This is a genomic window from Deltaproteobacteria bacterium, assembly GCA_040223695.1.
Lineage (GTDB): Bacteria > Desulfobacterota_D > UBA1144 > Nemesobacterales > UBA2774 > JAVKFU01.
Genome location: JAVKFU010000015.1, coordinates 1 through 230,686 on the forward strand (window position 1 = coordinate 1; position 230,686 = coordinate 230,686).

The following is a 230,686-nucleotide window of genomic DNA, read 5'->3' on the forward strand; positions in this document are numbered from 1 at the left end:
TACGTTGTTCGTATCCTCGCTTTTTACCTTATGGATAAACTTTCCGCCTGCAATATCCAGACTATCGCCTCCATCCGGCAACACGACAATCGGATCCTGCTTAAAAGAGTTTCCTTCACCGTCTACGAAATAAACAAGCTCCTTCGCTTCTCCTGAAGTTTCTAATGACATGGAAATCACCTCCTGTTAAATTACTTATATTTCAACTACAATCACCGTACGACTAATAAATGAGTGTATAAACTCACCACCAGCGTTATCCAAACTATCATCTCCGTTAGGCAAGGCAGCATCTGTATATGCTTTACCTTCATTGCCTCCAAGATATACAAGCTCATGTGCTATTTCAGAATTGTTAACTGACATGTACATCACCTCCTTTCTAATTTTTAGCTAGTTGTAATTGCAACTAATGTGCCATGGAGTTAAGGAAAGGGAAATTTACTCATAAGCATCTGACTTCATTGGAGTAATTTGATAAATCAAGCATTAAGCTTTTTACAAGATGTTCTGGTTGAATAGCGAAATATCAAAAAATCTCGATATTTCGTGATTTCTAATCACAAATGTTATTGGTTGAAACTGGCGTCGTTAGCGCACTCAATGCAGCACCGCGGGATTTCAAAGATTTGGCGGTATATTTTAAAATTAATGACTACCTAGATAGCTGAAAACTTATATTACTTTTATTTTAAATATAATCGTATGTTTAATCCTAAGCGTTGCTACTTTATAAATACTCTCTCTTCTGACCATTTTGATATTTACTAACTTTTATTCATGCACGTACTCAACACGCTTTAAAAAATTCATAATGATGCAAATTCTTCCAATATCAGTTTATGTTAGTGAAGTAAAATGCATCTTTAACGTAGTACATTACATCTATAAATATTAAGAAGTAAGTAAAACAAATGAAGTGAGGAGGTAAATACTATGAAGAGAAATACAATTATCCCAAGGTCAGTAATCGTAGCTTTGTTGGCTGTAACGTTACTCTTTGCGGCATTTTCAGCTTCCATAGTTAAGGCAGAAAAGGCACCATCTCCTGCGGACCTTAATGATTTGGAGATAGCACATGTTGCATATACGGCAGATTCGATTGATATTCGCTATGCGCATCTAGCTCTTGCAAAGTCCAAAAATCCCGAGGTGATTGAATTCGCCGAAACCATGATTCGGGATCACACAAAGGTTAACGAACAAGCCCTGGCTCTTCTTGAGAAGCTCAACGCTCTGCCGCAGGATAACTTCTTGAGCCAGCAGCTTAATCAGCAGGCCGATAAGCTCGTTGAGGAAATGAGCGGCTTGAGTGGAGTGGCATTCGACAAACGCTACGCAGAAAACGAGCTCGCCTACCATCAGGCTGTTAATGCTTTAGTAGGAAGCACCTTCATACCTAACATTCAAAACCCTGAAATGAAAGCGCTGTTCGAACAAGCACTCGTGATCTTCAAGAGTCATGAGCAGCACGCACAGAACATGGTTAATTCTTTGAAGGAATAATTCCTAGTGGGATTGCTAATAACATCATTTAGGACTGCGGCCGTCATTATAGCAGCCGCAGTCCTTGCATGTAGTTCATTGAACACTATTAAGGCCGATGACTCCACAAGTAAGGAGCATATAGTCAAGATACGCAATCTTGAATTTACTCCCAAGGAGCTGGCGGTGGCCCCCGGCGATACAATCATATGGATAAACTACGATTTTATTCCACACACTGTCACAGCGGATGATGAAAGTTGGGATTCTGGCCTGATTGAGGCGGAAGGACGATGGCAGATAGTTATCCAAGAGGATATGCACAAAAGTTATTTCTGCCGTTACCATCCATCTATGAGAGCGGGGATACGAATCGTAAAACAGTAATGTGATACAACATAGTGTTTTATACTTTAACCCCAGAACCGTGGCGATAAACCATATAATGATATTCCACATATATGTAGGACCATACAATATGACACGCCGAACTTGGCCGGAGAAGATTCCGCAAACTGAAAGGCAATTTTTAACTGGACTGAACACATAACGATCAATGCAAACAACAATTAGAGATGCTATGTCCGATGACAGGGATTCTATCTTTAATATCAATCGAAGCGCCCTTAAAGGCGTGTCTGAGATGGATAGCAAGTATTACGATTTGTTAGTGGCTGAAAGTGCAATTTTTCGCGTGATTGAAGTCAATGAGGAAACAGTGGGATATGTTTGCGCCTTAACTCGTGAGGCAGCATATTACGGAGAAGAGTTTCTTTGGTTCCAAAAGCATATTACGGGAAACTTTCTCTATATTGACCAGGTGGCAATAAGCAAGCCATTTCGTTATAAAGGACTTGGTAAAAGATTGTACAGTGATCTGGAAGAACTTTCGAGGCAAATTAACATAACAACCCTTGTATGTGAAGTAAATTACGAACCATTTAATGTTGAGTCTCAGGCATTCCATCACCAGCTAGGCTTTATCGAAATAGATCGTATATCGACCCGAGGTATAGTAGTTTCTCTACTGGTAAAAAAGTTAAATTCTAACGGGAAGAGCAAATTCTAGCATTATGCTTGCACTCGTATAGACTTTTTTTAATCAAGTTTGGTAAATACATTTTCTATGTGATTAGACTAAAATAATAATCTGGAGTTAAACTATGAATCCTAAATGTAAGAGCTGCGAAGAAGCGAAGCAAATAATTCAGGAATGGGTAGACAAACAGGGGCATGATCGCTGTTGGTACTACCCAGAGCTATTTTTAAAACTGGCTGATATATTTGACGTTAAAATGGGTGTAGAACCCAAGTTACCGCCCAGGACAGAGTTTGAGGAAGGCTGTAAGCGTTATCAGAATGATGAGTATGGTACTACTACATAGCTGAATAAATAGACCTTCCTTGTGAGCTAATCCCTTATAATTGGACAATGTAATAAGTTAGGTTTTGGATAGAAAACTTTATGCATAGGAGGTCGGGAGCATGGGTAGTAACCGTTACACGTCGGAACAATTAATAAGACACTTGTGTCAGGCTGAAGTGCTCTCCGCTCAGGGCAGAAGTGTGTCAAAGATATGCAGAGAGATAGGCATAACAGAGAATAGAAATTACCGTTGACGTAAGGAATACGGAGCGATGGGAGTAGACTATGCAAGGAGATTAAAGAATCTCGAACGAGAGAACTCAAGACTAAAGAGAGCAGTGGCGGACCTCACACTGGATAATCAAAGCCTTAAGGGAGCCCCAAATGGAAACTTCTAGCACCAAATGTAGACGTAGATGTTTATTTCATATACAAATTTTTACATTGCCTAGGCATCTAGAACGTTGTGATGGTGACATACCGACACCAGCCCTTATGAATTGTATATTGGTCAAAAGAATAATTTCCTCATAAAAATTCTGAGTTAATATATGCATGCTTTGTAGCTAAATTTGCTCTTCATGTATTACTTTCACATACTTCAATATTCCGCAATTTTTGATACCAGTTTCATCTCAGTTCTCAAATCATAAGAACCCATTGAAAGTCAACAGGAATCAAATTGCTGTAGAAACTCTAAACTAAATGGGAGGCAACAGGTGAGAAAAACCGGAGTGTTAATTCAAGGACAATCACAGCACAATGCGAATGAGATGGTTGGTGTGTCTAAGCTTGCAAGTGGATTACGAATAAGCGATACAATACAAAATATAGGATTCTTCATGATCCAATACGGGCTAGCACTGGTTATTGCTTGGATCGGGGCCATGAAGTTTACTGCCTATGAAGCTCATGCCATCCAACCCTTGGTGGTAAACAGTCCGTTGCTTGGCTGGGTATATGGATTATTAAGTGTACAGGGATTTTCATATTTGCTGGGGACAATTGAAATCTGCATTGCGTTGTTGATTGCAGCGCGATTTCTCTCAGTGAAATTGACGCTCATCGGAAGTGCATTGGCTGTCGGAATGTTTACTACAACTTTGACTTTCCTATTTTCGACACCAGGTTGGGAGCATAGTCTGGGAGGATTTCCTGCTTTATCTGCCTTGCCCGGACAATTCCTGATTAAGGATATTGTTTTGCTCGGCGCTGCTATCTGGTTGTTTGGCAAGTCTATAAATCAAGTGAGTCACAACACAAGAAAAGCACCCTAATCGAGATGCATTTACAAAACGAATCAAGAACATTAGATGCCTTAATAATTAAAAGCATCCATTGAGACGCTAATGGAATCTATATTTGTGGAGGATGTGCGGAAATTTAGAGAGGTAGTGAATGTAATGAAATTTATAAGTGCCTTTTATATATTTTTCCTGGTTATGGTTTTTTCATTCCAATCCTTTGCTCAAAATCAAACTGGAGTACCACTACGAGATATATTCTTTAACGAAGGAGAATTTGTAATAAGAGAAGACGCAAAACCTGTATTAAGAGAGAATGCCCAGACCCTTATTACGAACCCTGATTACAGTGTTGAAGTAGTGGGCTTCTGTAACAGCGGTGAATACAGCTTTAATTTCAATTTAGGGATGAAAAGGGCTGAGGCTGTAAGATCCTTTCTTGTAAATCAAGGGATAGAATCTCAAAGAATTAGCTTGAGCGCAGTGTGTGATCATGGCAAAGACAATATTGTTTCTGAAGTGCTGGAAGTTAAATTGCGTCTAAATAGCAGAGTGCACTTAAATCCTGTCCTGAAACATGAACGGGGCGTCCTATGATACAAGTCAGTTTAGAGTAGATACAGATCAAGAAGTTTTGAACGATTCCCCACATCTGAATAAACATTTTCAGTATGTCATAGGGAGATTTTGAAATGCCTAAAACGCTAAAAAAATTGCTGCTAGTTGTTGTGTTGATTCCGTTTATCGCATGTGGAGCTGAATCCAAATTACAAGAGAGCACTGGCAGTTTTCAGCAATATAGGTGTGAGATAATCATTAAATATAGGTACTTGCGAGAGATAAGTGATGAGTTTGGAAACATCCTGCTTATAGAGAATTATAGTAATATCTTCCAGGCGTCGGAGAATTTGGTCGAGTCACTCGACGGGATGAAACATGAACTCGAATCTATGTATATCCCCGAGGAAATGAAAGAACCTCATGATGCTTTTCTTAAATCTATAGAGTCATTTATACAAAGTGCTAATCATATTCATATCGCAATGGGCATCGTTCTTGGCAATCATGAACGTAAGAGTGTCGATATTCAGGGATTAATTGACCAGAGCGAGCATCATATTGTCATGGCAAATAAGTATCTGGCTCACAGCGTTATTCTGCATGGGAAGTTATTTGATAGTCACCACTTCGTTTCTAATGAATGTAATAAACAAATTGCCAGCATTAATTAAAGGAAACTGAAGAGAACATAAGACATCAAACAGCAAGAATGCTTATAACAAACGAAAAAATAATTCATAAGAATCACATTATCGGTACAGATAATGTTACAGAAATCATAGGTCAAAATTCAAAATATCAAATTCAAAATTTATGTTAGGAGATTTTCAAGTGAAGCAACTATTGGCAAATACAGCAAAAATTTGCGCTTTCGCGGTTCTCATTATTGGGAGCGTGAGTGCTTACGCGCAAATCGGCGAGAATGTGGCAACATTGAGCCCATGGGGTCCCGCTGATGAAATCGGAGCACTCAACATGATGACCGATACGTCCAGGCTAGATGTTCTTAAGCAGGTCACTAGTGGTAAGATTTACGATCTTGGGGTGGATTTGTTCGTAGGAATGCCAACCTGCTGTGATCACTTCGGCGATCCGGCTTATCAGATCTGGATGACGCATACACCCGCACGTGGCAGCACCAAAGAACAGGTGTCCCACTCGGGTGATGGCATTTCCATGTCTACCCATATAGGCACCCACATTGATATGCTCAATCACTTCGGGCTTCACGGAAAGATCTGGAATCAGGTCAGTGCCGACGACGCACTTGGCGTTCGCGGATGGACCAAATCAGGCGCCGATAAGTATCCACCCATCGTGGCCAGGGGGGTGCTCATCGATGTGGCGAAGTCCAAGAACATGGTGCACCTGCCGGCGTCCTATTCTATCACAGTGGCGGACTTGCAAGAGGCGCTGAAACAACAGCGCACGAAAATTCGGCCTGGCGATGTGGTCTTGATACGAACCGGACTCATGATCCTGTGGCCTGACGCGTCCAGCTACCGCCTTGCGGATCAGGCTGGCCTGGGCCTAGAAGCGGCTCGATGGTTGGTCGAAGAGCAGAAGGCGATGCTACTCGGCGCGGATAACTTTGGCGTAGAGAGCTTTCCATCCAATGACCCTGCGAATTTCGCTCCCGTGCACACCTATCTTCTAGCAGAGCAGGGGGTTTCATTGCTCGAAATCCTGTGGCTGGAAGAGCTGGCGAAAGATCAGGTGTATGAATTCGTGTTCATAGCCTCCTCGCTGAAACTGCGTGGCGCAACCGGCTCGCCAATCCGGCCACTGGCGATTCCCATCCGACGCAACTATTAAAACTTTCCTCACTAGGAGAACAAATCCGATGTTTATCGTACTTCTCAAGTTTTCAGACAACAAGGGCAAGGCTAGCCAATTCATGGAAGGCCACAAAGAATGGATCAAGCGCGGTTTTGATGACGGCGTGTTTTTGTTGGTCGGTAGTCTACTACTAAATTTGGGCGGTGGGATTGTGGCACACAATACTTCAATGGCGGATCTGGAGAGCAGAGTCAATAATGATCCGTTTGTGGCTGAAAATGTGGTGAAAGCTGAAATCCTGGAAATCACCGCATCAAAAGCCGATGCACGGCTAAATTTTTTGCTCGATTAAGCAATTTCCCTCCCTAACGGTTCCTGGAAGAAATTCGAAAAAACGAGGGTAGCAATAAAGGAGGGAACATTGGCATATGAGCGCGACAATAGCGGGACACATTTTTAGTTAGCTTTCTGACAGAAAATTCCTCGTTCATGTGGTCATAAAAATGGATTGAAAGCATTCGCATTCTTCAACTTAATCCGGGCTTGACAAAAGGGGAGCAGTAAAAATTTTATATATAAGGTTGAAAGTATGGTTAGGATGCATTACATCTTTCATAGTTTCATGTTAAATCGAGATTTAGATAAGAGTAGCAGTAAAAAAGTTAACCCCTTCTTTCAAAGAATATTCAAAGAATCAACCATAATTCTTGCTTCCCCGCAGAATTAATAGACCATATGGAATCAATAGAAATCGTTTATTTTAAGCAACTTACAATAATATCAGCGGTTCCAGCAAGTTATGAAAATCCTTCAATTCGGACTTCTAATCCGTAGGTCGGGGGTTCGAATCCCTCCGGGCGCGTAAATTTTCTCAATAATCACAGTGAGTTGTAGCCCAATTTTGGACCCCTTTTCTTTTCAGGGAAGCCTTATCTTCAAAGAATACTCAAAGAATGAATCGAAGAAATTTGAACTTTTTTCACATTTCTAAATTGATTAGCAAAAAATATTTTGTTTTGTAACAACTGATTACGTGAACAGAACTTGGACTCATATTTTCATTTCGATAAAACCAGTGGACATATGTCCTCAGGTCGGTCCGGTTCGAATCCTCCCTGAAAGCCGATATTTCATAAGCTCGAATAGAACACCATCTCGATTTGTATTGCATTTCACTCACCCCGACACTTTCCACCATATATCATCTTTAAAATTATAAAAAATTTTGATATGATAGGAGAAATATTCAGAAAAGGGGGCTATTATAAAACTAATCGTCCTGCTTTCTCTTCTCCTGTTCGCAATTTTGCTTACCGCTTCTTCCCGAGCTAGTGAAGATAATATCGACGGCAGCCGGCTTTTCATCTCCAAAGGCTGCATGGGGTGCCACGGAATAAGCGGCCGCGGCGGCGTAGGGCCTGCCTTGGCCCACACAGCGCTTCCGTTCGAGGCCTTCTTAAACCAGATCCGGCATCCGAGAGACATCATGCCAGCATTCCCCGGCGAAGTCGTAAGTAACGAAGAAGCACGCGAAATTTACGCATACATCAAAGATGTCCCGCCTCCGCCTGAAAGGCTACAGGAGGACATCCCTCATGGAGAGCTAAGCCCCAATACCTGCGCCGATTGTCACAGAACTCTCCACCCCGAGCTTGTGAGTCAGTTCGAGGCGAGCGCCATGGGTATGGAAGGAGTCCAAAACACCCGGGTTACATTCCCTCTCCCACAGCTCACATGCGCTAACTGCCACGGCACTAACCACGATACTATTATGGCTTCCAAGGGACGAGTCCCAGAAACCATGTGCGCTACCTGCCATCCCGTGATTTATAAAGAGCATGTCGTCGACGCAGGCCACTCCTACGGCCCCGGACCCGGCGATCTGGGAATCAACTGGGAGCGCAACATCGGAGTGCCAAATTATAAGCAGATGCCGAGAAAAGTCATGCAGATGGGGTGTGACCCCTGCCACGCGCAAGCAGGAGCCACTGACGCAAAGTACTGGAGTGAGGAGCAGATGAAGTACATAGACACAAGCAGCCTCGATTACAGGAACGGCTGCATCGCATGCCACACGCGCCACTCATTCAATCTCGAAGAGGCCCGTAAGCCTGAGGCATGCTATACATGTCACATGGGTCCCGACCATCCCAACTACGAAGCCTATATGAGTTCGAAGCACGGCTCCATTTACGTAGCTCGCGGGGATGCATGGGACTGGTCGAAACCTCTCACTGAGGCCGAGTACGATACGCCCACGTGCTCCTACTGCCACATGCTCTATGTGGACGAAAACGGAAACAGGTATTCGAGTCACAACATGACGAGGAAAATAATATGGGGCATGGGCACACAGGCGGCAACAGGGGAGCTCGAGGACATAACGCTTGAGCCGGAAAACCAGGCGAAGCGAAAGGAAATGATTATGGTTTGCCTAACCTGCCACTCGGAAGACAAAGCCAGGTACTATCTCGAATCCGCTGACGCTCATAAGCTCTCTGGTGACGCACTAGTGGTAGAGGCGAGGGATATACTTGCGGGGCTATACCAGGACGGACTGATTACGCCAAGCCACGGACAGATGGCAGCGGGGCTTCTCCAAGGACCCAGGTTTACGGCCATCGAGATACCGGGGGGATTTGCGCAGCACTGGCCTGCCGGACTCTACTTCAACGTATCGGCGATTGAACGTGAATATTTCGATATGTTCTTTTTCTCCAACCTCAAATCATATAAAGGCGCTTTCCATATGAGCCCTGACTATGCCTGGTGGTACGGTTACGCGGACGTGCTGGGTCACCTGGCGAGGATTCGCGACGAAGCGGAGAGTCTTAGGGATGCTAGGACGACCCGCAACTGGACCCTGTTCATGATATTCACTGGTCCCCTCATGGTGCTCGCCGTACTCGGTGCCGTTTATCTAGGCTGGCGCGGATGGACCGGCCGCCGTAAGGAACAGTAATACGAAAGAGGACAGTTGAGAAATTCGTATTTGATTATCGTGAAATGATTGCCCGCAATTATGATTTAGAACTAGTGACAATTGTAAACAAGTGAGCAATTAGTCTTCCTGGCTAAAACAACATTGCGATTCATCTAGATAAAACTGCGGCAAACAAAACCAATCGGTCGCCAAAACATACGGTGTCTTTTGTAACTATTTAATTTTCAGTGGCTTCAGTTTGAAACAAGGCTGACTACGACAAAAATTGGCGATATTTATTCATGGCCTACTTAGATTCATGCTGGTTTAGGTCGAAAAATTGATGAAGACGAATATGAGGTTACTAAGTTGTACCTGCACCTATAAAAAAATAGTTAAGAATCATTCATAATTGTTCCCTCCATACTGAATGAATAGGCCGTATGGAATAGATAAAAATTCTTTATAAAAGATAAGTTACATTAACCTCAATAATATCGAAAACTTATAAAAATCTCCTAAACAGAATACGAATCTTAGCATTTGGGCTATAATCTTCTCAAGTAAGTTCTTCATTTGCACTTTCCTCGAAAAAGTTCACTTGATTGTTGACAGCCCTTATTGAGAGCCGTGTAAACAATAAAAGCATTATCAAAAATAATCCCGTGCCAACCCATGTGAGGCTTTTCCCGTTCCCGAAATAGATAAACATCACAGATAATACCGTTAAATTTCCAATTACTGCCAATAAGGTTTATTTACTGCCGTAGCAAGTTGATAACGGCCCCATTCTTCACGTGGAAGTAAAATCCCCATTTTTTCCAAGTCTTCCTGCGACACTGTCGAGCCCCCTGAAACCGGTCCATCTTTTAAGTTAGGATTTTCTCATTATCTTTGGCCCTAGGTTGGGGTGAGGCCCACCGTGATGACGAGCGAGAGTAAGAGACTTAACCCATCGAGTAAAAACGAAAAATCAATGTTCAAATATGGAACCCAGCTGTACCGTACGTTGAACACCTGGTTGGATGAGACTACGCCGATATAGCTTCCGAAGTAGAGCATCAACCCGAAAACGTAAATCTCGATTGCCCACCCCGTTAATCTATTTATACGCTTTAATAAAATAGGGGTAATAAAGGAAAACACGAAAACGGAGAGAGCGATAATTATCGTTTCAGATCAGAAGTACACCCTATGTTTTGTGAACATAATGTTGCTAATATACATAGATAGGCAAACTATATATCAATGTCTATCATCCAACCCCAGTTGTCACAATTGATCTTCAATATAATTACTCCCCGTCCAATCGTCCTTAGTTTTTCTCTTCGACCATTCCTGCACTTAATCTCAATAGCGGAACACCGCTGCTAAGGGGGCATGCCCCGGTATCTGCTCCGGCTCAACGGCATAGACAGCTCCTCCGTTCAACATGGACTGGATGGCAACCAGGTTGAGGAGGTCCTCGTCACCGGGTTCAGCGTGCTCGTGCACGTGAACCGTGTTTGTGTCAGGATCAAAAGTACCCCATAACTGAACGCCGACAGCAACAAACAAGATATCCACCCGCCCGCGTTGCGCTGCAATAACAGCCTCATTAACATCGGATGTAGTTTGTCCTGTGCCCGCTAATTGACTGTACTGCGCGGCCGCTTTTTCCTGTTTCTCTGTGAAAATGGGCCTTACTAGCGTCCAAGCACGGTCGTGTAATTCCTCGGGCTTCAGTTCCTCTGGATTGCCTGGAATTCCCTGCTCCAAAAGATGATGATATGTGTTTGCCTCGTTGTAAATCGGGAAGAGATACTCGACGCCTGCAAGCACGATAGGCGATTGCTGGCCTGATAACATGCCGGTTAATGCCTCATCAACCATTTGAAACCAACGCAGAATCTTGCCTTTAACTTCGTCACTGATATCATGACCATGAAACATAGCCCTGCGGATTCCCGTTCCCGATGGTGTGCCAGTATGGAACTGTAATTGTTTTTCGAAACGCTCGTATTGAAACGCCTCGGCCAGGCTCTTGGGCATACTTTCTATTTCTACCTCATCCACTGTGTGCTGTGTGCACTCCAGCAGCCTGACCTGGTTCTGGCTAAGTGCCAAGATGTAAAAGCGGCCGTCGCTGGTGAAGTAGGGAAATAGAGGTTTGAGATGAAAACGTTTTGAAATCACCACCAATTCTTCAAAGTGAAGAGGAAGACGATAGTAATGAAATTCTTCTGAAGTAACAAACACCGCTAAACCGTCGCTCTGGTGCTGCCAGAAGCCGGTGTAACGTAAAAGACTCTGTGCCGGTTTCAGTACCTCCCGCACATCAGATGAGCGCAAGCCTTTTGCCAGCAAGCGTTCCTTTATCTCTCCAAGTAAATTCTTAAAGCGAATCGGGTCCTGTTCGGTTTCTCGGCCTGCCCGGTGGGTAGGCATATACAGCGAGACGCACCAGTCAGCATGTCTAGTAAAAAAGACCTTCAATTTTTCCATAGTTATAATATCCATTTAGGAAGTCTCCTCTTTGATTTATTATTTTGTAAACAGTATAAAGAAAGCAGACTAGCAATGATAAGAAAGATTATACAAAACGCGTTGAACTGTTCAAACATTTAAAGCTGGCCTTCCGGTTAGTGTATTGTGGATATGACCTGCCTCCCTATAATAGATAGATGGGCAAGAATACCGCTCCCCATTAAGAACTTAGTAGAATTAAGCTAGTAAAATTTGTGGAATAAGATACAAGGAGCGGGAGCAATGGAAATAACCATAAAGCCATCGATATATGTACTTTGGAGCCAAAGTTAAAGATTTAACATGCAGTGCATCAAATAATACTTAGCGATTCAACAATTGTAACAGTACTAAATACCATTTATATTGGAAACCGTATATGGTTTTTTGTAGCAAAAATTTTTAGAATATTATATTGAACATATATTTTGTATATCCATAGAAATTCTTTTGCTGGAAAATTAGTCCTCTACAACCTAACTCTTTAAATCTGAATCAAGTTTCTTTCTAAGCATTTTCTAAGTTCTACATGTGTTTTGATGTTATTTCATGTCTCTAGATCTCACTATATGCAACCCAGATTATTGAATGAATACAGAGAGATAGGAAAATTATTGAGTGATTTGAGGCACTTGCAAATAGCCCCAAAATGGGCATTGAAAACCGGCGTCCTTACGGACTTGGAGGTTCGAATCCCTCGCCCTCCGCCACGTATTTCTTGTTTTATTCCAGTCAGTTATAAGGTTTTCTCGGTGAGTACTTCTATAGTCACTCTACTCAGCTTTCTAACTATTTTCTAAGACTCAGTTTCATTATAACATGTTGATATTACTAGAGATTCATAGTATTGAACAATATCAGCATATAAATAGAGCAATGTTCTCAGGTAGTTACAGCTTGCTGTCGAATATGGTCATTAGGTCCGGTGTCTGATGGTTGGAAAAGTACCTTTGTTACTCTCTTTTATGAAATAATCCGGTTTTTAGTTCCAAGTATTTTTTAAGAACAATCCGAAATTATCAGTTTTTTATGAATCATATGTAACTCTCAGCACAAAATTATTATCCTTATAATTCAGTATCTTTAGCCAATTTTCAATGAAGGCCGTTACTTACATTATTTGCCCGAAACGGACTAAGGTCCTCAGGTCGGGTGTTCGAATCTTTTCGTAAACTCCTAACGATACTTTCATTCATTTCAGCAAGTGGATTGAACCGTTCTAGGTAATCATAGCTTAGGTTTTCGCCATTCCATGTTTTATCAGGGACTCAAAAGCGATAGACTTTAGATGCGTGCCACCTTATTATGTGGGAGTTGATTTAAGGACCGTAAGGAGGTTGCTCAGACATAAAAATATCAATACTACGATGGAGTACGCTCACTTAAAGGGAGATCGCTTGGCGAGGGGGTGTAAAGAGGGCCAGATTCAAGCTGAGTGAGGTTGAATAATGGATGAGGACGTATAAATCAGAGCAATTTAATTTGCCGCCGCATTTTTTAATCGGGATCGCCTTGTCGTAATTAATACAAAGCTATAGCATCGCTTGCCGGGAATGTTTGATCGACTATCTCATCCCATAGATCAAGCTCTCGCTTTTCTTTATTCTTCGCTTCAATCTTCTTTTCATGATGGTGTTTATTTTTTTTCTTTTCTTTATCTTCTTTATCGTTAGCCATTTCCTCTCACCTCTCCTATGGAGACCATCTCAACGTTTCTAGGGATAGACGAGTGGCATCGGCCAGCGGGGTCCGTATAATCTCCGTTTGCTATATATAGTCTACATATAGCGGTTAAAGTAAGCAATATGATATTAAAAGCGGTGGAATTAACAACTTGCTTAAACCGATTATAGTAAAGAGAGAATTCTGTTTAAAAGTGGACCTAAAAAGAAGAAACCTCGTCATATCAAAAGGTCCGCTCAGAAAAACCCAGACTGACTCGTTTCTATTTTCGGTCTGGTCTTTTTAATTTATGTAATATGTCTTTTTACGGCTTGTCCAACTTCTGCTGAGATAGAAGAACTGATCTGCACTAGTTTCAACTACATGTTTAACTGTACTCAAATTGACTTTGCGATGTTCCAAAAACGAACGTTTATACAACGGTTTTTGTAGCGTTCATAACTGCCTGAAAACATTGCAACAGGAGTGTTGCAAATCTCTGTAGCAAAAATGTGACCGAGATTTATGGCAGGCATGAGCAATGTCCGATAAGGAAACTTAAGCAAACTAATGTATGTAAAGCATATTGTTTATTCATGCCCACTGTAGAAATTCTCAGCCCACTTTCGATGGGCAGAATAAATTTCAATTGCCTGTACAATGAGTCTACTACTTTTATGCTAGATTTAGATTCGATACAAATTTTTAACGATGATGGCATGCGGGGCCTCTCTATAACGGACGTACTCCGCAGCTCATCATAAAAAGTGGTCATGTGAAATGTTCGCGGCTGCCAGAAGGCGCATTTTTAGCGTTTATGTATACGGACTTATTTATGCGTAATAACTGTGAGTAATGCCACCTGTTTTGGTATGCTATATTGCTAACGGTATTATGATATAAAGACGGAGTGAATTGTATCAGATAACATGAAATTACAAAATTGGAAGACTAAGAGGACCTTTATAGATGAAAGAGGAGATGTTTATTTTCGCAAAGACAAAGACATTAAAGACAATATACGTTGGTATAAGTGTGATTTTGTGGATATACCAATAATAGATTCAAAAACTTCAGATTTGCTTGAAGAAGAGTATAAGAGAATTTCTGGAGAATACTCTAATTCTTTTACGAAAAAAAACAATTAGTTTAGTGGTTTATGTTGATAAGACAAGACGGATGTTTAGTATGGCTTTGATGAGCGTCACAAAACTAGGACTACTGCGTGCCATTTTCCTATTTACTCCTGCCTTTTAATTTCGGAATGTACATTGAAGCCATTTAATAAACATCTCTAGAGAAGTAAAGCCTAGGTACATAACTTGAATCTGAAGTAATCAGCTAACTATCTGCAATTACTATTTATAGAGTCCGAGTGGCCTTATCAACTGGTGTCATTCTTTACGATTCTATAGAATTATATGGAAAGAAGCAAAATAGATGTATGTGAGGTAGCCTGAGATCATGTCCAAAGATTTAAAAAAATCGAAAGTGGAGATAATTAAAGAGCAGAGCAACGGTTTGAGAGGAACAATTACAAGTGAGCTTGAGCGTGACTCAGATCAATTCTCAAACGAAGGGTACGAGTTACTTAAATTCCACGGAATTTATCAACAAGACGACAGAGACGTAAGGCAGCAGCTGAAAAAAGAAGGAAAGGGCAAAAAGTATATTTTCATGATAAGAACTAAAAACCCGGGCGGTGGAGAGATCACCCCGGAGCAATGGGAAGTACTTAATGAAGTTACAGACCATTATGCTGACGGCACGCTCAGAATAACAACAAGAGAAGATATTCAGTTTCATGGTGTCGGTAAACAAAACCTTAAAGCAGCCATACAGCATTTGAACAGTGAACTTGTTCGCACAAACGGAGCCTGCGGCGATGTCAACAGAAACACCGTTGCCAGTCCTGTATCTAACATAATGAAGGGATCAATATTTGATGCTCAGGCTTGGGCGAAAAAAATATCTGACCATCTTTCCTATAAAACAGGCTCGTATTTTGATGTTTGGCTCGACGGTGAAAAATTAAACCTAGATAAATCTGAGACTGAAACTATTTACGGAAACACATATTTGCCCAGAAAGTTCAAAATAGGTATCGCATCACCCGACGATAATTCATTAGATATTCATACACACGACATAGGGATAATCCCGAAACTGACCGACAAGCTTGAAGGTTTCAACATTCTCATTGGAGGTGGTTTGGGAAGTCATCACAGGCAAAAGCATACATTTCCCCGCTTATCAGATCCACTCGCATTTGTTCCCCCGGAAAAACTAATTGATGTCGTAACAAAGATCGTCGAATTTCAAAGAGACAATGGCAATAGATATGACAGGAAACAAGCCAGATTTAAGTATGTTGTAGAGGAATGGGGAGTAAATAGAATCAGAGAAGATTTGGAAAAGAGGTTAGGATACAAACTTAAAAAACCAAGAGATATTGAAATCAAAGGGATACAAAATCACTTGGGATGGCATGAACAGAACACACAAGGGCTCTGGTATTTTGGAATCTTTGTTGAGAATGGAAGAATAAAAGACACGGACGCATCACAAATGAAAACCGGCCTGTTAGAAATTGTAAAAAAGTACAGGCCGGGAATACGGCTTACCCCTATTCAGGACATAATTCTAACAGACATACCTGAAGATCGGATAGAAGAGGTAAAATCCGAATTTGCAAAATACGGAATAAAAACTGAAAAAGAATATTCGGTGCTCAGACTAAACTCGATGGCTTGCCCTGCCTTGCCAACTTGCGGGCTTGCCCTTGCGGAATCCGAACGATTTCTTCCATATCTCATAGATGAGCTGGAGCAAAGAGGTTATGGCAATGAGGCTATAACAATTCGCATGAGCGGATGTCCAAACGCCTGCTCACGGCCTCCGGTAGCCGAAATCGGAATTATGGGCACATCTCCCGGCAAGCACAATATTTATTTGGGGGGAAATCACCTGGGAACCAGATTAAATAAACTCTATAATGAGCTTGTGAACGAAGATGTTCTAGCAGACAGAATAGCAGAGTTGATTGAAATATATCGAGAAAACAAAAAAGAAAACGAAAGGTTTGGTGATTTTTGTCATCGTATTGGATTGGATAAATTAAGAGAATTGACATCTAATACGTATGCTTATGGTAGATTAAAGCAATAAATTGGATCATATCTTCACAATAGTACATTCAAAAAATGAAACATTGATGAACTTCTGTAAGAACTATTCATTTTCACAAATCTAACTTAAAAGGTGGACCGATCTCCGGGGGTTTGACAAGAGAATAATAATATTTCAGATTTAATTGACGAGAAGCTAGTACAATTTTACCAAGCTGACTACAATGAAAGTTTCTTCGAAGAAATCTTCAAACGGTATTCCGAAAAAATTTATGCAACTGCAATTAGGATCACTCGTGATCATCATAAATCGGAAGAGGTAATTCAGGAGGTATTTCTTATTCTAGCGAGTAAAATTAATACTTTCAGAGCTGATTCTAAATTTTCAACCTGGCTTTTTCGTATAGCTGCGAATGCGAGCTACGGACATCTACGCGCTGAGAGGAAATACATTACCGATATAAGCCTTGAAAATTACGCCCCTTATGACATTAACGGATCACTCGGTGGTAAGGTTAAATCAAAAGAATGGAGCAGCAGCCCTTATTTAATTCTTCATAAGAAAGAAGCCATGGATCTAATTGAAAAAGCAATAAACGAACTGCCCGGGAAATACAGAATAGTATTTCACTTGAGAGACATTGAACAGCTGTCCATTCATGAGACCTCTAAAATCCTGGGTATGTCAATAGGCGCTACGAAGTCAAGATTGCACAGGGCAAGACTATTCGTTCGAGATAAGATTTCTGACTATTTCCATGAATGGAATAATTAACGACAAAAATCGTTTATAGTGATGCGGTAGAAACCCAAATTAACTATATGTATTGGGAATCATATCATAAAAATGCGGAGAAGTCGAAAATCATCACAGTTGCTGTCCGGAGTGTAATGCATTGACTATGATTTGAAGAGTATAGCTTGAACTCAAAGGCAAGCTAAAATTCGATTTGTTAAAACTAAGGTAATAAATAGGCTCATAAATGCTCAGGTTCAAGTTTGAATCATTTATCAATTTAAATATTGGGAGGTATGATGGCTGCAAAGTTTAAAAGACTTATAGAAGCTTTAAAACACACTACAATTTCTTATGATACTGTAGAACGCTTGAAATATCCGAAAGCAAGCTTAAAGGTCTCTATCCCAGTGCGTATGGATAATGGGGATTTGAAAAATTTTCAGGGTTACCGAGTAATTTACAATAATATCAGAGGACCTGCAAAAGGGGGGATCAGGTATCACCCTTATGTTTCGATTGAAGAAGTTGAATTACTCGCTTATTTAATGACCTTTAAGTGCGCTGTCTTAAACCTACCTTTTGGTGGAGGAAAAGGCGGTATTACAGTAGATCCGAAGAGCATTTCAAAATTTGAGCTGGAAAGGCTAAGCCGCGGATATATAAACGCAATGGCTGATTTTATAGGTCCGGATATAGATATACCAGCACCGGATGTTTACACAAATCAAATGATCATGGGCTGGATGATGGATCAATACAGCATTATCCACAGAAAAATTATTCCAGCAGTTATTACCGGAAAACCTTTGAGTATGGGAGGGAGTCTTGGACGAGATACGGCTACGGCGATGGGTGCATCCTTTGTCATACAAACCTTAATGGAGGAACTGAACCGCAAAAGTAAATCATTAACAGTTGCAATCCAAGGATTTGGAAATGCCGGCTCAATTTTAGCAGAATTATTGTTTAAAGTAGGTTACAAAATTGTCGCAGTTAGTGATTCTAAAGGTGCTATATATTCAAGGAATGGGTTGGATATTCCTAGCGTTAAGCAATATAAAGACACAACTCGTGATCTTAAGTCAGTTTACTGTGAAGGCTCTGTTTGCAATATCCTTGAGCACGAAACGCTAAATAACGAAGAATTACTGACGTTAGATGTGGATATACTCATTCCGGCGGCTTTAGAGAATCAGATCACTGAAGTCAATGCCAGTGCTGTAAAAGCAAGACACGTATTTGAAGTGGCAAATGGACCGATCGCCTCCGATGCTGATGAAATCCTCGAGGATAACGGGATACATGTCATTCCGGATATATTAGCTAATGCCGGAGGTGTAACAGTGAGTTATTTCGAGTGGATACAAAACCGTACAGGACACTACTGGACATTAGAGGAAGTAAACAGTCGTCTGAAACAAAAGATGGTGGAAGAAACAAAGAGTGTTTTAAAAATTTCACAAGAAAAATCAATTTCTATGAGAACTGCTGCTTATGTTCATGCACTAAATCGGCTTGAAGAGGCAGTTAATGCAGGAGGAACGAAAAATTACTACACAGATGGTGTTTAGAAATAATACTGATAACAAACTTTAGGGATTTAATTTTCTGAAATATATTCGAAAAAAAACGGTTGGTCATCGTCCTATATTATGGTTTCCGAAGGAATCGCTTAAAAGCATACTGTTAATTTTTTCAGTGTATGTCCTCGGCGAATTATCGAGTTTAGAATTGAATATTATTTAAGGTAATGTCCTGACCTTCTCCCGAAGTTTATACCACGGCAAATGAGGGTTTCCGGTTAATTTTATCATTCTCAAGCTTCTGTTCAAAGCCCAACCTGAATGCCTCCGGCGTCATATACCCAAGAGAGCTGTGGGGGCGGGTAGTGTTGTAGTCCATACGCCATGATTTTATAATTCTTCTAGCTTCCTCAAGGCTCACAAACCAGTGCTGGTTCAAGCACTCATCCCTGAGCTTTCCATTGAAGCTCTCTATAAAGGCATTCTGCACCGGTCTGCCCGGATCAATAAAATGCAGATTCACCCCCGCGGGTTTGGACCACACGAGCATAGCCCTGCTTGTGAACTCCGGGCCGTTGTCCATCACAAGCATTCCCGGAAGCCCTCTTGTTTCTTTTAGCCACTCTAGTGTGCGTATCACACGCTCCCCCGTAATGCTGGCATCCACTTCAATGACAACACACTCCCGGGTGAAATCGTCCACAACGGTTAATAACCTGAACCTTCTGCCGTCACAAAGACTATCGCTCATAAAATCCATGCTCCAACGCTCATTTGGTTCACTGGGAACTATTAGTATGTTGGCTCTATTATTTACCACTCGCTTTTTCCCTCTCTTACGGGAAAGTTGCAAACCCTCTTCTCTATATATCCTCTATATCCTCTCTACTCGTTTATGGTTCACTGCACCAAACTCCTGTCTCAACAGCACTGTCAGCCTAGGCGCTCCAAAACGGGGGCGCTGTACGGCCAATATCCTCATACGCTCGCGAACACACCCATCATCCTTAGCTGTGGGCTTGTATCTGTATGTCGCTCTGTTGAGTCCTATCAACTTGCATGATCGCCGCTCGCTCAGCCCCTCTGACTTCATTAATGTCACGGCTTTCCTCAGCCGAGTACGGCTTAGTACTTTTTTTCAAGCGCTGCTTTTAATGCCCGTATATCCAGTGCCTGCTCCCCAACGATTTGCTTCAGTCGCTGGTTCTCTTCCTCAAGGGCTTTTAACCGCCTGGCTTCTGATACGCTCACCCCTCCGTATTTGCTCCTCCAGCGGTAAAACGTCTGCTCGCTTATCCCGTACTTCCGGCATAGCTCGGAACCATTAATCCCTGATTCTTGCTCCTTGAGCACCTTTATGATCTGTTCTTCCGTGTACCGACTCTTACGCATGTCCTCCTCCTGTCTATTTATTCTTACAGAGGAGAACTCTCATTTACAATGGTCTAGTTGTTGGGGGGAAGGTCAATATTTCGGAAGCAAGGCCTTCAAGGCGTGCAGATTGTCGCCATGAATAATTAAGTTGTCATCCATTGATGGTTTGCGGTCTTTGGCCATGGAGTTTTCAGGCACGACATTAAGCTGCCGGAACGGCACTGTCAGGTGGTGTGCGTAAACAAACTGTTTTCCCTTAAAATCTAGTTTCGGTATTCAGATCCTTCCTTACATAAAGTCACAAGACTTTAACTCTCTTTATCAAATGGCACAACTCATCTTCCTTGACTCTAGAGGCAGTTTTTTATTTATGTAGAAACCTATTTTGTTAATACTATTATCCGCGTTTTGCCTATAAATACTACAATATTTTTGCAACAGACTTTTGCAACATCCGGTATCGTGTAATTACAAGTGTTAGAAGACCCCTGTTTTATGTTGCAAAAAGGTCCGTTTGTGCAACATAAAAAGCATAAGCCGCGCTTTGGGACAACATCACGATCCGGTTTCCAGGCGCGCAGCGAGAAAGCCCCGATACGCATTTTGAATCAGTGGTTTCCCATTCAAAGTGTCCACGCTCCTGTGTTTCTCAGAGGTTCCACAAATCTCATGCCGTGTTTCTACTGAAACACCTCTTTGGCGAGAGTTTGTGCTTCATCAAGTTATAATTTGATTGAAAAATTTTTGACCAAGTTTGATTAAGCCGGTTTTTAATTATTGTAGAGAAGTCATCGGCTAGATCGACTTTCCATTCGCTCACTTAGGACCTGGATGTTTGTCTTTCATCTTTCTTATGTATTCATGTATCTCTTCGGATTTTTTTTCAATTTCTTCACAATCCGCTTTTCTTTCTTCTAGTGTTAATATTTTTAGTTTTCCAGCTTTCAAAAGCCCGCCATATATATGAAGAACTGTATTTGTGGTGCTATCTATCACTTTGTCTTCTGCTACAGTTCGGGTTATCGCGGCGCCGGGCGGTTTCCGCCATGTGCAGGACTGTCAAACAACGGTCGGAGCGCGGACAACGCGGCCTCGCGGGCTTGCGGATCATTTATATTTTGCGCTTCAAGATATAAATCAACAAGGGCTGAAATGCGTGCAATCTCTAGGTCCCGCTTGATTTCTGCGGCCTCTTTCTCGATCGTCTCTACATGCCTGCGAAAAATTTCCAACATGAGCATATAGTAAAATAGGTATTATTAGCATGCAAGCGTAAAATCAGCTCATGTACGATTTGGTGCCTTTTTCATCGCTTGCGACGAGGAACTTTTTTGGGGAAAATTTTCATGGCAAGGAAGTATCATACGGCGGAACAAATCATCTTAAATAAGAATTTCTATCACTTGATAATAGCTATTAAGCTGTTACATTTAATGAAAAAGTTAAAAAGGAGGCAGAAACTAAAATCATGATAAATACAGGGATAGACGAAAAAAACAGTCAAAAAGTCGCAGAAATTTTACACACAGTGCTCTCTGATGAATATGTGCTCTACACGAAAACGAGGGGGTATCACTGGAACGTCAAGGGGCTGCAATTCAACGACCTACATAAATTCTTTGAAGCCCAGTACACTGAACTCGAAGTGATAATTGACGATGTGGCGGAAAGAGCCCGAAGCATAGGCGCTTACGCACTAGGCTCGCTTGAGGAAATTTTAGAGCATAAGACGCTTGAAGAGGACACTACAAAGGGAACCGATTCAAAGCATATGATCCGCTCTCTTCTTTCCGATCACGAAAGCGTAGTGCGAAATCTGAGAACCGACCTCAGGAAGTGCGACGAAAAATATAATGATATGGGAACGAGCGATTACCTGACCGGTCTGATGCAAGCACACGAAAAGATGGCCTGGATGCTCAGATCGCTTCTGGAGGAGTAGGAAAATAAGATGAAATATCAGGCAAGCTCATACTGCGCCTGAGCGTCACCTTTTGTGGCCTGTTCTTTAAGGTAGTCAATATAGAGTTGGGCTTGGGCCGCAAGCGGCATAAGAAGAAAGAGCAGCGCTATCTTTACGCTGTGCTTTTTCATGATCTTTATTTTAAGTTAAAGAGCTGTCTTTTTCTAGGCCGCGCATTGAAGGCATAGACGATAGCGTAGCAATTTTGCCTGATTGACCTGCATACCTCCGTATTCTTTCCTCCAGTGGTAATAAGTGTTTGCTGTTACTCCTATCTCTCTGCATATCTCCGGTACTTTCCTGCCTTGTGAGGAAAGTACTTCTGACTGACGCAGTAACCGAATTATCTGCTCTGGTGTATAACGTTTCCTACCCATCTTAGTTGCCTCCTATATAGGGTTTTCTCTCAAAAATCTAGCTTAACTTATGGACCTATTATAGGGGGGCAGGTCACTCAATATTTAACGGACCTTCTAGATATGAAGGGAAGTGACAATCTGTTCCAGGGTTCTCTTGTTCAAAAAGTCCTCATTTTCTTAAGGCTTAATACAATCTGACATAATTAACTACTCGTGGCACCCATCTTGCAAATTACTAAATAGGCGTCAATAAGTCTTGACTAGAGCTTATGATCCGAAATAAATTAAAGTGGAAACAAAGCTAATATGAATAAGATTGTAAAGATCAAAGATCGAGGTAGTGATAGTAATGCTGCTAAGCATTTCGACGACGGTAATTCCCTTATTCAGCACCATGCATAAAAATAGACTTTGCGAATTTCCCGCAGTTGCACAGTAAGGGACACTAAAGTGTAAAAATGAAAAAACCTTCAATCTTTACTATTGGCCATTCTACGCGGCAAATAGATGTATTCATAAGGTTGTTGCAGACGTACGGCGTTAAAGTAGTGGTCGATGTGAGGACTATACCCAAATCGCGCTATAACCCACAATTTAATGAGAGTGATCTTAAGCTGTCTTTACGACAAGCACATATACGCTATAAGCATCTAAAAAAACTCGGAGGGCTACGTCACACAATAAAAGATTCTATAAACCTCGGCTGGCGCAATGCCTCATTCAGAGGGTATGCCGACTACATGACAACCGTAGAATTTAAAGAAGGGTTGGAAGCCCTCATGAAAATCGCAGGGGCGAGAGTTACGACGATCATGTGCGCTGAAGCTGTGCCATGGCGTTGCCACCGTTCACTTATCGCCGATGCACTTGTTAAAAAAGGCTGGATTGTGCGGGATATTTTGAGCAATACTTCGACGTTAAAACACCGACTAACACCATTTTTGAAAATAAAGAAGGGACAGCTCTTCTATCCCGTGCCAAAAAAATGATTCGTTACAGATACAAACAACCGATCATACTTTTCGTGGGCATTAATCCTCATTTCGGATCATTTGATCGAGGACTGCCATTTTCCAATAATAAGTTATTTTGGTATCTTCTTTCAGATGCGGGAATTATCCAGGAAAAAAGAGATGAGCTCCGGTATGACGAATCGTTAAAGCGAATGTATGAAAAGAAGTTCAATACCGTCTATAGATTAGGGTTCATAAATATTATCAATCGACCCACGCGCGATATTTCCAGGCTTAAGAAAGGCGAAGAGTTGCTTGGGCGCAAGAAAATCTCTCGTATCATCAAAACAGAAATGCCGAAAGTAGTATGTTTTATAGGCAAAGTCACGTATGAAAAATATACGGGATCAAAAAATTTCACGTTTGGCTGGCAGGACCCCATTCATGAGGCAAAAGTCTTTGTCATGCACTTTCCCTTGCGCGGAGAAGCGGTGGTAAGAGTCCGAGAATTATGTGAAGTTAAGCGCGTTGCTCTTGTTTAACGCACAGTTACTTCTTATTATAACTATATGGAAGAGAATAAAAAGATATCTAAATTGCAACTCATTTCGTCTAAAGCGGAAGCGGGCAATGTACGGACATTCATATTTGAAGCGGGAAGTATCAATTGGGTTGCAGGACAGTATCAGGGATATATACTGACTCAAGCGGGCAAGACCGAAGCCGAGAATCAACGCTGGTTTACGATTGCCTCGGCACCGAGCGAGAGCATGATACATATATCGACACGCGTTTCTGACAGTGCATTTAAACAAGCCCTCGATGCGCTTGTACCGGGCGATATGATCCAGGCGCATAGCCTGGAAGGTGATTTCACATGGGAAGAAGAGACGATCGAGCCGGTTGTTTTGATAGCAGGTGGCATTGGCGTAACGCCATTCCGTAGCATCTTGCTTGAACGTCATGCTGCGGGCAAACCCCTTAATGCCACACTCCTTTATTTCAACCGCACTAATGAGATTCCGTTTCGTGAAGAGATTGAAGCGTTTGCACGGAAGCATCCTGAGTTTACCTATGTGCCTATCGTGGGTGAGCAAATAACCGCTGATACGATTCTTGAGCGATCGCCACAGGTAAACGATAAAACCTTCTATCTCTCCGGTCCCGAGCCTATGGTGGAGAGCATAGGTAACGAGCTTAAGGGACTGGGCTTAAACCTCAAACAGGACTGGTTCCCAGGCTACAACGAAGAGAACTATTAACGGAAATAATGAAGATAGCAATCAAAAGAATTTACGAGGAGCCGGCGCGGGCAGACGGCACGAAGATCCTCGTTGGTCGTCTGTGGCCGAGAGGAGTTTCCAACGTGAATGTCGGCTGGCTTCTCTCCAAAACAATGATCCATACAGTCGAAACCATACATCGGGCGATAGGGCAATTTCACGTTTCTTTTTTACCGCGTAGTTATGAAATCCGCTAAAATCGGGCTTGAAAATCCGTGACCACATAGACGAGAAAAATGGACATTGCAACTTTTACAAACTCTAAATTCCATACAAACGTTTAATTAACCATCTCCTACCTTGATTCGAACAACCTTCTCACGCATTATTCGTTCTATAGTTGGAAATTCTTTTTGGGCAGCAGGAGGTACTGGTCGCCAGTTTTTCGTATCCGATCTCCCTTCATAATAATCGAACGGCAGTGCTCCCGGCCCTGTCGGTTTGCCTACAATAATACGTCCTACCATGCCCGCTCCTTCATGCGGCATGCAGTAGTAATCGTAAACGCCTTGTATCATAAACTTTAATTCAAAGTCTTCTCCGGGAGACAAATAACCCGAATCCCACGGGGTTGCATTAGGAGGAATCCGTAATGAATGGTTGCTGTTTCGAGGGTGATAGGCTGTTGTAGTATGGACATTTTCGGAAACTATCCACCGTATTGTTTGACCGGGCTCAATATAGACTCCGACGGGATCAAACCAGACTTTAGAACCCAGCTGGTCGCTTTTCATATAGATCTCGACTACCGGAGATGGATGTGATGCCTGGTCTGCCCTAGTCACAACAGCACTCGGTATAGAAAGGCCAGCAAGCATTACCCCACTGGCCTTGAGGAACTCTCTTCTTGTCGGCATAATGCCACCTATTTCAGAGCAGCTACTTTCTCTGGCGAGATATACCACAGGATGATGTGATAGTGCGGTTCATCCACGCCGGGATGTCCCGCATTATAGTAGAGATCGACGTGGTCTACCTTTGGGCCCTGTGCAACAGCCAGGTCATTAAAGGCTTTATGATCATTGATATCTTTGAGAGGGATCATATAAACCGTGCTTACAAGACCGCCTTCATGATCATAAGCCAGGAACGGACCTGCAGGCAGCGTGGCTTGGTCCACATATAGCGTGCCGAGTCCGGGGAGGAAGTCCGGCAATTTCACCAGGGAGCTGACTTTTTTATACTTTCCCCCCGGAGGAGCCGTCTCTTGTGCAAGTGCATAGTGTGAAATCTCACCGAAAGCCAGAAAACTAAAAACCAGAAGCATTATAATTAAGCTTAATCGTCTCATTCTAAACCTCCTTGATAAAGTGTAATTTTGACGCTTGATATATAATCTATAGAGTATTTAGAAAAAGAATGGTTACAGATTCAAGAAAATAGAAATCTTGTAATATTTTCCAAGAAAATGACTCAATAATATGTTAAGGTTGACACAATACACAGAGGATTTTGACCATGATGAAAACTGGGACAAATTCTGACGCTATGTCCGACGAAGAGATAGTAGAGCATGTACTTTCCGGTGATATCGAACTCTTTGAAATTATCATGCGTCGTTACAATCAGCGTCTCTACCGCGTAGCCCGCGCCATACTGAGAGATGAGAAAGAAGCAGAGGATGTGATGCAGGGTGCCTATGTACGCGCCTACACGCACCTTAACCAGTTTGCCGGGCGCGCGAAGTTTTCGACTTGGCTCACAAAAATTGCGGTGCATGAAGCCCAGGCACGGATCAGGCAACGCAGCCGGTTTGTGGATATCGGAACGACACAAAATTCTGGGGGGGGCGGCATGAATACATTTGCATCCAATACACCTGACCCTGAGCAACAGGCGCTTTCTCGGGAATTGAACGCAGTACTTGAAGATGCCGTTGATGCGTTGCCGGAGGCATATCGTTCGGTTTTCATGCTGAGAAAGATTGAGGAGATGAGCACTGCCGAAACCGCTGAGTGTCTCGATATAAGCGAAGAGAACGTCAAGACTCGTCTGCACCGGGCACGGTCATTGCTACGCGAAGAAATTTATACACGCGTCGGGACTATTGCTGCAGATATATTCCAGTTTGCCGGTCCGCGATGTGATCGTGTGGTACTGGCCGTGTTTGACAAAATCAAACTACTGCAAGACTGTAATACTTCCGTATAATTTTACTATTTAATTTATATTGCCTAACGTTCCCATCATTCGGTAACTTGCAAATACCCCAACAGTGTGAATATTTGTATGCTTAATACATATTGTTAGCCTTTTGCCCGAGTCTGGCACTTAAAAATCTTATGTATGAGCATTATTTTAAAATTATATTACACGCCGTTTTTTTAAGAATACTAATTTAGGGGCAGAGGATAGATTTATCGCGTTGCATTCCAGTGTATGCTCTTCTGGGACTTGGTAGCCTCGTCAAGATTTCGCTTATACGCTGTGACTATATCGCTCCGAGAGACCATCGCAATTACTTTTCTTGGATTCGAATGCATAACCACGGGTAGTCGCCCTATCGCATTTTCCGCCATTAGGTTTATAGCGTCGCGGAGAGTATTATCTTCGTAAATAACATGGGGGGACATCTTAATTAGCTCAGATATTCTAGTATCATGGTGTACATCCTTTATGGATAGGTCACGCCTCGTTAGAACACCAATTAGGTTTTCTCCGTCATCTAGGATCGGGAAACCCTGATGGCTGCTTCCGGGAAATTCGGAATCCAACCACGAGTTCGCATCACCTACCGACTTACTTCCTTTTAGTGATACAACTTCATATGTCGCGATGTCCCGAACAAGCATTTTTTCAAGCGCATCGGTTCCGTATTCAACTGGTACATGCACACCGCGTCTTTGAATCTTCTCTGTCATTATAGTGTGGCGCATCAGCAAACCCGATATGAGATATGCTGCGGCACATCCACCAAGGAGAGGAAGAAGTCCGAATGGTTGCAATGTGGTTTCGAAAGCAAAGATAACAGAGGCTAGAAATGCCCTTGATGCTCCTGCAAACATTGCAGCCATACCTACTAGAGCAGCCACATTGGGATCTATTTCCAAAGTCGGAGAAATAATTATCACCAGGCTTCCTAAAGTAGCTCCGAGACCACCTCCTATCGTGAAAAGGGGTGCCAGCGTACCGCCCGATGTCCCACTTGAGAGTGCAATTGACCACGAAATGAATTTAAGGATAAAGAGCGCTATCAGAACTTTTCCGGTAATCTCGCCTGAGAGAATCTCGTTTATAACATTGTAACCAACCCCTAACGTGTCTGGTGCGAAATATCCGATTACCCCTACTGCGATAGCCCCTAATGCCGGCCACCACATCCAGTGAATGGGAAGCTTGGCAAACAGATCTTCAAGTTTAAAAACCGATTTTGTTACCAATACCGCGCAAAGCCCCACAACTGCACCAAGAGCGATGTAAACGATGAGTGCCCCGCTCGACGCTGGTGCTATATGAGGTATGGAAAAAATCGGTTTCGTTCCCACAAACGCTATACGAACAGCGGTTGCAGCCACGCTGGCAAGAGCTACAGGTATTAAAGAACGAGGTCTGAACTCAAATAGTAATAATTCTACGGCCAATAAAACTGCTGAAACGGGACTTCCGAAAGTAGCTGCCATTCCCGCCGCCGCACCAGCTGAGAGCAGGATTTTACGTTCGTCAGCGGTGGTGTTAAGAAGCTGCCCGAGTAGGGAGCCAAACGCACCCCCCGTTGCGATAATTGGACCTTCTGCCCCGAATGGTCCACCCGTACCTATAGCAATCGCAGCAGAAATCGGTTTTAAAAATGTCAGGCGCGGTTGTATGCGACTCTGATTGGTCAACACTTGTTCCATAGCTTCAGGAATTCCATGACCTCTAATGCCCTTGGAGCCGTATCGTGCCATAAATCCGACTATTATTCCGCCGATAACTGGAACGATAATTACAAAAACCCCTAAGTGATTACCAGCAGGTGAAATGAAGCTTGAGGATAAGTGGCCATAGAATGCCAGGTTCGTAATTAGTCCGATAAGTCGTGTCAGTCCCTGTGCAACAAATCCTCCGACGACGCCTATGATGAGGGAGATTAGAATTATGCGTATGATGGTCCTGTCAACAACAGGTTGAGACTGCAAGACTTGCACTTCACTTAAGGAAGGCTCAAATGATGGTGCAACAGGTAGCGATTCCGTGGTTGGTGACTCGGATTTATTATTATCAGCCATTATGGTTAGTATCTAAACGAACACAATCTCTATTAAAATAATCTAATTTTCTTTTTATTTGTGAACCTCATTCATCCGAAAACTAACCTTCTCCTTACAAAATATTATATAAACAGGGGATAATGGCGAGCTATGTTCCTTTATACTCTGACCGGGTAATAGACTAAACCTTATTAACCTTGAATCTTTATCAATTAATACAGATTCGGCTACAGGGTGATCCCTCAATATAAAATTCAAATTACCCTATTTTTATAATTTTTAAAGTGCGTGGTTGGCACAGTTCTTGCAACTTACTAGCAAAATACAATTTATAGGAGGTTATAAAAATGGGAGTTAAGAGCTGCTTGAATATAGATATCGGAAAGATGAATGAATTCATCGATACCGTAAAGAAGGATCCTGAAAAAGGGAAATTTACTTTCAAGACTGAAACTATTTGGCAAGACGGTTCTGTGAGTAAAACAAAAGCACGTAAATTTGAGATAAATACCGATGAGCCAGAGCCTCTGGGAGGCAAAGACTCAGGTATTGATCCTATTGAGTTATTACTCGCATCGGTCTCCAGTTGCGTTTCTCTTGGGTTTGCAACACAAGCTGCTAAGCATGATATTAATTTAGAGGACTTTACTATTGAGACAGAAGGAGATATTGATGTAAGGGGTTACTTCGGAATAGACGGTGCTAGGCCGGGATTCCAGAACATTAGATATACCGTAAAAGTGAAGTCGGACGCTTCTGAAGAAGAGCTTAAGAAAATACTAGAAATCGCTGAATCTACATCACCCATGGTAGACAATGTCAGTAATGGTGTAAAGGTTTCCTCAAACTTGATGAGAGTATAGTATATGGGGTGATTGATATTATGCTTAACAGGGATTCTAATTTATCAGTAAGGACTTAATTTCCCCCTAATTTTTTTCTGAGTTGATTAAGTCTGTAGTATTCTGAGGATTAGAATCCCTCTTCACATCCAAGCCTTTTAAATAATTCTAAGTCGTATATCCGTAAATCCACAAGTATGGATGTACATGCATTCATTCATATGCAGTAACTGATTCTGAAAGCGGTTAATCAAATCCTCACTTATGACAAACTTGTAAACCGTCTCTATAAATATTTTTTGACTACTTCGTTAACAGTATTAACAGTATAAAGTATCGACAAATCATTTTCTTGTTAAAGTCCAATTATTATAAGTGCCCTCAATATTTAACGGATCCTCTACATATCAAGGGAAGATAATATATGTTTCGGTGTTCGCTTGTCTAAAAAGTCCCCATTTTCCTGAGGCTTAAAATAATCTGACATATTCAATTATTCATGGCATCCATTTTGCGAGTTACTAAACATGCGTCAACAAATTTTGATTAAAGCTTATGATTCAAAATCCGTTAACGAAGGAACGGGGATAATATGAATAAGGTTGTAAAGATCAAGACAGCGATAGTAATACAGCTAATCATCTCCTCACATGATTAAACAGGGCGGAGGCAACATAATAAATAATTCTTCTATTATCGGTTTGAGAGGCCTTCCCGGCGCGTCCGCTTATGTAGTTTTAAAAGGCGCTGTTACCCAATTGACCAGAGCGATGGCGCGCGAGTATATAGCACATGGGATTCGGGTTAACGCTATATACCCCGGCGGAATCGAAACCCCTATGGTGACGGAATATATATTCGCAAAGTCGGACAATCCCAATGCCGTTGAGGAATATTTTGTATCTCAGCACCCTATTGGAAGGCTCGGAAGGCCTGAGGAAATAGCGCGTGCCGTGGCGTTCCTGACCGATGATAACGTTGAGTTCATGACCGGAAGCATGTTGTCGGTAGACGGTGGATGGACAGCGACATAAAAATCAAACGAACTTGAATTGGTTGTTAAATTGTTAAAAAGTGTAAATCTCGTTCTTCACCGGTGAAAAGTTTGATATTGGGGTTTTGCCCGGGAGAAACTCTGAGTCAGACAACAGAGCTCAACATAAAGAGGATATAACCCCATCAAAATATCCGGGCTCTGAGAGAATCACGACCTAGGCTGCATGTCCACTCGATATGCAGCCTAGATGTTGTATTTTGCAAAGATGTTTAAAAATTAAAATAGAGGTGACTGCAGATGCTCAAAAGAAGACTCGGATTTGAAACTCAATGTATACATGCTGGAAACACTCCCGATTCTGCGACCAATTCCAGCGCCACGCCCATTTATCAAACAACGGCATATACTTTTGACAGCGCGGAACATGCTGCAAGTTTATTTGATTTACAGACACCCGGGAACATATATACGAGAATAATGAACCCTACGACTGCGGCTTTTGAAGGTAGAATGACTGCTATCGAAGGTGGAAGCTCCGCACTCGCCCTGGCGTCTGGTATGGCGGCGCAGATGACTGCAATTTTCACAATCCTGCAATCCGGAGATGAAATTGTATCCTCAAGTACCCTCTATGGAGGAACTTATACTCAGTTTGACGTTAACTTTCGGAAATTGGGAATCATCGTTAAATTCGTGGATCCCGATAATCCCGATAATTTCCGTAATGCTATAAGTACGAAAACTAGAGCAATATTCGCTGAAACGATAGGCAATCCCTTGGGTAATATTCTGGATATAGCGGAAGTCTCGGATATAGCCCATCAAGCGGGCATACCCCTCATTGTCGATAACACATTTGCTACTCCTTACTTATGCAGACCATTTGAGTTCGGTGCGGATATTATCACGCATTCAGCTACTAAATTTATCTGTGGTCACGGTACTTCTATAGGGGGAGTTCTGATAGATTCGGGTAATTTCCCCTGGGACAACGGCAAATTCCCGGACATGACAGAGCCATCTAAAGGATATCACGGCGTGAATTTTTATGAAACTTTTGGAGATACGAGCTATATCATGAAAGCGCGTTGCGATGTGCTCAGACCATTGGGACCTGCTATGAGTCCTTTCAATTCTTTTCTCTTTCTTCAAGGGCTGGAGACTCTCAACCTTAGAATGGAAAGACATTGTTCCAATGCCTTGGCTCTGGCAAAGTTTCTGAATAACCATCCATATGTAACCTGGGTCAAGTACTCAGGACTTCCGGATAGTCCTTACTTTGATCTTGCGAAAAAATATTTACCCAAGGGAACTACCCCAATTTTTACATTTGGCATAAAGGGAGGTATGGAAGCGGGCATAAAGTTTATAGAGAATCTTCAGTTATTGAGTCATCTTGCGAATGTTGGAGACGCGAAATCATTGGTTATTCATCCCGCATCCACAACACACAGGCAGCTGGATGAAGAAAGTCAAAAGTTTGCTGGAGTTAGACCTGAAATGATACGCATCTCGGTCGGCCTCGAAACTCTAGAGGATATTTTGTGGGATGTTGATCAATCTTTGACGAAATCACAAAAATTAAAAGCATGAGATTCATGGGAGAGAACCGAAAATGGTATTCGATTATCTATTAATTGGAGGGGGACTTGCCAGTGCATCAGCTGCAGAGACTCTGAGGAAAGAAGGTGCAGGCGGAACAATTGCAATTATTTCAGACGAAGAATTATATCCATATCATCGCCCTCCGCTATCCAAGAACTTCCTGATCAAGAATTTGAAAAGCGAAGATATAATTGTCTATGACGAAAGCTTTTACAAAAATAATAATATCGATGTCTTGCTGGGCACAAAAGTATTAACTCTTTGTCCACAAAGGAAAATGGTAGAGACTGATAATCAAGGCAGTATAAGGTATGGGAAACTTCTCATAGCAACTGGCTCACGAGTAAAGAAACTGAATGTTCCCGGATCTAATTTGCGAGGTATATATTATCTGAGGAATATTTCTGATGCCGAATCCATACAGCGAGCAACTTCATATTCAAAGAAAGCCGTAGTTGTAGGTTCAGGCTTCATTGGGATGGAGCTGGCATCAGTTTTTGCTCAGATGGGTATACGTACGACTATCATTTCAAGAGGAAAAAACCTGTTAGCGAGACTGGGTTCCCGCGAGATTTCCAATTTCTTCGAAAATTATTACAAGAATAAGGGAGTAGATATCATATCTGGAGATACAGTCAAAGAATTTCAGGGCACACGTCATGTAAATAGGATAGTTACTGAAAGAGGAAAAACAATCTCGTGCGATATTGTCGCGGTCGGTATCGGAGTCGTTCCTGAGACAGCGTTTCTGGAGTCAAGCGGTGTTTCGCTGGATAACGGCATTATCGTAGATAAGAGTATGCAAACGAACTTTCAGGAAATATACGCCGCAGGGGATGTCACGAGATTTTACGATCCTTTATTTCGCGCACATCGCAGAGTCGAGCATTGGGATAATGCAGTGAAGCAGGGTAAGATCGCATCTAAGAACATGCTTGGCAAGAAAGATTATTACAATGAGGTATCATACTTTTTTTCAGATGTATTTGATCTCAGTTTTGATTTTCTAGGATATTCCAGCAATACGGATGAGAGAATCGTTAACGGATCAATCGCAGACAAATCCTTTTCGGTTTATTACTTGAAGAGCGGAATTTTACGCGCAGGATTTTTACTCAATCGCTCTAGCAGCGAAGCAGATGCCGTCAGAGATCTTATTCGAAATCGCGTCAATGTAGGAAAAAATAAATCCAGACTTGCTAGTCTAAAGATTCCGACTGAAAAAGTTATAGCCCAATAATCTGATCTGGATCAATCGTGTAACCGGTATTTGCCTTAACCTAATATCGAAACAACTTATTTATGATTTTGATATCCCTAACTTCTTTATGCGGAAACGTAGAGTACTCGGATGCATGCCGAGAATTTTGGCTGCCCCTTTGTTGCCTTCAATCGCCCAGTTAGTCTGGTTTAGCACACGCTTTATATGAGATCTCTCGATATCTTCGAGTTTATCGGATTGATATCCTTGTATCTTGATATTTTGCTCAAGCATGGATTCTTCTATATCAATTATCGGACCACCAGAGATAACAATTGCTCGTTCAATAATATTTTGTAGCTCTCTAATATTTCCAGGCCAGGTATAGTTCTCAAAAAGATCTATTGTCCTTTTTGATACTCCTTCAATTTTTTTGCCCAGTTTTTTGCTGTACTTACTGATGAAAAAATTTACGAGAAGATGTATATCCGACTTACGATCTCGTAGAGGAGGTACTTCGAGTGGGAATACGCTTAAACGATAAAAAAGATCGGAACGGAAGGAACCCTCACGCACCGCATCCACGAGGTTACGATTTGTTGCCGCAATAACTCTGACATCAACCCGGATTGGTTTACTACTGCCGACCCGTTCCAGTTCGCCTTCCTGTAAGACACGGAGTAGTTTGACCTGTGTATCCAGAGGTAATTCTCCTACCTCATCTAAGAAAATCGTCCCGCCACTAGCTAATTCGAATCTCCCGATTCTTTGCTGCACAGCACCGGTAAATGCTCCCTTCTCGTGTCCGAATAATTCGCTTTCAACCAAGCCTGCTGAAATGGCCGCACAGTTTACCTTGACGAGCGGTCTGTCCTTTCTTGCACTCAAGTTATGCACGGCTCTAGCAATAAGTTCTTTACCAGTGCCAGTTTCCCCGTTAATTAAAACAGTTGTGTCTGCGGGGGCTACTTTCTCTATATAATGCAATAGATTAATTATTGATTCGTGCTCGCCTACAATCTCCTCAAAGTTATATTCCGTTTTAATCTCTTCTCGCAGGTATATATTCTCCGCTTGGAGTCGATTTTTTAGACTTTCGACTTCTTTTAGCGCTTTTTTAAGAGCGTTTTCTGCTCGTTTGCGCTCGGTGATATCACTGGTAGCAACCTGCACGGCAGGTTTTCCTTGGTATGTTATAAGGGTTCTTGAAGCTTTTACGTCGATCACATCTCCGTCAACGCGTATGAACTTGAGTTCAATCTTTGCTTCTTCTGGTCTTCCCTCTTCTTCAACCTGTCGAATTCGTTCTTTTACCAATTCGACATGATCCGGATGCACCAAGCTTAAGATCGACTTTCCTATGAGTTCATCCGGTTTTGCGGCACCGAAGAGTCTTGCCCCAGCAGGGTTTATATATACGATCTTGCCATTCATATGGACATATATGCCTTCTGGAGAATATTCTACTAGGTTTCTGTGGCGTTCTTCATTCTCCTGCATATCTTTATCTGCTTTTTGTCTTTCAATGTAGATTTTCAATATTTCAGCAAGCGAACCGAGAATATCTCTCTCCTCTTTTAGAAAAGGCCCCTCAAATGCGATTGGTTTTTCTTTTAAATAAGCTATCTCTATAAACCCCTTTTCTTTTTCAACCGTAGTGAAATTTTCTTTTTGCATCCATCGGGTCGAAATGAAACCAGGAGTTCTAAATTCAAGTTCTTCATACACTATCCGGGCTTCCGTAATCTCCGGGTACTGCCATGCAGTGGGTATAATTTGAACGAGTTTCTGTAGGACATCAAAAGTATCTTGCTGTTTAGTTACAAGAAGCTTTGCGGTTTCATGAAGAAGGGACAATTCCTTTTCTCTCTCTGAGAGGGCACGCTCTGTCATTTTCATTTTTTCCTTGAGTTCTTCAATTCTAATATCTTGCATATTGTTATTTACTCATCCGTCTATTCATTCTCAATCAGCACTGATTCAGAGCTCAGGTGAGAATTATACCTGTATCAGAATTCTGTCATATCTGACGGCATCCGTAATATTTAGAGGGTAAGCACGAATTGCTATACTCTCCTGTGATTAAAAATATATATGATTTCGGGAAGTTATAGCCCCAAATAATGTTACTTGCTTTCTGGCACATCCCTTGCAATTACTCATATATATATAAATATTTGAGGTTACGCTAGATAAAACAAAGCGGCAATGCTAAAAATAACCACAGTTTGTGAAGATGAGAGAGCGGTTACTTTAATTGTCGATGGAAGGATAACGGGCTCTTGCATAGAAGTTCTCGAAACATTATGCAGTCATCACATTTGTGTAAACAACAAGCATGTTTTGCTGGACCTGAAGGGTGTAACGTTTATTGATAATCAAGGAGTAAAGATGCTGAAAAAATTACAAAGAAACAGACTAGCTGTAATCGACTCTACTCTTTATATAAAGTCACTACTTAATCGTGCGGAAGAAGAATTAGAAAATATCGACAAGGGTTGCTGTACAAAGGAATTTCGACCATGATCACACATCGTGAATTCTAATTGAATTATCTTATATATGTATAAAGGTGAAGCAATGAACTATTATGATACAACCAGTACCTCAAACGCTGCTTTGATAAATAACAATGACGGGCTGAATGACGGGGATTTAGTCAGATTAATAATAAAAAATAAGGATGAAAGTGCTTTTAAATCTCTAGTTAACCGATATGCATCTCGAATGTATTATTTGGTTCTAACCTTTACTTTCAATCATCAGCTGTCAAAAAAGGTAACTGAGGATGTGTTCCATTCGGTGAATGCCCTGGATACAGATTATACTCCGCCGGTTTTTAAAACTTGGCTCTTTACCCGTGCAATCAATATAAGTCGAAAGCATCTGAAAGATTCAGAAGCAACACATAAAGGACAATTAATTGATAAAGTAAATGAAAGACAAGGCAGAACATTTCCGGAAAAGAGGTTTGACATAAAAGAACATGGGCTTTTTTATAACGTTAATCATAATAGTTCGGAATTTATACCCATTATAGAAAAGGCTCTTTATGAGCTTCCGGCTCCTTACAGAGTTGCTGTTCATCTTAGTGATATAGAAAAAATGTCTCCGAAAAACATTAAAAGAGTATTGGGTTTCTCGGTTTCCACAGTCGAATTTATGATTCACAGCTCAAGACTTTATATTGTCCAGCAAATTTCAAGCTACTTAAAAGAAAGCAGAGATTTTGAATCTTTTAATTAGATGTTTCCAGTAGGCATGAATAGAGGCATGGAGTTTCGATATTTAGTATTTAGCGTCTAAAAATTCAATCAACAGGAGGTAAACAATGAGAAATTTACATCATCTAGTATTTTTGTTCATTGTAAGTATTTCTTTATTTTTGGTCAGTTCACAGAGTCTATTTGCACAGGGTGGAGATTTCGAAAAGGCTCCCCCGGGAGGCAACTATAAAAAGGTAAGCTCACTTGTCGAATTGCCTGATTTTATACCCGGACTTGGGGTGCTGTATGTAGATCCCGGGACACTGCCCGCCGGTCCGTTTCTGGCCTATGATCGAGATGGAAACCTGGTCAGTTCGGTATACATGGTTCCGCTCAAGGATCTCAATGACCATAAAGCTTTTGAGAATTTAAATGTGGCGCAGCAAAAGACCGATCATGTAGATCTTTACTACAACGCTGGTCATCCGGGAGTACCCGTACCTCACTACCATATTGTCCTTTGGTATGTATCTCCTGAAAAAGCTGAAGCACTAAAACAATAAGGGCAGAATGATGCTTACAATACGCCGCAGCATATGGTTGATACTTGTTGGAGTTATATATCCGATACTCACCCTGCCCGGTATGAGCAACGATAAGACCTGGACTAGCGTGAGAGGCCAAACCGAAGAAACTGACGAGATTTCGACCGAGGTGATCGAAATCCATATGAAGAGCGATAAGCTTGGTTCTAAAGTATGGTTTGACCCGATCGGTGTCTATATAAAACCCGGACAAACAGTTCGGTGGATCGTTGATGAAAACGTTCATACTACGACGGCCTATCATCCTGAGAACAATAATCATTCATTAAGGATACCCCGGGGCGCCAGTCCTTGGGACTCGGGGTTCCTGTTCCCTGGCAGCTCTTATGAAGTGACGTTTACCGTCGAGGGAGTTTATGATTATTTCTGTTCGCCTCATGAAGTGGCAGGAATGGTGGGACGTATAGTAGTCGGAAATCCTACTGGCCCTGGCTCAAAGCCGTATGATTATTTCAAAAATCTGTATGATTATTTCAAAGCGAGCCGAGAGCCGGAATCATGGATACCGGTACCACCTGCTGCGCAAGAAGCATTCCCGGATATAGAGCTGATCATGAAGGATAAAGTAGTCCACTATAAGTAAATCGACATAGTGAATCACGAAAGCGAATTAGGTAGACATAAAATTATGAACTCAAATGCCCATTTGTTTAAAACGAATAGAGAAGCAGGAGCGCATTAATGGCTAAGCATATTTGGCAATGTCTTTGTCATCAAATCATAGAAAACACACAGGATGCCGTAATATTTGCTGACAGCGACGGGATAATCAGGATGTGGAACTCCGGGGCGGAATCTATCTTTGGTTATAGTTCCGATGAAGCCCTTGGGGAAACCCTTGACTTAATAATTCCTGAAAAGCATCGCAAAAGACATTTGGAAGGTTATAAAAATGTGATGAACTCAGGCATAAGCAGCTATGACAAGAGATTGTTAGCCGTTCCTTCTTTGCGTAAAGATGGAGAGAGAATCTCCGTTGAATTTAGTATCGTTATATTGCGCGACCCTGAAACTGAGAGGTTCGGGGCTGCTGCTATAATCCGGGATGTAACATTGCGATGGCAGGAAGAAAGGGCACTTAAGCAACACTTTTCATTGCTTATGTCAAAGGCTCGAGAACTTGCAGATCTGGTCAATAAGAATTACAGATTTTTGAAGGCAAAGATAGCCTGCCTGAATCGACTTTATGAGCTGTATTGAATGATGACAATTATAATGGGCAACAGAAGTTGAACGAGTAAATGGTCAATTAAATTAAAAAAGGAGATTTATATGAGCTTTTCGGGTTTTTCCAATAGAAACAATGAAGGAGAAAAAAATGAAGAATTACTTCCGCAGATTCGCGAGTCATTTCAGAATTTTAGTAAAAACGTTTTTACTGATGGAGCGATCCCGGGCAAGACTAAACAGCTTATTGCAGTGGCGGTTGCGCATGTAACCCAGTGCCAGTACTGCATAGAAGGACATACAAAGCTTGCACTGAAGCAAGGGGCTTCAATGGATGAGCTTATGGAAGCGATCTGGGTGGCGGCGGAAATGCGGGCCGGGGCTGCGGTGTCCCACTCCAAAATAGCGATTAAAACAATGAAAGAATCACTTCAAAAGGAGAAGTCCTAATTTATTAATTACGTGACTGATTCATGTCGATGATTAACCTAAAACGCGCGTATGACAAACCGACAAAAGAAGACGGATACCGCATTCTTTTGTCGATCGATTATGGCCGCGAGGACTTAAGAAGAAAGACGCTTCTATAGATCTCTGGCTGAAAGAGATCTCTCCCAGTTCCGAGCTTCGAAAATGGTTCAACCATGAGCCGGATAAATGGAAGGAATTTTGTCACAGGTTTAACGAGGAGCTAAAGGGAAAAACTGAAGAATTAAGAATTCTGCAAAAGCTCGGCGAGTGCTGTCAAATCACACTGGTATATTCGGCAAAGGACACGGAGTACAATAATGCGGTCGCGTTAAAAAAAATTCTTGAATCTATTTGATGCTGAAAATATGCTAAGGGACTTGACTAACAGAATAACGTAAGACTAGAAGCAAGTAACGGTAAAGAACAAGAAAATTACTAGGTTATGCTGAAAAATCACACACTGTTTTACAGAGAATTTAACGACCACACGCAGCTCTAAAATCAAAAGAATAAACAGGAATAGAGTAAACAGGTATCACAGAATCTTTAGAGGGACAATCATATTATATCAAGAATCAATAAACAAAGGTTTCCAGGGAGAAATCGAACTAGAGGAACTCATATAAACGGGATAGAGATCTTCAGAAGCTTTGCTAAGAGAAGGCTTTAAAGTTCTCAGGCATCAGATCCAAGGGCTTTAATACTGCATTAAAAAAGAGCATGAATATAGAAATAATGAGAAAAGTGATTTGTATAAAAACAAATGATAATTTTAAGGCTATTCTAATCTAGAGCCTAAATTATTATTCATGCAAACAATAAACTATAGATATTTAGGCTTCGAATTATGAAAGAACTCATAGATTTTTTACTCGTCGGCGGAGGTCTTGCAAGCGCCTCGGCCGCCGAGACGTTGAGAAAAATGGGTGTAAACGGCAAAATATCCATAATTTCATCGGAAAATTACATACCCTATCACAGACCGCCTCTTACTAAAAGCTTCCTATTAGAAGATATCGGAATTGAAAAGCTCTATATAAGCAAAGAAGACTTTTACAAGAAGAACGATATCGACCTTGTGCTAAACACAAGAGCGTTGTATTTGGATGCTGCCAATAAGATTGTTAAGACCGATAAAGCCGGTGAATTCAAATTCGGCAAACTACTTTTAGCAACCGGGGCCAGAATTAAAAAGTTGAATATAAATGGAGCCGGATTAAAGGGCGTCCATTATATGAGAACCATAGATGATGCGATAGGTATCAAAGCGTCTATGAAGTCATCCAAAAAGGCTGTAATAATGGGGTCTAGTTTTATTGGCATGGAGCTGGCATCTGCTTTTACAAAATCCGGCATAAAAACAACGGTTATTACAACTGAAAAATTACCTTTCAGTAAACTAGATTCACCTGAGGTGTCTAAATTTTTTAACGAGTACTACTCAGAACACGGCGTGGAATTTATATTTGAGGATACGATTACTAAGATTAACGGAAGAACAAAAGTAAAAAGTGTCGAGACAAGCGGCGGACATAAGATTAACTGTGATATGCTGGCCATCGGCATCGGAGTCACGCCCAACATAGATTTTCTTGACCAAAGCGGGATTGAAATCGAAAACGGTGTTCTCGTCAATGAATTTATGGAAACAAACATACCCGGGATATATGCAGCCGGTGATGTCGCAAATTCATATGATACTGTTTTCGAACATTATAGAAGAATAGAACACTGGGACAACGCAATAAAGCAGGGCAGAATCGCAGCTAAAAATATGGCGGGTGAACGGACACAGTTTCGTCAGGTCTCTTATTTTTTCTCTGACGTATTCGACTTATCTTTTAATTTTATAGGATGCACAAATCAGGTTAATGAAAGAATAATGAGAGGTTCTGTTAAAGATAAATCATTTTCCATTCTATACTTAAAAGATAACGTATTAAAAGCTTCCTTTATACTTGGCCGAACGAATTCCGAACAAAAAATTTTAGGTTCACTGATAGAAAATAAGGTGGATCTAACTAACTACAGAAAAAGACTGAAGGACGGATCATTCGATTTAAGCCAAATACCACTTCAAAATGTACTGCTTTTACAAGGCGGGGGTGCTTTGGGGGCATTTGAATGCGGTGTTGTAAAAGCAATGGAGGAGGAGGGGATATACCCCGACGTAGTATCGGGCATATCCATAGGTGCCTTTAATGCCGCGATAATTGCTGGAAATCCGAAAAATGCAACAACTAAGCTTGAAGCGTTCTGGAAAGAGATTTCATTCAATACTCCATATTTTCCAGAAGAGCATATGAGGAGGATGGTATCATCTATGTATTCGTTAATATTCGGTTCTCCTAAGTTTTTCAAGCCAAGATGGTTAAACCTGCCATTTCTTCCTGCTGATCTGCCGTTTAAATGGACTAGTTTTTACGATCCCGAACCCGCAAAAAAACTGCTTAGAAAGTATGTCGATTTTGATAATCTGAGAATGAGCCCGGTAAGATTGTTGGTAAGTGCAGTAAATGTCGAAACGGCTGAATTTGAAACTTTTGACAGTTATTTAGAAGATATAACGCCTGACCATATCATTGCAAGCGGGAGCCTGCCACCGGGACTGCCCTGGACTACGATCAACGGGAATCACTACTGGGATGGAGGAATTGTTAGCAATTCTCCTCTATATGCATATATGGAGAAATTCGGACTCTCGGGGAAAAAGATATACCTGGTCAACTTGTATAAGAAAAAGAGCAATTTGCCGGAGAATATTGTGGATGTTATGTCCAGGAAAGACGAGATATTTTATTCGGAAAAAATCAGAAAAGAAATCCGGCTTACGGAAAAAATAGACGAATACAAAAAATTGATAAAGGAATTAACAGGTCTCCTTACTAATGAACAGCAAGAAAAAATAAAATCGAGACCTTTATATATAGAAACGATGAATAAAACAGGCCCCATCTCAATAACAAGGTTTGAGCGGGAAGATGAGAAATCCGAACCCCCTTCAAAAGATTACGATTTTTCCCGGAGATCTGTATTGATAAATATGGGAAAGGGCTACTCAACAGCTAAAAAGTTATTCAAAAAGTCTAAAACAGCAAATAATAAAATTGGTACATTCTAAGAGGAGGTATTAATGAGAACCGAAGATGTGAAAAAGCAATACACAATACCTGTTGAAGGCGCCTCATATCCGAAAGGCCCTTACCATTTCGCAGACAGGGAGTTCCTCATAGTGAAATTCGAGACGGACATTAAAGCCATAAGGGCTGTAGTCCCCGAGCCGCTTGAGGTTTCAGAATCTGTAGCGAGTTTTGAGGTTATTCATATGCCGGATTCATCGGGGTTTGGTAGTTACACTGAATCTGGAATTACGGTGCCTGTGAAGTATAACGGCGATGACGCGACATTTATTGTTAATATGTTTTTAAATGATCACCCACCTATAGCTGCTGGAAGAGAAATCTGGGGCTTTCCTAAAAAATGGGGTGAGCCCAATCTAAGGGTCGTGCGTGATCAGGTTGTCGGAACTCTTGATTACAGCGGAGTAAGGGTCGCCACGGCCACAATGGCTTATAAATACGAACAGATGGATTCGGAGAAAGTTAAAGAAGGCCTAGGAGCTTACAATTACAATCTGAAAGTCATTCCATCAGTAGACGGTTCTGTTGCCATCTCACAGCTAATAAGATATAAGATGGAAGATATCGATATTAAGTGGGCTTGGAAGGGACCAGCCGCGCTCGATATAAGACCATGCGCATTGGCACCTATATATAAATTTCCGGTTATTTCTATCATAGAGGGCTATCATGTACTAACCGACTTAACACTGCCTTACGGGGAAGTTGTCTATGATTATCTTAGTGACTGATTAAATCAAAAAGGAGAAGAATATGAAACTAAAAGATAAAGTTTGCCTGGTTACGGGCGGCGGAAGCGGTATTGGGCTCTCGATCTGCGAGAGATTTGCTGAAGAAGGGGGAAAAATTGTAATTGTCGATTTGGATAATGAAAACGGAAATAAATCTGAAAAAAGTCTTATTGGGAAAGGAGCAGAGGCCTTATTTGTTAAAACCGATGTTTCTAAGAGCGATCAATGTAAGAATGCGGTCGATCTAGCAGTGAACAAGTTCGGTACAGTCGATGTCTTGGTGAACAATGCGGGGCTTCAGTTCGTATCACCAATTGTTGAATTTCCCGAAGAAAAGTGGAATCTCCTGATTAATGTAATGTTAAGTGGAACATTTTACTTTACGAAGTATACGCTTCCTTATATGATAAAACAGAAGAGCGGTAGGATAATAAACATGTCTTCGATTCACGGGCTTATTGGAGTGGAATATAAATCGGCGTACGTTACCGCAAAGCACGGGCTTATAGGATTAACTAAGGTTACCGCCATCGAGACAGCTGGTCATGGTATCACGGCAAACGCCATATGTCCAACTTTTGTTAGGACTCCTCTAGTGGAGAAGCAGATTGACGATCAGGCGAAATCGCACGGCATACCAAGAGAAGAAGTATTGGAAAAAGTGATTCTTGCAGAGGCCCCGATGAAAAGAATGCTCGAGCCCGAGGAAGTAGCAGAATTGGCGGTTTATCTGACGAGCGATTTGGCAAAAAATTTATCGGGAGCAGCCTTGCCAATAGATGAAACCTGGACCGCACGATAGTTTAACGGAAATCTGACGTATTGGCCATAACCGATATGGCAAGACGTCAATTCGCAGTGGTGGTCGTATATTAAAAAACTTCTTAAATCTAGTTGGTGCTGGTAATATGGTAATTAATTGATGGAAAAATATTTACTGCTACATAATGCTATCTTCCGTAAAGTTGTCGACGGACAAAATGTTTCGAAGAGAAAAACATGACTATACCATTCGCGGCCTATTTATTGTTATTGATTCTCTTTGCCGGGGCTGCTGTTGCCATGGCTGCCTTTATTTGGGCTGTCAGGAAAGGACAATTCAGGAATCTAAATGCTGCTGCTTTTGTGATCTTTGATGAAGAAGAACCGACCGGTCTTATGACGGATGAAGTTTTCAAAAATTCAGAAAGCAAAGACATTGGACACAAGAGTAATTAAATATGCAACCGGAACTTTCATCTCGAATAGAAAGCGATGATTCAACAGCAGGGCCTGTATTACTCCTTTTTTCGACAGCGGTTGTTTGGCTTTTTATAGGTTCAATTTTCGGGCTTGTTGCGGCCCTGAAGTTTAATTTCCCTGACTGGTTGGGCACGATTCCCTCTCTGACATTCGGAAGAATAAGACCGGCTCATCTTAACACTGTAATATACGGCTGGGCTTCGTTGGCTCTTGGCGGAGTTTATGTTTGGCTTACTGCAAGGCTATGCAGGACCGAGATCAGATGGAAAAATCTTTTATATATATCTGCCATTATCTGGAATATCGCGGTCCTTTACGGAACGATAGAGATTCTAATAGGAAACAGCATGGGGCAGGAATGGCTGGAGTTTCCAAAAGCAACCGCGTACATGATTACAGTTGCTGCAATTTGTTTTTCTCTCTCAATTTTACAGACATTTCGCAAGCGAAACGTAGAACACATATACATTTCATTATGGTATATACTGGCGTCCGCACTCTGGTTCCCTCTACTATATTTTCTAGCATATTTACCTATCTATAAAGGAGTTACTCAAGCCGCTTCAAACTGGTGGTACGCTCATAACGTACTAACGGTTTGGTTTACACCGGCGGGACTGGCAGCTGCTTATTACTTTATTCCGAAGGTTATAGGGCGCCCTATCCACAGTTACTACCTGTCTCTCATAGGTTTTTGGACTTTCGCTCTGTTTTATAACTGGAATGGAATTCATCATCTGGTCGGCGGACCGTTGCCTACCTGGCTAATAAGCGTATCAATCATAGCAAGCGTACTTATGTTTATACCTGTAATTGCTGTTGCCATTAATCACCATTTAACGATGGTGGGGCATTTCAGTAAACTCAAATATAGCCCGACCCTCAGGTTTGTCGTATTCGGAGCTGTAAGCTACACGGCAGTCAGTTTTCAGGGCTCGCTCGAAGCAATACGCACTCAGAGTGAAATAACCCATTTTACGCATTATACGATAGGACACGCTCACCTGGGCTTATACGCGTTCGTTACAATGATCCTGTTCGGTTCGATATATTACATTATGCCGAGAATAATTAGATGGGAATGGCCGAATCCATCTCTAATAAAAGTCCACTTCTGGCTTGTAGCCGCAGGAATAATTCTATACGTAATTTCTATGAATCTGGGGGGATTTATTCAGGGTTTGTATATGAACGACGCGTCTCGCCCCTTCATGGATTCAGTGGAATTAACTAAACCCTATTTATTCGCTCGATCAATAGGAGGCTCCCTTATGCTCTTGGGACAACTGGTATTTATTTACCTTTTTTCCCTGATGCTTTTTAGAAAAGGCGTCTACAGGATTATGCCTCCCTGGAGCGAAACGACGGCAGAGGTCACATCAGAATGATGTATATAAAGGTACCGCTATTCTTCATGGGTGTGCTGGCAACACTTCTCATTGCATGGGTAGGTTTGACTCTCATACCGGGAGTTCAGATCAGTGAAGTAAATCCGCCTGATGGTCTTAAGCCCTATACAGAACAGCAGCTACGCGGAAGAAGTGTATATATAAGAGAAGGGTGTATTTATTGTCACAGCCAGCAGACAAGGCCGGTTGGTTACGGAGCAGATCAAAAGAGAAACTGGGGAAGGCCGTCAGTCCCTGGTGATTATTTTTATGACAGACCTCAACTATTAGGCACAATGCGAACAGGTCCCGATCTATTCAATATAGGGGCAAGACAACCAAGCGAGGATTGGCATCTGATTCACCTTTATAACCCAAGAGCGACTTCTCCCGGATCAATTATGCCTCCTTATCCGTGGTTATTTAGAGAAGAAATCCACTATTCGGACGAAGTGCTGGCTGCCAGAGGGGACCGCGTTGTTCCCGTTTCTCAAGAGTATGTGCCTGAAGGAAAAGTCATTATAGCCACACAGGATGCTCTGGATCTCACTGCTTATCTCATCGGACTTAATCATACATATCCTGTGGATGGCAAAGAGTAATTAAAATGAGTGATAAGGATATCCAGCAACCATACAAATCGGAAGACGAACAAACCGACATATATGATCTACACAGACAGGCTTTACGTGAAACTCCTGAGCCGAGAGAAGGACTGGAAAGACCCCCATGGTGGATGTGGGTAATATTCATATGTTTGATTTTTTGGGCTGGGTTTTATTTAGGCCGTTACGGCGGCGTGTTCGGGCCCGAAGTTCATCTTTTAAGTAAAGTTGAAAAAACCAAGCAAAAAGCCGTAGTATCTACAGCAGAAATCGAAAAAGAGCTCCCAGATGGTGCAGAAGTTTATAATCGTGTTTGCACGGCTTGTCATCAAAGTAATGGTCAAGGTGTACCCGGAGCATTCCCACCGCTTGTAGACTCGGAATGGCTTTTAGGGGATGCCGAAACCCCGATAAAAATCGTTCTTCATGGTCTTCAGGGTGCAATTAATGTAGCGGGAAACACATTTAATGGGGTTATGCCTGCCTGGGGAGGTCAGCTTTCCGATGAGGAAATTGCCGCGGTCTTGACATACGCAAGATCCAGTTGGGGAAACTCAGCCTCTGAAATTAGTCCGGAGACTGTTCAAAATGTACGTAATCGAACTTCGGATAGGACTACTAATTGGACTGCGGGCGAACTAAAGAGGTAATAACGAGCAATATTGATTCTAACAATTTAGAGGAAATACTTTAAATAGTGATGATCGAATACGGACTTGCCTTTATATCGGGAATTCTAGGTTCATTTCACTGCATAGGTATGTGTGGTGGCTTCCCGGTATTGGTTTCGAATATTAAGGATTCGGATAGATTCGAAAAAACCCTGCGCCAGCTTTTATATAACTCTGGCAGAATTTTCACTTACTTTTTCCTGGGAGCGATGGCAGGATTCCTCGGATTCATGATTAAGGAAATGAAGCCCGTATTCAGCATTCAGACAACGGTTTCCGTAGTCACGGGCCTGATCATTATTTTCATTGGTCTTCAGATAACAGGGCTATTTAAAGAAAGACATATTCCCGGATTTACGCCGATCTACGAAGTAATAAGGAGAATGATGTCGTCCTTTCTAAAACGAAAAGGAAGACTTGCCCCGTTTCTGCTGGGTATGGTCAACGGATTTTTGCCCTGCCCGCTAATTTATGGTTTTCTACTGGTCAGTCTCTCTCAGTATACTCCGGTGAAAGGCGGACTTATGATGCTTTTCCTGGGGCTAGGAACAATCCCCGCCATGTTTCTTATAGCAGTTGTTTATCAAAAGGTATCACCAGTGATTAAATTCAATCTCAGCCGTCTGATTCCGGGATTCTTGATGACTATGTTCGGTATTATAACTATTGCACGTGCAATGATTCCCTTTGGTTTCGGGGAAAGAATTCAGAATATTTGTGGGTTTCTCTGAACCTGATCGAAAATGTCAAACCTGTCTGACAACTGTTATTACTGTGGATTACCCCTCAATAAGTATAGAATTAACAGCCACAATCATACATTTTGTTGTTACGGTTGCGTACTGGCTAACCAAATTACGGGAGAGTCGGGAGACGAAGGGGAATCGGCATGGCTACTGGTCAGACTGGGCCTGAGTATCTTTTTTGCGATGAATGTCTTAATGCTCAGTTTTGCAGATTACATTTATAACTTTGAAGGCAATGTAGAAATAATTTTTAACTATATAAAGTTCGTATTGGCAGCACCGGTGTTAATTCTACTGGGATTGCCAATTCTGAATAGTTCATTATCATCAATCCACAAATTCAGGTTTAACATAGATTCTCTCATAATCATAGGAAGCATATCCGCATATCTTATTTCAACCTATTCTGTATTTTCCGGACAAGGTCAGGTCTATTTCGACACAGTTACGATGCTCCTCGTTCTACTTACATTAGGGAGGTATTTGGAAGCAAATGCCAAAGCATCAAGCACAAATGCTATTAAAGGGTTCCTGAACCTCACACCAAAAACCGCGATAGTTCTTAAGAATGGCATTGAACAAAGGGTAGATAGCGATTCGATAGAAAAATATGATTTGGTCAAAATCCTGCCCGGTGAAAGTGTGCCCGTGGATGGAGAAGTCGTGGAGGGACAAAGCAGTGTGGACGAATCCAGCCTCACAGGAGAATCTGTCCCTGTGTTAAAGGAGATAGGGAGCGAGCTGTATTCCGGGACGATAAACGTTGATGGCTCGATAATTATGAAAGCTCTGGAAGTTGGAAATAACAAAACGATATCAAGACTAGTTAAGCTTCTTGAGGAAGCGAGAAAATCCAGGGCTCCGATTGAGCGAATTGCAGACAAGGTTGCATCTGTTTTCGTTCCTCTCATCATTGTTATTTCCGTACTAACCTTTACTTTCTGGATATTTAGGTCGGGTACCAGTACTGCACTAATGAATTCCCTGTCCGTCTTAGTTATTTCATGTCCTTGCGCGCTTGGGATTGCGACTCCAATGGCAATATGGACAGCTTTGAGCAGGGCTGCCAGTGCAGGAATACTGGTAAGATCAGGAAGCCTGATGGAGAGGCTCTCGCACGTCAACACCGTCTTCTTCGATAAAACGGGGACATTAACCAAGAGGGAACTCAAGCTTGGTACGATCTTCGTAGATCCGGATTTTAATATCACCGAATCCGATGTTATTTCCATGTCAGCTTCCCTAGAATCTGAATACAACCATCCTCTTGGGAAAAGTATCTTGGCTTACGCTTCGGAAAAGAACATCAGCTTCTCGCCGGTTACTAAAATGGAGGCAATTCCTGGAATGGGTATAAAGGGGATTGCAAACGGTAAATGCATCTATGCCGGTAGTTACAGATTTATGCAGTCCTTTAAACTGAATATTGGTAATTCATTATTGAATATTAAAGAAGAATATGAATCACTGGGAATGACCGTTATGCTTTTCGCTGTGAACAGGAATGTAGAAGCAGTGTTGGGATTTAGAGAAGTACCGAGGGAAGAAACCGAAGAAGTGATTAAAGAATTTAAAAACGAGGGTATAGATACGGTCATACTGACTGGAGATAATAAATACACGGCAAGTGCGCTGTCCAATAAACTTAACATCGATTCCAAAAGTGAATTATATCCTCAGGAAAAAGTGGAGATTGTTCAGGACTTTAAAAACAGAGGATTTACTGTTGCCATGGTTGGAGACGGCATCAATGATGCACCTGCCTTAAACGCAGCAGATGTAGGTATTGTTTTAGGCTGCGGCTCCGACATTACTCGTGAATCTGCTGATATCAGTCTGATGAATGATGATTTAACAAACGTTCCATGGATTATTAACCTAGCCAAAAAAACACACGGTATCATTAAACAGAATCTTTTTTGGGCCTTTTTTTATAACGTCATAGGAATCTGTATTGCGGTGCTGGGGTTGCTGCAGCCTGTTATCGCAGCTATAGCTATGATTATCAGCAGCCTAATTGTGCTGGGTAATTCTTTGAGGATTGAAACTGTAAAAATAGGGCCTAGGAAGGGTTCTGCAAAGCACCAGGAGCTGAATATGCCTGGCTATAAAGAATTAAGGAGAACAAACATTTGAAATTAGGGTGTAGATCTATTTACATTACAAAGAAAACGAGTCAATGAGAACTTTTAAACCATACAGGAAACGGGGCCGAAAGGCCCCTCTCAGTTATCAAAGAATACTCAAAGAATCATACGAAATTATCAGTATTCCATGAACTAGATGTAACTCTCTGCATTTAATATTTACCCTGTAAATTTAATAACTTACCCTAATTTTCAATGTAATCAGCAGCTTACGATTTTAGCTTAAATCGGACTTCTAATCCGTAGGTCGGGGGTTCGAATCCCTCCGGGCGCGCACTTTTATTCAATAAAATTACTAAGTTACATCTGTTTTAAAATCGTTTGGGAACCATTTTATAAGAATTTTCCAAGAACCAACCACGATTATTCCCACGATACGGAATCGATAGATTATTTGGAATAAATAGAAACCGCTTATTGCAAAAAATCTCAATGATACCAAAAAAGTTACAGGATTCTACGTTGACGTACTACTGGTCCATAGGCATGGAGGTCCAATACCATCTGATGAGGCTGATTAGTTGTAGATCCTGGCATAATTCATTGGTATCATGTCAGTTTCTAATGAAACTTCACCGTAATAAGAATTGAATTTTGAACAAAATTCCGTAAAATCTTATAAGTAATTTAATCCATATGTAAGAGGTGGTTAACCGGAAAACAAAATTTGAGATAACATCGCGAGAAGGTGATACAGGACTTCATGCAGTAAAAGCCGTTAGTCGATGTTGAAGACCTTGCGAGTTTTTTTAAGTGAAAAAACGAACCGCGCATCATATTGTAGCCACTCTCAATATCCCTCACTACAGGGTTGGAAGTTTAATCCCGTTCAAACTGATTATATAGGCCACTCATGGATTAATCGATAACTTAAGCAATTACCATCGGTTATAATTATTATAAAACAATTAGCGTAATAATAGTTGAATGAAAAATCTCGATTTATTATTTTTATACATTAATTGGTTTTAGCGAAACTAGGGCATAATTTTTTTAAAACATAAATGGATGAGCTAACAAAAGGATTTTTCAATAAGATATATCAAACTTCCGGTATCGGTGTAGGCTTTGCGGACTTGAACGGGATTTTCATTGATGCTAATGAAGCGTTGCTCAAAATGACCGGATATTCAAAGAATGATTTATTCCATACACGATACCAGGATATCACTCCTTCAGAATTTCATAAAGTTGATGAAGAGGTTGTAGATCTAATTTTAAACCGGGATCAGACTGTGGAATACGAAAAGGAGCTTTTCCGTAAAGACGGCTCCCGTGCCCGCTTATTGCTCAACTCAGTGTGTCTTAAAAATGAAAAAGGGGAGCCTGTAGCTTTTGCGGCCACCCTTCAGGAAATATCTCAATACAAATCCCACCAAAATAAATCTAATGATTATAAAGATAAGTACTTTAGTCTAATGGATATTACTAACGACGTGGTTTGCGAGCTAAACTCGCGTTTCCATTTCTTATGTATCACTCCTAACTCCGAGAATATTCTATCTTATAAACCTTCTGACCTTATGGGCAGGGATTTATTTGATTTTATATACCCAAATGATCTTTTTATTATCAAATCCATCTTTGAAAATTCGATCAAAAATTTTTCTTCCGCGTACTGTCTTTTTAGATTCAGATCCAAAACGAGGCAATGGCTTTTGAGGGATTGCCATATGAAGCCGTTTAAAGCTTCTACGGGCGAGACCAGGCTTATGGTGAACTTCAAAAGCGTTTCAGAAAGCAGCCTGGAGCTGCAAAATGAAGTCAAGAAACAGAACGAGGAGCTTGGGAGGCTTGATGAATATCTGAATCAGCGGCTCAATGATCTCAAGGCTCTCTATACGGTCACGAAAGCCGTTCACCAGTCGATCGATTTGAAAGAAGTTTACAGGATTGCACTTGATACGATAATGTCGCTTAAGAACGTGAACATGGCGTTTATTTATCTCGTGGATGAAGTTAGGAAAGAAGCAGTCCTCGAAACGTATAGAAATGTGCCCGAGAGCTATATTAAGAAAGTATCGAGAATACCCAAAGGTGTTGGTATTACTTGGAAAATTCTTGATAGCGGCAAACTGCTCAATGTGGAAGATATACAGAAAAGTAACGAGATTGGCCCCGCGGGAAAGGACCTTGGAAATATCGGTGTATTGGGCGCTCCTCTTACCGTCGACGGTAAAGTGATAGGTGTCATCTACTTTACTACTCATCGATACCGTAAATTTGACCACAGCGAAGTAAGTCTCTTTTCCTCTATCTCTGACCAACTGTCTCTTGCAATATCCAAGGCTCAAGTTTATGAGCAGCTCCGAAAAACAAACAAGCGGGAAAAGATAATCTCCGCCGTGACAATGAATGTGCACCGGTCTATCAATCTCAAAAGCGTTTTGCAGAATGCTGTGGGATCTATTAATAAAAATGTTCCAGGTGCCGACTGCGTCGCGATATATATGGCTAATGGCGGTAAGGCTGTATTGAATTCACACAGCAATAATCATACCGATACGAATTTAATAAACATATTCACCCTCGATGTGAGTGGAGTTACATCGAAAATATTGAACGAAGGTAAGCCTATCATCGATAATAAAGTGAGTTCGGGTAGCGAGTATAGAATCGATTTTATCGACTCCGCTACATCTGTTAAGTCTTATTTAGGCCTGCCGCTGCGTCATAAAAAACACATAATCGGAACATTAAATATTACTTCGTCTCGGGATAATGCATTTGATCACCGGGAACTCGCATTTTTCAATATAGTGACGAGGCAAATCGAATCCGCCATTGATAACGCTTGGATGGCTGAAGCGTTAAAGGAAAGCGAGAAGAGGTACCGGGAGCTGTATGAGAATGTACCAACGGGTATTTACTGCAAATCTCATGACGGGAAAATATTTATGGCTAATTCCACTCTTATACAAATGCTTGGCTTCCACTCGTTCGATGAGATGGCTTCAAAGTACCGGATGCGTAGTGAGTTTCTCGCTGATTCCCCGGGGCACACCCTCAAGAATATACTCAAAAAGAGGTCTAAGATTACGGAGCTCGAATCCACCTGGCTTAAACGCACGGATATCGATATTAAATTCAGTTCTTCTATCTGCGGGTCTCCGCCGGACCCGAAAGTTTCCAAGGCGGTTTTTCGTATATTTCAGGAATCTTTCACCAATATATTACGTCATGCGCAAGCGACTAAGGTTACAGTAAGCCTGCAAAAAAAGAGAGACTACATCAAGCTCTGTATAAAAGATAACGGCAAAGGGATAACGGAGAGTTCTATCTATAATGTGGATTCGCTGGGTCTTTTGGGGATCAAAGAGCGCGCTCATGCCTTGAGAGGCAATGTGAGGATCAAAGGCGCCCCCGGCAGGGGAACCAGTATTAAAGTACAAATACCGATAGAGGGTGAATTAAAATTAAAGTCCTGATTGCCGATGATCACCCTATCGTCAGGCGGGGTGTTAAACAGATACTGTCTGACGATCTCGAGCTTAACCAGTTCGGTGAAGCCCGGAATGCCAAAGAGGTGTTCGAAAACTTAAATGAGAAGAAATGGGATATCCTGATCTTGGATATAAATTTACCCGATATGAACGGACTTGAGGTTTTAAGACAGGTCAAAGTGGTGCACCCGGAGCTGCCAGTGCTGATTCTAACTATATTGGACGAAGACCAGATATCCGTCAGGGCTTTAAAAGCCGGCGCATCAGGTTTTATGACAAAAAATACCCTGCCGGAAGAGTTGATGAACGCAGTCAAGAGAATACATACCGGTAGAAGATATATCAGCCCGTCCCTGGCTGAGAAACTGGTCTTTGATATATACTCCGAGGACGAAAAACCTGTACACTACAAGCTGTCCGACCGTGAATACCAGGTCCTGTGTCTGATTGGATCGGGTAAATCCATAAGGGAAATAGCTGAAGAATTATATCTAAGTGAGCATACTATAAGGACTTACAGAATGCGTATTCTTGAAAAGATGAATATAAGAACTAATGCCGAGCTGATCCATTATACCGTTCAACACAATTTGAGTAATTCAGGTTCTGTTTGAAATAAGGCTTTTATGTTCCCTCCTGTAGTTTTTAAAGATTCAAATACTATAAAAAAATAAAAATCGCTCAAACTGTGTTTGCTTTCAAACTATGTATATGGAATGCGTACTTACATTGGAATACACTGTGAATCAGGAAAAGGTACTACGGCCCTTCCTCTTAATTAGATTAAGCTGCCTTCTGATTATTATACAATCTATTACTAAATGTATTACAAGCTACTAATACTTATTACTACACCAATACTATCGTTACATTGATATTATTCAGTAAACAGATATTTTAAAATTGCGTTATATCAAAACCTTTCTTCTAGGTTAAGGGTTTTGGAATAAACGAAAATTTGAACCTACGCCCTTATATTTAGCAAGAGGATAAATAATAGCGGGGACGAAGTAATAGCAAGTGTCAAGGATATCTGATGAAGATTAAAAAGAGGTAAAACTCAAACGTGGGATCACGAGCTATTAAACTCGGCCAGATAATTTGATCATGTGCTCAGGATCTGTAGCAAAATATGTACGGGAGGAACAGTTTAAAAAGTGTCCGATGAGAAACGATGTTAAGTTCTCTTGGCTGAAAAGCGGAGGCGCTGTAATCAGTATTGTCGAAAGCCTCAAAGCGGTACGCCTCATAGAATTACAAATACCGGTAGAAGGTAAATGAAAATGAAAGTCCTGATTGCAGAGGATCACCCTGTTGTTAGGCTAGGTGTTCGGGAGATACTGTCTGATAATCTAAAGCTTACTCAATTTGGCGAAGCGCAGAATGCCAAAGAGGTCTTCGAGAGTGTCTCCAAAAAAAAATGGGATATTTTGATACTGGACATCAACATGCCGGATATGAACGGGCTCGAGATTTTAAGGCAGTTAAAGAAAATGCAGCCCGACCTGCGGGTGCTGGTTCTGACTATATTGGATGAAGATCAAATAGCAATGAGGGTATTGAAGGCCGGAGCTTGCGGATTCATAGCAAAAAATACTATCCCCGAAGAGTTGGTTACAGCGGTAACAAAAATATATAATGGTGGAAGATATGTCAGCCCATCACTGGCTGAAAAGCTCATTTTCGACATATACACAGAGGATGAAAAGCCCCCACACTATAGGTTGTCCAATCGTGAATACCAGATCCTTTGCCTTATAGCCATAGGAAAATCCGTAAAACAGATCGCGGAGGAGCTTTATTTAAGCGTCCAGACTATAAGGACTTACAGAATGCGTATTCTTGAAAAGATGGGAATGAAAACCGACGCCGAATTGATACATTATGCAATCCAGAACCATCTTATTCATGTCTCTTCTATCTGAGATACATATCCTGAAGGACTTAGGATCGGGATTCTGCATCCGATCTCTAATATTTACGAATTCGTATATTTAGAACTATCTTCGATAGGGGTTTAGCCTGTAGATAAAGCTGAAACTCAACACTGAGTTGCAGGTGGGTCTGAGCGCCAAATCCCGGCGATCCGTTTATTCTCTACAAACATATAATAACAAGTTTTACGTGTATGTAATGTTTATTACTACGTCAATATCATTGTTACATCGATAGTATTCCTTTATCCAATATTTTAGAATCGAACTATATATTCATGTTCGGGGGGGATAATCAACAAATTAACCTGGAGCATGCAATACAACTTCACTTTACGAGGAGGTAGAAGGAATATGCGCAAGTGGGCTATGAGTATATTCGTAGTGTTTTGCTTAGTAGTTACGCTTCCATTTATTTATGGGGGATGTAACGGAGGGGGTGGCGGGGGAACGACAAGGTGCGGTGGCGGGGATATTTGTGGACACGTTTCCACAGGTGATCCAGTACTCAATGCTGATAATAGCGTAGACCGTCAGCACGGACCGGCTGAAGCGGGTGTCTGGGTAATTGCTGAATCTTTCGAGGTCGCAACGAATGACGGAGTACCGGGCAGATTCATTAAAATCGTTGTAACTGACGACAACGGCAATTTTGTTCTGCCTGATCTCCCGGATGCGGTATATGATGTTTGGGTACGGGGTTATGGACTTGTTGATTCGGACCCTGTACAGGCTACACCCGGGGACACAGTGAACCTTGAAGGCATACCGGCTTCGACGCCGCAGGAAGCTGCAGCTATTTTCCCGGCTAATTACTGGGCATCTCTGATAGAGCTGCCGGACGAAAGTGAATTCCCGGGTACGGGACCCGAAGGCAACGGCTGGGGTCTTGGGATACTTAGTCAGGACCATCTAATCAGCCAGTCAAAGCTTTCCTGTCAGCTTTGCCATCAGCTCGGCACACCTGACACGAGGCTTCCTAATGCGGCTGCATTTGACTTCGGATGGAAAAAAGCCGGTACCATGAATGCAATAGCAAACGGAATCGGCAGAGAGAATTGGGCGGAAGTTCTCGGAGACTGGGGCGGAAGGATCGCAGCCGGCGAAGTACCTCCCACGCCGCCGAGACCGTCAGGAAAAGAGAGGAATTTTGTTCTAACCATGTGGGAGTGGGGAGACTTATTTACTTATGCCCACGACGAGGTTGCTACCGATAAGCGTAACCCGTTCCTGTATCCGAATGAGCCGGTTTGGGGTGTGGATATAGGAAACGATCATGTTTTGAAACTTGACCCCGTTACTCATCAAGCAACGAGGATCCCGGTGCCCACGCGGAACGGTTTTGACGTGCCGTGGTGCGACCAGCCTGGATTCGCGACACTGGGTTGCCCTGCCCCTGACGGGACAACGGCTTATCCGGGCGCTTATCAAAACGCTGCGAACCCGCATAACCCGATGCTGGACGATACGGGCAAAGTGTGGATAACCACACAGATACGTCCGGAGGGCCTGGAGAATCTACCGGATTTCTGTCTCGAGAGAGATCCCGGTATTACAGGCGGACACCGGCAAATGGGATATTACGATACGAATACGGAAGAGTTCGTGCTGATCGATACCTGTTTCGGTACACACCATCTCCAGTTTGATTTTGACGGCGACCTCTGGATTAGCGGAGACTCGAATAATCTCGGGGTTATCTATCCTGACCTTCTCGATCCGAACGATCCCGAAGGAACGGAATCCCAGGCGCAGGATTGGTGGAGAATCATCGTGGATACCGACGGAGACGGAGAGGGAGATACACCCGCGCCGGGCTTCAACTACGGAATTATCCCCAATCCTGTCGACGGAACCATCTGGACAGCCGTATTATCAGCTTTTCCCGGAAGGATAAACAGATTCGACCCGGCGACAGAAAAATTCGAAACCTACAGTCCTCCCGCTCCCGGTCACGGTCCGAGGGGCCTGGACGCTGATACCGAAGGGAACATCTGGGTATGCTTGGGTGGAAGCTCGCACGTGGCCAAGTTCGAGCGCGAAAAATGCGCCCAGACCTGGGGTACGGGCGATCAATGCCCCGAAGGCTGGACACTGTGGGACATACCGGGTGTCACCTATAAAGGGCATCCGGATAAGCGTACCGATTTCCATTATTATACTTGGGTTGACCAGTTCGATGTTTTAGATCTCGGTGCGAATACGGTCGTATGCACCGGAACTTCTTCGGACTCAATAATTGCTTTCCTTCCTGAAACTGAAGAATTCATCAGGGTTTACGTACCGTACCCCTACGGCTTCTTCCACAGAGGGCAGGATGGAAGGATTGACGACCCGAGCAGCTGGGAAGGCAGGGCGTGGTGGGTCGATTACGGTATTGACCCTATACTCCACACGGAGCTGGAGCAGGGATTCGTTTTTAAAGTACAGTACCGTGACGATCAGGTCGGTCCTACACCGACATCCCCGCCTCCAACGCCTACACCGACCGGACCGCCGCCTACGGCGCCACCGCCAACACCTGTACCTACACCTGCTCCAACACCTGCGCCGGTGCCTGCCGTACATGACGTAAGCATGGAAGATAACGTTTTTGTACCGGCGAACATTACAATAAATGTGGGTGATACAGTGAGATGGACGAACAATGGATCACTCAATCACACTAGTAGAAACGACGATGGTACGTTATTTAATTCGAATGACCAATTCCCGTTGCCGTCAGGTATGGAACCTGGTGATGTTTATGAGTTTACATTTAATTCAGAGGGAGATATCGCATATTACTGCGAATTTCACGGCGGACCTGGGGGAATAGGGATGTCCGGCACAATAACGGTAGAGCCTTAAGATCATCAGAAGAAGGATGGTCAGTCGATAGTATTAAGCGATCCCCCCATTCCCGCATAATCGGGAATGGGGGGATCGCGGCTTTGGCCGAAGCTTCATGTCTGCCGTGCAATCTATAGTAGATGAGGACGGCTTAAGTTTGACGGATCCGGGACGTGAATAAGTATGCGTTTGAGTAATTGGACGATTAATATTGCAGTCGGCGACAGAACGACAAACTTCTTATGTATAAAAAAATAGTAATTGTAATAATATTAATATTGTATATGGGTATCGCTTTTTCTGCGGTCCAGGTATATAAAACTAATAAAAATAATGATGATTACTACGGCATCTACTACGGCAAGGACGCTCCGGATTTTACGCTAAGAGACCAGGACGGCAATCAGGTTAGTTTAAGCCAGTTCAAGGGCAAGGATGTTTTATTATCATTCGGGTATACGACCTGCCCCGATATATGCCCCGCAACCCTGGCGCGCATGAACAGCGTGACGAAGCAGCTCAAAAATGCCACAAAAAAGGTTCAGGTCCTGTTCATAACTATAGATCCTGACAGAGACACAGAAAGAAGACTCAAGGAATATATACCTTACTTCAATAAGAGCTTCATCGGATTGACGGGAAATCAGGATGAAATTAAAAAGGTTGCAGACTCCTATTCCGTTTTCTATGAAAAGTCGGAACCGGGGAATTCCGGACCTAATTATTTTATGAACCACACACAGACGGTATATCTGATAGATCACAGCGGCAAACTGATATTAATTTATCCTTACGAGAATCTTTCCCCTGAAATGATAGCTTCAGATATCAATAAAACATACCGGAACAACGGTTAGTAGTTAGTTATAATGAGCGTAAAGCTTATTATATTCCTGAATTCAATTTATAAACCATAGTCGCATCTGTCGATTATAAATTCCTGGCTTGTCATGACGTCAATTCCGGCGCCAAAGGATAGCGCGGCTCTGAGGGCAGCGTCGGGTGGTGTTAAAAAGGAGGAGTGCAAAACTCGGTTGACAGGGTAGCGTCCGTGGGATCCCAAATATAGTTTCCATTATAGTCTATATAACCCATCCTGTGCTCTTTATAAACACGCGCAAACCCGTTTTCGAATTTCGAGGCGGCGTCAAATGTGGGGTCGATCACCATCTTGCCCTTTCTGTCGATATAGCCGACCTTGTTATCAATCGAGACAAACGCGAGGTTCTCGGAAAAATCGGACGCTCCGTCATATCGCGGTTTTATAACCATCTTACCCATTTTGTCTATGTAGCCGACTTTATTTTTAATTGAGACCCGGGCAAGCCCGTCTGAAAAACTCCACGCTTTTTCGTATTCGGGTTTTATAGTGAATTTACCCATCTTGTCTATGAACCCGTATTTTTTGTTTATTTTTACAACTGCGAGACCTTCATTAAAGTCGTGGGCGTAATCGAAAGCCGGTTTTATCACAAGCCCGCCCCGCTTATTTATAAATCCGTGTTTAACGTCTGTGGCGACGCGCGCTAGGCCCTCTGAAAAGCTTGAGGCGCCGGACCACTCCGGCCCAATTACAAAATCCCCGTTCTTGTCAATAAAGCCCCGTTTGCCGCCGATGACCACGAGTGCGAGACCTTCGGAAAAATTATTGGCAATATCGAACCTGGGTTCGATAACCATCTTCCCGCTCTTATCGATAAAGCCGTATTTACCGTTGATATTTATGACTGCAAGACCCTCGGCAAACCCCCACGTGTTGTTAAAATCACTCCTCGTAACCAGCTTCCCTGTTTTATTTATGTAGCCTCTTTTCCCGTTGAGAACGACAAGCGCCATACCTTCCGAAAAATCCGTGGCTCCGTCAAATACCGGTTCTATAACCATCTTACCGTCTCTGTCTATGTAACCGTATTTTGTGCCTACGAGTATGCGTGCCAGACCATCGGAGAAGTTCGAAGCGACATCGTATCTGGGAAGTATTTCGATATCGCCTGAGGATTTAATGAAGCCAACTTTGCCGTCGAGAACCACTGGCAGCAGTTCGTCACTGCTCGAAGACGGAGCTTCAGCTCTGTTTTCACCGCAGGATGTCACTCCGATTAAAAGCAGCAGTATGGTTAAGAATTTTGTTATACCTGAACTCGTTGCAGTCTTCACTGAATGCGCCTTGCGAATTTTTTCATTATGATTTCATGTTGCTAACCCGAAAGTCGGGCGTCTGTATATTACAATAGTATATAACGGCCGGATCTTCTTTGCATTGACTTTGTGGAACTATTTTCACCCGGTGCACGGTTACACGACCTCGTAATTTATCATCATACCCTGGTCCTCATGTTCCAGGTTATGGCAATGTAGGAGATAGATCTGATCGCCCGGAAAATCGAGCGCAAACCGGACAGCGTATTTTACAGACTCCCCGGGCCAGACAAGTACCGTATCCTTCCATCCCATATCAGTCGGCATCCTTCCCTGAGTGTCGATCGCCAGACTGCTGATCTGCTGCGGGCTGTTTGTGCGCTCGAGTATCTGGAATTGAAAGGCGTGTATATGCATTGGATGCGGCATTGCAAGCGGGCCGTTCTGAATCGTCCAAATCTCCGTAGTGTCTCTATTCACCGTTATAGGCACTTCTTCGGGATTGAATCTGAAGTTGTCGATAAACCAGGTACCTTCAATAGGGTTGGAAAGGGTAATGAGTCTTTCGCCGGCTCCCATAGTGTCAATAGGTATGATATCGGAAAGGGTTCCGGGAATCTCTCGGTCGTAGGCTATTTCGTTCGCTACGTTGAATTTCATTATAAAAAACTCTTCGCCGTTCATCAGCGTGGAGGGCTGGTTGAAGTTCATATCGACGAGAGCGGGGTCCATCGGATCGAACTCAAGGCTCTTCAGGTATATTTCGTCGCCCTGCTGATGATCTCTGAAGTCAAAGAGTATGTCCACCCTTTCCGCGATACCTATGAATACCTCGGTTGCCTCATACGGCTTGTCCAACAGCCCGCCGTCATTCCCTACTATATGGAACGGGAGCTCCCCGGAGCCGTTTGTAAAAGCGAGCCTGTAAGTCCTCGAATTGGAGGAATTGAGGAACCTGAATCTGTAGATTCTGGTATCGACTTCCAGGAGCGGTTTTATGGTGTTGTTTACGAGTATTCTGTCTCCGAGCACGCCGATAGTCTGAATCATCGGGTTTATTTCGAAGACCAGCTGCCCCTCCGCGTTGATGTTCCTGTCCTGCAGGCTTAGAGGTATTTCGGTCTGTCCAAGCTCCAGGTCGAGTGCGTCCCTGAGAGCGTCGTCGTTTTCGTCCTCGACTATATAAAAACTCGCGAGTCCGAAATATGCCTGTCTGCCTACGAGCCTGTCCGGATGGGGGTGATACCAATATGCAGCCCCTCTGTTAATGACCTGATAATTATAATTGTAAGAGGTATTGGGCTGTATTGCGGAATTCGGATGGCCGTCGTTGGCATGGTCCACTTCTAGCCCGTGCCAGTGAATTATGGTTTCCTCGTCCAACTCGTTAAAGAGAGTGGCATCCACTGTGTCGCCCGTTCTAAGTCTAATAATCGGGTTATAATAAATTTTATCCCCCGTGTCTACCTCGTAGAGAAATGCGGAAGCGAGTTTGCCGGGAATAATTTCCGTCTCGGTTCCCTTGGGGGTTATAAGAAACGGTGCATCGGGATGGAACAAACCGTACAGCCCCTCATCTCCCGGGACGAGAAGCTGGTTTATGAAGCCTTCAGAAGACCTGGGATCCAAATTCATGCCTCCCCCGCCCCCGCTTCCCGTGCTGTCGCAGGAATGAAGAATAAAACTCCCGCCACCTGCGGCTATGAATGATCCTCCTAAACTGATAAGCTTCAAAAACTCTCTTCTCTTCATGATAAATCTCTTCCTCCTTTGGTAATTGCCGATGCAATCTTTCAGGTCAGATTATGAACTATTTCTTATAATCCGGTGAATTCATTTCGCGCCTACCACCGGTCGATATCGGTATTATCCTCCGCACATTTAATTCTGTAATTGTCAGTTTTTTTCATCTTTACTCCTGTTATTCCCATCGTCCGTCTTTGAGTTATCCTTGTCGGTCCCTTGATCCTGTTCTTCCTCGACTTTGACTTTATACATCATGGCTTTTCCCGTTTTATAAAGCCTGAACCTCGCGAGTGATTCTTCTTTTGAAGCTTCGGACATCTTTTCATCATAGGTGACCTTTATATCGTCCGGAACTTCAAACCGGCTTTGGGTAATATCAACATCAACCTCTATATCCGTTGCCATGAGCTCGCTTACCGAGGTGAACTGCTCCGTTACCATCTTGAGTGGTATCTTTGCTTCTCTCCATATCCACGTTTTTCTGTAATATGGCGGATCGATGCCGGCTTGAATCGAGGTCATTAAAGACTCTTCGGTCGGTTTTTCCCCATATTCGTATATATCACATTTTCTACCTAAAATTTCTCCGGTCCCTGTTTTCTTGCCCAATCCCAACAGGTCCAGCGAAACAACGCCTCTTCTGTCCATTCTCTTATGAAAAGCTTCTTTTTCCGTTTTTGACAATTTTTCATATTCAGGTTTTGCGTATTTGGCGGAATTGTCTATTTTTTTACCTGACTTATCTGCAAGGTCGATGAAATACACAAACTCAGGGTCTATTATCTGAAGCCTTTCGACGGTCCTGGGTTCCCCATCATCCGACGGTAAGCTCATTTTCACCGTCTTCGCGAATCTATCCCCTTCTATATAGACGGTTTCCGAGCCCTGATACGTCTTTTTCTCCATTCCGGGGTGGCCGTACTCAGTCTTACCTTTGTAATTTATAACTAGGCTTTTAAATGGATATTTTTTCACATACGGACTGGGGAATTCGGCATCGCCGGTCTTGCCGTTTTGCTCCGAAGCATAAGCCGTATTCAAGAAAAAAGGTATTAGGCTGAGCGCAATTAATAAGAAAGAACAGTTGAGTTTTTTCATATATAACCCCTTAATATTAAAGTCAAAATGTGTAAGCAGTACCTTGATGAAATAAGGTCTTTCATTATTGAAAAAATCGCCTTATGGTCAACAATGTAGTCAAAAATATATGATTTGATCGATTTAAATATGATTATATAAAATAGGTGCTTTCTTTGATATAGTGGATTAGATGATTGTTCTGTGGTAATAAATGATAGAAGCATATTGGTATATCCACTACAATAGCCCCTGAAAGATTTGATAGATTATACTAAAAAGATTAAAAATAGAGGCTTAACTTTGAATAAAATGAGTTGGGCGTGTAGGATTCGATACTTAACCTGGAAAAACCGGAGAGTTAGAATCAGTGCAAATCCTCTATCTGATCTCGGTGTGGCTGCATATAATATCCTCAATAATCTGGGTAGGCGGGATGTTTTTTCTCATACTCGTTCTAATTCCGGTATTGCGTGACCCGGAGTACGAAAGTATATTCTCAAGGCTTTTTCTAAAGATCGGTCAGCGCTTCCGTAATGTGGGCTGGATATCACTTTGTCTGCTTGTGCTGACGGGAATTATTAACCTTGCTTTCCGCGGTTATGATTTCTCCGATTTCTTAAGCGGCAGGATTTTCGTTGGTACTTTCGGGCATGTTCTGCTTCAGAAGTTGGTAGCCGTTGTACTTATTTTGCTGATCAGCATAGTCCATGATTTCTGGATAGGGCCCAGAGCGATGGCCCTGATAAGGCGGGAGCCCAAGTCCCCCGAAAGCAGGAAATACAGACTAATAACCGTCTGGCTGGGACGGCTTAATTTTGTACTGGCAATTCTTGTTGTTGCCCTTGCCGTAGTGCTCGTCAGAGGGGGTATCTAGGAATCACGGCAATAATTTATCGACAGCTTTCTATTTGACTCATTAATCCCGAATTTGTTGATTTCGGCTTTTTCATCAGGTGATTCTATTTTACGTTGTGTCTGAATCTGTGCGGAAGGAATTGCTTTATGAAAAACAGAATGAACTTGATGCGGAAAAAGAACCAAAATATGAATTTGAAATCCTCTGAATCGAGATATATCTTGATTTTCCACACCCCGACCTCCGCATCGAAGACGACATTATCACCCTCAATTGCATATTCTCCTAAAAGCACGTCAAGCTCCCCGCTCGGGCTTGAGATTTTCACGACGCTGCTCCTTTGCCTCTGCGAATGAAATCAAACAACTCCCCGGCTGCTTTTTCCCCGGAACGGACGCAGTCGGGAATGCCCATTCCTTCATATGCGTTTCCCGCGACCATCAGCCCGGGATATTTACTCAGTCCTGTATTTATACGGGATATGCGCTCCAGGTGCCCAACTTCGTATTGGGGCATCGAACGCTCGTATCTCCTTATCTGCTCGAATACCGGTCTGGATCTGATACCGAGGATCTCGTTTAACGAATTGTGCGCGTCCTCCGCGATTGTTGAATCATCCGTTCCACCGATATCCTGATCTGCCGCATCGCTGATAAAGCATCGCAGGATGACCTTTTCCCGGGGGGCGCGTCCTCCGAACTTCACACTGCTGAAAGAGCATGCCATAATGGGAAGCCCCTCGCTTTCCGGTACTACGAAACCGTGTCCGTCGAGCGGGTGCGCGATGGCCTCGCGGTTGTAGATGAGGTTTATCACGACCGGAGACGAGTATTTGATTCCCGATAGCTCCCGGGCCAGAACGGGGTCGAGTTCTTCGACCATGCCGCCTGCGGTGCAGGCCGGAGTGGCAATTATAACGCCGTCGCAGTCAATAATTTCATTATGTTCCGTTTTTATTTTCCATCCGTTATTTATTCTGGTTATTCCTGTTACGGCTGTGTTCAGATGTATGGATACGAGGTTCAGTTTAGAGGCCAGCTCCTCCGTTAAGGTTCGCATTCCGTTCTTCAGGGATATGAACCGGCTGTGCTCCGGTTTGCCGTTCGTATTCTTTCCGGACCCTTCCGATATCCGTTGTTTCCTCATCCCCAGTATTAAGCTTCTATACTTTTCTTCCATTTGAACGAGGTGGGGCATCGTAGCCAGAGTGCTCAGTGTTTCCGGCTTCCCGCCGTATATCCCTCCCAGCATCGGCTGCACAAAACGGTTAAGTGCCTCCCTGCCGAGTCTTCTCGTGATGAAGTCTGCCACGCTCTCATCCTCTACTGAGTTTCTTCTTGGGAGTAGCGTGTCGAGTGACATGCGGAGCTTGCCCCGCCATGTAAAAAGCGGGGAGGCAACAAAAGGCATCAGTCTTGTCGGGGCGAGCAGGAATCCATCGGGAACAGGTACGAGTCTCTTTCCTATTACCACGAATACGCGCCTCGCCTCGTCGTCCGATCCGATTATATCCTGCTCAAGCCCAATGCGCCTGCATAGATCGAGTGCCCAGGGTTTTGAAGCGACAAATGAGTCTGGCCCTTCCTCGATTAAAAGTCCCCCGGCCGACTTTGAGGAAATTACGCCGCCCAGTTTTCCGCTTCCTTCAAGCAGAATAACTTCGGGGTTAATATCATTTTTCAGACCTAGCTCCTGAAGGCGATGTGCGGAGCTGAGCCCTGTTATTCCTCCTCCGATAACCACTATTCTGCCAGGTTTGTATCTTTTAAATATCGAATGAGCCCTGTTTGTGCTGGAAGACGGTATCGAGCTATGCATTCATAGTTTCCGTAATATTTTCTTGACAACCAATAGCTTACAACTTCTCCTTTGGAAATATGAAGATGGCAAAAAGAGTGCCATCGTAAGTTCTTTTGTTTGAGCGGGAATTCGACCCGAGTGAGTGTCAAATGTCAGAATTTCTTACGATATCAATATTACGCTCCATTGAGTTGCTGAATTCATTTTCAGCAGCCGGGCATCCTCGAGACGCTCTATTCGCGGGCGTTATCGGATAATAATGGCGGTTTTAATGTTACCGGGTTAAACCCTCCATAATGGCATGAAGGTTGCATAATCAGCATTTTGGAGAGGATTATACTTTATACCGGAGGAGCCGCTCATGAAAAGATTACAGGATATCGATTTTTCCGTTACCCCTTTTGTCGCGATATGGGAAGTAACTCAGGCTTGCGACCTTGCGTGCCGTCATTGCAGGGCCGAGGCGATAAGTCATCGTGATCCCGGGGAGCTCACGACACTGGAAGGGTTCGATCTCATCAATAAAATTCACTCTATGGGAACTCCGATAATGGTACTAAGCGGGGGCGACCCCGTACAGCGAGAAGATATCTTTCAACTTATAACACATGGTGCGGACCTCGGTATGCGTATGGCGACGATTCCCGCAGCCACGTCAAGGCTGACCCCGGAGCTGGTGACAGGGCTCAGGGACGCCGGTGTGGCCCAGATAGCGCTAAGTCTCGACGGGCCGAATAGTGATGTGCACGACTCCTTTCGCGGGGTTCCGGGAGCTTTCGATAAAACGATGAAAGGCGCCGAATACGCCCACGCCGCGGGCATTCCCCTTCAGATAAACACGACATTCAGCAGTCACAATTTCGATTGCTTCGATGAAATCGCGCGGGTTGTAAAAGACCTTGATGTAGTCTTCTGGGAAGTTTTTTTTCTTGTCCCGGTAGGTAGAGGAAAGGTTTTGAAGCAGATGAAGGCCCTTGAGTATGAAAAGCTGTTTGAAAAGCTTTACAGATTTTCTAAAGAAGTTGATTTCATAGTCAAGATTACCGAGGCACAGCACTACAGGCGCTACGTGATAGAGCAGGAGACGAAAAACAGGTACGCCGGCGGGAGTTATTCTGGAATAGAGCTTCCGGGAAGACTGACGCGTGATTTCGGACCGGGGGGCAGCATCGGACTCGCGCCAAAGGGTGTTAATTCGGGAAACGGCTTCGTATTTATTTCTCACACGGGAGAGGTTTTCCCGAGCGGTTTTCTCCCTATCTCGGCCGGGAACGTGAGGGACGAGAGCATAGTGGAAATTTACAGAAACTCGCCGCTTTTCCGGGAGATAAGGGACTATGACGGGCTTAAAGGCAAATGCGGGTTATGTGAGTATAGGGACGTCTGCGGAGGCTCGAGGGCGAGAGCCTATGCCGTCACAGGGGACTATATGGAGTCCGAGCCCTACTGCGCTTACATACCCGAGCCCTATAAAGCGAGATACCGCAATGAAGAAGCTGTATAAGCGACAGGAGTTTAAGAGCTGCACCACATGCGGGTCCAGAGCCGACAGCATATTTTGTGACCTGAATCAATCCGGCCTTCAGGAGCTGGAGACTATTCAGCAGAAGTTGAAATATCCCGGCGGTACTATTTTATTTCTCGAGGGAGAAAGACCGCGCGGCGTTTATTGCGTGTGCTCGGGGCGTATTAAACTTTCTATTCACGCAGCGGACGGAAGGGCCGTCACAGTGGGTTATGCGTCGAACGGGTACATCGTTGGAACAAGAGCGGTTTTATCGGGGAATCCCCATGACATAACCGCAAGGACGGTTGAAGAATCGCAGCTGAGTTTTATGGATAGAGAGCGTTTCCTGAGTTTCTTGAAAAGACGCGGGGAAGTCAGTTTCAGGTTGTCGGAGGCACTGGGCGACGAATTGTCGGAATCTTACGAGGATATTAAAAATATAGCCCTGGGATCTTCATACGAGCGTCTCGTTTCAGTTCTTCTGAGACTCTGCGATAAGTTCGGCGAGCCCTCATCGGAAGGAATTCTTATAAAACTTAACTTGAGCCAGGAGGAGCTGGCCGAGATGGCGTGTATGTCGAGAAGAACGCTCAGCAGAGCTGTTCAGAGGCTGAAAAAGGTGCGTATAATCAAGTGTGACCGGCGAGTTATGATTATTAGGGACAGAAACTCGCTCGCCAAGCTTCTTTCATAGAAGTATTTTCTCCGGCACGGATAAAATTCAAATAAATTATCATCGCATACTTAGAGCCCGAGTGAGACATTTGTCTCAAACGGACAGGGACTTCTGACCTTGACGAAATTCCCTTTAAGGAAGAATAATAATTAGAATTCATTACGGTGATGCAAGGTTATCTGCGTCATTGGCTCCAAAACTTACACGGGGCATGTGAGTCATCTTTTCGGGTAATAAATTAGTATAAATTTTGGAGGGAAAATATGAGAGATGCTTCTTATAAATGGCTGCCGTTTATAGACTTGGAAAAATGTAACGGCTGCGGAAAGTGTGTTGAAGTATGTACTCCGAAATGTCTCAAGCTGGTGAACGATGATTTTGCTCTTCTCTTCCGGGCGAACAGGTGTGATAGTGAAGGGAATTGTATCGAACCCTGCCGCGAGGAAGCGATTCGTATGGAATGGATAGAAATGGCGGGAGATCACAGCACGGGATTGTGGAAGACGGTTTTGGCATTGCGGTCTAATTTTAATGAGTGGATTTGCTCGTATTATGCCAACGGAATTTATTCTATATAAGCGCTGCGGACGGTAATACTTCTCTTCCGGGAACCCCGCTGGCCGGATTCGGTCACTGGAATTTTACATAGCAACCACGGTCCGATTAATATTATGGTAAGCAAGACGAAAGAGGCGGTTAAGCAGCTCCTTAAGGAGCATAACACGATGAGTCTCGCGACCTTGTGCCGGAATTTCCCTTGTGCGGCGTCCCTTTTCTATGCGAGCGACGGGTTTGTCCTTTACTTTCTTTCAAGGCCGGAGTCGCGGCATGTGATTAATATTCTTCTGAATCCGAATGTTGCGGCGACGATAAATAAGGACTACCTGGAATGGAGGAATATAACGGGTCTCCAGATAGTGGGGAAAGCCTCCAGGGTTCCGCCCGAAGAGACTGAGCCGGCAAGAAGGGTATATGAAAGAAAGTACCCCTTTCTGAATGAAATGCTTATTAACGAGAAATCTTTAATTAATGCGGCGGAGGTTGATTTATTTAAAGTCGTACCTGAGAGGATAAGGATTATTGACAATAAGGTATATTTCGGACATAAGGCGGAACTTCAGTTGTAGTTTGGTCTCTATGGGCCGTGAATATCATTTCTTTCGCCGCAGCCCCCGACATATCCTATCCATTACTGTTTGTACTTTAATACGGGAAGTCCCATTTCTTTAATCATTTGAATATCTTTTGACGGGAGATTGCCCTTTGTTGTAAGGTAGTCCCCGGTTATGAGCGCATTGGCGCCTGCGAACAGGGCCCAGGGCTGGTAATCTTGCAGGACCGACTCCCTTCCTCCCGCGCATAGGAGGATGCTTCCCGGCAGTATAATCCTGAATATCGCTATGTATTTTAATGCTTCAAGCGGGTGAAGCGGCGCTCTTCCCCCTAGCGGTGTACCCTGTCTTGGGTTAAGCAGATTGACGGGAATAACCTCGGGTTCAAGCTCCCTGAGCTCAAATGCGAGTTCGAGTCTTTGCTCGCCGGTTTCTCCCACGCCCAATATACCGCCGCAGCAAAGCTCCATACCGTGTTGTTTTACAAGCCGTGCCGTTCGAAGACGGTCTTCGTATCTGTGAGTGCTGCATATCCGGGGGAAATAGCTTCGCGAGGTCTCGAGATTATGGTTGTAGCGTTTTACCCCGGCTTCGGCGAGAAGAGCCGCCTGCTCCTCGCTCAGGAGTCCTAGAGAACATCCCACGCTCAAATTTGTATGGGCTCTTATCAGACGGACGGACTCAAGGACTTTATTGAAAGTTCTTTTGTTAGGCCCTCTGCCGCTGGTTACGACGCAGAATTCGGAAGCGCCCGAGGTTTCCGCCTTCCTTGCGGATTCGAGTATCTTTTCGGGTTCAATCCATTGTTGGGCTTCCAAAGGGGACTCACTGTAAATCGACTGTGAGCAAAAGGAGCAGTCTTCGGGGCATGCCCCGGTCCTGGCGCTGATTATACTGCAAAGGTAAATACCGGATGGATGGTATTTCTCAGTAACTTTACTTGAAGTGAAAATGGTTTCCAGCAGTTGCTCCTTATTACGAATAAGAGCCAGCTCCCGGGCTTCCTCAAGTGTTATGTTCTCATTATTATCAATGAGCTTTTCTCTTACCCTGTGTAATATATCGGTATTCATTTTATTTGCTCCGGTTCGATGAATGCTGAATTACTGCTCCGGAAAACTCGGATGCGTACACGGCTGAGGATCCCCAAAGCGGGAGTGGGAGTGAGCCCGATAGAGCTCAGCAGTAGAACAACGAGTGTTTTGTATGCTGTGTGGTATTCGCATCTTGCCGGTTTTTCATAGAGTAGTGAAGACCAGTGTGGCGGTCTATGAACTCGTTCTCTATCATAATTTTAACACCCCTGTTTTTAAAGTAAAAGCAGCTGTTTCTTTTTGATTATGGTCATAATTTTCTCAGAAGAACGCTTCCTATAGAATAGCCTGCGCCGAATGCGCAGATAAGGCCCATATCTCCCTTTTTAAGGTCCTTATTGTGCTTGTTAAAGGCTATTATCGCTCCGGCAGAACTCGTGTTGGCATATTCATCCAGAATTATCGGTACTTCTTCGGGTGTAGCTTCTCTTCCGAAAATCCTTTTGCCGATCAGCCCGTTTATATGTCTGTTGGCCTGATGCAGCCACAGGCGCCTGAGAGCCGCAATCTTCACTCCCGATTCATCCAGGTGCTCCCGGATAAAATCCGACGCCAGGGGGACGATGTCCCTAAAAAGCCTCTTGCCTTCCTGTCTGAAAAAGGCATCCGATGAAATATTATCCATGGATGCCTGATTGAGAAAACCGAAACGGTTGCTCACGGTCTCGGAGAACGTAGTGCGAAGCCTGGTGCTCAAAATTTCGAATGCGTGTCCGGAATTTGAGGTTTCTTTTCTCTCAATCACCACAGCCGCCCCCGCGTCTCCGAACAGAAAATGACTTTCCCTGTCTCTGAAATCAACTCTCGCCGTACATATCTCGGGGCTTATAACGACAGCGGAGTTCGCACTTCCCTGACGAACCGCGTCTGCTGCCGTCTGTATGCCGAAGGGCATGGATGAGCACGCGGCCTGCAGATCAAGAGCAAAACCGGCTGCCCCTAAAAATTTCTGTATTTCTATTGATACGGGAGGATAGAGTCTCTGTACGGCGGTGCATGCGGTTATTACCGCATCTACATCTTCCGGGCGCCTGGATGCCCGGTTTAAGGCTTCTCTTCCGGCGTGCTCTCCCATCATCGCCTGAATCGATTTGCCTTCGTCCGAATATTCCCGGATTTTGGGACGCATGATCCCGGGATCTAGAATTCCTTCTTTATTTACGACATAACGGCTTCTTATTCCCGATACATCGTATATAAAATCGGGGCCGGATTCTCTCAGCGGTTCTATCTCACCTGCGCTAATTTCCTTTTCGCGGAACTGGTTAAATTGTCTTACGTAACTATTAAAAGAGGCTGCCAGCTCCTCGTTGGAAATTGATTCAGGAGGCGTATATACGCCTGAGCCGCTTATTACAATCTCACTCAATATTTACTCCGCAACTAATCCGCATATTCATTCTCATGGAGGGGTAATTTTCCTTCCTTTGGATGATATTCACGACTTGAGAGGGGAGGGGGCCTATCTTCTAGAGAACACCCCGTTGTCTTAAATCTGATAACACGACAATAATATAAAGTATTATAGCGGCGCCCATTAGTGCTCCGCCCACAGATACGGAAAGTAAGAGCGTGATCGGATTAAAATTAATGACGGAAAGAACTATAAGCAAGAGCGCCGATATATTGAGTACGCTCGCTATAATTACTACCTTCCTGATCCATCCGTGAGTAATATTCATTACTCCCTCCATGCCTCCTCGGGGTGTGTTCTAATATGGCAGTCGACCCCGAGACAGGACATTTTATTAGACAGTATTTCGGGCGTGTTCTCTTCGTGCTCTTCTGTTTCCTGGAATGAAATTACAGGCGCGTGGCACCTGAGGCAAATCCGGTTGTTATAGGTATCGTAGAGTTCTATTGGAGTTTCATATCCAGAATAGTAAGCCCAAACGTGTTTAATCCCTGTCATTTTTGCCTTCGCATCGCCGAAAAGGCCGTAATCCGAATGACAGGCAAAACATTGATTCTCCGCGATCCAGCGGTACTGATAATGCATTGATGCCAGATGCTCGCTGTCGGGATCCTGGAGGTCACTCACATAACCGTTCATTATGTGGCAGGAGTCACAAAACTCAACTTTTTTTGAGTCCTCAACCGCTACACTAAAATTGAGCAGGTAAATGATTGGGGAAAGAGCAAAAAATATAAATAGTAAAAGCCACTTGCCGAAAGGCTGTGTAACCTTTTTAGGGTCCTGTACTATGATTCTTATAATTAAAAATATGCATATCAAACTCAGTACTAGCACAATCCATGCCGCAAGAGACAAACCGTCGCCCGACAGACTCACACTCTGCTGAAAGGGATTCATCAATTCAATTCCTCTTAGACTATCATTCCTCTATAATGCAGGACTCAAAGCCCTCCTCCTGCATGTCGCCGTATTTAAGGGTTGTGAGATATGTAACGAGAACCTCGAACTGTGCGTCAGGGCCCTTGAATCTTTTTCTGTACTTTTTCTTCGCCTCTTTTTTACATTTCTTGTCGTCCTTGAAGTAGTCTCTCGGATCCTTCAGGAATGTGGCGATCCATTTTTGGTCTCTCATATTGCCTATGTCCGACAGGTCGCCGCCCTTGGATTCTTCCTTTTCATCCTCGTCTTCTTTTAATTCGACACCCTTGGATTTGGCAAAAGCCTCTTTTGCCGCTTCGATCTCAGCCGACTGGGCTTTAACTGTATGACATGTGTAACATCTGCCCTCGACAAAGACCGCGGGTCCCTCAACCGATGCGTCCTGGGCGTAGGCTCCGGCTGACAATGCGGCTAACAAAACTAATACGTATACATATCTGTAAATTTGTACCATGGTATGTAACTCCCCCTGAATTTTACGTTTTCGTGGCATGTAATACATGCCTTGCCGAATGGTTCTCTCAAAAGCACTTCTTTTTTTGCTTCTATCTCAACATCGGTTTTTAATTCCTCTTTAAGGCTCGGCGATACGATGAGGCGTATGAATTTCATTTCCCTTTCGGTCAATTCCGCGTCGTAAACCGTCCTTCCTTTTATGACTCCTTCGGGATGCGGGTCATGGCAGGTGAAGCAGGCTATCCCGTCGTTCTCATCTCCGGGAAGGGGTTTGGCTTCCTCTCCCAGGTGTAACTCTGAGCCTGGATGCGTAGTCTCGTCATGACAACCGAGGCAGTTCTCAGAAGGCGCGTCTACAAGAAAGTAAGTAGGGCTTGTCATTCCCTCCTTCGGAACCTCCGTATGACAGTCAAGACAGACAAACTCGTCGTCCACCATCTCGGCGTGAGGGTTTTCCTCTTCTTCCTCTTCTTCCTGTGCGAGTAGAAAGACGGGGAAAACCAGAATCATAAATAATATTAGTCCATACTTAATAATCATATCCGCCCTGTGTGTGGCAAGTGTTGCAAAAAGTAACCTGATGGCAGTTCCCGCACTGCCTCGGGTTTGCCCTTGCCTCTATGCCGTGTATAAATCTGAAATTCCTGTCGTGAGCTACTATCGTAAAGTCCCTCCTCTTGTGGCAGTCCTCGCAGTACCTGGGACTGTGACAGTTCTCGCAGGACTCTTGATCCGCCTTGGAGAAGACCGCATGCTTCGATGTCCAGTTGAAGTTATGATTCTTGGGTTGAATCTCGGCCATGTTGAAATGACACGTACTGCAGTCCCCGGGGGCGATATTTCCCGCCTGAGGGTTATAATGGCAGAAATGGCAAGTCTCTTTTCCGGGGTAAAAAGATTCTTTTGACGCTTTTATCATCTCTTCCGCGCTTTTTTCTTCCGCAGGGTCGATTTCCAAATTCACCGTATGACACACGAAACAGTCAAATCCCTCTTTTTCCATGACGCTCTTATGGACTTCGTGAGAGTAGTTCATCTTTACGTCTAGAGGCACTTTAGGCTTCGCTCCGGAGGCGTTTTCTTCCCCGCTCTGCGTGCCGCATCCGATTATGGCGAGCGCAAGCGCCGCGAACGCTATGTTAAGTATCCGTTTCATCACAGGTTCTTCGAAAAATAATAGCTCAGTCCCATATCGACCCTCACGTCCTTTTCGAAATCCGGGTTTGTATTGAATTCAATCGCCGTTCTCATTACAAGATTCCTGAAGAGGACGTATTCGCTCCCCACGATATAACTGAAGGCGTTTCCGTCCTGATTCGTTATTTTTTCATAGTATGCGTAGGCAAAAGCAAACTCCAGCTGCCAGTTGCTCGTCAGTTGTTCGTAGACGCTCGTATTCATCCCTACCGCACGGTCGTTGTCCCCGGCCCCTTCGATGTAATAGAACCCCTGAAACGCTCTCAAGCCGATCTGCCGCCAGAAATCGAAGTTCAACCCCAATTTTACAATGTTTCCGTTTGTAGAATCGTTTCCTATGACATCGTAATGCGAAAAAGCGTAGCTTCCGTTAATTTCAAGGTATGCGGTCGGCACGAACGTGACCCCGACCTTGGCCTGCTGCATTCTGCCGTCGGAAAAGAGATCGAAAATAGGGTCGAGAAGAAACTCGTCCCTGTCTTCGTCAAGGTTGTAGGTGTCGTACTCGAGGTTGACATAAAGCGACCTCAGGACAGTTATACTCACGCCCGCCGTGAGAAGCCCGAGGTTCCCTTCCTTTATATCTATTTCCGCGAGACCGTATATGTCCGCATAGTCTGTAAACGGGACGACCCGGTTGAAGGTTACGTTAATAAATTGCCTGGTCGAGAAATCATCGGGATCATATAACTCGTATCCCACCGATATCAGCGATCCTAAAATGGCGTCGGTTTTGAGTTTTATACCGTAAATGCCGAAACTGTCCGCAGGCTCCTCGGGATCCGGCTGAAGGCTCCTCTTCTGGTAACCACCGTATGCTACAAGCTCAATGCCGTCAATGGGCTTGATTCTCGCAAGTGCCCCGTCCATAAGAACGAAGTTTACGCTTTCCGTATTTATTTGCCTTCCTATGCGAAGCTCATAGGTTTTGGCGTCGTTCCCGAACTGCAGAAACGCGTTGTAAACGTCGAGCGACTCCTGGTCGCCGTTAAACACCTCTCTTCCCCTCAGAAAGGTATTGAAAGTGAAATTGTTCCTCGGATTTACAACACTGAGATCAAGATACTGATAAAAAGGGTAAACGAATTTTTTGTTTCTGAAAGCGTTCAACAAGGGGCTTGGGGCCTGAAAGAGCGCGGTTGCGTTTCCATATAGGCCTGTGCTCTGCGGTTCTATTATCTCTTCCTGGCCCAATGCCGCGTTGCGGGCTGAAGCTATTAACAATAGTATGACCGCGGCATTGAATAATTTTTTCGCCATTTTATCGGGTTTACTCCATTAGCTCCGGCACCCCGTTATCTCCATGACATATTGGACAGCTTGCCGGTCCTTCCATGAGCACAAATTCCTGTATTTCATCAAGAGGCACCGTCCCTGTCCCGGAACGGTCAACCTGATGTATTACTTCGAGGGGATGACAGACAAAGCAGTCCTCTCTTCCAAATCCTGACGGATGGTCTTTTTCCGTCAGGATCAAACCTTCGGTAGAATTAAATATGTTGCCGAAATCCTGTCCTTCGTTATCCTCTCCCACACACGAAACCGACAGTAATAGAAATATGAGTAACAGGGCTTTTCTCATCTGAGCTTCTGACCTTTCTTCTATTCTCGTTCCGGGCGGTTTATGCGCTCACTCGGAGGCAGCGGAGGTAAGTGGACTTCCGCGGCTCCAAGCGGCTCACCCGCTGCGTGGCAATTAACGCACGCGCTTTCAGGCTGAGGACCGGCGAGGTGGTTTTCACCCGTCAGTGCGTTTCCTGCGGCGTTAACGCCTACATCGTCGTGACACGATACGCACGCATCGATCACAGGCTGAGTAGAGAACGTGGCAAGTACCACATTTTCGTCCCCCTCTTTTTCAAACTCCCTGAAAAATGACGCCCGGACACCGTCTCCCAAAACTCCCATTCCCGGATTTAGGATGTTGGTGTTGGGAAGGTGGCATGCAGCGCAGTCGCTCCTGTTTCCCGGGTAGAGAACATTGCTGAAATCGTGCAGGCTGCCCCTGAAACCGAAGATTATATAGGGCTTGATTGTCAGGTCCTCGCCCGTATGGATTTTATGTATCATCTCCTTGAAATCTATGGCGGCCGTGACGGCTGTACCGCCCTCAGGCACGGGTCTTACTTCTATGTCGTCGGCCGACGGGTTGTGGCACAATACGCAGTACTCGGTGTTGTTTCTCAGGTTGCCGTGTATGCTGAAATCCTTGGAGAAAGTACCATGGCACGCGTTACAGAACTCATCTTCGGTTGTGTTGTCAACGACCATTCTCCTGGGCACCGGTACTATGTCCGTTACGCCAAAGTATATGACCACGTTCTGGCCTGCTTCCTCGACCTCTTCGAATAATATGAGATTCTCTCCGCCTACTTCTCTTGCAATCCTCCCCTCTATTCCTATTGCGTAAGTGCCGCTGCCGTTAGTCGGAATCATACCTTCGAAGGTGTATGTGAAATTGCCGTTTTCGTCAGGACCGGCGGAACTTCCAGCTGGACTCTCCCTTAAGAAATAATCTTCCCCAGGTATCGGACTGCCGGTTCCCATATAGTCCTGTATGAAATAATCTGTGGTGGGCCCTGATATAACCAGACTTATGGAGTCCATATCTTCAGGAGATATAATCTGACCCGCGTCTGTTCTTATACTGTATGTGACCTCAACATGCTCTCCTGGGCCTACTCTAGCGGACCCCGTTTCCGCGCTCTTCACGTCAACTATATCGAAATTGACACCGGGCAGGCTGCTTGCCCTGAGCGGAACTGTATGCGCCCCCGGAACCGAAATATCGAATTCGGTGTTTGATTGAGGAATGTGGCATCCGGAACAGTTATTATCGTTGAGCTGCACTACGGGGTGGTTCGTGGCCGTTGCGAAGTCGACATCGTCGTGGCAGGAGCCGCATGAGGCTCTCGTGGGCTCGGTTCTCCATGCGTTACTCTGTAATGCCTGATCCGTATGACACTTCGTGCAGCTTCTTATATCCTGAGGGAATACGACTTCTGAATAGTCATGCACTGAACCCATGAATCCCACTATGAAATAAGGCATTCCGGCTTCGACGCTTGGCAGCATCTCTCCCATATGTATCTTATGTATCATTATGTTAAAGCCGATGTTGTTGCCGGAATCGGGGTCGATCTGGTCCACCGTTTCTCCGGTGTCGGGATCTATAATTTTGCTGGTATGGCAGGTAATGCATACCCCGACCTCTCTTCTGATCCCTCCGTGGAGGGCCAGCGGGTCGTGACAGCTATTACAGGCTTCCGTAGCCACTATATCCCTGATCCGTGTTATAGGTCCCCCGTCAGGCACGAAGTCGAAGGTAGCGTTTGAAATCCATTCATCGCTTCCGACTACCCTTCTGGCGTATATGGCTACGGTATGAGTCTGGCTTGTGTTAAAACCCTCCGGGAGTATGGTCTCGAAGGCGTAGCTGAAAACACCGCCCCCCAGGTCTTCGAAAATTCCCTCTCTTTCCGCGGATGCCTGGATGGCGCCGTCCTGATTCCTCGTAATGTAGTCTATATATTCACCGCTCTCGACGATTCTCGCGATGATGAAGTTTATTTGGTCCAGGTCGTCTATGCTCAAGGGGTTACCGTTTTCATCTTCGAGCTTGATTGTAGCCATGGGCCGGCGGTCCTGGTTGATGAATGCGTCCAGTATTTCTACATTTAGTTTGTTGATCGGGGATGGGAGGGGAGGGGGAGGAGGCGTTATACCGCCGCCACCGCCGCCGTTACATCCGCCGTATATCGAAACAAGTAAAAATGGAACCAGAAAGAGTTTAAGTAAGAATTTAAAGCTCACGCGGGTGCGTAAGTTATTCATCCTGTTTTGCATCACTATGTCCCCCTCTATAGATATGCAAACCCTAGTACCTATATGACTATCATATAAATAAAGTGTGATATAGAGTTAATTTTAATGATAAGTTGTATTTACAGGTTTTTCGGATATGGGAGGCTCGTTTCCGGAATTAATAACCCCTGTTCACAATCGTAATATGTCGTCTGTCAGATAATAAGACGGCCTCTTGTGCTGACGTAAAAAAAATATCCAGTTACTACATGGGCTTATCTATGGCATGGAACTTGACTATAGGGTAGGTATGGTCAAGCGAGCGGAGAGGGTTAAAAGGGAAATAAAAACGATATTCAAACCTGAGGCCGAGAAGCCGTCAAATGTAGCGAAAGAACACACAAATCTCTACATTAAGGCGTGCAAGGTTTTCGGCTCGTGGCGTAATGCGGTAGAGGCATGCGGGATAGACTACGAAAGCACCAGGAACAACAAAAAATGGAACAGGGAGAAGATTCATAAAGAAATTAAAAGACTGAAAAAGAAAGGTTACAATCTGAGGCCCTCGGTGCTGAGGGAAGAGGGGATGACGACGTTAATCTCGGCCGCCGAATATCATTTCGGCTCATGGCGGAGGGCCGTTGAATCGTGCGGTTTTGAATATACATGCGGAAGGAACAGGAAACCGGGAAACGGGTATTACGAAAACGGCCGGAAATGTCATTCTGTTTTGAGGAATCAGCAATAAAAACCATATTTATTCCGGATAATACCCTGAAGATATTTCTTGCCGAAAATTCGTGTAACTCGCCGAATAGCTTTGGAAGCGGCCGGTATGAACTTAATTATTTGTCTACAATATTTTCTATGGTAATATTTCTTCTCTGATTAACTCCGACTAAAGATAAATATGGTGCGTGTAGCTCAGCCTGGTTAGAGCACTGGGTTGTGGCCCCAGAGGCCGCCGGTTCAAGTCCGGTCACGCACCCCTTACCATACTCTCGTTCATATCTGCAAGTAAATTGAACGGTTCTTTGTAATCATAACAAAGGGTTACGCCGTTCCAAGTTGCGTTCAGAAGTACTGTTTTGATAAGTAGTCTTCTTTCCTCATATTCTGAACATCTGAATAACTCACTACTATGTTTAGCAAGCTGGATTATATAATCGGCAGTAACATAGAAGTTTTTATCGGTTTCATCTACACTTTTTAATTTGTCTTCAACTTTATTTAATTCCGAATCATACTGTCTCAATTTTGCTTCATACATGTCCTTAGTAATACTTTCATCAAAATATGCATCGTATAATTTCGATTTCCGATTTCGAATTTTGTCTTTATCTTTTCTAAGGTTATCAATTAGTTCTTGTGATAGCATAAAGTTGGTTTCATTTAATTGATGTAAATCTTGTATTATTTTCTTGGCTGTGTTTTCTGATATTGATATACGTTTAAATACTTTTACAAATTCATCTGTAAGGACATCTTCGTTAACATATTGCGCTCTATGCTTACCGCCATACTCGGTGCAACGGTAATATTTTTTACCTCTGTGTTCCTCTGGAGATATAGAGTAGCCGCACTCAGCGCATTTAATAATTCCTCTATAGTAGAACTCCTTACCAGCATACTTAATACCTGACCCTGAAAACGGGTCTCGGCCTGCTTTAATATTCTGAACTATATTGAAAATATTCTCTGGAACTATGGATGGATAAATATGAGGATATTCAGTACCTTCTTTTTTATACGTAGCAATACCAATATAAAATTTGTCCTCAAGAATAATAGCAATAGTAGATTTGGCTAACTTAACGTTAAATTTTTGGCATATGTTATCTCTAAGCTCACTTATTGCATATGAACCCGTTGCATACCACTCAAACATTTTCAGCACTACTTCGGCTGCAAATGGATCAACCTCGACTGTCTTGGTGTCGTCATCTATCTTTACATTTCTATACCCATATGGTGCTTTGCCGAGTATTTGACCTGATTTAATTCGTTTATACACAGAGCGTTTAACATTATCGCTAATTGCATCTGAGTAATATTGAGCTAATAATGCTCCTAGATTGAACTTGAATTTATCAGTAGCGTATGAATCTTTCTTTAAGACTAGATTTTCAGATGAAAAGTGTAACTCAACCTTATCTTGTTCTAATAATTCCTGGATAGGTCTTATATGTAAGAAATTTCTTAAAAGCCTGTCAACCTTATCGCAACACAGTGCAACTTTTTCTGTCTGCTTATGTAAATACTCAATTACTTCTTGAAAATGTTCTCGGTTGCTTTTATAGGCTGATTCATGAAAATCGAATACATCTTCTTTGGAATAAATGAACCCGTTCTGGTCTGCGTACTCTTTTAGTTTTATTAACTGGCTTACTGTGTCTTGCTCTTCTGTTGATACCCTTGCTAAAAGTATTGCCTTCATGATGTCCAATGATTTCTTATATATTCCTGAGCTTCTTTGATGCTCAAGGGGCTTGTGTTATTTCCTGTCCTAACAAAGAACTCCTCTTTACCTTTAAAGTCTACGTAGGCTGGCTTATCCGCTTTTAAAACTGTAATTAGACATACGTCCTTGTGATCAACTTCATCAAAGATGATATTTGCATACTTAACATATTCCACACCAATTGAGGTCTTGATAATTTGTACGAGATGATTCTCAAATTTATCTCTATCGGCATTTCCCAATGCTTTGTAATCATTCTCCAGTCCGAATATATTCCCATTATCCTCAACACCAATAATTAATTGACCGCCATCTGAGTTCATATATCCAGCAATTGTTTTAAGAATAATTTTTTCTAACTCCTTGTTTACATTCTTTTGTTTTACGTCCCATCTTAGTGTTGATTTAAATTCCAGATTTTGACTTTCGCCTTGTTTGATAAGCTTCTCTACGTCTTCTTTTTCCAGTTTCTTGTATATCTTGGAGATCAAGTAATTCTCAAGCTTTGTTCTAAGCTTGCTGTCGTTAATAAACTTCATCGCAAAGTCTTCATTTCTTTCCATTCTCTGAATGAGCATGTCAAGCAATTCATCTCCGAATGGATATTTGAAGTTGTCTTTTGAATTTACTTTTGCTTGCTCCATTAACTCTTTGTTGTTGTAAATATCCTCTTCAACCTGATCTATGAATAATCTGTCTGCATCGGCAAAATCAGTACTGTATCTTTCATTCACTATCTTTATAATCTCGGTTAATTTTGCTAAGTCTTCATCATCCTTATCCCGTTTTATCCCCGCTTCTCTAATTGTCGGATCAAGCTCAACTTCACCTTCCTTTTCAAGAACACCTGTACCTTCAGATATTTTCTGTAAGCGATAATACTGAAGTGCCACTTCATCATTTAACTCAAATCTGTCGGATTCTTCTTTAGGAAGTGCGTTTCTGAGCAATCTTGTAAATGCATATAGTTTTTCCAATTTCACATCAGAAAAAGGCAGAATCTGTGACAATAAGGCGTACGTTCTAATAAAGGCAGTTGATGTAATTTTGTATTCATCCTGTTCTTTTTCTTCTAGTGCTTTGAACCTATCAATGGCGGGTTGTATTATTGCATATAATTTTGCTTGATCGTGAATTGTTTGTTTTTGCTGTGGTTTGAAAAATATCTTGGCAAAGTTTTCAACTTCAGAATCCCAAAATATTTGTTTTTCCTCAAGTTTATTTTTCAGATCATATAAATGATTGGGGTCGGTTCTTTCGGATAGTGCCGTCCTTTCGTAATAAGGTTGAAATGCCTCCAGGATTTCATCCGTAGTGTTTGTGAAATCAAGCACGAAAGTATCTTCTTTCCCTGTGTGTGTTCTATTAAGTCTGGATAGCGTCTGAACGGCCTGAACTCCTGATAGTTTCTTATCTACATACATAGTATGAAGAAGAGGCTGATCAAAACCTGTTTGATATTTATCGGCTACTAGCAATATCCTGTACTCATCGGTATTAAATCTTTCTGGTAGTTGTTTTTCTCCGAATCCATTTAATTCAGGTTCAAACACTTTTTCACCTGTGTCCGGATCACTAAGACCTCCTGAGAAAGCTACAAGTGTTTTAATATCTGTATATCCTTTCTCATTGATATACTTTTTAAACTCCTGCCAATACCTGTAAGCATGTAATCTTGAACTTGTTACCACCATTGCTTTCGCATGGCCGCCAATTTTCTTCATAGTCACTTGTCTAAAGTGCTCAACCATTACTTCTGTCTTTTGAGCTAAGTTGTGTGGATGAAGTGTCAAGAATCTAGCAATTGCTCTACTGGCTTTTTTCTTGTTCATCTCGGGGTCATCTTCTATGGCTTTGGATATTTTGAAATAGGTTTTATAGGTTGTGTAGTTCTTCAATACATCCAGAATAAAACCTTCTTCTATGGCTTGTCTCATTGAATAAAGATGAAATGATCTCGGCTTGCTGTCTATGCTGGTAGTGCCGAATACTTCCAAGGTTTTGGGTTTTGGAGTAGCGGTAAAAGCAAAGAAGCTTAAGTTCTCTTGCTTCCCTCTTGCCTCCATCGATTGCCTAATCTCGTCTTCATATGTTTCTTCACTGGAAACATCTTCTTTTTCCGCTTCTTCTAAAGTCCTAGCTGTAAGAACTTCTTTCATCTTCTTACTTGTTTCCCCACCCTGTGAGCTGTGGGCCTCATCCACTATCACTGCATATTTTCTAGCCTTAAACTCATTTATCCGGTCAAGAATATATGGGAACTTTTGAACTGTGGTGATTATTATTTTTACTCCCGCTTTGATTGCATTGCCAAGTTGAGCGGAATCCTGGTCTATCTTTTCTACAACTCCACTTTTGTGGTCAAATTGAAATATCGTGTCTTGCAATTGTTGATCAAGAACCACACGGTCTGTTACTACAATTACCGAATCAAATATCTGCTTGTCCTCAGCATCATGAAGGCTGGACAATCTGTAAGCAAGCCATGCAATAGAGTTGCTTTTACCGCTTCCTGCACTGTGTTGAATAAGATAGTTTTTCCCAACTCCATTTTCTTTAGTATCTTGAGTAATTTTTCTGACTACATCCAATTGATGAAACCTAGGGAAAATCATAGTCTCTTTTGTTTTTGTTCTCCCATTAACCTTGATCTCATCTTTTTCTAAGTGAATAAATCTGCGAATAATATCCATCCAGCTATTTTTGCTCCAGATTTCTTCCCATAGATATGCTGTTTTGTACCCTTCCGGATTTGGCGGATTGCCAGACCCGTTCTTGAAGCCTAGATTGAAGGGCAGGAATCTTGTTTCTTTACCCTGTAACTTTGTGGTCATATAAACTTCATCCGGGTCTACAGCGAAATGAACCAAAGCACGCTTTTTAAACTGAAATAGTATTTCTCGGTTGTCCCTTGTGTACATAAATTGCTTTTTAGCATCACTTACATTTTGACCTGTGAATGGGTTTTTCAGTTCTACTGTTGCAACTGGCAGTCCATTCAGGAATAAGACCATATCAACACTTTTTTCAGGCTCTCTAGTGCTAAAGTGAACTTGTCTTGTAACACTTAGGATGTTTTGTTCGTATTTCTCAATCGTGTCTGGATTAAGACCTGATTCGGGCTTGAAATAGGCAAGGTCAATATGAACTCCGTGATCATCTATTCCTTCCCGAATACAGCGGAGCATGCCCTTAATGTCAAGTTCTTTGACTAGCCTTTGAATTACCTTGTCTTCTATACTGTCTTGATGTAATTCTTCAAGTTGCGACCACTTTTCAAGCTGTGATTTTTGTAAGAATTGAAGGAGAGTTTTTTGATCAATTCCAATATCTGAGAGGTAATCTTTAGTCCCACCTTTAACATATCCGCCCTTGGTGATCAGGACATCTTCTATATTAGCTTCAAATGTTTTTTCTTTGGTTATATCTGACATAACTTTTAATTACTATTCTCAGGAATTTTTATATCTCTTACATCTACCTTGCCTGTAACAACATTAGATATGAGTGTTGTTGTATATTCTTTTAGATACTCGTTTGTTTTTCTTTTTTCTACAACAAGTTTGTCTATTTGTGCAGTTTTGTAGTCGAGGTAATTAGCTATTTGAGTTTGTTCTTTTAATTCCATTATAAGAAACTTAAATTTTCTAATTATTTGTATTCCTAAGGCTTTTCTCGTTGAACCTGTGGAGTTATTTTCGACCTGATTGTTAATGTAATTACTTTCTAATAGATATTTTATGAATCTAGAATCGTTAAATTTTGAAACTTTGATAAGAACTAAGGTAGCAGAAATAGCAAATCTTATCTTAGGCTTAATAATATGTTTTGGTAGCCCTAATGTTCCAACTTTACAAAATACAATATCTCCATCATCAACTGTAAAACTTTCTTCTTGTTTTTTAACAGCCAGTTCCTGAACTTTTCGAGTAGTCTCAATATTTATAGAACCATCATAATTTATATCCCTGATACCAATATAGGGTAGTCCATTTTCATCTACTTGAGGTGCACGATGGTCGGGTTGGGGATCAATTACATCTGACTCATAATCTAACCTAGTAATCTTCCAATGCTCTGGTATTTCGCCAATCCACTCAATTCCAGAATCTTTCATTTTCACATTTGGATTTAAACCTTTCGTTACTGCTTGGTTGATAATTGCCGAGCGTTTTTCTTCAAGTAGTTCAATTAATCTTTGATTCTTTTCAATCAGTCTGTCTATTAGAGAGGTTTTGTAGTCTAGGTAATTAGCTATTTGGGTTTGTTCTTTTGAAGTCGGTATGGGAATCCATAAATTTTCTAAAGTCCCCATACCAATATTAGGTTGTGTTCCAAAAGTCCAACTATTTTCAACCTGTAGACGAAATAAATTAGATTGTATAAACGAATACAGATAATAATTGTCAACTAGATGTTCGTTTGCACGAATTATTGCTAAGGGCGACCAGATTGCAAAACTCTCGTTTGTTTTAACAATCGCTGATTTTCCAGTAGTTGAACCAGACTTACAGAATAATATATCTCCATTAATCACTTTGCTCTTCTTTGCATACTCAGCAAATGTTTCTTTTGTTATATTCCCTCTTTTCCTCTGAAAGTTTACTTGACCATTTTGAATTGCATCTGCTGAAATAAATGGTACTCCTTCCTCAACAAATTCTGGAGTTTCATGAGGGCCATCGCAAACTTTTATTTTTACTAAGTGTTTGATTCTTATTCTATTCCAATGCTCTGGTATCTCTCCAATCCACTCAATTCCAGAATCTTTATATTCTTTGTAAGCTTTCAACTTAATATTTCCTTTAATAAGCCGGAAGTTTCTTTTTCTAAATCTAATATATCTTTTGTGATTTCATCTAAAAGCCTTAGAGGTTTAAATTCATAAAAGTATCTTGTGAAGTTGATTTCGTATCCTATTTTGGTTTTACTCTCATCAATCCATGCATCAGGTACATGAGGCTTAACCTCTCTCTCAAAGTACTCTTGAATATCTTCGTTTAGCGGTACATTTTCTGTATCTCTCAGGCTTGAATCTGGCTTTGGATTTCCTTTTTTATCTACAACCACGTTACCATTTCCATCTCTTTCGGGTCTTTCAACTGTGATTTGGTAATATCCGAAATCCTCATTATCAAATATTTTTGAGTACTTTCCTTCTTTGAAATTGCCATAAATCTTTGTGATTCTATCAATATCTTCATCACTTATTTCATTGCGCTTATTTCCGAGGCTTCTACTCATCTTCTTGTAAAACTCAACTGCATTGATAAGTTGAACTTTGCCTTTTCTATTTGGCTCTTTTCTGTTTGTTACAATCCAGATATAAGTCGATATTCCAGTGTTATAAAAAAGCTGATCAGGAAGGGCCACAATTGCTTCCAGCATATCATTTTCTATAATCCATTTTCTGATATTGCTCGGGCCGCTTCCTGCATTTCCGGTAAAAAGCGGAGAGCCATTGAATACAATCCCAATTCGTGAACCGCCATTTGCTGATTTCATTTTTGCGATCATCGTCTGTAGGAAGAGTAGGGATCCATCACTTATACTAGGGAGGCCCGCACCAAACCTGCCAGAAAAACCTAACTCCTCATATTCTTTTTTCACTTCTTTTTCAGCTTTACTCCATTTCACCCCAAATGGGGGATTAGAAAGCATATAATCAAACTTATTATCTCTGAGCAGGTCTTCACGAAGTGTGTCTTTATACTTTATATGTTCAGCGTTATGCCCGGTAATCAGCATGTCTGATTTGCATATAGCATATGATTCCGGGTTTATTTCCTGCCCGAATAGCTCTAATCGTGAATCAGGATTTAATTCATTGAGATAGTCTTCTGCAACTGTGAGCATCCCGCCCGTACCACATGCGGGATCATAAAGAGTTTTAACTATTCCTTTCTTAGAAAGGATTTCACTGTCATTACTAAAGAGAAGATTTACCATAAGTTTTATTACTTCTCTTGGAGTAAAATGCTCTCCAGCGGTCTCATTGGATACTTCCGCAAATTTGCGTATAAGCTCTTCAAATATGTATCCCATTTCCAGATTGCTGACTTTCTTGGGATGAAGATCAATCTCTTCAAATCTTTTGATAATCTGGTATAGGAGATCGGCTTTATCAAGCTTCGTAACCTGCTTATCAAAATCAAAATGTTCCAGAATGTCTTGAGCTTCTTGAGAAAAACCATTTAAAAAAGTTCTAAGATTTGATTTTATGTTATCCGGGTCAGCAATCAGTTTGGTAAAATTGTATTTGCTATGATTATGAAATTTGTATCCGGCAGTTTTATTAAGTAACAAATCCGGATCATCCAAATTCTTATTCTTGATTTTTTCGTACTGTTCTAGGACTTTATCTTTTGTATCTGCCATGACACAATCGAGTCTTCTTATAACTGTTAATGGCAGTATGACCTTTCCGTAGTCAGATTGTTTGTAATCTCCTCTGAGGTTATCAGCTACTGCCCATATAAAGTTTGAATATTCTTTAGTGTTTATCATATAGCTCCTGGCTCAATTCTCGATTAGATCATCAACTCTTATATCTAGGGCTTTAGTAATCCTGAATATTACTTCAAATGATGGATTTTTAATAACTCCTGATTCAAGCTTGGTCAAGGTGGAATAGCTTACACCTGACATCTTAGAAAGCTCCCTTTGTGTAATTTCTCTGTCTGTTCTGGCTTGTTTTATTCTTTTGGATAAGTCCGCTATCATATTTTCCATATATTGAAACATCTTAGACTTTTATTTAAGGTAAATCAAATTTAATCTTGATAGTCATTAAGATGTAGCGGTTCATAGTTCTTCAAAGCATTAGTAATTGCATCAAAATGATCGGGTAGCTTCCCATCCAACCTATATTTATTGAGATTTCCCTTCAGACCATACCAGGTACGTCTGCTGAATTTTTTGTCAATGAGATTTCTAAACTTACTTATACCCATCTGTTTTGTAAATTCTATTAGGGCATAAGTTGATAAGGCATTGGAAAGCCTTGCATCAGGGTTATTAACGATGAAGCTCGCTAGAAACTTCTCTTTATCCTCAATATCATAACTTAGCAAGCGATAGTTTTGCTGTAGATTGCTCCAATACCGTCTTAATAGTTTACTACTGAGTTGACTGCTGAATAATGATTTCAGAGTATGATCTTTCTTGGAAATGCCCGATTCACTTTTAATTTTGTTAGATGTATTGAGTCTTGCCTCTATTCTTAAGACTTCAAATGGTTTCTTCATTTTTGTTTTTTCGAAAAGGTTGAGTTGAATGGCATTATCTTTTTCAATTGATCTCTTGTCGGTGTTCATTGATTTTTGAAGGTCTTTCTTTTTGTCATAGAAAATAAGCTCAAAATCATTAGCATGAAAACGGATGCTGTGTCCCGAGTTTCTGTAATCCCTTTCTGTAAGTTCCTGGTGTAGATTAAAATCTATTTTTCTGACTTCTCCAATAACCATGCAAGGAATGACATAGTCCGGCAATACTATATTCTTGGCGTAGTGGATTTTTGTCACCTTTGCTTCATTCAAATCTGTTATTCTCAGCCCAACTCCCATATCAAATAACCTTGAGCTTAGCTCGGATAAGATTTTATCTAAATCCGAGTCCACTAGTTCATCAAAATTATTTCCGAATAAAATTTTTGGTGCTGAAAATTGGATATAAAGAACAACTAAAGGTTCAGGTGTTTGCCATCTTTTGCGCAAGGTCAACTGGGGCTTGTAAGTCCCTTCTTGCAGTTCTAATTTTGTGGGATTTTGATAAGCATCGATATATCCTCTGCTTCCCATCCTTGCATATGGTGGATGAAAAAAATTGTAAGTGCTTGGGCTGAATTTATTATGGTCTAAAATTCTGAACTGTGATTCTGTGAGTCTGATAGTTATTGTGTCAATCATTACATTTTCACTAATTAGCTTGATCTGCCTAAATCAATACTTTTTCTGCTTCTTTTGATACTTTTTGCTCAATTATCTTTCCGATTTTGGAATTAATCGGATGGAATATATTTAAATTAGTTTCATTAACTTTTTTAGTTGGATATACAAGCCTGTATCCACCTTGAGGTCTTGTATATATTCCAACAGAACCACAGTAAATAGCTTCATAAAACACAAAACTGCAAAAGGCTATGAGTCCTTTGTTAGGCTTTATAGGTATTATTTGAATTTCGCTTATGATCTGAGCTTTCATTTTTCACCAATTTTTCACGCTTGTTTATCTTTACAAGAATCTCAAAAAATTTGAGCAATCTGGTATTCGCTTCTTTGTTTTGAAAGCTTTGGTTGATTTTTAGTTGTCGCGAAGTTTTAACCTCAGATTGCATACTCTGAGATTACAGGAAGGGGTGTTGCGCAGATTTGCGCAACTTATTAAGTAAAGTCCAAATACTTGGGGTTGACCATTACAGTCTTGTTATCATAAAGAATAAACCTCTCGATTCCTGTTTGAAATTGTATTTTCTCATTCAGGTGTCTTACCGTGCTATATATTACTTTTACCCATCCATCGAGACTGTCAGCATTTTCACCCAAAGCTTCTACAATATCATAAATTTCCCAAACCCTTTGAATACTCTTCTTGCTCGCAAATAAGATTTTGCACAGATAATGCTGGTTTGTATCTGTTTTTATGCCGATAGTGTTATCGTTAATTATCAACTCGGCTGTCTTCTTGTTATATTTAATCTTCTGAACCTTTACTGTACTCGTGCCGCCATCTCGAAAGTAATCAAGCAATTCTTCAAGCATTTCATCTTTCTTTTTTCCATCTTCAAGCACAAACTGTTTCATTTTTTTTACATCGCCCTGGAGACTTTGTACTTGCATCTGAGTCTGTTGAATGGTTCTAAGCTTAATTATTCCTAAATCTGTGGTTTCTGTGGTGGTTGTTCTGAGCAGGTACTCATGGTTTGGGACTTTATAGGGTTTAAATTCAGTTATATCAATATCAACACTCTTTATTTTACTTAGTGACCTCTGTATCTCATCAATCGGGAGGTTGATAAATGCACCTTCTATGCTTTGAAATATTTCGGTTTTTATTGCAATCGAACTATGAAGCAATGTCAGTGCGTCAAATGTCGGCGTTAGTGCTGCTAATGCAGAGGCATTGGATTGTTGTGCCATTAGTTTAATAGAATCAAAGAGCTGATTTGTGTGCTCTTGAATTATTTTCAGAGGGACATTTATAGACTGGTTTGATAAATTAGCTAATAGTCTAAAAGCATTAGTCCTTTCTTTAATTAAGGTTCCGATTTCATTGCTTATAGCTACACTTCTAGCTAATTCTATGAGTTCATTATCTAGATGTTCATTCAGCTTGCTGAATGTAGAAATACTTTTTCTTGCGGCTTTTTGCTTGGTTTTTTCTATATTTGTTTTCTTCCGGTTCATTACATTTTGTTTGTTTACTTTTTGAAGTATTACTCATTCATTGAACATCTTTCCATTAACTTTCCAGTTATTTGATTGTTTGCTTAAATCACCTGATCCCGCTCCATTGTGCTTTTATATAAATTTTATAGGCTTTTTAGTGGGGAGCGGTACAAGCGGGCTAACTTTGATTTCATATTAAACTTCTTGTCATGTGCCATAAAAAAAGAATATAATGATTTATACATTTTTTACAACAAACTGTATGAAGGACTCAGTAAATGAAAGTTTATGCTTGGAACAACGGCTCGCCTAATAACAAATCTGGTACTGGTTATGGGATAGAGATTTCGGAGAAGGATAGGGGAAAGTATTTCGATGAGAGTTGGACCAAGGTGGTTATAAATTTTAACGATGGCAATTCTACAAATGTAAGAATATCAAAATCATTTTGGAAAGATTGTATTGAATTGAGAAGCCAAAAAATAGGGAAATACCTAATAGAAAACGGTATTGCCCCTTGGGATAAGGGGAAAAGACCTTCCCTATCATTAGAACTTGTTGATGAAAATAGGTTTAGACTCGCTACAGGTAGATGGAATGAACGAAAGGCACTCCAATTAGTGAATTGGATTACGGAAAGGGCAATTGACGGTATCCCTCCATTATCATCTGCTGAAGATTTGGCTAATGAATACCTAATTGATTTGTCTTATCCCAATGACGAAGAAAGGATTGAGTCTTTAATTAACTGGGAAACAACAAAGAATTTTACTTCTGGATTTGTTACTGGGTTAGGTGGATTTATTACTCTACCTGTGTCTATCCCTGCTGCATTTGGTGCTTCGTGGGTAATTCAGGCAAGAATGGCTGCAGCAATAGCTAAAATTGCGGGTCATGATATTCATTCGGATAGAGTTAAGACTTTTGTGCTTGTCTGTTTAGTTGGTGATGCCATGAAGGATATTGTAAAAGATGCGGGGATAAACATTGCTAGGGGTTTTACAAAAACTGCTGTTAAAAGAATACCTGGAAGGCTCTTAATAGAAATTAATAAAAAAGTTGGATTTAGATTATTAACCAAAACAGGCGAAAAAGGGGTTATCAATGTGAGTAAAGTTGTACCTATTCTTAGTGGGCCGGTGGCAGGCTCTTTTGATGCATACATGTGCAGATTGGTTGGGAAAACAGCAAAAGATATTTTCTACAATAATAGTTGATTAGTAATTTCAGAAAACTAAAACCAAAAAAAATATTAGTAGCAAATTTTGAGCTCTTGTCCTAGTTAAATAAATGTCTCTTTCAATGAAAATAGCCTGTCCCTTCTGCGAAGAGGAAGATAATTTCTATGGTTGGGAATGTAATAAATGCAAAAAGAGGCTTGTGGGTGAATCTTACTTCAAAGGAGTGATAAAAAAATATACAACAATTTTGGCTAGTATTGAAGATTCAGAATATCTAGCAATTAATAGGGAAATGTTATCTAAACTAGTTAAAACACAAAACGTAGATGAAGCCTTCGAGAAATTTTTAGAACTTCAAAAATCCTTAGCTTCAATTTGGTTTAAACAATTAAAATCTGTTCTTATAAGTCATTCATTCCTACAAATAAAAGACCCTCAGCTTAGAAGAGAACTTCAACACATTAATAATGCAAAGCCTCTTGATATTCACCCCGGATTTAAACATCCTTCACATCATTTAACACATGATGACTTGGATGTGATTTCAGACGTAATCAATGAATTTTCTATTTTCAATGATGAAGTTGAAGTGGGAACATTAATAGTTGAACTTCCGACCCCTATTCACCTGAGTTCATATATATTTGAACTCAGAAATGCTTATAAATTTCAATTATATACAGCTTCAATAATAATATGTAGAGCAATATTAGAAATTTGCATAAAGGATATTATAACACAAAGGGGTATTTTGACCTTTGGAGAAATAAATAAAGATAGATTAACTCTATCTGTCCTATTAAAAGAGTGCCATCAAAAAGGAATTATTAGCAGAAGAATAAGAGAAATGATTTCCGAATTGTGCAATTTTGGAAATTTATTACTTCATCGAGCTGAAAATAAAAAAGAACATCGCAGAAAAGAAGCTATTTCTACTATCAGAAAAACATTTGCAATAATACAAGACTTATACAGTAACGATGTCTAGGTTCATTTCTTAGACCCATTCAGTACTCGATATATTTTAGTTTATTTATTTTAATATATGTAAAAGTGTAAAACCAAGTATTTACAAACGGTATAGAAACAAAATTTAGGGATGTAGTAGGCCACCTAACAGTTAATTAAGAGCTCAAGTTTTATGCATGTTCTGCGCTGTACTTGGATTAATTCTTCTAACGGCAATTTAGCAATGCATAGGGACAGAGAAACGGCAAAGACATCTAGATAATAAAAAAGAGAAACTAATTCTTAATAATTTTATGTGCTATGATATTGTCACGCTTTTTGATTTTGATAGTTTATATTCAAATTGAATACCCGATTTTAAGTTCATTGATTCTACTTAGTAGGACATGTTATTATGCAAAATATGAATGGTTTCTTTGAAATTGATATAAAAAATTTATTAGAATTTTTTGATGAAAAGCCCATTACTAGCCAAAGGCATGCTACTTCTCTTACCCAAATGTTTGGTGAAGACCTAGGTGCAGCTCTTTTTAACCATTATCTTAACTCTCGGGGGATTGAATCTCGTGTAATTTCAAATAAGTGTACGACAGGTAAAAAGAGTGGTCCAAGACTCGACAGATGGATACTAACAAATGAAAATGGGTATAGAGTGCTTTATCAAACAGAAATTAAAAACTGGTCAGCGCATGCTATAGGGGGCAGTATCATAAGGACGATGGCAAGCTCCGATGAGCTATCTGAATATGGAAAAAAGGAATGGTCAAATATTTGGGACTCAGAAAAAAGCAACTTTAAGTGGCCGACATTGAGCAAAGTGCTATTTGAGATGAAGGAACCTACAAACATTGAGTATGATGAAAAGAGACCGTTGTTAATTTATTGGATTCCACTGTGCTACATGGAAAGGTCATCTCCATTTTTTAACGTCCAAGTAAAAAGCAATATCTTTGATAGACTTTGGGTTTTTTCGATGTCCAGTTACTTGAGATCAATTAATACGGATAAGATAGTCGTAAAGAATATGCCGAACTTCGCAAATAGGTTATTATGGATTAACAGTATTTTCAAATCTATTGATGACCGTTTACCCCCCGATAATAGACCATAACTTAATTCTAATTCTTGATCGATAAGCTTATACACGTTGAGCAAGCGGGTATTTCACATTATTATTTTGAAAGATAAGTTGAATATTATTGATAAGAGAGTTGGTATTTATCAGCAATATCTTCGTTCGGAATACGTCTACTAAGGTACCCCTTACCATACTCTCATTCATTTCTGCAAGGAGATTAAACGGTTGCGGAAAATCATAGCTTGGGCCTTCGCCGTTCCATTTCTATATTCGGAAGTACAGTTTTAATAAGCGGTCGTCTCAGCTTTCCAATGGCCTTCTATATAAAGGGTTTTCTTAAGGTATTCTATCAAAAATCAGACTTAAACTATAGCACTGTTATAGGATGGCAGGTCACTTTTCGAGCCAGGGTAGAATGTCTGTGTGATGCCCTATCATCTTCCATTTTCCGTTCTCGCGTCTAAAAACATTAGTTGCCCGGATATTAACTTTTTCTGGCTTTCCGTTTATGTAACTTGTTCCACGTTCATAATTGACAGTTATCCCAATTTTATCATCCGCTATGACATGCATATCTTCCGGTTCAACCTTGCCACCCAATTTAAGTTTAGCCTGCTCCTCCCAAGAGTTTCGGACCTCTTCCCATCCGACTAATATTCCACCAGAAGGGCCCATGTAAGTAACGTCATCCGCATGTGACCAAACTTCTATCATGGGGTCTAAGTCACCTTTAAACATGGAATTCAGTGATGCATAAAACTGTTCGGCAGCCATTCTTACTTCTTTCTCATATTCTGCTGAATAAGAAAATTGGACATTCAGAAGCAAAAAGGCATAAGCCATAATGCTTACTTTTGAAATCCAACACATCTTAATTCCACTCATTTTAGCCCTCCTTATTTTGGAATCGCATACAACACAATATTTATCATGTACTGCTCTACTTTTGTCAAGCCCACATTAAGTTGTAATTATGAATAGTGTGAAATGTCCCTTTCCTGTCCGGTGACTGAACAAAAAAAGGAGAGCCGGAGCTCCCTTGAAGTACTTAATGAGTATATTGTCTTGGCTTTATGCTGCGGCTTTCCTTCTGCTTCTAACTATGAATCCGACTATTCCTGAAATACCTGCTATTCAAGAAGTTAGAATTGACATTGAGGAGCTGCTTCCCGAGCTCGATTTATCCAGATTTTATCTTTTCATCAATTCATTGGAAGGTAAACCGGGGTCGAGGACTTTCCGTGCCGTTTCCACTCCCGCTACGGGCATATTATCCGCACTTAATATCCCTGTTTGAACAAGTACCGAGGCTTGGTCCCAGTAAATGTGCTCGCTTGAAATTTTACCGCCCTCAAACCCGACTATGACGACAAGCGGAAGCTCGACCTTTTTTCCGGTCGGAGGTATGCCGGGGAGCAACCAGGGCATGTCTATACTATGCGTAAATTTAAATATAAGCTCATCCACGATGGCGTCGCTGCCGACAGTACGCGAAACCATTGCGAGTTCAACATCCTGCGGCTGGGAGGGGATGAAGTATTTCGAGTAAAAATTGCGTACATTATCTCTGCCAGAGCCCCCGGTCATTACAGGTACATGATTGACGTGAGGCTCATCAGTCATAGTCCGCATGGTTTCTTCCACATCCTTGGTCTCGAACTCGCACATCGTATGCTTTTCCCAAATATCCACCATCTTCTTCTGCTCCGGCGTTAGCTTCGTGCTCATTAACACCTCCCTAACCGTTATGTACGAAGGTTGTATACTGTACTGCTCCCCTTATGTCAAGCAGCGTTTAATTGTAAATCATGATTCCTGTAATATTCCTCTTCCGCCTGAATCGGTGGGCGGTAACCGGATGCCGAATGAAGGTAACTCCCGTTGTAATAAACAACCCACATGTCGAGTTCATGACTAAGCTCTCTTTACATTCCCCCACTCACTTAGCCAAAAATGCTCCTCCTTCATCGTTCTTATCATTCTCTCTGTATCCGCATTCCCCTCAGGGTTGTTATAGCTTGTAAATACTTGCTCTACTTCCATAGTGGAACAGGCTTTCATAAAGCTGAGTGAAGTAGGCTGACTTCCGTTATCGCTGATTAGCTCAAATCCATGACCCCTTACTCCTCCGGGGAACTCTTTGTTTAGTCCTTTCTCTAAAGCTTCCAGCCATTCTCTGCTTGTTGCTCTTGTTCCACAGATGTATTCCGTACTCGTTACATATTTCTGATACGGGTCTGCCGGACAAATCTTCGAGTACTATCTTAGCCTTGGTTTTAGAACTCCATCTCCTTCGCTTCATTGTTCCCGCTCCTTAATGGGGAGCAGTATAATTTTTATCCTTGAAAGTACTATCCTGCTTGTTTTATAATTTAAAAAAAGGGGAGGTATAGTGTTATGTCAAAGTTTAACTCGTATATTGCATTATCATTTATCTTGGTCATATCATTAGTTTTCTTTGGGTCGTTAACTATAAGCCAAGCAGAAACGGAAGATACTAAACCAGGCACTGTAATTAACGGCTTAGACACTGCTAAACTGAACGGGCTTATTGACCACTTAAAGAAAAACCCGGATAAAGGGCGTGTTACCTTTTATTCAAAAGCGCGTTGGCAGGATGGTATGAGAGCTTTTACAGGGTTCAGGGGGTACAAAATTGACGGAGAGATGGTACATGAAAAGACCCGTGAGTTTGTTCTACTTGGAGATGAAGCTACAGAGCTTAGCGGGACCGATGCAGCTCCCGGAGCCGTGGAAGAACTCATGTACGCTATCTCAACTTGTGTAATTGCAGCGGCTAATGCAAACGCTGCTTTAATGGGTGTTAAATTAACCCGTCTTGACGTGGACATAGAAAGTGATCTGGATATGCATGGACTGTTTGCGCTCGACCCCGAAGTTAGGCCGGGTCTTACAAATGTGCGGATGAACATTACAATAGCGGGTGATGCAGAAGAAGAAGTTTTAAATAAGATTGCAATGCTAGGCTACCAGTACTCACCTGTTTCTGAAACTACTAGAAACGGAATTAAATTTACTCCAAATATCACTGTAGCCAGGTAGTGATGAAGGGCCTCGATCATGCTTTAAATATACTCTAGGGAATGAGAAATTTGGAACTAACATACTTTATGGAGGACTCTATGAGATTAATTTTCGCTACTATGATTGTTGTAGCGTTGTCCAGTAATGCTTTTGCTGGTCTTGTTGTTGTGCAACCTATTAGCGTGCCTACCATAGGTGAATGGAGTATGATTGCCATGTTTGTCCTACTTGGGATTATTGCTCTGATCGCGCTCAGGAAACGTCTGGCGGCTAGTTCCGATAGGTAAGCTATTGAGAGGTGAACGGCAACAGTAAGACATGCCTATAATCTCAACACTGGGCCGATTCTCATGCTAATCTCAGGTGATTAAACATCGCTTTTCAAATCTGGCCCTCTTTCGCTCCTAACAATTCCAGTACCTTCACGTATCTGTCCTCGACATCCTTTCTGTCCAACTCCTCGGGCAAGCCGTTATAGCCCCCGCGCCTTATCATTTTCGCGTGGCGGAGGAGCGCTTCCTTCTCAATTTCTCCCGAAACCGCTCCGGCTATTACCGCTATAGATTCCAGCAGCCTGATTGTAACGGCTGCGCTACTCTGTCCGTATTGACGTATCTGGTTGAAGGAAGCATCCAGGAGGTTCGTAAAAGTCGTGGTCTTGGCGATTATCCTGAGCTGGTTTTGCTGATCGTATCTGTAAGCCGAGGGAGTGCTTCGTCCGGCCACCTCACAAAGGGCTGATGTCAGGTTATCGATGCACATAATAGCCGTAAATGGATCGTTTATACCGGGGGACAATGCCCTTACTGCAATTTCGACCAACTGGTCTATGGCATACTCGGCATCCTGCTCGCTGGTTCTTTTCGTGCCGAGTATGAACGATCCCTCGATGTCGCCTTTCGTATCTCCATCGAGCTCTTCTCCGGGCCATACATAAACAAGAGCTCTTCCCTCAACAACGAAATCCCCGGGCTTGTGCTCTATCTTGAGTATAAGATTCCTGGAGGTGGACAGGTCCATTAACCCGTGATTATCCACAACCCTTACATAACCGCTTGAGGGAGCTGCTACAGGTCTGGATTCCTCACTGAAATCGGCTGGTAATTCTTCAGGTGAAATCCACCATGAACCCAAATCCTTCCTCCCATGTCCGATTTTTTCGGGAAACAGATCTTCGATGGCTTTATCCAAATTGCTTTTCGCTCCATTTATAACGTTTGAGGCCCTGATTGAAGTTGCAGCATGATCTATAAAATATATAAATACGCTGATACTAAATATCGCGAGTAATAAGGCAACCGTGACCGATAGTTGCGGGATAAATGAACTGTCTCCCCCCCTTATGGTACGCAAAAGCAGCAAGCAATAAACAAATGTTGAGATAAATGTGCCGAGAACTACCTGGTTTCCCCTGTCACGCATGAAGTTCTCAAGCAGTCTTGGGCCGAATTGACTCGACGCGAGCGTAAGCGCCACAATCAATATGGAGAATACGACGCCGGCGACGGTGATCATCGAGCCCGCTACTGTAGAAAGGAGCGCGCGGGCTCCGTCGGGAGTGTTCACGGTAAACCATTCGAAGGACTCGATCCATTCGGTTTTGATTACTCTGTAATCAATGTATATCGTCGTAAATGACAGGAACACGGAGAAAATGACCATCAGGGCTGGTAAAAACCAGTAGCTCGACCGTATTGAATACCAGAGGGCTTTAATAAACCAGAAGAATGAACGTATTTCGTTGACAGGGTTGAATGTTTTCAAGTTAGTTATGACCTTGGATTCCAGGTAACAATAATGAGGATAGCATAATTTATATGTCCAGTTGAGATAAAGATATATAATTTAAGGAGAAACGAAAAACGGCATTTATGTTTGAATGCATAAATGCCGTTTTCGTGGTTGACGTCAAAAGTCAGAACTTCAAGCCCTAGGTCTTCATGCAGGGGGTCGCCTGCCAAAAATAAGGGCGACAATAAAAATTATTAAAAACACTACGAACAATATTTTAGCAATACCGGCCGCCGCTCCCGCAATACCGGTAAAACCTAAAACAGCAGCTATAATTGCAATAACAAGAAATACCAATGCCCAGCTTAACATATTCCTTACCTCCTTTAACTTTTTTCATATCAACTTCGGCTGCTATTAACATCTAATCTTTAAGCCCTGCAATAGTCTTCTTTAGACTTTGTTTCAAATGATTGCAGGAAAAAGGGACGGAGGGAGAAGATATCCTGCGCTTCTCAACGAGTTTCTCACTCCCCGCCGCTTTCTCTCTACAGGAGTTTATTCTTCTACTTTTGTCTGTGGCTTACTATGATTAGTCTCATCATACTCGTCATCTTGATCATCTACGAGCCATGATTCGAGATGCTTACCTATTCCGTAAGGTTTTCCGTCTCTCATGTTTACCACGATTATATCGCCTTCTTCAATTGTCTCTGTCTGCAGCTCTTCCATGCTCTGAAATCCTGTGATCTCGGCAGTATGCACGACCCCGTCCTTATCCTTTATTGTTATGGTGTCGCCATCCACCTCGGTCACTCTGCCCTTAACCGACGTTGTTCCCGTTGGATCAAAGTCAGGGGCATCAATGTCTACCGTCCAGGCCTCTGCTGTCTTTGATATAGCATAAGGCTTGCCGTCCCTTGAAAGAACCATAACGCGGTCCCCAGTTTCAAGCGTTTCAGCCTGGAGCTCCTGAAGGTCCTGGTAACTGGTTATTACGACCGTATGCTCCATTCCTTCCTTGTCCTTGATCGTTACCTTATCCCCGTCAATCGCGGTAACCTCGCCCTTATAATTTCCGTGATCTTTCATCTCTTTCATATCCGAATCCTGCTTCATAGTTTCTTCGGCATGAGTTTTCGAATCCTGATCATGGTCTGTACTCCCGGCATACAGGTTACCGCCTGTCAGCATTAAACCCGATGCCATGATCGTTGATAATAACAACTTACTCATATAAACACCTCCTAATTGTGTTATGCCTCTACTAATGTGCAATGTTCATGCCATCTATGGCGATTATACATTATCACATCAATATCAGCTGGTTAAATCTAATTCTTAAAGCAAATCATAAGAATCCGGTTCATTAAAGAAAAATGTTTTACAGTTCTAGGTGTAGAAATATCAACACTTGGAAGCGGGTTTTTAATGCCACTATCAATCAACCGCATCCTCCGCCTTGTCGCCGACGTCCTCCATCTTATCTCCGGCGTCCTCAGCCGCGTCGTCTATCTCCTCTCCGGCCTCTTCTGCCGGTCCGTCGCCGCTATCGGGGCATCCGTATATACCAGCAAAGGATATTCCTAACAGCAAAGCGAATAATACGTTTCTTAATATATTCATATTGATTCCTCCTGGTTCAAAATATTTTTTATATTTCCTTTCTTCACGAACTACCTGTTCGGAAGGCGAGTCGCTGAAAGGCTTTAGATCGTATCGAACAAGCCGCTGCTCCCATGGAGATTATTGTATCAACCCAAGGATCCCTATAATAATAAGGTAAATCGCTATTACGTAATTCAATATTCTCGGGAAGATAAGAATAATTATCCCGGCAATCAAAGATACTATCGGTGTAAGCGCAAGATTTAGTTCCATGAAAATTAACTCCTTTGATCAGTATGTCGATATTTTTTTGACATATATATCCAAGGGCTATCATATGTCACACTATATAATCCTCAAGTTCCTATTACTTGAGCGTCAATACTGTTTATTGTCGTCATTAATTTCAATGTCACTAACGACGATTAATTTGTTGTTCACGGATACCACACCGTTCGCACGCCCTGCAATCTCTTCAGCCTTTTGCGATTCCATTTCCGAGCTAACAGTCCCACTCAGCGTAACAACTCCGTTGGTGGTATCGACATCTATGTCGAGTCCGCCTACGTCGGAATCAGCCAGAAGCTCGGTTTTTACCGTCGAAGTTATTACGGCATCATCTATTACCTCACCGGTGCTTCTGTTACTTTGCCTGTCTGCGCAACCGACAATACCAATAAGAACAAACAGAGTTATAAACAGCTTCAGTTTATTATTCATCATTTTTTCTCCGCCCCTGGTTATTTTTTTAAAATTTACATCTTGAAAATCAGCCTTCACGCAATCGAGTCATGGCGAAACGTGTTTTCCCGACATGCCTTTATAGGTAGAGGGGTCCGTTATGAATTCCATTCTGTGTTTTTCACTACAGAAATAGTATTTTTCATGAGAGTCCTCCTCATGATGCTCCTGCCTGACCGCAACTTCCTCTGATACATTCTGACCGCATACAGCGCACTTGATTGCGCCTGTGTCAATGCCCTCTTTTCTAAAATGAGTCCACACGGGCTCATACTTATCGGGGTCTTTCAGGAATTCCATTCTGCAATTCTCACAGCAGAAATGGTATTCTTCATCCCCGTGTGACTGCCTCACAACGTCTTCGATATTGCGCCCGCATACGGCGCATCTGGATTTATGCTGTGTCATAATAAAACCTCCGCATTTTGATTTATGCTTGCATATACAGCGTTGCAATATCAGTACCATGAATACGAACAGAGGTATTAGTGAACAATTATAGAGTGTTACGAATTAATGACACGGGGATAATAAAATAAATGTACAAAACTAAACAGTAGAAATTGTTAATAAATGGACAGCGGTAACTTGCGAATAGTCAATTATCTAAGTCTATAAGAGAGTCATTGGCTATTTCCGTAATATGGCGGCTTTTGCTTTGACATTAATAATTTTTGGCAGCCGACGGGAATTTTAAAAATAAAGCAAAAAAATGGTGATAAAAAATATAAAGTGAGTAGAATAAGGGCTTAATGAAAATCATTATAACAATTATAGCAATAGTATTTATCTCAGCTACCGCCCTGCCGTTAATACGTTACGAAGACTGGTGGATAAGAATATTCGATTTTCCACGCACCCAGATCGCGGTAGGAGGTCTTATAATCATGTTTATATACTTGTTGGTTTACAACAAAACAAATTTCGCGGAAAATATTATATTTATTATATTGATAATATGTGTTGCATATCAACTTTATAGAATGTATCCCTACACCCCGGTGGCGTCGATTCAGGTTTTGAACAACGAAGAGAATGATCCGGAAAAAAGGTTGAAAGTGCTCGTGGCCAATATATATATGAAAAACCGGGATTCCGGGAAATTCATAGAGCAGATCAGAAATACCGACCCGGATATCGTCTGCGTGCTCGAGCCTGATGAGTGGTGGGATTCGGAGCTGGAAATCTTTCAAGACTCTTATCCATATTCTAAAAAGCACATTTCAGACGACACCTATGGAATGATTTTTTACTCAAAATTAAAACCGGTCTTATCGGAAGTAAACTATCTGGTGGAGGATTACATACCCTCCGTTCATTCGATACTGGAGTTGAAGTCGGGAGACCTTATAGAATTTTACTGCGTCCATCCTAACCCGCCCAATCCGAAGTACGCTGATGATACGGTGGAGCGGGACGCCGAATTGCTGATCGTAGGAAAGAAAGCCAAAGAGTCGGATATGCCGACTGTAGTGGCGGGTGATTTGAATGATGTTGCGTGGTCTTACACTACAGGTTTATTTCAGAAAATAAGCGGCCTGCTCGACCCGAGAATAGGGAGGGGGTTCTACAACACTTTTCACGTGAAATACCCGATCATTCGCTTCCCCTTGGATCATATTTTTGTATCGGATTCTTTCCGTGTTGTCGAGTTGAGGAAGCTCCCGGATGTAGGGTCGGACCATTTCCCGATACTTGCCGAGTTCAGTTACGAGCCCCACAACAAAGATGAGCAGCAGAAAAATAAGCCCGAAGCTGATCACGAGGACAGGAAGGAAGCCGAGGAAAAGATCGAGGAAGCAAAATAGCGGTGATTAAAGAATTGGAAAGCAAAAAGAAGGTATGCTCTTTAAATGTTATAATTATTTTTGATAAGTTTTTCGGGCGGCAATCCGTTAAGATTCTCTTCCTGGCAAAATCCCTTTTTACAAACACTGCAAGTTTCTGATAATCTGACCTTACGTGCTCCAGCGTTCTTCACCAATCTCCTCAAGATCAATGAGGAACGTATTAGCCCGGCCCGGCGGGTGTATTAACTCGTCCGGGGAGTCCAAGGCATAGCAAGAATTCCGCGTTCTTTCGTTACGCGGACGCGATTTTAGGGTTGACCCTTTTTACTGCTATACGCGTAAGGTTTTTGTCGGCTTTGCTCTCTTCCTTAAGAGACTTGTCCAATAGCTCCGAGGTATCCTTGTTGCTCAGTAATTTTGCATAAGTCCTCAGTGTTCCGTAGGCCGCTATCTCATAGTGCTCGATTCTCTGCGCGGTAGCGATCAGCGCAGCATCCACTACGTCAGGCCCCAAATTTTCCGACTTTTCGAGTATCTCTTTGCCTTCCTCGATTAATCCCTCGATTCCCCGGCTTTTCTTACCTCTGGATTTTAATCCTAAGTCTTCAAAAATTTTGTCGAGTCTTTCCACATGTCCCTTGCTCTCCTCCAAATGCTCTTCGAATGCGTCCTTGAGCTCGGGGTCCGCCGCCGCTTTTGCCATCTTTGGCAAAGCCTTGACGATTTGCTTCTCCACGTTGTAAAGATATTGCAAATCACTTCTGAACAGTTCTTTCAAAGTATTGTCTTTCATTTATAAATCTCCTTGTCATTGGATCAATAGTTATATTCTCACTACCTTGCGAAGCAAAAAACCGCTCTATCCTTCACGTCTCCTCCGCCTGGAAAAATTAATAACTCATTTTTGATACTACTAAAAAAAGCGCTCTACAAGTAGCCTAGTAGCAGTAATATCAGGACTATAATCAAAATAGTCCCCAAAATTCCCCCGGGGAAATATCCCCACTCCCTGCTATAGCCCCACGTGGGCAAAGCACCGACAAGTAGCAGCACCAAAATTATTAGTAATATAAGTCCCATATCGTCCCTCCTTAATCTTGTTTTTCAATTCATCGCCCGGACCTCAAAGCTAAAAGACCGCCCTTTCCTTCAATCGATGGAGCAAAGGGCGGCCAGAGGTATGGGGTAAATAGGCCCTCATTAAGCATTTTCAGACCATTCATCCGCTGATTTTTGAGCTTCTTCTTTGGTATATCCGTATCTCTCCTGCAGCTTCCCCACCAACTGATCACGCTTTCCCTCTACAACATCGAGATCGTCATCGGTCAGCTTTCCCCATTTTTCTTTCGCCTTGCCTTTAACCTGTTTCCAGTTACCTTCAATCTGGTCCCAATTCACTGTAATCACCTCCTTCTGTGTGAGATTTTTTCATTGTTTCAGTACGTGGTTCCCCGTCTTCCGAATATCAAGGAAATTACGAAGAGTATAAGGAAAACGAAGAACAATATTTTTGCTATTCCGGCAGCGGTGCCTGCTATACCCCCAAAGCCGAGCACAGCCGCCACAATAGCGACAATTAGAAAAGTTAACGCCAGACCCAGCACTAGTTTCACCTCCTGCCTTAATTCTATTTAAGCTTTCTTATGCAATCGTTAAGTCTTTGTATAAAATCATTGCAACATGCATGCCAGAATACGGGCGCAACATAATTATTTAATGTTTGCATTAGCTTACGGACATTATAAAAAGGTTCAAGGTATTCAGAATTAGGGGTTTGTTAAAAATCGGACAGTAAGAATTGGAGAACATTAAACTACCTGGAAACGCAGTACCGACCCTATTATTTTTATATCTTCTGCCGAGCGTCCCTTTGAACCGGGCCGTCACTCCTGTGGATAACTATCCGGGCCATCAGCTCGATTTTAGCCATTTTCCTCGCTTCTTTTACCGCATGTACTTTAGTAGTAAACGGACCGAATACCTTTCCCTCAGGCTCCTCCTCTATTTTCCAGCCGGGGGGCTTTTCGCTGGGAAGCACATGAAATGTTTTCATTTTAACCATAGCCGATTGATATCCCGATACCGGTAGGTGCCCCGATCAGTCGTCCTTACGTACCCATTTATCATTTTTCTTCTCATACTTTTTTTTCACCGCCGCCCAAGCCACTTTGTGTGCTACTTCCTCGCGCGAAGCGTCGCCCCTTCTGTCTTCCGGGTCGGAATACTCATCCCATGCGCTGTTATAAGCTTCCATATAAATGTCCTGAGCATGTCCGGGCAGATTGTTTTTTACCGAATCGGGCAATTCTGATTTTTTATCGTAAGGCATGTCTTTTCTCCTGGTCTAATTATTTTTTCGTAACGGCTCCGATAAATCGTACGGTAATCAGCACCGTCAACGAAGCTTATGCAACCGGGACTTCCCTACATAACAGTAGGGTTATTCACCCGGAGCCGGGGTGGATTCCTCTTCGGGCTCCTCGACCTTTATCACACTGGCCATTCCCTTATTTTTGTGATCGTCCACCGGGCAGTAAACGTTGTACCTTGAGGGCTCTAGTTCGACGTTCATTCTCCTCGTTTCACCGGGCTTTAAATTATCCTCAAATCTCTGCATTGTATCGATACCCTCTATAACGAAGCTGTGCTCGGAATCACCATTGTTGGTTACTTCAAACACCTTGACCCCGGGTTTGATACTATCGCTGTCGATCTCCAGGTTATATTCCGTCAATTCAACCTTTATAACCTTATCTTTATCGCCTTCAGGGGCGGTATTGCAGGATATAAATGCAAAAACCAGGATAGCAAAAGAAACTAAAATGAGAACTTTCCCCTTTTCGTTAATCAGCTGTATGACTGCATTCATGTAAGAACCTCCTTTGCGGAATCTATGTATATCACTTCGTAGTTAATAGTCATGCAATGATTGTGCCAGGCCTTGAATATTGTCTCAATTTCAATAATGCAAGGAGATTACGGATCTTTTTTTAGTATAAAATGGATAAAGTCGTTATTATTTAACAGTAAAAACTGTTTAGAATCATACAAATCCTCCCGGAGAAACTGACAAGCGTATCGGCTTTCTATACCTGGGGGTTGCCTATGTTCCTTGTATCATTGAAGATTTTTATGGGAGATTAGCAATATCCAACCATGGCATCATAGTTGCAAATTCAATTAACTGGTGACTATGCTCGGGCTTGTATATAATATGCACAAACTCCATCTATTGAGGAAATTGATTTGACACTCGATAAACAAATCACTATCGGTTTTTTAATAATGCTGGTCATTATAGTAATTGTGAGCGGTTTCTGCATGTACAGCATCAGCAAGCTTAAAAATACAAAGACCGCTTTCGGAGATAAAGAACTTACTTTCTCTGAGATAATATCCGGCTTCGGAAAGGACGAAAACGAAGAGGGTAAAGGGGAAGGTATTTTTGGGAAAGATATCTTCACAAAGAAAAATTTGTTCGATGCCATCGAGATTGCTGATAAACAAATAGGCGTCGCCTACTTCAATATTGCCGTAGTAGCCACTCTCGCAATTCTTTTCGGCGGGATTATGACAATAATGTTTCCGAAACGTGTGACGAAGCCGATATTAAAACTCGTCGACGCCACCGTTAATGTAAGAGAGGGGGATTATTCCTACAGGGTTGAAGACATAAAGGGGACCGACGAGATTGCAAAGCTTGTCACTTCCTTTAACAGAATGCTGGGCAGCATAGAAGCCGAGCACAATCAGCTCGAAGAGCGAAACGCAGAGCTTGAGGAAAAGAATGAACTAAATAAAAGACTGCTTGAAGAGACCGAAAACTTTAACCGGATACTTGAGGAGAAGATCAGAGAGGTTACGTCCGATCTCGACAGCAAGAATAAAGAGCTCCTGAGAAACGAGAAACTCGCTACAATTGGTGAAATTGCCACTAAAATCGCTCATGAGATAAGGAACCCGCTTTCCGGGATAGCGGTTGCCCTTGAAAACATACAGAGTGAGGTTGATCATAACAAGCCAAATAACAGGATATCGGAAATAATCAGAGAAGTTAACAGACTCGATAATATAATAAGGGAGCTGTTCCAGCTGGCTATTCCCCGGGAAGTAAGTCTGGTCCGCGGAAATCCGAACGAGCTTATTGACAGGGTCGTAAGCCTTATATCTCCGCAAGCCTCGGAAAAAAACATAAAAATAGAAAAAAATACTACAGAGACGGAAAAGGAAATAGGGCTCGACTTCGAATTGATAGCGCAGGTACTCATGAACCTGATGATAAACGCGGTCGAGTCGATCAAAGAAGACAAGGGCAAAATAACTATAAGTTCCGACTATAGCGATAATAAATTTATTATCACTATAACCGATACGGGCTCGGGTATAGTGGATGGGGACAAGGACATAATATTTCAGCCCTTTTACTCTAACAAGAAAAACGGGACCGGACTCGGACTCGCTATTTCGAAAAGAATAATAGAGGTGCACAGGGGTGATATTTCTGTAGAGAGGAATGAAGGCTCCGGTTCAACATTCATCGTTACCCTACCTACGAATCTTAGCGAGAAGGAACTAATAATAAGTTAATATTTTATAGATAATGACTAAAAACATTCTAATTATAGACGACGAAGTATTTTTCACAAAAAAACTGGCTAAGAACCTGTCGGGGGAAGGCTATAATCTCATGACCGCATTTACCGGAAATCAGGGTATAGAGCTCGCGCGTGAGCATTTGCCGGACATAGCCATAATAGACCTAAAGCTGCCCGATCTCGACGGTCTCAACGTCTTGCAGCACCTCTCCAGGATTGACCCTCCTCCTATATCGATAATAGTCACGGCCCATGGTTACGTTGAAGCCGCCGTTTCCGCAATGAGGCTGGGCGCGTACGATTTCGTCGAAAAACCCTTTCCGGTAGATAAAATAAAAATCATTATTCAAAACGCGCTCAGCTCAGCCAATCTCAGGAAAACCGTGGACGTATCGACTAGAAGGGAGCAAAAAAAATACGGCTTCGATTCGCTTGTAGGCGAAAGCGAAGTTATACGCGATTTAACGGCGCTCATTAGAAAGATCGCCGCCGGGGAGCCCAAGATGGTGCTTATTACGGGGGAGACCGGTACCGGTAAGGGCCTCGCGGCAAAAATACTTCATTACAACAGCAAGAGAGCTGATAAGCCTTTTCTGGAAATGAATTGTGCGGCGATTCCGGAAAATCTGCTGGAGAGTGAGCTTTTCGGTTATGAGGCCGGGGCGTTTACGGATGCGAAAAAATCCAGGTCCGGGATTTTTGAGGACGCGGACGAAGGGACAATTCTGCTCGATGAAATCGGTGATATGAGTCTTAACCTCCAGGCAAAGCTAATTAAAGTGGTGGAGGAGAGAAACTTCAGAAGGCTGGGGGGTAAAAAGGATATAAAGGTGGATTTACAGATAATCGCCGCCACGAATAAAGACTTAAAAGAGCAGGTAAAAAATGACTTGTTCAGACAGGACCTGTATCACAGATTGAATGTAATTAATTTAGAGATGCCCGGCGTAAGCGCACGGAAGGAAGATATTCCCATTCTGACGGATTACTTCGTCAAATATTTCAACGATGATCTTAACAAAAATATAACAATCATCCCCGAAGAAGTTCGAAAATCATTCCAGCTGTATGACTGGCCCGGCAACGTCCGGGAGCTGAGAAGCACTATAGAGAGGGCGATGATACTGAGCGAAGGCGAGGAGTTGAATCCAAACTACATACAGCTTGAGATCGAGAATGAAGACATAGAAGTCAGGACGGAAGGAAATAAAATGAAGCTTGAAATTTCCCTCGACGACTCCTCCCTCGACGATATAGAACAGAAGATAATCAGGCAGACGCTCGAACAATACGACTGGAATCAAACCAGGACGGCGAAAGCTTTGAAGATAAACAGGCAAAACCTCAGATACCGAATGAAAAAGATGGGGCTTCTAAGCTAATCATAGACTATGCGGCCTCTTACGAAATGCCTCTATTTTTTGTCCGAGATAATTACAGCGGCCTCAGGCACAAGCAGTCTGAACGCCAGACTTTCCTGAAGATAAAGCTCTACTTTCGTTTTGCCGTGATCCGTATATCCGATGGAAATATCCCTGCCTATTACCAGTTCAAAGTCTCCTCCCCTCATGCTTATTACAAGCGCGCCCTTGATCGCAGGCGCCCAGACTATGGGGCCGTCTATGAGTCTTCTGATATGGTTTATAATTGGGTATCCGCCCTCGACAGTGCTTGCCAGTCCTTTATAGTGTCTGGGACTGAGCGCTATCGCGTAAGGTCCGGTAACGCCTGTTTCGCGAAGTACCTCCACGGCTTCCGTTATTGCTACGGGGTAAGAGCCGTACCCTGCCTTATTTACCACAGGATCATGCACGCTGCCTGAGCAAATGCCCTCGAATCCCGCACCCGAGCTTCCGAAGAATACTATACTATCCTCCGCGACGGCAATTTTCTGCGCTGCTTTACGAACCGGGTCGATCGGGGTCCTCAAGACCCCTGTTCACCGAGTCAAGCTCATCGATTGACAGCTCAAACGGCACTTTAAGCTCTACCATAGGTCTCACTATTCTTGTGTGCGCCTCCACCCCTGCGACCGGTCCTTCTTTTTCTTTCCTGTACCTGCCCAGATTTACCGCGGAGTAATCCCATCCCTCGGGCCCCCTGAAATCCACCAATTTACGGGCCGCGAGATAACTCCTCAAGGTGTGTTGTGCTTCTTCCTCTATTTCCGACCATGCTTCTTCGGTGATGGGTGCCAGTTCTCTTTTGAGGTCGTTCATGGTTTTTCTTCTCCTTTAAGACTCCCGATATTGAGGGACTCTCCCAAGGCTTTATCCCTATCGTTTCCCTCCGATTCCTCCTTGTCCGCTATGGGTCCCTCGGTAAAAAGATAATCCCTAAGCTGCTTGTCGAAACCCGGGTCTTTCCTCCTTAACCACTCAAGGGACATGGCGGCATGCTCTTTTTTGCTCTTCACGGTTATGTTCGAGAATCTTTCTGAGCTCCTCATCCCCGGTTGCGTCAATGCGCTGCTGATACCAGTCGATCGCCTCCAGTTCCTCTATTAAAGAAACAATACCCCTATGCAGCTCCAGCGTACGTTCACTCAGTTTTTCCAGGGGTTCATGAAAATTTGCGCTAGCTTCAGCCATTTGTTTCCTCCTGTAAAATATGCTTTGGATAGACCTGTGCTCACCAACTGTAATAAAAAATTAACCTCACGATTCTTCCCGCTCCCCTCGTTTGCTTCTCATCAACTTTATCGGAATAGGAAGCTTTTCATTGTAGATTTTGAGCTCCAGAATGTCTGCCGGAAGGGTTATCTTGTTTTCTAAAAGAGCCTTCTTGGCCTCGTCCATAACGTCATTCTTAATCTCGAGATCATCCTTCCTGTAATCAAAAGTATCGACCCAAAAGAATACGCGCATATTGATCGTGCTCGTGGCTAGATCTTCAACGTAGACTACAGGCGCCCTTTCTTCTCCCAATACCCCGTCAACTTTACTGATAGCTTCTATTATTACCTTCCTCGCGTTATCAACATCGTCCTCATAATCAATGCCGATCAAAAATTCGTATCTTAAAAATCCGTCCCTTGTGTAATTGATAAGAGGTGTCTTAACTACCATGGCATTGGGCACATATACATCCTTTCCATCAAATGTCTTTATGCGGGTGTTTCTGAGGTCAAGCGCTTTTACTATTCCGAAGGTATCCCCCGTCTCTACCTTGTCACCGATATTATAGGGCCTCGCGAACGCAAGTATAATCCCCGCCAGAAAATTCTCGCCGATATCCTTGAAGGCAAAGCCTATGATTAAAGCAGACACGCCCGCTCCGGCTATGAGACCTCCGGCAATGCCCCCGAGACCGAGCACGAACATACCCAGGATAATTCCCGCTACTATGAGCGACCACTTGGACAGCCTTCCGAGAAATCTTGCCAGCAAAGGATCGTCGATACGAGACGAAGCCCCTTTTGTAATTAAACGGCTGATTTTAGCGCCGATTAAAACCATAATGATGAGGATAATCAGCGCGATCGCAATCTTGGGAACCAATACGAGGAAAGTTTCCCAATAGCCCTCGAGTATCTGAGCCATCTCATTCAATTTTCATTGTCTCCCGATCAGTTGAACTGCTTTATAGAGTTATAAAAAAATGTACGAGTTTAAGCCGGCTGATCTCAAGCCGGTCTCTTCTCTCCGCCGGATGCAAATTCGGTGGCTTTATCTTCTTTATCATTCTCAGTTTCTGTGTTCTTTTTGCTGAAAACCGTCTCCAGAGGCTCCTTGAATGTGAGTGTGCGATAAGGAAACGGAATCTCGATTCCGGCTTCGTCGAGCGCCCCTTTGACCGCGGCCACCACTTCGTCACGGGACTTTCTGATCTCGAGCGGACTCGAACCGGTCCACCATGTAACTTCAAAATCTATGCTGCTCGCGCCGAAGGCCTGTGCGAATATCTGGACTTCCCTGCTGTTATCGACACTATCGAGGCCCTCGACAGCCTCCTTTATTACCGCCCTCGACTCATCGACATCCTCCCCGTAGGCAACTCCGCACATTACCGTAATACGCCTCAGATCAAGGTCCGTTCTGACCTGCACCGGGTTTTTAAACAACATTGCGTTCGGTATTACGATACGCTGACCGTCGACCCTTCTTATGTAGGTGTCACGAATGTTGATGTCTTCCACAAACCCTTCCATGCCCTCGCATTCTATGAAATCCCTCAATTGAAAAGGCTCTCGGAGCAGTATCAGTATTCCGGCGAGAAAGTTCTCGAATATATCCTTGAAAGCAAAACCTATCGCGATCGAACTCAAACCTATGACAGTCAGCAACTTAGCCGGCGTGAAATCGGGGAAAATGATCACCGCAGCAACCATGACGCCAATAAGCCATATAAATATGTAGCTAAGTTTCCTGAATAATTCGGATAGTGAGTCGCGGAGCCTAATACGCCTGAAAAAAGAGTTCAGAACCCGGTCGACCAGGCGGTATATCAACCAGGTTATAAAAAGCACGATTAGCGCTATGAGAATTTTTGGAAGGTGGGCGAGAAAGCTTTCACCCATCTTGGTCGCGCTTTCCAGAATGATATTTACAGGTTCCATAATGTTCTCCATAATCCGCTTTTCCCGTTAACGAGTTTTTATAAGGACTCGACGACCATCTAATGCCGTACTTATTCTATAATTCTACTTATTTATCAATTTTAGTAAATTCAACGAAGTATTCTTGAGCTTATCGGGATTCGGCATTTTTCCCAGCCTCAGCAGTTCTTCAATCGCCGCCATTTCCCGGTCCCTCTTATTTCCGCCTGCGGCCAGGACCTTGCCTTCGCTGACGAAGAAGGTAATAAAATCCTTATTGGAGACGTTTCCCCAGGTTATGAGATAATCCCAGGATTCCGCGTGTCCGACGTAGCGGAAATTAAGCCCTGCCTGCGCGGTCCAGAAAAAAGGAACCAAGATCGAGGGTATTCCGTTTTCAAGCATGTTAACCGCGGCGTGTATGCCTTCCTGCTCGGCTGTCCGCCAGTGTTCTATTCTGACATGTTTTCCGGTTTCCATGTCGGGATAGGAAGCTATATCCCCCGCCGCATATATATTTTTCGCCGCGCGGTAGGCTTCGTCCACTTTTATACCTCCGTCCGGATCAAGTTCGAGGCCTTGTATGAAATCCGTTACGGGCTCGACGCCTATTCCGACTATTACTAGCTCGGCCTCTACCTCATCCCCGTTGTCCAGGATCACTCTCTCAACCTTGCCGTTCCCTTTGAATTCCGAAACTTTGCGCTCAAGCTTAAAAGTTACGCCGTTATTTTCATGCTCGGTTTTGAACATACCGCCTATCTCCGCTCCGAAAACTTTTTCAAAAGGCACCGATTCCCTTCCGATTACCGTCACGCTGATACCCCGCTCCGTTAGATTGTGCGCGGTTTCCATGCCTATGAAACTCGCCCCGATGACAGCGGCTCTGGAGATTTTCTCGGCAGAGTCAATTATCCTGTCCGCATCGCTGAAACTCCTCAGTGTAAATATGTTTTCCAACCCCGAGCCGGGAGCGTCCAGCTTCCTTGCACTGCCCCCTGTCGCAACTAGGACCTTATCGTATTCAAGCTCCGTGCCGTCATCGAGCCTGACTGTATTTGTAGAGCCGTCAAGCCTCACGACTTTGCGACCAAGCACCGTTTCTATTCCGTATTCATCGTAGAAGTCCTCGGACCTGAGCGGCATCCATTCCTCTTTCGCTTCGCCGCTCAGATACTCTTTGCTCAAATTGGGGCGATCATAGGGAAGCTTGTTCTCACGTGAAATCATGATTATGCGTCCCTTGTAACCGTTTTCACGGAGGGCCTGAGCCGCCGCGTAGCCCGCTGCACCGGCTCCGATTATAATAAAAGTCCTTTTATCAATCGAGGGCTCCGCCTTTGACATCTCGGGTTTACGCCTGCCCTTGAATTCCTCCGGGAGCATTAAAACGAGATTATCGCCTTGTGTTTTCAGTTCGTAAGAGACAAGCGCGTCCAGTGCGGGGGGCTCCATTAAATCCCCGGTCTTCGCATTGAAACAGGCATGGTGCCACGGACATACAATCCTGCCGTCGCTCAAAATACCCTTTTCGAGAGGAGCTCCGTAGTGTGTACAGAACGCGCTTACGGCAAAGAATTCACCGTCGATTCGGCTTATCAGCACCTTGTCGTCGGAGTCATCCAGGGCAACTGTTTTCATTTCATTATCTTTAAAATCTTCCAGTTTTCCAACAATTACTTCTTTCATTTTCACGAAACCTCCCACACTACCCAGTATAAAGATGCAACTTCTAGATTTCTATGGAAATTTTAAAGTGGGTGCAGGAACTGGGTGCAGGAACATTGTATACATAAAATAAGCAATATGAATACCAGATGGCCGGGTACTGATAAAATGTAGTGATTTGAGCTGCTTAGATTAAATGCTGATAATTGGGATGTGCGGATAGAATTAAGAACTGTTTAATATTCAACAGCAGTATGTGAATAATAATTATCAGTATTTTGACGAGAGCATGCTAATTTTTGTAATCACACAATTATTCCCAATCACGCGATAGGCTACGGGACTTCCCGGTGGGATCGGGGGGAGGGGGTTCGGGCGGCGGTTCCGGCTCAGGGTCGGGAGGCGGGGGCTCGGGCGGATCTTCCGGATTCGGCCTTTCGTAGAATTCAAAGTTTCTTTTTTTGAAATTCAAATCCATTCTCGTCATGAATTTCTAAATAAACTGTTCTCCGGTTCTGTATCATTACAATAATAACATAGTTAAACTCCATGTGTTAAAAAATGTCTCCACAGAGTTCCGCTTGATTACTGCGGGCAGCTTGTGAATAATTTGAGTCCCTTTGAAAGGAATTTAGTTCATTACTTAAGATGCCATGACGATTATACACTTTGTATGTATAATTCAGCCTGAAAGCTAAGTTAACTATCACGTAAACAACAGGATGAGATATGAGCGACAACGAAGTCGAGAACAACCAAAAACCGGAGCCGGATATTGGCAAGCTGGGTAAATTATTCAACGGCACTTTAAGCGTTCGGTCCCTTTCTATTTCAGGACTCTTTATACTGGCCGTTCTATATACTTTATACGTAGCGCGCGCGATTTTTATACCTATCTCCTTCGCGATTCTTTTAAGTCTTCTTCTCGCTCCTGCTGTGAACGCACTGAAAAAAATAAGGATTCCTGAAGAGCTGGGAGCCGCGGTTGTGCTGATTTTGCTCCTGGGAATCCTGTCAGCGAGTGTTTACGTTTTTTATCAACCGGCTACGGAATGGCTGCAAAAAGCACCTCAGAGCTTCACGAAGGTAGAACAGAAACTACGCGTTATTAAAGAACCGGTGGAGAAGGTTAGTGAGGCAACAAAGAGCGTTGAGAAAATTACGGAGGTTGAAGCCGAGCCCCTGGGTTCGACCGTGGAGGTAAAAAGGGAGAGCCTGATGGATGTCCTCATCTCTCAAACCTGGGAATTTGCGTTCGGTGTCGCGACAATGATAATACTTCTTTACTTCCTGCTCGCGTCCGGCGATCTCTTCCTCAGGAAGGTTATAAACATCCTTCCGAAATTGAATGATAAAAAACGCGCGGTCGAGATAGCGCGTCATATCGAAAGCCATATTTCCAACTACCTCTATACAATTGTGACTATAAATATATTCCTGGGGGCGGCGGTGGGCGGGGCGCTGTATCTCCTTAAAATGCCTAACCCGTTCCTATGGGGCATTATGGCCGGACTACTAAACTTCGTCCTCTACCTCGGACCGACTGTGGGCATAATAATAGTGGCTATCGTGGCCTCCGCAACCTTCGATAATTTTTATCAGGTCTTACTTCCTCCTCTGGCTTATTTCATAATTAACGGGCTGGAGGGAAACTTTATAACCCCCATGATACTGGGCAGACGTCTTCTGCTAAATCCTGTCGTCATATTTCTGGCTCTGCTGTTCTGGGGGTGGATATGGGGCATACCGGGGGCGCTTATAGCCGTGCCGATTGTGGTAATAATTAAAATAATCTGTGACAACGTCGAGTCGCTCGCGGCGATTGGAGAGTTTCTGGGGAAATAACACTGGCTTACATATGAACTGAGTTCCGATAAAAATATTAATGCCGCTGATATGATCTCCAATGTCTTTATTGGGAATACATCCATTGACATACCCGCTGCTTTCAAACTAGGATTGCAAAACAGCGGCACTTTCTTTAGCTGACATTGATGTTTTTAATTTAACCGCTCTATCGGGGCTCTTCATTTACTTCACCAAATGGGAAACAGCTCCCGTATCGGTGTCGGCGCCAATACCGTCAAAAGCCGCGCGTGCGCGCTAGGGACAGGTTAAACACCTGCTCACACTATATGTGCGGCACTGTCATTAGAGTGTATATTCTGCACCATTCGCCCTGGACTGCAAGGCTTTCTTGAGCCGTCAATTCATAAAACCGGCACAGAAAATCTCATTCACCCGGACTTTAAACTTCTCCAGTTTAAAGGGTTTAATTATGTATGGATTTCCCGCCTCATGCAGGAAATCTATGGTTTCGTCGCTAGGGTCGCCCGTTATGAATATAAACCGGCTTGAAAGTTCCGGATTTGTTTTTTTAACTTCATAAAACAGGTTGACCCCGTTTATTTCAGGCATTTTTATATCACAGACAATCAAGTCATATTTGCTTGAATTTATTTTCTTGAGCGCCTCCCTGCCGTTTGAAGCCACGTCTACAATACTTTCTCCCTCTTCCAGAACAGCTTTCACAAGTTCTGTTACGATCGCCTCGTCCTCTACTATCAATACTCTTTTTTTCTTTAATTCTTTTGAGAAACCGTGTTCAATTTCGTCTTTGCCGATTTGGGGCTTCGTATCCGGCTTTATTATTGGCAAGGTAATAATAAACCTTGTGCCCTCTTTACGTTTATTTTGTATCTGAATATCCCCGCCGTGTTCTTTGATAATTCCATAGGCGACGGAAAGACCGAGTCCGGTTCCTTTCCCGGGCTCCTTGGTTGTGAAAAACGGATCAAAGATTTTTCCTTTTATTTTTTCCGGAATGCCGGGCCCGTCGTCCGTAAAAGAAATTTCTATAATGCTATCTTTCTTGATTCCGGTGCTGACTTCCAAACTACCCCGGTTTTGAGATTCAACAACTGCCTGCTCTGCGTTTAATATTACGTTGGTAAAAACCTGTTGAATCTGATTCGGGTCTACCATTGTTCTCGGCAGTGCGGCGTCCAGTTTCTTTGCAATTTTTATGTTGTCCAGTTTTAGCTGGTATTCTCTGAACTCAATCGATTTTTCCAGCAGGTCATTAATGTCTTCGTAGCTTCTGACCGGAGAATATTTTCTGGAAAATGAAAGGAGTTTTTCTATAACTTTATGAACTCTCTGGGCGGAGCTATGAATGATTTCTATGGAGTCTTTATTCTGCCGGTCAATATCGGGCTTCGTTAACAGCCTCTGCGAATAACCTATAATCGGGGTAAGCGGATTGTTAATTTCGTGAGCTATGCTTGAAATAAGCTGACCTAAGGACGCCAGCTTCTCTGACTGAATCAACTGCTCCTGTGTTTTTTTTATCTCATCAATCATCTTCGCTTTCGCGATTGCGATTGCAATCTGGTCTCCGAGTGCGGAAAGAAAAAGTACTTCTTTTTCGCTGAATTTTCGCTCCTTATAGCTGAGAAACCATATAACGCCTATTACATTATGTTTCAGGTATATGGGCATGCCCAGAAGACTGTGATGCCCGAGTTTTTTTCCGCTGGGTCCAATGTCGGGATCTTTCTGGGCGTCTTCGATATTTATTATTTTCCCGCTGTTTATCACTTTCCATGTTATTCCGACAGGGCAGGGTATTTTTGCCGCTTTTTTTAAATAATAATCCGGTACATTCCTGTATGCCTCCAGTACGGCTTCTTTCCTCTCTTCATCGAGCAGGTAGATCATCGCTATGTCAACGTTTTGCATTGAGATAATTGTATCAAGCGCGACTTTGTAGACTTCTTCCAGGTCCAGAAACCTGTGAACGGCTTCCATCAGTTTATTGAGAAGAGTTAATTCTTCCTCTGCTTTCTTTCGCATTTTATAGGCTGAAAGAATTTCCCCCGCTATGCGTAATAGTCTGATTTCTTCTTCAAGCCAGACGCGGGACCTCTGTGCGTCGTTTAAGCTCATGTATCCCCAGAGCTCACCCTTGGCTGAAATTATTGGAACAGCTATAAGGGAGCGTATATTATTGGATTTAAAAAGTTTTTTTTCTGCATCGGCTTCAATCGGAAGGGAGTCCGTATCTTCTATCGCTATATTCTCACCGGCTGTCAGTTTCTTCATCCACCACGGGTAAAGCGCGCAATCGATATTTTGATTAATATGCTCCTCGGAATCCGTTCCGGAATCAGACCAGGAAAACGTTTTACCTGAGGAGATGCCGGATTCAGGAAATTGATAAACGTATCCGCTGTTGACAGCGAGCGTAGTACACAGAATGTTAAGAACCCTGTTTAATCCCACATCATCGGAGCTGACAAATATTTTTGAAATTTCGGCCAGCGCGTTTTCTATCGAGAGCTGGTACCTTATCTTCTTTTCTGATTCGACGCGCTCCGTGATGTCCCTTGTAATTATTACCCCCCGAATCTCGCCGTTACCCGTGATGAACGGATTTCCCGTGCATTCAAGCCAGTTATATTGACCGTTTTTATCCCTGGCTCTGAAAGTAGCAGTTTCGGTTGTCATATTTAAAACAGCCCTTCTGAAAGTCTCCAGAGCGTTGGGGAGGTCGTCGGGGTGGATAAACTCAAATGCGTTTTTGCCTGTAAGCTCTGACTGCTCGTATCCCGTGAGTTCCGTGCAAGGGGGATTGACGTACAGAATGTTTCCCAGAGAATCGACCTCGTATATGAGTTCATAGCTGTTCTCCACGATGGTTCTATACCTTTTCTCGCTTTCGATTACTGCGTTTTCCGCCTCTTTAATTCGTGTAATGTCCCTGAATACGAATACTGCGCCTTTAACTTTCTTACGTCCATCCATTATAGGCGCGCAGCTTGCCGACAGGAAAAGACGCGAACCGTCACGAGATATCAGAACCGTGTCATTCGGAAGTCCGACTTTCTTCCCCATATTCATCGCTTTGGTTGCCGGATTTTTGCACGGCTTATCGTTTCGTTTATTTACAAGGCAAAAGACTTCGCTGAGAGATTTTCCCGTGGCTTCATCACAGCTCCATCCTGTAAGCTGTCCGGCCCTGTTATTGAATAGAATTATTTTCTCCCGCTTGTCAACGATAATGACTCCGTCACCGATGCTCTGAAAGGTAACGGATTGCTCGTTTATCCGCCTTTCGAGCTCTTTATTATTTTTCTTCAAACGGGAAACCTGGCGGCGTAGGTCCCCGGTCTCGCTGATCAGCTGTGCTTTGGATATATCTTCATATGCCATTAATCTCGCTCCATTTCCAGGGCCGGGGGGGCAAATTTATTGTTTACTGTATTCCAATCTTGCCGGCAAGTTCCGAAATTATTGCTGAGGGCGTATTTTTAATTGAATTTTAAAATGCAGCGTTAATTGTCTATTTACAATAATTAAGGCTACTTTCGGCGATTGTCAACAGATTTAAAACTGTGGAAGCAGTGATATAGTGATGAAAAAGAAGGCGCTTTATCGGGTTTTCTGCCCGATACTTCTGGCGCTATTTCTGAAACAGCTGCGAATTTATTAACGGCCTGTATTTATTATGCTTTAACTACCGCTGTAAAATCCGATGTATAATTGATTTTAGAGATGCTTTATGCGAGTGTGGCTCCGTATGCCCGACGAATCGATAAATAGATTGTTACAAACTCTTAGAGAGAATACCCCTGCCGCAGGTAAGCCTATAGAGCAGCTGCGTGCGGATTTCGAAAGATTCTATTTGGGGTTTCAAACCGGGCAAAATCCGCGAATAAAGGAATTCACGATAAACGATATACCTTCATTCTGGATCGAAGCCCCCGGTGCGGATGAAAAGCGGGTCATCCTCTTCTTTCACGGCGGCGGGTTTACAATCGGCTCCACCAGGGATCACGCTGACCTTTGCAGGCGATTGTCGGCTGCCTCCGAGGCCAGGGTGCTGAGTATAGACTATCGGCTGGCCCCTGAACATATTTTTCCCGCTGCTCTCGAAGACTGCGTTGCCTCTTACAACTGGCTCTTGAACGAAGGGTTCGAAGGATCACGGATTATACCGGTCGGTATTTCCGCCGGAGGGACACTCGTTCTATCCACCCTTCTTTCTCTCAGGGACGGCGGGATGGATTTACCCGCTGCCGCCTGCTGTATGTCTCCCGCGGTCGACATGTTGTTTCAGGGCGATTCCGTAACCGGCAATATGGGAAAAGACTGGATCACCGCTGACAGACTGAATTCGGTAAGGAATGCCTATCTTGGCGGGCGGGACCCGAAAGAGCCGCTCGTTTCCCCGCTTTACGCTGACCTGAGAGGGTTGCCGCCAATATTGATTCAGATCGGAAACCATGAGCTGCTCCTCGATGATAACCTTAAATTCGCGCTGCAGGCGAGGAGACAGGGAGTCGATCTTACTTTTGAAATATGGAGCGGTATGATCCATTGCTGGCAGATTTTCGCGAGCGAGTTAAAAGACGGGCGTGATGCGATTGACAGCATTGGCAAATACATAAAGAGAAAATTCAGCAATCTGTCGTGAAGCATAATTAATGAAGATGCCGAGTTCTATTTAATTCACTTGGTCATTAAAAAAGAATCCCTCCCGGCGAGGCTTTCCGTCAATCAGGGAATAGTAAGCACCGGCATGTGTTTTATCGTGAGGCGGATTATTCAGGCGTGTCGGCGAAAGCAAAGGGAGTTGTGAACTCGCGCTCTAGGGGTCCCGGGTTATATTCGTCAGTGAAACTTATACGGGCAATGCAGTTTCATTGAAAGCCGCGGTCTGGTTTTGGCGGGAAACCGGGATACAGAACAAAGGGATCCGGCCACGCACATAAGACCGGATTTCAGGCTTGATTTCTCCAGCAAATCTTTCTTTGGTCCGTTGATTAAATTATAATTAAGCGCTGTATTATTATGTTCGGACGATATAATTCCGGATTATAAATTACGTACAATGTGCAAATTTCTATCCGTCTTTCTTATACTTGCCCTATTCTCATGCGGGGCGAATTATACTCCCCGCGCGCCTGAAGAAGTTCCTTTCCTCAAAAGGGCGCAGACCCAAAGCAGGGGAGGGCTCACTGTAACCGCCGCCGTTTTGAGTCGGGAGGAGAGTGAGGAGGTCTTCGGTGTCGACCTTGCGGCCAAAGGTATACAGCCCGTGTGGCTTGAAATAGAGAACAACACTGATGCGCCGTTCGCGTTTATGCCCATCGCGCTCGACCTGGATTATTTCTCCCCGAACGAGGTTTCCTGGCTTAACCATTTCAAATTCAACCGGTCGTTAAATAGAAAAATGGACGAGCATTTCTCTGAACACAGCATAGAGGTCGAGTACATAATCCCGGGCGAAAAAGATAAGGGTTTTGTATATTCAAACCTGGATCCGGGCATAAAATACGTAAACGTAACACTGTATCAGCTTGACCGCATAGAGAGGTTCGTGTTCTTATTCGAAGTCCCGGGCATACAGCCCGACTATCAAAACGTCGATTTTGAAGAGCTTTACTCAAACGATGAGATAGTAAATATTGAAAACGAAAACGACCTCAGGGCGGTATTGGAGAATATTCCCTGCTGTACTGTAGATAAGAAGGGGGAGGGTGAAGGGCACCCGGTTAACATCATTCTTATCGGTGATCCCGATGATACGTTCTCTGGAATAATACGCCGCGGGTGGGACGTTACCGAGGCCGATACCGATTCATTCGATATAGATCTCAGGAAAATGTTCTCGACCGCGCGTTACAGGACATTCCCTATGACTAGCCTCCATATGTACGGGCGAAGACAGGACATTAGCCTTCAGAAATCACGACACGCGGGACATACGCCCTACCGCCAGCGGAACCAGATGCGCCTCTGGCTGACCCCGTTCAGGTACAGGGGAGATAGTGTCTGGATCGGTTCTGTGAGCAGGGACATAGGCTCCGATTTAAGGGTGAGGAAGTACTGGTTCGCGGCGCAGGAGATAGACCCCGATATCGACGAAACTAGGGATTATGTAGTAGAGGACCTCGTACTGTCTCAGCAAGTACACAAGCTTGGTTATGTGAAAGGCACAGGAGCTGCAAACTCCGAGAATCCCCGTACAGACCTTTTCGGCCACCCCTGGTGGTCAGACGGATACCGGGCCGTATTTCTATTCGGTAAGGATTCTATCACCCTGGGCGACATGGAATTTTTTCCCTGGGAAGATATTCATTCAGTTCCTTCCCTGGAGCTTGAATTCGGCAATCGGAATGAAAGAAATGACGACAGGGGGTTAGGGAATTAAGATGACCGCTGTTCGCGGAGACACTCAGGTATTGAGGCTGTTCTTTATATTCTTGATCGGCTGTCTGCCTTTAATGAAAGTCGGTTGCGCCTCCTATTGCGCCACACAGAGCGAGGTGGAGAACGCTATGTTCAGCACGCCTCCGGCAAAGGGGTGTCGGGTCTATTCTCCCTCTCCCGACCCGTTGAGGGAAGTCCCTTTTCTCATGCGCAGCGAGACCCAGACCGAGGACGGCATAACCGTGACGGCGGCAGTGCTTAGTGACCCGGAGAGTCGGGAGGTTTTCGGCGTCAACCTTGCAAAGAAAGGAATCCAGCCGGTATGGATCAGAATCGAAAACGATACCGGGGCTCCCGTCACTCTTGTACATGTGGGAATAGACCCCGCTTATTTCTCCCCGAACGAAGCTGCTAACAGGAACTATATTTTTGCGAGTCCCGTTAACGATGAAATCAACGAATACTTCAACGAGCACGGAATCGGAAGAATGATCCCGGCTGGCGGGGAATTATCGGGTTTCTTTTACACAAACTGGGACCCGGGCGTGAAATACCTGAACGTTAGCGTGTTCGGAGAGGACAGGGAGGAAAACTTCCTCTTCTATTTAGAGATACCCGGGATAACGATAGACTTTCAGCGGGTGGATTGGGATTCCATTTACGGAGAGGAGGAGTTCGTGGACTACCAGAACGAAGACGACCTCCGCCGCGCGCTTGAGAGCGTGCCCTGCTGTTCGACGAGAAAAGACGGCACGGGAAAGAACGATCCGCTAAACTTTTTCGTCATTGGGGAGAGCGATCAAATATTGTCCGCTTTCATCCGGCGCGGATGGGATGTGACTGAGCCCATTACAGCGGGATCCGGGTGGAGGGCGTTCAAAGCCTTTTTCTCCGGGGCGAGATACCGTACTTCTCCAATGAGTAGCATATATGTATACAAAAGAGCTCAGGACGTAGGCTTTCAGAAAGCAAGATCCACAATACATGAGAGGAATCATCTCCGGCTATGGCTTATGCCCGTAAGATACAAGGGCATGGATGTCTGGATCGGGTCTGTGAGCCGTGACATCGGCTCATACCTGACTATCAGGACCCCATGGTTAACTGCGCACGCAATCGATCCGGATATTGATGAGGCAAGGGTGTACGTCGAGCAGGATCTTCTCTTCTCGGGGGCGGTCAGAAAATTCGGGTATGTTAAAGGGATAAAGCCCGCCACCCCGGAAAACCCCCACCGGAATTTTATGAAGCAGCCCTACTGGACCGACGGGTACAGGGCTGTGTTTATTATCCAGGAGGATCCCACGCACCTGAGTGAGCTCGAATTCTTCGACTGGGAATGGGCGGGTGAGAATTCTCGGGAAATGATCGAATACATTAAAAACCGAAACAATAAAAAGACAGAAAACTGAACATCTGGTTGAATCTCTTTCCCGGAAAAATGATACAGACCGCAAACTGAAGTTACACGGGAGGATGAATAAGCCGTGACATTGCAACAAAAAATCTTTACCGTTCGCCTGCTTCTGCCCGCAGGGCTTATGTCTGATGTCCGAATTTAAGACAATTGTCGTCGAGAGCTGCGCGACCGGTGCGGGCTGATTACCGGCGCAAGCTGAATTTTTGAAATACGGTGAATGCATGAACCTGCTGCTCTAATGGCTGTATGATTTCACTGCATATTGTTTTACACGCGTGGCGGTATTGAATTTCCTCTTACGGGGTAAAGAACTCGCCCTCCTGACTCAGTTGGTATGCTGCTTGCAAGTTATTTCATGATAAATGACCGGATACCCAAAAGAGCTTGTCCTGAAGGATAAAACCAGGGTTATCACCAGACCTGTAAGTAAGAATGATCTGGAGTTTCTGGTGAAATTTTTCTCGACGATTCCGAAGACGGACCTCCTCATATACAAGGACGATGTAACTAAATGGGAGGGCCTTCAGGATTGGTTTATCAGCTCGAACTACAAAAAGGTGCTGGAACTCGTATGTACAAATAACGAGGATATTATCGCGAAAGGTACATTGCATACCGAGGGGATTTACTGGCCTCACGCCGCTGAGGTAAAGTTAATGGTTCATCCGAGTTACAGGGGAAAGGGATTGGGCTCACAATTATTCAATTTGCTTCTCTACGAGGGTTTGAAGCACCGTTTCCAAAAAATTATAGTCAGATATGTTCCCGACAACCTTAGTTTTACCCGTATTCTGGATCATTACGGGTTTAATCCTGAAACCGTGCTCAACTGTTATGTTGTAGATGAGATTACAAAGGAGAAGAAAGATCTTGTAATTGCGTCCTATGACCTTCAGAACTGGGAGAGGAGATTCGAGTTCTATACTTTCATCTACACGAAGTAAAAGATATGCGATTCAACTAAATTGTAAGCAAAGTTATAAAGTGATATTCTGATAATTAATCTGAAAGAATTCAGGACGGTTACACTCGCCAAGGACTTGTTATGAAGAAAAGAATTACCAAAAAAGATGAGCCTCCGGGCGCGATTGAGTCCCACCGGACGGCTGGGGACCCCGAAACAGAATTCCTTGAGAATCAATACAGCTTTATTGTTGAGTCCGTTCCGAGCGGCATAGTAATGACCGATAATAAGGGGAAGATTATTTTCGTTAATTCACTCGTAAACAGGATGTTCGGATATGAGGAAAGCGAGCTGGTCGGCAGAAACATTGATGAGCTCGTACCGGACAGATATAAGAAGGGGCATGCCGCGCATAGGAAATCGTTCTTGTCGGCGCCCGAGACAAGACCTATGGGCAAAGGGAGGGATCTTTTCGCCAGAAGAAAGAACGGAAGCGAATTTCCTGTGGAGATAGGCCTTAATCCTGTGAAAACCGAGAGAGGATTGGTGGTCGTGAGCACAATAGTGGATATCACTGACCGAAGAGCCGCTGAAATAAAATTGAAGGAGGAGCAGGACAGGACGCAAAGGTACCTTGACGTGGCGGAGGTTATTTTTCTGGGGCTTGACGGCAAGGGTATTGTAACGCTCATAAACAGGAAGGGCGCAGAGATTCTCGAGTGCTCCGAGGAAAAAATATTAGGAAAGAGCTGGTTTGATAAATTCATCCCTCGCGAGGAACGTAACGAAGTATTAGAGGTTCATAGGAGAGTGATGAGGGGAGAATCCATAAACATTGCGTTTCATGAAAACAAGATAATCTCCGAATCGGGGAAGAAAATCGACGTGCTGTGGCACAACACCGCAATAGAGGGTGAAAATGGCAGAGTTATCGGTACTTTGAGCTCCGGGGTCGATATTACGGACCGGAAATATACCGAAAGGCGGCTTCAGGAAAGGGAAGAGAGATTGCGCAGTATCATGGATAATACTACCGACGCGATTCTGGTATTTGACAACGACGGCCTTATTGAAACGATAAACAAAGCGGCTCTGAAGCTATTTGCCATTAATGACGAAGATGAAATCAAAAATATCCATGAGATAATTACACCCGAGCACAGGGACAGCTTTGCAGAGAGGCTTGAGAGGTCCAGAAACGGGGCCGCGATTTCGGACTATGAAACGGAGATGATCAAGAAAGACGGCTCCAGGATTCCCGTGAGTATCAGTCTTGTTTACATGGATCTGGATCGAGGCAAGTATATCGAGACAATAAGAGATATTTCTGCCAGGATTTCTATGCGCAAAAAGATCATAGAGCTCGAGAAATCTCAAATAATCGGGAAGATGGCGGAAGGTTTCGCTCACCATATGGGTACTCCTCTCGCTTCGATGCTTCTCAGGGTTCAGATGCTGAAAGAAGACATACCGTCTCTCCCGGAATGTGAGAGTGTCGGGGAAAAACTGGACTCTATAGAGAGGCAGATTTTGTATGGTCAGAAGGTGATTCAAAGGCTTTTGAGGTTTGTCAGCCAGCCGGGCAGTGAGAAAAGCTCGGAAAAAGTCTCTTCGTTGCTCGGTGAGTCGATCGATATGGTGAGACCCCTTCTCAAAAAAAAGATGATAGAGGTCGAGCTTGATGTTGAAGAGGGCTTGAGCATTTATGTGGACTCAAATCTGATAAATCTTGTCTTTACCGATATTATCATAAACGCTGTGGACGCTATGCCTGACGGGGGAGTCCTTACGGTTGCAGCAGCGAACGATTATGATAACGGGTTAGCGAATATCAGAATCAATGATACGGGTAAAGGTATTTCGAAAGAGACGATTTCCTTTGTTTTCGAGCCTTTTTTTACAACCAAGCCTGCGGGAAAGGGGACAGGGCTCGGACTTACAGTTGCCAAAAGGATTGTAAATGATCACGGAGGGGAAGTGAGTATAAGAAGCATGGAGGGGAAGGGTACGACGGTTATAATAAAACTTCCTTTATCCGCGGAGGGATATTCGTCTTGAGCACTGAAAAATTCAGGGTACTTGTAGTAGACGATGACAAGGAATTTGTCGAAGCGGTCAAGGAGCTTCTCAATCGTAATAATTACGATGTAATTACCGCCTATTCCGGGGCGGACGCGCTTGAAAAAGCCCGGGAAGTACCGGATATAAAGCTGGCGCTTCTCGATCTGGTAATGCCTCTTATGGACGGCTTTGCACTGCTTGAAAAGCTCAGAGACTTGATCCCGGAGTTAACCGTTATAATCGTTACGGGTCAGGGTACGGTTCAGGCGGCTGTCGATGCGATAAAACGCGGCGCTGCGGATTTCATTACCAAGCCTTTTGATAAAGATGTACTTTTGAAAAAACTGGATGTTGTCAGAAAGGCTCAGGAGCTTGAGAGCAGAGTGGGGACATTGAAGGAGCTCCTATCGGAAAAGTACGGATTCGATAACATCATAAGCAGCTCGAAGGTGATGAAAACCGTTTTTGAAAAGGCCTCGGCCGCAGCCCATAGCAACGCGCCTGTATTTATTGTGGGGGAGACGGGAACGGGGAAAGAATTATTAGCCAAGGCCATACATCTAAGAGGCGGGAGAGCCGCACATCCTTTTGTGGGGGTGAATTGCGGTGCTATACCGAAAGAGCTCCTTGAGTCGGAACTTTTCGGTTACCGGAAAGGGGCTTTTACCGGAGCGGTAAGGGATCACGAAGGGCTTTTCATTGCCGCCGATAAAGGAACGATATTTCTCGATGAGATAGGTGAAATGCCCAAAGACCTTCAGGTGAGGATGTTGAGGGTGCTTGAAGAATACAAAGTCAGGCCCATAGGACATACGAAGGAGATAGCGCTTGATGTGAGGGTTGTAGCGGCGAGCAATCATACAATAGATGAGCTGAAGAATAAATATTTGAGGGAGGATCTTTTTTTCAGGCTTGCCGTAATAGTCATCGAGCTGCCGCCGCTCCGGGAAAGGAAAGGTGATATACCCTTGTTAATCGATCACTTTATCGGAAGGTTTAATAACAAGTATTCAAAGAGAATAAGGGGGCTCTCGGAGGGAGCTTTCAGTTCACTCTATAATTATCATTTCCCGGGGAACATAAGGGAGCTCGAGAATTTGATTGAAGGCATAATAGCTGTCACGTCCCTGAGCAAGAACACTATTACCGAAAAGGACCTGAAGGCGCATCTCCTCTGGCAGCAGTCCAAAACCCCGGAGCACCAGCTCCTCTCACTGGATAGGCTCGAAAAATTCGCGCTTGAGCAGGCCCTTCGGGAATCCAGGGGGAACAAGTCAAAGGCTGCGGAGCTCCTGGGCATATCAAGAGATACTCTTTACAGAAAACTAAAGCTCTATAAAGTCGATTGATTTCAATGAAATACTTTTTCTGATTTTAAATCTTTCTCTTCTTTCCAAACCCCATAATGAATCCGATGTTAGAATTAGGCACTCTTTTGCCGGGCGTTCCCCCTTTTAAATTCTTCCTTTGCTAATTCTTAATTTACTCATTGCTGGCATAAGCAACTATTTATTCAATTAGATTGTTAGCATTTGCATGCTATTTTGTATCATTAACGTGCATCTGACGATTTAAAATATTATAACCTTCTGTTATTGCATAACTTTCTGATGGCACCCGCTTTGCCTTTACTCTTCGCAAGGTGTTAGAAAATACAAGCAGAGGAGGTATTGAGAGATGGTTAAAAGGACTGTTTTATTTTCATTCTTGATTGCCGTGCTAGGTTTTTGTATTTGCGGTGTGTATGCATATGATGCATCCGCACAGGGGCAGGAAAACATGAAGGCGGAAATACAACAGCTCAAGCAGATGATGGGTCAGATGCAGGGCAGAATGGGGGAGATGCAGAGCAGAATAGATGAGCTTGAGCAAAAGAACATCATGCTCGAGCAGCAAGCTCAGGAGAGAGCAGAGGCAGCGGTTATAGTTGAAGAAACGTCCGTGACCGAAAAGACCGCAGATGAGCCTTTCGGTGGTGAGTTTGCCGTTACGATAGGCGCTCAGACAGGTCCTTTTAAGACAGGCACGGGTTTTTATTTGTCAGCCGAGCTTGGAGTTCCTTTATATAAAAACCTGGGGCCGGGAAAATTACTCGGTATTATGAGCTTCGGATGGGCAAGAACGGATGATGACATAACATTCGAGCCCACCGTCAACGCGATCGCGCCCGGCACACTTCCTACCCAGACAAGTGTAAATCTGGATACGGCAACAATTCTTCTGGGGCTAAAGTATAAACTTGAGGCTCACAGGATAGTTCAGCCTTTTGTTTTGGGAGGGCCGAGCATGAATCTGTTCTTCAATGAGAGCGACCCGGGAAGCCAAGTGGGAGGCATTGCTCCTCAGCCCAATATACTCCAGAAAAGAGGATTTCCGTCAGGTCAGGGAAATGCCGAGCTGGGAATTACACTTGGCGGAGGCGTTGATTTTAATGTCACACACAAGATATTTGTAGGGGCGCAGGGGTTATTTAACTGGGTCGACAGAGACAACGGTGCTTTCGGAACCTATGGCGGAAGGTTAGGATTCAGGTTTTAGTTGACGCTTTGGGATATAAAGAGAGGGGTTAGCTTCCGGCTATCCCCTCTATCCTCGGAAACATTTTTAAAGGCTCGGAACTGAGTGTTTCATTGAAAAAATAAGACATTATATCTCGGTTTAGGACTCGGCTCTAATTACGTTCCTTTAAAAGATCAAACGCGTGAAGGAATAGCGGGGGACTGAGCAGCGGATTTCATTTAGCATTCCCATGAAAACTTCTTATGACCATACAGGTTATACCTGGAGGAAATGAGAAATCAGCAGCTAACTGGTAAACAATATTCTTTGAGGCAGAAGAGCTCAGGATGAATCATTAAAACACACTATGTGTGTGCCTATCTGGTCTGATGTGTATGATGAGCGTGTTTATCGCTCGTTGAAGGGATGAAGTGAATGGAGAAATTAACCAGCCCCACAAGAATTAAGATTATCCCCGCTACAACTGTCAGTCTCCTCGGCGCTCTCCGCATGCCCTTCTTGTATATAAAAGGGAATGCGGATAAGGCGGGTACTGTTCCGAGCCAGAATATGAAGAGTACCGCCGCTCCGTAGAGCGGGCTTTTTGTCGCTACCGACCCTATTACGAATATGTAGACCCAGCCGCAGGGGATGAATCCGTTTACAATTCCGAGTGTAAGGGACGCCGTTGGCTTGCTCTGCGTTAAGGACCATTTTGCCGGGAGCCGGAGGAGTGAAGAGATGAACTTCGCCGGTATCAACTCAAGCGGCTTTCCCGTAATAAGCTTATAGCCTGTATAGATAAGGAATGCCGATATTATTATTGCAGAAAATGTAGCTACAACGGGGTAGTTATTTGAGAGAAAAGCTTCCCCCAGGAGTCCCGCAAGTGCGCCGAGCGCCAGGTAGCTAAACAGCCGCCCTAGGTGATAGAGGCTCAGGTAGCCGAAATTATTGTTCACCGTAACGGCTATGGGCCCGCACATCGTAACACAGTGCGAGCTCCCGAGCAGGCTCGCTATAAAAACACCCAGCGGCACCGATAAAAAGGACCACTGCGCTATTAAATCATTAAATAAACCTGGGTCCGACAAGTTTTACGTCCTCGCCCGTTTTAATTGTATTGTCCTTAGGGTCAATGAAATTGAGTCTTATTGACCGTGTCCCCTGACTGCCCGTAACATCTTGAGGAAACTTTACGAAAAAGTGGACAGTAGCGTCCTTTCCCGCCTCAAGATTAATTATCTCGTTCTGCGAAACGATCTCGACGTTTTTTTTCTTCCATTCCTGAGGCAGCGTCATCTTGAGGCTTACATTGTCAAAAGTCTGATTTTTCATGTGCATTTTAAAGTGGTTTATTATTTGCTCGCCCTGCTCGTTTTTAATCACCTGAAAGGGAGAATCCTTGCCTCTTAGAACGGTGATGATTATATCCTCACGCTTCGATACGGAAAAAACGAGAGCCGCCATTACGGCGGCGAGCAGCACGGTATATATCGCTACTCTCGGTCTGAACCATTTCGTGGTCAATCTCTCGAGGCTGTTTCCCGTTGCGTATCTGATCAACCCCTTCGGCTTGTCGATCTTTTCCATTACCTCATCACAGGCGTCTATACAGGCGGTGCAGCCTATGCACTCGAGCTGAAGGCCGTTTCTTATGTCAATCCCCGTGGGACATACCGACACGCACTTATAACAATTTATACAGTCGCCCTCGGCCTCACCGTGCCCGGTTTTCCCCCTCCGGGGCTCGCCCCTGACCGGGTCGTATGAAACCGTAAGCGAATCGTCGTCCATGAGCACCGACTGGAACCTGCCGTACGGGCACATTATGATGCAGAACTGCTCCCTGAACCAGCCGAAGTCGAACAGAAAAACCGCTGTCAGAAAGGCCATTATGACAAAGATGGTCCAGTTCTGCTGCGGGTTGTGCCGGGTCATTTCCACAAGCCTGTCGGCGCCTACAAAATAGGCGAGAAAGCTGTGAGCGATAATCAGGCTCACTATAAGAAAGAGGGACCAGAGCACAGAGAGTTTAAAGAATTTTTTTATTCCCCAGGGCGCCCTTGCGAGGTTACGCTGCTGGATGTGGCTCCCGATAATCCAGTACTCAAGCCTTCTGAATATACCGTCTATAAAAACAGTCTGAGGGCACGCCCATCCGCACCATACCCTTCCCCACACGGCGGTTATGAACGCAAGCCCTATTGTCAGAAACGCCAGTATAAAAAATATGAGAGGGGCGTCATGCGCGAAAAAAGTGAGACCGAATATAGAAAATTTTCTTTCTCCGATATTGAGGAGCAGGGCTTGATGTCCCCCGATTTTGATCCACGGAAGAAGGAGGAAAAAGATAACCAGAAAAATCTCGGTTACCGTTCTTGCTTGTCTCCAGAAACCCTTTACCCGCTCAGGGAATATAAAAACACGCTTGCCGGTCTCGTCCATTGTAGCCGGGCGTTCATCAGGCAGTTGTCTCTGATCCAGTACTTTCATTTGCGCTCTATCTTCTCTCCCTGAGGAGCTTTCGCCCCGGGGGGATCGGTCCCCTGCAAACCATGTACGTAAACCGCGGTGCTCTCTATTACGTCCGCGGGTATGACGCCTTTCCACGGAGGCATACCCTTGTCGGGCACACCCTCGTTCACGACGGTAAGTATGGACGATATAGATCCGTCTCCGTGTATCCAGTACTCATCCGTCAGGTTAGGCCCGATAAGTCCCTGCCCCTTATCCCCGTGGCAGGGCATGCATTTGGCCATGAATTCCGCCTTCCCCTGCTCGGTAACTTCCCGGTTTGTAACCAGAGCGACCAGGTCCTCTTCGGTTTTTTCCCGGGCGGACCCGAGGGCCTCCTGCTGCTCCTCCCTTATAACACTCATCTCGCTCGCCAGCTCCTCGTCCAGCGTCGGTCCCCCCATAAACTGATAATAGACGAAATAGATAACCGCGAAAATTATGGTTATATAAAAGGTCGCAAGCCACCAGCCGGGGAGGGGATTATTAAGCTCTCTTATCCCGTCGTACTCATGATCTTTAATTAATTCGTCTTTTTCGGTCATTGATTTTCCTCCTTTTTTGGCTCACCCTCATCTTCGAGGGGTAGCATCTCCATTTCATGAATCTCCTCTTTCGGTCTCTTGAGAGCCCATATCACAAGAACGACAAATGCCGTTAAAAAGATAATCAGGGCTATTATCACTATTTCCGCATTCTGAAAATACGATAGAGCTACCTGTTTGATGTCGTTACCTCCTCGGTAGCGGTCTTTTTGCCGAGGCTCTGCAAATAAGCGATAAGCGCGACGACCTCGGTGTCCTTTATCAAAGTAAGTGAGGGGTCCTGGCTGAGCAGCTCCTCGTATATTCGGGCAGCCTCCTTTTCCGCGTTTATGTCGGCGTCTGAAACCTCCCGGTCGTCGTAAGGCACACCCAGCATTTTCATCACGCTGAATTTCTTTCTCAGTATGTGATAATCGATTTTATTTGCCGCGAGCCACGGGTAAGAGGGCATGATGGAATTGGGCGTAATTTCCCTTGGGTTTATCATATGGCGGAGATGCCACATATCCGGATATTTACCTCCGACCCTGGCAATGTCCGGCCCCGTTCTTTTTGAGCCCCATTGAAAGGGCCTGTCATACATCGATTCCGCTATAGTGGAGCTTGGACCGTACCTGAGCACATCGAACGGGAGCTTCCTTATCATCTGCGAGTGGCACACGTAGCACCCCTCCCTGATGTAAATATCCCTTCCCGCGAGCTCAAGCGGCGTGTACGGCTCCGTTTTTTCAGCCGACGGGAGATACTTGTAGATCGAGAGAGTGGGTATTATTTCGATTACGGAACCCACCGCGATTGATATGAAAAGAAGCACGGTGAAAACGAGGCTAAGCGCCTCAAGTTTTCTGTGGCCGCTACCGACCGCCGTCGGGTCGGCTGAAAGCGGGGCGGCTTCAACTACGGTGACTTTTTTCTCCCTGGGCGCGTGTTTAATGGTTACCCATACGTTGTATATGAGCATGAGGAAGCCCGTGAGGAAAAGCGCGCCGCCTGCGAACCTGACCCAGTAAAGAGGCACTATTCTCATCACCGTTTCAACAAAGTCGGGATATACGAGCTGTCCGTTCTCGCCTATTGCCTGCCACATGAGCCCCTGAGTAATGCCGCTTGCCCACATCGAGATGTAGTACAGAAGAATTCCGAGAAATCCTATCCAGAAATGCCAGTTCATGAGTCTCTGGCTCCGCATCTTCGTATTCCAGAGCTTCGGCACCAGGTAGTAGATTATTCCGAAGGTAAGGAACCCGTTCCATCCGAGTGTGCCGCCGTGCACATGGCCGATTATCCAGTCGGTATAGTGGGCGAGGGAGCTGACCGATTTTATCGACAGTAAAGGGCCTTCGAAGGTGGACATACCGTAAAAAGTCACTGCCACGGCCAGGAATTTAATAATCGGGTCCGTGCGGAGCTTGTGCCATGCTCCCCTGAGCGTGAGAAGGCCGTTAATCATGCCGCCCCAGCTCGGCGCCCAGAGCATTACGCTGAAAATCATGCCGAGGGTCTGCGCCCAGTCGGGAAGCGCGGTATTCAAAAGATGGTGAGGCCCCGCCCATATGTATATGAAAACGAGGGACCAGAAATGGATGATTGAGAGCTTATAGCTGTAAATAGGCCTGTTGGCTGCTTTGGGCACGTAGTAGTACATCAGTCCCAGAAACGGCGTCGTGAGGAAAAAAGCGACGGCGTTATGGCCGTACCACCACTGAACGAGAGCGTCCTGTACTCCGGCGTACACAGGATAGCTTTTAAGAAACGCGACCGGTATTTCGATCGAGTTCACTATATGGAGCAAGGCCACCGTAATAATCGTGGCTATGTAAAACCATATCGCTACGTACAGATGCTTTACTCTTCGTATGGCGATTGTTCCGAAAAAATTAGCGGCGAAGACTACCCAGACGACCGCGATTGCCACATCGAGCGGCCACTCAAGCTCAGCGTATTCCTTACTCATGGTGTAGCCTAAGGGCAGTGTAATCAGCGCGCCTACGATAATAAGCTGCCAGCCCCAGAAATGGAACTTGCTCAGAAAATCGGAGTAGTTACGTGTTTTAAGGAGCCTCTGCGTAGAGTGATATATGCCCGCGAAGATTATATTTCCGGCAAACGCGAAAATTGCAGCGTTTGTGTGGAGAGGCCTTATCCTCCCGAACGTAAGCCACGGGATCTCCAGATTTGCCGGCCAGAATGCCAGCTGGAGCGCTGCAAGAAGCCCGACCATAAACGCCGCCGCTCCCCAGAAAATTGTTGCATAGAGAAACATCTTTACGATTTCATCGTCGTAAACAACCTTCTCCAGAACTGTGGATTTAGGTCCGTTGTCCTGACTCATTTATCCTTTTCCTCCTTCGAATCTTGATTTCTTGGTTCGGTCTCGTAATCATCTATTAACATTCTGTGACCGGGGGTCTTGAGGTCGTCCCACTGCCCCTTTCGTGCGGCCCATATGAAGGCAAGCAGGAAAATTAACGCCATGGCTATAGAAATTCCAAGCGTCAAGAAAATTATATTCACGTCTTCGCCACCTTTCTCTTGGTATCGAGAATCGTCTGTCCGTATAATGTAGAGCCGATCAGAAGCAGCGAGCTTAGCGGCATAAGGACCGCCGCCGCGAGAGGCGTTATAAAGCCCGTCAGCGCGAATCCCCCCGCAGCTACGTTATAAATTATTGAAAAAACCGTGTTTCTTCTTATGGTTTCGCCAGTCGCATTGCCGTGATCGATAAGGTCCAGAATTGTGAAAAGGTCGTTGTTGAGTATGTACGCGTCGGATACTTTGAGACTTTCCTCGACGCTCCCCTGTATTGCTACGCTCACGTCGGATGAGGACAGCGCGCCTGCGTCATTCAGTCCGTCCCCTATCATAAGGGAGTTCCGGTTTTCACTGATTATTCTCGATTTGCCCTCGGGTATTTCCTCCCAGTACGCCTGTGAGTATGGGATTTGAAGCTTATCGGCCACATGCTTCACATTATTCTCCTTGTCGCCGGAAAGTATGAAAACTTTATACCCCCTCACCACAAGCTCGTTTATTACGAACTTGGCGTCTTCTTTCAGCGTATCCCCCAGAACTATTTCCGAGACCGGTTTTCCGTCTTTATGGACCACTATTTTAGTAGTGATAATTTCGTTCAGATCGTTTTGGCCGATTACACTATTCTCGGACGTTAACCGGTAATGGTGCCCGTCTGCCACGGCTTCAATCCCTTCGGAGTATATGTGTCTGAAATCTCTGACTTCGGGCAGCGGGTAGTTGTTGTCCTTGAGATGAGCTGTGAGGGTGCGGGCTATCGGATGGTTCGATTTCTTCTCTATTGCGAGGATTGCGGCATAGTCTTTCTCCGAAAGCTCCCCGGAGTTCCACTTGAGGATTTTGAATACCCCGTTTGTAAGCGTGCCGGTCTTGTCGAAGAAGATTTTTTCGACAGACGGGAGCTTCTCGAAGTTCCCGGCGTCTTTAATCAGAAATCCCTTGGCCATCCCCGATTTCAGCGACAGTCCGTAGGAAAGCGGCAGTGCGAATACAAAGGCGCAGGGACAGGATATAAGCGTAAAGGCGATTACCCTTTCTAGCGCCTCGGAAGTATTGTAAAGATATGATATAGTGAAGAACGTAGCCACCGCGGCGATTCCCACTATCAGTGTGAAGACCGTGGAGTATTTGTCGCTGTATGTCGAGAGGCCGATTTTACCCCTGTAATTGCTTTCGACCTGATCCAGTATCTTCCCGATTCTGGTGGATTTCCCGGTTTTGGCTACTTTAAGAACCGCTTCGTCAGACTCGAGTATCGAGCCTGCGAATACGCTGTCTTTCCTCCTGACTGTCTCGGGAATGTTCTCGCCCGTAAGCACGGACAGGTTTAGATCGGCGTTTCGGGATAAAAGCTCGCCGTCAGCCGGAACGCGCTCCCCTTTGTGGAGCTTTATCCTCTGCCCCGGCCTGAGATTCTCGACGGGCTGATAAAAGAACTGCCGAGCCTTATCATCCCATATAAGAACCCGATTGGATGAAAACAGGCTCCGGCTCACCGGTTCTTTTCGCACTACCCTGTCCTGTACCGTTTTAAGAAGATATCTGCTTCCGAGAAGGAGAAGCACGAATGCGGTTATCGAGTCAAAATATATCTGGTCGCTTCCGTTAAAGTAGTTGTAAGCGCTCAGTACGAAACCGATCACGATGACGAACACGATCGGTATATCGACCGTAGCGCGTTTCATTCTGAGTGAGCTCAGTACGCTCTTGTAAAAGGGATAAGCGCAGTATGTGACCACGGGCAGAGACAGAAGAAGGTTGAGCAGCATAAAGTTCTCCGCAAACACTCCCCCCGCGCCGGAATAGACCGCCGCCGAAAGGAGCATTATATTTCCTGCGCAAACTGCCGCTACAGATAGTCTTATGAGCGATTTTCTGTTTTCCCGCCGTTTTAATTCCCGCGCCTCCTCATCGATCCTTACGGGATGAGCCCTGTAACCGAATTTCTTCGCTATTACGGGGAAGGATGAGAAATTCCGTTCGGGGGTGAAATTAACTGTTGCGGTATTATCGGACATGTCGAGCGAGACGGATTCGATTTCAGGGGTGTAATCGGGGATTTTCTCTATCAGCCACAAACATGCCGCACACTCGATTCCCTCCACGTAGAAATTCATGGAGAGGGGGCTTTCTGCCGCCGTGTATAATTCGATAAAACTTTTCTGATTCAGGTATTCATAGTTCTCGGTTGATTCCGTATCTATTGGCGCGCCCGTTTTTCCGATATCCTGGGCGTCTTTGATTTTGTAGTAATTATCCAGGCCGAGAGTGTGCAGAAGCTCATAGACGGACATACATCCCCTGCAGCAGAAATTCCCGGATTCGGAAACTACCGTGTTCGAGGAATCAAGCTCCTCCCCGCAATGCAGGCAGCGGGCGGATTCCGGTTTGCTTTTGTGAGCGCTGTCTCTGGAAACTGTAGTGATTGCCATTGTATTGGTATTCTGCTCTTATCGCGAAAATTAGAGCAATAACAATGCCAATTCATACACGAATGATATTGGGATTTAAGCTATAGGGCAGATGTCCGGTGTCAGATTATAAGACAGTAAATTTCTTTTGTGATTAAAGATATGACGGGATTATAAATAAAGTTGGTGCAGCCAAATATGCTGCGGCAAATCGGTTTCGGATAAATAAAGCCCTGTCAGTCAAACTCACTACTCATTAACTAAAAATCAGATAAAGAAACATGATAAAGAATAAACCTATAGAAATCAGGAACAAAAAAGATGCGAAATTTTGATTTGTTGAATCTTTCATGATGATCTCCTCTTGCTATTCAAATTCCATTATAAAACGATTCCGTGGTCATAATCAACACTATTATTAAAATTGCCGAGTTGTCAATCGCTTAGCATCTTTTTCATTTTAAACCGCTCGAACCGAAGGCCTTTTCTTAAAGCCGTTTCGGTTTCGACGATTTCAAAACCCATTTTGAGAAAAAAGGGCTTTGATACCCTGCTGGCCTCGGTGCGAAGTATTATTATACCCGCCGATAGCGAGTGCGCTTCGAGTTCCCTGTAAATCGCAGTCGCAACCCCGGTTCGTGAATGGCCTTTCATTGTATAGAGTAAGGATATGTGGTCAACGGGGTTAAGGGCGCCGAATGCGAACGGGCCGTCGGTGGCCTCGGCGACAAGCGTATATCCCGACTCGAGCAAATTCCCGAACTCCCCGGTCTCATCGGAAAAAGACGCCCAGACCCGGAGCCGCTCCGGGTCATAGTGTCCTTTGCCGAGCTCTAATACCGAGTCCCTGTAAACTTTGGCCAGTTTATCTATATCGGAGCCGGTGTATTGTCTTATCTTGATTTCGGAATGAGTCATTTTATGCCCGCAAACGCGGCAAAGCATGAGTTTTTATGGAGGACATCCATGACGCGGAATCCGGCCTTCTTCATCAAGTCGAGCTGATAGGTTAGGCTTCTCGGTGTGTCCTCTTTGTCTATATATTCGAAGACTTTCTTGCTGTATTCAGGTCCGCCGACCCGTTCGAGATGCCCGGCGTACCCCTCCAGCATCGCGCCCTGGATTGCATCGTGTTCATGATGTACCAGGTCGCTAACGAAAAATGCGCCCCCGGGCTTTAGAAGACCGTATATTTTCTTGAAGGAGTTCTCCCAGTCTGCATCGTCTCTCAAGTGGTGCAGCACGGCCGCGGCAATTATAAGGTCGTAATTAGATTGGGGAAGCGCGATTTTCCTGAAATCCCCCTGGAAAATCCGGACCCGTCCCGCGTTTTCTTTCCCCAGGCGCTCCTTTGCCCGCTCCAGCATCGGCAGGCTGAGGTCCACCAGGTCGCAGTTTATGCCTCCTTTCAGTCTCAGAATCGCGATAGCATTGTTTCCCGCGCCAGAGCCTATATCGAGAAGCTCCCGTGCGTCGGGTTTTATCCCGACTGCGAGAGTGGATATAAGCTCCATCATGAGAGGGGCGTCGATTACCGCTTCCTGGCCCGTATCCAGATTGGAGAAACGCTCGACGTCTGCGTCGAAACGCTCTTTTATCTCATCGACAGTGGATTTTTTATGCGGAGGCGTTTTCATTTCCTATTATATTACCCCCGGACAGTTTTAGCGCCATCGGGATGTGCAATACCCCGTGAATCGTTTTCGGTCCGGACGTTTGAACGAACCCCAGGCTCTCATAAAACGGCACGGCGAATGTCGAGGAGTTTACGGTTATCTTTTCCGGGGTTCCGCTGCCTGATCCTATCCTTTCAAGCGCGGTTCCGACAAGCTCCTTCGCTATTCCTCTACGGTGAAATTCCTTATCCACGAACAGCATGGATATATGTCTTCTTCCCCTAATCTCTATAATCCCGGCTATAGCGCCGTCAGTCTCTGCTACTATAGTAATATGATTGCCCAGGGAGCGTTTAGCGAGCTCGCGCGGATTTGCGTATCTGAAGAACTCCTCTATTCCGTCTTCTGAAAATTCGGGCGCGATGAACTCGTTAAAGGAACGGGCCACGAGGTTGCAAACCTCCGCCTCCTCGCCCGGTCTCAAGGGTCTGTAAATTGTGGACTTTGCCATTTGCTACCGGAATTACGCTTCAAAAATCTTTATATAAATTAATATTGCTAAACTTTCCTTGATATGCAAAGACCGATTGACTGCCGAAAGAATCAGCCGGAGCTTTTAGGCAGCATCCAGGCTATAAGCGTGAAGACTACTGCGATTACGAGAGCGGTTGCAACGCCCGGAATACTATCAACTATTACGGGATAGTCAGGGTTGGGAGTGAAAGCGATAGTGGAATCACCGGCGAGTATCCATTTGAAAATCCCCGTGCTCGATACCCTCCCGTGAACAAGTATGTACATAAATGCCCCGCCGAGTCCTCCAATCACAAAAAATCCGGCGTCTTTTCTCCCCTCCCCGAGGGCGGCTACACCGGTTCCCGGACAGTAGCCTCCTACCGCCCATCCGAGTCCCATTATAAGACCCCCCGCGACTACGCCCCAGTGGGTTATCTCGACGGACAGGTGCGAAGGGTCTATGATCCCGAGCGTCACGCCGAGGAAGAGAAGCACACTCGCTACGGCTATACCGAACAGGGTCGTCTTCATGAGGTGAAAGTCTGTCAGCCTGAGCATATCTATAATCCTCTGCGGATTCGATGCTCCGACTCTGTGAAGTACGAAGCCGAAGAGCGTGCCTAGTATTACCGCGTACAATAAGTTCATCTTGTCCCCTCGGTTATTTTCTTCCGTAAATCAGAATTGCCGCGGGAATCGCGACGGCAAAAGCCGCCATAGCGAAAAGGTATCCGCTTACGGAGGTCTGCATAATGCCGCTCACCATATGCCCGCTCGTGCTACCCCCTGCGAGCCTTGCTCCGAACAGCACGAGGCCGCCGCCCGTGAGAGCCGCCAGGTACCTCACTGCGGGGGAGTCCCCGAATCTGTTCCGCCACACCTCGGGGGCTGTTTTATCGCTCCGGGTTGCTTTGGGGCCTTTCGTAATGGAGGAGAGAAAAGCGCCTACAATAATGAACACTACGAATACGAAGCTATAGTTGAAGGGTTTCGCTATACTCTTGGCGTATTTCCCCCCGCTCTTGTTCAGGTATGAAATGGTGCTCGAATAGCCGGATTCTCTTCCGGGGTCTTCTTTGATGAGTTGCGGCGTACGTTTGCTCCATATGATTCCGTCAAGTATCACGAACTGGGTAGATACTCCTATCGGCTCTACCGCCCACACCGCCAGCACGAATACGATACCCAGCGCAAGCCCGCCCCAAAACCAGTTTAGCTGTCCCGTCATTTCTCCGACCTCCGGTGAAATAATACCTTAGTATGTAAGTAGGTACTTACACATACTGCGCAGAAGTTAATTATACAGTAATTAGGTATAGCTAGGGTGATTAAATGTATTTAACGAAGCGTATACGTTTCTGCTGACTGTCAGATTATAGGACGGGAATAATTACCTGACTGGCCGTTCTTCCCGCCTCTATAGAATTTTTCGTTCTCATACTCGACGGACTTAAGCTTAGGTGTAATTTCTACTCTTCACCCCCGTACCCACTCCATCGCCTCTTCCTTCTCCTCGAAAGAGAAGTGTCTGACCTCTATGTGGGGGAAGAGCCGGGAGGCGAATTTTACCCAGGTTTCTATCCAGCCCTTGTCGGAGACAACGGCCTCTTTCTCGAAGTCCCTCCAGTGCCTGAGATTAAAGTGTATGTCTTTCATGAGCGTGTTTACGGACATGCCGCCTACCTTTTCTACCTCCGCATATACGCGGAGCTTCTCGTGATTCTTCAGCTTTTCCTCGATCATGCCGAGAGCCTCGTCGAATTCCTCATCCTCGATACGGCCCTTCAGCCGGAACCCTATTATGTTCCCTTCCTCGAACGGAATAATTTCAAGCATGGTACCTCCCTGGTTCACATAACCGCTTCAAGCTTTAAGGAGTCGCCGATTTGCCGAGCTGGTTTTCGATGCAGTAGAGTGTCATGCGGTAGTCGTATGTATTCCCCTTCTTCCATACATTGCTGCAGCCCTGCATCACATTTCTCTCTTTAGTGCCCGGCGGGTACATCTCAACCATCCTGTTTAGCCTGCCCATGGCTTCAGTCTGGTTCTTTGTGCAGTAGTCCTGCATCCTCTGGTCCCCAGGCCAGCTGCTTGCGCACATCTGCTGAATTTTGTTGTTCACGGTGGCAGCAGTTTGCTTGGATGTCGGCGCGGCTGCGGGTGCGGACGCGGGCCGGGAAATTAATTCATTTACCTTGCGGATTTTAGCGTCCGCCGATACGAGTTTTAGCCGTGCATTTTCCGACGTCTCGGCTTTTGTCCTATTCTCGGTCGCGGTGCATGCCCCAGCGTAGAGCTTGAGCCCTGTGGAGTAGTCGCCTATCGCCTCAAGCGCGGTCGATTGAACGGGCATCATTCTCGGCGGGGGCGCTATCGAGCTTAGGCGCAGTCTGAGGGATTCCACTATTCCCTGATAGTATCCGAACTCGTAGGAGCACTTGTCGGTAGCCTCGGACTGAAGACCCACAGCGGTATTGGTTACGGTCTTTCCTACCTCCGACAGTTCGTAGAGAATCGGCGTAATCCCTTTCAGATATATTTTCTCTTTGTTTGTATAAGTATCGGCGCTTGCTTCTTCGGCAGAGAGAGAGCAGAATACGGTCGCCGTTATTAAAAATACAGACAGTAAAGATACGAGTACCCTTTTGTTAACAACCGTTAAAATATTCATGGTGTATCTATCCTCCTTGTGGTTTTACGACTGCTCGACCGGACACCGGTCTTGATACGAGTATAAAATAAATTACATGATAAAGGGATAAGTTTTAAATAAATATTTCCTTTAAGCTCTTTTGCTTGAGCACGTATTCTGTAATATATTCACAACCTGTATTGACTGAATTCCAAATCCGGACGCCGTGATTCGCCTAGCTGATCTGACCCGCAAATTCCGGTTCCAATGTGTTTATTGAGTGTTTTAGGGTTATTATTATAAATATAAGGTCTAAATCTGCTTATAAAAGAAAAAGCCCGATCCCCATGTAAGTAATAAACATATCCGCTTGGAATCACCTCACTGTTTCGGCATTATGGGTCGGGAAGGGAGGGATTAAGAGATGATAGCCGAGATTGAAAATCCGTCGAGAATAACTTCAGCCGAAATAGTTGTGGGTATTCCTTCGTACAATGAAGCGGATTCCATATATTTTCCCGTTGAGCAGGCCAGCAAGGGGCTCATGATTCACTACCCTCACAAGTCGTCGGTCATCGTGAATGTGGACAACTGCTCTCCCGACGGAACCAAAGACGCGTTCTTCAGCACGCCGACAAAAGTACCGAAAATTTATGCCTCCACTAAGGAGGGAGAAAAAGGTAAAGGCAGGAACGTTCATAATCTTCTTGAGATTTCAGCGGGTCTTGGCGCAAAGGCGGTAATACTCCTGGATGCAGACCTCAGGAGCCTCACGCCGCGCTGGATCAGATATTTTCTCGAGCCTCTGGAGGACGGCTATGACTTCGTGGTGCCTATATACATGAGGCATAAGTACGACGGAACCATTACGAATAACATAGCTTATCCGCTTTTACGCACACTCTTCGGTTTACGCATCAGACAGCCCATAGCGGGTGATTTCGCTATTTCAGGCAGGCTTGCGAACGCGTTCATGCTTGAGCCTACCTGGGACGAGTACGTTTGTAATTTCGGAATAGACATATGGATGACCATTGTAGCCATCAGCCGTAATTTCAAGGTCTGCCAGGCCTTTCTCGGCTCTTCAAAGACTCACCGTCCCAAGGATCCTGCGAGCGACCTAGGTCCTATGTTCTCACAGGTTGTGGGTTCTATATTCAATACGATCAAGACATTCGAGTATGTGTGGAAGAATATCGAAGAATCCCGGCCCAGCGTTATATACGGATTCGGTCTGGGGCAGTCGGGCGTAAAAGAAGAGGTGAAGGTCAGCACCAATCTGCTGCATAAATCATTTATAAACGGATTTGAGGACTACGGCGATATATGGCAGCAAGTGCTCATGCCCTCCAATATTCAGGTGCTTGACAGGCTGAGCCATTCAAGCCCCGATCAGCTTCATTACGAGGCTGACGAATGGGTAAAGGTTTTGTTTGATTTTGCGCTCGCCTCGATTTTCAACAAGGATATTGACAAGAACAAGCTGTTAGAGGCGCTTATCCCTCTTTATTATTCCTGCACTCTTTCGTTCGTGAACAAGGTCTCCTCGATGGACGACGCCGAAACCGAATTATATCTTGAGGATAGAGCCCGCAGGTTCGAGGAATCCAAGTACTATCTGATTGAGAGATGGAACCAGCTCACCAGGCACAACGGCAACAGGAGGCTCTATCAGATGCTCACCGGGAACAGGAACATAGTCGATGAGTGAGTCGTTTTAGTGTTCCGGTGCTATTGTTAGCGCGTATATGAAGCACATAGTACAAGCAGGTGCTTTTCTGATCAATATCCGGAAAAATTTCCCTGTTAAAAAACCCTGCATTGTTGATTTATTCACAGATGCTGCTGTTCGATTTCTTACAATTACATATAGTCCGAACATCTGGCTTTTTGTCTAATCCGCTGTCAAAACTCGCTTTATCCTTCTTCAATAATATGGCACGCCTATTGCACTAACAATATAATAAGGAGCTTTTAAATTTACACATAGGAGGTAGTAATTATGAAGAAGTTCATGACTTTAGCTGCGGTCGTCGTGACGGCAGGAGCTTTGGGGCTCGGTGTTACGGGTTACGCAGATGATAACAAAACACAGTACGAGCAGCAGGACCAGCCTTATCACGATACACACCCTCACAAGAGCGATCAGATAATACAGCAGAAGAATAGACCGCATAATAGTGGTGATTCTATGCTGGATCAGCGGAATGAATCCGGGACCGACAGGGGGAATTATCAGAGCCGCCAGATGAGCCCTGATAACCGGAACTCATCCGGCAACGTCCAGGGAACAGTGACTCTGGTAGGCAATCGAGTAATAAATATTAGCGAGCCTAACGGAATGAAGCATCAGGTCAGGGTAAGCGAATCCCAGGAGAAAGCCATAACGACCGGATACAATATCAGTGCGGATATCAGGAACGGCAAGCTCGTTTCCTTCCAGGAGATGGGTGTTGCGCCTGATGTTAAGAATGTAGTTTATCAGTCTGAAAACTTGCCGGATATAAATGTACTGGAAAACCGGGGTACCGCGATACCTGGAGATGAGCCAATGATGAACCGGCAGCAGCCCGGAATGAATCAGGGTCAGCAGCCTGGCCAGGATATGCCTCGGGATCAGCATCAGGACCATATGATGGATCAATATTAGTTGAAAATAAGAGAAATGAAAGTCTATGGCCGCCGAGCTCTTATCAGCCTGACCTGCTTCGTTAATCTATTCACGAAGCGGGCCTTTTATATACCCGTATGTCCTCCACAGGCGTGCGGGTTTTTTATTTTAGTAAAGCCGCATAAGATGCAAAGAATCTAACTGAATGGCTCTCGGAGGTTAGAATAAAGCGGGATTTGAAATTGCTATCTTTTGGTATATATTGATCTTGCCCCGCGGAATAATGGTTTCCTTCATTTACTGTACTCAGGTCTAGTTGCTCTTATTCATTTCCGGTTTTCCGTTCGGGGTTTCCGTACTTTAAGGTTAATTATGAAATATCTCGTTATCGCGGGCTTATTCTTTACATTGCTGACATCGTGCGTTGAAGTGGGTGATTCGGGCTCAAACCCTATACAGGGCGAGGTCGTAGTGAGAAGGGGGCTTACCGACTCTGAAATTGAAGTCTGGATAGAGCAGGCCGAGTGTATGGAGTCCGAGAGCAAATCGAGAGCCGATATTGAGGACCTCGACGCGATCGAAGTACCCTTTGTCGATGAAATTACCATAAGAAAGGAACTTTCCTGCGGCGGGATTCCACCCGATAACCTTGTGGCCTGTCAGACGCAGAAGGAGATAGCGTTTCTTAACGGTCTGGATCAGGATACATTCCTGAGAGCGCTCAGGCATGAGGAAATACATTTCATACTGTTTTTTTTGACCGGAAATAACGACAGAAATCACCGGAGTATATGGTTCGATCTCGAAGAAAGCCCCTGTCCCGAAACCGGTCTCTGAGAAGTATAATTATCTTACTCCCCTTAGATTTTAATAGGATCCGTCATACAGGGCGTTCCTGAGAGCTTCAATATCAATCGTCAAGTTTTACGGGAGAGACAAACCCCTCGGGTTTAACCGTCAATACCGAGCAGTTCACCTGGTTCAGAACCGATTCCGCCGTGTTTCCAATTATTATCCCTGGAAGCCCCGTGCGGCAGAGAGTGCCCATTACGATGAGATCAATTTTCTCTTTCTTTGCGACTTTAGGAATTAGTAGAGACGGGTCCCCTTTGAGCAGGTGCACCCTGTATTGTGTTTTTCCCATCCTTTTCCTGCTGAGGAGTTTATCAAGAGATTCCTGATGAAAACCTTTTTCAACCTTTATCAGTCTTTTCATCTCCGCCTCTGTCTTTCTGAAGCGCGGTCCGCGCAGAATGTTTTCCCCGAAGACGCTCCAGGCGTGAACAATGTGGAGCTCGCTGTCGTCGAGTTTTGATAATGAAAGGGCCAAATCCATTATAAGATCATTCAATCTGTCGGTTTTTTCGTCAAAGGGGTCTGGGTCAACCGCCGCCAGAATACGCGAATACTTATCCGCTTTGGAAGGTTTGACAATCCAGACCGGGGATGGACACTTGCGCATCAGGCTGATGTCGATACCTCCGAAGAACATTTTCCTTGTTCCGTCTTTTCCTTCTGCGGTTTTCATAACGAGGTCGTGTTTGTTTCTGAGCACTTCCTTAATTATCTCGATATGGGGCTTTCCCGTTAATATTTTTACTTCGGCTTTAACCCGTATTCTTTTTTCAGTGCTTTTAATCAGATCTCTGATCTCCGAGGCTTTCTCTTCACAGGCTATCTTCTCGAATTCCTTAATCGGAACCTTGTCGATGTAATCCTCTGTCTTGGAGGGAATTTCCTCGAGTACGTATACTACGGTTAATCCGGCCTTGTTCTGTTTAGCCAGGGTGAAAGCCCGCTCAAGCGCTTCGCCGGCGCTGTCCCTTCCGTCATACGCTAAAAGTATTTTCCTGAATCTTTTCATTGACTCTTCCGCCGCTTGTCAGAATTTTCTGATTGAATTTACTTGTTTGTCCGATTTTATCAAATCGCGTATATGGTAAAGAGTTTACCTTTTCCGCAATTGCCTGATTGTTCATTCGAGAATCCCGTGCATGTTTCTTGACTCGCACCGCTCTTAGTGTAGCTTATCATGAGATTTTTCTTGCCGGTACAATATCTAAGCTAAATGTATATATTAAAACTATGGGACTGAAATGCGGAATAATAGGGCTTCCCAATGTGGGAAAGTCAACCCTTTTTAACGCGCTAACCAACGCGGGAGCGGAAGTCGGTAATTTCCCCTTTTGCACGATTGAGGATAACGTCGGGATAATTCCGGTAGCCGACGACAGGCTTCACAGGATAGCGGAGCTGGTAAAGCCTCAGAAAATCACGCCGACCTACCTCGAAGTCGTCGATATAGCGGGGCTTGTAAAGGGGGCGTCCGAGGGGAAGGGCAGGGGGAACGCCTTTCTCGCGAGCATAAGGGAAGTTGATCTGATCCTTCACACTGTGCGCTGCTTTGAGGACGATAACGTAATGCACGTTGAGGGCTCTACGGATGCTCTCCGCGACATCCATATAATAGAGGACGAGCTTCTGCTCAAGGATTTAGAGACCGTTGAGAGGCGCGAGGAAAGGCTTCAGTCCCAGGCTAAGAGCGGGGATGTAAAAACAAAGGAAACGCTTGAGGTGGTAAAACGCCTGAGGGAATTTGTGGAGGAGGGCAACAAGGTCAGGAACTTCCCTTCGGACGGAGAAACCGGAAGGATTATAAAAGAGATGTATCTTCTGACCGGAATTCCCGTTCTCTATGTTTGCAACGTAGGCGAGGACGATATCCCTGACGCCGCGGGCAACGAGGAAGTACGGAAAGTAAGGGATTATGCAGAAAAGAACGAATCGGATGTAATCGTCCTATCCGCTAAAATAGAGTCTGAAATTGCCGAGCTCCCGTACGAAGAGAAAAAAATGTTTCTAAGCGAGCTCGGGCTCGAGACCTCGGGACTCGACAGGCTGATAAAGGTAGCTTATGATAAACTCGGACTAATAACCTTTTTTACCCAGGGGTCAAAGGAAGTCAGGGCGTGGACGCTCAGAAAGAACGTCAAGGCTCCTCAGGCGGCGGGCGCTATCCACTCCGACTTCGAGAGGGGGTTTATAAGGGCCGAAACGGCGTCGTATGACGACTTCGTTTCAGCGGGCTCCGAAGCCGCCCTCAAGGAGGCGGGCAAAATGAGGTCCGAAGGAAAAGAATACGTTGTAAAAGACGGGGACATACTGCTTTTCAGATTCAATGTATAAAGAGATTGTAAGGCCCATTCTGAATAAGCTCGATTCCGAGACTTTTCACGACCTGGCGCGTGAGTCTCTCCACTTTGCCGAAATCTCCCCGATAACCCTAAAACTGGTTGAATTTTTTGCGCACACGCACAAGAGGTTCGCCGACCCCAGGCTCAATGTTAATTTGGGCGGCGTCAGGTTCGAGAATCCGCTCATCGTAGGTGCGGGGTGGGATAAGGCCGGACGCGCGGTGCTGGCGCTGTGGCGCCTCGGCTTTGCGAGCGTGGAGGTAGGCTCCGTTCTCGAGTACAGGCAGCCCGGAAACCCGAAGCCGCGTCTTTTTATGGTCTCTGACGGCGTGGCTATCAACTGGCTTGCGTTCAACAGTCCCGGCATGGATCTGGTGGCGAAGAATCTCGACCGCTACAAGGGGTCAGGCGTCCCGATAGGGATAAGCATAGGGCTCAACAGGGACGCGGACCAGGAATACGCCCCCGAGGCTTACGCCGCTGTGGCGAAGAGAATGTACGAATACGCGGATTATTACGCTATTAATATTAGCTCGCCCAATACGCCCGGGCTCAGGAATCTCCAGGCCAGGGAGAGCGGAAACGATATAATTCAGGCTGTGAACGAGTCTATGGACGGGGAAGGGGGGAGAAAGCCATTGTTCGTTAAAATCGCCCCCGAGCTCTCGTTTAAGGAAATCGACGACATCATAGAGATTGCGCTCGACCATTCGATTACCGGCATTATCGCCTCCAATACCGCCAATGTTCCCGAGCTTAAGGCTAGGTACGGCGAGAGATGGAGGAATCAGATAGGCGGACTCAGCGGAGACGACGAAGAGTACAGGAGGATGACTACCCGGCAAGTTGCGCACATATACAGGCAGGCGGGGGATAAGCTCGATATTATAGGCGTGGGGGGGATAAAGGACGCCGGGACCGCGCTTGAGAAAATCAGGGCGGGCGCGAAGGCGCTTCAGCTTGTCACGGCTATTCGCGGGGAAGGGCCGGGTGTGGCAGGTAAGATAAACATGGGGATTGCGGACTATATGTCCCGGCACGGAATCAAGTCAATAGACGAGATCGTCGGCATTGACGCTGGTAAATAAACTTCCCGAAGTTTTGTAGTACTACTCGCTCGGATAAAGTAGAGCTCGCTTTAGCTTATTTTACTTGCCGGTTAAAAGTTACGTTCTGTACTGAGCGTTTATTTTCAGATACTCAAACGTAATATCGCTCGTGATTACAAAGGAGCTTGCCCTGCCTGATTTGAGGTCGAGCGTAATCGTAAATTCTGGCTTCTTCATAACCCGCTCAGCCTTTTTCTCGTCCATCACATCCCTCGAGTTGCTGAGAACCTTCAGGTCCCCGAAATATAGGTCGATTTTATCGGGATTGAAGCTAACCCCAGCTCTGCCCGCAGCGGCTACAATCCTCCCCCAGTTGGGGTCTTCGCCGTAAAAAGCGCTTTTCACGAGAAGTGAGGTTCCAAGAGTGCGCGCCATGCTCTCTGCGTCTTTTTCGTTATTTGCGCCTTTGACCACAATCTTAACCGTCTTCGTAGCCCCTTCTCCGTCTTTGACTATCATCCTCGCGACCTCGGTCGATGCTTCGGTGACGGCCTGCTCGAACTTCCTGTATTCCGCCCCGCTTTCATTTACAGCCCGGTTTCCGAGCTTGCCGCTTGATAGCATCAGAACCGTGTCGTTAGTCGACGTGTCGCCGTCCACAATTATTTTATTGAAGGAGTTCCGGACGGCATTCCTGAGAGCCTTTGACAATGCCCTCTTCCCGACATTTATATCCGTAAGCACATACGCCAGCATGGTCGCCATATTGGGCATAATCATCCCCGCGCCCTTGCCTATTACTGCGATAGTTCCGGTTTTGCCGCCGACTTTCAGCTTTATTGATGCGTATTTTGGAAACGCGTCTGTTGTCATTATCGCTTCTGCCGTATCCACGAATCCGTCTTCCCTGAGCTCGGAGACTAGCCCGGGCAGGGCCTTCTTTATCTTGTCTGTAGGGAGGGGGCCTCCTATAAGCCCTGTGGACGAGGGTATGACCAGGTTCTCGTCTATTCCCAGTTTTTCTGCTACGTAACGCGAGGTTGCAATCGCGTCCCTCATTCCCCTTTTTCCGGTAAACGCGTTTGCCACTCCGCTGTTTACGAGTACCGCCTGACAGTATCCGCTTTTGATGCGTTCCATTCCGAGGACCACAGGGGGCGCCTTGACTATGTTCAGAGTAAAGACTCCCGCCGCCTTCGCGGGGGTTTCCGAGAATATCAAAGCGAGGTCTTTCCTGCCGTTCTTTTTAATACCTGAAGAAACCCCGCTTCCCAGAAATCCGGGAACTTTTGTCATATTGTTAACTCCTCTATGAATTTTGATGATTTCAATTCCTTTTCCGTATGGAATTCTGTGAATTTTGTAAACAGCTTTATGTACTTTAGGACTTTTGCGAGGTGTATTTCCATAGTCGCTCTGTCGCTCAGGAATTCCCTTGATACACGGAATCCGTTTTGCGCTCCGCCTGTGCAGTCCCCGCATATTACGCCGCCCTTACTCAGGCTAAACAGGGCATCCCCCTCTATCTGTTTTCCGCATTCTGCGCATATTCCGAGGTTGGGTTCGTATCCCGATATTGTAAGCGCTTTCAGCTGGAATGAAAGAACGGCCGGGAGAATACTTTTTCCGGAGTCGAGTTCGCTCAGGGTTTCAACCAGAAGCTCGAACAGCTCTTCCGCGGGAGACTCGTCGGGCAGCAGGCTGTCGACCGTCTCGAGTATAAAACTGCCCCAGAGAAAGAGTTCTATATTCTCCATGAGATGATGGAATACCCTTACTGTCTCTGCATCTTCTACGAATCGCATATCCCTCGATTTGTCCCTGAATCTGACCCGAAAGCACACGAAAGGTTCAAGCCTTCCGCCGAAGCGCTTTTTACTCCTTTTCGCGTTTTTTGCAAAACCCCTGATTTTCCCGAAATCCCGAGTGAAGAGGGTGATTATATAGTCTGCGTCACCGTGGAGGGTTTTACGGATCAAGAAAGCCTCTGTGCTGTTCATGATGCGGATATTATTACTAAAAAAGCGGTCTTTAGCGAATTATTGGAACCGGGAATTCCATTGCTCTTTCATATATAAGGCTGTATTTATCAGGACTCGACGGATATTTTTACTAGGGGAATGGAACTGCGTATTTTATAATACTATTTTATGATTTGAATTTCTCGCGGATTATGAGGGTGATGGAATCTGAATTATGGGGGTGTTTTATATGTTGAAGCCAAGTTTTACTGCCTGCAAAAGGCTCGTTTTATTACTCGTATCCGCTGGTATCCTGACGTTTATTCCGTTCGGACCGGAGTTGATCCGGGAGTCGCGAGCCGCGGATAATTACAGCGCCGCCGAAAAGGTATATTTGAAAAACATTACGCCCGGCCTGTACGAGTTCTCACAAATAGCAGCCCTGGTGAGCGAATCGATTCTCACGCTTCAGTCGTCTCCCGCCGAAGAGTGCGAGGGGCAATTTGCGTATTACGGAGGATTGGTCAGTTCGCTCAAAAAACAGCTGGGCACTGTGAGCGCGCCGCCGAGAATGGAATCAGTACACCGGGACTCTCTACAATCCCTTGCCGATTACGAGACGGGGCTCATACTTTACGGGGAGGCCTGTGTCGAGGAAGATTACGGAATGAAAGAGGGCCTGGTGAGCCGCGGAGGGGATTATATAAACGATTCTGTGGGAAGAATTGGCAGGGTCTATGCTGAAATCGACAATTTGAAAACCGCTCAAGTGCCACGAAGTCAGGATCAAGCTGTGGTGGAAGACGGGGCTGATTTTGAAGAGACCCTAAGTGCCGGGACCGGGACCGGTGTTTCGGAGAAGGATGAGACAGCCGCTTATATAAAAACAAGGGAAGAGGTAATAGACGAGATTTCCCGGCGAGTGGAGACGGAAAAGGATACATCTACTGCCGCCGAACCGGTATCTTCTGGGCATGAACGTACTGTTCCTGAAACTACCGCGTCCGAGTACTCACGGTCGAAAACTGCGACGCCTGAAGCTGCCGTTCCGCCTGTCAAGCCTCGGGAGACCGGTGCGCGGGAGGTAGCTCCGCCTGCCCCTGAGCCTGTTGTGGATGACGCGGATGAAAAAACCGGAAGCAAGGTCGAGAGTGAGGACTTGGCACAGAAAGAGGACATGGAGTCCAATCGGAAAGAAAATATGGCCGGAGAGGAAAAGACGAATGACGAAACGGAGAGAATAGAAAAGATTGAAAAGATGAATCAGGCAATAATGCAGAGGGGGACGGAAAGCCAGGAAATACCGGAAGGAAGAGTTAAGGAGCGCGAAGCTCCCGCTTCAGGCGTGAATAGATCTGCCGCCCCCGAGATTGCCGCCGCCGGGCCCGAGACTCTGGAGCGTGGACAATCCGGAACACCTGCTCCTCCCGATGAAATAAAATCGTGGTGCGCGTCGAAAGTGTATTCTGAGGAAGAAATGGCGAATTGTATCAGGCGCCGTACGGAGGCTAAGGAGAATGTCGAACGTATGGTTAAAGCTTCCCCTGACGGAACCGAGAGAAGGAAAATCCTTGAAAAGTGTAAGTCCGACTGGAAGGAGGGGGATACTTACAACTATGATATGGTCCTGTCATGCGTGCAATTCTTCTGTGCCCGGAAGGGAATAGATAGTTGTGAGCAAATGGCGAGATAAGTTCTCCGTTTATAAGAGGGTCAATCGGTTCCGACGGCGTGCTCAAGACAGCTCCGCAGCATGACCATTTGATCGTACGCCAGTTTCTGACCGGCAAGAGCAAGACCGTAAGCCGCCGCTAACAAGACTACCGAAGCCGGAACGAGCCAGAATCCGTATGCGTTCATGCCTAGATACCACTGGCAGAGTCCGAGGATGAGGCCAGCTAATCCTAAAAGGACCGCGAGGCCGTAAAAAGCGGCGAACATCGTCCATACCACCGGGCGCGGCCCGAGCACGCATCTGATGACTGTATCACCGTCTTCCTCCTCAAATTCGAGACCCAGTTCAGGGGACCAGAAGTGCAGGTCCTCTTTCCTTACGCCGATAACAACAACGGGTTTGACGAACTTTCCCCTGCATTCGGAGTCCGGCTCTTGCAGTTCATTCTTTAGCCTTCTTATTGCCTCTTGTTTCCCGTACGGAACCGACAACGTAAATCTGGGACGGATTTCGACTTTATTCATTTATAAGGATGTAAAAATATGTAATGAAACTATATTAGTATAATAAGCTTAAGAGAGTCAACAGATTTACGGTCACAGGGAAAATCAAAAAATCAGCATCGCGATAAAGAGGTAGAACACCGAGCCGAATATATCGTTGAACATCGTGAGGAACGGGCCTGACGCGGCCGCGGGATCGAATTTAAGTTTGTGCAGGGTTAAGGGCGCCGCGACTCCGATAAAAGAAGTCGCTATCGTGGCCGAGACCATAGCGATAAAAACGGCGCCGGCGATTTTTATAACCTCGGGCTGACCGTAACTGATGAGCGCTCCTATTATGGCCGCAATTATCCCGCAGATTATTCCCAAAGCCAGTCCGACTTTAACCTCCGACAATACAATTTTGATTATCTGCTTGAAGTTTATGGTTCCCATCCCGAGGCTTCTTATGACTATAGTAGTTGTCTGAAGCCCCACGTTCCCGCCGGTAGCCATTATAGCGGGCATGAAAGCCGCCAGAATCGCCACTTTCTGGAGAGTCGGCTCGAATGCGTAGACGATGATGAAAGCTATGAATAGCTCTCCCACGAGTGTCAGCAGGAGCCATGGAGTTCTCAGTTTTATCCGGGTTCTCGTGGGTGTGTATACGGGGTGGAGCGTTTCTCCTACCCCAGCCATCTGCAGCATATCCTCTGACGCCTCCTCGGTCAGCACGTCCAGAATGTCGTCGGCTGTAATCCTTCCCAGCAGTATTCCCTTGTTGTCGATAACAGGCACCGAGAGTATGTCGTATTTCTGGAATATATCCGCAACTTCCTCCTGGTCCATATAGGGCGGGACCGTAACTTCAACGGGTTCCATAATATTGATCACCCCGGAGTTCGGAGTAGCCAGTACCAGCTTGCTGAGGGATATCTGTCCGAGCAGCCTGTCGTTATCATCGGTAACGAATATAAGATGGAAGTCCTCGACCTCATCCGCGATTAACCTTATCCAGTTGATTGTGTCTGTAACGGTGAATTTTTCATTGACCTTCACAAGCTCGGTCTGCATAATGCCGCCGGCCGAGTCGTCCGGGTACTTGAGCAGCGGCTCTACTTCCTTCAGCTCCTCGGGGTCCATTCTGGAAAGAACGCTGCTCGCTGTTTGTTCGGGGAGTTCTCCAAGCAGGTCCGCGGCGTCGTCGGAATCCATCTCCTCGACTATGTCGGCGATCTTGTCCGCGTCCAGTTCCCCCAGGATTTCCTCTCTTTGCTCGGGTTCCAGCTCGAGAATTACTTCCGAAGCCGTATCGTTATCAAGGGCCCCCAGTATTTTTTGATAATCTTCGGGCTCCAGTGACTGTAGGATTCCCGCTATTTCGGACGGATGAACGGTGGACAACGTGGCCCTTATATCCTCAAATCTGCCCTCGTTAAGGTCGTTAAAAATTCTTTCGGCAAGCTTGGGATCGGGCATAACCTTTTCACTCCGGGAGGATTATTCGGGTTATTGTATAGAAGAGGAATTAAAAGTAAAGTACACTGAAATCCCAGTTCTGAAAATTCGTAAGGCAACGAATGGAAAAACTTAAAGACTTCGGAAATTTTATAAAATTCGAGCACACCCTTTTTTCTCTCCCCCTTATTTTTGCCGGAGCATTTCTGGCGTGGGGCGGGCTGCCCGGCGTGAGACTCCTCGTGTTAATTATATTCGCGGGAACGGGGGCGCGTACCGCGGCGCTTGCGGTAAACAGGATTATCGACAGAAAAATAGACGCCCTCAATCCCAGGACAAAGGACAGGGAATTGCCGGCTGGAAAGATAAGCCTGTTAAATGCCTACGCCATAACCCTGGCCGGTCTTATCGTTTATTTTCTCTCCGCCTATTTGATTTGCGACTTCGTTTTATTCCTTTCCCCCATTCCACTGCTCGTATTCATTCTTTACCCTCTGATGAAGCGCTTTACGCCGCTCTGTCATTTCGGGGTGGGTCTCGGCCTTGCGCTCGCTCCCCTTGGTGGATGGGTAGCGGTAACATGCTCGTTTAAAAGCATATTTCCCGGTATTGTGCTGTCGGTTTTCACATTCTTCTGGGTTTCGGGATTCGACATTATTTACGCGACACTCGATGAGGAGTTCGATAAAGGTAAGGGCATCAGCTCAATAGTTTCCGCGTACGGAAGGGACACGGGTCTCTTTATTTCGGGAATTCTCCATCAGGCCGCCTTCTTTTCGATCGCGTTTTTGTATTTCTACATGTTTAAAACCATTTTCGCGGCGGTATTCCTTGCTCTGATAGGACTACTGCTCTTCCTGGAGCATAAAAAATCGGAGGATGTAGACCTGGCGTTTTTTAAAATCAACATACTGGTAGGGTTCGCCGTCTTCCTTTTTGTGCTCTCTGGGCTATACTTACCCTAGTAATGCGCACTATAGTGGGATTTACCGGTGCTTCGGGCGTCGCTTACGGTGTTGATTTCCTCAGAAGATGCCCTGAAGACAAATATCTGATAGCGAGCAAATGGGGAAAAAGGGTGCTCTACGAAGAACTCGGGCTCAAGACCGAGGAGCTCCGTCCCTGGGTGAACGATATATACAGCGATTCCGACCTGGGGGCGCCGTTTTCTTCGGGCAGCAATCATTTCGATTCCCTCGTGATTATACCGTGCTCCGTCTCCACGCTTGCCAAGATAGCAAACGGCATCGCAGATACCTTGATTACCAGGATAGCCCAGGTGGCTCTCAAAGAAAGGAGGAGGCTCGTGATCGCCCTCAGGGAAACCCCTCTCAGCTCCATAGCGCTTGAGAACGCGCTCAAGCTTTCGAGGGAAGGGGCTGTGATTATGCCGATCAGTCCTCCCCATTACATGAACGCCGAAAGCGTTGAGGGCCTGATAGAGGGCTATGTCGACAAGGTGCTTAATATTATCGGTGTCGAAACCGGAAACGGCTGGAAGCACGAGGAGCTTGAATAGCAAGAATTGAGGTGCTAAATATGAGAGAGCTACTTTCAGAAGCATTAAAGAAAATAGAAAAATTACCGCCTGACCTCCAGGATGAAATAGCAAAGCAGATAATGGATGACATCGAAAACGAGCGCAGGTGGAATGAAGCATTGGCCAGACCGCACCCGAAAATTGATAAGCCGGCGAAAAAGGCCTTGGAAGAATCTGAAGCCGGTAAAACCAAAAAATCGGGATTCGACGAATTGTGAAATCGGAGTTGACAGAAGATTTCATTAGATGTTTCAGGAATCTTCCCGAGAGAGTTAAACAGACAGCGCGAAAGAATTATAAGGTATGGAAAGATAATCCATACCATCCGGGTCTTGACAATCAGAGTAGGAATCGGATAGCGGGCTATGGGTGTTTTGAAGGTTGAAGAAAATACTGTGGTGTGGTTCTGGATAGGTTCTCACAGTCAATATGATAAGTTATTAAAGTCGCTGTAATTCTAAAACAACTGGACCTTCGTCTTTATTTGAATCTCGAAAAGGTAAATGATTTAATATGTCCAAAAAGCAGTTCTACGATCTTCGGGAGTACATAAATTACCTTGAAGCCATAGGCGACCTCGTGCGCGTTAAGACCGAAGTGGACCCGATACTGGAGATAACCGAGATATCCTCGCGCGTCATTAAGGAGCGGGGCCCGGCCCTTATTTTCGAGAACGTTAAGGGCGCCGCGTATCCGCTTGCGATTAACCTCTTCGGCACTGAGGAGAGAGTCGAGCTCGCTCTCGGCAGAAAGCCGAGGGAAGTCGGCGAGGAGCTGGTCGAGCTCTTTCACAAGGTAAACCCGCCGTCCCTCAAATCATTTTTTTCTGTGCTTCCGAAGGCGTACGACCTTCTGTCCATGAGGACCAAAAAAGTAAAGCACGGAATCTCGCAGCAGATAGAGGAACGCCCGAATCTCGACAAGCTGCCAGTTATAAAATGCTGGCCGCTCGACGGCGGAAGATTTATCACACTGGGGCTGGTTCTGACTCAGGATCCCGTGACGAACAGGAGAAACCTCGGGATTTACAGGCTTCAGATATACGATGAGAAAACCACCGGGATGCACTGGCATCCACACAAGGGCGGGGCCGCTCATTACCACGAAGCCGGAAAGACTGGCAAGGACCTCGAAGCCGCCGTTGTGCTGGGCGGCGACCCCAAGATGATATTCACCGCAATTGCGCCCCTTCCCGAAGGCATGGACGAGCTCGCATTCGCGAGCTACCTGAGGGGTAAGCCGATACCTATGGTAAAGGCGAAGAGCCTATCGCTTACGGTTCCGGCAAACGCCGAGTTCATTATCGAGGGCGTAGTGCCCCAGAACGAGCTCAGGGAGGAAGGCCCCTTCGGCGACCATTTCGGGCATTATTCGATGGAGGCGGATTTCCCCGTATTTCACCTTAACGAAATAACACACAGGATTAATCCGATCTACCCCGCGACCGTAGTGGGCAAGCCGCCCAAGGAAGACGTCTTTTTGGGCATGGCTGCGGGGGATATGTTCTCTCCGCTCACAAGAATTATCCACCCGGAGGTCAGGGACATGTGGGCCTATCCGGAGGCGGGATTTCACAACCTGCTCGTCGTTAGCGTGGACGAGCGTTACCCGAAGAACGGCATCAAGGCCATGCTTGCCCTGTGGGGCACGGGACAGCTCCTCCTGACCAAGGTAATGATTACGGTTTCAAGCGACGTCAACCCCAGGGACTGGGACGCCGTTCTTACCGAAATAGGAGAGAACTTCGACCCTGACGAGGATTTTCTGATGATTCCCTGGGCCCCGCTCGATACGCTCGATTTTACGAGCGGCAAGCTCAATGTGGGAAGCAAGATGGGTATTAACGCTGTCAGAGAACAGGGCGCAGGAAGAAAGAAGAGGCAGGTTCCGGCGACGCTCCCCGATCCGAGGGAAAAGCATAAGGAGATTATCGACTGGAGGCTCCTTAAGGGCGGAATCCTCGCAATCAAGCTCGAGCAGGACCCCAAAGGTATGATAAACAAGATATTCAAAACCCCCGGGTATGAAGATGTCCGAATCATAGCAACCGTGAGCCCCGATATAGACATTCACGACAACACGGAGCTAATATGGGGTATATTTACCAGGTTCGACCCCTATCTGGACGTTATATTCGAGCGCACGGAGCTCAGAGGCTCCGCCGTCGTGTACGGAGGCAGGATGGGGATAGATGCAACGATGAAAAACTGGTATCCTAAGGTAATTGAAATGTCTGAAGACGTAAAGGAGACGGTAACCGAAAGATGGAACGAATACTGGAAGACGTAGAAAGACTCTGTTTCGATAAAGAGCTCTTCCCGATAATAGACAAGGTGGAAAAAGGGCAGCGGCTCACGTTTGAGGACGGAATGACCGTTATGAGTACGGCCGATATAAACGCGGTCGGCATGCTGGCCGATTACGTGAAGCGCAAGAAAGACGGGGACAGGGTCTATTTCGTCGTCAACAGGCACGTCAATCCTACGAATATTTGCGCCATATCGTGCAGGTTCTGCGCCTTCGGAACTACAAAAAAGTCCGCCAATGCCTACGAGCTCTCTCACGAGCAGATATTGTCCGTCCTCAGCGATGAGATCAGGGAAGTCCATATAGTCGGGGGACTCCATCCCGATTGGAAGTTCGAGGATTATCTGGACATCATAAAGCTGGTCAAGGACAACTTTCCCCGGACCCACGTCAAGGCCTTTACCGCCGTTGAGATTGACTGGTTTACGGAGATAAGCGGCCAGAGCCTGGAAGGGGTGCTTGAGACGCTCAGGGATGCAGGCGTGGACGCGCTCACAGGGGGAGGGGCTGAGATTCTTCATCCGGATGTTAGGAAGAAGATATGCGCCCCCAAGACCGTAGCCACGAGGTGGGAGGAGATTCACAGGCTCGCCCACAGCATGGGCATTCCCACAAACGCAACCATACTCTACGGACATATCGAAGAGCCTTTCCACGTTGTCGATCATTTCGAGAGACTCAGGAACGTCGAGGACGAATCCCCGGGCTTCTTCGCCTTTATTCCTGTGCTGTTCCAGCCGGAAAATACCGGGCTCAAGAAGCAGGTGAAGTTCTTCCCCGCCTCCTATGACCTTAAGGTACACGCGCTGGCCAGGCTTTATCTCGACAACTTCCCTCATATCAAGTCCTACTGGATTACGCTCGGCGAGAAGATGGCCCAGGTTGCGCTCCACTACGGATGCAGCGACGCCGACGGCACTATAATGCGGGAGAAGATAATCCACGACGCGGGCGCTCCGTCAGAGCTAGGGCACACCCGCGATTTCATGGTCAACATGATAAAGAGCGCGGGCTTCATCCCTGTAGAGAGAGACGCCCTCTACAACGAAATCAGGGTTTATAACTAGAAATGTAGAACCACCTTTAATCCTTAACGTGGTTGGGGATTACCTCTTTTTCCATCGTTTCAGCCAGCGTTACTTTGTCATTACGAGCCGCAAAGCGGCTCTACAATCCATTTTAGCTAGTCGTCATCCTGAATACATTTCAGGATCTCATCCTTGCCTTTTCTTTATCATTCCTCAATGTTTTTTTATTTTTCGACATCACAGAATTGGCGTTTAGAAAATGGTTTATTGAGACGTAAAAATCTTTTTGGGACGATTTAGAGCTAGCGAGGAATCGGACGCCCTTTCCTATTAAGCAACAATGTAATTAGTCTCGCTTCACTAAACTACAATTCTAATCGCGGTTGGATTAAAAGATTTTAGCCTTAATAAAGCATTTTTAGCCATATTCCGTGCAGTCGGTGATTTTTGTTTCTTTTCATCAAGGAAAAGAAAATTTAATGTTTTATCTTTTCCTTGTCATTCCCGAGCGCCTTTATCGGGAATCCACTTCTTTCATTTTCAGGGGGCGTCCTCATGCACGCTCACCCTGAGCCTGTCGAAGGGCGCAATCCGTTAATCCGTCATTGCGAGCCGCAAAGCGGCTCGGCAATCTCAATTGTGTCATTCTGAATTTATTTCAGAATCTCATCTTTTCAACCCCCTCATCCTGAGCGCACATGAAGTGTGCAGTCGAAAGATGCCATTTCGAGCCATTCGATCTACTCAGCATAAACTCCGCGAAAAATCTTCCTTTGTTTTTTACTTCCTTCCCCATATAGAGGGGAACGATTTCGAGCGTGCAAGGAATCGGACGCCACTGCCTAATAGGCACTTATGCTCTTTAACTCCCGACTCAATGTTCCCTACCTCAAAGCGGGTCAGGATGGGGGTGATCATGCCTCATTCCTCCTGAGTCCAATCGAAGGGTGTCCCTTTTCCATACTCCTCAGTCAACCCTACATAGTCATTACGAACCGCAAAGCGGCGCAGCAATCTCATCTTTTTAATCCCTTCATCCTGAGCCCGGTCGAATTCTGGTTTAAGAGCAAATCAGAAGCAAGGGATGAGGAAGTTTATACCTGTTAATTTATAGTTTTTATTCTAGCGGCGTGTCATCCATGTTCGCCCATTCAGCCATCGAACCGTCGTAAACTCTTGCGGGCGTATAACCCATCAGCTCAAGGGCAAAGGCCACGAATGTAGCGCGCACGGCGGCCTGGCAGTGGGTTACAATGTTTCTATTTCCGTCTACATCCGCCTTGCTAAGTATGGATTTTATTTCGTCCGCTGACCTGAATTTTCTTACCCCTTCGCTGTCATTTGAGTTCTCAAGGAAAAGATTCCACTCTAAATGGCTGGCTCCGGGAATATGTCCCACCCTTTTATTGCCGTGAGCAGCGCGCCCGAAATATTCATCCTCGGAACGAACATCCAGTATTTGAACTTCCTGGTCCTTGTATTGTTTTATCAATTGGTCCTGCGTGATCATCCTGTCAGGACGTGGTGTCAGACTAACCGGGTCTTCCACTTCGCCGGGCTTGGAGTTAATGAAGCTGATCGGTAAACCGGATGATACCCAATTCTGCCACCCGCCGTCCAGAATTTTCGCGTTCTGAAATCCGTAGTATCTGAGGACCCACCATAGACGGGATGCAAAGATTGAACCCCATTCGTCGTAAAGAACTACGGTCGAATTCGCACCGATTCCAAGCTCGGCAAGCAGTTTCTCAAATTCGCTCTCATTCGCGACAAACAGGCTTTGATTCCCATCCTGATCTATGCTTTTGACATACGCGTGTCCGGGACGGCAAACCGCGCCGGGTATGTGTGCTCGTGTGTAAGAGTAATATTCCCACGGGCAGTCAACTATAACCACGTCGGGCTCATCCCCATGCTCCGCGAGCCATTGAGTGCTTACCAGTATTTCCGGATTCGGATAGTTCATTATCTTTTCTTCCAATGTTTCTCCCGGGACAAAGCTGCTGCCCGGCCTGGATACATTTCCAATTTTCATTCTATCAATATTGCGGATCGAATGCAATCTGGTAACTGTGCCGGGAGAAGCGGCACCTTTAAAACAAACAAAGCCCCTACGGCAATCCCATCTTTTTTTCTCCTACTCCGATATGCCCAACATTGTCATTGCGAGGTTGCGAAGCAACCGCGGCAATCTCATCCTTTCAACCCCCTCATCCTAGTAGTGAGCCTGTCGAACTATCGATGGATGTCATTCCCCTTCCTTCGTAAAAATAAAAATTCCACTTGCAAATACGAGTATTTTAATTAATCCTTTTGTCATAACAGGGGGACACTAAAACATGAAAAACAAGATCAGACTACTTTCTTTCCTTGCGGTATTCGTTCTGCTGGTTTCAGGCGGAATATTCTTTGCGACAAATCAACCGGCCGAGTCTCAGCAGCCCGAAGTGTTAAGTTTTACAGGCATGGACCTCGAGCAGGATATGAATTTCCTCACCGGATTCACATCCGGCCCTGATATTGTCGTAGCCAAGAAGAGTTGCGGCGACGAAACCTGCTCCGCCAATCAGTGCTGCTGCCTGAACATAGACACAGGGGCTCAGTGCTGCAGGCCGAAAGTCGAGGACAACTGCATCGAGTCGTGTAAGAAAAGCGAGCCGTGTTAGAGCGTGTAAATTTGTAATCACTGTAATATTAATACTTTGACCAACTATTATTAATTTATCCTATCCACTATAGTATTGACTATCTGATTGTAATTCATATACAATCGAAATAAGAATTACTATATTTTTATCTTATTGTTATATCATGTGAGTAAGAGTCACAGATGATTAAAAGTATTCGGCTAAAATTCGGTAGGGCTCTAGGTCTGCCAGCAGAAGTTATTAGTACGACACCGGTAACCGTGTTTGTAGGCCCTAATAATTCGGGGAAAAGTAAAGTCTTAGATGAGATAAATCAATTTTGTCGCAATGGGCAAAAAAATAATTTAAATTTGATACTTGACCAAATTGAATTTGAGTCTTTCTCCGAACAAGTTGCTGAAATTAAAATAAAAAATAATTTGCTCACACCTAAACTTGGTGAATCTGTTTATTCCGATCATATAATAATTGGAAAGAAAGGTGTACGAAATCAGGTAAACAAGAAACAATTACTTGAAGCGTTCGCAAACCCAAATGCTAGGTCCCAACAATTTTGTCCTTGGTATTTAGCTTTTAATACTCTTATTCTAGATGGGAAAAATAGAATTAATCTCATAAATGAACAAGAAGCTGGTGATTTACAACATCCCCAAACCAGTTTTCAGGTTTTATTTTCGGATGATTCAAAGAGACAAGAAGTCAGAAGGATTATATTCGATGCTTTTGGCTATTATTTTGTAATTGATCCTACAAAGTTAGGACGTTTTAGGCTGAGGCTGGCATACTATTATCCACAAGACATAAGGCAAGAGCGAGGTATTGATGAAGAAGCTGTGTCCTACCATTCAAAGGCCATGCCTATAGACGCGACGAGTGATGGGGTCAAAGCATTTACTGGTATTATAACTGAGATAATTGCTGGTGATCCGGTTGTATTATTGATTGACGAGCCAGAAGCATTTTTACATCCTGCCCTATCTTTCAAATTAGGAAAAGAAATCGCTCGAGCTAGTTCTAAGTCTGAAAAAAGACTTTTCATTTCAACACATAGTACTAATTTTGTCATGGGATGTATTCAATCAGGCGCACCAGTGACTATTGTAAGATTAACTTACCGTAACAGTTCTGCTACTGCTAGAATACTGCCACAAGATGATATTTTGAGGTTGATGAGGAATCCATTGTTAAGATCAACAGGGGTTTTGGCAGGACTTTTTTATGAATTTATAGTTGTTACTGAGTCCGATTCAGACCGTGCCTTTTATCAAGAAATTAATGAACGTTTAATTTTGAATGATCCTGATAGAGGGATACCAAATTGTTTATTTTTAAATGCACAGAATAAACAAACAATACACACAATTATACGCCCTTTGCGAGAGCTGGGTATACCTGCCGCCGGAATTATAGATATAGATATAATAAAAGATGGTGGATCTGTCTGGACGAATTTTCTAAAGTCCGGTTTTGCGCCAGAGCTTGAACATGCTTCACTTGCCTCACTACGAAGTTCAGTAAAGAAAAAATTTGAAGAAACTGGAAAAGATATGAAACGTGATGGTGGAGTTTCTGTTCTAAGTCCAACTGACAAGGAAGCAGCCAATAATCTGTTTGACAAATTAGCTGATTATGGTCTCTTTGTTGTACGCAAGGGGGAATTGGAATCATGGCTGCCTGGGCTCCAAGGTGTGGGCCATGGTTCTGACTGGCTTATAGATATATTTGAAAAAATGGGTGAAGATCCCAGCTTGCCTAATTATATGAAGCCCAGTACCAATGACGTATGGGAATTTGTTGGGCAAATTAAGCACTGGTTGACAAATGCAAATAGAAAAGGAATTCCGTCGTAGTATTATATTCTTTTATTAAGTGTGGGTTTCAAAATTCTCAAAATCTCCAATTACCCCTTGAAATCCGGCAATTAACCCTTATATTATCCCTGATTAACAATTAAGGCATGGGGTGCAAAATGTTAAATACGGACAATTTAGCCCATACGGGCACTAAGTTCTCACGCAGCATATATATCGGGAAGATCAAGAAAACAACCTTGAGCAAGCCCGTCGATGCCCTTAATGTCGGAGAGCAGGAGCAGTATTCATGCCTCTCCGAGCAGATGAAGTGGGGCAAGGAGCACGGATACAACCTGGTTCTTACCCGTGACAGTAGCGAGATAGACTGCTGGATGATAAGAGATTCGTCAATGGACGATCTAAACCCGCTCTTCAAGAAAACGATACTCCAAGTTTTCTGACACTCTAAATAAGCACAGCTAAAAATCACGACAACCCTAAAACATAAAAACCTGTAGGTATCCGGGCGGTATATTATTATTCGGAGGCCCTGTGCTGTTTAAACTGACCCAAACCCGATTTTACTTTATCCGGGCTTTTTGCTATTCTAAAATTGCGAATAAATGTTAATCTTTTTAATAAGTTGTTTTAATTATTCCCGGAGTAATGTATGAAAGAGTATGAAGTGATAATAGAAAAGCTTAAATCTAGACAGGCGGAGCTCCAGGACAGACTGAATAAAGTCGCGGAGTCGCTCAGGAAAACCCACGCGAAGGATTGGGAAGAGCAGGCAATCGAGCGTGAAAACGAGGAAGTGGTCGAAGCGCTCGATGAGAGCATCCGCACCGAATTAAGCCAGATAACAGTCGCACTCGACAGAGTGGAAAAGGACGAATACGGCATATGTTCAATTTGTGACGATCCTATCCCCACGGGTCGCCTGGAGGCATTGCCTTACACGGACCGCTGCGTAAGCTGCGCAAGCGAAATGGAGTAATTATTCCACCCCCGCTTTACGGATTTCCCCGCAAACCTGTGTTAGATAATATGACGTTATAGAGGGAGCCTGTTACTCACCCGTCCGGATCTATTGCATAAAAATATTCAGGCACCGCTGAATCAAAGACCCGTCCGGAGCTTGGGTTTCATATGGTTCGAACCTGTATCGACGGGCTCCGCTTAAGACTAACCATATTAATGTTTCATCCCCATGGTTATTCAATGTGACGGGTACTAACATTTCTTCTTCATTTTATAGATTACTGGCACTATAATCACGGTAAATTTTATCGGCGACTAAGAGGTATCACTTAAAACCGGCCCTGATTGGAATTGCTGTGATTAATAGATTATATTAGGTTCGATAAAAACGACCCGCTCATCCTGAGCGCACACGGAGTGTGCAGTCGAAGGATGCCACTTATTTTAAGGAGCGAAAATTCCGTGGGAGTGACGGACGAACAGGTAGCCTATCTCGAAGATAAAGCGAATCTTATAAGGGAAGATATTATTAAAATGCTTGAGGAAGCGGGCTCAGGGCATTCCGCCGGTTCTCTCGGCACCGCCGACATATTTGCCACGCTCTATTTTCATGTGATGAAGCATGACCCGAAAAATCCCGATTGGGAGGAGCGGGACAGGTTTGTTCTGAGTAACGCTCATATATGTCCCGTGCTCTACGCGACGCTGGCGGAATCGGGCTACTTCCCTGTAGAGGAGCTGATGACTCTCAGAAAACTGGGATCGAGGCTCCAGGGCCATCCGCACCGCGGGACGGTTCCCGGACTCGAAGCTTCGGGCGGCCCGCTCGGACAGGGCATTTCCATCGCGGTAGGAATGGCGGTTGCCGGAAAAATGGACGGTAGCATGTCCGGGGTTTACTGCATGGTGGGGGACGGGGAGATGGACGAAGGGCAGGTATGGGAAGCGATAATGTTTGCCGGGAAGAACAGGCTTCATAATTTCACTCTTATAATTGACAGGAACAACATTCAGATTGACGGCTTCACCGAGGACGTCATGCCGCTTGAGCCCTTAAAGGACAAGCTCGCGTCATTCGGATTTCACGTGATAGAGGTCGGGGGGCACGACATGAGAACGCTCATTGAGGCGTTTGAGGAGGCGCGGGCGGTATATGAGAAGCCCGTTGTCGTATTGGCGCACACCATACCGGGGAAGGGTGTCGATTTCATGGAGTTCAAGCCTGAGTGGCACGGTAAGCCGCCTAATAAAGAGGAGGCTGAAAAAGCGCTTGATGAGCTTGACGAGCTGAGATCTCTCGGCGGAAAGATAACCTGCGAACATGAGTAATAAACTGAACGATAAAATGCATCTGGCGGCGAATATATTCAACGGACCCGATCAGGTTCCGCAGAGAAACGGCTACGGCGAGGGGGTCGTGGAAGCCGGCAGGGCGAATGAAAACGTGGTCGTTTTGTGCTGCGACCTTACGGAGTCCACGAGATCGGCCGAGTTCAGGGAAACATTTCCCGGCAGGTTCGTGGAGATAGGCATAGCCGAGCAGAATATGGCCGGTATAGCCGCCGGAATGGCCTTCTCGGGAAAGATACCGTATATATCATCCTACGCTACGTTCAGTCCCGGCAGAAACTGGGATCAGATACGTGTCAGCGTCTGCTACAGCATGGCCAACGTCAAGATTATGGGCGCTCACGCCGGTATATCCGTAGGTCCCGACGGGGCTACGCATCAGGCCATGGAAGACATCGCTATAACGAGATGCCTTCCGAATATGACTGTCATAGTTCCGTGCGATTACCCGGAGGCGAAGAAAGCAGCGGTATCGATTGCGGAAATGAACGGCCCCGTTTATATGCGTTTTGGAAGGGAAAAGGTTCCGGTTATCACCACCGAAAAAACGCCTTTTCAAATCGGGCGCGCTGAAACCTACAAGAGGGGAGGGGACGTTACTGTCGTCGCCTGCGGCTCACTCGTGTACGAGGCATTGCTCGCTTCGGATGAGCTTTCCGGGGAAGGAATAGACGTGAGAGTGATTAATTGCCACACGATTAAACCTATCGACAGTGATACGATTATAAAAGCCGCGGAGGAAACGGGCGCTTTGGTGACCGCCGAGGAGCATCAGGTTCACGGGGGGCTTGGAAGCGCCGTGGCCGAGGTGGTCTCTCAAAACTGCCCTGTGCCGATTGAATATGTGGCGATGATGGACAGGTTCGGGGAGTCGGGAGAGCCGGATGAGCTTATGAAGAAGTTCGGCCTTAGCGCGCCCGGCATCGTTTCCGCGGTTAAACGGATCCTCAAGCGGAAGGAATAACTATTTACATAAGTTTAATCCCGTTTCTGATTAAACATCCCGCCTCTAAAGCTTCCTTAATATATTACTTGCCTTAAATGAGTTCTTCACGACAACCGGAACGAACTTATTGAAATTTTAAACAGAGGTAATTTATTCTGGTGGATTTCCTTGCTGAATTCGACATTCTTCGGATGACGTTCGATTTCCTGGTCCGTCGAGCCGGTTATGCCGACGGGTTTCTTTCGTTTACGCATGTTCATAGGGGTTAAACTTACGGAGCCCGGCCGGAATTTATTCAGGCGGGCTTATCTTATACCATATGTTTTTCTGATACCCCACCGGGTCGGCATCGATAATCTTCTTGACGATTTCGGGCTTTGACCCTTTACATTTCCATTCATATACAGTTGAGCGGCCGGAGGCGTAAGCGGGGATGAATTCTGCGTTTGGATTGTCTTTACAGTAGTCGGTCATTCCCTTATTGGGGTTTTTGCTCGTGTCGGCCTTTTCTGTACAGGGCAGGTTTGCCCCCACGTTGCACGCGTAAACCCTGCCGTCCATGCAGCGCCAGTATGTGCCCCTCTTAAACACGTCCGTAGGGGCTGATTCCGGCGAGCCGAATTCTTTTTTCAACCCTTCCGCGATTGACTCAGGAACAGCGGGTCCCTTATATTCCGGGCCGGGTGAATCGACGGTTCCGGCAGCCTCGCAGTACGCAAAGGGGTCGTCGTATGTCTTCCCGCTCATGTCCGCTTTTTCCTCTGAGCTGCAGGATAAGATTGTTACAGCGATTAAAACCGGAAAGATAAGTATAAATTGATTCAATCTGGATTTCATTTTTCTCACCTTCTGGTTCAGTTTTAACGGATATTTTACCCTGCTTAAATCATCTCAATTCAATTATAAAGGATAAAGTAAATATTTCTAATCCCAATTTTTAAATATAGACCTCTCTATCTGATCGAATCATGGTCAGCATACCTCAATACAAAAAAGAAAGTTTGTCGCAGAAGATGCTTCAAGTATCATATTTTAATAAAATTATACTGATGGTACTACCGTGATACAATCATTACCGCTCAGCTGGTCACGAAACGATATTGATCGCCCCGGATTTGAGTCCGTCTATCTCCCACTGTCCGGGACAGTGTGGGCACACTCGGCGGAAATCCCTCTGGATTATAGTTTTGAACGGGTATTTACCGATTTATGCGCAGGCTTCGGGGGAAAAATATTAATCAGAGGGTGTAGCGGCGAAATTGCCGGGTTCCTTGCACGGAATGGGTTCGGGATCATAAGGACCGGAGCCGAGGCCGTAATAGATTTAAAGGACCTGGATAGAGAGCGGCCTTCTGTAAAAGAGCTGGCAAGAAGGGGGATCAGATGGGGAGAGGTGGAGGAAATTCCCTTTACGGGATTAAACTCCGAAAGGGTATCCGGGTTTACCGCGCTCACTGCGCACGGCGGCAAGCCGAATTTGAAATATCTTTTCCGGGCAGGATTCGATCGCGCCACGAGGTGTTTTGTATTCAGGGCCGCCGATGAAGAATGGCTGGGTGTAGTTACCGTTTCAACCGTCGCGGAATCTTGTGCCCACACTGAGATGATTCTAAGGCATAAAAAAGCCCCTGTGGGAGTTATGGAGGCCCTCTTCACCGGGGTAATGAATATTCTAAGAGAGGACGGCTACGAGGAGTTCAGCCTGGGCGAGGTGCCGTTTATAACCCCTCGAGCGCTCGGTTCTCATATTGGGTCTTCCAGCGATTCCCTTAAACAAAAAATGCTGTTTAGAGCGGGACGAGCTCTCAAATTCGCGTTTGATTACAAAGGTCTCTTTCGGTTCAAAAATAAATTTAATCCCGAATGGAGGCCCGTTTACGTCTGCGCGAACCCCGAGCTTTCCCTTTTAGCTCTGGCTGATCTGTTCATTGTAAGCCGCTACCTCGAGCTGTCACGCTCTGAATTGATATCTAACATCAAAGGCTATAACCCTTTATCCTCGACGTTTGGCTGATCCGCATATATTTTGAATCACATAATTAAAACAGCTATATAATTAATATATTCTCGTAAAACATCTGTATTAATTATTCTAGCTTGACAGATTAATAGTTGATACATCTTTATGGTTTTCAGGGTGGCGGAAGTTATTTTTTATAACTGCATTATTGGAGGATGAATGAGACTAACCGCTAAAGCTCTATTATCTCTATTGGTTTTTCTTGTTGCTTTTGGTTCTTGCGATACCGATAATAATAAAATTAATAACGGGCCTCTGCCTGCCGATCCGAACGAGTGGGTGTGTGTAGACTCGCTTGCGGGCGCGACCCTGGAGCAAATTGATCAGTTTTGCCAGAGCTTTTCTAATGCCGGAGACCCTGTCCCCGGATTTTTACAAAACCCTCCGCCCCTGTCTGAGCTGGATCTTAAGAATATATACGATGCCGAGCTTCAGGCCTTTGCCAGAGACAGGGTCTATGCAGCAGAGCTCGGTTGGGTAAGCGATATGAATTGGCGTATGACGGGCCCCTATGTCGGCGAAATAGGGAGCGGAGAGAGTTTCGGTGTACATCCCGCCGTAAGAATTTATTACTCTCCCGAGGTTATTGACTGGCTTTGTAATGACGGCGCGGGAGAGATTCCCGACGGCGCTATGATTGTAAAGGAGATGCATTCGATTAACGAGGAGCTCGATATAGCCCTCGATAGCGAGGGCTGTATGGTTATTAACGCCGATGTTGAGCCCGACTCATGGACGATAATGGTCAAGGAGAGCGGTGAGTCGCACGACGGATGGTACTGGGCCGGCTATTCGGTCGTCCAGGACCCTGTTACCTTCGCCTGGGAAATAGGGAACCCTCCAATTTTTGATGCGACTGCGGTAACGGGGGAGGAGTTTTTTGGCGGGGAAATAATACCTTCTTCACCCAACCCCCTCTGGTATCCGACCGGTTATGTATTCTCCAGCACAAACAAGATTCCCGATGTCATATTCCCTTACAGTGAGTACGGAAACTACTGCGTCAATTGTCATGCCTCCGCTGTAAGCGAGTTAACGTTTTCCTCTCTGGATAATGTTTTAACTCCGGGAATAGAGTACAAGCTCTTTACATCCGATGAGCCCGGCAAAACATTTCCCGACGAATTGTTCGATGGGCTTGTTCACACTCCCGGTATCATAGCTCTGATTACTCAGGATTCGGCTTCGATAGCGGGCCTGACGGCAACTCGCGGGAACGGCGAAGTAGAAGGTTATGATTCTCCGTTTTCCGACCCTCTTCCGGAGCCTACGTCTCGGTTCTTGGAGTTTTATAATCAACTGGATGAAGTGAGTTTCCCAGAGGCCTGGATGCTCCGTCTGCCCGCTCAGACCTACGATCACGTAGTCTCGGCATCTACAGGTCCCGACCAGTTTATTACGTCGGACCAGTGTATCGGTTGTCACGACGCTACTTACTCAAACGCGTCCTTTCCGAATATGATTCTGGAGAGAGACGTGAACGGCACGACTGAATTAATCAATCTTTCTCCTTACGGAGAATGGAGCGCGTCGCCCATGGGCCTGGCCGGACGTGATCCCATCTTCTTTTCCCAGCTCCAGAGCGAGACAAACAACCTGCCTGAACTCACCACTTGCATCGAGAATACCTGCCTTCACTGTCACGGCGTGATGGGGCAGCGGCAGCTGGCTATAGATACTCCCGGTCAGGATACGGAGGGTTGCGAGGAATTATTCGCTATAGCCCCTCCTCCCGGAGTTCCGTTCGGGAAGCCCTTCAGCCTCGACATGGTGACCCAGTGGCCGGACTCTCCGAGCAATAAAGACCAGAAATACGGAGCGCTCGCCAGGGACGGAATTTCCTGCACCGTGTGTCACCATATTTCGGATGTCGATCTCGGACAGGAAGAGACTTTCACCGGGAATTTTGTAACCGGGCCTCCTGATGAGATATACGGCCCTTATGAGGATTCGACCATAGTTCCCAAGCCGATGGAGAACGCTATCGGTATTACACCTAGGTTTGCCGATTACTTCGTAAGCGGGGACGCGTTCAGCTCCGATACCTGCGGGAGTTGTCATAACATCCTCCTTCCGATCATAACGAACGAGGGCGAGATAATAGGCGCCAGCTACGAGCAGACGACACACCTTGAATGGGTTAACAGCGATTTTGCCCCGGGCGGCTCTGATTTCAAATCTTGCGCTGACTGCCATATGCCGACGCATTACATGGGTGAAGACCTTTCATTTAAAATTGCTAATATAGAATCAAGCGATTTTGCTCCCACGACGAACCGTCTCCCCGATGCCGATATTACTTTAACGGAGCGTGATACGTTCGCCCGCCACTCGCTACACGGTCTTAATATTTTCATCAATCAGATGTTTCAGCAGTTCCCCGTGATACTGGGCGCGCGGCAGATCGACTATATGACGGGAACCGCGACGGTCCCTTCACTGATTACCGGGCAAAAGTCCATGATAGAAATGGCTCAAAACGAGACAGCCGCCATAAAGGTACAGGAGCTGGAGATAACCCCGGAGGGTGAGTTGCGTGCCGTTGTTGAAGTCGTTAACCTCGTAGGACACTACCTTCCGTCCGGAGTAGGGTTCAGGCGGATATTCATTGAGTTCCTTGTCAGAGACATAGACGGCAATGTGCTATGGGCTTCCGGGCGTACGAATGAGCTGGGCGCAATTCTGGACGGCACCACCGACGAAGTTCTTCCCAGTGAGGAGCCGGTTAAATTCCCGGACGCGCCGTTTCAGCCCCATTACCAGGTCATAACGCAGCAGGACCAGGTCCAGATATATCAGGAGCTTATTAAAGATTCCGCCGGTAACCTGACTACAAGTTTTTTAAGGCGCGTCGAGGACGTAAAGGATAACCGCATTAGACCGAAAGGTTATAATCCCGAACTTTTCATAACCTTCTTTGACTCGCCGTTTATTAACGCGCTTGCCGAAACACACGGCCAGGCCGCGTCCGACCCCTATTACACCGACCCAGAGCTTACGGGAGCGGACGTTATCGAATATTTAGTATCGCTTGACGAGGCTGCTCTTGCTCGGGTTCATGATATTACCGTAACCCTCTACAAACAGTCCATCCCGCCTTTCTATCTCCAGCAGCGATTCAGGGACGCTAACCGGGGGCCCGCCGAGAAGGACGAGATTGACAGGCTTTACTATATAACGAGTCACCTGGACCTGGATGACGTTACGGACGAAGAGGGAAGGGCGGTAATCAGGGACTGGAAGTTTTATATCACGAGCGACACACGTGAAGTGGAAGGCTTTATCCCGTAAATTTAGCGGAAGTAAAGGAGTGGAAATATTTCAAAAATCGGAGATTTCCCGAAGCACTGGGTTTTCGGTCATCAGGCCTCGGGGCAGTTCATAAACGGGCTTGAGGCCTGGATCAGGGATTCCTTAAAAGCCGATGCAGTTAAATTGATTACGGCAATAAAGGAAGACGCAAAAACCATAGAGAAGTCCGATACGGCACTGATAAAAGACGCTCCCTCCCACGGCCATCTGGAGCTTTGTTCCATTATACTGTCCGCTTATAATAATCTCCTGCCTGTTATAGGTGATAGGGACTCCACGCTCGAGTTCATTAGTAAAGCTATGATGGACGGGATAAACAATATCTCGATGCAGTCCTCTCTCGCTCTCATGCTCAAAGCCTGCAAGGACAATCCCGACCGCCTGCGCTCTATATTCAGCTGGCTTATGGAGCAGTACGGGACGACATTCGAGTGGACTTCTCCGCATGAGGAAAATGAAGAGGAGGACAGCTTTTCAATCGAAGTATATAAGTGCTTTTATTTTAATTTCTTCAAGTCTCATGGCGTGCCGTTTCTAACCCCGATTCTCTGCCAGCTGGATTCCCTCTGGTTCGATATGGTGAATCCTCAAAAGCACGGCTTCTACTTCGACAAAACCCGTTACCGGACTCAGGGCTACGGTGCGCCCAAATGCGTTTTCCCGATAGTCCAGGAAAAATAAAAGCTCGGGATAAAGAAGGTGGTATGTCGATTAATGCTGTGCATTAAGGTGCCGGGTGTTAGTGTCCTTTTCTTTAGATACAATGCGCTTTGTTTGATATTATTTGATATTTCTATTATTTTCTTTTATTGCTTTCGTTCCGGTTGTTGTAAATATATATTCCCTGTTTGAATATTAATAAGGAGGTCTTAATGAGGATATTTTATACTCTATTGGTCATTCTACTAACGGTTCTATTTTCCCATATATCACCGCAACACTTATTCGCGGAGTCTCGGAGTAAAGCGTCCGCGCCCAGTGTTCAGGCTCAATTGAAAGAAGCGGATGAGAGCTTTTATTTCGACGGCAAGGCTATCCATCCGGGCTGCGTAAGGAGGTTTAATGTGGGTCTGGCCGACTCCCCTCCGCCGGTTGTGCGTTCGGTGGACGTAGCCGCGTGCGTGTCGAGCAACGAAAATTATGAGCCTTTTAAAACTTCGGACGATGGTTATGTATCGTACGAATATGATTTGGATGAGGGGGAGAAAGGATACTTCGCCTATAGGTATCTCGGCAAAACGGGAAGCGGGCTGCATGTTCTGGATACAAGGTCTAATGAGGGAGGGACGATGGTGGCTATGACTGTTTTTCTGATAGATTTCAATACCGGAAATTATCTCACTTTTTCCGAAGAAGCGAAGGGTAAGAAAGATGAAAGGCTTATAATGTCGTGCACGGGGCAGATAACGCGCGGCGACAGGGATACGGGGACGGTGATGCTTGAAGGAAATGAATTGACGCTCGGTGCATCGCAGTACCGGGACAAAAACAAGATAATTACCCTTGATTGAGTTTGCTCCAATATTAAAATACTGCGAGAGGTATTGCATGAAACCCCATGCGATGACACCGTTTTTCCTTTTGCTTCTGTTTGCTTCCTGTAACTCTGCGGTCAATGAGGATAGTCCCGAAGAGCAGCTTAACTCTTACTGCGTAAGAGAATGCGTGATAGAGACGTCTGACGCGGAGATATGCGATACCCGCTGCAGATGCGCGGTTGAAAAGCTCTCATCCAGGGTCTCCGAGCGGGAATTAAAAGAAATTGTTAAGGGTATTACAATCCAAGATGATGCAGGGAAAGAAGGTCTAGCGAAAATGAGAGGAGCTTTTCAGTTGTGTGAATGAAAAAAATAAGGCTTGGTTTGGACGTCTGGTGGGGATGGAAGAGGGATCCAAACCAAGCCTTTGTCTGGTTTCAATGTAATTATAGCAACTTATATTTTATTTTTCAAGTTCTACTTTAAACGTATCCGCGAATCTGGTTAAAACATGGAAGACGCCGTTTACCATATTAAGCTCCGCTATCTGACCGTCATCGAAGTGCTTTCTCATCTCATCGAGTGATTCCTGGCTCGCCGCCACGTTTTGCGCGAGTTCCTTGGAATACCTGACTACCGCTTTCTCCCTGTCGTCAAAAGCATCGCTGGTCTCATCAGGAGCTGCGTTAACCTTTTCATCGCTGAGTCCCGCTCTTTTTCCGGCTGCCGTATGATGAGCCGCGCAATAGTTACACCCGTTGAGTTTGGATGTAGTGATAATTGCGAGCTCTTTTGTCGCACTGTCCACCTTGCTCGGACCCAGAGCCGCCCCCAGAAACGGTATGAAGCCCATGAACAATTCGGGACTATTGGCCATTCCCTTTAAAACGTTGGGCACCACCCCGAATTTCTTCTCCATTTGCTCGTAAACTCCTTTTACATTCTCAGGCGCTGCGTCCTTCTCTACGTATGCTATTTTCGCCATATCTTAATACCTCCTTATTTGTTTTAATTGTTGAACAAGCGTTCAACAAAGATTTAAAATTTTTTATCCGATAGTCGACAAAATTACGTTTACCACTTTTTTCAATTGTTCCGGGTTAGATGCGGACTTGCCTGTTACGATTAAACCGTGCGTGCTTGTAGCGAGAAAATGGGACAGCACGACCGTATCGGTGTCCTCGGGCAGTTCACCCTTTTCTACCGCTCTGTCAAGACAATTAAGGAACGCTGATTGTATCCTGGCCAATATTCCCTTCACTACCTCAGCTACCTTGTCGTCGTGGGGAGCGAGTTCTACTACGGTATTGCTTATGAGGCATCCCCTGATTTTCCTGTCCTGCGGGGAATTGACCACTCTGTCAAAAAACTTGTGGATGTTCTTGAGGGGTGAGCCCGGGGATTCCAGAACCTTGATCATTTCCGATGTGACGGCCTCCCCGTAATATTCAACAGCCGCAATGAATAGGGAATGCTTATCGCCGAAGGTGTTGTAGATGCTGCCCCTCTTTATCCCCATCCTGTTTACGAGATCGTCAATGCTGGTCGCTTTGTAGCCCTTTTCCCAGAAAACGTCCATTGCTCTGGAAAGGGTTTCTTCCCTGTCGAATTCGTATGGCCTTCCCATGATTAAAACAAGATAACCAATCTTGAACGAACAGTCAACAACTTCGCGTTATTTCTTTTATAGTTTTAAATCGGACGGGGTAACTGACCGCGGGGGTTGAAAATTAGATTAATCAGGTAGTGGGGGCGTATTTTATATCGAGCGGCTTTCCGACTTCAGGCCTGCTGACCTTCCATATCCAGCCGTCATATATGAAATGGAGGAATGAGGATCCGGTAATGTAAATTCCGAGGGCGCTTTCGTTTATGTTCACGCCCGCGAAGCTTATACCCGCCAGAACCAGCGTAAAAGCGCCGCTGTAAACCCACTGCCTTCTTGACACCTTTGAGAATAAGCTCGTATTCTCTGGTTTCTTTTTATATTTCGCGTTAACGAACACGTTCACGAACGCTATGTATTCGAGTGCGTGCGAGAACCCGAAGACTACAAAACCTATAACCAGGTCGTAGAGAAATATAGAGTATAGAATAAGAATCGAAAATACGAACAGGTTTTTGGGGACGCTCAGTTTATCGCTGTTTCTTAATTCCTCCACTGCATAAGCTATGGTAAAAAATACCGCGACACCCAGAGCGACATAGGATACGAAAGTGAATATGGGCAGGTAGTTCCCGATAGTGTCCAGAAGGGAACGTCCTATCTTGTATTGTGCGAGAGTGTCCCTGTTCGTCTCCCCGAGCGAAAGGAAAAGGTAAACGAACCAGGAGTATATTATGCCTTTATCGATCCATGCCTTTCCGTATCCCGCCTTTCGGGAATAGATTCTGGTAAACCCGTATTTTTGGGCGATCGTATGATACATGGTCCACACTACGGATATAGCGAGCAGTATGGTAAAGAATCCGAGGAGAAGTGAAACCGCGGTTAAAAGGAGAAATGCGACAGGCAGTAGTATATAGCTCTTCTTTCTCTTTTCGAATTCATCCTTCTGGCCGTAGACGAGTGCAAAGGTGTAGTGACGGTGTACGAAACTGAAAACCAGCACCATTATAACGAGCGCGCCTGTGTATTGTTTGAACGCTACGAACGCCAGGAATACGATTATCCAGCCGAAGCCGAGATAGGTGAGGTCAAAGGTCGGGTTCTGTATCCAGTAGTTTTTGGCTTGAACGGCGGTGCTCATTAGGGTTCGGCTCGATATCCTAAAATACTAAGGCTAGGCATGATTTCCAGACTATATATATCACAAAATTTATGTTCAGGCAAAGTAACTAACAATTGATTCATCAAGTATAATACTGTGCTTAAATACGGGAATAAAAAGCTGCCCTGAATGCTCCAGACAATATTCATAGCTTATACTCTGTTTGTAATTGTGCTCAGTCTGTTACCTTTGCCCAGTGCGGGAACCGCTATATATAAAGACAAGATTGTGCATTTCCTTATGTACGGGTTAATGGCCCTTCTCGCATATATATCGGTGCCGTCCGAGGGCAAGAGAAAACACCTTTTGGCTTTCATCATTATACTCGGAGCGGCCATTGAATTAATTCAGATTTATATTCCCGGGCGGTCCGCGTCCTTGATGGATATATTCGCCAATACGGGCGGAGTTGTCTTTGTCATTTTTTTGTTCTGGATATATTCGAGATTTTTTGTCCGAAGAGTCGAAGGCAGCGGGAATTAACCGGGTCCGAATAATTGAAGCGTGGATACAAATCCTGATTCCCCGGTATTCGGTTCCAGTATAAGGTCTTCTATGTACCTTTAACGTATTAACCGTGTGTTTGGTAAAACAGCCGCCCTGTGTCATAATTGAGAAATTTCCTGCGAGGATAATCAATGAAAATACAGTTCTGCGGAGCCGCGAGAACGGTTACCGGAAGCTGCCATCTCGTTACGCTTGACGACGGGTATAAGATACTTCTTGACTGCGGGCTTTACCAGGGAAGGGACGAGGAATTCGCGGATTTTAACGGGAAATGGATTTTTAACCCCGCGGATATTGACTGCGTCATCTTATCCCACGCCCACATAGACCACTGCGGTCGTATTCCCAAGCTCACCAAAGACGGCTATTCCGGCGAAATCATATGCACGAGCGCCACGAGAGACCTTTCAGCCGTTATGCTCATCGACAGCGCGAAGCTTCAGGAGAGGGACGCGTGGTACATAAATAAAAAGAGAAAAAGGTCCGGCAAGTTCCGAAAAGCCGAACCGCTCTATACGGTGCAGGACGTCTACAAGGCATTAGAAAGCTTTGTCGGCATCAGCTACAACGTCTGGCACGAGCTGGGAAAAGGCGTGGCCGTTCAGTTGAGAGACAGCGGCCATATATTCGGAAGCGCGAGCGTCACGCTCAAGATCAGCCGGAACGGCCAGCCCCCTGTTTTTCTAGGATTCAGCGGTGACATCGGGAGGCCCGCCAGGCCTATACTGAAAGACCCGGTCCCCATGGAGAACCTCGACTACCTTATTTGCGAGTCCACCTACGGAGGGGAGAGGCATAAACAGCTGCCCGAGGACGAGGAGGACCTCCTTCGGATAATTTATGAAACGTGTATTAAAAATAAAGGTAAGCTCCTGATTCCGGCGTTTAGTCTGGGAAGGACGCAGGAAATTGTATATATACTGGATAAGCTTGAGCACGATGGACGTCTGCCTGAAATTCCCGTTTTCGTTGACAGCCCTATGGCGGTGAATGCGACAGAGGTCTTCAGGATGCATCCCGAGTGCTTCGATTCCGAGATAATTGAATACATGATAGATGACCCGAACCCGTTCGGATTCAATAATCTCAAATATATCCGCAGGACCGAGGATTCAAAGCGCCTCAATTATCTGGAGGGTCCGGCCGTGATAATAAGCGCATCCGGTATGATGACGGGTGGAAGGATACTGCATCACCTGAACAACAATATAGAGGATGGCAGGAACACGGTTCTGATTGTCGGGTTCTGCGCCCCGCACACACTTGGGGCAAGGATTCGTGAGGGACAGAAGAGGATTAAAATATTCGGCGTTGAAAAAGACGTAAACGCGAAAGTTGTCGTGATGGATTCGTTCAGCGCGCACGGTGATCAGCCTGAAATGCTCTCATACCTTTCAGGTCTGGACAGGAAAAAATTGAAAAACGTGTCTCTCGTGCACGGAGAGTACGGACGACAGCAATTCTTCAGGTCGGCTCTTGAAGAACAGGGCTTCGGCAATATAGATATCCCGGAGCTCGGTCAGGTATTTGAGTTTAATCCGGCGGAATAGATTCTGAATATCAAAAAAATAAGCGGCATCAGACAACTTATCCGGATCTTGTCATGCTGTGTGGTAAGGGGGGCAGGGGAGTCAATATAGACCGTTTACTATCGGTATGCACTCATCGGGAAGTCTCGGCGGGATGCTTTTTCCCGATGCCTTCCTGCTTTTAACGCTTCCGTCGGCTGTAAACCAGGAATCAAGCTCGCTTCCGCAGCCGTCTTCGTAAATGTTCAGGGGTTTCTGCGGCACGCAGAGATGATTCCCGGGCGGACACCTGAGACGGACGTGAAAATGCCCGTCGTGTCCGTACCAGGGCCGTATTTTGGCGAGCCATTTTTCACCCTCGTAGGATCTGCAAAGTTTCTTCTTTATCAACGGATTCACGAAAATACGGTCAACCCTGTTATCCGAGGCCGCGAGCTTCAGTATTTCCCCCATGTTGTCGTTCCATTTAAATTCGTCTATCCGTCTTTCGTCATCGGTTAAAACGGACTGCGGGTGGATATGCTCCCGTTCGACAAATGTGAGAGACCTGTTTAACGCTATCGGATGCTGCCAGAGAAGAATATCCGCGTCGAGTCCGGTTTGATGGCTGCTGTGCTCGTCAAACATCGGCCCCCCGGTCCTCTGCGCTACGTCGCCTATAAGGAGTATACCGTTTAGCTGTTCATCTACCTTCGAGGCGAGGGATTTGATGTAGTTGACTGTGTCCGGATGGGCGTAAAACCTTCCCCTTCCGGGCCTGATTACCTGAAAACCCTCCCCGTCCCGGGGGATTGCCGTGGAATTTCTTATGCATCCGGCAGTGTATGAGCCTATGGACTCGGTAACGGAAGCATCGAGGGCGTCAGATTGGCCCGCTCCGGCAAGCAGGAGAAGAGCCATCAGGAAAACCGAGGTATGGGTTATTTTAGGGATATAAGTTTTAATCGCTGACTCCTTAATTGCCGGCATGATTAAAAAAATCTGGATTGACCGTTCCCCGTAATTCGCGGGTTGTCCGGATTTCAGGCGAATTTCCACACAGGTGAACGTCGTTTTAGAAATTATACAGTAATCAGGGGCTTTATAAAACTTAATCCACGAGGTTTTGGAAACTGAGCGGAGCCTGCTGAAAAGAAATGCGCATAAAATATCAACTATAGAGTTGACAATAAGAATGGTTGTTGCTATAATCAACCATATGGTTGTTAATAAAACGATTGATCTGGATGATATTTTTCACGCCCTCGCCAATTCGACAAGACGCAATATTCTCGCCCATCTTGTCGAAAAGGACATGACCGTGAACGAGCTTGCCGAAAGGTACGATATGACGCTCCAGGGAGTATCCAAGCATATCCGTGTGCTGGTTAAGTCGGGACTGGTATCACAATCGAAGCGGGGCAGGACAAAAAAGTGCCGTGTGAACTACCGTCAGTTAGACAGGGTATCGGAGTTGATTCTGAAATACAGGAAGTTTTGGGAGGCAAGGCTCGATTCTTTAGAGGAATATTTCGAAAATCCGAAAGAGGAGAACTGAAGAGAGATGGGTGAAACCACGCTTATCGTAAAGAAGCTGATAAGAGCTGCCCCTGAGAGGGTATTCGAGGCTTTCACGAAGCCGGAGATTATGACTAAATGGTTTTATGCTGGTGATGATTGGGCCGTCGAAGTGAGTAATACGCTCGAAGTCGGGGGTAAATATACACTCAGCATGCACACCACCGACGGGAATGTTTATGAGCACACGGGCGAGTACAAAGAGATTCTCCCTTCAGAAAAGCTGGTGTTTACCTGGAGCTCGGACTTTGTGCAGGACACTGTCGTTACGGTTCATTTCCGTAAGGTCGTTGAGGGCACCGAAATAACACTCGAGCATGATTTCCTGCCCGAGGGCGAAATGAAGGAAAATCACAGAAAGGGCTGGACGGAGTGTCTCGGAAATCTCGATAAATTATTTGCGTGAATAAGTATATTAAGCCATTTTATATAGGTTCGTAAAAAAACTAATGGGGGTCTTGAAATGAGATATTTTGCCTGTATTGCTGTTATTACGTTTTTACTACTGCCGGTACTGGTTAATGCTGTTTACGCCGATCCGGTCAAAGATAAGGGTGGGCATGACATGAGTCCGGTAACGGGTTCTCAGGAGCTTGAAAAAATGAAGACGCTTGAGGGCTCGTGGCAGGGCACGACTGTAATGGACGGCAAGGAAGTGCCTATATCTGTCGTTTATGAGACTTCTTCAAACGGCAGCGTTGTCGTAGAGACACTTTCCCCCGGAACGCCGCACGAAATGGTCTCTGTCTATTACGATGTGGACGGTAAGCTTAACATGACGCACTACTGCGCCGTTAACAATCAACCTCATTTTACTCTGAAAGAATCTACCGGCGACCGTATCGATCTGGATTTCGCGGGCGGTACTAACCTAAACGCCGATAAGGACGGACACATGCACGCTGTCAGCTTTAATTTCAAGGACACGGATAACATGGTGCAGGAATGGACCTATTACGAGAGCGGTGAAGAAAAGCAGGTAAGTGCATTTACCTTGACACGCACCGAGTAGTGCCCTTCTCCCGGCGATTTGCAAAATAATATTTACTTCATAATAACGGGCCCCTGAAGACGGGCCCGTTAATTCCCCGGATTTTTATAATATCTCAATGTTTTTTCTTTCTTGCCGCCTTTTTCTCTTCCACTGAAAATCGGAGTTATAATTAATTGATATACGGTAAGGTTTTCCCAGGTTAAATCATCATTGTTTAGCTGATCATTAATCCTGTGCTTATAGATGCATAAAAAAGAGCATTGACCCGTAGTACCAATTAGTTAGGAGGAGTAACGTGAAAATTAAAACACCGGCAATTTTTGTACTTATCTTATCATTAACAATGTTTATTTCTTACGCAGGCTGCTCGAATGTAAAGAAAATATCTACTACAAGCAGCTCAGTGAGCCGGTCTGACGACCTTGTCAACTTTGAGCCGTCGCCTGACGACGGCAATGAGCTAGTACCTTTGATTATGCAGGTGGTGAAGAAGCCCCGGCCCTTTAGAGCAAGTGACGGGTTGACTCATCTTGTCTATGAGCTTCAGATAGAAAATTTCACGACCGAGACAATCGGCTTAAAAAAACTAACTGTTTTTGGTAATGCAGTTGATACAGCGCCGATGCTGGTACTACAAGGCGATGACTTGATACAAAGAACTCTTCTGCTCCAATATCACCCTTTCAAGAAAGCCCCTTTGGATGAAGTTACAGTAGATCAAATCGGCCCCGGTCAGACGGCGGTTGTTTTTCTTGATGTAACCCTGGACAGCGGAGAATCGGTGCCTGATACTCTTATAAATAAAGTCGAAATAGACGGCCCGCCAATTATTGCCGAGATCCTGGGCATGAGCGCATTGTCTGTTAGTGCTGAAGTGGACGTGGACAAAGAAGAAGCCCTGGTGCTCGGCCAACCTATAAGGGGAGGCAGATGGATAAATCTAAACGGCTGCTGTGATTTTTCCAGCTCTGCGCATAGACGGGTTATACGCTCAGTGGACGGTAAAGAGTTTTTCCCTGAGCGTTATTCTATTGATATAATGGAAGTTGATGAAGAAAATAACTTGTTTGTCGGCGATGCTAACGACAATAAGAGCTGGTTAGGATATGGCACGGAACTGATGGCAGTAAGCGACGGAGTCGTAAGCCGCGTGGTTAAAGGAGTTCCGGATAATAAGCCTGGTGAATCGCCGCCATTCCCAATAAGCTTGTCAGACGGCGCCGGGAATATCGTGATTTTGCACATAGGCAACGGTATCTATGTCCTGTATGCGCATCTGATACCTGGCAGTAATGATCGCCTGGAAGTTGGAGATTTTGTAAAAAAGGGTGAGGTTGTCGGACTCCTGGGCAATACGGGCCAGAGCGGCGCTCCGCATCTGCATTTTCAAGTGATGGACGGCAACTCAATAGCCCAAGCGGAGGGAGTTCCATTTGAATTTGAAGAATTTGATAACGTCGGAATACTGCTGGATGTTGATGAGGAAGACGGTGATGATGAAGGCGACGGCCTGGACCTCGACGATGTTATAGATACTGAGGAAGAAGAAAACATGGAACAAGACAGTCCCGGAATCATTTTGACAAACGTTCAGCTTCTCCCTGAGCCCGCGCCGCGCACTAACGAACACCAGCTTCAATTCACAATCATAGGCTTTCCTGAATGATTATAATTAATGATAAGGTTGATTCGAAGTAAATAACGATCTTGGGCAAATTGCTGCCGCTATATACAGGTTGAACTAGCGAGTCTCGTAAGTAAACTAACTTTAATCCAGTCTCATATTTGGGACATAATAATAGTGGTTGACAAATATTTGAAGAGAATAGTCGCTAAGCTGAATAGGCCGTTTTCATATTTAATCCTAATAATAATCTTATCTTCGTTCCCATTTTTCACTTCCTGCAAATCGGACAACAATTCTCTTGACCCTGAGCTTGCTCGCAGGCTAAAAGAGATTCTCTCAGACAATATGGAGGAGTTTGGAGTTCCCGGCGCTTTGGTAGGTGTATGGATTCCAGGGCAGGGAAGTTTAATTATTGAAGAGGGCGTCTCTAATATTGAAACCGACGAGCCTATCTCAAAAGAAGACCATGTCAGAATAGGCAGTGTTACAAAATCGTTCACTGTAACCGTCATACTTCAGCTTGTGGATGAAGGGCTTATCAGTCTGGATGACCCTGTTAAAAACTACCTGCCCGATGTAGAGAACGGAGACGCGACCATTGCCGAGCTTGCCAATATGAGGAGCGGAATATTCAATTATACGGAAGACGGTGAATTCGTGATGGAGTTTATCGCCGACCTGCTCAGGGAATGGACTAACCGGGAGCTTGTGGATTTCGCCGACAGTAACGCGCCCTATTTCCCGCCTGGCGGGGGCTGGCATTACTCGAACACGAACACAGTCATTCTCGGAATGATAATAGAGCAGGTAACCGGAAATTTCGTGGGAGACGAGATTCAAAAAAGAATAATCAACCCCCTTGGACTTAAAGGAACCTTTTACCCCGAGACTCCGGACATGCCTGAACCGTTTTCCAGAGGATATGTGGAATTTGACCCGGAAGCTGGTTTACAGGATGTTACGTTTACTGATCCTTCCGCTTCCGCCGCTTCCGGTGCAATGATTTCGAGACTACTGGATTTGCGAAAGTGGGCGGATGCGTTAGGAAAGGGGACACTACTTAACGAAAATATTCAGCAAGAACGTATAGATAGCTTGACTCCGATAGTATTCGATCCATGTGATGACGACGATTCCGAAAGAGAAAAAAGAAGCTGTCCCGAGTATGATAAATACGGCCTGGGGATCGGGGAAATAAGCGGCTGGATAGGGCACACGGGGGAATATATTGGATATACGTCTCTCGTAATGTACGATCCCGAAAACGGGTCCGTAGTAGTTATTCTAATAAATATTTTTGGCGCGGGAGAGCATGTTCCCACGAAAGTATTCAGGGAATTCGCCGAAATATTAAATTAAATGCTCAAAGAACGACATTACGCGCACGCCAGCTCCTGAATCAAGCTTTTTCAGTTTCAGGTCGACGGGAAGTTAACCACTCTTTGATCTAATGGTAATGCGTTTTTATGTAATCCGGGTCTCTTCACCGGCACAACCTCAAGCGGCGTCCCTTCCCTCTCTGCCTTGTCGAACGCTTCAGTCGACGGCGCCTTTTCAATGAGATCGAATTCGTCGATTACATACGGGAGCCCGTTTGAGCCCAGGGTCGCATGGCCGTCCATGACGTGGAAATGAAGATGGGGCGCGGATGTGTTTCCCGTATTCCCCAGAAGCCCTATTACCTGCCCCTGTTTGACCGTATCTCCCTCTTTGACCCTAACGCTTCCGGGCTTCAGATGGGCGTAGAGCGCGTATCTCCCGTCCCCAAGGTCGAGCACAACGTGGTTTCCGTCCGCCTCCTCGAGGGTCATTCCGGGTGGCAGCTCACCTGGAATCTGGTTCTCGTATTTATCCACCGCGGTCACTACTCTGGCATCCCTAACAGCGAGAACGTTCTTACCGTAAGAGAAATAACTCTCCACGTCCTTCGGGTCGCCTATAAAAATAAGTCTGTTCTCATTTATCACTTCCCAGTCTATGGCGAAGCGCTGCGCTACCCTGAGCTTATCGTTTATCGGCATCATTGAGCGCACGTGTCTTATGGAGTCGCAGCATCCGTCGGCTGCAACCCAGCCCTTGCCCTGAAGAGGCGGTGCGATAACTACGGCGTCCTGTGACCCTACCTCTGTCGGCGACGAAGCGTAGGAATATTCTTCCGCCCCTTCGGGGAGTCCTGCAAAATCTGCGAAACCTGCGGGGATGCCGCCCGGAACGCCGATTGAGACTCGGTGGATTATCGATCTCGGAATGTCCTTCTTATCCTTTACAAAAAAATGCACGAACACTATCCCGGTCTCACCCCCGGCAAGCGTTGTGCTCGGGGTTGTGTCGGTAATTAAACGCATTCTGCTTTTAAGCTCATCTCCTTCCAGGGTTAGAAATGCCGTATCGTCTTCTTTTTCTCCCTTAACTTCAATCGAGCCTATTTCCCATGTCATAGGGGTGGCGTTTAATAATTCGAGTTCGTAAACTAAATGATAATTTCCGACTGATCCTCTTACCGGATTGGGTGCGTTAAGTACCGATACTACTACAGGGGTAAACGTATTATCGGGTTTTTTCAGAGAAGTTTTTGCTTCATCAGCGAAGATATCCGGGCTCCCCAGTGTGGAAAAAACAAATCCTGCAAGGGCCGCGAATATTAGGAGCGCTTCAATGTATCGTTTGGTCATCGGTTTTATCCTCCCTGTACGGTTAGTCTTCAATCGTCCTTCTATCATTAAAATAGAATTATAATTCTATTTTGATTAACGGTATAGTCTCCGGTCTTAATTTTATTGTATTTTAGTACTTGGCGGGCTATGGTTATTTCGGCAATTAGATCACATTTTTAAGTTTTAATTGCTATTAATCCTGAGCAGGAGATTTGGTGCATATTGGACTATTCTGTTGAATACATACTGCTGGGAGCATCCGTTCTGGTCCTGGCCAGCATTTTTGCCAGTAAAGCGGCCTCCAAGCTGCGCGTTCCGGCCCTTCTGTTGTTTTTAATCGTGGGAATGCTCGCGGGCTCGGAGGGACCCGGGGGTATATACTACGACGACCCCTGGTCGGCTCAGCTGCTCGGGGTTCTGGCCCTGGCCTTTATAATATTTTCAGGAGGGCTTCACTCCGGGTGGAAGAATGTTTCCCCAGTTCTCTGGAGCGGGGTATCCCTTTCGACTATCGGTGTTTTCCTTACCGCCGTTCTGGTCGGTGCTTTCGCTCATTACTTCCTGGGTTTCTCGGTTCTCATGGCTTTACTTCTGGGCTCAATTGTTTCCTCCACGGATGCCGCCGCGGTATTTTCGGTTATGAGCTCAAGCGGCGCCGGGCTTAGAGGGAAGTTGAATGAACTTCTCGAATTCGAGTCCGCGAGTAACGATCCAATGGCGGTTATTCTCACTATAGGATTTATTCAGCTCATTATTAACCCGGAGTCTTCCGTTTTGAGTATGGCGGTACTGCTTGTAAAACAGATGGTGCTCGGAATTCTCTTCGGGTATGGAATGGGTAAAGCTATGGTGTATATAGTAAACCGTCTCAGGCTCGATTTTGAAGGGCTCTATCCTGTGCTGTCCATGTCGCTTGTCCTGTTCACATACGGCGTTACGGCGTCGATAGGCGGGAGCGGATTTCTGGCCGTTTATATCGCCGGTCTCCTGATGGGAGGGAGGGAATTTGTAAATAAAAAGAGCCTCACCCGTTTCCATGACGGTATTGCGTGGCTGCTTCAGATCACGATGTTTCTAATACTGGGATTACTCGTATTTCCCTCCGGGCTCCTTCCCGTGGTTCTTCCGGGTATTGTCGTATCGATTTTCTTAATCTTCATTGCGCGCCCTGCGGGGGTGTTTATTTCTCTTTCTCTGAGCGGGATCAGCGCCAGGGAAAAGACATTTATCTCCTGGGTGGGGCTCCGCGGGGCGGTACCCGTCGTGCTTGCGACTTTCCCGCTTCTGGCGGGCGTGCCTGAATCTAATAGATTGTTCAACCTGGTTTTCTTTATAGTTATTACATCCGTGCTCTTGCAGGGGACGACCATTCCGCTGGTTTCAAGATGGCTAGGGGTTGACGCCCCCGGCGAAGCTCCTCAGAAACGAAATGTAGAATTTGAATTCCCCTACGAGGAGAATACGGATACGGTCGAGTATGATGTGCCCGACGGCTCGGAAGCCGTCGGAAAGCAGATTGTGGAGTTGGGGCTGCCCGAAAGCGCGCTCATAATGCTAATAAAGAGGGGAGGCGGCTCAATAGTTCCACGGGGTGCTACGGTTTTAGAGTCAGGAGACAGGGTTCTAATAATGGCCGATAAGGGCGACCTCGTCGCCGTGCGTTCAATCCTCGGTATTTGAGGGGAAAAACGCGCCGGAGCGGTTCTAATTCAAGTTATGTTTAATAATTCCTTTCACTTTATAAACAGACACAGCCGCGCGCTCGGAATATTCATTATCATTCTGTCGGCCTTCCTATTGATATGCGCGTTTTATTTCCCCTTTATCAAATCAAGTTTCAGCGTCGATTTTCCTGACTGGCTGCCGAACTGGTTCGGTGTCCATGAGGAGATTGAGAAGTGGATTATCAAAAAGGGCAGGATACCCGAAGGGAATCAATACCTTCTGGGCATTATCAAATCTCTATTCGAGGACGGCTCGATATTTCTTGGAATAATCATATTCCTGTTCTCGGTAGTCTTCCCTGTTCTCAAAATCGCCCTCTGCGCCGCGGCGTTGTCCAGAAGCCGGCTGTGGCATACCCGCAGCCACAACGGCGTAATTAAAACGCTGGGTTATGTGTCAAAATGGTCAATGGCCGATGTCTTTATAGTTGCACTCATAATCGTCATGTTCAAGGCTAAGGGTTTTAATTTCAGCTTCACGGCCGAAGCCGGCCTGTACTGCTACGCCGTATCGGCTATTCTGTCCTCACTGTGCATAGTTTTAATAATGCACCGCTCGGATTCACTCGATAAAGTTTAGGTTCTGTTAATCGAAAGAAAAGGCAGTATAATTTCTTCGGCGGATTTTGACTGTTTCAATTCCTGGAACAGGCTTATAATTTATTATTCGAAATTGATTAAATCTATGATGGAGGAATGCGACATGAACGGTACACCTTCTTTAAAGGGTAGCTGGGGCTGGCTTCTTGCGCTGGGCGTGATATACGTAATTATGGGACTCATTATGGCGGGCTCTCCCATAGCCGCCACATACGCGATCGAGGTATTCCTCGGGTTTATACTCATTGCTGGCGGCGCAATCTCCGTAATCGGCTCATTCTTCGCGGGGAACTGGAAAAAGCTTTTACTTATTTTGCTGAGCGGTATTCTCTATCTTGTAGTCGGTTATATGCTTCTTAAAAACCCGATGGCGGGAGTTCTCACACTGACCATTCTGCTGGCCGCATTTCTCCTGGTTGAAGGTATTTTTAAAATCATTCACGCCTTTCAGATGAAACCGTCCCCCAACTGGGTCTGGCTCCTCGTAAGCGGTATAGCGTCGGTAATACTTGGAGTTATGATCTGGGGCGAATTCCCCGCGTCGAGCGCCTTCGTAATAGGGCTTCTTGTCGGGATATATTTCATAATAAACGGCTTTTCAATGGTAATGCTCTCTTTTGCGTTAAAGGGGAAGTAGGACAGGGCTCAACTTTTCACAGCCGTCAGTGCGCGCTCACTGTCCTCTCCGATGCCCACTGCCTTAACCGGACAATTTGCTCACTCATCGTCTGTGAGAGCGGGCATGTAAGGGCAACTTCGTCTAGCAGAATTTCCGTGCTTAGCTCTTTTTTCCCGGAAAACGCGGTGTAGAGTCCTGAAACTATTGCCTGCCCTATCTCGGACCCGCTGAAGCCCCCGGTCTTTCGAGCTAGCAGGGTTAAGTCGAAGTCGTCCGGGTTCTTGCCCCGTTTGGCAAGATGAATCCGGAAAATTGATTGCCGCGCCTCACTGTCGGGCAGATCAACGAAGAATATTTCGTCGAACCGTCCCTTCCTCAGGAGCTCCGGAGGAAGTTTCCGGACATCGTTTGCCGTTGCGACCACGAACACATCCCCTTTTCTGTCCTGAAGCCAGGAGAGAAAAGTCCCGAATACCCTCCTCGAGACCCCTCCGTCCTCCGATTCCCCGCCGGTTGAGAACGCCTTTTCGATCTCGTCTATCCAGAGCACCACAGGCGACATCTTCTCAGCCGTCTTCATAGCCCTTTTAAAATTCTTCTCGCTCTCTCCTATGTATTTATTGTAAAGGTTCGAAGGATCGAGCTTCATGAGCGGCAGTCCCCACTCCATTGCGACTGCCCTGGCGGATAGGCTCTTCCCGCATCCGGGCACTCCGAGCAGTAGAATCCCCTTTGGAAACGATAGTCCGAACTCCGCAGCTTTGTCGGGGTGTAAAATTATCTCCTTTCTCTTGGAAAGCCATGTTTTTAGAGTTTTAAGGTCCGCAATCTCATCCATGCTCTCTTCCGCGGGGTAGTATTCGAGAACACCTTCTTTCTCGACTATATCACTCTTTGCGTCGATTACCCTCCGTATGTCCTCGGATGAAAGCGCGCCGTCTTCGACTACTACTTTGGTAATGATTTTTTCAGCCTCCGTCAATGTCAGCCCCTTTATGCCGTTAAGGAGCCTTTCGGTGTCCTCGTCTGAGAGTTTCACATCCACGGTCATTCGGGAATAGATATCCCTCACAACCCGGCCCAGGAGCTCCCTGTATTCCTCCCTGTCGGGCTCGGGCATTTTAAAATAAGCGCTTTGGGGTTTCAGGGTGTCCGGGACTCTGATATCGTTTCCGGTAAGGATAATCGCGCCGTAGTTCTTTGAGTACGGGGCAGCCGCGTCTTTAAGCATTTCCGTTAGATCTCTGTCCTCTAGAATATCCCCCGGCTCCTTAAAATGGTAAAGTGCCTGAAATTTCGAGGACTCTATATGGCTCAGCGCCTGCCCGATGTCGGTCGAGCCGTAAACGGGCCCCTTGGATTCTATGTCCACTCTCTTCAGCCCCTTTGTCCTCGTCCAGTAGAAATAAGGGATTTTCATCCGTCCTGCAAGGAGCGTCAACACGGTTCGCGCCCGGTCTTCTTCCGCGGTGTCGATGAATATCAGACTGTAATGCGATCTTATGAGGAGTTCCAGCTCCCTTAGTTTGTCTCGTCCCTTCGACATGCTTAATCCTTCATTACTATTAGCTATTACTCCCTTATATCGTTCGTATGAATCACTGCTTAAAGATAGAGCTCGAACAATTTTATTTCAAGTCGCGACGTGGAGATAATACGTCTCCAGTATTGATTTGTTTCGCATAACCCTCTAGTCTTTTTTTATGGTCGCGAAAGGATTGGACAAGGAGCCTTCTCTTTTTAAACCTCCCGCGGGGGCGGCGCCGCTTGCGGAGAGGATGCGTCCCGGGACTTTCGATGATTTCGCAGGGCAGGGACACCTGGTCGGCCCCGACGGCGTCATTCGCAGGATGCTGCGCGGGCAGCACATCCGCTCGATGATTTTCTGGGGGCCTCCGGGAACCGGAAAGACTACACTGGCGAGACTTCTGGCGACACAGCTAAAGGCCGACTTCATTCAGATAAACGCTATCTCTTCGGGGGTCAAGGAGCTCAGGGAAATAATAAGTCAGGCGGAGAAGTCCCTGGACATAGGCAGAAGGACGGTCCTGTTCATAGACGAGATTCACAGGTTTAACAAATCGCAGCAGGCCGCCCTTCTTAAGAGTGTGGAAAACGGCACCTTAGTTCTCATAGGGGCGACTACCGAAAACCCGTCCTTCGAGGTAATTTCACCCCTTCTGTCCAGGTGCAGCGTTTACGTGCTTGAGGCATTGACCCCTCGTGACCTTGACGCCCTTCTGGAAAGAGCGCTCAGTGAGGACGAGATTATAAAAGGCACCGCGCTTTCATCAGAGGCGAGGGAGGAGCTGATAACCCAGAGCGGCGGGGACGCCCGCGTAATGCTCAATACGCTCGAGGTTGCGGTCGATATTACGGACCTGAACGAGGTCGCTCAAATAAGTAAAGACATAATAAAAGAGGCGTATCAGACACACCATTACAGGTACGACAGGGGAGGGGACGAGCATTACAACACCATATCCGCGTTTATAAAGAGCGTAAGGGGCAGCGACCCGGACGCGGCCGTTTATTATCTCGCCAGGATGTTAGAAGCGGGTGAAGACCCCAAGTTCATTGCGCGAAGGCTGATTGTTCTCGCCTCCGAGGATATAGGAAATGCGGAGCCCTATGCGCTCACCCTGGCCACGGCGGCTTTCACCGCTGTCGATTACGTCGGTATGCCCGAGGCTAGTCTGATACTGGCGCAGGCCGCCACCTACCTTTCGAGCTGCCCGAAGAGCAACGCTTCCTACAAGGCTATAAGCGCCGCTCTGTCCGAGGTCAGGAGCAAGCCGGGCGTAGCGATTCCCATACACCTCCGTAACGCCCCTACGAAACTGATGAAAGATATCGGCTACGGAAAGGACTATAAGTACTCCCACGATTCCGAGGACCATTTTATTGATCAGGATTTCCTTCCCGAAGAACTAAAGGACAGGATTTTTTACGAGCCCACGGAGATCGGCCGCGAAGCGAACCTAAAAAAATATTTAAAGAGCAAATGGAAGAAGAGACGAAAAGATTAAGGGTATGATATTATTTGAGAACTCCTTGAGCTGCGCTAATTAATCTCGTCATTCTGAACTTGTTTCAGAATCTCGTCTTCTTATATCCTTCTGATTCAAGGGCGAGAACTTAGGCAGGGGTAATATGTTAACTGATATTATTCAGGCCTTTCTATAAGCTCCATTTGACATTAATTCTGGTCTATAATGCATGCGGCGAACGTGATGCGGAGTCTCCTAAGTAGCTGTAACTACTCAAATATTTTTATTCTAATGCCCTCTTCGAGATTTACAAACATTCTAAAAATAATTTATGAGTTGATAACAAGAATGGAGTTATAATATTACTATATAAACTGAAATTCTCCGGCAACGATCTGGCTAGTTCCGGTCAGCGCTCAGAACGGAAACAGACAATGCTGACGGAGCATTCCGGCTGAACAGGAGGATTTTATGAGCAGTATAAAACATTATGCGGTTTATGCGTTTATTATTTCTTCCGTGTGCCTCTTTCCCCCGAATGCTTTTTCTATTAAGGAGATAGAATTTCACGTAACTAACAATACTGATGTTGAAAAGTGCGTTCAATGTAATGGCCCTTACTCAAGGGAGACACCCAGGGTAATAGTTAGTCCTGATGGCGGCAGGACATATATCTACACTGCCGAAGTCAACTCGTTAAGCCCCTTCGGGTCCTGGGAATGTTTCATATATATCACAGACCGCTGCTTCGATCCGGGCCCTGTACCGGATGAGGATACGATCAGCAGCAAGATCGTAATCCCGGCAGGAGTGTCCGTTGTGGATATTACTATCTCCGAGGTCTCTCAAGGCATGGACGCGATTTCTATCAGCTTCCCGGGCTTCGTGGCTTCCAACGGCGCTGTAGTGTCTGTCGCTTCATTTCTCGGCGACAACCCCAAGTCGGAAAAACCGGATAGGGATACGTTCGGATTCGAGGCTGTGGAAGGCGATCAGATTTCGGTCACGCTTGACGGCGACCCCTCGGTGGGCCGCATCGGATCCGAGACGAGTCTCAGGTTGAGAAGCGGCCGTAGAATAGGCAATTTTGAAAGAATCGAAAGCGGGGAGCTGCCGCTCGAAATCGCTGTGACTATACCCGAAACGGGCATGTATGAGCTCACAGTCGGGAAAATCGCTCAGAGCGACGTACCGGATAATATGCTCGGCGGTTATATATTAAGTGTCGGGTCTGTAGACGGCGGTATTGAGTCGTTGGTACCGGGGAAGAATGTAGAGAACTGAGGCGGCGGACGGTTGAAATTCTATGTTTCGCCCGCCGGGATTACCGGTCAATCGGCAGAGAGTGCATAGCGAGCGAAGTTTTTGCTGCGTGTTAGAGCGGTGCGGGCGGAATAATTAAGGACGTTCTATAAGCTCCACCTTATAGGAGTCCGGGTCTTCTATAAACGCGATCACAGTCGTGCCGTGCTTCATGGGTCCGGGAGGCCTGACAACTTTGCCGCCTGCCTGCTCGATCTTCTCGCATGTCGCGTATATGTCATCCACGCCGAAAGCCATATGTCCGTAGCCGCTCCCCAGATCGTATTTGTCGGTATCCCAGTTGTAGGTAAGCTCGAGGAATTCCGGGTCGTCTTCAAATCCCAGGAACGCGAGCGTAAACTTTCCGTCCGGATAATCTTTCTTTCTGCTGAGCTTCATGCCGAGCACTTCGGTGTAAAATTTTATCGATTTTTCCAGGTCCCCGACCCTTATCATAGTGTGTAAAAAACGCATTCTAACCTCCGAATTTAAAACTGATGTGCGTCCTAAACAGAAAGTAGCATAATGACTCTTTTAAGTCAAAAATCAGGTTTGTATCGAATGGAAAGGAAGCTAAAGAACAATGCTGTCTTAGTTCTCGAGAGGAAAAATCGTCTCGTTCCCCACGAGCAGCTTCGCTTCGAGTGTGGCGGCAACAGTGCCTTCTGTGTTTCTTATCTCTCCCGATAGCGCGACCAGTCCGCCGTTGAGCTTGGGCTTCTCGTCCAGCCCCGTCACTGTCCATTCCATTGTAATTGTGTCGTTTATAAAAACGGGGGCGGTGAACTTAATGGACGCCTCTACGGTGGATATGTCGGTGTCGTGAAACACCTTGCTGTAAACCCCAACAATGAGACTGAACGTAAGCGCTCCGTGGACTATCCTCCTGCCGAATCTGGCGTTCTTCATGTCGGGCTCGTTTGTGTGAAGTGCGTTGTAGTCATTGAAAAGCCCGGCAGCTTTTACTACGTGAGTCTCGGTTATTGTAATATTTTCCGAGAGTACATCCCCTACTTTAAGCTCGTTAAAAGCTCTCCCGATCCTTGGCATGATTTCCTCCTGCGCGAATACTTATCCGAGTAATTTAGCGATTCATGTTCTTAACAGCTAATTGCAAAATTCCGAGCATCATATTTATATATACTTCCTATTCCTAATAGCTTTACTTAATGTTATTTCATCTATATATTCTATATCGCCGCCCATTGGGATGCCGTGGGCTATCCTGCTCACCTCTACCCCGAGAGGCTTTATGAGCTTCGCCAGATAAAGAGCGGTCGCTTCACCCTCGACGCTCGGATTGGTAGCTATAATAACTTCTTTTATGCTCTGGTTCTCGAATCTCCGCATAAGCTCTTTTATCCTTAAATCCTCGGGACCGATCCCCTCTATTGGAGATATAACGCCGTGAAGCACGTGATATTTCCCACTGAATTCCCTGCTTTTCTCTACAGCGAGCTGGTCTAGGGGTTCCTCCACCACGCAAATTGACGACTGATCCCGCTCCTCGTCCCGGCAGATTTCGCATGGCGATCGGGACGCGAAATTGAAACAGACTCCGCACAGTATAACCTTGGATTTTGTATCGATAATAGCGCGAGCGAGGCTCTCTGCGTATTCCCCGGAAGACCTGAATATATGGAAAGCGAGTCTCGTGGCGTTTTTCTCCCCGATACCCGGCAGCTTTGAGAGTTCGTTGATAAGCCTTGAGATCGATTCGGGCAGACCTGAGCGCTGCATGTCTAGAGAAGACCCGGGGGAAGCCCCATACCGCCCGCGAGTTTTGAAACCTCTTCCTTCATGAGATCCTGCCCCCGGCTGAGGGCTTCGTTAACAGCGGCTGTAATAAGGTCCTGCAGCATCTCAATATCTTCGTCCTTCACTATCTCGGGCTCGATTTTAATGGAGATGAGTTCGCCTTTTGCCTTGGCGACAACCGTAACCATCCCGCCGCCCGAAGACGCCTCTATTGTCTTTTCGCCGGCTTCGGCCTGGAGCTTTTCCATCTGCTCCTTCATCTTGCCCGCCTGTTTCAGCAAATTCTTTATGTTGCCTCCCCCGAATTTCATAGTTCTACTCCTTTTGTTTTGGTTTTACACTCACGACCCTGCCTCCGAAGATTTCTATAGCGTCCTTAATGGCGGGGTCATCGTGGATTCTGTTCTTGTTCTCTTTTGTTTTTTCATTGCCTTTTTCGGTGTCGTTTCCGGGAGAGGATTCGCTTTCTGCGATTTCAACCTCCGTATCTCCCGAATAAAATTCACTCAGATAGTTTTTGAGAGCGTTCAGGGTCTCTTTTTTCCTGAAATATTCAGGATGCAGAGAGCGGTTGAAAACTATCTTAAAGATCGATTCTTCAAGGACAATTTCCTTTGCCTGCTCAAGCCTTGTTCCCATAACGGCATTCTTGGACTTTATGAATTTAATAAGCTCGGATTGGCTCTTCTCCGAAGAGCCCGGTTTTTTTTGGACAGCTTCTGTCTTATTCTCTGTCCCGTTAGTTTTTGAGCTTGCCCCTGATTCGGGTGTTTTTTTATAGTCCGTCCGCGGCTCTTCAAACCTTGGTGCCTGCTGGGGGACAGATCCGATCTTCCCCGAAAGGCTTTCTATTCTGTTAATTATATTTTCAATCGGGACTGTCTTCACAAGAGTAGCGAGTTTTATGAGGGTCAATTCAAGCGCGGGCAGCGGATAAAATGACCTTTGAACACTCTCCGCGCCCTCAAGCATCATGTTAAAAAGGGACTCCAGGGTTTCTACACTCTCCCCGGCTATAAGGTTGTGTATAACGTCCTTATCCTCATCCGAGAGATCGGCTACAATCTCCTTCCCGCACGTTTTAATCAATACCGCGTACCTGAGAGTCCTCAATAAATCCTCTGCGAAGCGCTTGGGGTTTATTCCCTTTTCAATTGCCAGGTTGAGTGTTTCGATACATGATTTGGGGTTTTTGCCCAGAATTCCTTCTATGGCGGACTTAAGTAGCGCCTTATCGAGAACACCCAGTATTCTGATCGCCTCTTCGTGGCTTATTTTGGTTCCGAATGTCGCTACAAGCTGATCCATCAGGCTGAGAGCGTCCCTCAGGCTTCCGTCCGCTTCCTGCGCCACGGTATAGAGGGTTTCCTCCTCTGCGTCGATACCTTCGGCGTCTGTAATCGAGGACAGATTCTCCCTTATTTTGTCCACAGGCACTTTCTTAAAATCGTATCTCTGGCACCGTGACAGTATAGTCACCGGTATTTTGTGAGCTTCGGTTGTGGCCAGCATGAAAAGCACATGAGGAGGGGGCTCTTCGAGTGTTTTAAGGAGCGCGTTGAAGGCGGACTGCGAAAGCATATGAGCCTCGTCGATTATATATATTTTGTACCTGGCTGATGCGGGTAGATATTTAATATTCTCGATTATTTCCCTTACGTCATTCACGCCTGTGTGTGAAGCCGCGTCTATTTCAATCACGTCGAGGGACTTCCCATCCGAGATTTCCGTGCAGAACACACAGGCAGAGCACGGATCGGGTGTCGGTCCGTGCTGGCAATTCAGTGCTTTAGCCAGAATTCTCGCCGTCGAGGTCTTTCCCACGCCGCGCGGGCCTGAAAAAATGAATGCATGGGCGATTTTTCCTGTGGATACGGCATTTTTGAGGCTGCGCGTGATGAATTCTTGGCTGATTATATCGTCGAAGTTTTTGGGCCTCCATTTTCTCGCTAGGACTAGATAGGACATCTTTCACCGTTAAAACCAGCTAGTCAGGTGCCCCGCAACGCTCAGGAGGTTTTGCTACCGTTGCTCCCTTCCGGGCCTGGCGGAGTTCGCAAGCTCCTGCCGTACGGGCCTGACTAACTGGCGAATCTCTCAAAACTTGATATTAACTTACAGAATTAAGCCTTCTCTATAAAATACCAGATATTGATAAGTTTATCTCCACCTTGAGCCGCCCGGCTAAAAAACTCCCGCCAATACGGAGGCACACTCTTCAATATATGGCGGAGAGGGTGGGATTTGAACCCACGAGGGAGCGTTAACCCCCTACACGCTTTCCAGGCGTGCACCTTCGGCCACTCGGTCACCTCTCCGGTTGTATATCAAGGAATTTAAAAAGATATTAACATTTAGAGAATATAGTACAAAGGATAATAATTTTTATTGCCTCGGCTCAATTCGTAAAAACCGGATTCGGACAGACAGATACGGTTATTCGTACTCCTCGGGATAATTCGCGCCTTCCTCGTATCCCTCTTCTATCTCCTCAGGCTCCGTAGGCGCCCCGACAGCCTGGTCCGGATCTTCGACGGTTCCGGGTTGAAACCATGAACATGCGTTCAAAAAAGGCAAGAACAGGAAGATAATAAGAAAATATACTTTGATATTCTTACAAATATTCTTCATTGGAGTCACCCTTGCTATTATCTTTTTAGGTCAAAGTATATACTTCTAAATCTGTTTATACACAAGAGTAAAGCGGGCGGTATATTGTGCCCCCGCCCTCTCGGTAAGGCTTATTTCTTTTCGTACTTACATTTGCAGATGTCCTGCCTTATATACGCAATTACGTCGTTTATGTCCTGTTCGGATAATACGCCTCCCCATGCGGCCATCATGGGCGAAAGGCCGACCGAGGCTCCGCCTTCGCTAATGACCTTGTAGAGATGCTCGTTGCTGAGTGTCGAGACGTATGCACTGTCGCTCAGGTCTCTGGGCTTCGGGTCGAGCGCGGCCGCCGCCACACCGTCCCCTTTACCCTCGGGCCCGTGGCAGGATGCGCATGTATTGGTGAAGACTTCTTTCCCCTTTGCCGCATCCCCTTTATCCCCCGCCGTACTCGTCGTAACGGATATAAGAAGACACGGAATCAATATCAATAAAAGTGACAATACTTTTCTCATTTCTGAACCTCCTGATTTCTGCATAAGCTCTAAATACGAGATTTTTAAGATTTTATTTTAACCGTATTATATGTTTTGTATAGTACCCTGTGTTGCGGTGCAGTTGTGCGGATGTGATAATAAAACGGATATTTGAGTCTTGACGGAGGGGCTAATGAGTTACACAGAATTATCCAGTGCGGAAGGTATTACGACCGTTACACTCAACCGGCCTAAGGTAAACGCCTTGAATGAGCCTTTTGTGGATGAGCTCAAGGCGGTTTTCGGTGAGCTCGGGACGGACGAAAATACTGAGGCGGTCATATTGACAGGGGAGGGGAGTTTCTTTTCCTTCGGTTTCGATATACCGGAATTCCTCGATTACAAGAAGGAGGACTTTCATCGTTATGTAACCAAATTCTCGGAGCTTGTGAGGAATATGTTCGTTTTCCCCAAACCGGCGATTGCGGCCCTTAACGGACATACCGTAGCAGGCGGGTGTATTCTCGCTCTCTCCTGTGACTACAGGGTGATGGCGGCGGGAAAGGCCAAAATAGCGTTAAACGAGCTCACTTTCGGCTCCACTGTCTTTACGAGTATAGTCGAAATGCTGAGATACGCTGTAGGATCACGAAATTCACAGTATCTTCTCTTTGGCGGTAAAATGCATTCAGCCGAAGAGGCATTGGCCCTCGGGCTTATCGACGAAGTCTCTTCCGCCGGGGATTTAAACGATGCGGCCCGGAGAACGGCGCTCGATTTCGCGGGCAGGGATAAAGACGCGTTTGTGAGCGTGAAGAAGATTTTAAGGAAGCCGTATCTGGAAAGGATGGAAAGAGAGGAAAGGGCCTCAATCAAGGAGTTCGTTAATATCTGGTACTCGGAGAGAACCAGGGATAGCTTGAAGAAGATTGAAATACGCAGGTAGAAAATTACCGGTTCATTCGATAATTAAATTCGATGGGCAGAGATGATAAAGAAATGGAAAGTTGTTAAATCTGAAGAGCTTGATTCCAACAGGGTGTTCGCAACGAGGAAAGACACCAGCGTATCTCCTGTCACGGGTAAGGAGCACGAGTTTTTTATAATCGACGCCCCTGACTGGGTGAACGTGGTCGCCGTTACGCCCGGGGAGGAGATAGTGCTCATCAGGCAGTACAGACACGGAATCCGCTCGGAGACCATAGAGATTCCGGGCGGCATAGTTGATCCCGGCGAGTCTCCCGTGGAAGCCGCCAAGAGGGAGCTGATCGAGGAAACGGGTTACACCTCGGATGAGTGGATTAAAATAGGCGAGGTTGTTCCCAATCCCGCAATTCAGAATAACACCTGCCACACATTTCTTGCTCTGTCGTCAAGGAAGATAGAAGAGCCGAGCTTCGATGCGACTGAATTTATAGAGACCTTTACCGCTCCTGTCTCTGAGATGTCCCGTCTCGTCTCCGGTGGGCAAATCGATCATTCCCTGGTTGTTGCCGCGTTTCACTGGTTTTATCTCTACAATAACTCATGAGCGCATGGACCCTGTCCGCAAGGGCTTGCTGGTTCTAGAATCAGGTTTAACTGTTGTACGCCTGTACGCTGTATCGCTTAAATAATCATGTTGAGTATTTGACCGGGTAAGTGTATAGTTTAATTCTAGCGATGCAACGAGGAGGCAAGAGATGCTGCGAAAGGTTTTATTGAGCGTATGCATAATGGGCGTCTTGGGGATTTTACCGCTGACAGCGTTATCACAGTCAACCGCTCCCGCCCCCGCCGCCCCCGACGTTATCAATACGCCCCCTGATTTCCCGGAGTATATAGTCACACCGAGGGAAGATCTGAATCCGTATAATTTATCCACAATGGATAAAACCACTGGAACTGATTACAGGGAAGGTGCGGGCACCTTGGGAACTACCAGAGAGCGCTCGAGCAATATAGAGATAAACGAGTCACTCAAGAGGGAGAAAGAGGAGAGGGAGAAGGCGAAGCAGGAATCCGAGAAAGAGCCTGAAAAGGGTCAAAATGGTTCGACAACAGACGGGGCTGATTCAGCTCAGGCTGCGCGCGTCACTGCTCCTGCTGCTCCGAAAAGGGACATCTCCTCACCGGGTGTAAGGGGCGGACTCTTTACCTGGACTGACGAGGACGGTGTGCTTCATGCCACAAATGATCTGGGACAGGTTCCCATAGAATATCAGGTCCAGGCCCTTGAAAATCAGAAAAGCATCGGCGTTAAGAAAGGAGCTGATTAAAATCTGCTGTAGTACAAGGAACTTGCAATTATAACCTGATATTTCGCTTGATTACTTCTTTGTTCTGGGTTTGCTTCCCTTTTCTGTAAGTTCTGAGACCTTTTCTTCCAGATTTTCCAATTTTGCGGACAGCCTCTTGAGTTGTCCTTCCAGAATATACAGCGAGTCATTTGTGCTCTCAGAGCGTTTCAGCAGCATAATGCCGAGCCCTATTAAGGGTGCGACTATGAATATCAACTGAAACAGGTATCCCGGACCGCTGTCCGAGCAGCCGCTCAGAAATAACCCCGCGTAGATAAAAGTAATCGCATATATGAAAGTCCTCATAGCTCTTTGCCTCCTTCTCGTACAATAAGAATTTTATCTTACCTGAGAAAAAAAATACAAGGGGATGAATAGATATTATCTTGAATCATTTGTTGTTTGTAAACATCAGATAGTAAATTTTCCTTCCCTCTTCCCTGAATTCCCTTTCGTAAGTTGTCAAAGGGCGCTCGGGAACGTGGTTTAAATAACCGCTCCCCCGGTATTCGCTTTCGAAAAAAGTTATATTGTTCAGTCTCGCGAGCGCGTTGAAAATATAATCTTTATGATCGCTCGCGATATCGAGTTTTGCGTTTCTTTTCATCACTCGCGAGAGTTTTTCAAGGAATTCCGCGTTTATTATTCTGTGTTTCTGGTGCCTGTCCTTGGGCCAGGGATCAGGGAAGTTGATATAAACCGTAGAAAAGGAATCAGGATAAAATATCTCTCCGACTGCCACGTTCGCGTCGATATGCAGGAACTTGATATTCCCTAATCCTTTACGGAGCGCGGTTTTAACGGCCTTGTTAAACCTTCTTTTTTTTACCTCTATGCCGAGAAAATTTTTCCCCGGCTGCCTGATTGCGCTCTCACTAAGAAAATCCCCGTCTCCGAAACCTATCTCAAGCGCGCAATCCCCCGAGTTGCCGAAGAGCTCCGGCAAATCTACCGGTATGAGGTGTTCGGAAATATCCAGTATCGGATTTATCTCCTTTAGCTTTTTCATTGTTATGTGTGTTTACGGTTTTTGTAAAGAGGGAAGGTAGTTAAACTAGATCCCTGATAGCCGAATCTTCAATTCTAATCCCGTAGTTGCCTTCAATCTGCGCCATTCTTCCCAGCCCGCCTGGAAGCGCCATTTCTATGTGCCCGCCCCTGGATTTCTTGTCCAGTCTCATGGTGTTAATGATTCTGCCGATCTCCATTCCCTCGGGCAGCTCCGCGGGCAGGCCCGCTTTCCGTATAACAGCCGCCAGTCTCCGAAGATCACCCTCTCCCCATAAGCCCATATTGACGGCAAGCTTCCCCTCGGCGACCATTCCGATGGAAATGGCCTCTCCGTGGGAGATGGCGTAATGGGACAGGTTCTCGATTGCGTGCCCTATTGTGTGACCGAAATTAAGGATCTTCCTCAGATTTGATTCCCTTTCGTCCCGCTCTACCACAACCGCCTTGATCTCGCAGCTTCTCCTGATTATACGCCCCAGCGCCTCTTTATCGTAGGAGAAAACCCGGTCCATGTCGCTTTCGAGAAACACGAACAGGTCTCTGTCCTCGATCACTCCGTACTTTATAACCTCTGCGAGCCCTTCTCTTATCTCCTTCTCCGGCAATGTAAGAAGAGTATCCAGGTCTATATACACCCTCCAGGGCTGGTGAAAAGCCCCGATGAGATTCTTCCCGTGCGTCGTATCCACTGCGGTTTTCCCGCCGATCGAGCTATCGACGCATGCGACAAGCGACGTGGGTACCTGAACATACGGAATGCCCCGCGTGTATGTCGCCGCTACATATCCCGCCATGTCCCCCACAACTCCGCCGCCGAGCGCTATCACCGCCGAGTCCCTTCCGAACCCCTTTTCCAGCATGCGGTCTTCGATCCATGCCTTGGTATCCCTGTTCTTGTGCATTTCGCCCGCGGGGAAGGAAATGAGGGATATATCAATCCCCGCGCGCTCGAACCTTTCCAGAAGCTCCCCGGCGTAGAGGGATTCGACGTTTGAATCGGTGATGATGGCGAATTTGTGCCCAAGCCGGGCCTCCGCCGCCTGACGGGCTACTCTTTCAAGCACGCCCTCGCCGATGAATATTTCGTACGACTTATCCTCGCTGATTTTAAGATTGACCTTAACCTTATCCATTATGTCCATTCACCCGGTCGGGTTTAAATATTAACCTCTTTTTCTCCCTGAAAAGAGAATATGTTTAAAGTTGGTCCAGGCTCGATCGTCACATTAGTCGGATCGTCATTCTTGAATATCTCCCCGTCTATTATATACCCTCTGTTTCGTTCCACACGGAGGGATTCTACGGATTTATTTATAAAGTTTCCCTCTTTGTCTGATTTCAGGCTCTTGTAGAGGCCGAGCGGGAGCTTGTGGCGGGATTTCTTAATATAGTCTTCCCTCAGATAGATAGCGTTGAATGATTTTCCCGGAATGGTGTCCTCAGCGTACATATCGAATCCGAATACGAACTTTTTAAGGCTTGACGCTATGATCAGCACATGCCCTTCATGGGGCAGCGCCTTCCCGTCTATGTGGACCGCGGACGGGAAATTTCTAAAGAGCTCGTGGTCCGCGTTAGAGAGCAGAGTCAGGATCGTTTTTACGGTCATGATAGACGCTACCTGAATTCCGGCGCCCTGATTGTAATAGTCGAGGAGAAATCTGTAAAGAAGCCCGTCTATCCAGGAAAATCCATAGACCGGCTCGGGTAGTTTATCGTCCTTTATCCTGAGGAGCCCCCTCTCCGTGACCGCTATGCTTCCGTTGCCGCTCACCCTGTCTTTTATCTTTTTGCACAACGTAAGCTGGTTATCCCTCAGGCCCGCGTCCGCCCCTATCATATTGATAGTCCCCCCCATAAGCGGAACCACTACTGGCAGTTCTTCTTCGCCCGATATTTTTATGTAATCCGAAATGACGTTGCAAAGGGTCCCGTCCCCGCCGCTGATTAGTAATATCCTTATACCCTCGCCGGTGAATTCCTTTATTACCCGGGGCAGTTCGTTTTTGCTCCGAGTAGTGCGTACGAGCGCCTTATCACCGAAAATTCCGCTTATAGCGTCGAGAACGACCGCTGTTTTCCTGCTGTTTATCTTGGCGGACGGGTTAAGAATTATTCCTATCTTCTTCATGCCGGATATTTCATTAAAGACCACACAGTATGCGGGGCTAGTTTTTCTTTTCCTCCTAACTCTGTAAGCTCGATCAGAAAGCTGTACCCTATAATCTCCCCCCCAAGCTTCTCCACAAGGTCACCCGCCGCCTGTGCCGTTCCGCCGGTCGCGAGCAGGTCGTCTATCAGTATAACCTTGCTGCCCTCGTGTATGGCGTCTCTGTGTACCTCAAGGGAATCGCTTCCGTACTCAAGGTTATAGGAGGCGTTTATCGTTACGTAGGGGAGCTTCCCCGGTTTTCTCACTATTATCAGGCCCATCCCGAGCTTCATCGCCAGAGCCGACGCGAAAATAAACCCGCGGGATTCAATGCCGACCAGATAGTCTATTTCAATGCCGTCGAGCATTTGGGCCATCCGCTCTATTGCGCTTTCAAACGCTTTTGCGTTTTGAAGGAGCGGTGTGATATCGTGAAATATTATCCCCTCCTTCGGGAAATCCGGAATGTCCCGTATGAATTCTTTTAGGTTAGGCATTGGTCGCTCTCCTCATGTAGGTTATATATCAGTGCAGGTAATTTAACGGATTTACCGGCCTGCCGTCTTTCCTTACCTCGAAGTGAAGATGGTTTCCCGTAGCTCTCCCCGTGGCGCCGACCCTTCCGAGCACTTCCCCCGCCTTTATGCATGTTCCCGCCTTTACGTGGTTTTTGCTGTTGTGAGCGTAAAGCGTCCTTATTCCCCGTCCGTGCTCGATTATCACGATCCTCCCGTATCCCGAATAACCCTTTACCCTGTCCGCGCTTGCCAGTACCAACCCGTCGGAGGCGGCCCTGATCGGAGTGCCCCTGGGCGCGGGTATGTCTATTCCCCAGTGAAATCTCCTCCCCCGTTTTCCGTATCCTGAGGATATCTTGCCGGGCACGGGCCACATCAGACCTGATGAAATGACGACCCCCGGCACTTTGAGCCTCGTCCCTGCGGGGATGTCCGTATGGTCTATTATCCCGTTTATCTCGATTAGCTCCTCGATCGTCGTGTCGTACATTCTGGATAATCTATATAAAGTCTCTCCTTCCGCAAGTACGTGGTAATTGTACCCTTCAGTAAACGAAAGGCTCTTTGTCAGGCATCTGTTTATATCCTCTATGTCCGCCTCGGGTATGGAAGGCGGCGGCGGAGGAGCGCTTTTAGCGCATGCCCCTATCAGCAAGACTAGAAGAGATCCTGATAGCCATATCCACAGCTTCCCCGGGACTTTCTGCATTTTTGATTTCGGATGATACATCCCAAGTATTTATTCCTATTATCGGAATCCGAAGCCTGAGAGCGAAGGCTATTTCCGATAATGTACCGTAGCTCCCTCCTATTGCAATGATAGCATCACTTGAGTGGACGACAATGATGTTTCTGCCGTGGCCCATGCCCGTTACAACGGGTATATCGACATAGGGGTTAGCTTCGCCCTTCTCTATGCCGGGGATAATTCCGACGGTCAATCCGCCTTCTGTTTTTGCGCCCCTGCAGGCAGCCTCCATGACGCCGCCCATCCCGCCTGAGACGAGAACAATATCTCTTTTTGCTATTTCCCTGCCTACCTCATATGCCGTATTCAGTTCTTCCTCTGAAGCGACTCCTCTGCCTATTACGCCTATTACGGTTTGCATATCGAGACAGATTATATTTCCATTCTCTCCGAGTCTCAAATTATTTTAATTTTTAATAATTCGGAGAAACCGGCTAATAATATATATAGTATATATTAAATATAACTAATAGTATTCGTAGAGGATATTGCTTGATTTCCGTTATCCCATCGGGTATATTTTCTATACTAATCCAAATAAAAAGAAAATTTAAAATTCATTTCACTCTGATTAATACTTAGAAATTTCTGCCGTAAAAAGCACTGGTTTTCGATACTTTGATATTGGAGTCGTTTTAAAAAATCACTTTGCGTAAAAGCAGGGAGGAATTTATTTATGTGTGGCATATGTGGGTTTATTGACGATGATGACATTCCGTTGTCGGATAATTTAAATATGCTTGAGAGGATACGCCACAGGGGGCCTGATCAGGTCGGCGTATATCTGGATGGTGAAATCCGTACGGGGCTCGGTATAGAAGATTTGGAATTCGACAAGAGAGACGGGAATATCTCTCTCGCGCAGGCAAGGCTCGAAATAGTCGGCGGGCGCGACGGTGTACAGCCTGTTTCGGGAGAGCGTACAACTCTTGTGCATAACGGGGAAATATATAATCATAAAGAATTGAGAAAACTCCTCCAGCACAGGGATATGTCCAGCGAGAGCGACAGTGAGATCCTCGTCCACCTTATAGAAGAATACTATACGGGCGATCTTCTGGACGCTGTTAAAAAAGCGATGCCCCTTCTCGACGGAATGTACGCGTTCGCAATCACGGATGGAAAGTCCCTGGTTCTCGCCAGAGATCCGATAGGCAAAAAGCCGCTTTACTTCACGAACGGGTTCCCTTTTTATTTCGCATCCGAGAGAAAAGCGCTGGTAAGCGGAAATGGAAATTTGAAGAGGGTAATGCCCGGTAAATTAGTAGAAGTCAGGAACAACGAAATTAAGATTCATGACGGATATGAGATCGAAAAACCGCCGATAGAAATAAACGATATGGATGAAGCGTTAAACGCATACGAAGATGCTTTTGAGCGTTCCATGGATAAGCGCGTTTACGGGCTGGATAAAGTCGGGGTGTTGTTTTCAGGCGGTATAGACAGTGTTCTGGTGGCCCGCGCGCTGCAGCTCAAGGGTCTCAAGGTTACATGTTATACGGTCGGAACCAGGGGCAGCTCCGATATGGAAATGGCCTTGAAGGCCGCAAAGGAGCTGGGTCTCGATATCAGGGTCGAATACCTTACGGAAAATCTGATCCGCAAATATCTTGCCGAAATCATCGAGGCTATAGAACTTAACGGCCTGCTGCAGGTTGAGGTGGCGATTCCGATGTACATTGCCGCCAGGAAGTGTAGTGAGGATGGGCACAAGGTCATGTTCAGCGGCCAGGCGGCGGACGAGCTCTTCGCCGGCTACACTTGGTACCGCGATGTCGTGAAAGATGAAGGTCATCTTTGTCTTCACAACAAACTGTGGGAAGATATCGACAAGCTCTACGAGGACACTCTCGAGAGGGAAGACCGTATGGCCATGGCCCACTCGATTGAAATAAGGGCTCCGTTTCTGGACAGGGAGCTTATCAGAACCGCTATGAGGATAGCCCCCCATCTGAAGCTCAATAACGCTGATGACGTTTACGGAAAACGCGTGCACAGAGAGCTTGCGCTCAGGAAGGGCATCCCCAGAGAGTTTGCCTACAGGGAGAAATCACCCGCACAGGAAGGAACGGGTATTCACGAAATGATCGAATCGATTGCCGCCAAGCATTTCGAGGGAAGAGAGGTCAAGGAAGTCGACCTGCTTGATTACGGGAGCAATTATCGTTACCTCGGAAATCATTACGGAACACCTGAAATGGCGGCCTTGCTGAGTGAAATCACCGAGAAGAACAACGTCGAGTTTATCGCGGATCACGGGGAGAATTAGAGGTGTCATAATTCATCAATTGAGATTAAAGTTCAGGCCGGTTTGTCCCGGCCGGGGAGGATTTTAAAAGACATGCATATAAGACCGGTGCTCCTTGTAGTGGACATGCAGAACGGATTTTGCGGGATTGGCGGATCATTCGACAAGTTCGGGTTCAATATCAAGCCCTACAGGGATATAATCCCCAATCTGCAGACCATCATAGGTTTCATGCGCAGGAAGGGCATACCCGTTTATTACGCCAAGGCCATAAGGGAGGCTTCGGGACTCGATCTCCTCGACAGAGTCCACAAAATCATTCCCGAGAGCCGCAGGGAGAAGCTCGACGATATGCATCTGTGTATCAAAGATACATGGGATGCTGACGTAATAGACGAAATCTATCCCGAACCGGACGACTATATTGTCGAGAAGAGACGGGATTCCGTCTTTCAGGATACCGAGTTCGAGCTGTGGCTCAGGTCCTTCGGCGCAGACACCATAATTTTCACGGGCATTGATGCCTACATATGCGTGGAGAGTTCCGTCAGAGACGCCTTTAACAAGGGGTACGACGTCATTGTGCTGGACGACTGTGTTGCGTCCAGAGAGGAAAAGCTTCAACTCGCCTCCCTGATGCAGATATCCGAAGCCTACGGCTGGGTAATGTCCTCGCAAAAACTGATTCAAAAGATAGATAATAAAGATCTTATTCTTACCGGCATAGAGCCGCCGTCCGTTTCTCTCGTAAGTTCCGAAGGCCAGGCTTGATAAAAACCGGGATTTGATTTCAGCCCGCTTTTTCCTTTAAATTAAACGGCAATGAACGTACTCGACTGGCTTGTCGTTATTGTTTACATAGTTGTCCTGCTCACCCTCAGCAGGTACCTAAGCCGGAGGCAGGACAGTGTCGAAGACTACTATCTCGGAGGAAGGTCTTTACCCTGGTGGACCATAGGGCTGTCCACTATGGCGACGCAGCTTGGCGCGATAAGCTTTATTTCCGCCCCTGCCTTTGTGGCGCTCAAGCCCGGGGGCGGGCTTACATGGCTCGGTTACGAGTTCGCGGTCCCGGCAGCCGTCATCTTCGTGATGATTTTTATCATTCCCGTTATACACGCTGAGAAAGTCGTAAGCGTTTACGAGTATCTTGAGAGGCGCTTCGACCCCGCGACGCGCTCTATCGTGAGCTTTATATTCCAGATAGGAAGGGGGCTTGCGACAGGGGTAAGCATTTACGCCATAGGTCTTGTTCTCTCTGCCGTGTGGAAATTTCCCCTCGTCCCTACAATCCTTGCGATAGGTGTAGTAACTGTAATATACGACGTCTGGGGAGGCATCAAGGCCGTTGTCTTCAGCGATGTTATTCAGATGGTCATACTTACCGCGGGAATCCTGATTTGCGGTATAGCCGCCTATAATCTCACCGGAGGGTGGGAGAATGTTTTCTCGGCGTTTGAAAAGGAGCGTCTGGAAATTATGAGGCTCAGTACGCACGGCTTCGGAGACGGCGACGACTTCAGCTTCTGGGCTCTTCTTCTGGGCGGTTTCTTCCTCTACATATCCTATTACGGCTGTGATCAGAGCCAGATACAGCGTGAGATCTGCGCTAAAACACTGGATGACGCGAAGAGGTCGCTTATGCTAAATGGCATAGCGCGTTTTTTTATCGTGTCCGCCTACCTCGCCATGGGCCTCCTGATCGGCGCCTTCGCCTACCGGAACGAATATTTCATGAGCCTCATACCAAAAGACAAGGTCGATTACATGGTCCCTGTATTCGTGCTGAATTATCTCCCCCACGGCCTTATCGGTTTCATAGTTGTGGCGCTGCTTGCGGCGTTTATGTCGAGCCTCGACTCCTCTATCAATTCCCTGAGCGCGGCGACCATGAGAGACATTTATCAGCGCTACGTAAGGCCCGAAGCGGACGGCAAGCACTATTTTCTGTGGTCGAAAATCCTGACCGTTTTCTGGGGCGCCGTATGCACCGGGTTCGCGTTTTTCGTGGGTAGTATTTCCGACACGATAATAGAGGCTATAAACAAGGTGGGCTCTCTTTTTTACGGTCCTGTTCTGGCCGCTTTTGTCCTGGGAATACTTATCAGGAGAACGAGCGCCGCCGGAGCCAAAGCCGGCGTGCTCGCCGGCGTATCGGTCAATCTCATCCTCTGGATAGGGTTTCCGGGAGTCTCATGGCTTTGGTGGAACGTGACGGGATGTTTATCGGCTATCGGGACGGGATATCTGCTGAGCTTCTTTTATCCCAATAAAAAAATTGCCGAGACTTCCGGGAGGGCTTTTGCGGATGAGGGAGGCAATTGGAGGAGAGGCTATATAATATTGGTGCTCTATTTTTTTGCAATCATTTTCTTGAGTTACGCCGTTCAGCGCCTCTGGCTCGGATAAATACTTGATTTCCGCTCCGGGGTCTTTATCATTTTAAGCTGTAGATTATATTTAAAGCGAGGGTTCAAGGGAGGCAAAGAATGAATCTTTTAAAACTGTTATCGGCTATTTTAATAATGTTCGGCGTGGTGATCGTCGCTGGCTCCGAAGCGCAGGAGAGCGATCTTTCTCCGCTTGGTTTCTCATTCGGCATATCCCACAAGGATGCTGAGAATATAATCGACTCAAACGGGAAGAGGCTGATCGATAATAAAGTGGACTCCAAGAAAATCAGGACCATGCTTATGCAGGGAGTAATAGTCGATCTCCCGCTTGACCTTGAAGGAAGAGACGTCAGTACCGGACTTGAATTCTACGACAAGAAGCTCCTCTCAACCTCTCTCATACTCAACGCGCAGGATTCCTTCGAGGAGCTCGAGCTCGAGAATATGCTGACCAGATATTTAACCGATAAATACGGCGAGCCTTCGAGTTCCGACAGCATGCTTTATTTTAAAACCTGGACATGGCAGATGCCGGACGTAAAACTGGTCCTCCATACGAATCAGAAGGATAATATGGTAAAGGTCGAATACACGTACAAGCCCGTGCACCAGGCGAAATTCGAGGACGAGCTCGATAAGAAACGGGGAACGAAGAAAATCGACCCCGCAAAGGAGATGTTCCTCGATGGTGATTACAGTAAACCGACGGGTTATGATGAGAAATATGATATCAGGTAACAGACTTCCCGCGCTCTAATTAACCCCGCCCGTTCTTTTTCAGGCTCAATACCTCGTACATTTCTGAACGGTTTTCAAATTTTTGTGGTCGTTGCCGAGTATCCCGTAAACGTGAGCCCACTCGTGCTTCAGTAGCGGCAATATTCCCTTTCTGTTAAACGCCTTGTAGCTCACTATTATAAGCGAGTTTGCGGGGTCGTACTCTCCGTTACACTTCCCCTTGTGGTATTCGCACTCGAATGTCCCGTTCACGACCGCGACTAAATATTGTCTCGCCTGCTTTCCTCCGTCCTTAATACCGTAACAATCACTGAATTCTGTAAACTGCCTGTCCACGTTCCTGAGTATTGCCCCCTTATCCCCGGGGACTTTTCTCGTCATCCCGACCCTGAATCGGTACTCCGGGGTGGTTTCGTAGGGCAGGTTCTTTAGATTCTCCCTATTCACCTCCTCAGGGTCAACGATCTCCGTTATACGTCCCATATTGGCGCAGGAGGTGAGCAGGAGTACGAAAAAAGCCGCATACAGAATCCGAAATCTCATAATTGATTAGAAAATATAACTCATATTTTGCAAGATAAAAAAGCGGTGTGAAAATCTCCCCAGGCTAATTTAGATTCTCTGCGCTTTAATACGTAAAGTTTGTATTGATCCTCCGGATTCCCGACTACGGGCGTATTCGTGTTAATATTAAATTGAATGGGGCTTATTCCGGTACAAGATGACTGACATGAAGGATAAAAGCGGATTCTTAAAAGATGCGCTCGCCTGGTACGGCTCGACGAGGGTAGGGGCGTGGACGATTATAAATCTCGGGTCGCATCTGGATAAATGGCTTATTAAGGCTTCGGGCGGGCGGCTGAACACCACCTTCGCATGGCCGTGCCTCGTGCTCACTACAAAGGGCGCCAGAACGGGCAGACCGAGGACGACCCCTCTGGTCTACATCGAGGACGGCGGCAACATCGTTCTGATTGCGTCTAAGAGAGGGAACCCGAGCCACCCCTCCTGGTATATAAATCTCCGGGCAAATCCCGAAGTCGAGGTATTCCTCGGCGGTGAAACAAAAACCTGTACAGCGACAGATGCGGAAGGGGAAGAGCGCGAGAGGCTCTGGCAAAAAGCCGTCAAGCTTTACTCCGGGTACGAGAAATACAGGAAGAGAGCGGGGGAGAGACAAATTCCGGTCGTTGTGCTTAAACCTTTGTAATATTAGTACCTAAGACGCTAATATTTCTATATAAAATTTCTAACCCGGTCTTGTTGGAGATTAATCGGCAATTACTCTTCCGTGTCCCGCCCGCAACAGCTTCGAAAATCCTGGAAACAGCAACAAGGAAAATATAACCTAGCCGCCGCTGGAATTAGTTTCTTTCTCATTTAAGCCTGCGGCAATATCCGGATATAAACGCCGCTTGACTAAAAAGCGCACTATACTTAAAAAACAGGTTTTTTAATCAAGAACAGTATGATTTGGATAATAAATAACAACAATGAGAATGCAGCCACTATATAACGAGGAGTGATTTCTGTGTACAAGAACCCGGATGCACATAAAAATGACTTCTTTAGTATTCTGGATAACGTCCCCGATGCCATGGTTGTTACTAACAACGAGGGGAAGATTGTACTGATCAACCACCAGACAGAAAAATTATTCGGCTACTCTGAAGAGGAATTGCTCGGAGAGACGGTCGAGATCTTGTTGCCTGAGCGTTTTCGTAAAGAACACAAGAGACATCGTGGGAGCTACTATGATGAACCTAAAGTAAGGCCTATGGGAAGAGGTATAAGCGTTATTGGAAGACGTAGAGACGGAAGCGAAGTTCCATTGGAGATCAGCCTGTCTCCATGGAGAAATGGGGATGAATTTCTTGTCATATCGGCTATCCGCGACATTACCGAGCGCGAGAGAACCGAGAAGGAATTAAAGTGGAAAAACAAGAACCTAGAAATGCTGAATACCGTCACCCAGGCAGTACACAAATCCCATGATCTGGATGAGGTTTACAAGATTGCCCTGGATATGGCCACAGAGCTGGAAAATGTAGATATAGCATGTATATATCTGGTGGATAGAGGTAGAAAAGAAGCCGTTCTCCAGGCCTACAGGAACCTGCCTGAAGAGTACATTGGCAGGGCTCAGCGAATACCATATTCCAGTGGTATTACATGGGAAGTTATTAACTCCGGCAAGGTGCTAAATATCGAAAATATCCAAAAAGATCCGAATATTGGACAAGCAGGCAAGAGCCTCGGACATCTGGCTGTCCTGGGAATACCTATAACTTCGCGGGAGGGAGTAATAGGAGTCATCTGGTTCTCCAGCTATAAAGAGCGAACATTCGGGGAGCAGGAGGTAGCCTTGCTTACCTCTATCGGCGATCAGATCGCTACAGCCATAGCCAAGGCCAAGCTGTACAGAGACCTGGCGAGAAAGAGCCGGTATGAGGAAATCATAAGAACCGTTGTACAGAATGTCCACAGTTCACTCGATTTACAGGAAGTTCTCGAGAATGCAGCCGTATCCCTGATCGAGAATATAGAGGTTGTGGATATTGTTGGGATTTACATGGTAGAAGGAGAGGAGGCTGTTTTGAAAGCCCACGGAGGTTTGACCGACTCTTATATAAAGCGGGCCGGAAGAATCCCCTATCCGAAGGGTTTTACATGGAAGACCATACTGGAAGGGGAACCCAGGTATTGCGCGGATGCGGGAAAGGATAATTATATAGGTCCTGCCGGAAAGAAAGAGGGAATAAAAAGTTATTTGTCCATGCCCCTGGTAAATGAAGATAAGACTGTAGGTTGTATAAACATTACTTCCAAACAAAAGAATACTTTTGATAGAGAAGAGTTAAAGCTGCTTGAGGCAGTGTCGCATCAAATTTCGGTTGCAATAAAGAACGCCAAACAGGCGGAGTTGCTTCTTGAAAGTGAGGAACGATTAAGTGCTGTATTAAACAATACTCCAAACGTGTCAATCCAGAGTTATGATATAGACGGCAGGGTTTTATACTGGAACAAAGCTGCGGAGAATATATTTGGTTGGTCGCGGGATCAGGCATTGGGAAAAACTCTGGATCAATTAATATTAGACAAGGAATCCACAAATGAGTTTGTTTCAGTCCTCAAGTCTGTAGATAAATCAAATGAACCTTTTGGTCCCAGTGAATGGAATTATAAGGGCAGAGAAGGGAATAAAGGTACTGTCTATTCTACAATATTTCCCATTCCCTCATCGGGAGGCAAAAAAGAATTCATTTGTATGGATATTGACATCACCGAACGGAAACGCATGGAGGAAGAGCTTCTTAAGGTACAGAAACTGGAATCCGTAGGTATCCTGGCCGGTGGAATTGCACATGACTTCAACAACCTGTTAACCGGAATAATGGGCAACATCTCCGTTGCCAGATTACGCGCGGAAAAAGGTAGGCCTATTAATGAAATGCTGCAAGAGGCGGAGAAAGCAACACTGAGGGCGACTAATTTAACCAGTCAGCTGCTTACCTTCTCCAAGGGCGAAGCGCCGATAAAGCAATTATCATCTCTTGACGATATAATAAGGGAATCTGCTGGTTTTGTCTTAACGGGATCCAATGTCAGATGTGAATATACCATACCCTCGGACCTCTGGTCGGCAGAAGTTGATAAAGGGCAGATTAGTCAGGTCATAAACAACCTTGTGATAAATGCACAGCAGGCAATGCCGGAAGGAGGGGTTATCCGGCTGAGTGCCGAGAATACAACTGAAGTTAAAAAACATAATACTTTGAGAGAGGGACGTTACGTAAGGATAAGCGTAAAAGATTCGGGGACTGGAATACCTAAGGAATACTTACAGAAGATATTTGATCCTTATTTTACAACGAAGCAGAGAGGAAGCGGTCTTGGCCTTGCGATATGCTACTCAATAATCAACAAGCACGCGGGGCTAATCACCGTAAACTCCGAGATGGGGGAGGGAACAATCTTCTCTGTGTACATTCCTGCAAGTGGGGAACGTATTCAAAAATATAAAGAGGGGGTAAAGAATGTTCTGGAGGATGGAGAGGGAAGAATACTCGTGATGGATGACGAAGAAATGATTAGAAAAGTCGTTGAATTTATATTGGAGGATACGGGATATGAAGTCCGGTTTGCGAAAGACGGGGCAGAGGCGTTGGAGTTGTATAAAGAAGCTATGAAGAGGGGAAATGCTTTTGATGCCGTTATACTCGACCTGACTGTACCGGGGGGAATGGGCGGCAAGGAAACAATGGAGAATCTGATCATGATAGACCCGAATGTCAGGGGGATAGTATCGAGTGGATATTTAAACGACCCGGAGATGGCGGATTTTGAGAAGTATGGATTTAAGGGGATTGTTAGCAAGCCATACGATGTTCAGGAACTAATTATGGTATTGCACAAGGTAATTTGCACCGAAAGATAACAGTTCTCACTGCGGGTGTTTCTGACGGTCTCTTTCCCTGTCGCGAATTAGAAAGAGTTTCTTACAGCAGAGAACGTATAACCTTGGAAATATTCTTCATAATTCCAGCCTAGACCGGGCCTGACGAAAGTGGCGCAGTACAAACTATATATACAATAGATTTTCAAAATGATACAATATGAAAATTATAGCCTTAACATCTATGAGGAGGCCTAATTATGGGAGAAAGAAAGAAAATAGATTGTAGAAAAATGCCGAGCGAGAGCAACTGCACACTCGCTATAAGTGGAACGGAAGAGGAAGTTTTACCAATTGCTGTATATCATGCAATTACTATCCACGGCCATGAAGATACGCCTGAACTTAAAGAGCAAATTAGAGCTATGCTCGAAGACGAAGACTAACCGGGGATTTTATAGAGCGGCCTGACCTTCTATAATAGGCTCATCAGATAAGCTGGATTTTAACGGGAAACGCTGTTTAAAGAAGGACATCGGAGTGGCAATCAGGGATTACATTCTGTCTTGTTCCAATTTAACTTGCGGTCGAACCGCTTTTGGAATTAGTTTTTTTCTCATATAGTCCTGTCGTAATATCTGAATAAAAGGCGAGGGGAGATTGAGCAGGCACCTTATAATCGTATTCACCGCAATGGGGATCGGGGTCCTTCTTCTCGCCATGGACATCTCCGCGATGAACGTGGCCCTTCCCGTTATCGAGAAACAGTTCGATTCACACCTCTCCAAGATCGAGTGGGTTATAAACGGTTATCTCCTGGCGTTTTCGATGTTCATAGTTACGGGCGGAAGGCTTGCCGACATATTCGGCAGGAAGAAGTTATTCTACATCTCCATTTTAATCTTTTCAGGCGCTTCCTTGTTGGGCGGCTTGGCTCAGTCAGACACCTGGCTCATCTGCGCGAGAGTAGTGCAGGGATTCGGAGCCGCGATTCTCTGGCCTTCCATAATCGGAATAATAAACGCTTCCGTTTCGGACGACAGGCGCGGCCTGGCGTTTGGCTTGATTCTGGGCTCTGCTGGCCTCGGCCAATCAATCGGGCCTATTACTGGAGGCGCGTTTACCGAGTTCTTGAGCTGGAGATGGATTCTTCTTTTAAACGTGCCTCTGGGCATACTGACAGCGGCTATCACTTTTTTCAGCGTAAGGATTAAAGATGTAAAAACCCACGGGGAGAAAATCGACTATGAGGGGATCGCGACGTTGTCGCTCGGGCTCGTGCTCCTCATGTACGCTCTGAATCAGTCGGCCTCGTGGGGGTGGAGCTCACTTTATACCTTAGGTCTCCTGGTTCTGTCACTTATTTTGATTATTACTTTTTTATCAATCGAGAAAAGGGTGCCGAGCGCTCTTGTACCTCCCGATCTTATGCAAAACAGGGGTTTTATGATTCCATGTTTCGTAATTTCCATGATATCCCCGGCGTTTTTTGCCGCGCTTCTCTATCTGCCTCAATATATGGAGCAGTTTCTGGGTTTTTCATCCCTGAAGGCGGGGATTGGAATGGTCCCGGCAATGCTGGTATGGGCATTCGTGTCTCCTTTTGCCGGAAAGCTGTATAATGTCTTCGGACCTAAATTCATAGTATCGGCGGCCGCCGTCCTGATAGCGCTGGGGGCTTTTCTCTTCTCCCTCCTGACTCCCGAATCAGGCTATACGTCCCTTTTACCCGGGCAAGTAATTCTTGGTATAGGTTTGGGAATCGGGTTCTCCTCGATTACAACCGCGGCTATAGGCGCGGTGAATCAATCGAGGTCTAGTCTGGCGGGGGGGCTTATCTATATGTTCCAGATAGGCGGCGGGGCGCTCGGTCTCGCCGTCTCCACCGCCATCTTTACGGATATAAGCAAGAGAAGCCTGGCGTCCACAATCGGTCACGCCGGAATTACGCTCAATGGGGCGGAGAGAAATACAGTCGAAAATTTCCTTTCAGGCCTGGAGTCGAAAAGCCGGTTGGTCGAGCAGTTCAGTCCCGCTGTCGGTGAAAAGATAGTTTCCATAGTGCACGATTCCTATATCCTGGGCCTCCACGATGCCATGCTCTTTGTCTCGCTGATTTCCATTGCGGGAGCGGTGCTTTCACTTATTTATATAGAAGGTAAGAGCAGGATGGTTTAACGTGTATAATGCGCTTTCGCTGCTAGTAAATATTACTTCTTCGCCTTCCTAGGCGGAAGCGTCGATACGAACTCAACGCACCGCCCGACCCATTTCTTGAGATCCTTGTCCGACCTGCATCCTCCGGGCCCGACGTAAACGTAGCCCTTCATCGGTTTTCCCGTAAAGTCCATAACCCTTACGTGTTTTTCATCGAGGGCGCTTTCATACCGGTCCGGCCCGACCCTGGCCATCAGCTGGTCGTCCAGGACACCGCAGCACATGTGTCCGCTCAGCATGAAAGCGATGCCGCCGAACATCTTCTTCTCCGTTCCATTCCGTTCTTCCAGTAACTTCCTTATTCTTCCGGCCAGTTTCTCATCGAATGCCATTTGCTGCTTCTCCCGAAAATTTCTGTCGTGACAGTTCATATTATAGACATTTCAATCCGTAAATTGAACAGTGAGCCGAATAAATATCAAGGCGTAAACAGATCACAGTGGTGTTTTAATGTAGCCGCGACCCTTTACGATTATCCTGTTTATTTCTGATAAGCTCTGCCGATCTCTTCCGGAAATAGCCCCACGCGTTTGCAACCTGAGACAGGAACATCAGCACTGAGAGTTTTAGTTTCTGTTTATTCCGGGCCTTCCGGGGGTAAAGAATCAAATTGACATAAAAGGAAAAAGGCTCAATCCGCATTTTTTGCCGGGACCTTCTTGCCCGTATTTCGTGAAAATTGAAGGCGCCGATCCCGTAATTGAAATGCTGCCTCAGGAATTTCCCGAATGTAAGCGGATGGGCGTGATTAACGATCACATCCGGGTCGTAGACAGTTCTAAAACCGTTATAAAGACACCTGTCGCAAAATTCTCGGTCCTCCCCGGCGGCAAGAGGGAATGACGTATCGAATCCGCCTGCTTCCCAAAACCGCTCCCGCGACAGCGCCATATTATTCGATGTAAGAAACCTTGACCCTTTGTTGTTGTTATAGGCATGCAGATAATCGACAATCAGCTGACTCGCCGTCGAGTAGGGGTTATCCGGTAACGCGTTGGCGGTTCTTCCGGCTACAAGGCAGTCTTCATCTTGGGTAAACCTGTCAGCCAGTTTGCCGAGCCAGTCACGAGAAGGCTTGCAGTCGTCGTCCGTGAATGCGAGGAATTTGCCAGTAGCCTCGCGGGCTCCCCTGTTTCGCGCCGCAGCCGGCCCCGCATGCTCCTGAATGATCAATTTGACATCGATCCTTGTCTGATAAGCCTTCACTACATCTTCAGGACTGTTTGTGCTCCCGTCATCGACTACTATCACCTCGAATTTGTCTTCGGGATATTCAATATTAGTTATCGAATCAAGGCAGGCATCCAGCTCCTTGAATCGTTCGTAGGTCGGTATTATGATCGAGAAAGAAGGTCTTGCATTTTCCATTTTATAGAAATGTTCGTCAACCGTATATTGATGATCCGGGTTTTCCCTGTTCGTTGTATCTAAATATAAAAGACCCGGTTAAAGATCGAAAGTCTTCGGCCCGCGCTTTTATGAAATCCGGCTTGCCCGCGTCAATGCCCGGGGAGAAAAGAGGAGGAATTTCTGTAATAAGCGCCATTTGCTTCGCGCTTATTATAATAAATTTTAAATATCCTTTCAATTAATGAAATGCTTTAGATTTTGCAAATAACTACTACTTATACATAACAAGCTCAATACGTGCGTTTAATATTGGAGTATGATATTTTGCAGCTAACTGTGACGAGCGCAGAGCGATTCATAAATAATCATCAATTTCTCCAGGTGCTTGTCTGCGCTGAACCTTGACGATGCGCTCATATGCCCGGCTCTTCCAATGGATTGTGCGAGTGATTTATCTCCTAAAAGCCGAGTCAATTTCACGGTCAGTTCTTCTACGTCCCCGGGGGGGACAAGCAATCCGCTCTTCCCGTTGTCGATTATTTCTCTAAGCCCTCCGGTGTCGCTTGCGATAACCGCCGTCCCCCGCATCATCGCCTCTGCGGCTGCCATGCCGAAAGGCTCTTCCCATACGGAGGGGACCGCCTGCACCCAGGCTTCGCTCAAATGGGAATCGAGATGCGAGCTGGGAATACTCCCGAGCATGGATACATTCGGGGACATGTTCAGGTCGGAAATAAGCCCTCTTAGTTTTTCAGACTCCGTTCCCTCCCCGGCTATTAGTAATCTGGCAGCGGGGATGAATTTTAATACATTCGCAAAAGCCCGCAGCAATATGTCCGCACCTTTTTCTCTGACAAGACGCCCTGCGAATGCCACCGTAGGTGTTTCTGATAAGTGGACGTCTGTTCCGGATTCCGGAATACAGTAGTCAAGCACTTCGGCGTTATCAATACCATATGAGACCAGTTTGTCCCTTACGGATTCACTATTCGCTAATATCGTATTGAAGGCGCCTCGCCAGCGCCTGAATAATTTCAGCTGTAGCATGAGAGCGGCCCAGTCACCTGACGGCAGGCATTTATTCTGCCGGCAGGTAATTCCGGGTTTTACGTTACAGAGATTTCCGTCGGGAAGAAGCTTCGTCCCGGTAGGACAGATAGGGCGGTACCAGGCCACGTGATAAATGCTCGGGATATCCCTTAGCAAGGGCAGTATCAGCGGCGATAGCTGTGTGAGAAATATCTTTACATGAACAACGTCGGGTTTAAATTCCTTGATTACTTTCCCGAGCTTTAAATACGCCCACGGATTCATAGTTTGAAGCGCGGCCCGAAAGGGGGAGGTGGTTCCAACGCATGTATAGTCTGCTTCATTGACCTGTCCATCCGCCGCAACATTACTCGTGAATAGCCTTGCATCATGACCTTTATCTCTAAGCAATTTACGAAGTCTCAATATATATACTTCTGCGCCGCCCAGCGGTACTCCGTAATCGTTCACTAGCAGTATCTTCATCGTATTAAATTTTATAAGCTTGTATTCATCGGCTCGATAAAAGCCTTCTGTCCTTTTCAATCAGGTGCTTGAATCTGTCGAATTCAAAATCGTTGATTTGTTGTTGCACAGAGCCGAAACCAACGGTATAGCCCCATAATTTCCCCAGAAAATGAGCTGTTAGTCCGGAGACAATAATCGGTAACGCCTGAGGCATAAGCTTCCCCCAGTAACCCGCGCGTCTGATGTTCTGTAATGTTCCGCGGAAATATTTAAGCATGATTAACGGCTCAAGAGAAGCGTTCAGAATGCGCTTCGATAGCGGCCATTTTTTGTGAAGTGCCAGGGCGGCGGTGTATAACTGGCCGTTATAAAACAAATCGAGCAAAATTGATTTTGTTTTGGTTATATTGATATGCTGGACTTTCGCTCCGGATTCAAAATATAGCCGGTATCCCCGTGAGCGCAGGTCCATATGCATGATATTCGTTCTTATAAGCTTGTGTCCGAGTTCGCTTCCGTAATCAATAAGCACGGAGCGTTTGTAGGAGCTGTTGTGGCCGGGGAGGTCGTTAACTTCTCCCGAGTCCAGGGGTTCTGTCCAGGGTCCGTATGTCATGAATAGCTGCGCCCAGCTCCTCAAACTGTGGGGATTTGCATTTTTGTGAATACACCCCACGGCGGCCCACGGTCCTTTATGAGCCTCTACAAGGGCCTCCGCCCACACGGGTTCGGGAAATGCATGGTTCTCGCCGAATGCGACTACGGGAGCGCTTGATTGATGTACGGCATCGACCCAGGCCTGATAGAGCTCGTTGTCGATGTCCGCCTCAATAATAATGGTATTGTAAAAATCCTCTAACTCGGTTTCAGCGGATGCCGGTCTCTCTATCCCCGGAGGAGCTATGATTATAACTTCGATCGCTTCTCTGACAGTTTGTTTGTTAAGGTGCTCGATAGTCGTACGGATTGAATCATAACCGAACGCAGTGGTGATTATGACAGACAGTTGAGGTAAATTTTCGTCTTTCATGTTTATTGCCCCGGAGTTATGCCGATATGTTTTTTAGAAGCTCACAAGCCCGTTAATTCCCGTTTCGGATAATCATTTATTGAAATTACAGCTCCCGATCTCGCGGACTCCTCGGCCGCTTCTATTACAGACAAACTCATATAGCCGTCCTCGAAATCAGGACTGCATTTATGGTTGTTTCTGACTGCGGACGCGAATTGGTTCAATGCCAGCTCGAAAGAAGGCTCTCTTCCGGGCGCGAGCATTTTATCCTTCAGATTCGGGCTCCTCAAAAGGGAGCTTATCCCCCTTTGTAGCTGGCGGAGCCTGCCTTGATTATTTGCGTCGGATTCCGTGACCTCGACGTTTATGGAAAGGTACCGGTCAGCGGTGAGCTTGCCGTTTGTGCCGTATATCTCTATTTCGTCTTTTTCTATTGAATCGAGCGAGAAGAAGGATTGTATTTCCAAACCGTCCGCCGTAGTTAGCTGCAATACCGCGTGGTCGTGCTCGGTCTTGTAAGAACGGACGCGGGCGAATACATCTTTGATTTCAGTCCCGAGGATGTACCGGACAAGGTCGATATGGTGCGAGGCGAGATCGAGCAGAGCGCCTCCTCCGCTTTCCCGGTGCCGTTTCCACATGGGCAGGGCATGGCTGCTCGATGAGAAAACTGTACGCACATAGGTAACCTTGCCTATTCCGCCCGATTCTATGTGTTTTTTAATCCCCCGATACAGCGGGTTAAAGCGCAGGTTGAAGCCGATCATCCCGGTCAGACTGCTGTTCTTCCACGCATCCATAACTTTCCTGCCTTCATCCGTATTTCCGGCCAGGGGTTTTTCAAGGTATATATGCTTTCCTCTGTCGAGCGCGGCAAGCGCAGCCTCCGCGTGAAGTGAGTTGGGAAGGCAGATTATTACGGCATCTATGTCCGGCGCCGCCAGAAGATCGTGAAAGTCCGGGTAAACTGAGGCCTCGGGTGCAACCTTACCGGCCGTATCCCTTCCGCCTGTGTCTGAGTCCGCTATGGCCACGAGTCTCAGCTGGGACGATTTTTTAAGGATGTTGAGATGCACAAGCCTCGCTATACGGCCGCAGCCGATAAGGCCGACGTTGATAATCGACGACATATTGGATTGATTTAAATATCCCCCGCGAATATTTGAGCCGGACGGATACCCGGTGAGCTCTCGTTTTAGAAAGCATTTTACCCAATATAAGGCTTATCCGATAGATGAGTTTGCCCGGAATATAAATTAATGCTGAAGTATTTAGAAGAATAAAAAGTAGCGTAAATAACTATTAATGCTTAAAGCTGTTAGGAGATTCCAGACCCAGACCCCGCTCATTAAGAGTGCATTGAAAAAAATATATTGTTGCCATTTATGTCTGCATTTAATATACTGAGTTTGATTCCACATAACGAGTAATGACTAAATCAAGCTTCGTTTGCCGTAAATAGGATTATGACTGGTAATCCCGCTTTAGACCGCTATGAAAAAATTATATTGGATAATGCTCATGAGAATGAGATCGATTCGATATATTTGGAAGCCGTTGCGAGCGCTTGTAGAAAGGCGCGCGCCCAAAAATCCTATAGTTCAAGCTATGACCTCAAGCTTTATTCGATGGGGACAAGTTTTTCAGGACCTATCCTGACCGCATTCGTTATATGGGTTTTAAGGGGAGCGCACAAAGCAAACATAAAGCGTTTATATTTTATAGCCCGTGACGGTCAAATTTTATATGAAATTGCACGGAAGCTGATCGTTCGATTCGATTTTAACATCGAGCTTAAGTATTTATACGGATCGAGGCAGGCCTGGTTTTTACCTTCTTTAAACGAGCTCACGGAGGTTCATGTTGATTGGTTAACATTGAAAAGTCCATTTATCTCTTTGAGAATTTTGACGAATCGGACCGGCTTGAACCTCCGGTGGGTAGAATCACGATTCTTTGATCAAACGGGACTGAGAGTCGGGGAGGATGAAAATATCAATTGCTTTGAGCAAGAGGTCCGCTCTTTATTTCTTAGCAATGAGGTAAAAGCGCGTATTCTTGCCAATGCCGGCGAGCAAAGAAAACAAGTCGTCGGGTACTTTGAGCAAGAAGGCCTTTTTGATGAATACCCTTACGGCATTGTAGACCTGGGGTGGCAGGGAACTATGCAGGATTCAATGATTAAAATTATAAATTCAAATCGCCCGCGCAAAGAAAAAATATACGGGTTTTATTACGGCCTTGACCTTCTGAATAATCATACGGCTCACGATGACAATCCGAAATTTTCCTATCATTTCGCCACTCACGAATCGATACCGGTCGATTGGCGCATTAAGTATTTTCTGGAGTTCATAACAACAGGAGATCATGGAATAACGCTGGGTTACCGGCTGGATGACCGGGGTGGATACGTCCCGGTTTTAAAGGAAAGTATCAATGCCGACGCCATGGCGTGGGGGCTTCAGAACCTCAGGCTTGGTATTCACGGATTTATAGATGCGCTGATGCAACAGAGTCATTTTGATCTTAGAAAGTGGGATGTAAATGCGTTTAGACGCATTATAACATCAATGTTTAAAAAGCTCGTACATGAAACAACCCCTCTGGAGGCGGAAATAATAGGAAGCTATCTCTTGAAAGAAGACCCCTGCGAAACGTACTCTGAAGAATTCGCTCCAAAATTAAAATTCTGGAAAACAGTGTTGGGCTCCCCGGTAAGTTCATATTGGGTGCAGGCCTCTCTTATGCGCAGCGGTATTTCGGTGCGCCTTTTACATCGAATTAAAAGTAATCTTCCCCGCCTTGCTTCTCCACAAAATTAAACCTGTCTGGTCGCCTGTATATTTCCCCACTCCGCATATTCCTTGCTACAAGATCGTCAGGTTAGTCCGGTACCTATAGTTTCAATTAAGTATCGTAAGCACCAAAAAATATCTTATTGCCATTTATATTTGCTTTTAATATACTGAGTTTGATTTCGCTGATGAGTAATGATTAAATCCGGCTTTATCATGTAAAAATTTAAATCGCTATGCCGGAGAGAAGAATATGACGGATAAAGGAATGAATTTGACAGTAGAAGTATGTTCCAAACACTTCAAGCCGGGTCATGCTGTAATACAGGTAACCGGACCTGTAAAAGTCTACATCAGAAAATAGATGGTAAATTAAGCTCCTGAGAATTTTATTATGAATCCGGAAATACTACTCGCGGGAGCGGCGCCCCCATTTCTGGCCGAGATAGTGGCAATCGTCGTCGTAAGCGCCGCCGCCGCATACATATGCCAGCGGCTGGGCCTGGTTCCCATTGTAGGCTTTCTAATAGCGGGCGTATTGATAAGCCCTAACTTATCGGGCCTGGTTACGAATAGAGAATTAATAGAGGCGACCGCGGAAGTAGGTGTAATACTCCTTCTTTTCACGATCGGTTTGGAGTTTAGTCTTGAGAAGCTGGGAAAGATTAGAAAGCTGATCTTTTTCGGCGGTGGCATACAGGTAATTCTTACTTCGTTTCTGGTCATGCTGATTCTCGCGGTATTCGGCATAAACTGGATGATAGGTATCTTTACCGGATTCCTGATAGCGTTAAGCTCAACCGCGATAGTGCTCAAGATTCTGGCCGACAGGGGGGAAACAAATACCCCTTCGGGACAAATCGGTCTGGGTCTTCTGATTTTTCAGGACTTGGCCATAATACCCATGGTCTTGCTTGTCCCTGTACTGGGAGGGCAGGCAGGCTCCAACCAGGAGATAGTTATTGCGCTTGCGAAGGCAGCCGCGGTAATCGCGGCTGTGCTGGTTCTGGCGCGCAGATTCATGCCTAAGGTGCTTGAGATAATATCCAGGGCCTGCTCGCCCGAGATTTTTCTCCTGAGCGTAATAGCTATTTGTTTCGGGACTGCGTACTTAACCAGCCTGGCGGGCGTGAGCGTCTCACTGGGCGCGTTTCTCGCCGGTCTGGTCGTAAGCGAGAGCAGGTTTTCCCAGAATGCCATGAGCGAAATACTGCCTCTCCAGACACTTTTCAGCGCGACTTTTTTTGTCTCCGTAGGAATGCTCCTTGATATTACTTTCTTCCTCGACAATTTCGTCATGATTGCCTTGATAGTTTTTGTCGTTCTTCTAATCAAGGTCCTTACTACAGGTGTAAGCGCCGTATCTCTCGGCTACAAAATACCGGTTGCGGTTGCCTCGGGGCTGATGCTCGCTCAGATCGGGGAGTTCTCCTTTGTTCTTGAACGCGCGGGAAGGGAAGTAGGGATGTTCCCTGCCGGAATGGCCGAGACGGGCTCTCAAATATTCATCGCTTCAACCGTAATATTGATGATCCTGACTCCGTTTCTAACTCAGTTAGGTATGAAGCTAAAAGGCCGGATGGGCGATATGGCCGACGAAAAAGGCGCGTTGGAAAAGGAATTTCAACTCAATCAGGACAATCTTCCCGATCTTCAAAACCATGTGATAGTGGCCGGTTACGGAAAATGCGCCAGAAAACTGGTGCGAGTTCTGTCGAACTCCGGAATTCCTTATATTATAACGACGCTAAGCCCTCTAGGCGCCAACGAGGCTGAGTCTCAGGGGTTTCCGGTCATACGCGGGGACGCAAGCAAATATCATATTCTGGATTTAGCCGGAATACGCTACGCGAAGATGCTCATTATTCCCGACGATGAGCCTTCGATGGCGCACCGGATTTCCTCCGTCGCCCATAATCTCAATCCGACTATGCTGATACTCGTAAGAACCCGGTACGCTGAGGATATGGACGACCTAAAGAGGGCAGGGGCAAGCGTGGTCATTCCGGAAGAGCTCGAAAGCATCGTTCAGCTAATCGTGAGTATTCTGCATGATTACCAGCTTCCTCTGGAGGAGATCGAAAGGCACATAGAAACCATGCGGGGCGATAATTATGCTGGTCTGGATGAAACGGAGCTGTCTGGTAAGAACAAAATAACTTGTGAGAATTTAAATGAAGACTGCCTCGATACTCGGAGGGTCATTATCAAACCGGATACGCCGATTGCGGGTAAAGCTATACGCGATTTAAATCTCGAAGATTACGGAATTACGCTTGAAGAGATCAAGCGTGACGGGGAAAAAATAAACCCGGCTCCGGACCTCTTCTTTGAACTGAATGATCAGATACTTTTTTCGGGATCCGCACAAAGCTTCTATGAATTTTCCTCTCTATTAAGCTCGCCTGATTTAGAACTCGCGGACTCGGCGGAAATTCAAGATTCAGCAGTGAGAGACGCACCCTATATTAACACCGAGGAGTTTGTACAACCTCCTTCTGATATCGATCCCGCCAAATGCAAACATGCCGATAAAATGAGAGCTGTAGTTCCGAGTGCGGCGGGGTGTGAGGAATGTATCAAAACCGGCGACAGATGGGTGCACCTCAGGATTTGCATGACGTGCGGGCACACGGGATGCTGCGAGTCTTCTAAAAACAAGCACGCGCTCGGACATCATCACGAAACAGGCCATCCTATTGTGAAGTCTCTCGAACCCGGGGAAGACTGGGCCTGGTGTTACGTTGATAAAAACTATGTTAATGGATAATAAAAAAGGTTCGGAGTTTGGAGCAGCAAGTCGATTGCTCTTTTCATCTCCCGAACCTATTAATCAGTCCGTTTATAATTCACAATTCGACTTGGCGCTAATTGTAATATGGAGCCGACGTGGAGATTTGAACTCCAGACCTGCTCATTACGAGTGAGCTGCTCTACCGCTGAGCTACGTCGGCTTAGGGGAATTATTATATTATAGATTCCGGGTAAATCAACGGATAAAAAGACTCCTGAATGTCACACGGTAACGCCTAATTGTTGCAGCCGATTCCCCGCTATAAGGGCGCAGTTAGCTATGTTCGCCTAAAGAGTTTATTATATGTCCTTACAATCTTGCTAAGCAAGTTCAGTCCCCAGGAATATAGCCCCAGCATCAACATAACTCTCCAGGAGAATCGTCTTAATATGCTGGGTACTTTCCTTCCTTTTGACACATCGAATATCTTTGATGCATCTGTGTTCGTAAGGAAGCTTGTTATATAGGAAAAGGAAGAGCTGGAATCGATAATAAGATAATCACATTCTGCAAGCAGGTATAAATCAATGAGTGATTCGACACCGCTCGTCATTGGATCCGGACAGTTTCTATTGTCGTGAATGCGTGATCCCGGTCCCGGGTACCAATGCGGGGTTGTAATAACTCCCGGGTAATTCTCTTCGAACATTTTTTTGATCTGGATATTATCGGTTGCAAGGAATATCTGCAGGTTGGTTTCGTGTTTCAAAAGAGTGTTGAGTTTATCAAGTATTGGAAACAGACTAGCCCTGTAATCCGAGTAACGGATGTGTACGCCGACAGTTTTCCCTCTGAATTTTTTGTTTTTTAAATTTGTGACCATGTTATGAATCCGTGGTTGAAGTAAAAGGTCTTCCCGCAGTAACATCCTTAAAATCTCTTCCTTGCTCATCTGTATTAACTCATCGTAAGAACCCTTAAAATGGCTCCTCAGAAGGTTTACATGTTCGTGGTAGGACCACATTACCAAAATATCTTCGTCATAATCGAGCCTCCTTAAATCTATTGAGGTTTTTTGCCTGAATTCCTTGATACTGTTATGGTCTCTTCGCATAGTGGCTACAGACTCATTTAGTCGGTTTTGCCAGACTGACGGGCATACGGTGCCTGTTGCCGGAATTTCATCCATTGAGCCGCTTGATTCACAGAGAAAGAATTGAGGAAACGCGTTGAAGCCGTTATTTGAGTATGTAGAGTCGCTCCAGTCCACGATTAATCTCCTGTCGCTAAGACGCGCGTACAGAATTCCGGTCAGAGCTACGAGCATTCGATTGCCTAACCCGGCCACGCCTTTTACGATGAGAAATTTATCCCGGCTCATATATTGATACTGTTTCAGACGGCATTAAAGAAATCGGATTATCAGGAAATTATCGAATCCGGTTATCTATTTTACCGGACGCGACGATTCATGACTATGAGGGCTGATTAATTAAATCTCAAGGAAATATATCAACCTTTTATATTGAGTATGTGAAAACTTGGGTAACTTCTGAAAATGCATCTCTACTCGTTCTATGTGATTATGCGAAAATACTCGGTCGGTTCGGGCCGGACATTTAAAATTATTTACTCTCACAGGTCCAGCGGTAGCTGTAAGACAACCTGTACCGGTTGTCGTCCTTGTCCCTTTCATGACCGCATACTACAGAGGCGTCCAGCTTCAATCCGTTTCCTTCCTCGGTTATGATGAATGTGTACTGAGGGCTGCAGCTGCCGTCACACCTTTTATAAAGGTCCTCACCGTCGGTCCCCTTGCCTCTGGAGAAGTCGGCAAACCAGTCCTCTACTTCCCCCATAGAGCTGAACTGCTTGTTATAGCTAAAAGGATTCTTCTCGGTTTTATTCAATAATTCCTGGCACTTATCGTAGTCCGGGTAATCGGTCACGAACTTGTTCGGTATGGATTTAAAGACGATATCAGGCTTCTCGGCCAACCGACACCCCGATGGGCATAAGTCCTCCGGTTTATCCCCGCCGGACAGGTTTTTCTCCGCTTTTTCCAGCATTGACGATGATTCGTACTTTATAGATCCGGGCTTGTTTCTCTCATTGGCGAAAAAAGACGCTGTAGCCAGTGTCGAGTCTTCTGAAACATCCTTTGTCGCGGACGAGCATTGACCCGTCTCATCCGCCGCCCCGGTTGAATTCGCGCGAAACAGAAAAGCTACTGTCACGATTACTAATATTATTGACAATCCCGCTTTAAAGGCTTTTTTCATGGTTTCCCCTTGTCCGGAAATCGAATTAATATCGAATGTCCCTTAAAATCTGAATCACTATACCTGAGTTATGGATGGTTAAAAATATTTATCGTAAAATAAGATACGATAGGCGGATTTCCGAGACGCATCGAAATAATATAGACTACTCGAATACACTCGATCCGGGGTCGATTTATAGCGTCTTAAAATCCCGCTGCCCGAGATAGACACCTGTTCTGGATAGTAATTCCGAGCCGATTCGGGTTTGTCGAAATCCTGCTTGTGTTGTTATTCAACATATGATAATTTGTTGTGTGGGGATGGGGCCTTTTTATTTCTTACACAGAGAAATTATATGGGAATAGTGGTTAAGGGCATGACGGTGCCGGCCTTGCTTGTAAAATTGGACGAAAATTTGTCTGTTGATGAGAATATCGCAGAGATAAAGGCAAAGCTGAGCAGCGACTTTTTCAAAGGTTCATTGACAGTGATCGATTTTGAAAGCGCTAATATATCCGATGAAAACAGGAAAAAGATAGAAGACGCCGTCAGGGATTCCGAAACCCGCTTCCTGGGCTACAAACCCTCTCTCAAGCTGGACAAGAAGTCAGAAAACGCGCCTCCTCTGCCCGGACAGGAAAGCCGTACCGTAAAGGTTATAAACAAGAATTTGAGAAGTGGGCAAAATGTTGAGCACGACGGCGATGTGCTGATAATAGGGGATGTAAATCCCGGCTCTTATGTCACCGCATCCGGGAACATCATCGTGATGGGCACGTTAAGCGGTATCGTTCATGCGGGTGCGGGAGGGGACGACAGCGCTGTAGTGATTGCCCTTAAACTGAAGCCTCAACAGTTAAGGATTGCCAGGTGGATAACGAGGTCTCCTGACGAATCCGAAGACCCTGAGTACCCTGAAAAGGCCTATATCAGAAACAATCAGATGTTAATCGAAAAAATTAGAAGCTGAGGGGTAAGTAAGTTATGTCTAAAGTAATTGTAGTTACATCGGGAAAGGGAGGGGTAGGGAAGACAACTGTAACGGCAAACCTCGCCGCGGCTCTGGCTTCCACGGGCAGCAGGGTTTTAACGATTGATGCGGACATCGGACTCCGAAATCTTGACATGATTTTGGGTTTGGAGAACAGGATTGTTTACGATATCGTGGACGTCGTCGAGGGTGTAATACCGCCTGAGAAGGCTTTTGTTAAGGACAAAAGAAGCGAGTCGCTTTATCTTTTGCCCGCCGCGCAGACGAAAAACAAGGAAGCCGTCAGCGGAGAGCAGCTCATTGCGATAGTGGAAAGAATTACATTTAATTTTGATTTTATATTCATCGACTCCCCGGCCGGAATAGAGGGAGGTTTCAGGACCGCGGCCGCTCCTGCGCAGGAAGCGCTCGTAGTTGTTAACCCGGAGGTCTCCTCGGTAAGGGACGCCGACAGGGTTATAGGGCTTCTTGAGTCAATGGGTATAGATAAGCTCAATCTGATCGTAAACAGGATAAGGCCGCATCAGGTAAAGAAAGGCGAAATGCTGTCGGTTGAAGATATCGAAGAGGTATTGCGTATAAAAAAGATAGGGATAATCCCCGATGAGGAAAAAATGGTGGATTACACCAACAAGGGCGAGCCGATAGTATTATCTGACAATTCAAACGCCGGACATGCCCTGATGAATATAGCGAGAAGACTGCTCGGTGAGGATGTGCCGTTTACCGAACTGGATGATAGAAAAGGATTTCTAAGCAGACTCTTAGGGGGTTGATCTATGTCATTACTCGATTTCTTCAGACGAAAAAAATCTGCTAATCTGGCGAAAGAAAGACTCAGAATGGTTCTCTCATACGAAAGGAAGGATCTTCCTACCAATTTTACGGACACGCTGCAGAAGGATCTTATCCAGATATTTGAGAAGTACCCGCAGTTCAATTTATCCAACATAGAAATTAACGTGAATCAGGGAAATAACAGAGACGAGCTTTCCATATCGATCCCCTTTGTCGATCGTAGTCACAGCTAGGAATACGTTTCCTGAGAGCGTTCACAATTAAAATATATGTATAGGGGAACATTTTATTTTAACCGGGATATTAATTACCGGGGCTTGTTTATCCGCAGGTCTCCACAAGAAGGGACTCTGCCGGTGCCACGGCTTCACCATTACTGCTTCTTCGCTTCTCCTCATCATAACCGGCGTGGAATGTTACGGATTCGTTCCTGCAGGTAATTGCCGGCCCGCCCGAAACTCTGGCCACCCGACTGTTTCCATCATCCTAACCAGTCAGGCGGGCGCGGTGGTAAAGATTTGAAAATCCGGCTCAGTACACGCAGGACTTGGCCAGTTCATCATTCTTGCTTGCGTATATGTGAACGCAGAAAGGCTGCATAAGCGCTCCTCTTGCCCTGTCTTCTATAGTGTTGGCAAGCTCCGCCGCTCTTCCGCTCTGGCTGGATGGTATCTGCACCCACATGGAAACGGGAGATTCCCATTCGACGGCCCTGAAAGTCTTTAACTGCGAAATGATTGTGGTGAAATGCTTCTGCGAGGGTGTAAGCGGAAAATACTGGCTTAATGCATGGCTGTTCATCGTGAACAGGCCGAGGGAAATCGTTAAAGCTAGTGCAAGGGATTTAATAATTTTCATCCTCCCCCTCCTTTAATGGAATATTCTTTCTGCATTCGATAAATATTTAACCCGACTCGGAAATAAATGTCCAGTAGATCCGGACAATTGATTCAACTTTTTAAAGCTGTGCTTTAAGTAATACTCCTACTTGGCGATCCATCCGCCGTCAACCGAAAGCATGTTGCCGGTCATGAATCCCACATTATCGTCGCACAGGAATAATACCGAATGTGCAATTTCATCCGCCGTGCCGAATCTCCCCATCGGATGAAAGGATTTGAACAACTCTTCCGCTCCTCCCCTGTCCGGCATTGAGTCTAGCAGTCCGTCAACCATGGGTGTCTCAATAGTGCCGGGGCATATCGCGTTCACGCGTATTCCCTGCTCGGCGTACTCAAGCGCCATGCTTCTGGTGAGCTGAGTTACCGCGCCCTTGGTAGCGTTGTAGGCGGCTACTCCGGGAACGGCTTTCAGGCCAAGCACAGAGGAATTATTCACAATGCATCCGTAACCCTTCTCGAGCATGTGCGGGATCGTGAACTTGGACATAAAGAATGTTCCCTTCACGTTTATGTTAAAGATGTTTTCCCATGCTTCGGTCTCCGTTTCGTGTGTTGACCCTGTAAAAAGAATGCCCGCATTATTAAACAGGATATCGATCTTTCCATATTTATTAATCGTGTAATCCGCGGCCTCTTTACAATCGCTTTCCTTCGATACATCGCTTACCAGATAGTCCATATCAAGACCTTTCTTTTTGGCCTCTTCTACCACTGCCTGAAGCGTCTTTTCCGTCCTGCCCGTGATGACCACTTTGGCCCCTTCCTCCGCGAATAATAACGCGGTTGCTTTTCCCAGCCCCAGACTTCCCCCCGTAATAAGAGCTACTTTATCTTTCAGCTTCATTTCTAAGTTACTCCCCTGTGTATGGATTTAATCATGAAGTATAAATAAAAGGCCCTTTCTTATCAAGAAATCAGATGTTTGGTAGTGGGCAAGATTCAAAGTAAAACTGAAATATCTTAAATCCGGGATTAACCGGAATTTCACCTGCATCGACCCCGTTTAAGAAGTAAAGGGGCTTTTTAGTTTAGCCGACCTCCGGGAACGAATACTATCCCGTTTCCAACCATATCTTATCTTATAAACCCCGCCCGTCCCGAGTCCGATCGAAGGGCGCATTCCTCCCCGTCAGTCTGAGAAATATTTCACTTAAGTGAATGTTTCCGGGACATACTTCCCTTAATCAAAATCTTTCAGAATCCCGACTTTGAAAAATTTTCCTTTGTTTTTATTCCCTTCAGGGGGAAGGTCAGGATGGGGTGTATACGTGTACTGCTCCCTTTTCGTCAAGCACAAGATGATTTGAAACTATTAACTAGGCAGCGGTGCTCAGCGTCCTGATGACCTGGTATCTGCATTTTACTTTTCAAGATAATACACAGCCTGCCTGAAAAACAGCATTATTCTTAATTTACGGAAACAATTTCTTAAGGAGCGGATTGGACTTTATCGGGGTAACCTGTGTTAACTAGTGGTGTATTGGTATTTTCACTACGAAATTCTAGATGCCCAACCACTGGATTTTTCAGTTATTCTAAACTCGAAATTCCCTGCGCTAGATGTTATTATCTCAGGTGTCTGCTTATATAATC

216 protein-coding genes, 4 tRNA genes, 1 other RNA gene and 6 pseudogenes are annotated in these 230,686 nt (G+C 45.3%); 114 read left to right on the plus strand and 113 right to left on the minus strand.

Going from position 1 to position 230,686, the window contains the following annotated elements; genetic code table 11:
- Window positions 1-195: 195 nt before the first annotated feature.
- Entirely contained in the window at window positions 196-366 is a 171-nt protein-coding gene (locus tag RIG61_04155) for a hypothetical protein (protein MEQ9618351.1), read from the minus strand.
- A gap of 570 nt (window positions 367-936) precedes the next feature.
- Here RIG61_04155 and RIG61_04160 point away from each other — a divergent pair.
- The 9 genes from RIG61_04160 to RIG61_04200 all read left to right on the plus strand — a co-directional run bounded on the left by RIG61_04160 (window position 937) and on the right by RIG61_04200 (window position 7,297).
- The gene (locus RIG61_04160; protein MEQ9618352.1) at window positions 937-1,506 is read left to right on the plus strand and encodes a DUF4142 domain-containing protein; all 570 of its coding nucleotides are present in this window, start codon (window positions 937-939) and stop codon (window positions 1,504-1,506) included.
- Window positions 1,507-1,584: 78 nt separating this feature from the next.
- Window positions 1,585-1,872, plus strand: coding sequence for a plastocyanin/azurin family copper-binding protein (locus tag RIG61_04165; GenBank protein ID MEQ9618353.1), 288 nt, complete (start codon window positions 1,585-1,587; stop codon window positions 1,870-1,872).
- Between the two features lie 193 nt (window positions 1,873-2,065).
- Window positions 2,066-2,554 carry a GNAT family N-acetyltransferase gene (locus tag RIG61_04170; GenBank protein MEQ9618354.1) on the plus strand — a complete coding sequence of 163 codons (489 nt, stop codon included), beginning with the start codon at window positions 2,066-2,068 and terminating at the stop codon, window positions 2,552-2,554.
- A gap of 1,016 nt (window positions 2,555-3,570) precedes the next feature.
- The gene (locus RIG61_04175) at window positions 3,571-4,128 is read left to right on the plus strand and encodes a DUF417 family protein (protein ID MEQ9618355.1); all 558 of its coding nucleotides are present in this window, start codon (window positions 3,571-3,573) and stop codon (window positions 4,126-4,128) included.
- Window positions 4,129-4,200: 72 nt separating this feature from the next.
- Window positions 4,201-4,692: an OmpA family protein gene (locus tag RIG61_04180; protein MEQ9618356.1), complete on the plus strand. Its 492-nt coding sequence runs from the start codon at window positions 4,201-4,203 to the stop codon at window positions 4,690-4,692.
- A 95-nt stretch (window positions 4,693-4,787) separates the two neighbouring features.
- Window positions 4,788-5,327, plus strand: coding sequence for a hypothetical protein (locus tag RIG61_04185; GenBank protein ID MEQ9618357.1), 540 nt, complete (start codon window positions 4,788-4,790; stop codon window positions 5,325-5,327).
- Between the two features lie 160 nt (window positions 5,328-5,487).
- Window positions 5,488-6,471: a cyclase family protein gene (locus RIG61_04190; protein ID MEQ9618358.1), complete on the plus strand. Its 984-nt coding sequence runs from the start codon at window positions 5,488-5,490 to the stop codon at window positions 6,469-6,471.
- Between the two features lie 28 nt (window positions 6,472-6,499).
- Window positions 6,500-6,787: a hypothetical protein gene (locus RIG61_04195; GenBank protein MEQ9618359.1), complete on the plus strand. Its 288-nt coding sequence runs from the start codon at window positions 6,500-6,502 to the stop codon at window positions 6,785-6,787.
- A 431-nt stretch (window positions 6,788-7,218) separates the two neighbouring features.
- Window positions 7,219-7,297, plus strand: a tRNA-Arg gene (locus tag RIG61_04200).
- Between the two features lie 314 nt (window positions 7,298-7,611).
- Here RIG61_04200 and RIG61_04205 read toward each other — a convergent pair.
- Window positions 7,612-7,923, minus strand: coding sequence for a hypothetical protein (locus tag RIG61_04205; protein MEQ9618360.1), 312 nt, complete (start codon window positions 7,921-7,923; stop codon window positions 7,612-7,614).
- Here RIG61_04205 and RIG61_04210 point away from each other — a divergent pair.
- A complete protein-coding gene (locus tag RIG61_04210) occupies window positions 7,814-9,397 on the plus strand; it encodes a multiheme c-type cytochrome (GenBank protein MEQ9618361.1) in 1,584 nt (527 codons plus the stop codon). The genes RIG61_04205 and RIG61_04210 overlap by 110 nt on opposite strands.
- 1,311 nt (window positions 9,398-10,708) lie before the next feature.
- On the opposite strand, the gene RIG61_04215 is transcribed toward RIG61_04210, so the two are convergent.
- Together RIG61_04215 and RIG61_04220 are read right to left on the minus strand one after the other, a co-directional pair.
- A complete protein-coding gene (locus tag RIG61_04215) occupies window positions 10,709-11,857 on the minus strand; it encodes a hypothetical protein (protein ID MEQ9618362.1) in 1,149 nt (382 codons plus the stop codon).
- Window positions 11,858-13,384: 1,527 nt separating this feature from the next.
- Window positions 13,385-13,540: a hypothetical protein gene (locus tag RIG61_04220; protein ID MEQ9618363.1), complete on the minus strand. Its 156-nt coding sequence runs from the start codon at window positions 13,538-13,540 to the stop codon at window positions 13,385-13,387.
- A 1,449-nt stretch (window positions 13,541-14,989) separates the two neighbouring features.
- On the opposite strand from RIG61_04220, the gene RIG61_04225 reads away from it, so the two are divergent.
- Together RIG61_04225 and RIG61_04230 are read left to right on the plus strand one after the other, a co-directional pair.
- The gene (locus tag RIG61_04225; GenBank protein ID MEQ9618364.1) at window positions 14,990-16,693 is read left to right on the plus strand and encodes an NADPH-dependent assimilatory sulfite reductase hemoprotein subunit; all 1,704 of its coding nucleotides are present in this window, start codon (window positions 14,990-14,992) and stop codon (window positions 16,691-16,693) included.
- 992 nt (window positions 16,694-17,685) lie between these two features.
- A complete protein-coding gene (locus RIG61_04230; GenBank protein MEQ9618365.1) occupies window positions 17,686-18,963 on the plus strand; it encodes a Glu/Leu/Phe/Val dehydrogenase in 1,278 nt (425 codons plus the stop codon).
- Window positions 18,964-19,165: 202 nt separating this feature from the next.
- Here RIG61_04230 and RIG61_04235 read toward each other — a convergent pair.
- From RIG61_04235 to RIG61_04245, 3 genes and pseudogenes are all read right to left on the minus strand, one after another.
- Window positions 19,166-20,307 (minus strand): annotated as a pseudogene (locus RIG61_04235) (IS3 family transposase).
- 75 nt (window positions 20,308-20,382) lie between these two features.
- Window positions 20,383-20,565, minus strand: a pseudogene (locus tag RIG61_04240) (site-specific DNA-methyltransferase).
- A gap of 540 nt (window positions 20,566-21,105) precedes the next feature.
- The gene (locus RIG61_04245) at window positions 21,106-21,285 is read right to left on the minus strand and encodes a hypothetical protein (GenBank protein ID MEQ9618366.1); all 180 of its coding nucleotides are present in this window, start codon (window positions 21,283-21,285) and stop codon (window positions 21,106-21,108) included.
- A gap of 472 nt (window positions 21,286-21,757) precedes the next feature.
- Here RIG61_04245 and RIG61_04250 point away from each other — a divergent pair, with 472 nt between their 5' ends.
- A complete protein-coding gene (locus RIG61_04250) occupies window positions 21,758-22,231 on the plus strand; it encodes a DNA starvation/stationary phase protection protein (protein MEQ9618367.1) in 474 nt (157 codons plus the stop codon).
- Between the two features lie 17 nt (window positions 22,232-22,248).
- Here RIG61_04250 and RIG61_04255 read toward each other — a convergent pair whose 3' ends face one another.
- A complete protein-coding gene (locus tag RIG61_04255) occupies window positions 22,249-22,383 on the minus strand; it encodes a hypothetical protein (GenBank protein ID MEQ9618368.1) in 135 nt (44 codons plus the stop codon).
- Window positions 22,384-23,069: 686 nt separating this feature from the next.
- Here RIG61_04255 and RIG61_04260 point away from each other — a divergent pair.
- Genes RIG61_04260 through RIG61_04270 form a run of 3 tightly spaced genes read left to right on the plus strand, consistent with a single transcriptional unit; the run spans window position 23,070 to window position 24,826 of the window.
- Window positions 23,070-23,600, plus strand: coding sequence for a DUF488 domain-containing protein (locus tag RIG61_04260; protein ID MEQ9618369.1), 531 nt, complete (start codon window positions 23,070-23,072; stop codon window positions 23,598-23,600).
- Window positions 23,597-24,106: a uracil-DNA glycosylase family protein gene (locus RIG61_04265; GenBank protein ID MEQ9618370.1), complete on the plus strand. Its 510-nt coding sequence runs from the start codon at window positions 23,597-23,599 to the stop codon at window positions 24,104-24,106. Before RIG61_04260 ends, RIG61_04265 begins: the two co-directional genes overlap by 4 nt.
- Before the next feature lie 27 nt (window positions 24,107-24,133).
- Window positions 24,134-24,826, plus strand: a complete 693-nt coding sequence (locus tag RIG61_04270) for an FAD-dependent oxidoreductase (protein MEQ9618371.1) — start codon at window positions 24,134-24,136, stop codon at window positions 24,824-24,826.
- A gap of 305 nt (window positions 24,827-25,131) precedes the next feature.
- On the opposite strand, the gene RIG61_04275 is transcribed toward RIG61_04270, so the two are convergent.
- Entirely contained in the window at window positions 25,132-25,632 is a 501-nt protein-coding gene (locus RIG61_04275) for a plastocyanin/azurin family copper-binding protein (protein ID MEQ9618372.1), read from the minus strand.
- 80 nt (window positions 25,633-25,712) lie between these two features.
- Window positions 25,713-26,138 (minus strand): hypothetical protein, encoded by a 426-nt coding sequence (locus RIG61_04280; protein MEQ9618373.1) that lies wholly within the window; start codon window positions 26,136-26,138, stop codon window positions 25,713-25,715.
- A 170-nt stretch (window positions 26,139-26,308) separates the two neighbouring features.
- On the opposite strand from RIG61_04280, the gene RIG61_04285 reads away from it, so the two are divergent.
- A complete protein-coding gene (locus RIG61_04285; protein ID MEQ9618374.1) occupies window positions 26,309-26,998 on the plus strand; it encodes an RNA polymerase sigma factor in 690 nt (229 codons plus the stop codon).
- 206 nt (window positions 26,999-27,204) lie between these two features.
- On the opposite strand, the gene RIG61_04290 is transcribed toward RIG61_04285, so the two are convergent.
- Window positions 27,205-29,055: a chloride channel protein gene (locus RIG61_04290; GenBank protein ID MEQ9618375.1), complete on the minus strand. Its 1,851-nt coding sequence runs from the start codon at window positions 29,053-29,055 to the stop codon at window positions 27,205-27,207.
- Window positions 29,056-29,384: 329 nt separating this feature from the next.
- Between RIG61_04290 and RIG61_04295 the strand changes: the two genes are divergently transcribed.
- The 4 genes from RIG61_04295 (at window position 29,385) to RIG61_04310 (ending at window position 33,721) form a co-directional block, all read left to right on the plus strand.
- Window positions 29,385-29,900, plus strand: a complete 516-nt coding sequence (locus RIG61_04295; protein MEQ9618376.1) for an OsmC family protein — start codon at window positions 29,385-29,387, stop codon at window positions 29,898-29,900.
- Between the two features lie 629 nt (window positions 29,901-30,529).
- Window positions 30,530-30,913 (plus strand): SDR family oxidoreductase, encoded by a 384-nt coding sequence (locus tag RIG61_04300; GenBank protein MEQ9618377.1) that lies wholly within the window; start codon window positions 30,530-30,532, stop codon window positions 30,911-30,913.
- 260 nt (window positions 30,914-31,173) lie between these two features.
- Entirely contained in the window at window positions 31,174-32,469 is a 1,296-nt protein-coding gene (locus RIG61_04305) for an O-acetylhomoserine aminocarboxypropyltransferase/cysteine synthase (protein ID MEQ9618378.1), read from the plus strand.
- A 22-nt stretch (window positions 32,470-32,491) separates the two neighbouring features.
- A complete protein-coding gene (locus RIG61_04310; GenBank protein ID MEQ9618379.1) occupies window positions 32,492-33,721 on the plus strand; it encodes an FAD/NAD(P)-binding oxidoreductase in 1,230 nt (409 codons plus the stop codon).
- Between the two features lie 60 nt (window positions 33,722-33,781).
- Here RIG61_04310 and RIG61_04315 read toward each other — a convergent pair whose 3' ends face one another.
- The gene (locus tag RIG61_04315; protein ID MEQ9618380.1) at window positions 33,782-35,617 is read right to left on the minus strand and encodes a sigma 54-interacting transcriptional regulator; all 1,836 of its coding nucleotides are present in this window, start codon (window positions 35,615-35,617) and stop codon (window positions 33,782-33,784) included.
- A gap of 645 nt (window positions 35,618-36,262) precedes the next feature.
- Between RIG61_04315 and RIG61_04320 the strand changes: the two genes are divergently transcribed.
- From RIG61_04320 to RIG61_04415, 20 genes and pseudogenes are all read left to right on the plus strand, one after another.
- Window positions 36,263-36,928, plus strand: coding sequence for a hypothetical protein (locus RIG61_04320; GenBank protein ID MEQ9618381.1), 666 nt, complete (start codon window positions 36,263-36,265; stop codon window positions 36,926-36,928).
- An 85-nt stretch (window positions 36,929-37,013) separates the two neighbouring features.
- Window positions 37,014-37,451 (plus strand): hypothetical protein, encoded by a 438-nt coding sequence (locus RIG61_04325; GenBank protein ID MEQ9618382.1) that lies wholly within the window; start codon window positions 37,014-37,016, stop codon window positions 37,449-37,451.
- 37 nt (window positions 37,452-37,488) lie between these two features.
- Window positions 37,489-38,076: a plastocyanin/azurin family copper-binding protein gene (locus tag RIG61_04330; GenBank protein MEQ9618383.1), complete on the plus strand. Its 588-nt coding sequence runs from the start codon at window positions 37,489-37,491 to the stop codon at window positions 38,074-38,076.
- Between the two features lie 98 nt (window positions 38,077-38,174).
- Window positions 38,175-38,693, plus strand: coding sequence for a PAS domain S-box protein (locus tag RIG61_04335; protein ID MEQ9618384.1), 519 nt, complete (start codon window positions 38,175-38,177; stop codon window positions 38,691-38,693).
- Window positions 38,694-38,765: 72 nt separating this feature from the next.
- Window positions 38,766-39,110: a carboxymuconolactone decarboxylase family protein gene (locus RIG61_04340; GenBank protein MEQ9618385.1), complete on the plus strand. Its 345-nt coding sequence runs from the start codon at window positions 38,766-38,768 to the stop codon at window positions 39,108-39,110.
- 29 nt (window positions 39,111-39,139) lie between these two features.
- Window positions 39,140-39,486 (plus strand): annotated as a pseudogene (locus RIG61_04345) (DUF488 family protein).
- A 492-nt stretch (window positions 39,487-39,978) separates the two neighbouring features.
- The gene (locus tag RIG61_04350; GenBank protein MEQ9618386.1) at window positions 39,979-42,252 is read left to right on the plus strand and encodes an FAD-dependent oxidoreductase; all 2,274 of its coding nucleotides are present in this window, start codon (window positions 39,979-39,981) and stop codon (window positions 42,250-42,252) included.
- Between the two features lie 12 nt (window positions 42,253-42,264).
- Entirely contained in the window at window positions 42,265-43,002 is a 738-nt protein-coding gene (locus RIG61_04355; protein ID MEQ9618387.1) for an acetoacetate decarboxylase, read from the plus strand.
- A 22-nt stretch (window positions 43,003-43,024) separates the two neighbouring features.
- Window positions 43,025-43,804 carry a 3-hydroxybutyrate dehydrogenase gene (locus tag RIG61_04360; protein ID MEQ9618388.1) on the plus strand — a complete coding sequence of 260 codons (780 nt, stop codon included), beginning with the start codon at window positions 43,025-43,027 and terminating at the stop codon, window positions 43,802-43,804.
- Window positions 43,805-44,001: 197 nt separating this feature from the next.
- Entirely contained in the window at window positions 44,002-44,220 is a 219-nt protein-coding gene (gene ccoS, locus RIG61_04365) for a cbb3-type cytochrome oxidase assembly protein CcoS (protein ID MEQ9618389.1), read from the plus strand.
- A gap of 2 nt (window positions 44,221-44,222) precedes the next feature.
- Window positions 44,223-45,632 carry a cbb3-type cytochrome c oxidase subunit I gene (locus RIG61_04370; protein ID MEQ9618390.1) on the plus strand — a complete coding sequence of 470 codons (1,410 nt, stop codon included), beginning with the start codon at window positions 44,223-44,225 and terminating at the stop codon, window positions 45,630-45,632.
- The gene (locus RIG61_04375; protein ID MEQ9618391.1) at window positions 45,632-46,234 is read left to right on the plus strand and encodes a cbb3-type cytochrome c oxidase subunit II; all 603 of its coding nucleotides are present in this window, start codon (window positions 45,632-45,634) and stop codon (window positions 46,232-46,234) included. The genes RIG61_04370 and RIG61_04375 overlap by 1 nt, the downstream gene beginning before the upstream one ends.
- 5 nt (window positions 46,235-46,239) lie before the next feature.
- Complete coding sequence (locus RIG61_04380; protein ID MEQ9618392.1) at window positions 46,240-46,887, plus strand: c-type cytochrome; 648 nt, start codon at window positions 46,240-46,242, stop codon at window positions 46,885-46,887.
- 50 nt (window positions 46,888-46,937) lie between these two features.
- A complete protein-coding gene (locus RIG61_04385; protein ID MEQ9618393.1) occupies window positions 46,938-47,639 on the plus strand; it encodes a sulfite exporter TauE/SafE family protein in 702 nt (233 codons plus the stop codon).
- A 198-nt stretch (window positions 47,640-47,837) separates the two neighbouring features.
- Entirely contained in the window at window positions 47,838-49,790 is a 1,953-nt protein-coding gene (locus RIG61_04390) for a heavy metal translocating P-type ATPase (GenBank protein ID MEQ9618394.1), read from the plus strand.
- Window positions 49,791-51,219: 1,429 nt separating this feature from the next.
- Window positions 51,220-53,229 carry a GAF domain-containing protein gene (locus tag RIG61_04395; protein ID MEQ9618395.1) on the plus strand — a complete coding sequence of 670 codons (2,010 nt, stop codon included), beginning with the start codon at window positions 51,220-51,222 and terminating at the stop codon, window positions 53,227-53,229.
- 44 nt (window positions 53,230-53,273) lie between these two features.
- The gene (locus RIG61_04400; GenBank protein MEQ9618396.1) at window positions 53,274-53,858 is read left to right on the plus strand and encodes a response regulator transcription factor; all 585 of its coding nucleotides are present in this window, start codon (window positions 53,274-53,276) and stop codon (window positions 53,856-53,858) included.
- A gap of 663 nt (window positions 53,859-54,521) precedes the next feature.
- Window positions 54,522-55,169: a response regulator transcription factor gene (locus RIG61_04405; GenBank protein ID MEQ9618397.1), complete on the plus strand. Its 648-nt coding sequence runs from the start codon at window positions 54,522-54,524 to the stop codon at window positions 55,167-55,169.
- Window positions 55,170-55,547: 378 nt separating this feature from the next.
- The gene (locus RIG61_04410) at window positions 55,548-58,028 is read left to right on the plus strand and encodes a plastocyanin/azurin family copper-binding protein (GenBank protein ID MEQ9618398.1); all 2,481 of its coding nucleotides are present in this window, start codon (window positions 55,548-55,550) and stop codon (window positions 58,026-58,028) included.
- Window positions 58,029-58,252: 224 nt separating this feature from the next.
- The gene (locus RIG61_04415) at window positions 58,253-58,867 is read left to right on the plus strand and encodes an SCO family protein (GenBank protein ID MEQ9618399.1); all 615 of its coding nucleotides are present in this window, start codon (window positions 58,253-58,255) and stop codon (window positions 58,865-58,867) included.
- A gap of 151 nt (window positions 58,868-59,018) precedes the next feature.
- Here RIG61_04415 and RIG61_04420 read toward each other — a convergent pair whose 3' ends face one another.
- The 3 genes from RIG61_04420 to RIG61_04430 all read right to left on the minus strand — a co-directional run bounded on the left by RIG61_04420 (window position 59,019) and on the right by RIG61_04430 (window position 62,993).
- Window positions 59,019-60,167 carry a WG repeat-containing protein gene (locus tag RIG61_04420; protein MEQ9618400.1) on the minus strand — a complete coding sequence of 383 codons (1,149 nt, stop codon included), beginning with the start codon at window positions 60,165-60,167 and terminating at the stop codon, window positions 59,019-59,021.
- A gap of 138 nt (window positions 60,168-60,305) precedes the next feature.
- Window positions 60,306-61,901 carry a multicopper oxidase family protein gene (locus RIG61_04425; protein ID MEQ9618401.1) on the minus strand — a complete coding sequence of 532 codons (1,596 nt, stop codon included), beginning with the start codon at window positions 61,899-61,901 and terminating at the stop codon, window positions 60,306-60,308.
- A 144-nt stretch (window positions 61,902-62,045) separates the two neighbouring features.
- Window positions 62,046-62,993, minus strand: a complete 948-nt coding sequence (locus RIG61_04430) for a hypothetical protein (GenBank protein ID MEQ9618402.1) — start codon at window positions 62,991-62,993, stop codon at window positions 62,046-62,048.
- A 349-nt stretch (window positions 62,994-63,342) separates the two neighbouring features.
- On the opposite strand from RIG61_04430, the gene RIG61_04435 reads away from it, so the two are divergent.
- Window positions 63,343-63,849, plus strand: coding sequence for a CopD family protein (locus tag RIG61_04435; protein MEQ9618403.1), 507 nt, complete (start codon window positions 63,343-63,345; stop codon window positions 63,847-63,849).
- Between the two features lie 85 nt (window positions 63,850-63,934).
- Here the strand turns inward: RIG61_04435 and RIG61_04440 are convergent, their stop codons facing one another.
- Both RIG61_04440 and hemG read right to left on the minus strand, forming a co-directional pair.
- Window positions 63,935-64,159, minus strand: a complete 225-nt coding sequence (locus RIG61_04440; protein ID MEQ9618404.1) for a hypothetical protein — start codon at window positions 64,157-64,159, stop codon at window positions 63,935-63,937.
- Window positions 64,156-65,649 carry a protoporphyrinogen oxidase gene (hemG, locus tag RIG61_04445; GenBank protein ID MEQ9618405.1) on the minus strand — a complete coding sequence of 498 codons (1,494 nt, stop codon included), beginning with the start codon at window positions 65,647-65,649 and terminating at the stop codon, window positions 64,156-64,158. The genes RIG61_04440 and hemG overlap by 4 nt, the downstream gene beginning before the upstream one ends.
- 343 nt (window positions 65,650-65,992) lie before the next feature.
- On the opposite strand from hemG, the gene RIG61_04450 reads away from it, so the two are divergent.
- The 4 genes from RIG61_04450 (at window position 65,993) to RIG61_04465 (ending at window position 68,941) form a co-directional block, all read left to right on the plus strand.
- Window positions 65,993-67,135, plus strand: a complete 1,143-nt coding sequence (locus tag RIG61_04450) for a TIGR04053 family radical SAM/SPASM domain-containing protein (protein MEQ9618406.1) — start codon at window positions 65,993-65,995, stop codon at window positions 67,133-67,135.
- Window positions 67,119-67,832 carry a Crp/Fnr family transcriptional regulator gene (locus RIG61_04455; protein MEQ9618407.1) on the plus strand — a complete coding sequence of 238 codons (714 nt, stop codon included), beginning with the start codon at window positions 67,119-67,121 and terminating at the stop codon, window positions 67,830-67,832. The genes RIG61_04450 and RIG61_04455 overlap by 17 nt, the downstream gene beginning before the upstream one ends.
- 245 nt (window positions 67,833-68,077) lie before the next feature.
- A complete protein-coding gene (locus RIG61_04460) occupies window positions 68,078-68,392 on the plus strand; it encodes a 4Fe-4S binding protein (protein MEQ9618408.1) in 315 nt (104 codons plus the stop codon).
- A 93-nt stretch (window positions 68,393-68,485) separates the two neighbouring features.
- Complete coding sequence (locus RIG61_04465) at window positions 68,486-68,941, plus strand: pyridoxamine 5'-phosphate oxidase family protein (protein ID MEQ9618409.1); 456 nt, start codon at window positions 68,486-68,488, stop codon at window positions 68,939-68,941.
- A 62-nt stretch (window positions 68,942-69,003) separates the two neighbouring features.
- Here RIG61_04465 and bioB read toward each other — a convergent pair whose 3' ends face one another.
- The 10 genes from bioB to RIG61_04515 all read right to left on the minus strand — a co-directional run bounded on the left by bioB (window position 69,004) and on the right by RIG61_04515 (window position 77,863).
- On the minus strand, window positions 69,004-69,999 hold the full coding sequence (gene bioB, locus RIG61_04470; protein ID MEQ9618410.1) for a biotin synthase BioB: 996 nt from the start codon (window positions 69,997-69,999) through the stop codon (window positions 69,004-69,006).
- A 271-nt stretch (window positions 70,000-70,270) separates the two neighbouring features.
- The gene (locus RIG61_04475; GenBank protein MEQ9618411.1) at window positions 70,271-71,389 is read right to left on the minus strand and encodes a beta-ketoacyl-ACP synthase III; all 1,119 of its coding nucleotides are present in this window, start codon (window positions 71,387-71,389) and stop codon (window positions 70,271-70,273) included.
- Between the two features lie 100 nt (window positions 71,390-71,489).
- Window positions 71,490-71,702, minus strand: coding sequence for a hypothetical protein (locus tag RIG61_04480; protein MEQ9618412.1), 213 nt, complete (start codon window positions 71,700-71,702; stop codon window positions 71,490-71,492).
- Window positions 71,702-72,334, minus strand: a complete 633-nt coding sequence (locus RIG61_04485; GenBank protein MEQ9618413.1) for a NapC/NirT family cytochrome c — start codon at window positions 72,332-72,334, stop codon at window positions 71,702-71,704. Before RIG61_04485 ends, RIG61_04480 begins: the two co-directional genes overlap by 1 nt.
- A gap of 22 nt (window positions 72,335-72,356) precedes the next feature.
- Entirely contained in the window at window positions 72,357-72,830 is a 474-nt protein-coding gene (locus RIG61_04490) for a c-type cytochrome (protein MEQ9618414.1), read from the minus strand.
- Entirely contained in the window at window positions 72,797-73,342 is a 546-nt protein-coding gene (locus RIG61_04495; protein ID MEQ9618415.1) for a hypothetical protein, read from the minus strand. The genes RIG61_04490 and RIG61_04495 overlap by 34 nt, the downstream gene beginning before the upstream one ends.
- 19 nt (window positions 73,343-73,361) lie before the next feature.
- Window positions 73,362-73,988 (minus strand): hypothetical protein, encoded by a 627-nt coding sequence (locus RIG61_04500; protein ID MEQ9618416.1) that lies wholly within the window; start codon window positions 73,986-73,988, stop codon window positions 73,362-73,364.
- Window positions 73,988-75,289 (minus strand): hypothetical protein, encoded by a 1,302-nt coding sequence (locus tag RIG61_04505; protein ID MEQ9618417.1) that lies wholly within the window; start codon window positions 75,287-75,289, stop codon window positions 73,988-73,990. The genes RIG61_04500 and RIG61_04505 overlap by 1 nt, the downstream gene beginning before the upstream one ends.
- Before the next feature lie 10 nt (window positions 75,290-75,299).
- A complete protein-coding gene (locus tag RIG61_04510) occupies window positions 75,300-75,611 on the minus strand; it encodes a hypothetical protein (GenBank protein MEQ9618418.1) in 312 nt (103 codons plus the stop codon).
- Between the two features lie 20 nt (window positions 75,612-75,631).
- On the minus strand, window positions 75,632-77,863 hold the full coding sequence (locus RIG61_04515) for an OmcA/MtrC family decaheme c-type cytochrome (GenBank protein MEQ9618419.1): 2,232 nt from the start codon (window positions 77,861-77,863) through the stop codon (window positions 75,632-75,634).
- A gap of 256 nt (window positions 77,864-78,119) precedes the next feature.
- Here RIG61_04515 and RIG61_04520 point away from each other — a divergent pair, with 256 nt between their 5' ends.
- Window positions 78,120-78,581 carry a hypothetical protein gene (locus RIG61_04520; protein ID MEQ9618420.1) on the plus strand — a complete coding sequence of 154 codons (462 nt, stop codon included), beginning with the start codon at window positions 78,120-78,122 and terminating at the stop codon, window positions 78,579-78,581.
- A gap of 165 nt (window positions 78,582-78,746) precedes the next feature.
- Window positions 78,747-78,821 (plus strand) — tRNA-His (locus RIG61_04525).
- Here the strand turns inward: RIG61_04525 and RIG61_04530 are convergent.
- The 8 genes from RIG61_04530 to RIG61_04565 all read right to left on the minus strand — a co-directional run bounded on the left by RIG61_04530 (window position 78,813) and on the right by RIG61_04565 (window position 89,698).
- Window positions 78,813-80,270: a recombinase family protein gene (locus RIG61_04530; GenBank protein ID MEQ9618421.1), complete on the minus strand. Its 1,458-nt coding sequence runs from the start codon at window positions 80,268-80,270 to the stop codon at window positions 78,813-78,815. The genes RIG61_04525 and RIG61_04530 overlap by 9 nt on opposite strands.
- Window positions 80,267-83,728 (minus strand): putative DNA binding domain-containing protein, encoded by a 3,462-nt coding sequence (locus RIG61_04535; protein MEQ9618422.1) that lies wholly within the window; start codon window positions 83,726-83,728, stop codon window positions 80,267-80,269. Before RIG61_04535 ends, RIG61_04530 begins: the two co-directional genes overlap by 4 nt.
- Before the next feature lie 5 nt (window positions 83,729-83,733).
- Complete coding sequence (locus RIG61_04540; GenBank protein MEQ9618423.1) at window positions 83,734-85,086, minus strand: restriction endonuclease subunit S; 1,353 nt, start codon at window positions 85,084-85,086, stop codon at window positions 83,734-83,736.
- The gene (locus tag RIG61_04545) at window positions 85,083-86,801 is read right to left on the minus strand and encodes a class I SAM-dependent DNA methyltransferase (protein ID MEQ9618424.1); all 1,719 of its coding nucleotides are present in this window, start codon (window positions 86,799-86,801) and stop codon (window positions 85,083-85,085) included. Before RIG61_04545 ends, RIG61_04540 begins: the two co-directional genes overlap by 4 nt.
- Before the next feature lie 12 nt (window positions 86,802-86,813).
- Window positions 86,814-87,026 (minus strand): helix-turn-helix transcriptional regulator, encoded by a 213-nt coding sequence (locus tag RIG61_04550; protein MEQ9618425.1) that lies wholly within the window; start codon window positions 87,024-87,026, stop codon window positions 86,814-86,816.
- Window positions 87,027-87,067: 41 nt separating this feature from the next.
- A complete protein-coding gene (locus RIG61_04555) occupies window positions 87,068-88,093 on the minus strand; it encodes a hypothetical protein (GenBank protein ID MEQ9618426.1) in 1,026 nt (341 codons plus the stop codon).
- 136 nt (window positions 88,094-88,229) lie between these two features.
- Window positions 88,230-88,496: a hypothetical protein gene (locus RIG61_04560; GenBank protein ID MEQ9618427.1), complete on the minus strand. Its 267-nt coding sequence runs from the start codon at window positions 88,494-88,496 to the stop codon at window positions 88,230-88,232.
- A gap of 179 nt (window positions 88,497-88,675) precedes the next feature.
- On the minus strand, window positions 88,676-89,698 hold the full coding sequence (locus tag RIG61_04565; GenBank protein ID MEQ9618428.1) for a hypothetical protein: 1,023 nt from the start codon (window positions 89,696-89,698) through the stop codon (window positions 88,676-88,678).
- A gap of 260 nt (window positions 89,699-89,958) precedes the next feature.
- Between RIG61_04565 and RIG61_04570 the strand changes: the two genes are divergently transcribed.
- The 3 genes from RIG61_04570 to RIG61_04580 all read left to right on the plus strand — a co-directional run bounded on the left by RIG61_04570 (window position 89,959) and on the right by RIG61_04580 (window position 92,941).
- The gene (locus RIG61_04570; GenBank protein MEQ9618429.1) at window positions 89,959-90,897 is read left to right on the plus strand and encodes a hypothetical protein; all 939 of its coding nucleotides are present in this window, start codon (window positions 89,959-89,961) and stop codon (window positions 90,895-90,897) included.
- Between the two features lie 73 nt (window positions 90,898-90,970).
- Entirely contained in the window at window positions 90,971-91,849 is an 879-nt protein-coding gene (locus RIG61_04575; GenBank protein ID MEQ9618430.1) for a DUF4145 domain-containing protein, read from the plus strand.
- 375 nt (window positions 91,850-92,224) lie between these two features.
- Complete coding sequence (locus tag RIG61_04580; GenBank protein MEQ9618431.1) at window positions 92,225-92,941, plus strand: hypothetical protein; 717 nt, start codon at window positions 92,225-92,227, stop codon at window positions 92,939-92,941.
- Between the two features lie 360 nt (window positions 92,942-93,301).
- Here RIG61_04580 and RIG61_04585 read toward each other — a convergent pair whose 3' ends face one another.
- Together RIG61_04585 and RIG61_04590 are read right to left on the minus strand one after the other, a co-directional pair.
- On the minus strand, window positions 93,302-93,793 hold the full coding sequence (locus RIG61_04585; GenBank protein ID MEQ9618432.1) for a nuclear transport factor 2 family protein: 492 nt from the start codon (window positions 93,791-93,793) through the stop codon (window positions 93,302-93,304).
- Window positions 93,794-94,099: 306 nt separating this feature from the next.
- Entirely contained in the window at window positions 94,100-94,636 is a 537-nt protein-coding gene (locus tag RIG61_04590) for a nuclear transport factor 2 family protein (GenBank protein ID MEQ9618433.1), read from the minus strand.
- A 669-nt stretch (window positions 94,637-95,305) separates the two neighbouring features.
- Here RIG61_04590 and RIG61_04595 point away from each other — a divergent pair.
- Window positions 95,306-95,971 carry an OsmC family protein gene (locus tag RIG61_04595; protein MEQ9618434.1) on the plus strand — a complete coding sequence of 222 codons (666 nt, stop codon included), beginning with the start codon at window positions 95,306-95,308 and terminating at the stop codon, window positions 95,969-95,971.
- Window positions 95,972-96,334: 363 nt separating this feature from the next.
- Here the strand turns inward: RIG61_04595 and RIG61_04600 are convergent, their stop codons facing one another.
- The 7 genes from RIG61_04600 to RIG61_04630 all read right to left on the minus strand — a co-directional run bounded on the left by RIG61_04600 (window position 96,335) and on the right by RIG61_04630 (window position 100,441).
- Window positions 96,335-97,717: a DUF2254 domain-containing protein gene (locus RIG61_04600; protein MEQ9618435.1), complete on the minus strand. Its 1,383-nt coding sequence runs from the start codon at window positions 97,715-97,717 to the stop codon at window positions 96,335-96,337.
- A gap of 174 nt (window positions 97,718-97,891) precedes the next feature.
- Complete coding sequence (locus RIG61_04605; GenBank protein ID MEQ9618436.1) at window positions 97,892-98,056, minus strand: DUF1328 domain-containing protein; 165 nt, start codon at window positions 98,054-98,056, stop codon at window positions 97,892-97,894.
- A 186-nt stretch (window positions 98,057-98,242) separates the two neighbouring features.
- Window positions 98,243-98,920 (minus strand): hypothetical protein, encoded by a 678-nt coding sequence (locus RIG61_04610; GenBank protein ID MEQ9618437.1) that lies wholly within the window; start codon window positions 98,918-98,920, stop codon window positions 98,243-98,245.
- A 204-nt stretch (window positions 98,921-99,124) separates the two neighbouring features.
- Window positions 99,125-99,310 carry a hypothetical protein gene (locus RIG61_04615; protein MEQ9618438.1) on the minus strand — a complete coding sequence of 62 codons (186 nt, stop codon included), beginning with the start codon at window positions 99,308-99,310 and terminating at the stop codon, window positions 99,125-99,127.
- 120 nt (window positions 99,311-99,430) lie between these two features.
- Window positions 99,431-99,565 (minus strand): DUF3096 domain-containing protein, encoded by a 135-nt coding sequence (locus RIG61_04620; protein ID MEQ9618439.1) that lies wholly within the window; start codon window positions 99,563-99,565, stop codon window positions 99,431-99,433.
- A 105-nt stretch (window positions 99,566-99,670) separates the two neighbouring features.
- Window positions 99,671-100,015 carry a BON domain-containing protein gene (locus RIG61_04625; protein MEQ9618440.1) on the minus strand — a complete coding sequence of 115 codons (345 nt, stop codon included), beginning with the start codon at window positions 100,013-100,015 and terminating at the stop codon, window positions 99,671-99,673.
- 66 nt (window positions 100,016-100,081) lie between these two features.
- Window positions 100,082-100,441 carry a hypothetical protein gene (locus tag RIG61_04630; GenBank protein ID MEQ9618441.1) on the minus strand — a complete coding sequence of 120 codons (360 nt, stop codon included), beginning with the start codon at window positions 100,439-100,441 and terminating at the stop codon, window positions 100,082-100,084.
- A gap of 344 nt (window positions 100,442-100,785) precedes the next feature.
- Here RIG61_04630 and RIG61_04635 point away from each other — a divergent pair, with 344 nt between their 5' ends.
- Entirely contained in the window at window positions 100,786-101,841 is a 1,056-nt protein-coding gene (locus RIG61_04635; protein MEQ9618442.1) for an endonuclease/exonuclease/phosphatase family protein, read from the plus strand.
- 274 nt (window positions 101,842-102,115) lie between these two features.
- On the opposite strand, the gene RIG61_04640 is transcribed toward RIG61_04635, so the two are convergent.
- The 7 genes from RIG61_04640 to RIG61_04670 all read right to left on the minus strand — a co-directional run bounded on the left by RIG61_04640 (window position 102,116) and on the right by RIG61_04670 (window position 104,692).
- Window positions 102,116-102,616 (minus strand): ferritin-like domain-containing protein, encoded by a 501-nt coding sequence (locus RIG61_04640; protein ID MEQ9618443.1) that lies wholly within the window; start codon window positions 102,614-102,616, stop codon window positions 102,116-102,118.
- Between the two features lie 134 nt (window positions 102,617-102,750).
- Window positions 102,751-102,903, minus strand: coding sequence for a DUF3309 family protein (locus RIG61_04645; GenBank protein ID MEQ9618444.1), 153 nt, complete (start codon window positions 102,901-102,903; stop codon window positions 102,751-102,753).
- Window positions 102,904-103,023: 120 nt separating this feature from the next.
- Window positions 103,024-103,221: a CsbD family protein gene (locus tag RIG61_04650; GenBank protein MEQ9618445.1), complete on the minus strand. Its 198-nt coding sequence runs from the start codon at window positions 103,219-103,221 to the stop codon at window positions 103,024-103,026.
- A 38-nt stretch (window positions 103,222-103,259) separates the two neighbouring features.
- A complete protein-coding gene (locus RIG61_04655) occupies window positions 103,260-103,427 on the minus strand; it encodes a DUF1328 domain-containing protein (protein ID MEQ9618446.1) in 168 nt (55 codons plus the stop codon).
- Window positions 103,428-103,669: 242 nt separating this feature from the next.
- Window positions 103,670-103,885, minus strand: coding sequence for a DUF2188 domain-containing protein (locus RIG61_04660; protein ID MEQ9618447.1), 216 nt, complete (start codon window positions 103,883-103,885; stop codon window positions 103,670-103,672).
- A gap of 36 nt (window positions 103,886-103,921) precedes the next feature.
- Complete coding sequence (gene chaB / locus RIG61_04665; GenBank protein MEQ9618448.1) at window positions 103,922-104,152, minus strand: putative cation transport regulator ChaB; 231 nt, start codon at window positions 104,150-104,152, stop codon at window positions 103,922-103,924.
- Window positions 104,153-104,263: 111 nt separating this feature from the next.
- Entirely contained in the window at window positions 104,264-104,692 is a 429-nt protein-coding gene (locus RIG61_04670; GenBank protein MEQ9618449.1) for a cupredoxin domain-containing protein, read from the minus strand.
- 377 nt (window positions 104,693-105,069) lie between these two features.
- Between RIG61_04670 and RIG61_04675 the strand changes: the two genes are divergently transcribed.
- Together RIG61_04675 and RIG61_04680 are read left to right on the plus strand one after the other, a co-directional pair.
- Entirely contained in the window at window positions 105,070-106,410 is a 1,341-nt protein-coding gene (locus tag RIG61_04675) for an ATP-binding protein (protein MEQ9618450.1), read from the plus strand.
- Between the two features lie 13 nt (window positions 106,411-106,423).
- Window positions 106,424-107,800, plus strand: a complete 1,377-nt coding sequence (locus tag RIG61_04680) for a sigma-54 dependent transcriptional regulator (protein ID MEQ9618451.1) — start codon at window positions 106,424-106,426, stop codon at window positions 107,798-107,800.
- A gap of 32 nt (window positions 107,801-107,832) precedes the next feature.
- Here the strand turns inward: RIG61_04680 and RIG61_04685 are convergent.
- The 5 genes and pseudogenes from RIG61_04685 to RIG61_04705 all read right to left on the minus strand — a co-directional run bounded on the left by RIG61_04685 (window position 107,833) and on the right by RIG61_04705 (window position 112,644).
- Window positions 107,833-108,637, minus strand: a pseudogene (locus RIG61_04685) (family 1 encapsulin nanocompartment shell protein).
- 83 nt (window positions 108,638-108,720) lie between these two features.
- Window positions 108,721-109,009: pseudogene (locus tag RIG61_04690) on the minus strand (encapsulin-associated ferritin-like protein).
- 66 nt (window positions 109,010-109,075) lie between these two features.
- Window positions 109,076-109,960 carry a mechanosensitive ion channel family protein gene (locus tag RIG61_04695; GenBank protein ID MEQ9618452.1) on the minus strand — a complete coding sequence of 295 codons (885 nt, stop codon included), beginning with the start codon at window positions 109,958-109,960 and terminating at the stop codon, window positions 109,076-109,078.
- 83 nt (window positions 109,961-110,043) lie between these two features.
- Window positions 110,044-110,976 carry a mechanosensitive ion channel family protein gene (locus tag RIG61_04700; GenBank protein MEQ9618453.1) on the minus strand — a complete coding sequence of 311 codons (933 nt, stop codon included), beginning with the start codon at window positions 110,974-110,976 and terminating at the stop codon, window positions 110,044-110,046.
- Between the two features lie 84 nt (window positions 110,977-111,060).
- Window positions 111,061-112,644, minus strand: a complete 1,584-nt coding sequence (locus RIG61_04705; protein MEQ9618454.1) for an FAD-dependent oxidoreductase — start codon at window positions 112,642-112,644, stop codon at window positions 111,061-111,063.
- Window positions 112,645-113,352: 708 nt separating this feature from the next.
- Between RIG61_04705 and RIG61_04710 the strand changes: the two genes are divergently transcribed.
- The gene (locus tag RIG61_04710) at window positions 113,353-114,468 is read left to right on the plus strand and encodes an AI-2E family transporter (protein ID MEQ9618455.1); all 1,116 of its coding nucleotides are present in this window, start codon (window positions 113,353-113,355) and stop codon (window positions 114,466-114,468) included.
- 360 nt (window positions 114,469-114,828) lie between these two features.
- Here the strand turns inward: RIG61_04710 and RIG61_04715 are convergent, their stop codons facing one another.
- Window positions 114,829-117,837, minus strand: coding sequence for a PAS domain S-box protein (locus RIG61_04715; GenBank protein ID MEQ9618456.1), 3,009 nt, complete (start codon window positions 117,835-117,837; stop codon window positions 114,829-114,831).
- A gap of 367 nt (window positions 117,838-118,204) precedes the next feature.
- Here RIG61_04715 and RIG61_04720 point away from each other — a divergent pair, with 367 nt between their 5' ends.
- The 7 genes from RIG61_04720 to RIG61_04750 all read left to right on the plus strand — a co-directional run bounded on the left by RIG61_04720 (window position 118,205) and on the right by RIG61_04750 (window position 127,763).
- The gene (locus tag RIG61_04720) at window positions 118,205-119,101 is read left to right on the plus strand and encodes an alpha/beta hydrolase (protein MEQ9618457.1); all 897 of its coding nucleotides are present in this window, start codon (window positions 118,205-118,207) and stop codon (window positions 119,099-119,101) included.
- A gap of 417 nt (window positions 119,102-119,518) precedes the next feature.
- A complete protein-coding gene (locus tag RIG61_04725) occupies window positions 119,519-120,841 on the plus strand; it encodes an LssY C-terminal domain-containing protein (GenBank protein ID MEQ9618458.1) in 1,323 nt (440 codons plus the stop codon).
- A gap of 1 nt (window position 120,842) precedes the next feature.
- Complete coding sequence (locus tag RIG61_04730; GenBank protein MEQ9618459.1) at window positions 120,843-122,252, plus strand: LssY C-terminal domain-containing protein; 1,410 nt, start codon at window positions 120,843-120,845, stop codon at window positions 122,250-122,252.
- Between the two features lie 370 nt (window positions 122,253-122,622).
- On the plus strand, window positions 122,623-123,204 hold the full coding sequence (locus RIG61_04735; GenBank protein ID MEQ9618460.1) for a GNAT family N-acetyltransferase: 582 nt from the start codon (window positions 122,623-122,625) through the stop codon (window positions 123,202-123,204).
- A gap of 101 nt (window positions 123,205-123,305) precedes the next feature.
- Complete coding sequence (locus tag RIG61_04740) at window positions 123,306-125,222, plus strand: PAS domain S-box protein (protein ID MEQ9618461.1); 1,917 nt, start codon at window positions 123,306-123,308, stop codon at window positions 125,220-125,222.
- Window positions 125,219-126,574, plus strand: a complete 1,356-nt coding sequence (locus RIG61_04745; protein MEQ9618462.1) for a sigma-54 dependent transcriptional regulator — start codon at window positions 125,219-125,221, stop codon at window positions 126,572-126,574. The genes RIG61_04740 and RIG61_04745 overlap by 4 nt, the downstream gene beginning before the upstream one ends.
- A gap of 328 nt (window positions 126,575-126,902) precedes the next feature.
- Window positions 126,903-127,763 carry a hypothetical protein gene (locus tag RIG61_04750; GenBank protein MEQ9618463.1) on the plus strand — a complete coding sequence of 287 codons (861 nt, stop codon included), beginning with the start codon at window positions 126,903-126,905 and terminating at the stop codon, window positions 127,761-127,763.
- A gap of 338 nt (window positions 127,764-128,101) precedes the next feature.
- Here the strand turns inward: RIG61_04750 and RIG61_04755 are convergent, their stop codons facing one another.
- The 14 genes from RIG61_04755 to RIG61_04820 form a co-directional block, all read right to left on the minus strand.
- A complete protein-coding gene (locus RIG61_04755; GenBank protein ID MEQ9618464.1) occupies window positions 128,102-128,818 on the minus strand; it encodes a sulfite exporter TauE/SafE family protein in 717 nt (238 codons plus the stop codon).
- Window positions 128,796-130,220, minus strand: a complete 1,425-nt coding sequence (gene ccoG / locus RIG61_04760) for a cytochrome c oxidase accessory protein CcoG (protein ID MEQ9618465.1) — start codon at window positions 130,218-130,220, stop codon at window positions 128,796-128,798. Before ccoG ends, RIG61_04755 begins: the two co-directional genes overlap by 23 nt.
- Window positions 130,217-130,786 (minus strand): cbb3-type cytochrome c oxidase N-terminal domain-containing protein, encoded by a 570-nt coding sequence (locus RIG61_04765; protein MEQ9618466.1) that lies wholly within the window; start codon window positions 130,784-130,786, stop codon window positions 130,217-130,219. Before RIG61_04765 ends, ccoG begins: the two co-directional genes overlap by 4 nt.
- Window positions 130,783-130,926 (minus strand): CcoQ/FixQ family Cbb3-type cytochrome c oxidase assembly chaperone, encoded by a 144-nt coding sequence (locus RIG61_04770; GenBank protein ID MEQ9618467.1) that lies wholly within the window; start codon window positions 130,924-130,926, stop codon window positions 130,783-130,785. Before RIG61_04770 ends, RIG61_04765 begins: the two co-directional genes overlap by 4 nt.
- A gap of 29 nt (window positions 130,927-130,955) precedes the next feature.
- Window positions 130,956-133,118: a cytochrome-c oxidase, cbb3-type subunit I gene (gene ccoN, locus RIG61_04775; GenBank protein MEQ9618468.1), complete on the minus strand. Its 2,163-nt coding sequence runs from the start codon at window positions 133,116-133,118 to the stop codon at window positions 130,956-130,958.
- Entirely contained in the window at window positions 133,115-133,300 is a 186-nt protein-coding gene (gene ccoS / locus RIG61_04780) for a cbb3-type cytochrome oxidase assembly protein CcoS (protein MEQ9618469.1), read from the minus strand. Before ccoS (RIG61_04780) ends, ccoN begins: the two co-directional genes overlap by 4 nt.
- On the minus strand, window positions 133,297-135,750 hold the full coding sequence (locus RIG61_04785; GenBank protein MEQ9618470.1) for a heavy metal translocating P-type ATPase metal-binding domain-containing protein: 2,454 nt from the start codon (window positions 135,748-135,750) through the stop codon (window positions 133,297-133,299). The genes ccoS (RIG61_04780) and RIG61_04785 overlap by 4 nt, the downstream gene beginning before the upstream one ends.
- 414 nt (window positions 135,751-136,164) lie before the next feature.
- The gene (locus tag RIG61_04790) at window positions 136,165-136,647 is read right to left on the minus strand and encodes a GNAT family N-acetyltransferase (GenBank protein ID MEQ9618471.1); all 483 of its coding nucleotides are present in this window, start codon (window positions 136,645-136,647) and stop codon (window positions 136,165-136,167) included.
- Window positions 136,644-137,366, minus strand: coding sequence for a methyltransferase domain-containing protein (locus RIG61_04795; protein MEQ9618472.1), 723 nt, complete (start codon window positions 137,364-137,366; stop codon window positions 136,644-136,646). Before RIG61_04795 ends, RIG61_04790 begins: the two co-directional genes overlap by 4 nt.
- Window positions 137,347-137,856, minus strand: a complete 510-nt coding sequence (locus tag RIG61_04800; GenBank protein ID MEQ9618473.1) for a GNAT family N-acetyltransferase — start codon at window positions 137,854-137,856, stop codon at window positions 137,347-137,349. The genes RIG61_04795 and RIG61_04800 overlap by 20 nt, the downstream gene beginning before the upstream one ends.
- A 92-nt stretch (window positions 137,857-137,948) precedes the next feature.
- Window positions 137,949-138,509 (minus strand): YeeE/YedE thiosulfate transporter family protein, encoded by a 561-nt coding sequence (locus RIG61_04805; GenBank protein MEQ9618474.1) that lies wholly within the window; start codon window positions 138,507-138,509, stop codon window positions 137,949-137,951.
- Between the two features lie 13 nt (window positions 138,510-138,522).
- Window positions 138,523-139,089 carry a YeeE/YedE thiosulfate transporter family protein gene (locus tag RIG61_04810; protein ID MEQ9618475.1) on the minus strand — a complete coding sequence of 189 codons (567 nt, stop codon included), beginning with the start codon at window positions 139,087-139,089 and terminating at the stop codon, window positions 138,523-138,525.
- A 248-nt stretch (window positions 139,090-139,337) separates the two neighbouring features.
- Window positions 139,338-139,697, minus strand: a complete 360-nt coding sequence (locus RIG61_04815) for an STAS/SEC14 domain-containing protein (GenBank protein ID MEQ9618476.1) — start codon at window positions 139,695-139,697, stop codon at window positions 139,338-139,340.
- A gap of 34 nt (window positions 139,698-139,731) precedes the next feature.
- Window positions 139,732-140,532 carry a hypothetical protein gene (locus RIG61_04820; GenBank protein ID MEQ9618477.1) on the minus strand — a complete coding sequence of 267 codons (801 nt, stop codon included), beginning with the start codon at window positions 140,530-140,532 and terminating at the stop codon, window positions 139,732-139,734.
- Between the two features lie 385 nt (window positions 140,533-140,917).
- On the opposite strand from RIG61_04820, the gene RIG61_04825 reads away from it, so the two are divergent.
- The 3 genes from RIG61_04825 to RIG61_04835 all read left to right on the plus strand — a co-directional run bounded on the left by RIG61_04825 (window position 140,918) and on the right by RIG61_04835 (window position 143,941).
- The gene (locus tag RIG61_04825) at window positions 140,918-142,204 is read left to right on the plus strand and encodes a glycosyltransferase (protein MEQ9618478.1); all 1,287 of its coding nucleotides are present in this window, start codon (window positions 140,918-140,920) and stop codon (window positions 142,202-142,204) included.
- Between the two features lie 291 nt (window positions 142,205-142,495).
- On the plus strand, window positions 142,496-143,143 hold the full coding sequence (locus RIG61_04830; GenBank protein ID MEQ9618479.1) for a hypothetical protein: 648 nt from the start codon (window positions 142,496-142,498) through the stop codon (window positions 143,141-143,143).
- Window positions 143,144-143,476: 333 nt separating this feature from the next.
- Entirely contained in the window at window positions 143,477-143,941 is a 465-nt protein-coding gene (locus RIG61_04835) for a hypothetical protein (protein ID MEQ9618480.1), read from the plus strand.
- A gap of 73 nt (window positions 143,942-144,014) precedes the next feature.
- On the opposite strand, the gene RIG61_04840 is transcribed toward RIG61_04835, so the two are convergent.
- The gene (locus tag RIG61_04840; GenBank protein ID MEQ9618481.1) at window positions 144,015-144,968 is read right to left on the minus strand and encodes a universal stress protein; all 954 of its coding nucleotides are present in this window, start codon (window positions 144,966-144,968) and stop codon (window positions 144,015-144,017) included.
- A 221-nt stretch (window positions 144,969-145,189) separates the two neighbouring features.
- On the opposite strand from RIG61_04840, the gene ychF reads away from it, so the two are divergent.
- Together ychF and RIG61_04850 are read left to right on the plus strand one after the other, a co-directional pair.
- On the plus strand, window positions 145,190-146,290 hold the full coding sequence (gene ychF, locus RIG61_04845) for a redox-regulated ATPase YchF (protein MEQ9618482.1): 1,101 nt from the start codon (window positions 145,190-145,192) through the stop codon (window positions 146,288-146,290).
- The gene (locus tag RIG61_04850; GenBank protein ID MEQ9618483.1) at window positions 146,283-147,386 is read left to right on the plus strand and encodes a quinone-dependent dihydroorotate dehydrogenase; all 1,104 of its coding nucleotides are present in this window, start codon (window positions 146,283-146,285) and stop codon (window positions 147,384-147,386) included. The genes ychF and RIG61_04850 overlap by 8 nt, the downstream gene beginning before the upstream one ends.
- 78 nt (window positions 147,387-147,464) lie before the next feature.
- Here the strand turns inward: RIG61_04850 and argJ are convergent, their stop codons facing one another.
- Together argJ and recO are read right to left on the minus strand one after the other, a co-directional pair.
- Window positions 147,465-148,643, minus strand: a complete 1,179-nt coding sequence (gene argJ, locus RIG61_04855; GenBank protein ID MEQ9618484.1) for a bifunctional glutamate N-acetyltransferase/amino-acid acetyltransferase ArgJ — start codon at window positions 148,641-148,643, stop codon at window positions 147,465-147,467.
- Window positions 148,640-149,347, minus strand: a complete 708-nt coding sequence (gene recO, locus RIG61_04860) for a DNA repair protein RecO (protein MEQ9618485.1) — start codon at window positions 149,345-149,347, stop codon at window positions 148,640-148,642. Before recO ends, argJ begins: the two co-directional genes overlap by 4 nt.
- A 211-nt stretch (window positions 149,348-149,558) precedes the next feature.
- On the opposite strand from recO, the gene RIG61_04865 reads away from it, so the two are divergent.
- Window positions 149,559-151,001 carry a hypothetical protein gene (locus tag RIG61_04865; protein ID MEQ9618486.1) on the plus strand — a complete coding sequence of 481 codons (1,443 nt, stop codon included), beginning with the start codon at window positions 149,559-149,561 and terminating at the stop codon, window positions 150,999-151,001.
- A gap of 20 nt (window positions 151,002-151,021) precedes the next feature.
- On the opposite strand, the gene RIG61_04870 is transcribed toward RIG61_04865, so the two are convergent.
- Both RIG61_04870 and mgtE read right to left on the minus strand, forming a co-directional pair.
- A complete protein-coding gene (locus RIG61_04870; GenBank protein ID MEQ9618487.1) occupies window positions 151,022-151,507 on the minus strand; it encodes a hypothetical protein in 486 nt (161 codons plus the stop codon).
- Window positions 151,508-151,591: 84 nt separating this feature from the next.
- Entirely contained in the window at window positions 151,592-152,944 is a 1,353-nt protein-coding gene (gene mgtE, locus RIG61_04875; GenBank protein ID MEQ9618488.1) for a magnesium transporter, read from the minus strand.
- Window positions 152,945-153,045: 101 nt separating this feature from the next.
- On the opposite strand from mgtE, the gene RIG61_04880 reads away from it, so the two are divergent.
- The 6 genes and pseudogenes from RIG61_04880 (at window position 153,046) to mqnE (ending at window position 157,837) form a co-directional block, all read left to right on the plus strand.
- Window positions 153,046-153,888 (plus strand): UbiA-like polyprenyltransferase, encoded by an 843-nt coding sequence (locus RIG61_04880; protein ID MEQ9618489.1) that lies wholly within the window; start codon window positions 153,046-153,048, stop codon window positions 153,886-153,888.
- A 2-nt stretch (window positions 153,889-153,890) separates the two neighbouring features.
- Window positions 153,891-154,442, plus strand: coding sequence for a UbiX family flavin prenyltransferase (locus RIG61_04885; protein MEQ9618490.1), 552 nt, complete (start codon window positions 153,891-153,893; stop codon window positions 154,440-154,442).
- Window positions 154,443-154,462: 20 nt separating this feature from the next.
- Window positions 154,463-154,681, plus strand: coding sequence for a hypothetical protein (locus tag RIG61_04890; GenBank protein MEQ9618491.1), 219 nt, complete (start codon window positions 154,463-154,465; stop codon window positions 154,679-154,681).
- Window positions 154,678-154,918, plus strand: a pseudogene (locus tag RIG61_04895) (hypothetical protein). The gene RIG61_04890 and the pseudogene RIG61_04895 overlap by 4 nt, the downstream one beginning before the upstream one ends.
- A gap of 58 nt (window positions 154,919-154,976) precedes the next feature.
- A complete protein-coding gene (locus RIG61_04900) occupies window positions 154,977-156,752 on the plus strand; it encodes a menaquinone biosynthesis decarboxylase (GenBank protein ID MEQ9618492.1) in 1,776 nt (591 codons plus the stop codon).
- A complete protein-coding gene (mqnE, locus tag RIG61_04905) occupies window positions 156,728-157,837 on the plus strand; it encodes an aminofutalosine synthase MqnE (protein MEQ9618493.1) in 1,110 nt (369 codons plus the stop codon). Before RIG61_04900 ends, mqnE begins: the two co-directional genes overlap by 25 nt.
- A gap of 619 nt (window positions 157,838-158,456) precedes the next feature.
- Here mqnE and RIG61_04910 read toward each other — a convergent pair.
- The gene (locus tag RIG61_04910) at window positions 158,457-158,651 is read right to left on the minus strand and encodes a hypothetical protein (protein ID MEQ9618494.1); all 195 of its coding nucleotides are present in this window, start codon (window positions 158,649-158,651) and stop codon (window positions 158,457-158,459) included.
- A 264-nt stretch (window positions 158,652-158,915) separates the two neighbouring features.
- Window positions 158,916-159,779, minus strand: coding sequence for a sulfurtransferase (locus tag RIG61_04915; protein ID MEQ9618495.1), 864 nt, complete (start codon window positions 159,777-159,779; stop codon window positions 158,916-158,918).
- A 358-nt stretch (window positions 159,780-160,137) separates the two neighbouring features.
- Between RIG61_04915 and RIG61_04920 the strand changes: the two genes are divergently transcribed.
- From RIG61_04920 to RIG61_04945, 6 genes are all read left to right on the plus strand, one after another.
- Window positions 160,138-160,464, plus strand: coding sequence for a hypothetical protein (locus RIG61_04920; protein MEQ9618496.1), 327 nt, complete (start codon window positions 160,138-160,140; stop codon window positions 160,462-160,464).
- A gap of 164 nt (window positions 160,465-160,628) precedes the next feature.
- Window positions 160,629-162,296: an AAA family ATPase gene (locus tag RIG61_04925; protein MEQ9618497.1), complete on the plus strand. Its 1,668-nt coding sequence runs from the start codon at window positions 160,629-160,631 to the stop codon at window positions 162,294-162,296.
- Window positions 162,297-162,415: 119 nt separating this feature from the next.
- Window positions 162,416-162,700: a hypothetical protein gene (locus RIG61_04930; GenBank protein ID MEQ9618498.1), complete on the plus strand. Its 285-nt coding sequence runs from the start codon at window positions 162,416-162,418 to the stop codon at window positions 162,698-162,700.
- A gap of 209 nt (window positions 162,701-162,909) precedes the next feature.
- Window positions 162,910-163,236 (plus strand): TraR/DksA family transcriptional regulator, encoded by a 327-nt coding sequence (locus tag RIG61_04935; GenBank protein MEQ9618499.1) that lies wholly within the window; start codon window positions 162,910-162,912, stop codon window positions 163,234-163,236.
- Window positions 163,237-163,652: 416 nt separating this feature from the next.
- Entirely contained in the window at window positions 163,653-164,549 is an 897-nt protein-coding gene (locus RIG61_04940) for a transketolase (GenBank protein ID MEQ9618500.1), read from the plus strand.
- Window positions 164,542-165,534: a transketolase family protein gene (locus RIG61_04945; protein ID MEQ9618501.1), complete on the plus strand. Its 993-nt coding sequence runs from the start codon at window positions 164,542-164,544 to the stop codon at window positions 165,532-165,534. The genes RIG61_04940 and RIG61_04945 overlap by 8 nt, the downstream gene beginning before the upstream one ends.
- 273 nt (window positions 165,535-165,807) lie before the next feature.
- Here the strand turns inward: RIG61_04945 and RIG61_04950 are convergent, their stop codons facing one another.
- Window positions 165,808-166,353: a hypothetical protein gene (locus RIG61_04950; GenBank protein ID MEQ9618502.1), complete on the minus strand. Its 546-nt coding sequence runs from the start codon at window positions 166,351-166,353 to the stop codon at window positions 165,808-165,810.
- A 223-nt stretch (window positions 166,354-166,576) separates the two neighbouring features.
- Between RIG61_04950 and RIG61_04955 the strand changes: the two genes are divergently transcribed.
- The 5 genes from RIG61_04955 (at window position 166,577) to RIG61_04975 (ending at window position 172,693) form a co-directional block, all read left to right on the plus strand.
- Window positions 166,577-167,530 carry a phosphatidylglycerol lysyltransferase domain-containing protein gene (locus RIG61_04955; GenBank protein ID MEQ9618503.1) on the plus strand — a complete coding sequence of 318 codons (954 nt, stop codon included), beginning with the start codon at window positions 166,577-166,579 and terminating at the stop codon, window positions 167,528-167,530.
- A gap of 165 nt (window positions 167,531-167,695) precedes the next feature.
- On the plus strand, window positions 167,696-170,827 hold the full coding sequence (locus RIG61_04960) for a hypothetical protein (GenBank protein ID MEQ9618504.1): 3,132 nt from the start codon (window positions 167,696-167,698) through the stop codon (window positions 170,825-170,827).
- A 144-nt stretch (window positions 170,828-170,971) separates the two neighbouring features.
- Window positions 170,972-171,529 carry an L-2-amino-thiazoline-4-carboxylic acid hydrolase gene (locus tag RIG61_04965; GenBank protein ID MEQ9618505.1) on the plus strand — a complete coding sequence of 186 codons (558 nt, stop codon included), beginning with the start codon at window positions 170,972-170,974 and terminating at the stop codon, window positions 171,527-171,529.
- Window positions 171,530-171,720: 191 nt separating this feature from the next.
- Entirely contained in the window at window positions 171,721-172,359 is a 639-nt protein-coding gene (locus tag RIG61_04970) for a hypothetical protein (protein ID MEQ9618506.1), read from the plus strand.
- A gap of 37 nt (window positions 172,360-172,396) precedes the next feature.
- Complete coding sequence (locus tag RIG61_04975; GenBank protein ID MEQ9618507.1) at window positions 172,397-172,693, plus strand: hypothetical protein; 297 nt, start codon at window positions 172,397-172,399, stop codon at window positions 172,691-172,693.
- Between the two features lie 96 nt (window positions 172,694-172,789).
- On the opposite strand, the gene RIG61_04980 is transcribed toward RIG61_04975, so the two are convergent.
- The 3 genes from RIG61_04980 to RIG61_04990 all read right to left on the minus strand — a co-directional run bounded on the left by RIG61_04980 (window position 172,790) and on the right by RIG61_04990 (window position 175,076).
- Window positions 172,790-173,311, minus strand: coding sequence for a carboxymuconolactone decarboxylase family protein (locus RIG61_04980; GenBank protein ID MEQ9618508.1), 522 nt, complete (start codon window positions 173,309-173,311; stop codon window positions 172,790-172,792).
- 63 nt (window positions 173,312-173,374) lie between these two features.
- Window positions 173,375-173,953 carry a TetR/AcrR family transcriptional regulator gene (locus RIG61_04985; GenBank protein MEQ9618509.1) on the minus strand — a complete coding sequence of 193 codons (579 nt, stop codon included), beginning with the start codon at window positions 173,951-173,953 and terminating at the stop codon, window positions 173,375-173,377.
- Window positions 173,954-174,065: 112 nt separating this feature from the next.
- Complete coding sequence (locus RIG61_04990; protein MEQ9618510.1) at window positions 174,066-175,076, minus strand: hypothetical protein; 1,011 nt, start codon at window positions 175,074-175,076, stop codon at window positions 174,066-174,068.
- Between the two features lie 150 nt (window positions 175,077-175,226).
- Between RIG61_04990 and RIG61_04995 the strand changes: the two genes are divergently transcribed.
- Window positions 175,227-175,580, plus strand: a complete 354-nt coding sequence (locus RIG61_04995) for a VanZ family protein (protein ID MEQ9618511.1) — start codon at window positions 175,227-175,229, stop codon at window positions 175,578-175,580.
- Window positions 175,581-175,735: 155 nt separating this feature from the next.
- Window positions 175,736-177,154 (plus strand): MBL fold metallo-hydrolase, encoded by a 1,419-nt coding sequence (locus RIG61_05000; protein MEQ9618512.1) that lies wholly within the window; start codon window positions 175,736-175,738, stop codon window positions 177,152-177,154.
- Window positions 177,155-177,235: 81 nt separating this feature from the next.
- Here RIG61_05000 and RIG61_05005 read toward each other — a convergent pair whose 3' ends face one another.
- Window positions 177,236-178,102 carry a penicillin-insensitive murein endopeptidase gene (locus tag RIG61_05005; protein ID MEQ9618513.1) on the minus strand — a complete coding sequence of 289 codons (867 nt, stop codon included), beginning with the start codon at window positions 178,100-178,102 and terminating at the stop codon, window positions 177,236-177,238.
- A gap of 136 nt (window positions 178,103-178,238) precedes the next feature.
- On the opposite strand from RIG61_05005, the gene RIG61_05010 reads away from it, so the two are divergent.
- The 5 genes from RIG61_05010 (at window position 178,239) to RIG61_05030 (ending at window position 182,670) form a co-directional block, all read left to right on the plus strand.
- Entirely contained in the window at window positions 178,239-178,670 is a 432-nt protein-coding gene (locus RIG61_05010; protein ID MEQ9618514.1) for a metalloregulator ArsR/SmtB family transcription factor, read from the plus strand.
- 6 nt (window positions 178,671-178,676) lie between these two features.
- The gene (locus tag RIG61_05015) at window positions 178,677-179,096 is read left to right on the plus strand and encodes an SRPBCC domain-containing protein (GenBank protein ID MEQ9618515.1); all 420 of its coding nucleotides are present in this window, start codon (window positions 178,677-178,679) and stop codon (window positions 179,094-179,096) included.
- A gap of 57 nt (window positions 179,097-179,153) precedes the next feature.
- Window positions 179,154-179,702, plus strand: a complete 549-nt coding sequence (locus RIG61_05020; GenBank protein ID MEQ9618516.1) for a hypothetical protein — start codon at window positions 179,154-179,156, stop codon at window positions 179,700-179,702.
- Between the two features lie 277 nt (window positions 179,703-179,979).
- Window positions 179,980-181,350, plus strand: a complete 1,371-nt coding sequence (locus RIG61_05025) for a M23 family metallopeptidase (protein MEQ9618517.1) — start codon at window positions 179,980-179,982, stop codon at window positions 181,348-181,350.
- A 135-nt stretch (window positions 181,351-181,485) separates the two neighbouring features.
- Window positions 181,486-182,670: a serine hydrolase domain-containing protein gene (locus RIG61_05030; protein ID MEQ9618518.1), complete on the plus strand. Its 1,185-nt coding sequence runs from the start codon at window positions 181,486-181,488 to the stop codon at window positions 182,668-182,670.
- 56 nt (window positions 182,671-182,726) lie between these two features.
- Here the strand turns inward: RIG61_05030 and RIG61_05035 are convergent, their stop codons facing one another.
- Entirely contained in the window at window positions 182,727-183,983 is a 1,257-nt protein-coding gene (locus RIG61_05035) for a M23 family metallopeptidase (GenBank protein MEQ9618519.1), read from the minus strand.
- A 204-nt stretch (window positions 183,984-184,187) separates the two neighbouring features.
- Between RIG61_05035 and RIG61_05040 the strand changes: the two genes are divergently transcribed.
- The 3 genes from RIG61_05040 to RIG61_05050 all read left to right on the plus strand — a co-directional run bounded on the left by RIG61_05040 (window position 184,188) and on the right by RIG61_05050 (window position 186,926).
- A complete protein-coding gene (locus RIG61_05040; protein ID MEQ9618520.1) occupies window positions 184,188-185,645 on the plus strand; it encodes a potassium/proton antiporter in 1,458 nt (485 codons plus the stop codon).
- Between the two features lie 36 nt (window positions 185,646-185,681).
- Window positions 185,682-186,269: a paraquat-inducible protein A gene (locus RIG61_05045; GenBank protein MEQ9618521.1), complete on the plus strand. Its 588-nt coding sequence runs from the start codon at window positions 185,682-185,684 to the stop codon at window positions 186,267-186,269.
- A 123-nt stretch (window positions 186,270-186,392) separates the two neighbouring features.
- Window positions 186,393-186,926 (plus strand): HdeD family acid-resistance protein, encoded by a 534-nt coding sequence (locus RIG61_05050; protein MEQ9618522.1) that lies wholly within the window; start codon window positions 186,393-186,395, stop codon window positions 186,924-186,926.
- Window positions 186,927-186,951: 25 nt separating this feature from the next.
- Here the strand turns inward: RIG61_05050 and RIG61_05055 are convergent, their stop codons facing one another.
- Window positions 186,952-188,454, minus strand: a complete 1,503-nt coding sequence (locus RIG61_05055) for an AAA family ATPase (protein MEQ9618523.1) — start codon at window positions 188,452-188,454, stop codon at window positions 186,952-186,954.
- 157 nt (window positions 188,455-188,611) lie between these two features.
- Between RIG61_05055 and RIG61_05060 the strand changes: the two genes are divergently transcribed.
- Together RIG61_05060 and RIG61_05065 are read left to right on the plus strand one after the other, a co-directional pair.
- Entirely contained in the window at window positions 188,612-189,937 is a 1,326-nt protein-coding gene (locus RIG61_05060; protein ID MEQ9618524.1) for a replication-associated recombination protein A, read from the plus strand.
- Window positions 189,938-190,369: 432 nt separating this feature from the next.
- Complete coding sequence (locus RIG61_05065) at window positions 190,370-191,182, plus strand: hypothetical protein (protein ID MEQ9618525.1); 813 nt, start codon at window positions 190,370-190,372, stop codon at window positions 191,180-191,182.
- Between the two features lie 114 nt (window positions 191,183-191,296).
- On the opposite strand, the gene gloA is transcribed toward RIG61_05065, so the two are convergent.
- From gloA to RIG61_05110, 9 genes are all read right to left on the minus strand, one after another.
- Window positions 191,297-191,674: a lactoylglutathione lyase gene (gene gloA, locus RIG61_05070; GenBank protein MEQ9618526.1), complete on the minus strand. Its 378-nt coding sequence runs from the start codon at window positions 191,672-191,674 to the stop codon at window positions 191,297-191,299.
- A 117-nt stretch (window positions 191,675-191,791) separates the two neighbouring features.
- Window positions 191,792-192,250: a MaoC family dehydratase gene (locus RIG61_05075; GenBank protein MEQ9618527.1), complete on the minus strand. Its 459-nt coding sequence runs from the start codon at window positions 192,248-192,250 to the stop codon at window positions 191,792-191,794.
- Window positions 192,251-192,334: 84 nt separating this feature from the next.
- On the minus strand, window positions 192,335-192,940 hold the full coding sequence (gene recR, locus RIG61_05080; protein MEQ9618528.1) for a recombination mediator RecR: 606 nt from the start codon (window positions 192,938-192,940) through the stop codon (window positions 192,335-192,337).
- Window positions 192,941-192,942: 2 nt separating this feature from the next.
- Window positions 192,943-193,269 carry a YbaB/EbfC family nucleoid-associated protein gene (locus tag RIG61_05085; GenBank protein MEQ9618529.1) on the minus strand — a complete coding sequence of 109 codons (327 nt, stop codon included), beginning with the start codon at window positions 193,267-193,269 and terminating at the stop codon, window positions 192,943-192,945.
- 4 nt (window positions 193,270-193,273) lie between these two features.
- Complete coding sequence (gene dnaX / locus RIG61_05090) at window positions 193,274-194,926, minus strand: DNA polymerase III subunit gamma/tau (GenBank protein MEQ9618530.1); 1,653 nt, start codon at window positions 194,924-194,926, stop codon at window positions 193,274-193,276.
- A 17-nt stretch (window positions 194,927-194,943) separates the two neighbouring features.
- Window positions 194,944-195,042, minus strand: an RNA gene (gene ffs, locus RIG61_05095) — signal recognition particle sRNA small type.
- A gap of 142 nt (window positions 195,043-195,184) precedes the next feature.
- A tRNA-Ser gene (locus tag RIG61_05100) sits at window positions 195,185-195,276 on the minus strand.
- Between the two features lie 118 nt (window positions 195,277-195,394).
- On the minus strand, window positions 195,395-195,589 hold the full coding sequence (locus RIG61_05105) for a hypothetical protein (GenBank protein MEQ9618531.1): 195 nt from the start codon (window positions 195,587-195,589) through the stop codon (window positions 195,395-195,397).
- 110 nt (window positions 195,590-195,699) lie between these two features.
- Window positions 195,700-196,086: a cytochrome c gene (locus tag RIG61_05110; protein MEQ9618532.1), complete on the minus strand. Its 387-nt coding sequence runs from the start codon at window positions 196,084-196,086 to the stop codon at window positions 195,700-195,702.
- A 154-nt stretch (window positions 196,087-196,240) separates the two neighbouring features.
- Between RIG61_05110 and RIG61_05115 the strand changes: the two genes are divergently transcribed.
- The 3 genes from RIG61_05115 (at window position 196,241) to RIG61_05125 (ending at window position 198,305) form a co-directional block, all read left to right on the plus strand.
- Window positions 196,241-196,993 carry an enoyl-CoA hydratase/isomerase family protein gene (locus RIG61_05115; protein MEQ9618533.1) on the plus strand — a complete coding sequence of 251 codons (753 nt, stop codon included), beginning with the start codon at window positions 196,241-196,243 and terminating at the stop codon, window positions 196,991-196,993.
- Window positions 196,994-197,035: 42 nt separating this feature from the next.
- Complete coding sequence (locus tag RIG61_05120) at window positions 197,036-197,578, plus strand: NUDIX hydrolase (GenBank protein ID MEQ9618534.1); 543 nt, start codon at window positions 197,036-197,038, stop codon at window positions 197,576-197,578.
- 151 nt (window positions 197,579-197,729) lie between these two features.
- A complete protein-coding gene (locus tag RIG61_05125; GenBank protein ID MEQ9618535.1) occupies window positions 197,730-198,305 on the plus strand; it encodes a hypothetical protein in 576 nt (191 codons plus the stop codon).
- A 51-nt stretch (window positions 198,306-198,356) separates the two neighbouring features.
- On the opposite strand, the gene RIG61_05130 is transcribed toward RIG61_05125, so the two are convergent.
- The 7 genes from RIG61_05130 to RIG61_05160 all read right to left on the minus strand — a co-directional run bounded on the left by RIG61_05130 (window position 198,357) and on the right by RIG61_05160 (window position 203,155).
- Window positions 198,357-198,632 carry a hypothetical protein gene (locus RIG61_05130; protein ID MEQ9618536.1) on the minus strand — a complete coding sequence of 92 codons (276 nt, stop codon included), beginning with the start codon at window positions 198,630-198,632 and terminating at the stop codon, window positions 198,357-198,359.
- Window positions 198,633-198,717: 85 nt separating this feature from the next.
- Entirely contained in the window at window positions 198,718-199,335 is a 618-nt protein-coding gene (gene trmB / locus RIG61_05135) for a tRNA (guanosine(46)-N7)-methyltransferase TrmB (protein ID MEQ9618537.1), read from the minus strand.
- Window positions 199,336-199,375: 40 nt separating this feature from the next.
- A complete protein-coding gene (gene aroB / locus RIG61_05140; protein ID MEQ9618538.1) occupies window positions 199,376-200,470 on the minus strand; it encodes a 3-dehydroquinate synthase in 1,095 nt (364 codons plus the stop codon).
- Between the two features lie 23 nt (window positions 200,471-200,493).
- On the minus strand, window positions 200,494-201,468 hold the full coding sequence (locus tag RIG61_05145; protein ID MEQ9618539.1) for a diacylglycerol kinase family protein: 975 nt from the start codon (window positions 201,466-201,468) through the stop codon (window positions 200,494-200,496).
- Window positions 201,465-201,986: an adenine phosphoribosyltransferase gene (locus tag RIG61_05150; GenBank protein MEQ9618540.1), complete on the minus strand. Its 522-nt coding sequence runs from the start codon at window positions 201,984-201,986 to the stop codon at window positions 201,465-201,467. The genes RIG61_05145 and RIG61_05150 overlap by 4 nt, the downstream gene beginning before the upstream one ends.
- Before the next feature lie 28 nt (window positions 201,987-202,014).
- Window positions 202,015-202,716 (minus strand): LysM peptidoglycan-binding domain-containing M23 family metallopeptidase, encoded by a 702-nt coding sequence (locus RIG61_05155; protein ID MEQ9618541.1) that lies wholly within the window; start codon window positions 202,714-202,716, stop codon window positions 202,015-202,017.
- Window positions 202,640-203,155 carry a TIGR00725 family protein gene (locus RIG61_05160; protein MEQ9618542.1) on the minus strand — a complete coding sequence of 172 codons (516 nt, stop codon included), beginning with the start codon at window positions 203,153-203,155 and terminating at the stop codon, window positions 202,640-202,642. The genes RIG61_05155 and RIG61_05160 overlap by 77 nt, the downstream gene beginning before the upstream one ends.
- Window positions 203,156-203,431: 276 nt before the next feature.
- Here RIG61_05160 and asnB point away from each other — a divergent pair, with 276 nt between their 5' ends.
- The 4 genes from asnB (at window position 203,432) to RIG61_05180 (ending at window position 208,134) form a co-directional block, all read left to right on the plus strand.
- On the plus strand, window positions 203,432-205,024 hold the full coding sequence (gene asnB / locus RIG61_05165) for an asparagine synthase (glutamine-hydrolyzing) (GenBank protein MEQ9618543.1): 1,593 nt from the start codon (window positions 203,432-203,434) through the stop codon (window positions 205,022-205,024).
- Between the two features lie 72 nt (window positions 205,025-205,096).
- The gene (locus RIG61_05170) at window positions 205,097-205,774 is read left to right on the plus strand and encodes an isochorismatase family cysteine hydrolase (GenBank protein MEQ9618544.1); all 678 of its coding nucleotides are present in this window, start codon (window positions 205,097-205,099) and stop codon (window positions 205,772-205,774) included.
- A gap of 51 nt (window positions 205,775-205,825) precedes the next feature.
- Window positions 205,826-207,412 carry a sodium:solute symporter gene (locus RIG61_05175; GenBank protein MEQ9618545.1) on the plus strand — a complete coding sequence of 529 codons (1,587 nt, stop codon included), beginning with the start codon at window positions 205,826-205,828 and terminating at the stop codon, window positions 207,410-207,412.
- A gap of 80 nt (window positions 207,413-207,492) precedes the next feature.
- Window positions 207,493-208,134: a hypothetical protein gene (locus tag RIG61_05180; protein ID MEQ9618546.1), complete on the plus strand. Its 642-nt coding sequence runs from the start codon at window positions 207,493-207,495 to the stop codon at window positions 208,132-208,134.
- Window positions 208,135-208,179: 45 nt separating this feature from the next.
- Here the strand turns inward: RIG61_05180 and RIG61_05185 are convergent, their stop codons facing one another.
- Window positions 208,180-208,677, minus strand: a complete 498-nt coding sequence (locus tag RIG61_05185; GenBank protein ID MEQ9618547.1) for a hypothetical protein — start codon at window positions 208,675-208,677, stop codon at window positions 208,180-208,182.
- 187 nt (window positions 208,678-208,864) lie between these two features.
- Between RIG61_05185 and RIG61_05190 the strand changes: the two genes are divergently transcribed.
- From RIG61_05190 to RIG61_05205, 4 genes are all read left to right on the plus strand, one after another.
- Window positions 208,865-209,344 carry a nitroreductase family deazaflavin-dependent oxidoreductase gene (locus RIG61_05190; GenBank protein MEQ9618548.1) on the plus strand — a complete coding sequence of 160 codons (480 nt, stop codon included), beginning with the start codon at window positions 208,865-208,867 and terminating at the stop codon, window positions 209,342-209,344.
- A 321-nt stretch (window positions 209,345-209,665) separates the two neighbouring features.
- On the plus strand, window positions 209,666-212,572 hold the full coding sequence (locus RIG61_05195; protein MEQ9618549.1) for a PAS domain S-box protein: 2,907 nt from the start codon (window positions 209,666-209,668) through the stop codon (window positions 212,570-212,572).
- 218 nt (window positions 212,573-212,790) lie between these two features.
- A complete protein-coding gene (locus RIG61_05200) occupies window positions 212,791-212,976 on the plus strand; it encodes a DUF1059 domain-containing protein (protein ID MEQ9618550.1) in 186 nt (61 codons plus the stop codon).
- 214 nt (window positions 212,977-213,190) lie between these two features.
- Window positions 213,191-214,708, plus strand: a complete 1,518-nt coding sequence (locus RIG61_05205; protein ID MEQ9618551.1) for an MFS transporter — start codon at window positions 213,191-213,193, stop codon at window positions 214,706-214,708.
- Window positions 214,709-214,740: 32 nt separating this feature from the next.
- Here the strand turns inward: RIG61_05205 and RIG61_05210 are convergent, their stop codons facing one another.
- The 5 genes from RIG61_05210 to RIG61_05230 form a co-directional block, all read right to left on the minus strand.
- Window positions 214,741-215,079 carry a TfoX/Sxy family protein gene (locus RIG61_05210; GenBank protein ID MEQ9618552.1) on the minus strand — a complete coding sequence of 113 codons (339 nt, stop codon included), beginning with the start codon at window positions 215,077-215,079 and terminating at the stop codon, window positions 214,741-214,743.
- Window positions 215,080-215,194: 115 nt separating this feature from the next.
- Window positions 215,195-216,115 carry a glycosyltransferase gene (locus RIG61_05215; protein ID MEQ9618553.1) on the minus strand — a complete coding sequence of 307 codons (921 nt, stop codon included), beginning with the start codon at window positions 216,113-216,115 and terminating at the stop codon, window positions 215,195-215,197.
- Between the two features lie 312 nt (window positions 216,116-216,427).
- Entirely contained in the window at window positions 216,428-217,672 is a 1,245-nt protein-coding gene (locus RIG61_05220) for a glycosyltransferase family 4 protein (protein MEQ9618554.1), read from the minus strand.
- The gene (locus RIG61_05225; GenBank protein MEQ9618555.1) at window positions 217,638-218,624 is read right to left on the minus strand and encodes a glycosyltransferase; all 987 of its coding nucleotides are present in this window, start codon (window positions 218,622-218,624) and stop codon (window positions 217,638-217,640) included. Before RIG61_05225 ends, RIG61_05220 begins: the two co-directional genes overlap by 35 nt.
- Window positions 218,625-218,665: 41 nt before the next feature.
- Window positions 218,666-219,736, minus strand: a complete 1,071-nt coding sequence (locus RIG61_05230) for a Gfo/Idh/MocA family oxidoreductase (GenBank protein MEQ9618556.1) — start codon at window positions 219,734-219,736, stop codon at window positions 218,666-218,668.
- 378 nt (window positions 219,737-220,114) lie between these two features.
- Here RIG61_05230 and RIG61_05235 point away from each other — a divergent pair, with 378 nt between their 5' ends.
- A complete protein-coding gene (locus RIG61_05235; GenBank protein ID MEQ9618557.1) occupies window positions 220,115-221,431 on the plus strand; it encodes a hypothetical protein in 1,317 nt (438 codons plus the stop codon).
- A 367-nt stretch (window positions 221,432-221,798) separates the two neighbouring features.
- Window positions 221,799-224,174: a cation:proton antiporter gene (locus RIG61_05240; GenBank protein MEQ9618558.1), complete on the plus strand. Its 2,376-nt coding sequence runs from the start codon at window positions 221,799-221,801 to the stop codon at window positions 224,172-224,174.
- A 109-nt stretch (window positions 224,175-224,283) separates the two neighbouring features.
- Here the strand turns inward: RIG61_05240 and RIG61_05245 are convergent.
- The 3 genes from RIG61_05245 to RIG61_05255 all read right to left on the minus strand — a co-directional run bounded on the left by RIG61_05245 (window position 224,284) and on the right by RIG61_05255 (window position 226,420).
- A tRNA-Thr gene (locus RIG61_05245) sits at window positions 224,284-224,358 on the minus strand.
- Between the two features lie 117 nt (window positions 224,359-224,475).
- Entirely contained in the window at window positions 224,476-225,519 is a 1,044-nt protein-coding gene (locus RIG61_05250) for a nodulation protein NodZ (GenBank protein MEQ9618559.1), read from the minus strand.
- Window positions 225,520-225,763: 244 nt separating this feature from the next.
- A complete protein-coding gene (locus tag RIG61_05255; protein MEQ9618560.1) occupies window positions 225,764-226,420 on the minus strand; it encodes a hypothetical protein in 657 nt (218 codons plus the stop codon).
- Between the two features lie 337 nt (window positions 226,421-226,757).
- On the opposite strand from RIG61_05255, the gene minC reads away from it, so the two are divergent.
- Genes minC through minE form a run of 3 tightly spaced genes read left to right on the plus strand, consistent with a single transcriptional unit; the run spans window position 226,758 to window position 228,424 of the window.
- Window positions 226,758-227,372 (plus strand): septum site-determining protein MinC, encoded by a 615-nt coding sequence (minC, locus tag RIG61_05260; GenBank protein MEQ9618561.1) that lies wholly within the window; start codon window positions 226,758-226,760, stop codon window positions 227,370-227,372.
- Window positions 227,373-227,386: 14 nt separating this feature from the next.
- Complete coding sequence (gene minD, locus RIG61_05265) at window positions 227,387-228,169, plus strand: septum site-determining protein MinD (GenBank protein MEQ9618562.1); 783 nt, start codon at window positions 227,387-227,389, stop codon at window positions 228,167-228,169.
- 3 nt (window positions 228,170-228,172) lie between these two features.
- The gene (gene minE / locus RIG61_05270; protein MEQ9618563.1) at window positions 228,173-228,424 is read left to right on the plus strand and encodes a cell division topological specificity factor MinE; all 252 of its coding nucleotides are present in this window, start codon (window positions 228,173-228,175) and stop codon (window positions 228,422-228,424) included.
- 88 nt (window positions 228,425-228,512) lie between these two features.
- Here minE and RIG61_05275 read toward each other — a convergent pair whose 3' ends face one another.
- The 3 genes from RIG61_05275 to RIG61_05285 form a co-directional block, all read right to left on the minus strand.
- A complete protein-coding gene (locus tag RIG61_05275; protein MEQ9618564.1) occupies window positions 228,513-228,659 on the minus strand; it encodes a hypothetical protein in 147 nt (48 codons plus the stop codon).
- 63 nt (window positions 228,660-228,722) lie between these two features.
- Complete coding sequence (locus RIG61_05280; protein MEQ9618565.1) at window positions 228,723-229,049, minus strand: hypothetical protein; 327 nt, start codon at window positions 229,047-229,049, stop codon at window positions 228,723-228,725.
- Window positions 229,050-229,175: 126 nt separating this feature from the next.
- Window positions 229,176-229,937 (minus strand): SDR family oxidoreductase, encoded by a 762-nt coding sequence (locus RIG61_05285; protein ID MEQ9618566.1) that lies wholly within the window; start codon window positions 229,935-229,937, stop codon window positions 229,176-229,178.
- Window positions 229,938-230,686 lie beyond the last annotated feature (749 nt).

Bases quoted from the DNA above. Each gene is read 5' to 3' on its own strand.
- RIG61_04155 (MEQ9618351.1), bottom strand. From the start codon at position 366: ATGTCAGTTAACAATTCTGAAATAGCACATGAGCTTGTATATCTTGGA.
- RIG61_04280 (MEQ9618373.1), bottom strand. From the start codon at position 26,138: ATGAGACGATTAAGCTTAATTATAATGCTTCTGGTTTTTAGTTTTCTG.
- RIG61_04170 (MEQ9618354.1), top strand. From the start codon at position 2,066: ATGTCCGATGACAGGGATTCTATCTTTAATATCAATCGAAGCGCCCTT.
- minD (MEQ9618562.1), top strand. From the start codon at position 227,387: ATGTCTAAAGTAATTGTAGTTACATCGGGAAAGGGAGGGGTAGGGAAG.
- RIG61_05045 (MEQ9618521.1), top strand. From the start codon at position 185,682: ATGTTTAATAATTCCTTTCACTTTATAAACAGACACAGCCGCGCGCTC.
- RIG61_04735 (MEQ9618460.1), top strand. From the start codon at position 122,623: ATGACCGGATACCCAAAAGAGCTTGTCCTGAAGGATAAAACCAGGGTT.
- RIG61_05280 (MEQ9618565.1), bottom strand. From the start codon at position 229,049: ATGAAAATTATTAAATCCCTTGCACTAGCTTTAACGATTTCCCTCGGC.
- bioB (MEQ9618410.1), bottom strand. From the start codon at position 69,999: ATGAATACCGATATATTACACAGGGTAAGAGAAAAGCTCATTGATAAT.
- RIG61_04700 (MEQ9618453.1), bottom strand. From the start codon at position 110,976: ATGGAACCTGTAAATATCATTCTGGAAAGCGCGACCAAGATGGGTGAA.
- RIG61_04505 (MEQ9618417.1), bottom strand. From the start codon at position 75,289: ATGGCGAAAAAATTATTCAATGCCGCGGTCATACTATTGTTAATAGCT.
- RIG61_04535 (MEQ9618422.1), bottom strand. From the start codon at position 83,728: ATGTCAGATATAACCAAAGAAAAAACATTTGAAGCTAATATAGAAGAT.
- RIG61_04710 (MEQ9618455.1), top strand. From the start codon at position 113,353: ATGAGCGACAACGAAGTCGAGAACAACCAAAAACCGGAGCCGGATATT.
- RIG61_04390 (MEQ9618394.1), top strand. From the start codon at position 47,838: ATGAATGTCTTAATGCTCAGTTTTGCAGATTACATTTATAACTTTGAA.
- RIG61_05225 (MEQ9618555.1), bottom strand. From the start codon at position 218,624: ATGAAAGACGAAAATTTACCTCAACTGTCTGTCATAATCACCACTGCG.
- RIG61_04900 (MEQ9618492.1), top strand. From the start codon at position 154,977: ATGTCCAAAAAGCAGTTCTACGATCTTCGGGAGTACATAAATTACCTT.
- RIG61_04575 (MEQ9618430.1), top strand. From the start codon at position 90,971: ATGTCTCTTTCAATGAAAATAGCCTGTCCCTTCTGCGAAGAGGAAGAT.
- RIG61_04950 (MEQ9618502.1), bottom strand. From the start codon at position 166,353: ATGAAATCCAGATTGAATCAATTTATACTTATCTTTCCGGTTTTAATC.
- RIG61_04510 (MEQ9618418.1), bottom strand. From the start codon at position 75,611: ATGAGAAAAGCCCTGTTACTCATATTTCTATTACTGTCGGTTTCGTGT.
- RIG61_04595 (MEQ9618434.1), top strand. From the start codon at position 95,306: ATGTCAAAGTTTAACTCGTATATTGCATTATCATTTATCTTGGTCATA.
- RIG61_04285 (MEQ9618374.1), top strand. From the start codon at position 26,309: ATGAAAACTGGGACAAATTCTGACGCTATGTCCGACGAAGAGATAGTA.
- RIG61_04870 (MEQ9618487.1), bottom strand. From the start codon at position 151,507: ATGAATAAAGTCGAAATCCGTCCCAGATTTACGTTGTCGGTTCCGTAC.
- ccoN (MEQ9618468.1), bottom strand. From the start codon at position 133,118: ATGAGTCAGGACAACGGACCTAAATCCACAGTTCTGGAGAAGGTTGTT.
- RIG61_05020 (MEQ9618516.1), top strand. From the start codon at position 179,154: ATGAGATATTTTGCCTGTATTGCTGTTATTACGTTTTTACTACTGCCG.
- RIG61_05150 (MEQ9618540.1), bottom strand. From the start codon at position 201,986: ATGCCTAACCTAAAAGAATTCATACGGGACATTCCGGATTTCCCGAAG.
- RIG61_04550 (MEQ9618425.1), bottom strand. From the start codon at position 87,026: ATGGAAAATATGATAGCGGACTTATCCAAAAGAATAAAACAAGCCAGA.
- RIG61_04800 (MEQ9618473.1), bottom strand. From the start codon at position 137,856: ATGGCAAAGTCCACAATTTACAGACCCTTGAGACCGGGCGAGGAGGCG.
- RIG61_05190 (MEQ9618548.1), top strand. From the start codon at position 208,865: ATGAAGGATAAAAGCGGATTCTTAAAAGATGCGCTCGCCTGGTACGGC.
- RIG61_04355 (MEQ9618387.1), top strand. From the start codon at position 42,265: ATGAGAACCGAAGATGTGAAAAAGCAATACACAATACCTGTTGAAGGC.
- RIG61_04985 (MEQ9618509.1), bottom strand. From the start codon at position 173,953: ATGGGAAGGCCATACGAATTCGACAGGGAAGAAACCCTTTCCAGAGCA.
- RIG61_05065 (MEQ9618525.1), top strand. From the start codon at position 190,370: ATGAGCAGTATAAAACATTATGCGGTTTATGCGTTTATTATTTCTTCC.
- RIG61_04880 (MEQ9618489.1), top strand. From the start codon at position 153,046: ATGGAAAAACTTAAAGACTTCGGAAATTTTATAAAATTCGAGCACACC.
- RIG61_05155 (MEQ9618541.1), bottom strand. From the start codon at position 202,716: ATGCAGAAAGTCCCGGGGAAGCTGTGGATATGGCTATCAGGATCTCTT.
- RIG61_04350 (MEQ9618386.1), top strand. From the start codon at position 39,979: ATGAAAGAACTCATAGATTTTTTACTCGTCGGCGGAGGTCTTGCAAGC.
- RIG61_05110 (MEQ9618532.1), bottom strand. From the start codon at position 196,086: ATGAGAAAAGTATTGTCACTTTTATTGATATTGATTCCGTGTCTTCTT.
- RIG61_05060 (MEQ9618524.1), top strand. From the start codon at position 188,612: ATGGTCGCGAAAGGATTGGACAAGGAGCCTTCTCTTTTTAAACCTCCC.
- RIG61_04260 (MEQ9618369.1), top strand. From the start codon at position 23,070: ATGAAAAAACCTTCAATCTTTACTATTGGCCATTCTACGCGGCAAATA.
- RIG61_04695 (MEQ9618452.1), bottom strand. From the start codon at position 109,960: ATGGCTCAGATACTCGAGGGCTATTGGGAAACTTTCCTCGTATTGGTT.
- RIG61_04820 (MEQ9618477.1), bottom strand. From the start codon at position 140,532: ATGAATATTTTAACGGTTGTTAACAAAAGGGTACTCGTATCTTTACTG.
- RIG61_04295 (MEQ9618376.1), top strand. From the start codon at position 29,385: ATGGGAGTTAAGAGCTGCTTGAATATAGATATCGGAAAGATGAATGAA.
- RIG61_04660 (MEQ9618447.1), bottom strand. From the start codon at position 103,885: ATGGTTAAAATGAAAACATTTCATGTGCTTCCCAGCGAAAAGCCCCCC.
- RIG61_04670 (MEQ9618449.1), bottom strand. From the start codon at position 104,692: ATGAATGCAGTCATACAGCTGATTAACGAAAAGGGGAAAGTTCTCATT.
- recR (MEQ9618528.1), bottom strand. From the start codon at position 192,940: ATGCAGCGCTCAGGTCTGCCCGAATCGATCTCAAGGCTTATCAACGAA.
- RIG61_04305 (MEQ9618378.1), top strand. From the start codon at position 31,174: ATGCTCAAAAGAAGACTCGGATTTGAAACTCAATGTATACATGCTGGA.
- RIG61_04610 (MEQ9618437.1), bottom strand. From the start codon at position 98,920: ATGAGTAAGTTGTTATTATCAACGATCATGGCATCGGGTTTAATGCTG.
- RIG61_04290 (MEQ9618375.1), bottom strand. From the start codon at position 29,055: ATGGCTGATAATAATAAATCCGAGTCACCAACCACGGAATCGCTACCT.
- RIG61_04935 (MEQ9618499.1), top strand. From the start codon at position 162,910: ATGAAAGAGTATGAAGTGATAATAGAAAAGCTTAAATCTAGACAGGCG.
- hemG (MEQ9618405.1), bottom strand. From the start codon at position 65,649: ATGCATAGCTCGATACCGTCTTCCAGCACAAACAGGGCTCATTCGATA.
- RIG61_04925 (MEQ9618497.1), top strand. From the start codon at position 160,629: ATGATTAAAAGTATTCGGCTAAAATTCGGTAGGGCTCTAGGTCTGCCA.
- RIG61_05240 (MEQ9618558.1), top strand. From the start codon at position 221,799: ATGAATCCGGAAATACTACTCGCGGGAGCGGCGCCCCCATTTCTGGCC.
- RIG61_04340 (MEQ9618385.1), top strand. From the start codon at position 38,766: ATGAGCTTTTCGGGTTTTTCCAATAGAAACAATGAAGGAGAAAAAAAT.
- RIG61_04380 (MEQ9618392.1), top strand. From the start codon at position 46,240: ATGAGTGATAAGGATATCCAGCAACCATACAAATCGGAAGACGAACAA.
- RIG61_05255 (MEQ9618560.1), bottom strand. From the start codon at position 226,420: ATGAAAAAAGCCTTTAAAGCGGGATTGTCAATAATATTAGTAATCGTG.
- RIG61_04490 (MEQ9618414.1), bottom strand. From the start codon at position 72,830: ATGGTACAAATTTACAGATATGTATACGTATTAGTTTTGTTAGCCGCA.
- RIG61_05035 (MEQ9618519.1), bottom strand. From the start codon at position 183,983: ATGACCAAACGATACATTGAAGCGCTCCTAATATTCGCGGCCCTTGCA.
- RIG61_05000 (MEQ9618512.1), top strand. From the start codon at position 175,736: ATGAAAATACAGTTCTGCGGAGCCGCGAGAACGGTTACCGGAAGCTGC.
- RIG61_04220 (MEQ9618363.1), bottom strand. From the start codon at position 13,540: ATGGCTAACGATAAAGAAGATAAAGAAAAGAAAAAAAATAAACACCAT.
- RIG61_04455 (MEQ9618407.1), top strand. From the start codon at position 67,119: ATGAAGAAGCTGTATAAGCGACAGGAGTTTAAGAGCTGCACCACATGC.
- RIG61_04975 (MEQ9618507.1), top strand. From the start codon at position 172,397: ATGAAACCCCATGCGATGACACCGTTTTTCCTTTTGCTTCTGTTTGCT.
- RIG61_04555 (MEQ9618426.1), bottom strand. From the start codon at position 88,093: ATGGGAAGCAGAGGATATATCGATGCTTATCAAAATCCCACAAAATTA.
- RIG61_05250 (MEQ9618559.1), bottom strand. From the start codon at position 225,519: ATGAGCCGGGATAAATTTCTCATCGTAAAAGGCGTGGCCGGGTTAGGC.
- RIG61_04630 (MEQ9618441.1), bottom strand. From the start codon at position 100,441: ATGACACAGCATAAATCCAGATGCGCCGTATGCGGGCGCAATATCGAA.
- RIG61_04385 (MEQ9618393.1), top strand. From the start codon at position 46,938: ATGATCGAATACGGACTTGCCTTTATATCGGGAATTCTAGGTTCATTT.
- RIG61_04250 (MEQ9618367.1), top strand. From the start codon at position 21,758: ATGATAAATACAGGGATAGACGAAAAAAACAGTCAAAAAGTCGCAGAA.
- RIG61_04890 (MEQ9618491.1), top strand. From the start codon at position 154,463: ATGAGAGAGCTACTTTCAGAAGCATTAAAGAAAATAGAAAAATTACCG.
- RIG61_04615 (MEQ9618438.1), bottom strand. From the start codon at position 99,310: ATGAATATATTAAGAAACGTATTATTCGCTTTGCTGTTAGGAATATCC.
- RIG61_05055 (MEQ9618523.1), bottom strand. From the start codon at position 188,454: ATGTCGAAGGGACGAGACAAACTAAGGGAGCTGGAACTCCTCATAAGA.
- RIG61_04495 (MEQ9618415.1), bottom strand. From the start codon at position 73,342: ATGATTCTGGTTTTCCCCGTCTTTCTACTCGCACAGGAAGAAGAGGAA.
- RIG61_04885 (MEQ9618490.1), top strand. From the start codon at position 153,891: ATGCGCACTATAGTGGGATTTACCGGTGCTTCGGGCGTCGCTTACGGT.
- RIG61_04980 (MEQ9618508.1), bottom strand. From the start codon at position 173,311: ATGGCGAAAATAGCATACGTAGAGAAGGACGCAGCGCCTGAGAATGTA.
- RIG61_04180 (MEQ9618356.1), top strand. From the start codon at position 4,201: ATGGAATCTATATTTGTGGAGGATGTGCGGAAATTTAGAGAGGTAGTG.
- RIG61_04635 (MEQ9618442.1), top strand. From the start codon at position 100,786: ATGAAAATCATTATAACAATTATAGCAATAGTATTTATCTCAGCTACC.
- RIG61_05210 (MEQ9618552.1), bottom strand. From the start codon at position 215,079: ATGGCATTCGATGAGAAACTGGCCGGAAGAATAAGGAAGTTACTGGAA.
- RIG61_04370 (MEQ9618390.1), top strand. From the start codon at position 44,223: ATGCAACCGGAACTTTCATCTCGAATAGAAAGCGATGATTCAACAGCA.
- RIG61_04395 (MEQ9618395.1), top strand. From the start codon at position 51,220: ATGGATATTACTAACGACGTGGTTTGCGAGCTAAACTCGCGTTTCCAT.
- RIG61_04335 (MEQ9618384.1), top strand. From the start codon at position 38,175: ATGGCTAAGCATATTTGGCAATGTCTTTGTCATCAAATCATAGAAAAC.
- RIG61_04590 (MEQ9618433.1), bottom strand. From the start codon at position 94,636: ATGAGCACGAAGCTAACGCCGGAGCAGAAGAAGATGGTGGATATTTGG.
- RIG61_04425 (MEQ9618401.1), bottom strand. From the start codon at position 61,901: ATGAAGAGAAGAGAGTTTTTGAAGCTTATCAGTTTAGGAGGATCATTC.
- RIG61_05005 (MEQ9618513.1), bottom strand. From the start codon at position 178,102: ATGCCGGCAATTAAGGAGTCAGCGATTAAAACTTATATCCCTAAAATA.
- RIG61_04790 (MEQ9618471.1), bottom strand. From the start codon at position 136,647: ATGACTCATTCCGAAATCAAGATAAGACAATACACCGGCTCCGATATA.
- RIG61_04830 (MEQ9618479.1), top strand. From the start codon at position 142,496: ATGAAGAAGTTCATGACTTTAGCTGCGGTCGTCGTGACGGCAGGAGCT.
- RIG61_04785 (MEQ9618470.1), bottom strand. From the start codon at position 135,750: ATGGCAATCACTACAGTTTCCAGAGACAGCGCTCACAAAAGCAAACCG.
- RIG61_04835 (MEQ9618480.1), top strand. From the start codon at position 143,477: ATGAAATATCTCGTTATCGCGGGCTTATTCTTTACATTGCTGACATCG.
- RIG61_04225 (MEQ9618364.1), top strand. From the start codon at position 14,990: ATGTCCAAAGATTTAAAAAAATCGAAAGTGGAGATAATTAAAGAGCAG.
- RIG61_04740 (MEQ9618461.1), top strand. From the start codon at position 123,306: ATGAAGAAAAGAATTACCAAAAAAGATGAGCCTCCGGGCGCGATTGAG.
- RIG61_04730 (MEQ9618459.1), top strand. From the start codon at position 120,843: ATGACCGCTGTTCGCGGAGACACTCAGGTATTGAGGCTGTTCTTTATA.
- RIG61_04415 (MEQ9618399.1), top strand. From the start codon at position 58,253: ATGTATAAAAAAATAGTAATTGTAATAATATTAATATTGTATATGGGT.
- RIG61_04565 (MEQ9618428.1), bottom strand. From the start codon at position 89,698: ATGAACCGGAAGAAAACAAATATAGAAAAAACCAAGCAAAAAGCCGCA.
- ccoS (MEQ9618389.1), top strand. From the start codon at position 44,002: ATGACTATACCATTCGCGGCCTATTTATTGTTATTGATTCTCTTTGCC.
- RIG61_04230 (MEQ9618365.1), top strand. From the start codon at position 17,686: ATGATGGCTGCAAAGTTTAAAAGACTTATAGAAGCTTTAAAACACACT.
- RIG61_05125 (MEQ9618535.1), top strand. From the start codon at position 197,730: ATGCTGCGAAAGGTTTTATTGAGCGTATGCATAATGGGCGTCTTGGGG.
- RIG61_05050 (MEQ9618522.1), top strand. From the start codon at position 186,393: ATGAACGGTACACCTTCTTTAAAGGGTAGCTGGGGCTGGCTTCTTGCG.
- RIG61_04360 (MEQ9618388.1), top strand. From the start codon at position 43,025: ATGAAACTAAAAGATAAAGTTTGCCTGGTTACGGGCGGCGGAAGCGGT.
- RIG61_05075 (MEQ9618527.1), bottom strand. From the start codon at position 192,250: ATGCCAAGGATCGGGAGAGCTTTTAACGAGCTTAAAGTAGGGGATGTA.
- RIG61_04570 (MEQ9618429.1), top strand. From the start codon at position 89,959: ATGAAAGTTTATGCTTGGAACAACGGCTCGCCTAATAACAAATCTGGT.
- RIG61_04825 (MEQ9618478.1), top strand. From the start codon at position 140,918: ATGATAGCCGAGATTGAAAATCCGTCGAGAATAACTTCAGCCGAAATA.
- RIG61_04990 (MEQ9618510.1), bottom strand. From the start codon at position 175,076: ATGAGCACCGCCGTTCAAGCCAAAAACTACTGGATACAGAACCCGACC.
- RIG61_04705 (MEQ9618454.1), bottom strand. From the start codon at position 112,644: ATGAAAGAAGTAATTGTTGGAAAACTGGAAGATTTTAAAGATAATGAA.
- RIG61_04680 (MEQ9618451.1), top strand. From the start codon at position 106,424: ATGACTAAAAACATTCTAATTATAGACGACGAAGTATTTTTCACAAAA.
- ccoG (MEQ9618465.1), bottom strand. From the start codon at position 130,220: ATGAAAGTACTGGATCAGAGACAACTGCCTGATGAACGCCCGGCTACA.
- RIG61_05200 (MEQ9618550.1), top strand. From the start codon at position 212,791: ATGGGAGAAAGAAAGAAAATAGATTGTAGAAAAATGCCGAGCGAGAGC.
- argJ (MEQ9618484.1), bottom strand. From the start codon at position 148,643: ATGACAAAAGTTCCCGGATTTCTGGGAAGCGGGGTTTCTTCAGGTATT.
- RIG61_05105 (MEQ9618531.1), bottom strand. From the start codon at position 195,589: ATGAAGAATATTTGTAAGAATATCAAAGTATATTTTCTTATTATCTTC.
- mgtE (MEQ9618488.1), bottom strand. From the start codon at position 152,944: ATGCCCGATCCCAAGCTTGCCGAAAGAATTTTTAACGACCTTAACGAG.
- RIG61_04645 (MEQ9618444.1), bottom strand. From the start codon at position 102,903: ATGGGACTTATATTACTAATAATTTTGGTGCTGCTACTTGTCGGTGCT.
- RIG61_04480 (MEQ9618412.1), bottom strand. From the start codon at position 71,702: ATGAATATTACTCACGGATGGATCAGGAAGGTAGTAATTATAGCGAGC.
- RIG61_05180 (MEQ9618546.1), top strand. From the start codon at position 207,493: ATGAATCTTTTAAAACTGTTATCGGCTATTTTAATAATGTTCGGCGTG.
- RIG61_04960 (MEQ9618504.1), top strand. From the start codon at position 167,696: ATGAGACTAACCGCTAAAGCTCTATTATCTCTATTGGTTTTTCTTGTT.
- RIG61_04765 (MEQ9618466.1), bottom strand. From the start codon at position 130,786: ATGACCGAAAAAGACGAATTAATTAAAGATCATGAGTACGACGGGATA.
- RIG61_04545 (MEQ9618424.1), bottom strand. From the start codon at position 86,801: ATGATAAACACTAAAGAATATTCAAACTTTATATGGGCAGTAGCTGAT.
- RIG61_04270 (MEQ9618371.1), top strand. From the start codon at position 24,134: ATGGAAGAGAATAAAAAGATATCTAAATTGCAACTCATTTCGTCTAAA.
- RIG61_04585 (MEQ9618432.1), bottom strand. From the start codon at position 93,793: ATGAGTGGAATTAAGATGTGTTGGATTTCAAAAGTAAGCATTATGGCT.
- chaB (MEQ9618448.1), bottom strand. From the start codon at position 104,152: ATGCCTTACGATAAAAAATCAGAATTGCCCGATTCGGTAAAAAACAAT.
- RIG61_04920 (MEQ9618496.1), top strand. From the start codon at position 160,138: ATGAAAAACAAGATCAGACTACTTTCTTTCCTTGCGGTATTCGTTCTG.
- RIG61_05215 (MEQ9618553.1), bottom strand. From the start codon at position 216,115: ATGGAAAATGCAAGACCTTCTTTCTCGATCATAATACCGACCTACGAA.
- RIG61_04195 (MEQ9618359.1), top strand. From the start codon at position 6,500: ATGTTTATCGTACTTCTCAAGTTTTCAGACAACAAGGGCAAGGCTAGC.
- RIG61_04515 (MEQ9618419.1), bottom strand. From the start codon at position 77,863: ATGAATAACTTACGCACCCGCGTGAGCTTTAAATTCTTACTTAAACTC.
- RIG61_04940 (MEQ9618500.1), top strand. From the start codon at position 163,653: ATGCCACTTATTTTAAGGAGCGAAAATTCCGTGGGAGTGACGGACGAA.
- RIG61_04840 (MEQ9618481.1), bottom strand. From the start codon at position 144,968: ATGAAAAGATTCAGGAAAATACTTTTAGCGTATGACGGAAGGGACAGC.
- RIG61_04185 (MEQ9618357.1), top strand. From the start codon at position 4,788: ATGCCTAAAACGCTAAAAAAATTGCTGCTAGTTGTTGTGTTGATTCCG.
- RIG61_04405 (MEQ9618397.1), top strand. From the start codon at position 54,522: ATGAAAATGAAAGTCCTGATTGCAGAGGATCACCCTGTTGTTAGGCTA.
- RIG61_04465 (MEQ9618409.1), top strand. From the start codon at position 68,486: ATGGTAAGCAAGACGAAAGAGGCGGTTAAGCAGCTCCTTAAGGAGCAT.
- RIG61_04970 (MEQ9618506.1), top strand. From the start codon at position 171,721: ATGAGGATATTTTATACTCTATTGGTCATTCTACTAACGGTTCTATTT.
- RIG61_04720 (MEQ9618457.1), top strand. From the start codon at position 118,205: ATGCCCGACGAATCGATAAATAGATTGTTACAAACTCTTAGAGAGAAT.
- RIG61_05230 (MEQ9618556.1), bottom strand. From the start codon at position 219,736: ATGTCGTCGATTATCAACGTCGGCCTTATCGGCTGCGGCCGTATAGCG.
- RIG61_04215 (MEQ9618362.1), bottom strand. From the start codon at position 11,857: ATGGATATTATAACTATGGAAAAATTGAAGGTCTTTTTTACTAGACAT.
- RIG61_04210 (MEQ9618361.1), top strand. From the start codon at position 7,814: ATGGGGTGCCACGGAATAAGCGGCCGCGGCGGCGTAGGGCCTGCCTTG.
- RIG61_05120 (MEQ9618534.1), top strand. From the start codon at position 197,036: ATGATAAAGAAATGGAAAGTTGTTAAATCTGAAGAGCTTGATTCCAAC.
- RIG61_04580 (MEQ9618431.1), top strand. From the start codon at position 92,225: ATGCAAAATATGAATGGTTTCTTTGAAATTGATATAAAAAATTTATTA.
- RIG61_05130 (MEQ9618536.1), bottom strand. From the start codon at position 198,632: ATGAGGACTTTCATATATGCGATTACTTTTATCTACGCGGGGTTATTT.
- asnB (MEQ9618543.1), top strand. From the start codon at position 203,432: ATGTGTGGCATATGTGGGTTTATTGACGATGATGACATTCCGTTGTCG.
- RIG61_04325 (MEQ9618382.1), top strand. From the start codon at position 37,014: ATGAGAAATTTACATCATCTAGTATTTTTGTTCATTGTAAGTATTTCT.
- RIG61_05170 (MEQ9618544.1), top strand. From the start codon at position 205,097: ATGCATATAAGACCGGTGCTCCTTGTAGTGGACATGCAGAACGGATTT.
- RIG61_05115 (MEQ9618533.1), top strand. From the start codon at position 196,241: ATGAGTTACACAGAATTATCCAGTGCGGAAGGTATTACGACCGTTACA.
- gloA (MEQ9618526.1), bottom strand. From the start codon at position 191,674: ATGCGTTTTTTACACACTATGATAAGGGTCGGGGACCTGGAAAAATCG.
- RIG61_04310 (MEQ9618379.1), top strand. From the start codon at position 32,492: ATGGTATTCGATTATCTATTAATTGGAGGGGGACTTGCCAGTGCATCA.
- RIG61_05185 (MEQ9618547.1), bottom strand. From the start codon at position 208,677: ATGAGATTTCGGATTCTGTATGCGGCTTTTTTCGTACTCCTGCTCACC.
- RIG61_04160 (MEQ9618352.1), top strand. From the start codon at position 937: ATGAAGAGAAATACAATTATCCCAAGGTCAGTAATCGTAGCTTTGTTG.
- trmB (MEQ9618537.1), bottom strand. From the start codon at position 199,335: ATGAAAAAGCTAAAGGAGATAAATCCGATACTGGATATTTCCGAACAC.
- dnaX (MEQ9618530.1), bottom strand. From the start codon at position 194,926: ATGTCCTATCTAGTCCTAGCGAGAAAATGGAGGCCCAAAAACTTCGAC.
- RIG61_04795 (MEQ9618472.1), bottom strand. From the start codon at position 137,366: ATGAAAACGCCTCCGCATAAAAAATCCACTGTCGATGAGATAAAAGAG.
- RIG61_04320 (MEQ9618381.1), top strand. From the start codon at position 36,263: ATGAACTATTATGATACAACCAGTACCTCAAACGCTGCTTTGATAAAT.
- aroB (MEQ9618538.1), bottom strand. From the start codon at position 200,470: ATGGATAAGGTTAAGGTCAATCTTAAAATCAGCGAGGATAAGTCGTAC.
- minE (MEQ9618563.1), top strand. From the start codon at position 228,173: ATGTCATTACTCGATTTCTTCAGACGAAAAAAATCTGCTAATCTGGCG.
- RIG61_04850 (MEQ9618483.1), top strand. From the start codon at position 146,283: ATGTATAAAGAGATTGTAAGGCCCATTCTGAATAAGCTCGATTCCGAG.
- RIG61_04865 (MEQ9618486.1), top strand. From the start codon at position 149,559: ATGTTGAAGCCAAGTTTTACTGCCTGCAAAAGGCTCGTTTTATTACTC.
- RIG61_04605 (MEQ9618436.1), bottom strand. From the start codon at position 98,056: ATGTTAAGCTGGGCATTGGTATTTCTTGTTATTGCAATTATAGCTGCT.
- RIG61_04205 (MEQ9618360.1), bottom strand. From the start codon at position 7,923: ATGATGTCTCTCGGATGCCGGATCTGGTTTAAGAAGGCCTCGAACGGA.
- RIG61_04520 (MEQ9618420.1), top strand. From the start codon at position 78,120: ATGGAACTTGACTATAGGGTAGGTATGGTCAAGCGAGCGGAGAGGGTT.
- RIG61_04255 (MEQ9618368.1), bottom strand. From the start codon at position 22,383: ATGAAAAAGCACAGCGTAAAGATAGCGCTGCTCTTTCTTCTTATGCCG.
- RIG61_04485 (MEQ9618413.1), bottom strand. From the start codon at position 72,334: ATGAATCCCTTTCAGCAGAGTGTGAGTCTGTCGGGCGACGGTTTGTCT.
- RIG61_04930 (MEQ9618498.1), top strand. From the start codon at position 162,416: ATGTTAAATACGGACAATTTAGCCCATACGGGCACTAAGTTCTCACGC.
- RIG61_05175 (MEQ9618545.1), top strand. From the start codon at position 205,826: ATGAACGTACTCGACTGGCTTGTCGTTATTGTTTACATAGTTGTCCTG.
- RIG61_04560 (MEQ9618427.1), bottom strand. From the start codon at position 88,496: ATGAAAGCTCAGATCATAAGCGAAATTCAAATAATACCTATAAAGCCT.
- RIG61_04640 (MEQ9618443.1), bottom strand. From the start codon at position 102,616: ATGAAAGACAATACTTTGAAAGAACTGTTCAGAAGTGATTTGCAATAT.
- RIG61_04805 (MEQ9618474.1), bottom strand. From the start codon at position 138,509: ATGAACTTATTGTACGCGGTAATACTAGGCACGCTCTTCGGCTTCGTA.
- RIG61_04750 (MEQ9618463.1), top strand. From the start codon at position 126,903: ATGGTTAAAAGGACTGTTTTATTTTCATTCTTGATTGCCGTGCTAGGT.
- RIG61_05015 (MEQ9618515.1), top strand. From the start codon at position 178,677: ATGGGTGAAACCACGCTTATCGTAAAGAAGCTGATAAGAGCTGCCCCT.
- ychF (MEQ9618482.1), top strand. From the start codon at position 145,190: ATGGGACTGAAATGCGGAATAATAGGGCTTCCCAATGTGGGAAAGTCA.
- RIG61_04430 (MEQ9618402.1), bottom strand. From the start codon at position 62,993: ATGAAAAAACTCAACTGTTCTTTCTTATTAATTGCGCTCAGCCTAATA.
- RIG61_04620 (MEQ9618439.1), bottom strand. From the start codon at position 99,565: ATGGAACTAAATCTTGCGCTTACACCGATAGTATCTTTGATTGCCGGG.
- RIG61_04300 (MEQ9618377.1), top strand. From the start codon at position 30,530: ATGATTAAACAGGGCGGAGGCAACATAATAAATAATTCTTCTATTATC.
- recO (MEQ9618485.1), bottom strand. From the start codon at position 149,347: ATGAACAGCACAGAGGCTTTCTTGATCCGTAAAACCCTCCACGGTGAC.
- RIG61_04995 (MEQ9618511.1), top strand. From the start codon at position 175,227: ATGCTCCAGACAATATTCATAGCTTATACTCTGTTTGTAATTGTGCTC.
- RIG61_05085 (MEQ9618529.1), bottom strand. From the start codon at position 193,269: ATGAAATTCGGGGGAGGCAACATAAAGAATTTGCTGAAACAGGCGGGC.
- RIG61_04815 (MEQ9618476.1), bottom strand. From the start codon at position 139,697: ATGCTTGAAATTATTCCGTTCGAGGAAGGGAACATAATAGGGTTCCGG.
- RIG61_05145 (MEQ9618539.1), bottom strand. From the start codon at position 201,468: ATGAAGAAGATAGGAATAATTCTTAACCCGTCCGCCAAGATAAACAGC.
- minC (MEQ9618561.1), top strand. From the start codon at position 226,758: ATGGGAATAGTGGTTAAGGGCATGACGGTGCCGGCCTTGCTTGTAAAA.
- RIG61_04500 (MEQ9618416.1), bottom strand. From the start codon at position 73,988: ATGAAACGGATACTTAACATAGCGTTCGCGGCGCTTGCGCTCGCCATA.
- RIG61_04625 (MEQ9618440.1), bottom strand. From the start codon at position 100,015: ATGATGAATAATAAACTGAAGCTGTTTATAACTCTGTTTGTTCTTATT.
- RIG61_05285 (MEQ9618566.1), bottom strand. From the start codon at position 229,937: ATGAAGCTGAAAGATAAAGTAGCTCTTATTACGGGGGGAAGTCTGGGG.
- RIG61_04725 (MEQ9618458.1), top strand. From the start codon at position 119,519: ATGTGCAAATTTCTATCCGTCTTTCTTATACTTGCCCTATTCTCATGC.
- RIG61_04265 (MEQ9618370.1), top strand. From the start codon at position 23,597: ATGATTCGTTACAGATACAAACAACCGATCATACTTTTCGTGGGCATT.
- RIG61_04410 (MEQ9618398.1), top strand. From the start codon at position 55,548: ATGAGTATATTCGTAGTGTTTTGCTTAGTAGTTACGCTTCCATTTATT.
- RIG61_04945 (MEQ9618501.1), top strand. From the start codon at position 164,542: ATGAGTAATAAACTGAACGATAAAATGCATCTGGCGGCGAATATATTC.
- mqnE (MEQ9618493.1), top strand. From the start codon at position 156,728: ATGGAACGAATACTGGAAGACGTAGAAAGACTCTGTTTCGATAAAGAG.
- RIG61_04810 (MEQ9618475.1), bottom strand. From the start codon at position 139,089: ATGACGGGACAGCTAAACTGGTTTTGGGGCGGGCTTGCGCTGGGTATC.
- RIG61_04375 (MEQ9618391.1), top strand. From the start codon at position 45,632: ATGTATATAAAGGTACCGCTATTCTTCATGGGTGTGCTGGCAACACTT.
- RIG61_04450 (MEQ9618406.1), top strand. From the start codon at position 65,993: ATGAAAAGATTACAGGATATCGATTTTTCCGTTACCCCTTTTGTCGCG.
- RIG61_04460 (MEQ9618408.1), top strand. From the start codon at position 68,078: ATGAGAGATGCTTCTTATAAATGGCTGCCGTTTATAGACTTGGAAAAA.
- RIG61_04315 (MEQ9618380.1), bottom strand. From the start codon at position 35,617: ATGCAAGATATTAGAATTGAAGAACTCAAGGAAAAAATGAAAATGACA.
- RIG61_04530 (MEQ9618421.1), bottom strand. From the start codon at position 80,270: ATGAAGGCAATACTTTTAGCAAGGGTATCAACAGAAGAGCAAGACACA.
- RIG61_04715 (MEQ9618456.1), bottom strand. From the start codon at position 117,837: ATGGCATATGAAGATATATCCAAAGCACAGCTGATCAGCGAGACCGGG.